Source organism: Streptomyces sp. NPDC087440 (assembly GCF_044744005.1).
Taxonomy (GTDB): Bacteria; Actinomycetota; Actinomycetes; order Streptomycetales; family Streptomycetaceae; genus Streptomyces.
This window is the reverse complement of sequence record NZ_JBIUXN010000008.1, coordinates 1-227,560: the sequence shown is the minus strand read 5'-3', so window position 1 is coordinate 227,560 and position 227,560 is coordinate 1. Positions and strand designations below refer to the sequence as shown.

191 protein-coding genes, 3 tRNA genes, 1 rRNA gene, 1 other RNA gene, 1 pseudogene and 3 riboswitches (1 of these 200 cut by a window edge) are annotated in these 227,560 nt (G+C 71.1%); of the genes and pseudogenes, 75 read left to right on the top strand and 122 right to left on the bottom strand.

Annotation, left to right across the window (positions count from 1 at the left end; genetic code table 11):
• The 7 genes from ACIO3O_RS18770 to ACIO3O_RS18740 form a co-directional block, all read right to left on the bottom strand.
• Positions 1 to 792, bottom strand: the 5' portion of a protein-coding gene (locus tag ACIO3O_RS18770) for a DegT/DnrJ/EryC1/StrS family aminotransferase (protein WP_401746939.1). 321 nt of this gene lie to the left of the window's left edge; the window shows 792 of its 1,113 coding nt (coding positions 1-792); the start codon lies at positions 790 to 792; the stop codon falls past the left edge of the window.
• Positions 789 to 1,328, bottom strand: coding sequence for a hypothetical protein (locus ACIO3O_RS18765; protein ID WP_401746938.1), 540 nt, complete (start codon positions 1,326 to 1,328; stop codon positions 789 to 791). Before ACIO3O_RS18765 ends, ACIO3O_RS18770 begins: the two co-directional genes overlap by 4 nt.
• A gap of 76 nt (positions 1,329 to 1,404) precedes the next feature.
• Positions 1,405 to 2,556 carry a nucleotide disphospho-sugar-binding domain-containing protein gene (locus ACIO3O_RS18760; RefSeq protein WP_401746936.1) on the bottom strand — a complete coding sequence of 384 codons (1,152 nt, stop codon included), beginning with the start codon at positions 2,554 to 2,556 and terminating at the stop codon, positions 1,405 to 1,407.
• A gap of 48 nt (positions 2,557 to 2,604) precedes the next feature.
• Positions 2,605 to 3,408, bottom strand: coding sequence for an ABC transporter permease (locus tag ACIO3O_RS18755; RefSeq protein WP_401746933.1), 804 nt, complete (start codon positions 3,406 to 3,408; stop codon positions 2,605 to 2,607).
• The gene (locus ACIO3O_RS18750) at positions 3,405 to 4,418 is read right to left on the bottom strand and encodes an ATP-binding cassette domain-containing protein (RefSeq protein ID WP_401746931.1); all 1,014 of its coding nucleotides are present in this window, start codon (positions 4,416 to 4,418) and stop codon (positions 3,405 to 3,407) included. The genes ACIO3O_RS18755 and ACIO3O_RS18750 overlap by 4 nt, the downstream gene beginning before the upstream one ends.
• Positions 4,419 to 4,510: 92 nt before the next feature.
• Entirely contained in the window at positions 4,511 to 5,167 is a 657-nt protein-coding gene (locus ACIO3O_RS18745; protein ID WP_401746929.1) for an FMN-dependent NADH-azoreductase, read from the bottom strand.
• Between the two features lie 85 nt (positions 5,168 to 5,252).
• A complete protein-coding gene (locus tag ACIO3O_RS18740) occupies positions 5,253 to 5,972 on the bottom strand; it encodes a class I SAM-dependent methyltransferase (RefSeq protein ID WP_401746927.1) in 720 nt (239 codons plus the stop codon).
• A gap of 251 nt (positions 5,973 to 6,223) precedes the next feature.
• Here ACIO3O_RS18740 and ACIO3O_RS18735 point away from each other — a divergent pair, with 251 nt between their 5' ends.
• From ACIO3O_RS18735 to ACIO3O_RS18725, 3 genes and pseudogenes are all read left to right on the top strand, one after another.
• Positions 6,224 to 7,834, top strand: a complete 1,611-nt coding sequence (locus ACIO3O_RS18735; protein WP_401746925.1) for an alpha/beta fold hydrolase — start codon at positions 6,224 to 6,226, stop codon at positions 7,832 to 7,834.
• Complete coding sequence (locus ACIO3O_RS18730) at positions 7,831 to 9,066, top strand: cytochrome P450 (RefSeq protein WP_401746923.1); 1,236 nt, start codon at positions 7,831 to 7,833, stop codon at positions 9,064 to 9,066. The genes ACIO3O_RS18735 and ACIO3O_RS18730 overlap by 4 nt, the downstream gene beginning before the upstream one ends.
• 73 nt (positions 9,067 to 9,139) lie before the next feature.
• Positions 9,140 to 10,210 (top strand): annotated as a pseudogene (locus ACIO3O_RS18725) (acyltransferase family protein); the annotation flags it as partial.
• A 116-nt stretch (positions 10,211 to 10,326) separates the two neighbouring features.
• Here ACIO3O_RS18725 and ACIO3O_RS18720 read toward each other — a convergent pair.
• Positions 10,327 to 11,481, bottom strand: coding sequence for a winged helix DNA-binding domain-containing protein (locus ACIO3O_RS18720; protein WP_401746921.1), 1,155 nt, complete (start codon positions 11,479 to 11,481; stop codon positions 10,327 to 10,329).
• Positions 11,482 to 11,624: 143 nt separating this feature from the next.
• Between ACIO3O_RS18720 and ACIO3O_RS18715 the strand changes: the two genes are divergently transcribed.
• Both ACIO3O_RS18715 and ACIO3O_RS18710 read left to right on the top strand, forming a co-directional pair.
• A complete protein-coding gene (locus ACIO3O_RS18715) occupies positions 11,625 to 12,452 on the top strand; it encodes an NAD(P)H-binding protein (RefSeq protein ID WP_401746920.1) in 828 nt (275 codons plus the stop codon).
• A 128-nt stretch (positions 12,453 to 12,580) separates the two neighbouring features.
• Positions 12,581 to 14,875 carry an ATP-binding cassette domain-containing protein gene (locus ACIO3O_RS18710; RefSeq protein WP_401746918.1) on the top strand — a complete coding sequence of 765 codons (2,295 nt, stop codon included), beginning with the start codon at positions 12,581 to 12,583 and terminating at the stop codon, positions 14,873 to 14,875.
• A 111-nt stretch (positions 14,876 to 14,986) separates the two neighbouring features.
• Here the strand turns inward: ACIO3O_RS18710 and ACIO3O_RS18705 are convergent, their stop codons facing one another.
• Complete coding sequence (locus tag ACIO3O_RS18705) at positions 14,987 to 16,165, bottom strand: acyl-CoA dehydrogenase family protein (RefSeq protein WP_401746916.1); 1,179 nt, start codon at positions 16,163 to 16,165, stop codon at positions 14,987 to 14,989.
• Positions 16,162 to 16,635, bottom strand: a complete 474-nt coding sequence (locus tag ACIO3O_RS18700; RefSeq protein WP_401746914.1) for an SRPBCC domain-containing protein — start codon at positions 16,633 to 16,635, stop codon at positions 16,162 to 16,164. Before ACIO3O_RS18700 ends, ACIO3O_RS18705 begins: the two co-directional genes overlap by 4 nt.
• A 227-nt stretch (positions 16,636 to 16,862) precedes the next feature.
• Here ACIO3O_RS18700 and ACIO3O_RS18695 point away from each other — a divergent pair, with 227 nt between their 5' ends.
• The 3 genes from ACIO3O_RS18695 to ACIO3O_RS18685 are packed head-to-tail and all read left to right on the top strand — an operon-like array spanning position 16,863 to position 19,227.
• The gene (locus ACIO3O_RS18695) at positions 16,863 to 17,663 is read left to right on the top strand and encodes an SDR family NAD(P)-dependent oxidoreductase (RefSeq protein ID WP_401746913.1); all 801 of its coding nucleotides are present in this window, start codon (positions 16,863 to 16,865) and stop codon (positions 17,661 to 17,663) included.
• The gene (locus ACIO3O_RS18690; protein WP_401746910.1) at positions 17,663 to 18,283 is read left to right on the top strand and encodes a flavin reductase family protein; all 621 of its coding nucleotides are present in this window, start codon (positions 17,663 to 17,665) and stop codon (positions 18,281 to 18,283) included. The genes ACIO3O_RS18695 and ACIO3O_RS18690 overlap by 1 nt, the downstream gene beginning before the upstream one ends.
• Entirely contained in the window at positions 18,280 to 19,227 is a 948-nt protein-coding gene (locus ACIO3O_RS18685) for an MBL fold metallo-hydrolase (RefSeq protein ID WP_401746908.1), read from the top strand. Before ACIO3O_RS18690 ends, ACIO3O_RS18685 begins: the two co-directional genes overlap by 4 nt.
• A 67-nt stretch (positions 19,228 to 19,294) precedes the next feature.
• Here ACIO3O_RS18685 and ACIO3O_RS18680 read toward each other — a convergent pair whose 3' ends face one another.
• The 6 genes from ACIO3O_RS18680 to ACIO3O_RS18655 all read right to left on the bottom strand — a co-directional run bounded on the left by ACIO3O_RS18680 (position 19,295) and on the right by ACIO3O_RS18655 (position 27,519).
• Positions 19,295 to 19,756 (bottom strand): nuclear transport factor 2 family protein, encoded by a 462-nt coding sequence (locus ACIO3O_RS18680; protein WP_401746906.1) that lies wholly within the window; start codon positions 19,754 to 19,756, stop codon positions 19,295 to 19,297.
• A gap of 154 nt (positions 19,757 to 19,910) precedes the next feature.
• Positions 19,911 to 23,087: an amidohydrolase family protein gene (locus ACIO3O_RS18675; RefSeq protein ID WP_401746903.1), complete on the bottom strand. Its 3,177-nt coding sequence runs from the start codon at positions 23,085 to 23,087 to the stop codon at positions 19,911 to 19,913.
• A gap of 157 nt (positions 23,088 to 23,244) precedes the next feature.
• On the bottom strand, positions 23,245 to 24,171 hold the full coding sequence (locus tag ACIO3O_RS18670; protein WP_401746900.1) for an SGNH/GDSL hydrolase family protein: 927 nt from the start codon (positions 24,169 to 24,171) through the stop codon (positions 23,245 to 23,247).
• A gap of 207 nt (positions 24,172 to 24,378) precedes the next feature.
• Positions 24,379 to 24,972 carry a lytic polysaccharide monooxygenase gene (locus tag ACIO3O_RS18665; protein WP_401746898.1) on the bottom strand — a complete coding sequence of 198 codons (594 nt, stop codon included), beginning with the start codon at positions 24,970 to 24,972 and terminating at the stop codon, positions 24,379 to 24,381.
• Between the two features lie 190 nt (positions 24,973 to 25,162).
• Complete coding sequence (locus ACIO3O_RS18660) at positions 25,163 to 26,323, bottom strand: SPFH domain-containing protein (RefSeq protein ID WP_401746895.1); 1,161 nt, start codon at positions 26,321 to 26,323, stop codon at positions 25,163 to 25,165.
• Entirely contained in the window at positions 26,320 to 27,519 is a 1,200-nt protein-coding gene (locus tag ACIO3O_RS18655; RefSeq protein WP_401746894.1) for a peptidoglycan-binding protein, read from the bottom strand. The genes ACIO3O_RS18660 and ACIO3O_RS18655 overlap by 4 nt, the downstream gene beginning before the upstream one ends.
• Before the next feature lie 128 nt (positions 27,520 to 27,647).
• Here ACIO3O_RS18655 and ACIO3O_RS18650 point away from each other — a divergent pair.
• The 3 genes from ACIO3O_RS18650 to ACIO3O_RS18640 all read left to right on the top strand — a co-directional run bounded on the left by ACIO3O_RS18650 (position 27,648) and on the right by ACIO3O_RS18640 (position 32,101).
• Positions 27,648 to 27,721 (top strand) — tRNA-Lys (locus ACIO3O_RS18650).
• 427 nt (positions 27,722 to 28,148) lie between these two features.
• Positions 28,149 to 30,161: a glycosyltransferase family 2 protein gene (locus ACIO3O_RS18645; RefSeq protein ID WP_401746891.1), complete on the top strand. Its 2,013-nt coding sequence runs from the start codon at positions 28,149 to 28,151 to the stop codon at positions 30,159 to 30,161.
• Positions 30,158 to 32,101: a galactose oxidase-like domain-containing protein gene (locus tag ACIO3O_RS18640; protein ID WP_401746888.1), complete on the top strand. Its 1,944-nt coding sequence runs from the start codon at positions 30,158 to 30,160 to the stop codon at positions 32,099 to 32,101. The genes ACIO3O_RS18645 and ACIO3O_RS18640 overlap by 4 nt, the downstream gene beginning before the upstream one ends.
• An 85-nt stretch (positions 32,102 to 32,186) precedes the next feature.
• Here the strand turns inward: ACIO3O_RS18640 and ACIO3O_RS18635 are convergent, their stop codons facing one another.
• Positions 32,187 to 33,200: a glycoside hydrolase family 6 protein gene (locus tag ACIO3O_RS18635; RefSeq protein ID WP_401746886.1), complete on the bottom strand. Its 1,014-nt coding sequence runs from the start codon at positions 33,198 to 33,200 to the stop codon at positions 32,187 to 32,189.
• Between the two features lie 327 nt (positions 33,201 to 33,527).
• Between ACIO3O_RS18635 and ACIO3O_RS18630 the strand changes: the two genes are divergently transcribed.
• From ACIO3O_RS18630 to ACIO3O_RS18615, 4 genes are all read left to right on the top strand, one after another.
• Positions 33,528 to 34,259 carry an ANTAR domain-containing protein gene (locus ACIO3O_RS18630; RefSeq protein ID WP_401746883.1) on the top strand — a complete coding sequence of 244 codons (732 nt, stop codon included), beginning with the start codon at positions 33,528 to 33,530 and terminating at the stop codon, positions 34,257 to 34,259.
• Positions 34,260 to 34,318: 59 nt separating this feature from the next.
• Positions 34,319 to 35,062 (top strand): GAF and ANTAR domain-containing protein, encoded by a 744-nt coding sequence (locus tag ACIO3O_RS18625; protein ID WP_401746881.1) that lies wholly within the window; start codon positions 34,319 to 34,321, stop codon positions 35,060 to 35,062.
• A gap of 378 nt (positions 35,063 to 35,440) precedes the next feature.
• Positions 35,441 to 35,521, top strand: a riboswitch (cobalamin riboswitch).
• Positions 35,522 to 35,579: 58 nt separating this feature from the next.
• Entirely contained in the window at positions 35,580 to 35,801 is a 222-nt protein-coding gene (locus tag ACIO3O_RS18620; RefSeq protein WP_189824037.1) for a CbtB-domain containing protein, read from the top strand.
• A gap of 17 nt (positions 35,802 to 35,818) precedes the next feature.
• Positions 35,819 to 36,625 (top strand): CbtA family protein, encoded by an 807-nt coding sequence (locus ACIO3O_RS18615; protein ID WP_401746878.1) that lies wholly within the window; start codon positions 35,819 to 35,821, stop codon positions 36,623 to 36,625.
• Here ACIO3O_RS18615 and ACIO3O_RS18610 read toward each other — a convergent pair.
• From ACIO3O_RS18610 to ACIO3O_RS18545, 14 genes are all read right to left on the bottom strand, one after another.
• On the bottom strand, positions 36,586 to 37,266 hold the full coding sequence (locus tag ACIO3O_RS18610; protein ID WP_401746876.1) for a class F sortase: 681 nt from the start codon (positions 37,264 to 37,266) through the stop codon (positions 36,586 to 36,588). The genes ACIO3O_RS18615 and ACIO3O_RS18610 overlap by 40 nt on opposite strands.
• A 42-nt stretch (positions 37,267 to 37,308) precedes the next feature.
• A complete protein-coding gene (locus ACIO3O_RS18605; RefSeq protein WP_401746874.1) occupies positions 37,309 to 37,842 on the bottom strand; it encodes a hypothetical protein in 534 nt (177 codons plus the stop codon).
• A gap of 139 nt (positions 37,843 to 37,981) precedes the next feature.
• Positions 37,982 to 38,761 carry an HAD-IIA family hydrolase gene (locus ACIO3O_RS18600; protein WP_401746873.1) on the bottom strand — a complete coding sequence of 260 codons (780 nt, stop codon included), beginning with the start codon at positions 38,759 to 38,761 and terminating at the stop codon, positions 37,982 to 37,984.
• A 79-nt stretch (positions 38,762 to 38,840) separates the two neighbouring features.
• Positions 38,841 to 40,352 carry an alkaline phosphatase family protein gene (locus ACIO3O_RS18595; protein ID WP_401746870.1) on the bottom strand — a complete coding sequence of 504 codons (1,512 nt, stop codon included), beginning with the start codon at positions 40,350 to 40,352 and terminating at the stop codon, positions 38,841 to 38,843.
• A 117-nt stretch (positions 40,353 to 40,469) separates the two neighbouring features.
• Entirely contained in the window at positions 40,470 to 42,038 is a 1,569-nt protein-coding gene (locus ACIO3O_RS18590; protein ID WP_401746868.1) for an alkaline phosphatase family protein, read from the bottom strand.
• A gap of 244 nt (positions 42,039 to 42,282) precedes the next feature.
• Entirely contained in the window at positions 42,283 to 43,848 is a 1,566-nt protein-coding gene (locus ACIO3O_RS18585) for an alkaline phosphatase family protein (protein WP_401746865.1), read from the bottom strand.
• Positions 43,849 to 44,055: 207 nt separating this feature from the next.
• Positions 44,056 to 45,126: a 2-aminoethylphosphonate ABC transporter substrate-binding protein gene (locus ACIO3O_RS18580; RefSeq protein WP_401746863.1), complete on the bottom strand. Its 1,071-nt coding sequence runs from the start codon at positions 45,124 to 45,126 to the stop codon at positions 44,056 to 44,058.
• Between the two features lie 41 nt (positions 45,127 to 45,167).
• A complete protein-coding gene (locus ACIO3O_RS18575; RefSeq protein ID WP_189824028.1) occupies positions 45,168 to 45,965 on the bottom strand; it encodes an ABC transporter permease in 798 nt (265 codons plus the stop codon).
• On the bottom strand, positions 45,952 to 46,767 hold the full coding sequence (locus ACIO3O_RS18570; RefSeq protein WP_189824027.1) for a 2-aminoethylphosphonate ABC transporter permease subunit: 816 nt from the start codon (positions 46,765 to 46,767) through the stop codon (positions 45,952 to 45,954). The genes ACIO3O_RS18575 and ACIO3O_RS18570 overlap by 14 nt, the downstream gene beginning before the upstream one ends.
• Positions 46,768 to 46,942: 175 nt before the next feature.
• Positions 46,943 to 48,001, bottom strand: coding sequence for an ABC transporter ATP-binding protein (locus ACIO3O_RS18565; protein ID WP_401746859.1), 1,059 nt, complete (start codon positions 47,999 to 48,001; stop codon positions 46,943 to 46,945).
• A complete protein-coding gene (locus ACIO3O_RS18560) occupies positions 47,998 to 48,693 on the bottom strand; it encodes a phosphonatase-like hydrolase (RefSeq protein ID WP_401746856.1) in 696 nt (231 codons plus the stop codon). Before ACIO3O_RS18560 ends, ACIO3O_RS18565 begins: the two co-directional genes overlap by 4 nt.
• 7 nt (positions 48,694 to 48,700) lie before the next feature.
• Positions 48,701 to 49,822: a TIGR03364 family FAD-dependent oxidoreductase gene (locus ACIO3O_RS18555; protein ID WP_401746853.1), complete on the bottom strand. Its 1,122-nt coding sequence runs from the start codon at positions 49,820 to 49,822 to the stop codon at positions 48,701 to 48,703.
• A 187-nt stretch (positions 49,823 to 50,009) separates the two neighbouring features.
• The gene (locus tag ACIO3O_RS18550; protein WP_401746850.1) at positions 50,010 to 50,777 is read right to left on the bottom strand and encodes a GntR family transcriptional regulator; all 768 of its coding nucleotides are present in this window, start codon (positions 50,775 to 50,777) and stop codon (positions 50,010 to 50,012) included.
• A gap of 222 nt (positions 50,778 to 50,999) precedes the next feature.
• Positions 51,000 to 52,043, bottom strand: a complete 1,044-nt coding sequence (locus tag ACIO3O_RS18545) for a hypothetical protein (protein WP_401746849.1) — start codon at positions 52,041 to 52,043, stop codon at positions 51,000 to 51,002.
• A 460-nt stretch (positions 52,044 to 52,503) separates the two neighbouring features.
• Here ACIO3O_RS18545 and ACIO3O_RS18540 point away from each other — a divergent pair, with 460 nt between their 5' ends.
• Positions 52,504 to 53,616: a Gfo/Idh/MocA family oxidoreductase gene (locus ACIO3O_RS18540; protein WP_401746846.1), complete on the top strand. Its 1,113-nt coding sequence runs from the start codon at positions 52,504 to 52,506 to the stop codon at positions 53,614 to 53,616.
• Between the two features lie 63 nt (positions 53,617 to 53,679).
• Here the strand turns inward: ACIO3O_RS18540 and ACIO3O_RS18535 are convergent, their stop codons facing one another.
• From ACIO3O_RS18535 to ACIO3O_RS18510, 6 genes are all read right to left on the bottom strand, one after another.
• Positions 53,680 to 54,540 carry a fumarylacetoacetate hydrolase family protein gene (locus ACIO3O_RS18535; RefSeq protein WP_401746843.1) on the bottom strand — a complete coding sequence of 287 codons (861 nt, stop codon included), beginning with the start codon at positions 54,538 to 54,540 and terminating at the stop codon, positions 53,680 to 53,682.
• A gap of 134 nt (positions 54,541 to 54,674) precedes the next feature.
• Positions 54,675 to 55,382 carry a YidC/Oxa1 family membrane protein insertase gene (locus ACIO3O_RS18530; protein ID WP_401746841.1) on the bottom strand — a complete coding sequence of 236 codons (708 nt, stop codon included), beginning with the start codon at positions 55,380 to 55,382 and terminating at the stop codon, positions 54,675 to 54,677.
• 178 nt (positions 55,383 to 55,560) lie between these two features.
• Entirely contained in the window at positions 55,561 to 55,833 is a 273-nt protein-coding gene (locus ACIO3O_RS18525) for a DUF6412 domain-containing protein (RefSeq protein ID WP_401747146.1), read from the bottom strand.
• 79 nt (positions 55,834 to 55,912) lie between these two features.
• A complete protein-coding gene (locus tag ACIO3O_RS18520) occupies positions 55,913 to 57,427 on the bottom strand; it encodes a sodium:solute symporter (protein WP_401746840.1) in 1,515 nt (504 codons plus the stop codon).
• Positions 57,424 to 57,657, bottom strand: a complete 234-nt coding sequence (locus ACIO3O_RS18515; RefSeq protein WP_401746838.1) for a DUF3311 domain-containing protein — start codon at positions 57,655 to 57,657, stop codon at positions 57,424 to 57,426. Before ACIO3O_RS18515 ends, ACIO3O_RS18520 begins: the two co-directional genes overlap by 4 nt.
• A 17-nt stretch (positions 57,658 to 57,674) precedes the next feature.
• Positions 57,675 to 58,418 carry a class E sortase gene (locus tag ACIO3O_RS18510; protein WP_401747143.1) on the bottom strand — a complete coding sequence of 248 codons (744 nt, stop codon included), beginning with the start codon at positions 58,416 to 58,418 and terminating at the stop codon, positions 57,675 to 57,677.
• 689 nt (positions 58,419 to 59,107) lie between these two features.
• On the opposite strand from ACIO3O_RS18510, the gene ACIO3O_RS18505 reads away from it, so the two are divergent.
• From ACIO3O_RS18505 to ACIO3O_RS18485, 5 genes are all read left to right on the top strand, one after another.
• Positions 59,108 to 60,127, top strand: a complete 1,020-nt coding sequence (locus ACIO3O_RS18505; protein ID WP_401746836.1) for an SEC-C metal-binding domain-containing protein — start codon at positions 59,108 to 59,110, stop codon at positions 60,125 to 60,127.
• Positions 60,128 to 60,317: 190 nt separating this feature from the next.
• Positions 60,318 to 61,862 (top strand): ATP-binding protein, encoded by a 1,545-nt coding sequence (locus ACIO3O_RS18500; protein WP_401746833.1) that lies wholly within the window; start codon positions 60,318 to 60,320, stop codon positions 61,860 to 61,862.
• Between the two features lie 37 nt (positions 61,863 to 61,899).
• Positions 61,900 to 64,881 carry a Z1 domain-containing protein gene (locus tag ACIO3O_RS18495; RefSeq protein ID WP_401746831.1) on the top strand — a complete coding sequence of 994 codons (2,982 nt, stop codon included), beginning with the start codon at positions 61,900 to 61,902 and terminating at the stop codon, positions 64,879 to 64,881.
• A gap of 87 nt (positions 64,882 to 64,968) precedes the next feature.
• Positions 64,969 to 65,931, top strand: a complete 963-nt coding sequence (locus ACIO3O_RS18490; RefSeq protein ID WP_401746829.1) for a NaeI family type II restriction endonuclease — start codon at positions 64,969 to 64,971, stop codon at positions 65,929 to 65,931.
• Between the two features lie 98 nt (positions 65,932 to 66,029).
• A complete protein-coding gene (locus ACIO3O_RS18485) occupies positions 66,030 to 66,497 on the top strand; it encodes a very short patch repair endonuclease (RefSeq protein WP_401746826.1) in 468 nt (155 codons plus the stop codon).
• A gap of 36 nt (positions 66,498 to 66,533) precedes the next feature.
• On the opposite strand, the gene ACIO3O_RS18480 is transcribed toward ACIO3O_RS18485, so the two are convergent.
• From ACIO3O_RS18480 to ACIO3O_RS18470, 3 genes are all read right to left on the bottom strand, one after another.
• A complete protein-coding gene (locus tag ACIO3O_RS18480; protein WP_401746823.1) occupies positions 66,534 to 67,718 on the bottom strand; it encodes a DNA cytosine methyltransferase in 1,185 nt (394 codons plus the stop codon).
• 229 nt (positions 67,719 to 67,947) lie between these two features.
• Positions 67,948 to 68,127: a hypothetical protein gene (locus tag ACIO3O_RS18475; RefSeq protein ID WP_401746820.1), complete on the bottom strand. Its 180-nt coding sequence runs from the start codon at positions 68,125 to 68,127 to the stop codon at positions 67,948 to 67,950.
• 49 nt (positions 68,128 to 68,176) lie between these two features.
• Positions 68,177 to 68,629 (bottom strand): hypothetical protein, encoded by a 453-nt coding sequence (locus ACIO3O_RS18470; RefSeq protein WP_401746818.1) that lies wholly within the window; start codon positions 68,627 to 68,629, stop codon positions 68,177 to 68,179.
• A gap of 613 nt (positions 68,630 to 69,242) precedes the next feature.
• Between ACIO3O_RS18470 and ACIO3O_RS18465 the strand changes: the two genes are divergently transcribed.
• From ACIO3O_RS18465 to ACIO3O_RS18455, 3 genes are all read left to right on the top strand, one after another.
• Entirely contained in the window at positions 69,243 to 69,935 is a 693-nt protein-coding gene (locus ACIO3O_RS18465; protein ID WP_401746815.1) for a hypothetical protein, read from the top strand.
• Between the two features lie 82 nt (positions 69,936 to 70,017).
• Positions 70,018 to 71,427 (top strand): hypothetical protein, encoded by a 1,410-nt coding sequence (locus ACIO3O_RS18460; RefSeq protein WP_401746813.1) that lies wholly within the window; start codon positions 70,018 to 70,020, stop codon positions 71,425 to 71,427.
• A complete protein-coding gene (locus tag ACIO3O_RS18455; protein WP_401746811.1) occupies positions 71,424 to 73,271 on the top strand; it encodes a DEAD/DEAH box helicase in 1,848 nt (615 codons plus the stop codon). The genes ACIO3O_RS18460 and ACIO3O_RS18455 overlap by 4 nt, the downstream gene beginning before the upstream one ends.
• A gap of 76 nt (positions 73,272 to 73,347) precedes the next feature.
• Here the strand turns inward: ACIO3O_RS18455 and ACIO3O_RS18450 are convergent, their stop codons facing one another.
• Positions 73,348 to 74,022: an ATP-binding protein gene (locus ACIO3O_RS18450; RefSeq protein ID WP_401746808.1), complete on the bottom strand. Its 675-nt coding sequence runs from the start codon at positions 74,020 to 74,022 to the stop codon at positions 73,348 to 73,350.
• A 184-nt stretch (positions 74,023 to 74,206) separates the two neighbouring features.
• Between ACIO3O_RS18450 and ACIO3O_RS18445 the strand changes: the two genes are divergently transcribed.
• From ACIO3O_RS18445 to ACIO3O_RS18420, 6 genes are all read left to right on the top strand, one after another.
• Positions 74,207 to 75,055, top strand: coding sequence for a helix-turn-helix domain-containing protein (locus tag ACIO3O_RS18445; RefSeq protein ID WP_401746806.1), 849 nt, complete (start codon positions 74,207 to 74,209; stop codon positions 75,053 to 75,055).
• Entirely contained in the window at positions 75,052 to 75,246 is a 195-nt protein-coding gene (locus ACIO3O_RS18440; RefSeq protein WP_401746803.1) for a DUF397 domain-containing protein, read from the top strand. The genes ACIO3O_RS18445 and ACIO3O_RS18440 overlap by 4 nt, the downstream gene beginning before the upstream one ends.
• Positions 75,246 to 75,440 carry a DUF397 domain-containing protein gene (locus tag ACIO3O_RS18435; RefSeq protein ID WP_401746802.1) on the top strand — a complete coding sequence of 65 codons (195 nt, stop codon included), beginning with the start codon at positions 75,246 to 75,248 and terminating at the stop codon, positions 75,438 to 75,440. Before ACIO3O_RS18440 ends, ACIO3O_RS18435 begins: the two co-directional genes overlap by 1 nt.
• 277 nt (positions 75,441 to 75,717) lie before the next feature.
• Positions 75,718 to 76,482: an excalibur calcium-binding domain-containing protein gene (locus ACIO3O_RS18430; protein ID WP_401746800.1), complete on the top strand. Its 765-nt coding sequence runs from the start codon at positions 75,718 to 75,720 to the stop codon at positions 76,480 to 76,482.
• A gap of 307 nt (positions 76,483 to 76,789) precedes the next feature.
• Entirely contained in the window at positions 76,790 to 77,467 is a 678-nt protein-coding gene (locus ACIO3O_RS18425; protein WP_401746798.1) for an excalibur calcium-binding domain-containing protein, read from the top strand.
• A gap of 86 nt (positions 77,468 to 77,553) precedes the next feature.
• Positions 77,554 to 77,865: a hypothetical protein gene (locus ACIO3O_RS18420; protein WP_401747140.1), complete on the top strand. Its 312-nt coding sequence runs from the start codon at positions 77,554 to 77,556 to the stop codon at positions 77,863 to 77,865.
• 42 nt (positions 77,866 to 77,907) lie between these two features.
• On the opposite strand, the gene ACIO3O_RS18415 is transcribed toward ACIO3O_RS18420, so the two are convergent.
• On the bottom strand, positions 77,908 to 79,308 hold the full coding sequence (locus tag ACIO3O_RS18415; RefSeq protein ID WP_401746796.1) for a DUF445 domain-containing protein: 1,401 nt from the start codon (positions 79,306 to 79,308) through the stop codon (positions 77,908 to 77,910).
• Between the two features lie 327 nt (positions 79,309 to 79,635).
• Here ACIO3O_RS18415 and ACIO3O_RS18410 point away from each other — a divergent pair, with 327 nt between their 5' ends.
• On the top strand, positions 79,636 to 80,973 hold the full coding sequence (locus tag ACIO3O_RS18410) for an SGNH/GDSL hydrolase family protein (RefSeq protein ID WP_401746794.1): 1,338 nt from the start codon (positions 79,636 to 79,638) through the stop codon (positions 80,971 to 80,973).
• A gap of 331 nt (positions 80,974 to 81,304) precedes the next feature.
• Here ACIO3O_RS18410 and ACIO3O_RS18405 read toward each other — a convergent pair whose 3' ends face one another.
• The 4 genes from ACIO3O_RS18405 to ACIO3O_RS18390 are packed head-to-tail and all read right to left on the bottom strand — an operon-like array spanning position 81,305 to position 84,631.
• On the bottom strand, positions 81,305 to 81,940 hold the full coding sequence (locus tag ACIO3O_RS18405) for a DUF1707 domain-containing protein (protein ID WP_401747138.1): 636 nt from the start codon (positions 81,938 to 81,940) through the stop codon (positions 81,305 to 81,307).
• Between the two features lie 47 nt (positions 81,941 to 81,987).
• Complete coding sequence (locus tag ACIO3O_RS18400; RefSeq protein WP_401746792.1) at positions 81,988 to 82,968, bottom strand: ATP-binding cassette domain-containing protein; 981 nt, start codon at positions 82,966 to 82,968, stop codon at positions 81,988 to 81,990.
• Positions 82,969 to 82,974: 6 nt separating this feature from the next.
• A complete protein-coding gene (locus ACIO3O_RS18395) occupies positions 82,975 to 83,826 on the bottom strand; it encodes an ABC transporter permease (RefSeq protein ID WP_401746790.1) in 852 nt (283 codons plus the stop codon).
• Positions 83,819 to 84,631: an ABC transporter permease gene (locus ACIO3O_RS18390; RefSeq protein ID WP_401747136.1), complete on the bottom strand. Its 813-nt coding sequence runs from the start codon at positions 84,629 to 84,631 to the stop codon at positions 83,819 to 83,821. The genes ACIO3O_RS18395 and ACIO3O_RS18390 overlap by 8 nt, the downstream gene beginning before the upstream one ends.
• Positions 84,632 to 84,866: 235 nt before the next feature.
• Between ACIO3O_RS18390 and ACIO3O_RS18385 the strand changes: the two genes are divergently transcribed.
• Positions 84,867 to 87,296, top strand: a complete 2,430-nt coding sequence (locus ACIO3O_RS18385; RefSeq protein WP_401746788.1) for a transglycosylase domain-containing protein — start codon at positions 84,867 to 84,869, stop codon at positions 87,294 to 87,296.
• A gap of 74 nt (positions 87,297 to 87,370) precedes the next feature.
• On the opposite strand, the gene ACIO3O_RS18380 is transcribed toward ACIO3O_RS18385, so the two are convergent.
• The 3 genes from ACIO3O_RS18380 to ACIO3O_RS18370 all read right to left on the bottom strand — a co-directional run bounded on the left by ACIO3O_RS18380 (position 87,371) and on the right by ACIO3O_RS18370 (position 88,569).
• Positions 87,371 to 87,691, bottom strand: a complete 321-nt coding sequence (locus ACIO3O_RS18380; protein ID WP_401746785.1) for a DMT family transporter — start codon at positions 87,689 to 87,691, stop codon at positions 87,371 to 87,373.
• Positions 87,692 to 87,729: 38 nt separating this feature from the next.
• Positions 87,730 to 87,820, bottom strand: a riboswitch (guanidine-III (ykkC-III) riboswitch).
• 45 nt (positions 87,821 to 87,865) lie between these two features.
• On the bottom strand, positions 87,866 to 88,204 hold the full coding sequence (locus ACIO3O_RS18375; protein ID WP_401746783.1) for a GroES family chaperonin: 339 nt from the start codon (positions 88,202 to 88,204) through the stop codon (positions 87,866 to 87,868).
• Positions 88,205 to 88,248: 44 nt separating this feature from the next.
• Positions 88,249 to 88,569 (bottom strand): DUF3618 domain-containing protein, encoded by a 321-nt coding sequence (locus ACIO3O_RS18370; protein WP_401746780.1) that lies wholly within the window; start codon positions 88,567 to 88,569, stop codon positions 88,249 to 88,251.
• Positions 88,570 to 88,698: 129 nt separating this feature from the next.
• On the opposite strand from ACIO3O_RS18370, the gene bcp reads away from it, so the two are divergent.
• The 5 genes from bcp (at position 88,699) to ACIO3O_RS18345 (ending at position 92,534) form a co-directional block, all read left to right on the top strand.
• Positions 88,699 to 89,166 carry a thioredoxin-dependent thiol peroxidase gene (gene bcp / locus ACIO3O_RS18365; protein WP_401746777.1) on the top strand — a complete coding sequence of 156 codons (468 nt, stop codon included), beginning with the start codon at positions 88,699 to 88,701 and terminating at the stop codon, positions 89,164 to 89,166.
• 138 nt (positions 89,167 to 89,304) lie between these two features.
• Positions 89,305 to 90,801 carry a glycine betaine/L-proline transporter ProP gene (gene proP, locus ACIO3O_RS18360; protein ID WP_401746775.1) on the top strand — a complete coding sequence of 499 codons (1,497 nt, stop codon included), beginning with the start codon at positions 89,305 to 89,307 and terminating at the stop codon, positions 90,799 to 90,801.
• Positions 90,802 to 90,949: 148 nt separating this feature from the next.
• A complete protein-coding gene (locus ACIO3O_RS18355; protein ID WP_401746772.1) occupies positions 90,950 to 91,576 on the top strand; it encodes an HNH endonuclease in 627 nt (208 codons plus the stop codon).
• Positions 91,573 to 92,451, top strand: a complete 879-nt coding sequence (locus tag ACIO3O_RS18350) for an HNH endonuclease (RefSeq protein ID WP_401746770.1) — start codon at positions 91,573 to 91,575, stop codon at positions 92,449 to 92,451. The genes ACIO3O_RS18355 and ACIO3O_RS18350 overlap by 4 nt, the downstream gene beginning before the upstream one ends.
• Before the next feature lie 5 nt (positions 92,452 to 92,456).
• Positions 92,457 to 92,534: transfer RNA gene (locus ACIO3O_RS18345), tRNA-Leu, on the top strand.
• Between the two features lie 51 nt (positions 92,535 to 92,585).
• Here the strand turns inward: ACIO3O_RS18345 and rdgB are convergent.
• The 4 genes from rdgB to ACIO3O_RS18325 all read right to left on the bottom strand — a co-directional run bounded on the left by rdgB (position 92,586) and on the right by ACIO3O_RS18325 (position 94,739).
• On the bottom strand, positions 92,586 to 93,188 hold the full coding sequence (rdgB, locus tag ACIO3O_RS18340) for an RdgB/HAM1 family non-canonical purine NTP pyrophosphatase (protein WP_401746767.1): 603 nt from the start codon (positions 93,186 to 93,188) through the stop codon (positions 92,586 to 92,588).
• 9 nt (positions 93,189 to 93,197) lie between these two features.
• Positions 93,198 to 93,584, bottom strand: a complete 387-nt coding sequence (locus ACIO3O_RS18335; protein ID WP_401746766.1) for a hypothetical protein — start codon at positions 93,582 to 93,584, stop codon at positions 93,198 to 93,200.
• Between the two features lie 72 nt (positions 93,585 to 93,656).
• Positions 93,657 to 94,403, bottom strand: a complete 747-nt coding sequence (gene rph, locus ACIO3O_RS18330; RefSeq protein ID WP_401746763.1) for a ribonuclease PH — start codon at positions 94,401 to 94,403, stop codon at positions 93,657 to 93,659.
• A gap of 102 nt (positions 94,404 to 94,505) precedes the next feature.
• A complete protein-coding gene (locus ACIO3O_RS18325; protein WP_102916862.1) occupies positions 94,506 to 94,739 on the bottom strand; it encodes a glucose PTS transporter subunit EIIB in 234 nt (77 codons plus the stop codon).
• Positions 94,740 to 95,302: 563 nt separating this feature from the next.
• Between ACIO3O_RS18325 and ACIO3O_RS18320 the strand changes: the two genes are divergently transcribed.
• On the top strand, positions 95,303 to 96,571 hold the full coding sequence (locus ACIO3O_RS18320; RefSeq protein WP_401746759.1) for a PTS transporter subunit EIIC: 1,269 nt from the start codon (positions 95,303 to 95,305) through the stop codon (positions 96,569 to 96,571).
• Positions 96,572 to 96,724: 153 nt separating this feature from the next.
• On the opposite strand, the gene ACIO3O_RS18315 is transcribed toward ACIO3O_RS18320, so the two are convergent.
• Positions 96,725 to 97,477 carry an MBL fold metallo-hydrolase gene (locus ACIO3O_RS18315; protein WP_401746757.1) on the bottom strand — a complete coding sequence of 251 codons (753 nt, stop codon included), beginning with the start codon at positions 97,475 to 97,477 and terminating at the stop codon, positions 96,725 to 96,727.
• A 647-nt stretch (positions 97,478 to 98,124) separates the two neighbouring features.
• On the opposite strand from ACIO3O_RS18315, the gene ACIO3O_RS18310 reads away from it, so the two are divergent.
• Both ACIO3O_RS18310 and ACIO3O_RS18305 read left to right on the top strand, forming a co-directional pair.
• Positions 98,125 to 98,613, top strand: coding sequence for a type II toxin-antitoxin system PemK/MazF family toxin (locus ACIO3O_RS18310; protein WP_401746754.1), 489 nt, complete (start codon positions 98,125 to 98,127; stop codon positions 98,611 to 98,613).
• A 282-nt stretch (positions 98,614 to 98,895) separates the two neighbouring features.
• Positions 98,896 to 100,110, top strand: a complete 1,215-nt coding sequence (locus ACIO3O_RS18305; RefSeq protein ID WP_401746751.1) for an acyltransferase family protein — start codon at positions 98,896 to 98,898, stop codon at positions 100,108 to 100,110.
• Positions 100,111 to 100,198: 88 nt separating this feature from the next.
• On the opposite strand, the gene ACIO3O_RS18300 is transcribed toward ACIO3O_RS18305, so the two are convergent.
• From ACIO3O_RS18300 to clpS, 10 genes are all read right to left on the bottom strand, one after another.
• The gene (locus ACIO3O_RS18300) at positions 100,199 to 101,149 is read right to left on the bottom strand and encodes a PLP-dependent cysteine synthase family protein (RefSeq protein ID WP_401746749.1); all 951 of its coding nucleotides are present in this window, start codon (positions 101,147 to 101,149) and stop codon (positions 100,199 to 100,201) included.
• A gap of 1 nt (position 101,150) precedes the next feature.
• Complete coding sequence (locus ACIO3O_RS18295; RefSeq protein WP_266653394.1) at positions 101,151 to 101,435, bottom strand: MoaD/ThiS family protein; 285 nt, start codon at positions 101,433 to 101,435, stop codon at positions 101,151 to 101,153.
• 136 nt (positions 101,436 to 101,571) lie between these two features.
• Positions 101,572 to 101,682 (bottom strand): putative leader peptide, encoded by a 111-nt coding sequence (locus ACIO3O_RS18290; protein WP_318299655.1) that lies wholly within the window; start codon positions 101,680 to 101,682, stop codon positions 101,572 to 101,574.
• A 91-nt stretch (positions 101,683 to 101,773) separates the two neighbouring features.
• The gene (locus tag ACIO3O_RS18285; protein ID WP_401746746.1) at positions 101,774 to 102,547 is read right to left on the bottom strand and encodes an ABC transporter ATP-binding protein; all 774 of its coding nucleotides are present in this window, start codon (positions 102,545 to 102,547) and stop codon (positions 101,774 to 101,776) included.
• A gap of 197 nt (positions 102,548 to 102,744) precedes the next feature.
• Positions 102,745 to 103,791 carry a FecCD family ABC transporter permease gene (locus tag ACIO3O_RS18280; RefSeq protein ID WP_401746744.1) on the bottom strand — a complete coding sequence of 349 codons (1,047 nt, stop codon included), beginning with the start codon at positions 103,789 to 103,791 and terminating at the stop codon, positions 102,745 to 102,747.
• Positions 103,792 to 103,800: 9 nt separating this feature from the next.
• On the bottom strand, positions 103,801 to 104,790 hold the full coding sequence (locus tag ACIO3O_RS18275) for an ABC transporter substrate-binding protein (RefSeq protein ID WP_401746741.1): 990 nt from the start codon (positions 104,788 to 104,790) through the stop codon (positions 103,801 to 103,803).
• A 38-nt stretch (positions 104,791 to 104,828) separates the two neighbouring features.
• Positions 104,829 to 104,980, bottom strand: a riboswitch (cobalamin riboswitch).
• 224 nt (positions 104,981 to 105,204) lie between these two features.
• Entirely contained in the window at positions 105,205 to 105,621 is a 417-nt protein-coding gene (locus tag ACIO3O_RS18270) for a Mov34/MPN/PAD-1 family protein (RefSeq protein ID WP_401746738.1), read from the bottom strand.
• Between the two features lie 71 nt (positions 105,622 to 105,692).
• Positions 105,693 to 107,162, bottom strand: coding sequence for an amino acid permease (locus ACIO3O_RS18265; RefSeq protein ID WP_401746735.1), 1,470 nt, complete (start codon positions 107,160 to 107,162; stop codon positions 105,693 to 105,695).
• Positions 107,163 to 107,544: 382 nt separating this feature from the next.
• The gene (locus tag ACIO3O_RS18260; RefSeq protein WP_401747133.1) at positions 107,545 to 108,144 is read right to left on the bottom strand and encodes a DUF2017 domain-containing protein; all 600 of its coding nucleotides are present in this window, start codon (positions 108,142 to 108,144) and stop codon (positions 107,545 to 107,547) included.
• A complete protein-coding gene (clpS, locus tag ACIO3O_RS18255) occupies positions 108,144 to 108,458 on the bottom strand; it encodes an ATP-dependent Clp protease adapter ClpS (protein ID WP_189823979.1) in 315 nt (104 codons plus the stop codon). Before clpS ends, ACIO3O_RS18260 begins: the two co-directional genes overlap by 1 nt.
• A gap of 91 nt (positions 108,459 to 108,549) precedes the next feature.
• Between clpS and ACIO3O_RS18250 the strand changes: the two genes are divergently transcribed.
• Complete coding sequence (locus tag ACIO3O_RS18250; protein WP_401746732.1) at positions 108,550 to 109,878, top strand: nicotinate phosphoribosyltransferase; 1,329 nt, start codon at positions 108,550 to 108,552, stop codon at positions 109,876 to 109,878.
• A gap of 101 nt (positions 109,879 to 109,979) precedes the next feature.
• Positions 109,980 to 110,564, top strand: coding sequence for an isochorismatase family protein (locus ACIO3O_RS18245; RefSeq protein WP_401746730.1), 585 nt, complete (start codon positions 109,980 to 109,982; stop codon positions 110,562 to 110,564).
• A 64-nt stretch (positions 110,565 to 110,628) separates the two neighbouring features.
• Here the strand turns inward: ACIO3O_RS18245 and ACIO3O_RS18240 are convergent, their stop codons facing one another.
• Both ACIO3O_RS18240 and ACIO3O_RS18235 read right to left on the bottom strand, forming a co-directional pair.
• Positions 110,629 to 110,937: a hypothetical protein gene (locus ACIO3O_RS18240; protein ID WP_401746728.1), complete on the bottom strand. Its 309-nt coding sequence runs from the start codon at positions 110,935 to 110,937 to the stop codon at positions 110,629 to 110,631.
• A gap of 167 nt (positions 110,938 to 111,104) precedes the next feature.
• Positions 111,105 to 113,543, bottom strand: a complete 2,439-nt coding sequence (locus ACIO3O_RS18235) for an immune inhibitor A domain-containing protein (RefSeq protein ID WP_401746725.1) — start codon at positions 113,541 to 113,543, stop codon at positions 111,105 to 111,107.
• Between the two features lie 520 nt (positions 113,544 to 114,063).
• Between ACIO3O_RS18235 and ACIO3O_RS18230 the strand changes: the two genes are divergently transcribed.
• Positions 114,064 to 114,447, top strand: coding sequence for a hypothetical protein (locus ACIO3O_RS18230; RefSeq protein WP_401746722.1), 384 nt, complete (start codon positions 114,064 to 114,066; stop codon positions 114,445 to 114,447).
• A gap of 27 nt (positions 114,448 to 114,474) precedes the next feature.
• Here ACIO3O_RS18230 and ACIO3O_RS18225 read toward each other — a convergent pair whose 3' ends face one another.
• Both ACIO3O_RS18225 and ACIO3O_RS18220 read right to left on the bottom strand, forming a co-directional pair.
• Complete coding sequence (locus ACIO3O_RS18225) at positions 114,475 to 115,176, bottom strand: RDD family protein (protein ID WP_401746719.1); 702 nt, start codon at positions 115,174 to 115,176, stop codon at positions 114,475 to 114,477.
• 122 nt (positions 115,177 to 115,298) lie between these two features.
• Entirely contained in the window at positions 115,299 to 116,960 is a 1,662-nt protein-coding gene (locus ACIO3O_RS18220) for an RDD family protein (RefSeq protein WP_401746716.1), read from the bottom strand.
• A gap of 255 nt (positions 116,961 to 117,215) precedes the next feature.
• Between ACIO3O_RS18220 and ACIO3O_RS18215 the strand changes: the two genes are divergently transcribed.
• Positions 117,216 to 117,647 carry an SsgA family sporulation/cell division regulator gene (locus ACIO3O_RS18215; protein ID WP_189824276.1) on the top strand — a complete coding sequence of 144 codons (432 nt, stop codon included), beginning with the start codon at positions 117,216 to 117,218 and terminating at the stop codon, positions 117,645 to 117,647.
• Here the strand turns inward: ACIO3O_RS18215 and ACIO3O_RS18210 are convergent.
• Positions 117,644 to 118,027 (bottom strand): VOC family protein, encoded by a 384-nt coding sequence (locus ACIO3O_RS18210; protein ID WP_401746714.1) that lies wholly within the window; start codon positions 118,025 to 118,027, stop codon positions 117,644 to 117,646. The two genes, ACIO3O_RS18215 and ACIO3O_RS18210, sit on opposite strands and share 4 nt — an antisense overlap.
• A 118-nt stretch (positions 118,028 to 118,145) precedes the next feature.
• Positions 118,146 to 119,519 carry an FAD-binding oxidoreductase gene (locus ACIO3O_RS18205; protein ID WP_401746712.1) on the bottom strand — a complete coding sequence of 458 codons (1,374 nt, stop codon included), beginning with the start codon at positions 119,517 to 119,519 and terminating at the stop codon, positions 118,146 to 118,148.
• A gap of 316 nt (positions 119,520 to 119,835) precedes the next feature.
• Here ACIO3O_RS18205 and ACIO3O_RS18200 point away from each other — a divergent pair, with 316 nt between their 5' ends.
• Positions 119,836 to 121,260: a tetratricopeptide repeat protein gene (locus ACIO3O_RS18200; RefSeq protein WP_401746710.1), complete on the top strand. Its 1,425-nt coding sequence runs from the start codon at positions 119,836 to 119,838 to the stop codon at positions 121,258 to 121,260.
• 149 nt (positions 121,261 to 121,409) lie between these two features.
• Here the strand turns inward: ACIO3O_RS18200 and ACIO3O_RS18195 are convergent, their stop codons facing one another.
• Positions 121,410 to 122,543 (bottom strand): serine hydrolase domain-containing protein, encoded by a 1,134-nt coding sequence (locus ACIO3O_RS18195; protein ID WP_401746709.1) that lies wholly within the window; start codon positions 122,541 to 122,543, stop codon positions 121,410 to 121,412.
• Positions 122,544 to 122,837: 294 nt separating this feature from the next.
• Positions 122,838 to 123,998: a 4-hydroxyphenylpyruvate dioxygenase gene (gene hppD / locus ACIO3O_RS18190; protein ID WP_401746707.1), complete on the bottom strand. Its 1,161-nt coding sequence runs from the start codon at positions 123,996 to 123,998 to the stop codon at positions 122,838 to 122,840.
• A gap of 123 nt (positions 123,999 to 124,121) precedes the next feature.
• Between hppD and ACIO3O_RS18185 the strand changes: the two genes are divergently transcribed.
• From ACIO3O_RS18185 to ACIO3O_RS18150, 8 genes are all read left to right on the top strand, one after another.
• Positions 124,122 to 124,592 carry an Lrp/AsnC family transcriptional regulator gene (locus ACIO3O_RS18185; protein ID WP_266653353.1) on the top strand — a complete coding sequence of 157 codons (471 nt, stop codon included), beginning with the start codon at positions 124,122 to 124,124 and terminating at the stop codon, positions 124,590 to 124,592.
• Between the two features lie 51 nt (positions 124,593 to 124,643).
• Positions 124,644 to 125,291, top strand: coding sequence for an ABC transporter permease (locus ACIO3O_RS18180; RefSeq protein WP_189823967.1), 648 nt, complete (start codon positions 124,644 to 124,646; stop codon positions 125,289 to 125,291).
• The gene (locus ACIO3O_RS18175) at positions 125,284 to 126,558 is read left to right on the top strand and encodes a betaine/proline/choline family ABC transporter ATP-binding protein (protein WP_401746704.1); all 1,275 of its coding nucleotides are present in this window, start codon (positions 125,284 to 125,286) and stop codon (positions 126,556 to 126,558) included. The genes ACIO3O_RS18180 and ACIO3O_RS18175 overlap by 8 nt, the downstream gene beginning before the upstream one ends.
• Positions 126,555 to 127,484, top strand: coding sequence for an ABC transporter permease (locus tag ACIO3O_RS18170; protein ID WP_401746702.1), 930 nt, complete (start codon positions 126,555 to 126,557; stop codon positions 127,482 to 127,484). Before ACIO3O_RS18175 ends, ACIO3O_RS18170 begins: the two co-directional genes overlap by 4 nt.
• Positions 127,481 to 128,446 (top strand): glycine betaine ABC transporter substrate-binding protein, encoded by a 966-nt coding sequence (locus ACIO3O_RS18165; protein WP_401746700.1) that lies wholly within the window; start codon positions 127,481 to 127,483, stop codon positions 128,444 to 128,446. The genes ACIO3O_RS18170 and ACIO3O_RS18165 overlap by 4 nt, the downstream gene beginning before the upstream one ends.
• A gap of 101 nt (positions 128,447 to 128,547) precedes the next feature.
• Positions 128,548 to 129,159, top strand: coding sequence for an ArsR/SmtB family transcription factor (locus tag ACIO3O_RS18160; protein ID WP_401746698.1), 612 nt, complete (start codon positions 128,548 to 128,550; stop codon positions 129,157 to 129,159).
• Between the two features lie 103 nt (positions 129,160 to 129,262).
• Positions 129,263 to 129,499 carry a hypothetical protein gene (locus tag ACIO3O_RS18155; RefSeq protein ID WP_401746696.1) on the top strand — a complete coding sequence of 79 codons (237 nt, stop codon included), beginning with the start codon at positions 129,263 to 129,265 and terminating at the stop codon, positions 129,497 to 129,499.
• Positions 129,496 to 130,848: an MFS transporter gene (locus ACIO3O_RS18150; RefSeq protein ID WP_401746695.1), complete on the top strand. Its 1,353-nt coding sequence runs from the start codon at positions 129,496 to 129,498 to the stop codon at positions 130,846 to 130,848. Before ACIO3O_RS18155 ends, ACIO3O_RS18150 begins: the two co-directional genes overlap by 4 nt.
• Here ACIO3O_RS18150 and ACIO3O_RS18145 read toward each other — a convergent pair.
• From ACIO3O_RS18145 to ACIO3O_RS18130, 4 genes are all read right to left on the bottom strand, one after another.
• Positions 130,799 to 131,608, bottom strand: a complete 810-nt coding sequence (locus tag ACIO3O_RS18145; RefSeq protein ID WP_401746693.1) for a hypothetical protein — start codon at positions 131,606 to 131,608, stop codon at positions 130,799 to 130,801. The two genes, ACIO3O_RS18150 and ACIO3O_RS18145, sit on opposite strands and share 50 nt — an antisense overlap.
• Positions 131,609 to 131,681: 73 nt before the next feature.
• Positions 131,682 to 132,323, bottom strand: a complete 642-nt coding sequence (locus ACIO3O_RS18140; RefSeq protein WP_401746692.1) for an IclR family transcriptional regulator — start codon at positions 132,321 to 132,323, stop codon at positions 131,682 to 131,684.
• A gap of 551 nt (positions 132,324 to 132,874) precedes the next feature.
• A complete protein-coding gene (locus ACIO3O_RS18135) occupies positions 132,875 to 134,656 on the bottom strand; it encodes a DEAD/DEAH box helicase (protein WP_401746689.1) in 1,782 nt (593 codons plus the stop codon).
• Positions 134,657 to 134,993: 337 nt separating this feature from the next.
• The gene (locus ACIO3O_RS18130; protein ID WP_401746687.1) at positions 134,994 to 136,649 is read right to left on the bottom strand and encodes an MFS transporter; all 1,656 of its coding nucleotides are present in this window, start codon (positions 136,647 to 136,649) and stop codon (positions 134,994 to 134,996) included.
• Positions 136,650 to 136,819: 170 nt separating this feature from the next.
• Between ACIO3O_RS18130 and ACIO3O_RS18125 the strand changes: the two genes are divergently transcribed.
• Together ACIO3O_RS18125 and ACIO3O_RS18120 are read left to right on the top strand one after the other, a co-directional pair.
• On the top strand, positions 136,820 to 137,680 hold the full coding sequence (locus ACIO3O_RS18125) for an alpha/beta fold hydrolase (RefSeq protein WP_401746685.1): 861 nt from the start codon (positions 136,820 to 136,822) through the stop codon (positions 137,678 to 137,680).
• 173 nt (positions 137,681 to 137,853) lie between these two features.
• Positions 137,854 to 137,925 (top strand) — tRNA-Cys (locus ACIO3O_RS18120).
• 181 nt (positions 137,926 to 138,106) lie between these two features.
• Here ACIO3O_RS18120 and ACIO3O_RS18115 read toward each other — a convergent pair.
• The 11 genes from ACIO3O_RS18115 to ACIO3O_RS18065 form a co-directional block, all read right to left on the bottom strand.
• Positions 138,107 to 139,285 carry a lactonase family protein gene (locus tag ACIO3O_RS18115; protein WP_401746682.1) on the bottom strand — a complete coding sequence of 393 codons (1,179 nt, stop codon included), beginning with the start codon at positions 139,283 to 139,285 and terminating at the stop codon, positions 138,107 to 138,109.
• Between the two features lie 500 nt (positions 139,286 to 139,785).
• A complete protein-coding gene (locus ACIO3O_RS18110) occupies positions 139,786 to 140,370 on the bottom strand; it encodes an AAA family ATPase (protein ID WP_401746679.1) in 585 nt (194 codons plus the stop codon).
• Between the two features lie 151 nt (positions 140,371 to 140,521).
• Entirely contained in the window at positions 140,522 to 142,825 is a 2,304-nt protein-coding gene (locus ACIO3O_RS18105; RefSeq protein WP_401746677.1) for a xanthine dehydrogenase family protein molybdopterin-binding subunit, read from the bottom strand.
• Positions 142,822 to 145,035, bottom strand: a complete 2,214-nt coding sequence (locus ACIO3O_RS18100; protein WP_401746674.1) for a 2Fe-2S iron-sulfur cluster-binding protein — start codon at positions 145,033 to 145,035, stop codon at positions 142,822 to 142,824. Before ACIO3O_RS18100 ends, ACIO3O_RS18105 begins: the two co-directional genes overlap by 4 nt.
• Entirely contained in the window at positions 145,032 to 145,925 is an 894-nt protein-coding gene (locus ACIO3O_RS18095; protein WP_401746671.1) for an FAD binding domain-containing protein, read from the bottom strand. The genes ACIO3O_RS18100 and ACIO3O_RS18095 overlap by 4 nt, the downstream gene beginning before the upstream one ends.
• A 438-nt stretch (positions 145,926 to 146,363) precedes the next feature.
• Positions 146,364 to 148,004, bottom strand: coding sequence for a beta-N-acetylhexosaminidase (locus ACIO3O_RS18090; RefSeq protein WP_401747130.1), 1,641 nt, complete (start codon positions 148,002 to 148,004; stop codon positions 146,364 to 146,366).
• Between the two features lie 84 nt (positions 148,005 to 148,088).
• Entirely contained in the window at positions 148,089 to 148,976 is an 888-nt protein-coding gene (locus ACIO3O_RS18085) for a carbohydrate ABC transporter permease (RefSeq protein WP_401747128.1), read from the bottom strand.
• An 11-nt stretch (positions 148,977 to 148,987) separates the two neighbouring features.
• Positions 148,988 to 150,016, bottom strand: a complete 1,029-nt coding sequence (locus ACIO3O_RS18080; protein ID WP_401747126.1) for a carbohydrate ABC transporter permease — start codon at positions 150,014 to 150,016, stop codon at positions 148,988 to 148,990.
• A gap of 41 nt (positions 150,017 to 150,057) precedes the next feature.
• Positions 150,058 to 151,371 carry an extracellular solute-binding protein gene (locus ACIO3O_RS18075; RefSeq protein ID WP_401746669.1) on the bottom strand — a complete coding sequence of 438 codons (1,314 nt, stop codon included), beginning with the start codon at positions 151,369 to 151,371 and terminating at the stop codon, positions 150,058 to 150,060.
• A 240-nt stretch (positions 151,372 to 151,611) separates the two neighbouring features.
• Positions 151,612 to 151,911 carry a DUF3039 domain-containing protein gene (locus ACIO3O_RS18070; RefSeq protein ID WP_189823955.1) on the bottom strand — a complete coding sequence of 100 codons (300 nt, stop codon included), beginning with the start codon at positions 151,909 to 151,911 and terminating at the stop codon, positions 151,612 to 151,614.
• 110 nt (positions 151,912 to 152,021) lie between these two features.
• Positions 152,022 to 152,606, bottom strand: a complete 585-nt coding sequence (locus tag ACIO3O_RS18065; protein ID WP_401746666.1) for a YqgE/AlgH family protein — start codon at positions 152,604 to 152,606, stop codon at positions 152,022 to 152,024.
• A 265-nt stretch (positions 152,607 to 152,871) separates the two neighbouring features.
• Between ACIO3O_RS18065 and murA the strand changes: the two genes are divergently transcribed.
• Positions 152,872 to 154,212, top strand: coding sequence for a UDP-N-acetylglucosamine 1-carboxyvinyltransferase (gene murA, locus ACIO3O_RS18060; RefSeq protein WP_401746663.1), 1,341 nt, complete (start codon positions 152,872 to 152,874; stop codon positions 154,210 to 154,212).
• Between the two features lie 108 nt (positions 154,213 to 154,320).
• On the opposite strand, the gene ACIO3O_RS18055 is transcribed toward murA, so the two are convergent.
• A complete protein-coding gene (locus ACIO3O_RS18055) occupies positions 154,321 to 155,862 on the bottom strand; it encodes a hypothetical protein (protein WP_401746661.1) in 1,542 nt (513 codons plus the stop codon).
• Between the two features lie 1,354 nt (positions 155,863 to 157,216).
• Here ACIO3O_RS18055 and ACIO3O_RS18050 point away from each other — a divergent pair.
• A complete protein-coding gene (locus ACIO3O_RS18050) occupies positions 157,217 to 157,858 on the top strand; it encodes an HAD family hydrolase (RefSeq protein ID WP_401746659.1) in 642 nt (213 codons plus the stop codon).
• Positions 157,859 to 157,946: 88 nt separating this feature from the next.
• On the opposite strand, the gene ACIO3O_RS18045 is transcribed toward ACIO3O_RS18050, so the two are convergent.
• From ACIO3O_RS18045 to ftsE, 14 genes are all read right to left on the bottom strand, one after another.
• Positions 157,947 to 158,228 (bottom strand): HU family DNA-binding protein, encoded by a 282-nt coding sequence (locus tag ACIO3O_RS18045; protein WP_003954777.1) that lies wholly within the window; start codon positions 158,226 to 158,228, stop codon positions 157,947 to 157,949.
• Positions 158,229 to 158,590: 362 nt separating this feature from the next.
• Positions 158,591 to 160,024, bottom strand: coding sequence for an NAD-dependent malic enzyme (locus ACIO3O_RS18040; RefSeq protein WP_401746655.1), 1,434 nt, complete (start codon positions 160,022 to 160,024; stop codon positions 158,591 to 158,593).
• 395 nt (positions 160,025 to 160,419) lie between these two features.
• Positions 160,420 to 162,768 carry a HelD family protein gene (locus tag ACIO3O_RS18035; RefSeq protein ID WP_401746653.1) on the bottom strand — a complete coding sequence of 783 codons (2,349 nt, stop codon included), beginning with the start codon at positions 162,766 to 162,768 and terminating at the stop codon, positions 160,420 to 160,422.
• 61 nt (positions 162,769 to 162,829) lie between these two features.
• Positions 162,830 to 163,651, bottom strand: coding sequence for a zf-HC2 domain-containing protein (locus ACIO3O_RS18030; protein WP_401746651.1), 822 nt, complete (start codon positions 163,649 to 163,651; stop codon positions 162,830 to 162,832).
• Positions 163,648 to 164,238 carry a sigma-70 family RNA polymerase sigma factor gene (locus ACIO3O_RS18025; RefSeq protein ID WP_401746649.1) on the bottom strand — a complete coding sequence of 197 codons (591 nt, stop codon included), beginning with the start codon at positions 164,236 to 164,238 and terminating at the stop codon, positions 163,648 to 163,650. The genes ACIO3O_RS18030 and ACIO3O_RS18025 overlap by 4 nt, the downstream gene beginning before the upstream one ends.
• A 105-nt stretch (positions 164,239 to 164,343) precedes the next feature.
• Positions 164,344 to 164,931, bottom strand: coding sequence for a CGNR zinc finger domain-containing protein (locus ACIO3O_RS18020; RefSeq protein WP_401746646.1), 588 nt, complete (start codon positions 164,929 to 164,931; stop codon positions 164,344 to 164,346).
• 226 nt (positions 164,932 to 165,157) lie between these two features.
• Positions 165,158 to 166,975, bottom strand: a complete 1,818-nt coding sequence (locus ACIO3O_RS18015; protein ID WP_401746644.1) for an acyltransferase family protein — start codon at positions 166,973 to 166,975, stop codon at positions 165,158 to 165,160.
• A complete protein-coding gene (locus ACIO3O_RS18010) occupies positions 166,972 to 169,095 on the bottom strand; it encodes a bifunctional polysaccharide deacetylase/glycosyltransferase family 2 protein (protein ID WP_401747123.1) in 2,124 nt (707 codons plus the stop codon). Before ACIO3O_RS18010 ends, ACIO3O_RS18015 begins: the two co-directional genes overlap by 4 nt.
• A gap of 103 nt (positions 169,096 to 169,198) precedes the next feature.
• Positions 169,199 to 170,104 (bottom strand): hypothetical protein, encoded by a 906-nt coding sequence (locus tag ACIO3O_RS18005; protein ID WP_401746642.1) that lies wholly within the window; start codon positions 170,102 to 170,104, stop codon positions 169,199 to 169,201.
• A gap of 375 nt (positions 170,105 to 170,479) precedes the next feature.
• Positions 170,480 to 170,849: a transfer-messenger RNA gene (gene ssrA / locus ACIO3O_RS18000) on the bottom strand.
• Positions 170,850 to 170,984: 135 nt separating this feature from the next.
• Positions 170,985 to 171,476, bottom strand: coding sequence for an SsrA-binding protein SmpB (smpB, locus tag ACIO3O_RS17995; RefSeq protein ID WP_401746640.1), 492 nt, complete (start codon positions 171,474 to 171,476; stop codon positions 170,985 to 170,987).
• A gap of 18 nt (positions 171,477 to 171,494) precedes the next feature.
• Positions 171,495 to 172,664: a S41 family peptidase gene (locus tag ACIO3O_RS17990; RefSeq protein ID WP_401746637.1), complete on the bottom strand. Its 1,170-nt coding sequence runs from the start codon at positions 172,662 to 172,664 to the stop codon at positions 171,495 to 171,497.
• 78 nt (positions 172,665 to 172,742) lie between these two features.
• Positions 172,743 to 173,663, bottom strand: coding sequence for a permease-like cell division protein FtsX (gene ftsX, locus ACIO3O_RS17985; protein WP_401746636.1), 921 nt, complete (start codon positions 173,661 to 173,663; stop codon positions 172,743 to 172,745).
• A gap of 10 nt (positions 173,664 to 173,673) precedes the next feature.
• The gene (gene ftsE, locus ACIO3O_RS17980) at positions 173,674 to 174,363 is read right to left on the bottom strand and encodes a cell division ATP-binding protein FtsE (RefSeq protein WP_189823941.1); all 690 of its coding nucleotides are present in this window, start codon (positions 174,361 to 174,363) and stop codon (positions 173,674 to 173,676) included.
• A 267-nt stretch (positions 174,364 to 174,630) separates the two neighbouring features.
• On the opposite strand from ftsE, the gene ACIO3O_RS17975 reads away from it, so the two are divergent.
• A complete protein-coding gene (locus tag ACIO3O_RS17975; protein WP_189823940.1) occupies positions 174,631 to 174,825 on the top strand; it encodes a hypothetical protein in 195 nt (64 codons plus the stop codon).
• 105 nt (positions 174,826 to 174,930) lie between these two features.
• Here ACIO3O_RS17975 and ACIO3O_RS17970 read toward each other — a convergent pair whose 3' ends face one another.
• The 4 genes from ACIO3O_RS17970 to ACIO3O_RS17955 form a co-directional block, all read right to left on the bottom strand.
• Positions 174,931 to 175,932 (bottom strand): hypothetical protein, encoded by a 1,002-nt coding sequence (locus ACIO3O_RS17970; RefSeq protein ID WP_401746632.1) that lies wholly within the window; start codon positions 175,930 to 175,932, stop codon positions 174,931 to 174,933.
• A gap of 360 nt (positions 175,933 to 176,292) precedes the next feature.
• Positions 176,293 to 177,399, bottom strand: coding sequence for a peptide chain release factor 2 (prfB, locus tag ACIO3O_RS17965; protein WP_401746629.1), 1,107 nt, complete (start codon positions 177,397 to 177,399; stop codon positions 176,293 to 176,295).
• 69 nt (positions 177,400 to 177,468) lie between these two features.
• Positions 177,469 to 178,710, bottom strand: coding sequence for a serine/threonine-protein kinase (locus ACIO3O_RS17960; protein WP_401746627.1), 1,242 nt, complete (start codon positions 178,708 to 178,710; stop codon positions 177,469 to 177,471).
• Between the two features lie 186 nt (positions 178,711 to 178,896).
• A complete protein-coding gene (locus tag ACIO3O_RS17955; protein ID WP_401746625.1) occupies positions 178,897 to 180,669 on the bottom strand; it encodes a protein kinase in 1,773 nt (590 codons plus the stop codon).
• A 590-nt stretch (positions 180,670 to 181,259) separates the two neighbouring features.
• Here ACIO3O_RS17955 and ACIO3O_RS17950 point away from each other — a divergent pair.
• From ACIO3O_RS17950 to ACIO3O_RS17930, 5 genes are all read left to right on the top strand, one after another.
• Positions 181,260 to 184,730, top strand: a complete 3,471-nt coding sequence (locus tag ACIO3O_RS17950) for an FHA domain-containing protein (protein WP_401746622.1) — start codon at positions 181,260 to 181,262, stop codon at positions 184,728 to 184,730.
• A 472-nt stretch (positions 184,731 to 185,202) separates the two neighbouring features.
• The gene (locus tag ACIO3O_RS17945) at positions 185,203 to 186,537 is read left to right on the top strand and encodes an ABC transporter substrate-binding protein (protein ID WP_401746619.1); all 1,335 of its coding nucleotides are present in this window, start codon (positions 185,203 to 185,205) and stop codon (positions 186,535 to 186,537) included.
• 4 nt (positions 186,538 to 186,541) lie between these two features.
• On the top strand, positions 186,542 to 187,909 hold the full coding sequence (locus tag ACIO3O_RS17940; protein ID WP_401746616.1) for a carbohydrate ABC transporter permease: 1,368 nt from the start codon (positions 186,542 to 186,544) through the stop codon (positions 187,907 to 187,909).
• Positions 187,906 to 188,787 (top strand): carbohydrate ABC transporter permease, encoded by an 882-nt coding sequence (locus ACIO3O_RS17935; protein ID WP_401746614.1) that lies wholly within the window; start codon positions 187,906 to 187,908, stop codon positions 188,785 to 188,787. Before ACIO3O_RS17940 ends, ACIO3O_RS17935 begins: the two co-directional genes overlap by 4 nt.
• Positions 188,788 to 189,025: 238 nt before the next feature.
• Positions 189,026 to 192,016 (top strand): CDP-glycerol glycerophosphotransferase family protein, encoded by a 2,991-nt coding sequence (locus ACIO3O_RS17930; protein WP_401746612.1) that lies wholly within the window; start codon positions 189,026 to 189,028, stop codon positions 192,014 to 192,016.
• Between the two features lie 76 nt (positions 192,017 to 192,092).
• On the opposite strand, the gene ACIO3O_RS17925 is transcribed toward ACIO3O_RS17930, so the two are convergent.
• From ACIO3O_RS17925 to ACIO3O_RS17910, 4 genes are all read right to left on the bottom strand, one after another.
• Positions 192,093 to 192,932, bottom strand: a complete 840-nt coding sequence (locus tag ACIO3O_RS17925; protein WP_401746609.1) for a TylF/MycF/NovP-related O-methyltransferase — start codon at positions 192,930 to 192,932, stop codon at positions 192,093 to 192,095.
• Positions 192,933 to 193,006: 74 nt separating this feature from the next.
• Positions 193,007 to 194,605, bottom strand: a complete 1,599-nt coding sequence (locus tag ACIO3O_RS17920) for a hypothetical protein (RefSeq protein ID WP_401746607.1) — start codon at positions 194,603 to 194,605, stop codon at positions 193,007 to 193,009.
• A gap of 167 nt (positions 194,606 to 194,772) precedes the next feature.
• On the bottom strand, positions 194,773 to 195,501 hold the full coding sequence (locus tag ACIO3O_RS17915) for a methyltransferase domain-containing protein (protein WP_401746605.1): 729 nt from the start codon (positions 195,499 to 195,501) through the stop codon (positions 194,773 to 194,775).
• A gap of 117 nt (positions 195,502 to 195,618) precedes the next feature.
• Positions 195,619 to 196,269 carry a TetR/AcrR family transcriptional regulator gene (locus ACIO3O_RS17910; RefSeq protein ID WP_401746602.1) on the bottom strand — a complete coding sequence of 217 codons (651 nt, stop codon included), beginning with the start codon at positions 196,267 to 196,269 and terminating at the stop codon, positions 195,619 to 195,621.
• A gap of 185 nt (positions 196,270 to 196,454) precedes the next feature.
• Here ACIO3O_RS17910 and ACIO3O_RS17905 point away from each other — a divergent pair, with 185 nt between their 5' ends.
• The 3 genes from ACIO3O_RS17905 to ACIO3O_RS17895 all read left to right on the top strand — a co-directional run bounded on the left by ACIO3O_RS17905 (position 196,455) and on the right by ACIO3O_RS17895 (position 199,484).
• Positions 196,455 to 197,357: an ABC transporter permease gene (locus ACIO3O_RS17905; protein WP_401746599.1), complete on the top strand. Its 903-nt coding sequence runs from the start codon at positions 196,455 to 196,457 to the stop codon at positions 197,355 to 197,357.
• Positions 197,350 to 198,159, top strand: a complete 810-nt coding sequence (locus ACIO3O_RS17900; protein ID WP_401746596.1) for an ABC transporter ATP-binding protein — start codon at positions 197,350 to 197,352, stop codon at positions 198,157 to 198,159. Before ACIO3O_RS17905 ends, ACIO3O_RS17900 begins: the two co-directional genes overlap by 8 nt.
• A 74-nt stretch (positions 198,160 to 198,233) precedes the next feature.
• A complete protein-coding gene (locus ACIO3O_RS17895; protein ID WP_401746595.1) occupies positions 198,234 to 199,484 on the top strand; it encodes a glycosyltransferase family 87 protein in 1,251 nt (416 codons plus the stop codon).
• Positions 199,485 to 199,534: 50 nt separating this feature from the next.
• Here ACIO3O_RS17895 and ACIO3O_RS17890 read toward each other — a convergent pair whose 3' ends face one another.
• Entirely contained in the window at positions 199,535 to 204,469 is a 4,935-nt protein-coding gene (locus ACIO3O_RS17890) for an NAD-glutamate dehydrogenase (protein WP_401746592.1), read from the bottom strand.
• Between the two features lie 484 nt (positions 204,470 to 204,953).
• Here ACIO3O_RS17890 and ACIO3O_RS17885 point away from each other — a divergent pair, with 484 nt between their 5' ends.
• A complete protein-coding gene (locus ACIO3O_RS17885) occupies positions 204,954 to 205,520 on the top strand; it encodes a DJ-1/PfpI family protein (RefSeq protein WP_401746589.1) in 567 nt (188 codons plus the stop codon).
• A 73-nt stretch (positions 205,521 to 205,593) separates the two neighbouring features.
• Here the strand turns inward: ACIO3O_RS17885 and ACIO3O_RS17880 are convergent, their stop codons facing one another.
• Together ACIO3O_RS17880 and ACIO3O_RS17875 are read right to left on the bottom strand one after the other, a co-directional pair.
• Complete coding sequence (locus ACIO3O_RS17880) at positions 205,594 to 206,247, bottom strand: HAD family hydrolase (protein WP_401746586.1); 654 nt, start codon at positions 206,245 to 206,247, stop codon at positions 205,594 to 205,596.
• Positions 206,248 to 206,313: 66 nt separating this feature from the next.
• Positions 206,314 to 206,823: a DUF6912 family protein gene (locus ACIO3O_RS17875; protein WP_401746584.1), complete on the bottom strand. Its 510-nt coding sequence runs from the start codon at positions 206,821 to 206,823 to the stop codon at positions 206,314 to 206,316.
• A 310-nt stretch (positions 206,824 to 207,133) separates the two neighbouring features.
• Between ACIO3O_RS17875 and ACIO3O_RS17870 the strand changes: the two genes are divergently transcribed.
• Positions 207,134 to 207,550: an Rv3235 family protein gene (locus ACIO3O_RS17870; protein WP_401746581.1), complete on the top strand. Its 417-nt coding sequence runs from the start codon at positions 207,134 to 207,136 to the stop codon at positions 207,548 to 207,550.
• Positions 207,551 to 207,618: 68 nt separating this feature from the next.
• Here ACIO3O_RS17870 and secA read toward each other — a convergent pair whose 3' ends face one another.
• Complete coding sequence (secA, locus tag ACIO3O_RS17865; RefSeq protein WP_401746578.1) at positions 207,619 to 210,438, bottom strand: preprotein translocase subunit SecA; 2,820 nt, start codon at positions 210,436 to 210,438, stop codon at positions 207,619 to 207,621.
• Between the two features lie 256 nt (positions 210,439 to 210,694).
• Here secA and ACIO3O_RS17860 point away from each other — a divergent pair, with 256 nt between their 5' ends.
• Both ACIO3O_RS17860 and ACIO3O_RS17855 read left to right on the top strand, forming a co-directional pair.
• On the top strand, positions 210,695 to 211,330 hold the full coding sequence (locus ACIO3O_RS17860) for a GNAT family N-acetyltransferase (protein WP_401746575.1): 636 nt from the start codon (positions 210,695 to 210,697) through the stop codon (positions 211,328 to 211,330).
• A gap of 9 nt (positions 211,331 to 211,339) precedes the next feature.
• Positions 211,340 to 212,509 carry a winged helix-turn-helix domain-containing protein gene (locus ACIO3O_RS17855; protein WP_401746572.1) on the top strand — a complete coding sequence of 390 codons (1,170 nt, stop codon included), beginning with the start codon at positions 211,340 to 211,342 and terminating at the stop codon, positions 212,507 to 212,509.
• A gap of 57 nt (positions 212,510 to 212,566) precedes the next feature.
• Here the strand turns inward: ACIO3O_RS17855 and ACIO3O_RS17850 are convergent, their stop codons facing one another.
• From ACIO3O_RS17850 to mtnA, 7 genes are all read right to left on the bottom strand, one after another.
• Positions 212,567 to 213,340 carry a response regulator gene (locus tag ACIO3O_RS17850; RefSeq protein WP_401746569.1) on the bottom strand — a complete coding sequence of 258 codons (774 nt, stop codon included), beginning with the start codon at positions 213,338 to 213,340 and terminating at the stop codon, positions 212,567 to 212,569.
• 223 nt (positions 213,341 to 213,563) lie between these two features.
• Positions 213,564 to 214,259 (bottom strand): ribosome hibernation-promoting factor, HPF/YfiA family, encoded by a 696-nt coding sequence (gene hpf / locus ACIO3O_RS17845; protein ID WP_401746566.1) that lies wholly within the window; start codon positions 214,257 to 214,259, stop codon positions 213,564 to 213,566.
• A gap of 313 nt (positions 214,260 to 214,572) precedes the next feature.
• Positions 214,573 to 215,538, bottom strand: coding sequence for a ComF family protein (locus ACIO3O_RS17840; protein ID WP_401746563.1), 966 nt, complete (start codon positions 215,536 to 215,538; stop codon positions 214,573 to 214,575).
• Positions 215,539 to 215,729: 191 nt separating this feature from the next.
• Positions 215,730 to 217,634 (bottom strand): LpqB family beta-propeller domain-containing protein, encoded by a 1,905-nt coding sequence (locus ACIO3O_RS17835; protein ID WP_401746561.1) that lies wholly within the window; start codon positions 217,632 to 217,634, stop codon positions 215,730 to 215,732.
• A complete protein-coding gene (mtrB, locus tag ACIO3O_RS17830) occupies positions 217,624 to 219,855 on the bottom strand; it encodes an MtrAB system histidine kinase MtrB (RefSeq protein WP_401746558.1) in 2,232 nt (743 codons plus the stop codon). The genes ACIO3O_RS17835 and mtrB overlap by 11 nt, the downstream gene beginning before the upstream one ends.
• 1 nt (position 219,856) lies before the next feature.
• Positions 219,857 to 220,546 (bottom strand): two-component system response regulator MtrA, encoded by a 690-nt coding sequence (mtrA, locus tag ACIO3O_RS17825; RefSeq protein ID WP_189823911.1) that lies wholly within the window; start codon positions 220,544 to 220,546, stop codon positions 219,857 to 219,859.
• A gap of 4 nt (positions 220,547 to 220,550) precedes the next feature.
• Positions 220,551 to 221,696: an S-methyl-5-thioribose-1-phosphate isomerase gene (gene mtnA, locus ACIO3O_RS17820; RefSeq protein ID WP_401746556.1), complete on the bottom strand. Its 1,146-nt coding sequence runs from the start codon at positions 221,694 to 221,696 to the stop codon at positions 220,551 to 220,553.
• 149 nt (positions 221,697 to 221,845) lie between these two features.
• Here mtnA and ACIO3O_RS17815 point away from each other — a divergent pair, with 149 nt between their 5' ends.
• The 5 genes from ACIO3O_RS17815 to ACIO3O_RS17795 are packed head-to-tail and all read left to right on the top strand — an operon-like array spanning position 221,846 to position 227,349.
• On the top strand, positions 221,846 to 223,117 hold the full coding sequence (locus ACIO3O_RS17815; protein ID WP_401746553.1) for a glycerophosphoryl diester phosphodiesterase membrane domain-containing protein: 1,272 nt from the start codon (positions 221,846 to 221,848) through the stop codon (positions 223,115 to 223,117).
• Positions 223,118 to 223,124: 7 nt separating this feature from the next.
• Positions 223,125 to 223,829, top strand: coding sequence for a DUF4129 domain-containing protein (locus tag ACIO3O_RS17810; protein WP_401746551.1), 705 nt, complete (start codon positions 223,125 to 223,127; stop codon positions 223,827 to 223,829).
• Positions 223,826 to 225,040 carry a DUF4350 domain-containing protein gene (locus ACIO3O_RS17805; RefSeq protein ID WP_401746549.1) on the top strand — a complete coding sequence of 405 codons (1,215 nt, stop codon included), beginning with the start codon at positions 223,826 to 223,828 and terminating at the stop codon, positions 225,038 to 225,040. Before ACIO3O_RS17810 ends, ACIO3O_RS17805 begins: the two co-directional genes overlap by 4 nt.
• Positions 225,037 to 226,023 carry an AAA family ATPase gene (locus ACIO3O_RS17800; protein ID WP_401746547.1) on the top strand — a complete coding sequence of 329 codons (987 nt, stop codon included), beginning with the start codon at positions 225,037 to 225,039 and terminating at the stop codon, positions 226,021 to 226,023. The genes ACIO3O_RS17805 and ACIO3O_RS17800 overlap by 4 nt, the downstream gene beginning before the upstream one ends.
• Positions 226,024 to 226,038: 15 nt before the next feature.
• The gene (locus ACIO3O_RS17795) at positions 226,039 to 227,349 is read left to right on the top strand and encodes a DUF58 domain-containing protein (protein ID WP_401746545.1); all 1,311 of its coding nucleotides are present in this window, start codon (positions 226,039 to 226,041) and stop codon (positions 227,347 to 227,349) included.
• 118 nt (positions 227,350 to 227,467) lie between these two features.
• Here ACIO3O_RS17795 and rrf read toward each other — a convergent pair.
• Positions 227,468 to 227,560 (bottom strand): 5S ribosomal RNA (gene rrf, locus ACIO3O_RS17790); the annotation flags it as partial.

Below are 227,560 nucleotides of genomic sequence, written 5' to 3'. Positions count from 1 at the left end.
CCCCTCCTCGTACCGGCGCGCCACCTCGCGGCGGCCCGCCGTGTACGCGTCCAGCCGGGTCAGTTTGCGGCGCAGGATCTCCGCCTGGACCTCGTCGAGGCGGCTGTTGTGCCCGGGCGTCTGGACGACGTAGTACGTCTTCTCCATCCCGTAGTAGCGCAGTCGCCGCAGGGCCGCGTCCACGTCGGCGTCGTCGGTGAGCACGGCGCCGCCGTCGCCGTAGGCGCCCAGGACCTTGGTCGGGTAGAAGGAGAAGGCCGACGCGTGGCCGAAGGTGCCCGCGACGCGGCCGTTCTGGCGGGCGCCGTGGGCCTGGGCGCAGTCCTCCAGGATCTTCAGCCCGTGCCGGTCGGCGATCTCGGTGAGGGCCGCCATGTCGGCGACCTGCCCGTAGAGGTGCACGGGCAGCAGTGCCTTGGTGCGGGGGGTGATCGCGGCCTCGACCTGGGAGACGTCCATCAGGAAGTCGTCCTCGCGGACGTCCGTGAACACCGTCCGGGCGCCGGTCCCCTCGATGGCGACGACGGTGGGCGCCGCCGTGTTGGAGACGGTGATCACCTCGTCGCCGGGGCCGACGCCGAGCGCCTGGAGGGCGAGCTTGAGGGCGTTGGTGCCGTTGTCGACGCCGGTGCAGTGGGCGAGCGCGTGGTAGGCGGCGAACTCCTTCTCGAAACCGAGGACGCTCGTGCCGAGGACGAGCTTGCCGGACGCGAAGACGGTGCTCACGGCGTCCAGGATGTCGTCGCGTTCGCTCGCGTACTCAGGCAGGTAGTCCCAGACGTACGTGGTCATGCGGGGCCTCCGTGGCGGGCCGGCTGGCCGGCGGGGTGCGAGGGGCAGGTGGGGGCGGTGCGGTGCAGGGTGAAGGTGCCGGTGGACTCCGCGTACTGGACGCCGTTGGCGTCGTACATCAGGGAGCGCCCGTCGGCCTGGATGGTGGAGCCCTGCTGGACGGCGCGGGCGGTGATGACGATGCGGCCGGTGTAGGTGCCGTCCGGCTCGTAGAACTTCTCCACGACCCGGTAGCGGAAGGTGTTGCCGCCGGTGGCCCACCAGGTGCCTTCGCCGACGACGCCGGGGGTGTCGGGTATCCAGACCTGGCCCTGGGCGTTGAAGGCGACCTTGACCTCGGTGGGTCCGGTCTCCAGGTCGAGGACGCCCTTCCAGGTGCCGACCGGATTGACCGCCCGGACGGCGGGTGCCTGCGGGGCGGGGGCGGCGTGGGCCTGCGCCGCGGTGAGGGGGAGGGCGAGGAGGGCAGCGGGCAGGAGGGCGAGCGCTGCCCTCCTGGATATGCCAGACGTCCGTGGGGACAACCTGGAGGACACTGGACTTTCCCCGTTCTGTGGTGGTGGGCAGGGAGCGGCCCGGCCGGCGCGAGCGGCCGGCCGGGCCGGGCGGGCATCAGGCGGTGTGTGCGGCGGTGAGCCTCTCCAGCACGCGGATCACCTCGTGCGGCAGCGGCTGGGCCGCGATCTCCCGGGACAGCTCCTGGGCGCGCTGCCGGTAGGAGGGGTCGGTGAGCAGCTTCTTGGCCGCGGCGGCGACGTCCTCGGCGGACTCCTCGGCGCTCGGCAGGGTGATCGAGGCGCCGTAGGCGTCGACGCGCCGGATCGGGATGGCGGAGGAGGCCATCACGGGCAGGACGAGCTGGGGGACGCCCGCGTTGAGGGCGTTCATGGTGGTGACGCCGCCGCCGTGGTGGACGAGCAGGTCGCAGGTGGGCAGCACCGCGTCCAGCGGCAGCCAGCCGGCGTGCACCTCCGGATGCTCCGCCCGGATCTCGGCCCCGACCTGCTCGGAGGTGGCCACGACGATCTCGGCGCCCTCGAACGCGGGGTTGCCGATGAGGCGCCGGAAGAACGCGGAGCCCAGGGTGGGCACCATCGTGGACCGTGACCCGGAGGTGAGCAGCACCCGGGGGCGGTCTCCCTTGGCGTACGTCCAGGGCTCCAGCGGGACCTGCCGGTTGCCCGGGGTCCAGCGCATCATCTGGGCGCTCTCGGCGTCCTCGGGGCGCAGGCTGGGCGGGGTGGTGTCGATGTAGAGCTCGCCCTCGGGGATGGCGCTGAGCCCGAGTGCGGCCAGTTCCTCGCGCAGTTCGTCGGTGGCCGCCCGCCAGTCGACCTCGGTCCGCTCGTGGATGTCCCAGGCCTGCCGGACGAAGGGGATCTTGAACTGGTGGGCGAGCAGCGGGGCGGCGTGGGTGTGCGAGCCGCCGACCACCAGGTCGGGCCGCCAGCTCTCGGCGAGCCGCTCCAGCGCGGGGTAGCTGGAGACCGCGAGGCGGGCGAAGGCGCGGCCCGCCATGTCCATCTCCTCGTCCTCGCCCTGGGGCATCGGGAGCTTGTTGCCGGCGCGGTCCCAGAACATGCAGCGGTAGATGCCGAGGTCGGTGACGCCGACCGAGGGCAGGCCCAGCTGCGAGCAGATCTCCACGCTCTCCTCGGGCGAGGCGACGACCACCTCGTGTCCGGCGAGGCGGGCGGCCTGGACGAGGGGGACGAGGGCGAAGACGGTCGCCGAACCACCGCCCGTGATGAAGAGAATGCGCACGATGACTTCTCCAAGTCGCTTGTCGGTAGTGCGTGGTGGCGGTCGGGGCTACTTGTTGACGGTCTTGGTGTAGCGGCGCACCGAGAGCGGGATGAAGATCAGCAGGATCACCGCGATCCAGGCGAGCGAGGCCACGACCGGGTTCTCGACCGGCCACGGCCCGGACGGCGCCATGCCCGGCGGCACGTTCCCGAAGAGTTCGCGGCAGCCGCCGACCAGCGCGGAGACGGGACTCCACTCGGCGATCACGCGCAGCACGGTGGGCAGCCCCTCGGTGGGCACGAAGGCGTTCGAGATGAACGTCATCGGCATCATGAACATGAACATGGAGTTGGACAGCGCCTCGGGGGACTTCGCCCCGAGCCCGATGGCCGCGGTGATCCAGGAGATGGCGTACGCGAACAGCAGCAGCAGCCCGAACCCGGCCAGCGCCTCCAGGAAGGACGAGCGGATGCGCCAGCCGATGAGCAGCCCCGTCACCGACATCACGGCGATGACCAGCAGGTTCATCGCCACGTCGCTGGTGGTGCGGCCGACCAGGACGGCGCTCGGCGACATCGGCAGGGACCGGAACCGGTCGATCAGCCCCAGCTTCATGTCGGCCGCGATGCCGACGCCGGTGTTGGTCGCCGTCGACAGCATCGTCTGGGCGAGGATTCCGACGATCAGGAACTCGCGGTAGTTGGTGCCGGGGATGTCGATGGCGCTGCCGAAGACGAACGCGAACAGCAGGGCGAAGCCGATCGGGGCCGCCGTGGTGAAGACGACGATGTCCAGGTTCCGGCAGTTCTTGATGATGTTGCGGCGGGTCATGGCGACGCCGTCGCCCAGCGCGAGGGTGAACGCGCTCATCGGACCCCCTCCTTCACGTCTCGGCGCTCGCCCGGCGCGGGCTTCGCGGTCTGTGCGTCCTGTGCGGAATCGGCGCCCTGCCGGCCGGTGAGGGCGAGGAACACCTCGTCGAGGCTGGGCCTGCGCACCTGCATGCCCGCGGGTTTGATGCCGGCGCCGTCGATCAGGCGGACGCCGCTCAGCAGGGCCTCGCCGCCGTCGGTGACCGGGACGACCAGCCTGCGGTCCTGTTCGTCCACCGTGATGTCGCCGCTCGCCAGGGGTTCCAGCACCCGCCGGGCGCCGTCGAGTTCGGCGCTGTCGCGGACCGTGACCTCCAGGCGTTCGCCGCCGAGCCGGTTCTTCAGCTCGTCGGGGGTGCCGTCCGCGACGAGCCTGCCCTGGTCGATGACGGCGATCCGGTCGGCGAGCTGGTCGGCCTCCTCCAGGTACTGGGTGGTGAGCAGCAGGGTGGAGCCCTGCGCGACCAGTTCGGAGATCAGCTCCCACATGGAGAGCCGGCTGCGCGGGTCCAGGCCCGTGGTCGGCTCGTCGAGGAAGAGCACCTTCGGCCGGGCGACCAGCGCGCAGGCCAGGTCGACCCGGCGGCGCATGCCGCCGGAGTACCCGCCGACCGGCCGGTCCGCGGCCTTGACCAGGTCGAAGCGCTCGACGAGCTCGGCGGCCCGTTCCTTGCTGCGCTTGCGGCCGAGCCGGTAGAGGCGGGAGATCAGTTCCAGGTTCTCGCGGGCGGTGAGGTCCTCGTCCACGGCCGCGTACTGTCCGGACAGGCCGATCTGGCTGCGCAGCTTCCGGGCGTCGGTGACCACGTTCAGGCCGTTGACGGTGGCCATGCCCTCGTCGGGGCGCAGGAGGGTCGACAGCACGCGCACCGTGGTCGTCTTCCCGGCGCCGTTGGGCCCGAGCAGGCCCAGCACGGTGCCCTCCTCGACGCTGATGCTCAGTCCGTCGAGAGCGGCCACGTCGCCGTACCGTTTGGTCAGTCCTTCGGCGACGATCGCGTTCGCCATGCTTGTCCTCCAGTTGCTGCGCCCACGGGTGCGGGCGGAATCTGCGGGTGGGAAGTCGGGGGGACGAGAGGGGGTGGGACGGGGGCGCGGGCCTAGACGCGCGCGGAGAGCAGCCGCGCGGCCTCCCGGGCGCGCGCCCGCACCGCCGTGAGGGCCTGCGCCAGGGAGTCGTCACGGCGCCGTACGTCCTCGGGCGAGGCCCCGTACTCGGGGTCGGAGAGGGTCATCCGGGCGGAGACCACGGTCAGGTCGTAGCCGAGCACGGTCGAGAACACCGTCCGCAGGTAGGGCTCCAGATGGTTCATGAGCCCCTCCTCGGTGCCGGTCTCGTAGCCGCCCCCGTAGGCGAGCACGACGGTCGCGGGGCGCCCGGCGAGTGGGTTGGCGGCCGGGTCGTACGGCAGGGTGCGGCCCATGATCAGCGTCTGGTCGAGCCAGGCCTTGAGGTTCGAGGGGAGTGACCAGTTGTACATGGGGGCGCTGACCAACAGGGCGTCCGCGCCCAGGAGTTCGTCGACGAGCTCGTCGTGGAGGGCGGCCGCGGCACGCTGTGCGTCGTTCCCGGGGGCGCCGAGCAGGGTGTGCAGGCCGTCGGGGTCCAGGTGCGGCACGGGGGTGCGCACCAGGTCGCGGTGGACCACGGTGCCGGCCGGGTCCTCCTGCGCCCAGACCTCGCGGTAGACGCCCGCGAGACGGCGGGAGACGGAACCGGGGGTGGCGGACGAGTCGATGTGCAGCAGGGCGGGCATGGGACGCCTCCGGGAGGGGGATGCGGTGAACGGGGTCGCGGACGCCGTGGCGTGACGCCCGGCGGCCCGCGTCGGGCGGTGCGCGTCAGGCGGTGCGCGTACCGACGAACAGGCCGCGACCGCACTGGATGCCGGGCACGTACGCGACGCTCAGGCCCGCGGCCCGGAAGGCCGCCTCGTACTGCGGGCGGGTGAAGAGCATCGCGCGGTGCACCTCGGTGAAGTGCCGCACTCCGCCGGCCGGATCGGCCAGCAGGTAGTGCACCTCCATGCGGGAGGCGTCGCCGTCCAGGACGGTGTGCGAGACCCGGGCCAGGGTGGTGCCGTCGGCCTCGACGAGTGAGCCGGAGACGTGCAGGTCCAGGAACTTCTCCGGGAACCACCACGGTTCGACCGCGACGACCCCGCCGGGCCGGGCGTGCGCGGCCAGGCGCGCCACGGTGGCGCGCAGCTCGTCCTCGGAGGTGACGTAGCCGATCGAGGCGAACAGGCAGGTCACCACGTCGAAGGTGCGGCCCAGGTCGAAGTCGCGCATGTCGCCCTGGTGCAGGGGGACGTCCGGCAGTTCGGCGCGCGCCAGGTCGAGCATCGGCTCCGACAGCTCCAGGCCCTCCACGGGCCCCGCAAACAGGTCCCGGAAGGGCACCAGGTGCCCGCCGGTCCCGCAGGCCACGTCCAGGACGGAGCGGGCCCCGGGGAATCGGGCCAGGACCTCCTGGGCGACGTCCTTGGCCTCCCCGGGATAGTCCTTGCCGCGCTGCCGGTGCTGCACCTCGTAGATCCGGGCGGAATCTCTCCCGTACACGCTGGTTCCTCCCCGCTTGCCGGTGATGTTCAGCCCGAGGATGGCCGACGGTCCTCAAGTACCGCTGGAGCTTCGCGGGGGCGTTCGAGCCCGTCCGCGCCCCCTGCCCGGGCCGGTGCGGCCCCGTGCGCACGGGCCTCGACCGGGCCCGTACCAGCGGCACTTGAGGGCGCTGCGAGGCGGTGCCCCCAGGATGCGGCCGTTCGCGACCGAAGCAGCCCCGACAGGGGAGTGAGAGGGGTGGCAACCGCATGAGCGGCGATGTGAGGGACCCGGGGTCCGCAGCGACCGCACCGGCCGCGGCGGACGAGGTCGCCGGCCCGGCCTGGTGTCACGCCCAGCGGCCCCGCTGGAGCCCCAGCGACATCGGGCCGGGCGTGCAGTGCGCGACGCTCGACGTACCGCTGGACTACGCGGACCCGGCGGGCCCCCGCATCACCGTCGCCGTCAGCCGGCGCCCGGCGGGCGACCCGTCCCGGCGGCGCGGCGTGCTGGTCGCCTTCAACGGCGGTCCGGGCGGCAACGAGGGCCTGGGGCTGGCCGTTTCGCACCGGCTGGCGAACACCCCGCTGGCCGAGGTGTACGACCTGGTCGGCTTCGACGCCCGCGGGTACGGGGAGTCCACCCCCGTGTTCGCGGAGACCACCGCCCGGCGGGCCGCCTTCGACACCCGCCCGGCCGACGACCAGTTCGCCCTCGTCGCCGAGGACATGCACGCGGCGGAGGAGGGCTGCGAGCGGGCCGGCGGCACCCTGCGCCGCCACATCAGCACCGCCAACATCGCCCGGGACCTGGACGTGATCCGCGCCGTTCTGGGCGAGGAGCGCATCAGCTACCTCGGCTGGGCCTACGGCACCTACCTCGGCTCCGCCTACGGCACCCTCTTCCCGGACCGTCTGGACCGCAGCGTCCTGGACTCCTGCGTGCACCCCGACAAGCTGTGGCACGGCCAGTTCCGCCTCCAGGCGCAGGCGATCCGCGCGAACGTGGACGCCTGGGCCGCCTGGACGGGCGAACGCCACACCCGCTTCGGCCTGGGCCGTGACGCGGCGGAAGTCCTCGGCGCGGTCGAGGAGTTGGCGGCGAAGCTCGCCGTCGAACCGGTGCACGGCGTCTCCCGCACCGTCCTGGACATGGCCGTCGGCAACGGCGCCACGCTGCGCCCCGAGTGGACCGCGCTCGCCGACCTGGTGGGCGGTCTGCGGGCGGGCCCGACGAGCCCCCTGGCCGGTCCCGCCGCCCGGGCCGCGGGCGATTTCGCCCGGCACGGCATCCGGGCGGGCACCAGCACCGCGAAGTCCGCGCGGGCCCGGGCCGCCGTCGAGGCGGAGCAGACCGCGCAGTCGCTCGCCCGCCAGGGCCTTGTGTCGCTGCGCCCGGCCGTCCTGGAGGCGGTCACCTCCGAGGCCGAGTGGCCGTCGGACCTTGAGGCGTACTACGCGGACATGCGCGAGGTGCGCGCGTCCTGCCCGTACGGGTACGGGGTGATGCGTGCCATGCCCTGGGTGAGCACCTTCCGGTCCGCGCCGCCCGTGCAGCCGGCGGTGCGCGTCGCCCCCGGCGACTACCCGACCGGGCTGATCGTCCAGGCCCAGAACGACCCGTTGAACAACGCGGCGGGCGCCGAGGCGATGGCCGCCCTGCTCGGCCACCGCCTGCTCGTCGTCGTCGACGAGGGGGGCCACGAGATCTACCCGGAGCTCGGGAACGCGGCGGTGAACGACGCCGTCACCGCCTACCTCGTGGACGGCGTGCTGCCGCCGCTGCCCCGCACCGAGGTCCCCGGCACCCCGCGCCCCGACATCGCCCCCGACTCCCCGCGCCCGCCCCGCGCCGCCGCGTCCCGAAAGGAAGCCCGATGACCCCCTCCCCCAGCGACGTGCCGCCCACGCTCGCCGAGCACTCCAGCGACCTGCCGCCCTTCCCGTTCCGGCGGGGCTGCCCGTACGCCCCGCCCCAGGAGTACGAGGGGCTGATCACCGCGCGCCCGGTCGCCAAGGTCGACCTCGCGGTGGGCGGACAGGCGTGGCTGGTGACGGGGTACGACGAGGTGCGCACCGTACTGAACGACAGCCGCTTCAGCATCGACCGGCGCCACCCCGGCTTCCCGTACATCATCCCCACGCCTCCCCAGTTCAAGACGAACGCGTCGCTGCTGGGCATGGACGCCCCCGAGCACGGCCGCTACCGGAAGCTGGTGGCCGCCGAGTTCACCGCCCGCCGCATCCGGGACATGCGCGCCACCGTGCAGACCTGCGTGGACGCGTGCATCGACGCGATGGTGGCGCAGGGCGACAGCGCGGACCTGGTGCCCGCCCTGTCGCTGCCGGTGCCGACGGCGGTGATCACCGAACTGCTCGGGATACCCGCCGACGAGCACGAGTTCTTCCACTCCTGCACCCGCAAGATGCTGAACGGCAGCGCCACCGCCAAGGAGCGGGGGGAAGGACTGCTGGGCCTGGAGGCGTTCCTCGACCGGCAGATCACCGCCAAGGAGAAGGACCCGGGCGAGGACCTGCTCAGCCGGGTCGTCGTCCGCTTCCGCGAGGCCGGGCTGACCGACCGGGCCGAACTGGTCTCGATGGCGCGCCTGTTGCTGGTCGCCGGGCACGAGACCAGCGCGAACATGATCTCGCTGGGCACCCTGACCCTGCTCCAGCACCCGGAGCAGCTGGAGCTGCTGACGTCCGACCCGTCGCTGGTGCCGGGCGCGGTGGAGGAACTGCTGCGGGTGCTGAGCCTGGCCGACCTGTCGGCGAACCGGGTGGCCGCCGAGGACGTGGAGATCGGCGGCGTCCTGATCCGGGCGGGCGAGGGCGTCATCGCGTCGGGGATCGGTGCGAACTTCGACCCGACGGCCTTCGAGAACCCCACCGCGTTCGACATCCGCCGCCCCGGCCGCCGCCATGTCGCCTTCGGCTACGGGCCGCACCTGTGCGTCGGCGCGGACCTCACCCGGCTGGAACTGGAAGTGGTCTTCGGCACGCTCTTCACCCGCCTGCCCGGGCTGCGTGCGCTCAAGCCGGTCGACGAACTGCCCTACAAGGACCGGACGATCATCTACGGCGTGCACGAGATGCCGGTGGCCTGGTAGTACCCGGGGCCCGCCCGGCGGGCCCCGGCCCCTCTCGCTCGCTCCCTCCCACGTGACCCCCTAAGGAGGCGCCATGCCGGCGCCGCACATACCCGCTGTCGCCCAACGGGCGTCGTCCCGGCTTCCCACCCTGACGGGGATGCGGTTCGTCGCCGCCTTCCTCGTGGTGATCTCCCACGTCGGCATCACCGTGCTGCCGCGCACCGAGAGCGAACTGCTCAACCGCTACGAACGGTTCTTCTACTCCGCCGGGCCCAGCGGGGTGATCTTCTTCTTCGTCCTGAGCGGTTTCGTGCTGACCTGGGTCGCCCGCCCGCAGGACACCAAGGGCCGGTTCTGGCGCCGCCGGCTGGTGAAGATCTACCCGAACCACCTGGTGTGCATGGCCGTGATCGTGGTGCTGATGCTCGTCGCGGGCAACGAGATCACCGCCAAGAACACCGGCCCGACGCTGCTGCTCGTACAGAGCTGGATCCCCGACCAGGAGGTGCTGCTCAACTACACGTCGAACAGCCCCACGTGGTCCCTCGCCTGCGAGCTGCTCTTCTACGCCTGCTTCCCGTTCCTGCTGCCGCTGCTGCGCCGGATTCCGCACAACCGGCTGTGGGCCTCGGTGATCGGTGTCGGGCTCGTGATCGCCCTGATGCCGTTCGTCGCCAAGCTGCTGCCGAGCCAGCCCCTGATGCAGTCCACCCCGCTGCCCTGGTGGCAGGAGTGGTTCGTCTACTACTTCCCGGTCGTCCGCATGCTGGAGTTCGTGCTCGGCATGCTGATGGCGCTGGTCGTGCTGAACGGCCGCTGGATCAGGCTTCCGCTCGTCCCGGCGCTCGCCCTGGCTACGGCCAGCTTCGTCGGCGGCTGCCTGCTGCCCGAGGAGTACAACCAGACGACGCTGCTGGCGCTGGCGCTCGCCCTGGTGGTCGCGGCGGGCGCGAGCGTCGACGTGGCCGGGCGGCGCACCCCGTTCGCGACCCGCCCGATGGTCTTCCTGGGGGAGATCTCGTACGCGCTGTACATCGTCCACTGGCTGGTCGTCTCGTACGGGCCGCTGGCGTCCGCCACGAGCGGCTGGGGCGTGGTCGTCCCCTTCTCGGAGTCCCTGCGCGACGGGGCCCTCACCGTCCTGATCAGCCTGGTGCTGGCCTGGGCCCTGTACCGGTTCGTGGAGGTGCCCGCGATGCGGCGGTGGAGCAGGCCGCGGGCGGACCGGGACGGCGCCGGGCGGCCCGGCGTGCCGCCCGGGGTGCCCGGCACGCCGGATCAGCCCGGCTCGGGGGCGGCGAACACCACGTCGCACGAGGTCCCCGCGGCACCCGGGCCGGATCCGGCCCGGGTGCCCACCGGTCCGGCGGCCGTCCCCAGGAAGCCGAGCATCCGGTAGCCCTCGGCCCGGATGTCGTCCCGCTCGGACGCCGTGAGGGTACGGAAGGGGCGCACCGTGAGCACGGATGCGCCCCGCTCCGTCCTGGCCCGCCAGGTCGCGGCCACCATGCCGTCCACCAGGACCGCGCAGGGGTGCTCCATCGTGCCGGCGAAGCCCTGGTCGGCGAAGTCCACCTGCTGGACGCGGGTACGGTCGGCGTGCGAGAGCAGGACGTTGTCGTAGTCGTAGAGGAACCGCACCGGCGCGTGCACGTCCGCCCCGGGGCGCGGGGCGTCGGGCAGGTCGAAGAGCTCCTGGCCCTCCTCCCCGCGCAGGACCGTCAGCCGGGGGCGCAGCGTCTCGAAGACCTCGGCGAGCCGGGTGAGCCCCGACCAGGTCTGCGCGTCCTTGACCGTGGCGGGCCCGAACCCGGCGAGGTAGCGCAGCACCAGTTCCTCCCGGCGGGCCTCGGCGGCCGCCGCACGGCCGGTCCAGGCCTGCAGGGTGGTGTGCGCGACGGCCCCGCTCTCGCCCCACAGGCCGCGCGGCGGGACCTGCACCAGGGGCAGCGACGCGCGGGCCGCCTGGGCCAGCGCCCCGGGCTCGCGGTCCGGCCAGGTCCCGGCGAGCGCCTTGCCGAGCGCGGCGAAGCTCATCGCCCCGTCCTCCAGCAGCTTTCCCGCCCGCTCGGCGAGTTCGGGCCGGTCCACCCCGACGAGCTTCTTCCCGAAGGAGCCCTTGACGGTGCGTTCCATCACCGGCTCGTGCAGCGGGCGCAGCCAGACGGCGTCGTCGACGGTGACCAGGTGCAGGGTGGAGCGCATCAGCGAGATCCGCACCAGGCGCCGCTCGCGCAGGGCCGCCGCGGTGGCGTACGGATCGTAGGCGTGCAGCCTGCTCCACAGTCCGAGGTACCAGGTGTGCGGGGTCTGCGCCTGGAGGCCGACGAGACGCACCAGGGCGTCTTCGAGGGGCAGTTCACTGCGCTCCAGCAGCAACTGGCGTGCCAGGTAGGCGCGGTTGAGGGCTCTGCGGGTGATCAGCGGGGGCATGGACTCCACTCTGCCGTACCGGCGGCCCGCCGCTCCACCGCGCTTGAGCGGCGCCCGAGGCGCGCTCCAGGGCACGGGGGAACGTTCCCGGGGAGGTTCCCGCCCCCGGGGGCCTCCCGCGTCAACCCTAAGGAAGACTCTTCATGACCATTCTCGTGACCGGTGCGACCGGCACGGTCGGCCGGCTCCTCGTCGACGAGCTGCTGGCGGCCGGGCAGCAGGTGCGCGCCCTGACCCGCAATCCCGACAAGGCGGCCCTGCCCCAGGGCGTCGAGGTGGTGGCCGGTGACATCACCGGCCCGGCCGCGGAACTGGAGGCGGCCTTCCGGGGTGTGCGGGCCGTGCACCTGATCACCTCGGCGGGCGACAGCTACCAGCCGCTGCCCGACCCGGCCGGGCTCGTCGCCCTCGCCGTCGCGTCGGGCGTCACCCGCTTCACGCTGCTCGGCAGCCCGGTCGGCCAGGAGGCCGAGGCCGCGGTGAAGGACAGCGGCGTCGCGTGGACGGTGCTCCAGCCGGTGGAGTTCATGTCGAACGCGCTGGGCTGGGCCGAGTCCATCAGGAGCGAGGGCGTCGTACGGGAGCCGTTCGGCTCCTCGCTCAGTGCCCTGGTGCACGAGGCCGACATCGCGGCGGTCGCGGCCGTCGCCCTCACCCAGGACGGGCACGCGGGCAAGGAGTACCCGGTCACCGGCCCTGAGGCGCTGACGATTCCGCAGAAGGTGGCCACGATCGCCGAGGCGGCGGGCCGACCCGTCGAGTACGTCGAACTGTCCGAGGCCGAAGCCCGCAAGGGCTGGCAGGAGGCCGGGTACTTCAGCGAGGAGGACATCGAGTTCTTCGTGCTGATGGGCACCAACCCGCCGGAGATCGGCTACACCGTGCAGCCCACGGTCGAGCAGGTGACCGGCCGCCCGGCCCGGACCTTCGCCCAGTGGGCGAAGGAGAACGCGCAGGCGTTCCGCGACTGACCGTCGCCCCCGCCCCGGGGCGCGGCCCACCGCCCGCGCCCCGGACCACAGGGCCCCGGTCGCCCGCCCCCGGGTGCCCCGGTTCCGCGATCGAGCCGCAGTCGAGCCGGCGTCGCTAGCGTCCCCGCATGGGCAACACCACTGACACCGCCGCGCCGTGGGCCGCGTCCGCTCCGGGCATCCGCATCGAGGGGGCCAGGGAACACAACCTCCAGGGCGTCTCGCTGACCGTCCCCCACCACAAGATCACCGTCTTCACCGGCGTCTCGGGCTCCGGCAAGTCCTCCCTGGTCTTCGACACCGTCGCCGTGGAGGCCCAGCGCCAGCTCAACAGCACCTTCCCCTGGTTCATCCGCAACCAGCTCCCCCGCCACGAACGCCCGCACGTCGACGCCGTGGAGAACCTGACCACCCCCGTCATCGTCGACCAGAAGCCGGTCGGCGGCAGTGCCCGCTCCACCGTCGGCACGATGACCGACGTCTACGGCGTGATCCGGCTGCTGTTCGCCCGTTTCGGCGAGAACTCCACCGGGCTGCTCTCCACGTACTCCTTCAACGACCCGGCCGGCATGTGCCCGGAGTGCGACGGCCTCGGCAAGACGCTCCAGGTCGCCGAGGACCGGCTCACCGACCCGGCCAAGTCCCTGGACGAGGGGGCGATCCTGCTGCCGCAGCACGGGGTGGGCAGCATGGACTGGCAGCTGTACGCCGCGTCCGGCCGCCTGGACCCGGCCAAGCGGCTCGCCGACTACACCGACGAGGAGTGGCACACCCTGCTGCGGGGCACCGGTGGCAAGGTGGAGGTGTCCACGAAGAGCGCCACGGTGAAGGTGAACTACGAGGGGCTGGCCGTCCGGTTCGCCCGCGTCAACCTCAAGCGGGACCTGTCCCAGCTCAGTGAGCGCACCCGGGAGACCCTGTCCCGGTTCATCACCGAGGGCCGCTGCCCGTCCTGCGCGGGCGCCCGCCTCAACGGGACCGCGCTCGCCACCACCCTGGACGGCCGCACCATCGCCGACTGGACCCGCATGGAGATCGGCGACCTGCTGGCCGTGCTGGAGCGGACCGACCTGCCCGGGGCGGCCGGTCCGCTGGGGCAGGCGCGCACGGCCCTGGAGCGGATCGTCTCCCTGGGGCTCGCCTACCTCAGCCTGGACCGCCCCACGACGACGCTCTCCGGCGGCGAGGGGCAGCGGCTGAAGATGGTCCGCCACCTGGGGTCCGGCCTGACCGGCATGACGTACGTCTTCGACGAGCCGAGCATCGGCCTGCACCCGCGTGACGTGGGCCGCCTCAACGACCTGCTGCGCGCCCTGCGCGACAAGGGCAACACGGTGCTGGTCGTCGAGCACGACCCGGACGTCATCGCGATCGCCGACCACGTCGTGGACGTGGGGCCGAAGGCCGGTGTGCACGGCGGGCGGATCGTCTTCGAGGGCAGCTACGAAGAACTGCGCGCGGCGGACACCCCCACCGGGGCGGGACTGCGCCGCACCACCGCGATGAAGCGGGAGTTCCGCACCCCGACCGGCTCGCTGCGCGTCGAGAACGCCTGCCGCAACAACCTCCGCAACGTCTCGCTCGCCCTCCCGACGGGTGTGCTGACGGCCGTCACCGGGGTCGCCGGGGCGGGCAAGAGCAGTCTGATCTCGGGCGCCTTCATGGCCGCCCACCCCGACGCCGTGTACGTCGACCAGTCGCCCATCACCGCGTCGTCCCGGTCCACGCCCCTGACGTACCTGGGTCTGATGGACGCGGTGCGGACGCTGTTCGCGAAGGCGGGCGGCGTACCGGCCGGACTGTTCAGCTTCAACTCCTCCGGCGCGTGCGAGAAGTGCCAGGGCAAGGGGGTGATCATCACCGAGCTCGCCTACATGGACCCGGTGACCGCCCACTGCGAGAGCTGCGACGGCCGCCGCTTCAAGCAGGAGGTGCTGGCCCACACCCTGCGCGGCAAGTCGATCGCGGACGTGCTCGAACTCTCCGCGCAGGACGCCTGCGCGTTCTTCACCGAGCCCGCGCTGCGGCGCAAGATCGGTGCGCTGAGCGAGGTGGGCCTCGACTACCTGGGTCTGGGCCAGTCGCTGAGCACGCTCTCCGGCGGCGAGCGCCAGCGCCTCAAGCTGGCCCTCCAACTGCACCGTACGGGCTCGGTGTACGTCCTGGACGAGCCCACCACGGGCCTGCACATGACCGACGTGGACACTCTCGTCTCGCTGCTGGACACCCTGGTCGACAAGGGCAACACGGTGATCGTGGTGGAGCACAACCTGGAGGTCGTGCAGCAGGTCGACTGGGTCGTCGACCTGGGCCCCGACGGCGGCAGGGACGGCGGCCACGTCGTCTTCGAGGGCACCCCGGCGCAGCTGCTCGAAGCGCAGGGCTCGCTGACGGGGAAGTTCCTGCGGGAGCGGCACGGCTAGCCGGGTGCGTGGGTACGGATGCGGCTGGCCGTGCGCGGGGGTACACAAGCGGCGCCGGGCGGGAGTTCCGTCCGGCGCCGCTTGCGGCGAAGCCCCGGCCGGGGCCCGTGCTCAGGGGCGGCCGTCCTCGGGCTGCCCGAGGAGCACGGCGGCGTAGCTGCGCCGGGCGAACGTCTCGTACTGGAGCGCCACATGGCTGCTCGCCGAGGTCACGTCGCGCCACAGCCGCTGCACCGGCGAACGGTCGCCGAGCCCGCCGGTCCCGGCGGCCCGCACCACCTCGTCGACCGCCTCGCGCAGCAGCTCGGTCGCGAAGGTGACGTCGCGCTCGCCCCGCGCCAGGCTCTCGGGGGTGAACGCCCGCGCGTCCAGCACCGCCGCATGCCCGGCGACCAGCAGCCGGGCCGCGTCGATCTGCGCGGAGGCCCGCACGAGCCGCAGCTCGTTGGTCTCGGTGCGGCGCCGCCCGGTGACGGTGGCGGCGCAGGCCCGGAGCGCACCGGAGGCCGCGCCCAGTGCCGGGACCACGAAGGGCAGCCCGGCGACGGAGCGGAACGGCAGGTTGTGCAGCGGCAGGGCGGAGTGCGGGTTGCGGCCCGCCAGCAACTCCGGGCGGCCGAAGGAGAGTTCCGGGCCGACGACGACCGCGTCCTCGACGACGACGGTGTGGCTGCCGGTGGCGCGCATGCCGACGCTGTCCCAGGTCTCGCGGACGGTGTACGCCCCCCGGGGCAGCGCAAAGAACCGCAGCTCGGGCCCGGTGCCCGGCTGTTGGGGGCCGTCCGGGACGACCGGGGCGCACAGCAGCACCCAGTCGGCGGCCGCGATGCCGCTGACGTAGTTCCACCGCCCGGCGAGCCGCCAGCCGCCGCCGGGTTCGGGCACCGCCCGGCCGCCGGGCACCAGCGCGGTGGCGATCAGGGCGTCGGGCCCCTCGGCCCACACCCGGCCGCGGCCGCCCGCCGGGAGGTGTCCGACGAAACGGGCCGAGTAGGCGGCCAGCGAGGCGCACCAGGCGGTGGCCGCGCAGCCCTCCCCGACCAGCTCCACGGCACGGCTCAGCTCGCCGAACCCGCCACCGGTGCCGCCGTGTTCGACGGGCACCAGGTGCCGGGCGAACCCGGCGTCGCGGATCAGGGCGACGGCCTCGTCGGCGAGACGTCCGGTCCGGTCGGCCTCGGCGGCGTACGCGGCCGCGGCCTCCCGCAGCCGGTGGGCCCCGGCCTCCAGCCCCGCCCGCACCTCGGCGGCGGGCGCGTGGGGTGCGGGGGTGCGGGTGGCCGTGGTCATCCCCGCACCGCCTTCGCGAACAGTTCCAGCGTCTCGCCGGGGCTCGGCCCGTCCAGCGCCGCGAAGATCCGCTCGGCGCCCTCGCCGTGCTTGTGCAGCTGTACGTGGGCCAGCTCGACCCGCGTGCGGCCCTCGCCGACGTCGAGGAAGTCCACCTCGATGACGCTCGCCCGCTCGTCGCCCTGCACGGGACGCCAATTGGCGTCGATGCGCCAGGTCATGGCGAGGCGGCGGCCCGGCTCCCACTCCAGGACCCGGCCCCAGGTCTCCTCGTGGCCGTCCGCGTCCCACTCGTAGTAGCGGCCGTCGACGCCCTCCTCGAAGGCGAGCCCGGCGCGTTCCCCCCGGACCAGGACGTGGGTGGGCGGCCACCAGGCGGCGGGCTGCTGGGTGAAGACCCGGAAGCAGTGCTCGGGCGTGGCCGCCACGGTCACCGACTTCCGTACGTCGGGAATCGTCAACTCGGGCACGGAGCCTCCTCGTTCGGTACGTCGTCCTCGTTCGGTGCGTTGCCGCACGGCGTGTCGTCCTCATACGGCGCCCCCACGCTGACCGCTGCCGCTCGCCGCCCGCTCGACGGCGGCTAGGACCCGGGCCCCGCCCGCCCTAGCCCCCGTCGAGGCGTGCCCTAGGCGGTCGCCGCACGGTCGGCGGACACCAATGCCAGGACCCATGCCAGGACCCAGGGGAGAGCACGATGACAGCAACAGACACGCACGGCCCGCGCCGGGTCGCCTTCGTCACCGGCGCCACCAGCGGCATCGGTCTGGCCGTGACGGAGCTGCTGGCCCGCCAGGGGCACGCCGTCTTCGGCGTGGCCCGCAGCGCGGACGCGGTCCGCTCCCTGGTCAAGCGGCTGCGCGACGAGGAGGGGCGGGAGGTGTCCGGCACGGTGTGCGACGTCTCCTCGACCGAGGACGTGCGGGCCGCCGTCGCGGAGGCCGTCGCCGCGTACGGGCGGATCGAGATCCTGGTCAACAACGCGGGCCGGGGCGGCGGCGGACGCACCTCCGAGATCGCCGACGACCTGTGGCTCGACGTGATGAACACCAACCTCAACGGCACCTTCTACGTCACCCGCGAGGTCCTCTCCGCCGGGCTGATGCAGGACGGCGCCTGGGGCCGCGTCATCAACATCGCCTCCACCGGCGGCAAGCAGGGCGTGGAGCTGGCCGCCCCCTACTCGGCGTCCAAGCACGGCGTGATCGGCTTCACCAAGGCGGTCGGCAAGGAGCTGGCCAAGACCGGCATCACGGTCAACGCGGTGTGCCCCGGCTATGTGGAGACCCCGATGGCCCAGCGGGTCCGCCAGGGATACGCGGGGCACTACGGGGTGCCGGAGTCGGAGATCCAGGAACGCTTCAACGCCAAGATCCCCCTCGGCCGCTACTCGACGGCGGAGGAAGTCGCGGGCCTGGTCGGCTACTTGACCTCGGACGTGGCGGCGTCGATCACCGCGCAGGCGCTGAACGTCTGCGGCGGTCTGGGCAACTACTGATGCCGGGCTCCCTCTCCCGGGCGGCCACCGCCCGCGCCCGCGCGCACCCGCCCCGCCCGGTCCGGGCCGACGGCCCCTCCCGCACCGCCCCGCCCGGCCCGGACCCCGCCGCCTTCCGCACCGCCATGGGCGCCTTCCCCACCGGGGTGACCCTGCTGACCTGCGGTCGGGGCGCCTCGACCGCCGTGATCACCCTGAACAGCCTGACCGCCGTCTCCCTCGACCCGGTCCTGCTGCTGGTCTCGGTGAAGTCGGACGGCCGCATGCTGCCCCTGCTGCACGCCGAGGGCGCCTTCGCGGTGAACGTCCTGACCGCCGAACAGGACGCCTGGGCCACCCACTTCAGCCGGCCCGACCGCAGCAGCGGCCTGGCGGCGGTGCGGCGGCTGGGCGCGGTGACGGGCCCCTGCGGGCAGTCGGTCGTCCCGTCGGCCGCCGTACGCATGGAGTGCACGCTGCACGCCGCGCACCCGGCGGGCGACCACACCCTGCTGATCGGCCGGGTCACCGCGCTCGCCGCCGACCCCGCCCCGCAGCCCCCGGCCCCTCTGGTCTTCCACCGGGGGCGCTACGCCCGTCTCGCCCCCGCCGGGGCCCCACCCGTGAAGGAGTCCGCATGACCACCGCCCCCGCCGCGCCGTCCACCGCCCCGGACCGGGCGCCCGTGCCCGCCTCCCTGACCCGGCTCGCCGACGGCGTCCACGCCTACCTCCAGCCCGACGGCGGCTGGTGCCTGAACAACGCGGGCCTGGTCGTGGGCCCGGAGCGCACCGTCCTGGTGGACACCGCCGCCACCGAGAGTCGCGCCCGCGCCCTGCGCTCGGCCGTGCACGCGGTGGCCCCGGCGGGCCCCGACTACGTGGTCAACACCCACTTCCACGGCGACCACGTCTTCGGGAACGGCCTGTTCACCCCGCGCGCCACCGTGATCTCGCACGCGGGCACCCGCGAGGAGACCGCCGAGGCCGGCGGGGGCCTGAAGCACCTGTGGCCGGACGTCGAGTGGGGCGAGACGCCGGAGGCGCTGGCCTCGCTGACCTTCCGCGACCGGCTCACCGTGCACACCGGCGGCCCGCGCGTGGAGCTGCTGCACGTGGGCCCGGCGCACACCGCGAACGACGTGATCGCCTGGGTGCCGGAGGCGTCCGTGCTGTTCACCGGCGACGTGGTGTGGTCGGGGGTGACCCCGTTCGTGCTGATGGGCTCGGTCTCGGGCTCGCTGCTGGCCCTGGACCGGATGCGGACGCTGGGGGCCCGCACGATCGTCCCCGGGCACGGGCCGGTCGGCGGCCGGGAACTGCTGGACGCCACCGAGTCGTACCTCCGCTTCCTCCAGAAGACCGCCGACCGGGGCATCCTGGACGGGCTGACTCCCCTGGAGGCCGCGCAGCGGACGGAACTCGGCCCGTACGAGGACTGGCTGGACCCCGAGCGGCTGGTCGGCAACCTGCACCGCGCGTACGCGGAGGCCGGGGGCGGACGCCCGGGCGAACGCCTGGACGTCGCCGGCCCGTTCACCCAGATGTGCGCCTACCACGGCGGCCTGCCCACCTGCCGTGCCTGACCCCGCACGGCCGACGCCGAAGGGGCCCCGGAGGATCTCTCCGGGGCCCCTTCGGCGGTTGCGTGTCTCAGACGGCGGCGGGCCGGTCCCGGTGGATGACGCGCTCCCGGGTCAACAGGCGGCCCTCCCTGCGCACCAGGACGTCGTCCACGGTGAACGTCGGCTGGAAGGACACCTTTCCCTCGGCGTCGGTGAGCGTCACCAGCGTGTAGTACGACACCCGCACCGTGTCCGGGTCGTCGGCGTCCACCTCGATCAGGAGGTGGCCGAACCAGTGCCGGACCGCGATGCCCTGGTAGCGCGGCAGGTTGGCCCGCATTCCGGCGATCATCTCGGCCTGTCCGGACTGCCGGTCGCCGCCCGCGTGGACGACGCTGCCGTCCTCGGTGAAGGTGGCGGCGAAACCCTCGATGTCCAGGGCGTCCACCCGGCGCATCTGCCGGGCGTAGAAGGTCTGCACCTCGGCGTAGAGATCTCCGGTGACCCGGCTGTCGGCTGCTGCGACCACCTCTGCGACGGCCTCTGACATGACGGTGACTCCCCTTCTGCTGACGGTCTCCTGCGGACGCCCCGCCACCGGCGCTCGTGCACCGGCGTTCGAGGCTCTCCGCCGCCACGCTGCCGCCCCCGGCTCCAGCACCGGTGGAGCCGGGGTCGGCCGCCGCCGCCCCCGGGCGTCCGGGTCAGCAGCAGCCGCCCTCCTGCATCTGGTCGCGGACCGCGTGCCAGGGGTCCGCGTCCGCCCGCCGTGCGGAGGCCGCGACGCCCCGGCCCGCGTAGGCCGCCCCCAGCTCCGCCGTCTCGTGGACGCGGCCGCCCACCACCGTCGCCCGCACCCGCACCAGGTCGTCGAAGTCGGCCAGCGGGTTGCCCTCCACGATGGTCAGGTCGCCCAGCTTGCCCACCTCGACCGTGCCCAGGTCGCCGTCCGCCCCGAAGAGCTCGGCCGGGGTCCTGGTGACCGTCCGCAGCGCCTCCGCCGCCGTGAAGCCGCCCCGTACCAGCGCCCGCAGCACCACGTGCAGGGCAAGGCCGACGGTCATGATGGGGGTGTCGGTGCCGATCGCCATCCGCCCGCCCGCGTCCACGAGCCCCCGGTACGTCGCCAGCTCCCGCCGCAGCGCGAGGCGTTCGGTGTCGGTGGGGCGTTTGGCCGCGGTCGCCCGGACCGCAGCCGCGTCCCACGGCGGCATCATCGCGGTGACCCGCACGTCGTCGGCCAGTTCGGGGAAGTCCCCGAGGAGCGGGGAGGCGACGAAGGGGGTGGCGAGGAGCTTCAGCCCGCCCTCGGTGTAGGCGGCGACCGTGTCCGCGTACGTGAAGCCCTCGCTCGTCGCCCCGTGCCCCTGCTCGGCGCGTTCGGTGGCGATGAGGTGGCTGGTCAGGTCCTCGCCGCTCTGCACGCCCTGCGAGACCAGGTGGGAGCCGGACAGCACGCCCAGTTCCTCGTGCCCGAAGCGGGCCGCCTTGCGCATGTGGGTCAGCGGGGACCGTACGTACGTCTTCACGAAGTCCCAGTCCAGTGCGGCGCCCCGGGCCAGCGAGCGGCGCAGTCCGGCGTCGGTGCGGTGGGCGCGGCCCATGCTGTAGGCGACCCGCGAGCCGTCGAGGAGTTCGCCGGTGGTGAGCAGGCGCGGCCCGTTGAGGCGTCCGGCGACGATGTCCTCCCGCAGCCTGGCCTGTTCGTAGGAGAACCCGGCCAGGGACACGGTGGTGGTGATGCCGTACGCCAGCGAGACGGCGGTCTGCCGTGCCCCGTACGTGTACTGCCAGGGGTGGGTGTGCGCGTCCCACAGGCCCGGCAGGACGGTCTGCCGGGACGCGTCGACGAAGCGGCCCGCCGGGCGGCCCTCCCGGTGCGGTTCGATCGCGGTGATCCGGCCGTCGCGGATGAGGATGTCGACGTCGGTGCGCAGCCGCCCGTCGGTGGCGGTGCCGTCCCAGAGCCGTCCGGCGTGCACGACGACGTCGGCGGGCGCGGAGCTGCGGTAGTCGAGCCGGACCGGGATCTCGCGCCCCTCGCCCTTCGCCCCCCGGGTGGTGAGCCGCACCTTCCCCTCGGCGAGGTAGAGCAGGGTGCGCGAGTCGGCGGCCCAACTCGGGTGGTCCGCACCGGCGTCGGAGACTTGGCGCGCCTCCCCCGCCGGGGTGCCGTCCGCCCGCACCGGCAGCACCCACAGCGCGGACTCGCTGACCACGGCGAGCCACGTGCCGTCGTGCGACCAGGCGGGCCCGGAGGCGTACCGGTCGGAGAGCGAGCCGAAGCGGGCGACGGGGTGCAGCCGGGAGGCGCCCGTCGCGACCTCCACCACCCGGATCAGGTTGTAGCCCTCCCGGAAGCGGTAGTTGAGCCGGTTGCGGTCCGCGTAGGCGACGTAGCGGCCGTCCGGCGACCAGCTGGGCGGCCCGGGCAGCCCGCCCCCGCCGAGCGGGGCGGCGACGACCTTCTCGGTCCCGGCCGCCAGATCCCGTACGACCAGGCCTCCCGCCATGTCGAGGGCGGCCAGCCGCTTGCCGTCCGGCGAGAGCGCGGGGTGGGTGCGGCCGCCTGCGGCCAGCAACTCGTCCTTGCCCGTGGCGAGTTCGATCCTGCGCACCGCGTTGAGCCCGTCGCGGTCGTCGACGTACAGCAGCCACCGTCCGTCGCGGCTGAAGGACGGGCCTTGCAGATAGACGCTCGGCCGCGCCTCCACCAGCCGCTTCGGCCGGGCGCCGCGCCCCGACGTGGGCTGCACCCACAGGGAGTTGAGGGCGACGAAGGCGAAGGACTTCCCGTCGGGGGCGAGCACCGGCTGCTGGATGCCGCGCACGCGCCGGGTGCCGCGCGGCTCGAAGGCGTACCTCTTCACCCGGTACGCGGGCCGCTCGACCGGCAGTGTCGCGTTGAACGGCACCTTCTCCCCGGTGGGCGCGCGGTGCGGCCGCAGGATCTGGAACTGCCCGTCGAGCGTGACCAGCAGCCGCTCCTCGTCCAGCCAGCGGGGCGGCACGACGGCGAGCGAGCCCTCGACCGGAACCTGCTTGCCGTCGACGACGAGCGCGACGGGCTGGAAGCGGGCGGTGGCGCCGGTCGCGGTGGTGCGCAGCCAGGCGGTGCGGCCGCCCGGGGAGACGGCGGGGGTCTGGAGTCCGCCGGGCGGGGCGGTGTCCGGCTCGGCGTGCACGACCTCGACCGGGCCGTCGCCCGTCGCGGGGACGGCGGCGACCGTACGGGCCTGGAGTGCGGCCCCGTCGACGGCGCCGCGCACGAACAGCACCCGGGAGCCGTCGCCGCCCCACGCGGGGTCGAAGTCCTCCCAGGGCTTGTCCTGGTGCGGCCCGTTCTGCCCGGCCAGGCCGGTGACCTGCCGCAGCTTCCCGCTGGCGACCTCGACGGTCCAGATCCGGTACGGGCTGCCCTGGACCGGGTCGCCGCCGCGCTCGGAGGAGAAGGCGAGCCGGGTGCCGTCCGGCGACCAGACGGGCCCCCGGTCGTCCCACGGCCCGTCGGTGAGGGCGCGCAGCCCGCCGCCGTCGGCGTCCAGCACCCAGAGGTGGAAGTGGCCGCCCCGGTAGGCGGAGACGGCGATGCGGCGGCCGTCGGGCGACAGGACGGGGCGGGAGGGTTCGAGGTCGGGCGGGGTGAGGGCCTTGGCTGCTCTGCCGTCGGCCCGGAAGGACCACAGGACGTTCTGGACCTCGGCGACGAAGTGACCCCGGTGGGCGGTGGCGGAGCCGTTGGTGGCGGCGGTGAGATGCAGGGCCCGGGGCGCGGCGGCGGCGGCCGGGGCGCTCCCGGCGGCCCCGGCACCTCCCACGGCGACGGCTCCGACAGTGACGGTGGCGGCTTGCAGGAAGGTGCGGCGGGGCAGGGAGGGCACGGTGGACTCCGGGGGGACTCGGGGGCACGGACCCCACCAGGGAACGGGGTGGGGACGCGGGACGGGCCCATCCCTGCCCACAATTCACGTGTCGGCAACGGTGGTTGAGACCCCGGCAACGTACGGGCCGGGGTCTGGCCGAAACGGGAGGGGGCGGTCAGTGGGAGCGGATCGTGGCCAGGACCGTGCGGGCCTGGTGGTCGGCGCCGAGCCGGTTGGGGTGGAAGGGGACGGCCAGGCCCGGGGGGTTGGTGGAGAGGGGCAGGACGCCCTCCACCCACTTCGTGCCGGACGGCTGGCACACGTCGTGCCCCGTCGACCCGGAGTAGGTGTCGACCAGTTCGGCCCCGGTGTCCGCCGCCGCCTTCGCCAGCACCCCGTTCAGCTCCTTGAGCCGCGCCCCGAACCACATCAGGTCCTGGTTCCAGATCTGGACGTACGGGTAACAGCCCCGGTCGGGCACCGCTCCGGCCATGTAGTCGACGAGCAGGACGCGCGCCTTGGGGGAACGCTTCCTGATGCCTTCGACGGCCGCCCGCACCTTCGGCCCGACCGTCGCGATCTGCGCGGACATCAGGTCGGAGCCGTCCTCGGCGGTCCAGTCCCGCACACAGGACCGGCCCACCGGGTGGGGCAGCAGGTTGATGCATCCGGTGACGGCCCCGGCGAGTCCGGCGTCGTTGCCGCCGATGCCGAGGGTGACCAGGTCGGTGTCGGGGGTCAGCCGGTCGAACTGGGGCGAGTTCACCCCGGTGGCGATGAGCGGGAAGACGTTGACGTCCTGCTCGGCGGTGAGGTGCTCGGTGGTGGCGGCCCCGCAGGTGGCGTCCCGGAACACGGAAACGCCGAGCGTGGCGGCGACCTGCTTGGGGTAGTTCCAGCTGCTCTGCGCGCAGCCGCTGGGCGCGTGCCGCGCGTCGATGCCGAGGATCGTCACGTCGGCGGACCAGGAGTCCCCGAGCGCCACGTACTCCCGGTACTGCCGCTGCGGCGCGTCGGCCGCCTGCGCGGAGGCGGGGAGGGCGGCCGCCCCCAGGGCTCCGAGTGCGGCAAGGGCGACGGCCAGACGGCGAACGGATCTCACGACGTACCTCCGGGACGGGACAGGGCGAGCGGGCGCACAGCACGAGCAGCAGAACGTGAACGGGATTCAGCTTTGGATTCCCGTACGCATCCAGCCCTGGAAACACGCCCCTTCGCAGCCCTTCGCCCCGGAATTCACCCGTACGGCGTGGGCCGCCCCCGGTTCGCACCGGGGACGGCCCACACGGACGCCTTCAACGGGGTGCGCTCAGAACTGCACGTCCGAGCACGCGTAGAACGCGTTCGCGGTGTCCGCCACGTTCCACACCGCGAGCACGATGTGGCGGCCCGACTTGCCGCCGGGGATCGTTCCCTGGTGGGTCAGTGTCGCGGGCGGCTGCTTGCCGCCGTACGGCACGTTCAGGAACGGCTGCGGGTCGAGCGAGGCCCGGGTGAGCGGCTTGCTCGGGTCCCAGCCCTGCTTGGTGATGTAGTACCGGAAGTCCGACGTGGCGTGCCGCGCCGTGAACTGCCAGCGGAAGGAGTAGCCCTGCCCGCCGGTGACCTTGGTGGCGGGCCAGGCGCCGGCCCTCGGGTCGTCGAGCTGTGCGAACTGGCTGTTGCCGCCCGCACATATCCGGCCGTCGGCCGGGCCTGCCGCCGGGAAGCCCTTGGGGCCCTCGACGCTCTGCGGTTCCCACTGGATGGAGCCGCAGTTCTTCACGGTGCCGTTGTTGCAGAGTTTCTGCCGGCTGATGGGTGAGTCGGTGTACCCGTGGCTGTTGGCGCTGCTGGTGGCCAGCATGGCGCTGCCCGCGACGGCGAGTCCTACGACGGCAGCACTCAGTGCCCTTTTACGCATGGTCGCTCCAGGAGAACGTGGGGGAGTTCCGGTGAGCTGTACTGGGGATGTACGGACACGCGCGCGTGGCGAAACGGGGACTGCGGTCTAGACCAAGGCCCAATGTAGGGACGGCAGTTGGACATGTCCAGACCAATGCCGGAAGTCAAGAAGACTTAAGGAAATTCGCCCGGAATTCATCCTCCCTGTGCTACCTCCCCCCGAGGTACGCGACAGTCAACTCCCTGACCAAGGAACGCCGTTCGTAGTCGTCGAGCTCCCCCACGAGCCCGCGCACGGTGAGCCTGCGCACCGTGTCCTCCACCGCGTCCACCGCCGTCGTGAGCGCCCGCTCCCGGTCCGCCGCGTCCAGCGCCGCGAACCTCCTGCGGCGCATCGCCCCGGCCACCTCCGGCGCGTACTCCACCCGCAGCGGCTGCACCGAGAACACCTCGATCCCGGCCGCCGCCGCCCGCGCCGCCACCTGCCGGGTGAGCGCGTCCCCGACCGCCGCCGCGTCCCGCACCGTCCGCCCCTCGCCGCTCCCCCCGGCCCCGAGCGCGTCGGCGGGCAGCTGCGAGAACACCCGGGCCAGCCCCGCCTCGACCTGCCCGCGCAGATGCCCGGCGTGGTCGGACACCCCGAGGGTGGCCCGCGCGGTGTCCGCCACCCGCCACACCACCAGCACGACGACCCGCAGCGGAATGCCGCCCCGGTCGGCGACCGGCAGCGGCTCGCTGCGCCAGTGCTTGAGCGTGACGTCCACCCGGCGGCGCACCAGCAGCGGGCTCAGCCACACCAGCCCCGTCCGCCGCACGCTCCCCCGGTACGCCCCGAAGAGGGTGAGCACCAGCGCGTGCCCCTCCTTCCCCCGCGTCAGCCCGCCGACCGCGCACAGCCCCACCGCGGCCAGCGCGAACAGGGCCCCCCAGTCCCCGACGCCCATCCCGTCGTACGTGCGCGGGGGCAGCCCGAGCGCCACCCGCACCGGCCCCGGGGCCAGCCCCACCCACCACAGCAGCGCGGCACAGCCGGCCGCCGCCGCCAGCCCCACGCCGACCGCCGCCCAGCCGGGGCCCGCAGGTCCCGGCCGTTCCGCCGGCGTCCGGTCCGCCGCCCGGGCGGCCCGCGACCCGGGCCCGCTCACCCGGCGCTGCTCGCCGGTGCCCTGCCGCCGTCCGACGACGGTCGCGCCCGGGGCCACCGGGGTCACCGGGGTCTCCCCCGTGTCCCCCGCCTCGTCGCGGAAGAGCAGGTGCACCGGGATCTCGGTGGTGGCCTCGTTCCTGATCACCGGGTGACGGCTCGCGGCACCGACCGCCCCCGTCCCCTTGCCCGTGGCTTCGCTCATCCTGCCCGTGGCTTCGCTCATCGGCCCGCACCCTCCGTCGTCGCCCCCGTGGCGAACAGCCGCCGCCACGTCTCCGGTCCCGGGTAGCCGTCCGCCGCCGCGCCCCGCCAGCCCTGCGCCCGCTGGAACGCCTCGACGTTGCGCCGGTCGGCCTCGCCCCAGCGGGGTCCGGGCCCCACCGTGTAGTGGTGGCCGAAGCCCCGCTCCGTCAGTCGCACCCCGAGCTGTTTGACGTACGCGTTGGACTGGCCCGGCCGGAAGTGCCGCGCGCCGGGGTAGACGGGGGCGCCGGGGGCGCCCTGCACCTGGGCGCCGCCGACGAGGCCCTTGTAGCGGTAGGCCAGATAGCGGTCGGCGTTGTTCCAGTAGCCGAGCGGGGTGGCCTGGTGGCGGGTCTGGGGGCGGGTCTGCTCGTACGCCAGGTAGTGGCCGTGGGTGTAGTCGGTCCAGCCGCCGAAGATCGTCACGTGGGAGCCGTCGTGCGGGTCGTCGGCGTTGTGGAAGAGGAGGATGTCGCCGGGCTGGAGCTGGTCCCGCGGCACCCGCACCCCGTAATCGGCGAGGCTGCCGGTCCACTCGTTGCCGGTCAGCCCCCAGGCCATCGAGACGTAGCCGGAGCAGTCCTGCCGGTATCCGTCGCGCCAGTACTTCTCCATGCTGTACGGGACCCCGGCCGCCACCCAGGTCTGGGCGCGCTTGATGATCTGGGCCCGAGTGGCGGGCTTCAGCTTCGGCGCGGCGGCGACACCGGGCGCGCCGGAAGCCCCGGGGGCGCCCGGGGTGCCGGGGGTGCCTGCCGCACCGGTCGCCGCGCCCTGTGCGCCGGGCGAGCCCGGACCCGTACCGGAGGCCGCACCGGAGGCGGAGCCGCCGTGCAGGGGTGCGGTCCGCCCCTGCGGAACCGGTACGTCCAGCTCCTCCCGGCCCCCCTTCCTCTGCTCCGCCTCCTGCGCCCGCTTCTCCTCCGCATGGTGCGCGCTGTGGTCGTGGTACTCCCCGGCCCCCGGCATCCGCTCCCCGGCAGTGCCCTCCGTCGCCCCCGCCGCTCCCCCGCCGCCCAGGACCGCCCCGGCCGCGGTGACGAGCACCAGGGCGGTCCGTGCGGTGTGACCCGCGTCACGTACGCCGGGGCCGCCCGCCCGGCGCTCCCGCCTCCGGGCGGCGCATCCGGCACAGGGACAGTCGGCGGCGGGCTGAATCTCCTCGAACTGGATCACACGCCGAGTGTCCCAACTGCCCGGACATACCGCATCTTGACGGAGTGAAATATTTGAAGACAGACATCTCGGTCACTCGTCGGTTCAAACCACTCTCGAACATCCGGTAGAGTTCTCGATGTCAGCAGGCGCCGCTAGCTCAGTTGGTTAGAGCAGCTGACTCTTAATCAGCGGGTCCGGGGTTCGAGTCCCTGGCGGCGCACGCGCAACCGAGACCCTCCCACCACCGGTGGGAGGGTCTCGGTCATTCCCACGGGTCCGGGCCCTCCCCGGAACCGCCCCGGGTCCCGGCGACCCTGCGATCGGCGACCCTTGCGATCACATGAAGAGTCGGGGAATCTATCCTGGAGCCAGTGGCTCCAATGGGGCGGACGGTTCGACGAGTTGAGGCTCGGACGGCCGACGAGGGGACGGCCGGGCCGTGCGGGGTGCGTCAGCGCCCCACGGGGTGGGGCCCCTTTCACTGATCGATGTCGGGGCGGGCATCATGCAACCGGAAGGTTGTCGTCCTGTGTCTGTGGTGATGGCGGCCTGCCCATGGATGCGTTCGGGACGGTCGAGGGGGACCGCCAGCGAGCGAAGAGACCTACGAACTCACGCAGCCAGCCTTGCGTGCGGGGGGATGACTCATGACGTCGACGCCGAGCGGCGCCGGGCAGTACCACGACCCTACCCACGACCCCACCCAGACGACGCAGCTGCGGGTTCCGCCGCCGCCGCCGGGCGGACAGGGTCGCCGACAGCAGAAGGCGCTGCCCAGGTACGACTACGAGCACTACAGCCGGCTGGCCGGTCCGCTGACCCAGCCGGACCCCGCCAAGCCGTACAAGGTCCAGTACCGCTCGCTGATCTCCCAGGAGCCGCACCGCATCCGCGCCGCGCTCCTCCTCGGCGCGGCCCCGCTGCTCTCGCTCGGTCTCTTCATCTGGCTGATGCAGCCGGGCCACTGGACGGTTCGCGACCCGAACCTGCAGGACGACCTGCTGCCCATCCTCGACATCGTCATGCTCGTGTCGATCGGCCTCATCGAGCTCTTCCGCACGATGAACGTCATCTCCAACGCGCACGCGACCCTCGTCGCCCGTGACCCGATCCCGGTCGTCCCCGAGTCCGGCACCCGGGTCGCCTTCATGACCTCCTTCGTGCCCGGCAAGGAGCCGCTCGAAATGGTCACCAAGACCCTGGAGGCGGCCGTCAAGATCCGCCACCGGGGTCTGCTGCACATCTGGCTGCTCGACGAGGGCGACGACCCCGAGGTCAAGGCCGTCTGCGCCCGTCTGGGCGTGCACCACTTCTCCCGCAAGGGCGTCGAGAAGTGGAACCAGAAGAAGGGTCCGCACCGCGCGAAGACCAAGCACGGCAACTACAACGCCTGGCTGGACGCGCACGGCGACGACTACGACTACTTCGCCTCGGTCGACACCGACCACATCCCGCTCCCGAACTACCTGGAGCGCATGCTCGGCTACTTCCGCGACCCGAACGTCGGCTTCGTCATCGGCCCGCAGGTCTACGGCAACTACGACTCCTTCGTCACCAAGGCCGCCGAGTCGCAGCAGTTCCTCTTCCACGCCCTGATCCAGCGCGCGGGCAACCGCTACGGCGCCCCCATGTTCGTGGGTACGTCCAACGCCGTACGCATCAAGGCGCTGAAGCAGATCGGCGGTCTGTACGACTCGATCACCGAGGACATGGCCACCGGCTTCGAGATCCACCGCGCCAAGAACCCGGCGACGGGCAAGAAGTGGCGCTCGGTCTACACCCCGGACGTGCTGGCCGTCGGTGAGGGCCCGTCCGCCTGGACCGACTTCTTCACCCAGCAGCTCCGCTGGTCGCGCGGTACCTACGAGACGATCCTCAAGCAGTACTGGAAGGGCTGGGGCACGCTGCCCCCCGGCAAGCTCTTCAACTACACGATGATGATCATCTTCTACCCGATGTCCGCCATGAACTGGATCCTGGCCGCACTCTCCTGTGCGCTGTTCCTGGGCATGGGCGCCTCGGGTGTCCAGATCGACCCGGTCATCTGGATGATGCTGTACGGCAACGCCTCCGCGCTCCAGATCGGCCTGTACATCTGGAACCGCCGCCACAACGTCTCCCCGCACGAGCCCGAGGGCTCCGGCGGTCTGGCCGGTATGGCGATGTCCGCGATGTCCGCCCCGCTGTACGCCCGTGCGCTCATGGACTCCGTGCTGCGCCGCAAGTCCAGCTTCGTGGTGACGCCCAAGGGCGAGTCGGCGAGCCCCGACACCCTCTTCGGCACCTTCCGCATCCACCTGTTCTTCATCGTGATCTTCGCGGGCTCCATCGGCATCTCGTACTGGCGCGGCCACTCGCACCCGGCGATGGTCACCTGGGCGTCGCTCGCCGCACTCATCACGGCGGCGCCGATCATCGCCTGGCGGGTCGGCATGCGATCCGAGAAGAAGAACGGCAGGCCCGGCCCGCAGCAGGGCCCCGGCTCCGCGGGCGAAACCCCGGAGTACGGCCAGCAGCAGGCCTTCCCCGGCCAGAACCAGGGCCAGTACCCGGTCCCCGGTCAGCACGGCGACGGCGGTCACGCCCCGCAGCAGCGGCCGAGCTGGGCCCCGGCCGACCAGACCATGCAGATCCACTCCCTTGGGGGACGTAACACATGAGTTTCCGTCCGAGCCGCCGGGCCAAGCGCCTCTCCATCACGGCGGCCGTGGTCGTCGCCGTGGCGGCGTTCAACGGGCCCGCGCTGTACCGCTTCGGTTCGGAGCAGTACCACGAGTACAAGATCAACCGCCAGGAGTACAAGGCGGAGAACGGCAAGTGGGACTTCCTCGACGTCCCCACCGACAAGAAGATCAACACGATCCACTCGGCCCTGCTGCACACCGGCAAGGTCCTGCTGATCGCGGGTTCCGGCAACAACCAGAAGAACTTCGACGCGGGCAAGTTCGAGTCGGTTCTGTGGGACCCCAAGGCCAACACGTACAAGATGATCCCGACCCCGAAGGACATGTTCTGCTCGGGGCACACGCAGCTCGGCGACGGCAAGCTGCTCGTCGCGGGCGGCACCAAGCGGTACGAGAAGCTCGACGGTGACGTCACCAAGGCCGGCGGCCTGATGGTGGTGCACAACGAGAACCCGGACAAGCCGATAACCCTGCCCGCCGGGACGGTCTTCAAGGGCAAGAAGAGCGGCAAGACCTTCGTGTCCAAGGACCCGGTGCTGGTGGAGAAGGCCAAGAAGGTCTTCGCCACGACCGGGCCCAACAAGGGCAAGTTCCTGCGCACGGAGGCGGGCCTGGGACGCACCTACGTCGAGGCGCAGCAGTCCGGCAAGCAGTACGAGACCGGCACCCAGGACAACTACGCCATCCCCTCGCTGACCGGCAAGAACGCCCAGAACACCTATGGCGTCGCCGAGAAGCTGGCCCTGGACAAGAAGGACTTCCAGGGCATCCGCGAGGCGTACGAGTTCGACCCGGTGGCGGAGAAGTACGTCGCCGTCGACCCGATGAACGAGGCCCGCTGGTACCCCTCGCTCACCACGCTCAAGGACGGCAAGGTCCTGGCGACCTCCGGCCTGGACGACATCGGCCAGATCGTCCCGGGCAAGGACGAGATCTACGACCCGAAGACGAAGGCCTGGAAGTACACGGGCTTCGAGCGGCGGCTGCCGACGTACCCCTCGCTCTTCCTGCTCAACACCGGCAAGCTGCTCTACACGGGCTCCAACGCCGGATACGGTCCCGCCGACGTCGGCCGCGACCCCGGTATCTGGGACCTGTCCGACAACAGCTTCAAGAAGGTCCCGGGCATGAGCGACCCGGACCAGCTGGAGACCTCGGCCTCGGTCATGCTGCCCCCGGCGCAGGCCCAGAAGTTCATGGTCATCGGCGGCGGCGGGGTCGGCGAGTCGGAGAAGTCCAGCGAGAAGACCCGCCTGGTCGACGCCTCCGAGGCGAACCCGACCTTCAAGGACGGCCCCTCGCTGGCCAAGGGCACCCGCTACCCGAGCGCGTCCCTGCTGCCCGACGACACCGTGCTGGTGTCCGGCGGCTCCGAGGACTACCGCGGTCGCAGCGACTCCAACATCAAGGAGGCGCGCATCTACGACCCGAAGACGAACAAGTTCAAGCAGGTCGCCGACCCGAACGTGGGCCGCAACTACCACTCCAGCACGGTGCTGCTGCCCGACGGCCGCGTGATGAGCGCGGGCTCGGACTCCCTGTTCTCGGACAAGGCCAACACCCGGCCGGGCGTCTTCGAACAGCGCATCGAGATCTACACCCCGCCCTACCTCTACCGGGACTCGCGGCCGAAGCTGAACGACGGCCCCAAGGAGCTCAAGCGGGGCGGCACCGGCACCTTCACCTCGCAGCACGCGTCGTCGATCAAGACGGCGAAGCTGATGCGGCCGAGCACGGTGACGCACATGACCGACATGGACCAGCGGTCCATCTCGCTGGAGTTCAAGAAGACGGCCGACGGCATCACCGTCACCGTCCCGAAGAACCGCGCGCTGGTGCCCTCCGGGTACTACATGCTCTTCGTGACCGACGACCAGGGCACGCCGTCCGAGGCGGTCTGGGTGGACGTCCAGTAGGCAGCACGCAGGTATGAGTAAGGGGCGCCCTCCCTGGAGGGCGCCCCTTACTGCGTTGTCGTACGGGATCTGTGGTGTACGGGATCTACTTCGCGTTCTTCGCCAGGCCCAGCGCGTAGTCCGCGAACCAGCGGCCGGCCTGCGGGCCGCCCTTGCAGGTGCCGTCGGACTCGCCGGGGCGCTTGATCCACAGCAGTGCGTGCACCTGCGGGTCGCCGGTGTCGGTGGTGGGGGACTCGCCCAGCGCGCGGCCGGGCGGGTTGCACCAGCGCTCCTCCGCCTTGCCCTTGGTGTACGGGCCGTTGCCGTTGCGGCTGGTGTCGATGACGAAGGGCTTGTTGCCCACCTTCGCCGACAGCTCCTTGCCGTACTTCTTGCTGGCCTCGGTGGAGTAGTAGTTGGAGACGTTCACCGAGAAGCCGTCGGCCTGGTCGATGCCCGACCACTTCAGCGGCTCGAAGATCTGGTCCGGCTTGCCCCAGCCCGCGTTGCCCGCGTCCAGGTAGACCTTGGTCTTCGGCTGCTGCTTGAGGGTCTTGATGGCGCCCTTGAGGAGGTCGTAGCGCTCCTCGTGGAACTTCTCCGGCGTGCAGGTGTCGACCATGTGCAGGACGGCGTCCGGCTCCAGGATGACGGTGGCCGGGCGGTCGCCGATGCCCTCGGCGACCTCCTTGACGAACTTCCGGTAGGCGTCGCCGTCGGCGGCGCCGCCGCCGGAGTACTGGCCGCAGTCACGGTGCGGGATGTTGTAGAGCACGAGGATGGCCTCGCGGTCGGCCTGGGAGGCGGCCTCGGTGAAGCCCTTGGCCTGCGCCTTGGCATTCTCCGGGATCAGCCACTCGCCGGCCGGCTGCTGGGCGATCTTCTTGATCAGTTCCTGCTTCGCCGGGTCGCTCTCCTCGGCGAGCGCCTTGGCGGCCTTGGCGTCCGGATTGACCCAGTACGGGTCGTCGCCCTTGGGGAGCTGCGTGACCGGGGCCTTGCCTCCCGTGCCCCCGGCGTCGTCGCCGCCGTCCGAGGTGCAGCCCGTCAGGAGCAGCGCGGCCCCCACCGCCACCGCCCCGAGTGCTCGCACACGTCCGTTGTAACTGCCGTACATCGACTCCCCCTTGGGCGCCTGCCGAGGACTGACCGTCTCGAAGTGACTGCTCGATATGACTGAACGTCTCAAAGTGACTGACTGTCTCGAAGATGAAAGAAGTTCCCGAGGCAGCCCCCCAGCCGCCCCTGCCCGGACACAGCCGGTCGAATCCCATCCTTCCATAGGGAACGTGCGCCCCACCGCGTGCGTTCCCGTTCGTGGGGTAGCTGTTGCACCGCGTTCAACCTGCTCCTTTGCACCGCAGGCACTAGCCTGGGGCGGCTGCGGGGAATCGCGACGCAGCGGATCGGGACTCCTCGGAGGGAGGGCGTCGTCAGCACCCGCATGACCGCCCTGCTCCACGAGCTCGCGGTCCGACGCACCGCCGGGCTCGACGAGTCCTTCGCCCGGCGCTGTGCCGACGCCCTCGGCGTGGACGGCCTCGCGGTCAGTCTCTCCGGCGGCCCGGTCTCCTCCCCCGAGCCCGTGTGCTTCTCCGGCCCGGCCAGTGCCGCGCTGGAGGACCTCCAGTTCACCCTCGGCGAGGGACCCACCCTGGAGGTGCACACCACCGGCGCGCTCGTGCTGGACGGGGACCTGGAGCTGGTGCCGCAGGAGCGCTGGCCCGCGTTCCTGCCCGCGGTGGCGGAGCTGGGGGTGCGGGCGGTGTTCGCGCTGCCCTTGCAGATCGGCGCGATCCGGCTGGGGGCGCTGACCCTGCACCGGGCGGCCGCGGGCAGCCTGAGCCCGCTGGAGCTGCGGGACGCCCTGGTCCTCAGTGACACGCTCACGCTGACCCTGCTGGGCGAGGGCTCGGACGAGGGGCCGCCGGACCCGCCCACCCCCCGGCAGACCCGGGACGCCACGCTCTACCGGGCCGAGGTCCACCAGGCCACCGGGATGATCGCGGTGCGGCTCGGGGTGCCGCCCGCCGCCGCCCTGGTCCGGCTGCGGGCCTACGCGTACGCCGCCGACGAGCCCATCCTGGACGTGGCCCGGGACGTGGTGGCGCGGCGGCTGGTTTTCACCCCCGAAGGCGCTCTGCGGGACGGCGACGGACAGGGCACGGCACGATGACGAAGGGGAAGCGCTCCGGCGCCCCCACCCGGCAGCACGACAGATGTGGGTGACGAGGCATGGACAGCAGCGTGCGCGAGCAGAAAATCGCGGCGGCCTTCGTCGAACTCGCCGACACCCTGGTCGACGACTTCGACGTGATCGACTTCCTGCAGCGGCTGGCCGCCCGCTGCGTGGAACTCCTGGACGTCTCGGCGGCCGGGCTGATGCTGGCGACGCCGCACGGCGAGCTCCAGACCGCGGCCTCCTCCGACGAGCGCGCCTGGCTGCTGGAACTGTTGGAGATCCAGCACCAGGAGGGCCCCTGTCTGGAGTGCTACCGCAGCCGCAGCACGGTCATGCCGGTGTCCCTGGACAGCACGGAGACCCTGCTGCGCTGGCCGGTGTTCGCCCCGCGCGCCCGGGAGTACGGTTTCCGCTCCACGTACGCGATCCCGCTGCGGCTGCGCGAGACGGTGATCGGGGCGCTGAACCTGTTCACCCACACCCCGCGTCTCAGCCTGCCGCCGGGCGAGGTCGCGCTCGCCCAGGCGCTGGCGGACGCGGCGACCATCGGCATCCTCCAGCAGCGCACCGTACGGCAGTCGGAGCTGGTGGCCGGGCAGCTCCAGTCGGCGCTGACCAGCCGGGTGCGGCTGGAGCAGGCGAAGGGCATGCTCGCCGAGCGGTGGACGGTCTCGGTGGACGAGGCGTTCGAGTCGCTGCGGGCGTACGCGCGCCGGGAGGACCGGCAGCTGTCGGAGGTGGCGCTGGACATCGTGGTGGGGAAGCTGGACTCGGCGCAGGTGCGGGGCGACGCGTGAGGGGTACGCCGGGGCAGCGGCGACCCCTCCCCGGGACACGCGCAGCGACTTTGCTGTGACTTTGCGTCAATTACCCTCTGGAGAACGGGGCTTGACCGCTCTACAGTAGGAGAGCGGCCCCAGCCCCCGGCCCGTGAATCCGAGTTGGCTCTTCCACAGAACCTCCCGCGACGGCGCCGGGCTTCTCCCGCAGTTCGTGCGCGCGCGGTCGAGGACCAGCCCGGCCGACAGCTCCGGGGGGAGCGAGCAGTCGGCCGGGCCAGGTGCCCTCCCGCCTCGCCGCCCACCTGGGGTTTCCCTCACACCGGACGCCCATTGACAGTGCACTGCCAGACTGGGACTCTCCGGAGGACAACTTCACACGTCGAGGCGACGGCGATCAGGAACTCCGGTGCGACTCCGGGACGGTCCCGCCACTGTGACCGCACCTCCCCCGCGGGGTGCGGAAGTCAGGAACTGGACCGTCGCCTCTCCTGCCTTGGGGCGTGGAAACCCCAGAAGGAGGGCTCACCCCGTCATGTCTGCCTCTGCCCCGCAGTCCGCACAGACCGCCACCGACCTCGCGTCGGCGACCACCCGCACCCGGGATCTGCTGATCCTGGCCGCCGCGGTGATCGTCGCCCTGATCGCGCTGTACGCCGTGTTCATGGACAACGGCCACATCATCTCCGCGACCGGCAGCTACCTGCACGAGTTCTCGCACGACGGCAGGCACCTCTTCGGTGCCCCGTGCCACTGATCGGGGTCGCGCACACCATGAGCAACCCCACTCTCACCCTGCTCGGCCGCGGCGTCGCGGCGGGCGGGGTCGCAGGCCTGGTCACGGGCCTGTTCTCGCTGCTGCTCGCCGAACCCGTGATGGACCGGGCGATCGTCCTCGAAGAGGCCCGGTCGGCGAAGGAGGAGGCGGCCGAGCACGCGCACGCGGCGGCCGGCGCGGTCGCCGAGCACCACGAGGAGCTCTTCACGCGCGGCCAGCAGCACTTCGGCCTCGTCGTCACGGCGATCGTCGCGGGCCTGGCGCTGGGCGCGCTGTTCGCCGTCGCCTACGCGCTGGTCCACCGCCGTACGGGATATCTCGTACGGGCCTGGCCGCGCGCCCTCGCGTTCTGCGCCGCCGCGTTCGTCGCGGTCGCCCTGCTGCCGGGGCTGCGCTACCCGGCGGCCCCGCCCGGCGTCGGTGACGCCAACACGGTCGGCGAACGGCAGCAGTTGTGGCTGGCGGCCGTCGTGATCGGCATCCTGGGCATGCTGCTGGCCCGGCAGTTGTACGTACGTCTGGCGGGCAGGCCGCAGCCGCTGCGTCACGGCGTGGTGTTCCTGACCGGCGCCGTGACGCTCGCGGTGCTGTTCCTGCTGCCGGGCAACCCGGACGAAGTCCCCGTACCGGCAACGCTGTTGTGGGACTTCCGGGTGCTGTCGCTGGGGTCGCAGGTGCTGCTGTGGGCCGTGTTCGCCGCGGTGTTCGGCGGGCTGGGGCTGCGGGCCGCGGCGAGGGCCGGGGTCAACTCCCCCGCTGCGGCTCAGGACTTGGCCGGAGCGTCCGTGGCACCCGTCAAGTAGGCCGAGACGACCACGTTGGCCGTGTAGTGCTTGGCCTCGTGGTCGTAGGTGCCGCCGCAGGTGATCAGCCGCAGTTCGGCCCGGCCGTCCTCGTGCTGGCCGTACGCCCGCTTCGCGTCGAACTTGTCCCGGCTGAAGACCTGGACGTCGTCGATCGTGAACTCGGCGACGGAGCCGTCCGCCCCGGTGACCTTGACCTGCTCGCCGGGGCGGGCGGAGCTGAGCCCGTAGAAGACGGCGGGCTTGCTCTGCGTGTCGACGTGCCCCACCATCAGCGCCACGCCGCTGCCGCCCGGGCGCACCCCGTTCCCGTACCAGCCGACCGCTTTGGGCTGTTCGTACGGCGGCGGGTCGACCGCCCCCGTCCCGTCCAGCCCGCGGGCGCTGACGGGGGCGGTGATGCCCAGCGAGGGGATGTCGAGGCGGGCCGGGCGGGTGCCCGTGACCGGCTCGTGCGCCTCGGGGAGTTCGATCTGCAGCAGTGGGCGTCCCACCGCGGCCACGTCACCGGTGGTCGGGGCGGCGCTGCCGCCCGGTCCGTCGGTGAGGTCGCGGCCCCACAGCCACAGTCCGAGGAGCAGCACCGCCCAGGCGATGCCGGTGAGCGCGCGGCCCTTGCCGGGGGCTTGGTCGGTGGTCATGTCACTCCCCTGGAGGTGTCGGCTCCGGACGCCGGGCTGGACTCAGTGCGAGCCGCCGCGGCGCTTGCGTACGGATCGGCCCGCGATGGCGATCGCCGCCGCGCCCGCGAGGCCGAGGCCGATGAGGGTGTGCGGGGTGCCCGGGCCGTCGGACTCGGCGGCCAGGGCGGTGCCGCCGCCGCCCGCGCGGACCGGGGCGGTCGGGTCGACCCTGCGGTGCACGACGGTGACGTTGCCGCTGGCGGAGCCGGGGCCGTCCTCGCACTTGACGTTGATGCTGTAGTCGCGGCCCGAGGCGTCGGAGCGGATGCGGGCCTCGGCGAAGAGGCCGCCGTCGGCCGCGGGGTTGAAGTACGCGGGTGAGGAGAACGCCTCCGAGGTGCCGACGGCCTTCTTGCCGCCGCACACGCTGACCCGCAGATCCACCTCCCCGCCGGCCGCGATGGTGGACGGGGTGACGGTGACACTGCCGTGGGACTCTTCGTTGTCCGTCACGGCGGCGAGGGCGGTGGACGCGGGGACGAGTACCGCCGCGAGCACCGCACCCGCACACAGAGTGAGCTGTGCTGAGCGCATAGTGAACCTCCTGGTACTTCAAGAAGATCCACGCGCCGGGGTGATTCCGCATCCGCAGGGGCCTGTCACTGCGCCGTACGGGCCCCTGCGGGTGATATACGCCCGGGTGGGCGGCTCAGCCGCGCCCCGGGTGGGTGGCTCAGATGCGCTCGACCAGGTCCGCGATCGAGTCGACGACCGTGGAGGGCCGGAACGGGTACCGGTCGATGTCGTCCTTGCCGGTGAGCCCGGTGAGGACCAGGAAGGTCTCCATGCCCGCCTCCAGACCGGCCAGCACGTCGGTGTCCATCCGGTCGCCGATCATGGCGCTGGTCTCGGAGTGCGCGCCGATGGCGTTGAGGCCGGTGCGCATCATCAGCGGGTTGGGCTTGCCCGCGAAGTACGGCTTCTTGCCGGTCGCCTTGGTGATCAGGGCGGCGACGGCGCCGGTGGCGGGCAGCGGGCCCTCGGCGGAGGGGCCGGTCTCGTCGGGGTTGGTGCAGATGAACCGGGCGCCGCCGTTGATCAGGCGGATCGCCTTGGTGAGCGCCTCGAAGGAGTACGTCCGGGTCTCGCCCAGGACCACGTAGTCGGGCTCGTGGTCGGTGAGGACGTACCCGATGTCGTGCAGGGCGGTGGTCAGGCCCGCCTCGCCGATGACGTACGCGGTGCCGCCGGGGCGCTGGTCGTCCAGGAACTGGGCGGTGGCCAGCGCGGAGGTCCAGATGTTCTCCACCGGCACGTCCAGGCCCATCCGGGCCAGGCGGGCGTGCAGGTCGCGGGCGGTGTAGATGGAGTTGTTGGTCAGCACCAGGAAGGGCTTGTCGGTGTCCCGGAGCTTCCTGATGAAGGCGTCGGCGCCGGGGATCGGCACGCCCTCGTGGATGAGGACTCCGTCCATGTCGGTGAGCCAGGACTCGATCGGCTTGCGCTCTGCCATCTGGGGGGACTCCCGCCGTACGTACACACACTCAGACAAGGGGGCGCGCACAACCCTGTGCACGCCCCCAGCCTAATGACTAAGCGGTGATGGTGACGCCGTCGATCGTCCAGTACCAGTTGTTGCCGCCGGTGTAGCGGAAGCGGACCTGGGCGGTGGTGGCGCCCGCCGGGACCTGGAGGGTGAGCTTCTCGACGCGGGAGGAGGTGTCGGCGGTGTACGTCTTGACCGCGACCGGGGCCGCGTTCCCGTACGCGACCAGGACCTCGGCCTTCTGCGGGGCCTCGTGGCGGTAGTACGTCGTGTAGCTGAGGGTGGCGGCCTGGCCGGGCGTGACCGTGAACTTCGGGCTGACCAGCGTCGAGTCGAAGGTGCCGGTGAAGGTCTTGTCGGTCCACTCGTCGCCGTCGCAGACCGCGAAGACGTTACGGGCCCGGACGTTCAGCTCGCGCTGCTGGCCCTTCTCGGCCTTGGTCCAGAACTCGTCGGTGGTGAAGGACCAGCCGCGCCACTCGGTGATGCCGCCGGTGCCCATCTTCGTGTTGTCGACCGACCAGCCGCTGGGCGCGACGTGGGTGAAGCCGAGGACGTCCGCGCCGATGCCGGTCTCGTCCACGCGCTTCTGGAGGGAGCCGCGCAGGGCGTCGAAGGCGTCGGGGGCGGACTGCTGGACGGGGCGGCCGTCGAGGTTCCAGGAGGGGCTGACCGTGACGCCCAGGTGGTGCAGGGCGGAGACGGCGACGTCGGGCATCTTCACGTCGTACCGGGTGACTCCGGCGGGCAGTCCGGCGCCGGTGGCGATCAGGAAGGTCTGGCGCTCGTCCCAGCTGTCGCCGCCGTGGCCGCCGGTCGCGGTGTGCCCGTGGTCGGCGGTGATCATGATGAGCCAGTCCTCGTTGCCGTACGTGGCACGGGACGTGACGGCGGCGACGATCTGGCCGACCTGGGTGTCGACGCCGTGCAGCGCGTCCAGGTACTCCTGGCTGGCGTTGCCGTGGTCGTGCCCGGCGTGGTCGACGTTGTCGAGGTGCACGAAGACCGCGTCGACGTCCGTCTTCACCTTGGCGACGGCGCGCGAGGTGGTGCCCGTGTCGTACTCGGCGGACGGGGTGGAGACCCGCTCGTCGACCTTGGCGGAGAAGACCTGGTCGGTCAGCGGGTTCCAGGAGCAGACCGCGTACGTCTTCAGGGCGGGCCTGGCGGTCTCGATGCGGGTCAGGAAGTCGGGGTAGGCGGCGAAGGCGTTGCCGGTGAACTCGTTGTTGACCACCTTGTGCTTGTCCGGCCACACGCCCGTGATGAGGGTCGCCCAGCCGGGCCCGGAGAGGGTCGGCGCCATCGGGTTGGTGTAGATGCTGGAGGGCGCGGTGACACCGGCCGCCATGAGCGCGTCCAGGTTCGGCGCGTCCGCGTCCTTGATCCGGCGGATCATCGCCCCGTCCAGGCCGATGACCAGGACCTTCGGGGTCTTGGCCGCCCGGGCGGCGCGCTCGGCGGCGGCCGCCTGGGTGGCGGAGGCGAGCGGGCCCGCCGTGGCGGCGACGGCGGCCGCGCCGAGGAGGACGGCGCGGCGCGAGATGCCTTGGGACATGTCTTTCTCCAGGGAAACAGGTGGTGCGTGGGAGGGGGGGTGCTGCACCGGCCCCGGGGAGTATGGGGCTCCCCGGGACCGTTCCTACGTCAACTCATGCGTCAATTCGCTTGCGTATCAGCCGATTTGTACGTCGTCCACGGCCCAGAACCAGCTGTTGCGGGCGTCGCGCATCCGGAACTTCACCCGGACCGTGCGGGCCCCCTTGGGGACGGCGATCGTGAACTTCTCCGCGGTGTTCTTCGCGTCGGCCGCGTAGTTCTTGACCAGTTGGTCGGCGGCGCCGTCGAAGGAGACCAGGACGTCGCCGCGCTGGGTGCCGTCCTGCAAGTAATGGCTGAAGAAGGTCAGGGTCACCGAGGACTTGCGGGCGACCCGGTAGGCGGGCGAGACAAGGGTCGAGTCGAACTCGATGTCCTTGGACGGGTTGCCCTTGTCGTCCCACTCGTCGGGGTCGGCGACCGCGATGACGCCCCGGCCCCGGGTGAAGCCCTCGCGGCCCTGCGCCTTGTCGGCGCGGGTCCAGAACTCGTCGGTGGTCAGCGTCCAGCCGCGCCACTCCTCGACGCCGCCGGTGGCGGGCATCCGGGAGTTGTCGATGGTCCAGCCGCCCGCCGGGGTGTGGGTGAAGCCCAGTACCTCCTGGGGGGTGCCGGTCTCGTCGACGGCGGGCTTGAGCAGGGAGTACGAGGCGTCGAAGCCGTCCGCGAACGGGCGCTGCAGCGGCTTGCCGTCCAGGCCCCACTCGGGCTTGGGAGTGATGCCCAGCGCGTGGAAGACGGTGGCGACGGTGTCCACGTGGCGGGCATTGATCGGCTTGGCGCCGACCGGGATGCCGGGGCCCTGGGCGATGGTGAAGACCCGGCGCTCCTCGATGGAGGGGCCGCCGTGGCCGCCCTTGTCGGCGTGGCCGTGGTCGGTGGTGAGCAGGATCGTCCAGCGCTCGCGGTGGTAGCTCCTGCGGGCCTTGATCGCGGCGAGCATGCGGCCGATGTAGCCGTCGTAGAGGTCGATCTGTTCCAGGTACTTCGGGCTCATGGCACCGGAGTTGTGGCCGACGATGTCGCTCTGGCCGAAGTAGATGAAGCAGACGTCGGGGTTCTGGTCGCGCAGGATCGCCTCGGCGGCCGCCGCGATGGTCGCGTCGTGCGCCACGTAACCGTCGGCGTCGCCGTCCAGGGCGATCTTGGCGCTGGCCCCGGCGGTGACGGTGCCCTCGGCGTCCAAGGGCTTCCAGTCGATGGCGGCGAACGTCGAGAGCTCCGGCTTCACTTCGCGCAGGCGGGCGAGGAAGCCCGGGTACTGGGCGTAGTTCTTGCCCTTGAAGCTGTTGTCGACGACGCCGTGCTTGTCGGGCCACACACCGGTGGAGACCGTCGACCAGCCGGGGCCCGAGGAGGTCTGCGCGGTGGGCGGGGAGTAGAGCAGGCTGGTGGCGAAGGTGCCGCGCGCGATGAGGGACGTGAAGGTGGGGGCCTGTGCGGCGGCGATGCGGTCGTGGCGCAGACCGTCCATGCCGACGACGAGGACCTTGTTTCTGCTGGTGCCGTTCGGGAGCGTGGGGACGTCGGCGGCGGGGGCGGGCGCGGCGTGCGCGGCACCGGCCAGGCTCCCCGACACGGCGACGGCCGCTGCGGCGGTGGCGGTTCCGGCGAGCACGGTACGGCGTGACATACCTCGGGGCATTGCTGATCCTCCAACGGGGGTGGGGCTGTTCACATCGAGGCAAGCGGGGCGTGCGTGTCTTGCGTGGCCTGGGCTTGGCCGTGCAAAGGTCCGGAACGCAAGAATCTGGACCAGACCCGTTACCTTGGCGTGACAACAGCGACTGGTCCAGACCCTCGCAGCGAAGCTTGGCCGAATGGTTACCGAAGGGCGTCGGGCCGGCTTCGGGCGGGGGGCGATCGGGCTCCGTCAACCCCCCTGCGGATCAGCCGACTTGTACGTCGTCGACCGCCCAGTACCAGTCATTCCGGGCATCACGCATCCGGAACTTGACCTTGACCGTGGACGCACCGGACGGCACGGCGACGGTGAACTTCTCGGCCTTGTTCTTGGCGTCGGCCGCGTAGGTCTTGACGACCTGGTCGGCCCCGCCGTCGAAGGACACCAGGACGTCGCCGCGCTGGGTCCCGTAGGCCAGGTAGTGGGTGGCGTACGAGAGGGTGATCGAGGTCTTGCGGGCGACGCTGACGGCGGGCGAGATGAGGGTCGAGTCGAAGGCCGCGCTGCTGGAGGGGCTGCCCTTGTCGTCCCACTCGTCGGGGTCGGCGACCGCGATGACGCCCCGCCCCTTGGTGAAGGTCTCGCGCTGCTGGCTCTTCTCCGCCCGGGTCCAGAACTCGTCGGTGGTCAGCGTCCAGCCGCGCCACTCGGTGACGCCGCCGGTGGCGGGCATCTTGGAGTTGTCGATGGTCCAGCCGCCCGCCGGGCTGTGCGTGAAGCCGAGCACCCCGGCCGGGATGCCGGTCTCGTCGACGGCGGGCTTCAGGGCGGAGTACGAGGCGTCGAAGCCGTCCGCGTACGGGCGTTGGAGCGGACGCCCGTCCAGGTCCCAGGCCGCCTGGATCGGGATGCCGAGGGCCTGGAAGACGGTCGGGGCGACGTCCACGAGGCGGGTGTTGAAGGGTTTGGCGCCGACCGGGATGCCCGGGCCCTGGGCGATGACGAAGGTGCGCCGCTCCTCGATGGAGGGGCCGCCGTGCCCGCCCGCGTCGGCGTGCCCGTGGTCGGTGGCGACGAGGATCGTCCACCGTTCCTGGGCGTACGTCGGACGGGCCTTGATCGCCGCCACGAACTGGCCGACCCACGCGTCCTGCCGGTCGATGCAGGCCAGGTAGTCGGGGTGCAGGGCGCCCTTGTTGTGCGCGACGACGTCGGTGTTGCCGAAGTACGCGAAGACGACGTCCGGGTTCTGGTTGCGCAGCACGCCGGTGACGTCGGCGGCGATGGCCGCGTCGTGCACGGGGTAGCCCTGGGCGTCGTCGCCGTTGTAGACGACCTTGGCGTCAGCGCCCGCGGTGACCGTGCCCTGGGTGTCCAGCGGGGTCCAGTCGACGGCCGCGAAGGTGGACAGGGCGGGCTTGACCTGGGCGATGCGGGAGAGGAAGCCCGGGTATTTCGCGTAGTTCTTGCCGATGAAGTCGTTGTTGACGACACCGTGCTTGTCGGGCCAGACGCCGCAGGAGATGGTCGACCAGCCGGGTCCGGACGACGTGTCGCCCATCGGGGAGCAGTAGAGCAGGCTCGTGCCGTACGTGCCCTGGGCGATCAGGGACTTCAGGTTCGGGGCCTGGGCGGCCATGATCCGGTCGTGGCGCAGACCGTCCATGCCGATGAACAGGACCTTGTCCGCACTGGTGCCGTTGGGGAGGGTCGGTGCGGCGGCGGGGGCGGCGGCCTGCGCGGGGAGCGCGAGTCCGCCGGAGACGGTGACGGCCGCGGTGGCGGCGGCGGTCGAGGCGAGCACGGTGCGGCGGGACAGTCCTCTGGGCATGGCAATCCTTCAACGTGGGGTGGGACCGGTGTTGAGAGCGATGCGGTGCGGGAGGTGCGTGTGCGTACTCGGGTGGTCCGTGAAACACAGAGCTGGACCAGACCCGTTACCTTGGCGTGATGGCAGGGGGCCGGTCCAGTCCTGTGCGGTGAAGCTTGGCCGAATGGTTATCGACGGCCGGGGGCGGGAGCCCGAGGCGGCCGGGGCTCAGCTGCCGGTGGCGGTCTTCCAGGCGTCGACGTACTCCTTGAGGTTCTTGTCGACGTCGGTCCAGTCCGGTGTGAAGACCTCGACGCCTTCCAGGACCTTGGCGAGGGCGGTGGCGTTGGCGTCGGTGGGCTTGATGTCGGAGCGGGCCGGGAAGCCGCCGCCGATGGCGCTGACGTCCTTCTGGGCCGCGTCGGTCAGCAGGAAGTCGAGGAGCTTCTTGCCGTTCTCGGTGTGCGGGGCCTTGTTGACGAGCCCGGCGGCGTACGGCAGCGCGAAGGTGGTGGGCTTGGCCGCGCCCGCCTTCGCCGGGAACCAGATGCCCAGGTTCGGGGCGGACTTGGCCTGCGCGAAGTTCATCTGCACGTCGCCGTTGGCGACCAGGATCTCGCCCTTGTCGACCTTGGGGGCGAGCTTGGAGGTCGAGGAGGACGGGCCGACGTTGTTGGCCTGGAGCTTCTTCAGGTAGGCCATGGCGGCGTCCTTGCCGCCGAAGTCGTGCATGGCCTTGATGACCACGGCGGTGCCGTCGCCCGCCACACCCGGCGTCGAGTACTGGAGCTTGCCCTTGTACTTCGCGTCGAGCAGGTCCTCCCAGGTCTTGGGGGTGTCGCCCGGGAGCTCCTTCTTGTTCTTGATGAACCCGAAGTAGTTGTTGACGACCGAGGTCCACTTGCCGTCGGCCGCCTTGTCACCGGCGGCGACCTTGTCGGAACCGGCCGGCTGGTACGCCTGGAGCAGCCCCTTGGAGTCGGCCTGCTGGATGAACGGCGGCAGGGTGACGATGACGTCGGCCTGGGTGTTGGACTTCTCCCGCAGGGCGCGCTGCACCATCTCGCCCGAGCCGCCCTCCACGTACTTGACCTTGATGCCGGTCTTCTTCTCGAAGTCCTGGAAGACCTTGTCGTACCAGCCGTCGCCCTTCTCGCCCTTGAGGCCGTCGGCGCTGTAGACGGTGACGATCTTCTCGTCGGAGGAGGACGCGGCGGAGGTCCCGCCGCAGGCGGAGAGGGACGCGGCGAGGGCGAGGCTGCCGACGGTGGCGGCGAGCGGCTTGAGGGTGCGCTGCATGGCGATTCGTATCCCCTTGGATAGCGATGTGATCTGCGTGATCAGCGGAAGGAGGCTTTGGTACGGATGCGGGAGACCGCGAGCAGGACGAGCAGCGTGGTGCCCATGAGGACGACCGCGACGGCCGAGCCCGCGAAGAGGGAGCCCCGGTCGGTGGCGGTGAAGATCTGCACCGGCAGCGGCATCCAGTCCGGCGGGTAGAGCATCATCGTGGCGCTCAACTCGCCCATGGACAGGGCGAAGCAGAGTCCGGCGGCCGCGTTCAGGGACGGCAGCAGGAGCGGCAGCTTCACCCGCCACAGGACGTACGAGGGCCGGGCCCCGAGGGAGGCGGCGGCCTGCTCGTACATCGGATCGAGTCGTACGATCGCGGCCGAAACCGACTGGTAGGCGAACGCCGTGACAAGAATGGTGTGCGCCAGGATGACGATCCAGCGGGTGCCGTTGAGCAGGAACGGCGGCTGGGAGAAGGCGACCAGGACGGCGAGGCCGACGACCACCGACGGCACGGCGACCGGCAGCATGAACAGGGCGTCCAGGGCCCGCTTCCCGCCCTTCTTCAGCGCGGCGGCGGCGAGCGCGGCCCAGCTGCCGAAGGTCAGCGCGAGGACGCTGGCGGCGAGCGCGGTGACGAGGCTGGTGGTGAGCGCCTGGAGGGATTCGCCGCGTACGGCGGCCCCGTAGTTCTCGACGGTCGGGCCGGACGGGAAGGCGCCGGACCAGTGCGTGGAGAAGGACGCGGTGAGGATCACCAGGAGCGGCAGGGCGAACAGCGGAAGGAAGAGGAGGAAGAAGACGACCCAGGTCGCCCATTTCCCGGTGCGGCTATGCACCAACACGACGGCTCACCACCCGGTACATTCCGTAAAGTCCCACGGATATCGCGATGTTGACGACGGCGACGACGCAGGCGGCCGGATAGTCGGACTCCAGGATCGCCTTGCTGTAGACGAGCATCGGGAGGGTCGTCACGCCCTTCGCGCCGGTGAAGAGCACGATCCCGAACTCGTTGAGGCACATCACCAGGACGAGCGCCCCGCCGGCGGCGAGCGCGGGCAGCGCCTCGGGGAGGATCACCTGCCGTACGATCCGCCAGGTCCGGGCCCCGAGGGAGGAGGCGACCTCCAGCTGCGAGGTGTCGATCTGGGAGAACGCGGCGAGCAGGGGGCGCATCACGAAGGGCGTGAAGTAGGTGATCTCCGCGAGGAGGACGCCCCAGGGGGTGGTGAGGAAGTGGAAGGGCCCTTCGGCGGCCCCGGTCACCCCGGTCCAGACCCCGTTCGCCATGCCGACACTGCCGTAGATGAAGAGCAGCGCGAGCGTGATGAGGAAGGACGGGAAGGACAGGAACACGTCGATGAACTTCGCGACGGCCTTTCCGCCGGGGAACGGCACGAAGGCGATGACGAGCGCGAGCACGAACCCGAGCACGAGACACCCGACGGTCGCCCCGAGCGCGAGCCACACGGTCGTCGTCAGCGCTTCCCGGAAGGCCTCGGAGGCGAAGACGTCCCCGTAGGGGGCGAAGGACACCTCCCCGGTGTCCGCCGTGAACGACTGCTGCACGACGAGCGCGAGCGGATACAGGAACACGAGCGCCAGCACCGCCACGGGCGGCAGCGCCCACACCCAACGCGGCATACCGCGTCGGGTTTTCTCTCCATCCGGGGACGGGCCCGCAGTCGCCGACGGCGCGCCACCATCCTCGGGAAGACCCGCACTGCCCCACTCATCTGCACGGGTGGTGCGGGTGGGAACCTCTGCTCGGCCGGAGGCCGAGTGCACCACCCCCCGGCCCGCGGGCACCGCACCCACCTCAGCCACCGGACACCCCCGCCCCGAGCAGCACCGCGTCCTCAGCCGCGAAGTGGAGGACCACGTCCTCCCCGAGCACCGGCGTCTCCCGCAGTTCCCGTACATCCGCCTTCACCCGGTGCCGTCCCTCCCCGACCTCCACGTACAGCCGGTGCGTCGACCCCCGCCACTGCACCTCGCTGATCGTGCCGCGCAGGGCGTTCGGCCCTTCCCCGAGCCCGACCAGGTGCGGCCGCACGCACAGCGTGGCGGCGGCCCCCTCGGCCGCTCCCTGGGTGTCGACCTTCAGCTCGACCCCGTCGAGGCGCACCCCCTGTGCCCCCACCTCCACCGGCAGCAGATTCGCGTTGCCGACGAAGGACGCGGTGAATTCCGTGCGCGGCCGCCGGTACAGCTCCTGCGGTGTCCCGCAGTCCTGGAGCCGCGCCTTGTCCATGACGGCGATCCGGTCCGCCAGCGTCAGCGCCTCGACCTGATCGTGTGTGACGTACAGGATCGACACATCGGGCAACTCCCGGTGCAGCCGCGCCAGTTCGGCCAGCATCCCGGACCGCAGCTGCGCGTCCAGCGCCGACAGCGGCTCATCCAGCAGCAGCACCCCCGGCCGGATCGCCAACGCCCGTGCGATCGCGACGCGTTGCTGCTGCCCGCCCGACAGCTCCCTCGGATAGCGCTTCGCGTACGACGCCATCCCGGTCATCTCCAGCGCCTCGGCGACGCGCGCCGGGATCTCCGCCTTCGCGACCTTCTGCGCCTTCAGCCCGAAGGCCACGTTGTCCTCGACCCGCAGGTGCGGGAAGAGCGCGTACTGCTGGACGACCATCCCGATCCCCCGCCGGTACGGCGGCAGCGCGGTGACGTCGCGGTCCCCGATGAACACCCGCCCGGAGGCGGGCTTCACGAAGCCCGCGACCGCCCGCAGCGCGGTGGTCTTGCCCGACCCGGAGGGCCCGAGCAGGGCCATCACCTCGCCGGGTTCCACCGTCAGGTCGAGGGAGTCCAGGACGACGTTCTTCCCGTACGCCACCGAGACCGACTCGAAGCGTATGCCGCTGCTCATCGACCCAACTCCGCCAGCAGTTCGGGGAGTTCGGCGACGGAGCCGAGCACGTGGCCGGCCCCGTGGGCCTCCAGCTGGGTGCGCCCGTGCGCCCCGGTCAGGACACCGGCGACGACGCCCGCGCCCGCCCGTACGCCGCTGAGCATGTCGTACGAGGTGTCGCCGACGACGGCCACGTCGGCGACCGAGGCCACCGCGCCCGTTCGCAGGAACGCGGTGAGCACCATGTCCGGGTACGGACGCCCCCGGCCGCCCGCGTCGGCGGGGCACAGGGTGAGCCCCACCAGGTCCTGCCAGCCCAGTGCGGCGAGGATCGCGTCCTGGGTGACCCGGGCGAAGCCGGTGGTCAGGACGACGGTGCGGCCGTCGGCGGCGAGCTTCTCGACGGCCTCGCGGGCCCCGGGGATCTCGGCGATGCGACCGCCGTCGACCAGGGACCCGTACGCCTCCTCGAAGGCGGTGTTGGCCTGCTGGGCGAGGTCCTCGTCGCCGAAGAGGTGCCGGAAGACGGAGATCTTGGACTCGCCCATGGTGGCGCGGACGTAGTCCAGCTTGCTGTCGAAGTCGGGCGTCCCGGCCACGACGCCGAGCTTCTCGGCGGCCGCGGCGAAGGCCTGCTCGACGAGGCCGCCGTCGGCGACGGTCGTCCCGGCCATGTCGAGGACGACCAGATCAATACGGTTGCTGCTCATGCTTCGGTCACCAGCCCAATTCGTTCGCGGTCTGCTCGGCGATGGCGGGCGAGCAGGTCATCCCGCGCCCGCCCGGCCCCGTCACCAGCCATACGCCGTCCTGCACCTGCTGCCGGTGCACCACACGGCTCTTGTCGACGCACTGGGCGTACACCCCGGCCCAGCGCCGTCGGATCTTCGGAAGCGGACGGCCCAGGAAGCTCTCCGCGACGGCCGCGACGTGCTCGTACGGCTCCTCCTCCACATCGAAGCGGAAGGGGTGCTCGTACTCGTGGGTGTCGCCGATGGTGAGCCCGCCGTCCCGGCGCTGCACCATCAAGAGCTGCATCTTGTGGGCGGCGGCGGTGGGCGTCTGGTCCTGCCCGGAGTTGAGGGCGTCCAGCGCACCGCCCGCGTAGGCCGGGTAGTAGCGGAAGCTGTCGGCGTCGGCGACGGAGGTGGTGAGGGTCTCGCCGAGGGGCTCGGTCTGCATCATCTGCAGGCGCACGCGGCGCACCGGCAGGTCGGGGGCCAGCTCGCGGACGAGTCCGCCGAGCCAGGCGCCGGTGCACAGGACGACGGCGTCCCCCCGGTGCACGTCGCCGTGGTCGTCGCGGACGGCGCCCTCGCCGATGACGTCGCGGACCTCACGGCCCCCGAGGAAGGTGTACCGGCCGGACGCCAACAGCGCCTGCTTCAGTGCGAGTTGGGCGGTGCGCGGCTCGACGGCCGCGTCCCGCTCGCACCACAGGGCGGCGAGGAAGTCGCCGCGCAGGGCGGGGTTGACGCCGCGCGCCTCGTCGGGGGTGAGCAGCTTGTAGCCGCGGGCCGCCGCGTCGTCGCGGGTCAACGCGGCCTCGGCGACGGCGAGTTCGAGCTCGGTACGGACCGGGGTGAGCGACCCGTTGGCCCTAAAGCCCAGGTCCGGGACGCGGGCCCCGATGCCCTCCCACAGCTCGCGGGCCCGCAGCGCGGTGTCGAGTTCCTCGCCCCCGGCGCGCCCGCTGACCCAAATCTGGCCGAAGTTGCGCAGGCTCGCGCCGCGCGCCTCGCTCTCGCGCTCGATCTGTACGACCTCGTGGCCGCGTTCCACTGCGTGCCAGGCGTGCATGGTTCCCACCACGCCGGCTCCAACGACTATGACTCTCACGGCGGCTACGCTCCTCGGGGTGGGTGTCGCGGCCGAATCCACCCGGCAACGGCACGGTGAACAGCCCCCCAAGGCTGGCTCAGACCCGTTACGTTCTCGTTATCGCCGTGCGTCGGATCGACTGCTTCCGCCCCGCTGCGGTCACTGCCCGCCGAGCCGCGCGGTCACTGGCCACCGAGCCGCGCGGTCACTGCCCGCCGAGCTGCGTGGAGAAGCTGAACCGGTCACCCCGGAAGAGCATCCGCACCCGCTCCAGCGGCTGCCCCGTCACATCACGCGTCCACCGGTGCATCAGCAGCATCGGCAGCGCGGGCGGCGTGCCGATCAGCAGCGCCTCGCGCGGGGTGGCGAGGACGGTCTCGATGCGCTCCCCCGCCTTGCCGAGGCCGATCCCGACCTCCTCGCTGAGGTAGGCGTAGAAGGAGGAGTCGGGCTCGAAGTCGACGTCGAGCCTCGGGACGCGCTCGACGGAGACGTAACAACTCTCCAGCCCTATCCGCTCGTTGTCCGCGAGCAGCACCCGCTCCAGGTGCCAGACCGGCGCTCCGGGCTCCACGCCGACGTCCGGGGCCAGCCCGGCGGGGCAGGGGAATCGCTCCAGGCCGATCAGGTTGCGCCCGGGGCGGCGGCCCTGCCGGCGTACGCCTTCTGTATAACTGGCCAACGCCAGGGGTTGCTCCAGTTTCGGCCCGGCGGCGACCGTCCCCCGCCCCTGCCGCCTCACCCGCCCCTCCAGCAACAGTTCGCGCAGCGCCTGGCGCACGGTGTCGCGGGCGACTTCGTACCGTACGGCGAGGTCGCGCTCGGTGGGCAGCAGCTCGCCCTCCGCCAACTCGCCCAGCAGCTCGGCGAGATGGGCCTTGACCGCGTAGTACTTCGGGATGCGTCCGTGCTCCGGGATGCCTGAGCGGACGGGCGCGCCGGGGTCCTGGTGGTGCGTGTTCGGGTAGTCCACGTCAGGGATCGTCGCAGATGACGGTGTACGGGGCGGCCGCTCGCCCGAACACGGCGGTCCGAATTGCGGCGGTCCGGACACGGCGGTCGGGACGCAGCGGTCCGGACGCAGCGGTGCCCGCGCCGCCGGTGAATCGGCTGGGACGGCGCGGGCACTGCTTCCGGAAGGTGGTGGGAGCGGCTGAACGACGGGATGCGAAGGCCGAGGCGCGGGATCGGGGGGTCAGCGCTTCGGCGGCGTCCGCAGCCGTCGAGAACCCACCACAAGGGCTCCGCCGCCGAGGAGGAAGGCGACGGCGGTGCCCTCAAGTCCGAGCAAGGGGCTCGGACCCGACTGTGCGAGCTGGTGCGGGCTTCCGGCGCCCGCCGTGTAACTGCTCTCCCCTTCCGGGGAGTTGGTGATGCGGAACCGGTAGTCGTCGGACTGCCCGACCCAGTCCCCGTCGTCGCCCCGGCGCTGCACGATCGCCGTGTTGGCGACGACGTCACCGGGTGCGACCCCTTCGGCGAAGCCGAGCCGTACCCGTACGGTCCGCGTCTGACCCGCGCCCACGTCGAACCCGGGGAGGTCCTCGCCGAAGACCCCGATCAGCTCGTCGCGGTCGGTGTGGACGAAGGGGATGCGGTGCCAGGCGCCGCCCGCGTGGAACTCGGCGCGGACGTGGCCGGGGCGCAGGGCGCGCGCCTCGTCGACGAGGACCAGGACGGGGTGGACGCCCGGGCAGCCGATGTCGGTGGTGTTGGCGAGGTCGAGCGCCCACTCGGCGCCGTCGCCGCCGGGGCGGTAGGTGGCGGGGGCCTGCCGGATGCGGGTGGTGAGGGGGAAGTCGGCGCTGTCGGGGTCGCCGCAGGTGGGGTCGGCGGGGGCGGTCCCGATGCGGCGCGGGGGTGCGGCCTCCTGTGCGCGCAGGGGCTGCCGGTACGGCCGCAGGCGCGGGGGGTGGGCCTCGTGGGAGTGGGGCGCGGGGGCCTCGTACAGGGGGGAGACGGGGTCCGCTCGGGGGACGGGCTGTGTTGCGTGTACGGGACCGGGCTGGGCCTGCGGGGACACGGGACCGGGGTGGGCGCTCCCGGAGGGTGCCCCCGGATCCACCGGGTCCGCCGCACTCGTACAGCCGTCCGGCGGGCCGAGCGGCGCGCCCACGGCGGCCACCGAGCACAGCCGGTGGTAGAGCAGCCCCCCGTCGACGGTGGAGGCGACCGCACCCGACGCCGGAGCGAGGGTGGCGGCAGTGATCCCCAGCACAAGTGCGCTGCGCAGTCGCATGGACGGGCCCCTTCTGGTCGCGAGGGCGGGCGAGGCGACGGGCGGCGCTTCCGCGACACCCGGAACGGCACGCGGACCGGGTTTCCGGACCGCCGCCGGACCCTGGGGTCCGGCATGATCCGTGACCCTGCCACGTCGGCCACCTGCGAAGACAGCGCCACGGCCCCGTACGGCCGAACAGCGGGCAAAGTCCCCTCTATCAGCCCAGCTTCAGTCAACTCCGATGGGCGGAAAACGCCTCATACGACAGCCCTAGACCTTCGCGACCTCTCAACTGGGCACCTCCATAAGCGAATCGCCGCACGTGAGGGCCCGATCACGGCGTGTTCGCATCCCCCTCGCCGGCCGGTCGGCGGTGGCTGGATCTGTCCGCCCCGGCCACCGCTCTGCGCCAGGGCGGCGCCACATGCCGCTCTCCTCACTTTTGCACTTGCCCACGCACGTTGTTTAAGTGGAAACCATGACGTCCACAGCTGCTCCCACCTCGACCGATCCGTCCGCCTCCGCGCCCCTGAGGGTGGCGCTGCTCGGGTACGGGCTGGCCGGTTCCGTGTTCCACGCGCCGATGATCGCGGCCACCGACGGCCTGGTCCTCGACACGATCGTCACCTCGAACGAGGAGCGCAGGGCACAGGCCCGGGAGGAGTTCCCGGACGTCCGGTTCGCGGACGCACCCGAGGAGGTGTGGGCACGGGCCGCCGAGCTGGACCTGGTGGTGGTCGCCACCCCGAACAAGACACACGTACCGCTGGCGAGGGCCGCCCTGGAGGCGGGGCTCGCGGTGGTCGTCGACAAGCCGATCTCCGGCACGGCCGCCGAGGCGCGGGAGCTGGCCGCGCTGGCCGAGGAGCGGGGCCTGCTGCTCTCGGTCTTCCAGAACCGCCGCTGGGACAACGACTTCCTCACCCTGCGCGCGCTGCTCGCGGACGGCGAGCTCGGCGACGTACAGCGCTTCGAGTCCCGCTTCGAGCGGTGGCGTCCGCAGCTCAAGGGCGGCTGGCGGGAGTCCGGCGACCCGGCGGAGATCGGCGGGCTCCTCTACGACCTGGGCAGCCACGTCGTCGACCAGGCGCTGACCCTCTTCGGTCCGGTCACGCAGGTGTACGCGGAGGCCGACGTCCGCCGTCCCGGTGCGGCGGCCGACGACGACACCTTCCTCGCCCTCACCCACGCGAACGGGGTCCGCTCGCACCTGTACGTCAGCGCGACGACGGCCCAGTTGGGCCCGCGCTTCCGGGTCCTCGGATCACGGGCGGGGTACGTGAAGTACGGCCTCGACCCGCAGGAGGCGGCGCTCCGCGAGGGCAAGCGTCCCGGGGGCCCCGAGGCCTGGGGCGAGGAGCCCAAGGAACTCTGGGGCCACCTGGGCTCCGGCGAGTCCCCCCTGACCGGGAGCGGCACCCCCGTCCCCACCCTCCCCGGCACCTACGACGCCTACTACGCGGCCGTCGCCCACGCCCTCCGCACGCACACGGCTCCGCCGGTGACGGCCCTGGAGGCGGCGGCGGCCCTCACCGTCCTGGAGGCGGCCCGCCGATCCGCCACGGAGGGCGTCACGGTCCGCCTCTCCTGACCGCGGTCCGCCTCTCCTGCCCCCGGGAGCTCCGGGGGCGGCATCCGCTCCCGGAGCCGCCCCCTACGCCCCCTTCAGTTCCTGGCGCTGGCGGCCCAGCCCCTCGACCTCCAGCTCCACCACGTCGCCGACCCGGAGGAAGGGCTTCGGATCGGGCTGCCCCATCGCCACCCCCGCCGGCGTCCCCGTGTTGATGACGTCCCCGGGGTACAGCGTCATGAACTGGGACACGTACCGCACGACCTCCCCCACCCCGAAGATCTGCTCGGCCGTCGTCCCGTCCTGCTTCAGCTCGCCGTTCACCCACAGCCGTACCGGCAGCGCCTGCGGGTCCGGCACCTCGTCGGCCGTCACCAGCCACGGGCCCAGCGGGTTGAACGTCTCGCAGTTCTTGCCCTTGTCCCAGGTGCCGCCCCGCTCGATCTGCCACTCCCGCTCGGACACGTCGTGCGAGGTCGCGTACCCGGCGACGTACGACAGACCGGCCTCGGCGCTCTCGACGTACCGGGCGGTCCGGCCGACGACGATCGCCAGCTCGACCTCCCAGTCCGTCTTCACGCTCCCGCGCGGGACCAGCACGGTGTCGTTCGGCCCGACCACCGTGTCGGGGGCCTTCAGGAACAGGATCGGCTCCTCGGGGATCGCCGCCCCGACCTCCTTCGCGTGGTCGAAGTAGTTCAGCCCGACGCACACGACCTTGCCGATCCGCGCCAGCGGCGCACCGATCCGCAGCCCGGCCGCGTCCAGCACGGGCAGGGTGCCCGCCCGCGCGGCCTCCCGGACCCGCTCCAGGGCGTCGGAGTCGGCGAGCAGGGCTCCGTCGATCTCCTCCACGACCCCGGACAGGTCGCGCACGGTCACGCCGTCCTCGTCGAGCAACGCCGGACGTTCCGCACCGACGGGCCCCACACGCAGCAGCTTCATACTGACGATCTCCTTGTGGTCGAAGGTCGCGCCCAACCCGACCGCTCACACACCGCGGCCCGGCCACCGGAGAATTGTTTGATCCTCCAAGGTCAACGCCCACTCCGCAAGCCCGCGTTCACCAACTGGACCGTTTACGCGAATGCCCCGGACACGCCCTTGTCCGGACGTTCCCTGCGTTCCCGCTGCAACCACGCCCGCTCGGCGACCGTCCACGCCGTGGTCGTCACCAGGTAGAGCCCGGCCGCCAGCGGGACGATCGCCGCCGTGACGATCGTCCCGAACGACAGCAGCGGCAGCCACTTGAAGAGACCGGCCCCCGGAGTCCCTGCGGACGCACTCGCCGTCTGCGCGAACTCCGAAGACGCCGCGTTCCGCCGCGCCCGCCGGAACGACCACGTCGCCACACCCGCGATGAGCGCGAACAGCCCCAGGTAGACGAGCCCCTGCGCACCGAACACCCCGCCGTCCCCCAGCGCGTCGCTCCACCGCGACCCGAGCGGCGCCGCGAGGAGCCGGTGGCCGAGGAGTCCGTTGATTTCCCCGCCGACCTTCGCCGACGAGAAGACGTGGTACATCACAAAGAACACCGGCAGCTGCACCAGCATCGGCAGCATTCCGGAGAACGGCGACACCTTGGCCTCCGCGTGCAGCGCGAGAATCTCCTTCTGTATCCGCTCCGGATTCTTCGCGTGCTTCTTCCGCAGCGCGGCGAGTTGCGGGGCGAGCGCCTGCCGCGCCTTTTCACCCCGCACGGCGGCACGGGTCAGCGGATGGAAAGCGATGCGCACCAGCATCGTGAAGACGACGATGGCGGCCGCCGTGGCCGACACGGCGAACACGGGTTCAAGAACCCGGGCGAGAAACTCGACAAGGGAAGCGAAAAGCGCATACACAAAATTCACGGAAAGAGCCCTCCGGGGGTCTCGTCGTACCGAGGATGAAAAGCGCGCGAAGGCGCGCATCGGCAGACGACCCACGAGGGGCTCTCAGGGATCGAGCGGTGTGTGTACGAGTCCCCTACGCGGCCGTCGGAGACAGCTGCCCGGGCGCCCTGGGCCGGGGCCTGCCCGAGGCGTCGGGGTCCCGTTGGGCGAGGAAGGCGGTGCGCCGTTCCCGGTCGCGCAGGGCCGTACGTACCTTCGTACGCGGTACGGCGGGGGCCGCACGCCCGGCGAGGAGCGCGCACGCGATGAGCGCGGCCCCGGCGGTGGCGGTGGCGGCGAGCGCGACGGCGCCCGCGAAGCCGAAGCCGCCGAGGTCGAAGAGGACCTGGGCGAGCAGGAAGAACATCAGCAGCGCATAACGCGCACGCGCCACGTTCCCGATCACACCCACCCCTCCTCGCTCTCTCGGACGTACGTGATGCGGCTCAGCGTGCCACGGTCTCGGCACCCTTGGCCAGCGGCTCGTCCAGCGGGTCGCGGGCGAGCACCTGGTCGTCGGGCCGGTCGTCGTTCTCGGCGGGCCCACCACAGGAGACGCCGAGCGCGACCAGGAGGTTGAGTGCCAGCGCCACAATTCCCGCGTTGGTCCCCCAGAGCGGGTCGTTGCCCGTGAACACCAGCGCGCACACGACCCCCACCCCCACCACGAGCCCGCTGAGCGCCCCGGCGAGGGTGAGCCTGCGCCACAGCAGCCCCAGCAGCAGCATGGGCAGGAGCTGGGCCATGCCTTCGTACGAGATGAGCGAGAGCCGGACGAGGGTGTTGGGCGCGGTGTACGTGAGGAGGAGCGCGAGGCCCCCCGCCACGACCACCACGACCTGCGAAGCGGCCTTCTCCCGCCCCCGCCACCGGGGCATGAGCCCGAGCACGCTGCGCCCCCACATCGTGCCGATGACCAGCATGAACACGGCCATCGGCACGATCGACGAGAGCGCGGCGGCAACCCCGACGACCCCGACCAGCCACGCGGGCAGCGAGTCGACGACCAGCTTGAAGAGCGCGAGGTTGGAGTCGGCGCCGGTGAGCCCCGGGACGACGAAGAGGGCGGCGATGCCGAGCAGCATCGGCACGAAGAGCAGGACGTTGTAGGCGGGCAGCCACATGGCGTTGCGCCGCAGCCCGTCGGCGGACTTCGCGCCGAGGTATCCGGCGACGGTCGTCGGGAAGATGACGACGGTCAGCGAGTTCAGGAACGACGTGGTGATGAACCACCACTGCCCGAATCCGCTGTCCCCGTGCCCGGGAAACGTCAGCCACTCCGCCTTCTCGGCCACGACCCGTCCGAGGAAATTCTCGTACCCGCCGAAATAATGCAGCGGTACGTAGACGGCCAGGAATCCGAGCGTCAGAATCACCAGGACGTCCTTCAGCACGGAAACCCAGGCGCTGCCCCTGAGCCCGCTCACGACCACGAACCCCACCGTGACCGCGAATCCGATGAAATACGCCCAGTTGAGGCTGATGGCACCGTACGAAATCGTCGACACGACCACCCCCATCCCGGTGATCTGCAACTGAATGTACGGAAGCAGGAAAACGGAGGCGAGAACGGCAACGACCGCCCCGACCCATTTCCTCCCGTACCGGTGGGCCACCATGTCCGTAATCCCGACAAGCGCGTGCTTGCGCGCGTACGACCACAGCATCGGCCCGACGACATACCCCACCGCGTAACCGCACGACATGTACGCCACGACGTACAGCACCGGGGCGCCGTAGTTGTACCCCCACCCCGCGGCACCGAGATAACTGAAGCTCGTATATCCCTCACCGGCCATCAGCACCCAGATGAAGACGGCCCCGAGGCTGCGCCCGCCCACCGACCACTCGGCGAGCCCCCCTTGGCCGCCCCCGCGCCCGCGCATGGCGAGCAGGCCGAGCCCGACCGTCGCGACCATGAAGACACCGAAGATGGACGTCGCCACCACTGCGGAACTCATCGCCTGTGGTCCCCCCGCCAGGTCAGCCACACGGCGACGGGCGTGAGCAGCGTCGCCCCCAGCAGCCATACGAACAGGAACGGCAGCCCGAACACGACGGGCTGCACCCGGTTCACGAGCGGCAGCGCGCCGAGGTACAGGACGTACGGCACGGCCAGCCACAGCAACTGCGGCCGCCGCCTGCGTCCGGTCCCCGGGGGGCCGTCTCCACGATGATCATCACTCGCCACGCGGGGCACCCTAGCCCCTACTTGGGCGCCGTCCCGGCCAACGTCGCCCAGATCACCAGCCGGTACGTCGAGGTGAACTCGGGAGTGCAGGTGGTGAGGGTGAGGTAGTGGCCGGGCTCGCCGAAGCCCCGCCCGGGGTGCACCGCGCTGCGCGGCACGGGGGCGATGACGCCGACGTCCCGGGCGGAGGTCTGCGGGACGCCGCCGCTGACGACGTACGTGTAGACCGCGTCCCGGGTCTCGACGAGGACCCTGTCCCCCTTGCCGAGACGGTTGATGTACCGGAAGGGCTCGCCGTGGGTGTTGCGGTGCCCGGCGAGCGCTACGTTCCCGGCCCGGCCGGGCTGGGCGGTGCCGGGGTAGTGCCCGACGTACCCCTTGTCGAGGACCCCGCGCTTGCCGACGCCCTGGGCGACGGGGGCGACGACGCCGACCGCGGGGATGCGCAGCACGGCGTACGCCTGGTCCCAGCGGGGCCGGACGGGCGGCTTCGGAACCTTCCCGACGGGCCGGGTACGCGGGGGCGGACTGCCGGACTCCCCGCCCCCACCCGCCACCTCCTCCCCTGACTCCTCGGGCTCCGCTCCTTCCTCCGGCACCCCTTCCTCCGGCACCTCCTGTGCCGGGACCACTCCCTCGCCCTCCCCCCACTCCCGCACGAGCGACCGCACGGTCTCGGCGGCCCCGCTGCGGGCCTCCCGATTCGTCCACCACACCTGATGCACGACGAGCAGCAGCAACACGACCCCACAGGTCACCACCACTTCCGCCCCACCCCACAACCACCACCCGACCCGGCCCCGCCGCCGGACGGGCCGCCGTCCGGGCCCTCGCCCCCGCCCTGCGGGCCGCAGGAATCGCCTCAGCCCTGCGGTGAGCCCTGTGGGCCGCACGAATCGCCTCAGCCCTGTGGGCAACAGGGCCGCCCAGGGGGCGAGGGGGGTACCCCCTGCTCGAGCGGAGCCGAGAGCTTGGGGGAGGGTGGGCACAGGGCGGCCCCCTCGCCGCCGGGCGGCCCCCTCCCCCACCTGCACCCCCGACTCCGGCCTCCCCCGACTCGGCCCCTTCACCCGCACCCCGGACTCGGGCCTCCCCCGACTCGGCCCCTTCACCCGCACCCCCGACGCCGGCCGCCCCCACCTCCGCCTACTCACCCGCACCCCTCCCGTCTCACCCCGACCCGACCCGCCCCGCCCCGCCCCGCCGCCCGTAAGAGCCCCACCCGTACCCGTACCGACCGAAATGCCCCCACCTCACCCCGTACCAATTTCGCGCCCGCAAGATAGCCCCCACCCCCTCAACTCACCACCCCGAACACCACGTTCCCCCACCTCCCCACCGGGGAAAGCTCCCGTACATGCACACCCCCGCCCCCGCCACGGACCGCACCCCGAACCCGCCCCCGCAGCTCCCTCTCACCCGCGCCCCTTACCGCAGTACGGTGTCCCCCATGCGCCCCGACACGCCTTCGCCCGCCGACCACACGACCGAAGCCGAACGTCTGCTGCGCACCGCGGCGCAGTACCCCGAGGACCAGGAGCCCCTGCTCCTCCAAGCGGCGGCCCACCTGGAGCTCGCCGGCGACCGCGCCCGCGCCGCCACCCTCTACGACCAGCTGCTCACCGCGCCGACCCCCGAGAGCACCCCGCTCATCAAGGCCCTCAAGGCGGCGAACCTGTGGGAGTACGGCCACGAGGCCGAGGCCCGCGCCATCATCGACGGCATCCGCACGAGCGCCCCCCGCACGCCCCAGCCCTGGGTGGTCCTCGCCGAGGCCCTCGAAAACCACGACGAACTCCCCCAGGCCCACGAGGCGTACACCACGGCCCTGACCCTCCTCGTCGACCCCGCCGAGGAAGTCCCGTACGCGACCCGCCCGCTCCTCACCGGCCGCCACCGCGTGCGCCGCATGCTCGGCAAGGCCCACGACAACTGGGACGCCCTCGCCGACACGGTCAACCCGGGCCCGGTCACCCTGGACGAACTCCACGACCCCAAGCGCCTGTGGGCCCTCGGCTCCTCCGACCCCGCCGAACTCCGCGCCGAGATCACCCGCCTCCAGGCAGAACTCGGCAGCTACCGCGCCGCCCTCTCCCGCCCGTTCCCGGTGGCCCTGCTCCACTGGCCCGCCACGGAGTACGCGGAACTCCTCGCCACCCACCCCATCCTGGCCGCCGAGTACCCCGCCACCCACGCCGAGCACCTGTCGACGCTCGAATCCTCCCTCCGCGAACTCGCCTCGGCCGGCACCCCCAACCTCGGCGTCGTCACCGGCTCCATCCCCTCCTACGAGGCCTTCGCCGCCTCCGAACGCACCTCCCCCGACTCCCCCTCCCTCCTCGCCGAATACGCCACCACCCTCGCCGCCCGCGGCCGCGCCGTCCCCTGGCCCCCCACGGCGACGACGGCATGCTGGTGCGGCTCGGGCAACGCGTACCGCGACTGCCACGGGGTCGCCGGGCTGGCGTGAGCGCGCCCTCAGCCCACCCGCCCCACCCCCGCAGCTGCACGAGGCGAGGCCTTTCGGCCACCCTCCTCCGGGACTTTCTCCCCTGGCCCCGCCTCGTGCAGTAGCTTCACCATCATCATTTGACCCTTTGACTGGCCGCCCCTCCCCCACGCAGGCCATGTCCTGTGTGCGTTGCGCGAGGTAGAGAGCCATGCCGTACGAACCCGGCGCCGACTGGCAGTACGACGTACCCACCAGCGGCAGCAAGCGGCTGCCCCCGGATGCCCGGTACGTGGAGGCACTGACCCACCAGGGCTACGGCTTCGAGGCGGCCGTCGCCGACCTCGTCGACAACTCGCTCGACGCGGGCGCCCACAAGGTCGTCATCAGCTTCCTGCGTGACGAAGACCGCCTGGTCAGCCTGCTGATCGTCGACGACGGCCAGGGAATGGACGAGTCCGGCCTGGACACCGCGATGACGGTCGGCGGGCAGCAGCACTACTCGCCCGGCGCACTCGGCAAGTTCGGTACGGGCCTCAAGGCCGCGTCCATGTCGATCGCCGACGCTCTCACCGTGATCAGCCGTACGAAGAAGAGCCCGTCCTCCGGCCGTCGCTGGCTGACCGCACGCGCGCGCGAGGACTTCCGCTGCGACATCGTGAACCCGGCGTACTGCCAGGACCTGGTCGACCGCTACGACGGCGTGATCGGCTGGCACGGCACGGTCATCCGCTGGGACGGTGTCCGGGATTTCGAGAGCATCGCCCAGGACCAGACCGACCGCTTTCTCGACGAAACGATCGAGAAGCTCGAAACCCACCTCGGCCTGTACCTGCACCGCTTCCTCGCCCGGGACGACTTCCACCTGGACATCGCAGTGGAGGAAGTCCACACCCGCGAGATCCTGGACCAGCGGGCAGTCCTCCCGATCGACCCCTTCGGCTACCGCGTCCCGGGCAAGGCCGGCTATCCCCGTACCCTCACCGCCCCGGTCGAGGGCGTCGGAGACGTGACACTCACCGCACACATCTGGCCCCCGAAGTCCCCGCTCACCGGCTTCCGGCTGTCCCGCCTGGGCACCCTCACCGACCACCAGGGCTTCTACTTCTACCGGAACAACCGCCTTGTGCAGGCGGGAGGCTGGCACGGTTTCCGCCTCACCGAACCGCACCTCAACCTCGCACGCGTGGCCGTCGACCTCCCCGACGCCCCCAACGACGTCTTCAAGCTCACCGTCAAGAAGGACGGCATCAATACGACGCTGGCCTTCTCCCGCGGCGTCGAAAAGGCAGTGGACGCCGACGGCAGGACCTTCATCCACTACCTGCGGGACGCCGAGTCGGTCTACCGCGAGGCGTCCTCACGCGCGGAGGTGAAGCGCAAGGCGGTCATCCCGCCCGGCAAGGGCCTGGACCCGAAGATCAAGCGCGCCATCAGCGAGGAACTGCCGGAGAAGACGAGCGAAGACCCCATCGCCCTCAGCTGGGTCTCCACCCTCTCCGAGGATCGCTTCTTCGACCTGGACCGCGAGAACCGCGTCATCCAGCTCAACAAGTCCTACCGTGACGCCTTCAACGGCGACCGCCGTGGCGGCTCCAACGACGCCCCGGTCGTCAAGACGCTCCTCTACCTCCTCCTCGAAGAGCTCTTCGGCTTCGCCCGCTGGGAGAAGAAGCGCAGCGACCAGCTGGACTACTGGAACACGATCCTGCTGGCAGCGGTACGCGCGGAACGCGCCCGCCAGGCCGCCAACTGACTTCCCTGCCCTTCCGTTGAGAGGCCATAGCTTCACCATGACTGACGACTCCCTGCTGGAAATCCACGAGGCGGCACTGGGCGGCATGCCCAAGCGCCCGCGCATGTTCGCCCGGCTGGCACAGGACGCGGCCGACGAGGACTTCCCGAATGCGGACCTCAGCGACGAGACGTTCCTCAAACGCCTCGCCACCGAAGGCGATCCGCTGCGTGCCCTGTGGACTCGTTACGTCACCGCGTGGGACTTCGCCGAGGACGCCTCCTGGTCGCAACACCCGCCTCGCACGCCCGGCCGCCGCGCTGATGCGTATGCACGCCTCTGCTTCGACTACGGCGTACGCGACGCCCTCGACGACATCGTCCCGCTGCCCCTCAGCTCCCCCCAGAGCATCGTCAAGATCACCAACGACGAGGGCTTCGTCCCCTGGTACACCCGCGAGAACGCGTCCGCCCGCTCCTTCTACTGGTCGGCGTACGAGCGCTACCTGCGCGAGACTAAGAACTGGAGCGAGGACGCGATAGCCACCCTCGACGAGGCGAGCCACAGCGTCGTCGAACGCCTAGCTGACCCCACACGCCCCGACGAGTACGGCGCCCGTGGCCTGGTCGTCGGCTACGTCCAGTCCGGCAAGACCGCCAACTTCACGGGCGTAACCGCCAAGGCCATGGACGCCGGCTACCGCCTGGTCATCGTCCTGGGCGGCACTCTGAACCTGCTCCGCAACCAGACGCAGCGGCGCCTCGACATGGAACTGGTCGGCCAGGAGAACATCCGGCGCGGAGTCGCCCCCACCGACCTCGACGCCCTGATCGGCATCGACTACCAGGACGACGAGGACTGGCCGCAGAAGTTCGTCTCGCACGGGAACCGCCCCTCCTACCTGAATTCCTTCAACATCGAGCGCCTCACCAAGCGCGACGGCGACTACAAGAGCCTCGAACAGGGCATCCGCACCCTGGAGCCGGAGAAGCGCGACCGCCGCCTTCCCCTCTACGCCCCCGAGAACCTCCACCACGCGGACGCCCGCCTGATGGTCGTGAAGAAGAACAAGTCGGTCCTCACCAAACTCGTCAAGGACTTGAAGCAGATCGGTAACGCGATCCTCTCCGAAATCCCGGTCCTGATCATCGACGACGAGTCCGACCAGGCCTCCGTCAACACCACCAACCCCACCAAGCGGAAGTCAGGCGAGGTCACCCGCACGGCCATCAACGGCCTGATCTCTCAGCTCCTCACCCTGCTCCCTCGCGCCCAGTACGTCGGCTACACGGCGACCCCCTTCGCCAACGTATTCACCGACCCGGGAGACGAGGAGGACATCTTCCCGCGCGACTTCCTGATCTCGCTGCCCCGCCCCAAGGGCTACATGGGCGTCCAGGAGTTCCACGACCTCGACTCCCCTGTGCCCGTCGACGAACGCACGGTCGCCAACTCCCAGGAGAAGGCCCACGTCCGCGGCATCTACGACAAGGACACGGACGGCCGTCTCCAAGAGGCCATGGACGCCTTCATCCTCTCCGGCGCCCTCAAGCTCTACCGCGAAGACCACGACGTCCCCGCCGGCCCCTTCCGCCACCACACGATGCTGGTCCACGAGTCGGTCCGCATGGACGACCACAGCATGCTGGCCCTGCGCATCAACTCCATGTGGCACCAGGCCGGTTACACCAGCGCCACCGGCCACCTGCGCCTCGCCGACCTCCTCGAATCGGACTTCCGTAAGGTCTCCGAAGCCCAGGGCGCCACCCCGGACGGCACCCCACTGCCCTTCCCCGACACCTACGACGACCTGAAGCCGTACGTCTTCGCCGCCCGCCAGCGCATCAACGAAGGCGGCGACCCGGTCGTAGTCGTCAACGGCGACACCGACCGCTTCTTCGCCCAGATGCCCCTGGACTTCGACCGCACCCCGCACGTCTGGAAGATCCTGGTCGGCGGCACAAAGCTCTCCCGCGGCTTCACCGTCGAAGGCCTGACCGTCACCTACTACCGCCGCACCACCCAGCAGGCGGACACCTTGATGCAGATGGGCCGCTGGTTCGGCTTCCGCCCCAACTACCAGGACCTGGTCCGCCTTTACATCGGCCGCGAAGAAGCCTTTGGCCGCTCCGGCAAGAAGGTGGACTTGTACGAGGCATTCGAAGCCATCTGCCAGGACGAGGAAGACTTCCGCGCCGAGCTGGACCGGTATTCAGTCCTGGTCGACGGGAAGCCGCAGGTGACTCCTGAGCAGGTACGGCCCCTGGTCTCGCAGCACCTCCCATGGGTCAGGCCTTCGGCGCGCAACAAGATGTACAACGCCGAGCTCCTGGAGATTCGCTCCCCGGGACAGCCCATCGAGCCGAGGTTCTACCCGCGGGAAGGTGCCGCCATCGGCCGCAACACGGAACGCTGGCGCTCCGTCCTCGACGCCCTCTCGGGCCCGACGACGGCCTGCCAACTGCTCCCCAGCCCCACGAACCCCCTGGCCCGCACTTTCCTTGCCTCCACCGCCCTCGTCCCCCACGCCGAGCTCTTGGGAGTGCTGAGCGGCCTGGACTGGGAGGACGAAGGAACCTTCATGGCCCCCCACCTCGCCTATCTCTCCCAGCTGGACGGAAAGCTGGCCAAGGTCGACGACTGGCTCGTCATCACACCACACCTCACCAGCGGCTATCACGTCGAAGCACAGCTGCACGGCCAGCCGCTCCCCCTCCACCGCCGTACCCGCGACGACAAGAAGCCCTTCAACCGCATCGCCAGCGCCGACCACCGCATGTACGCCCAACAACTGACCGACGCAGCCACCCAGGGAACGCCCCTCGACTCCTCACTCTCCGTCGGCCCCCACCGTGGAGTCGCGCTGCTCTATCCGGTCATCGAGGCCCCAACTCACGACGCCCTCAAGCAGATTGCTGCCAGCGGAACGGTGAACCCCTCCCAGACCATCATGGCGTTCACCCTCACGCCGCCCCGCTCCGCAATCGACTCCAAGAGGAAGTTGCTCCGGTACCGGACGATGGACTCGCGTCAGGGCTAGGGCATAGCTCTCGCTCCATGCTATAGCGTGTCGCCCGCACGCCGAATCCTGCTCCTTTGATCTCAACTCGCCGCAGAAGAGGCCCCTTTGCTTCCCTTCGATGCTTCAGCCGCGCTCACCATCCAGACTCAGCCAGCCTTCGGAACGGATGCTGAGCTGGCCGCCGTACACAAGCAGTTGCTGCTACTGGATCCCACCGGAGCACGTTTCGCGGCAGTACTCCGAGACACGATCGACCAACTGCTCAACGGCGAGGTCACCGGTCGCTACGACTGGGAGACTCTGTTCAAGACAGAGAGAACCCACGCCGGCACCCTCGTGGAGATCAATCTCCAACGTGAGTTTCGGTTCGACGACGGCGAAGCAATGGACTACCGCATCGCCGGCATTGAGGTCGACTGCAAGTACTCGCAGAGATTTGGCGGCTGGATGATTCCCCCGGAAGCAATGGGCCATCTGTGCCTGCTGGTTTGGGCTGACGACTACAAAAGCCGCTGGAGCGCCGGAATCTTCCGAGTCCGCGAAGAATGGCTTAACCGCGGCGGTAACCGCGACTCCAAGCTCACAGTGAAGGCTCAGCACCGCAACCAGATCGCGTGGCTCTGGCGCGACGCTGAGCTCCCTGAGAACGTACTACTGCACATGGACCCGCTCGACCGCGAAGCCGTCTTCGCCTCAAAGTCCGGCCAACAGCGCCTGAATGAGCTGTTCCGGCGAGCACAAGCCCGGCGCCTAGGGCGGAATGTCATCCGCACCGTCGCTCAGCAGAAGGACTACATGAAGAGGGTCCGGGGCAACGGCGGAGCCCGCTCTGCTCTACGGCCCGAAGGCATCCTGATCATGGGCGACTACGACAGCCACCGCTCTGTCGCCGCCCAGCTCAGCGTGCCGGTGCCCGGCGAAGGCGAGTTCGTCAGCGTACGAGTGGCGGAGGTTCCCGCTACGACGGCCGCCCGTCCCGCCGTCGTACTCGACGACCGCTGCTGGGCAGTGGCCACGCCCGATGACGGGCCCTGCGTGGCACCGGAGCTGCCGAAGCACACCAAGTAGGACTGCGACAGGACCACTCCTCCGCCTGCTCTGGAGGTTTTGGATAGCCTGCCGGGGCAAGCCTCGCGGGCAGGGTGGCGGATGGAGGTCCTGAGTACGTGCCTGAGGAACAGTGGGAGCCGCCTGTCGGGTCATGGGCTTCATCTGCTGCGCGTCGCCGCAACATGCAGGCGATCCGCAGCCGCGACACCAAGCCGGAACTCCTGGTCCGGCGGCTTCTCCATGCCCAAGGCCTGCGCTACCGGGTAGCTGCCAAGCCCTTGCCAGATCTGCGGCGCACCGCCGACCTGGTGTTCCGCCCCGCGCGGGTCGCGGTGTTCATCGACGGCTGCTACTGGCACGGCTGCCCCGAGCACTACGTGCCGCCGAAGTCCAACTCCGTTTACTGGTCAGACAAAGTGGCCCGCAATATGGCAAGAGATCTCGATACCAATCTCCGCCTCACCGAGGCCGACTGGCTCGTGCTCCGCTTCTGGGAACACGAGCCATCAGCCGAGTGTGCAGTACGGATCGCCGATGAGGTCCGCGAGCGGCGAGCGGAGATCGGCAAGCCCGGTGGCGAGTGACAGGCAGACAAAGGCCACCCGCCAGCGAACGCTCGCTCAGTGCGCATCCCGCTTACGAGCTGCACGCAGCACATCGATGATCGATTTACCGACGGCTTCCGCTACTGGGGGCGGAAACGCGTTGCCCACCTGCCGGTACTGCGCTGTCTTCCCACCAGTGAACTCCCAGTCGTCCGGGAAACCCTGGATGATTGCTGCCTGCCGAACGGTGAGCATGGGGCCGCCCTCGCGGAAGAGATCGCGTCCGTGGGTTTCCTTGGCCTTGCAGAGCTCGATGTCGTTGGCGACGCCGAGCCCCGAAACCCCGAGCTTCGCCCAGGCTGCCTTCGCCCTGCTGGGGCCGAGGTCCGCACCCCCGTGCTTCTTGGAACCTCCGACCAAGGTGGGCGCGATTCCGCCACCACCCTTACCTTCTAGCTCCGCGTGCCGCTCCGTCGCCATGCGAAGCCACAGGCGGTGCTTCTCACGGGCGATGGCATCATGCTCCCCGTTGTAGTACCGCTCGTAGCGCTGCTTCATCGACGGCCCGAGCGCCTCGGCAACGCTGACCGGCTTCTCGTGCGTGGCAGTCGGCCACTTGTACGTCAGCCCCTTGAGGATGTCGTCCCTGATAGCTACGAGAATGGCCCGGGGGCGCAGCTGCGGCACACCAAAGTTACTGGCCTCCAGCACATCCCACTCACACACCGTGTAGCCAAGTCCTGGGTCGGATGCCTCCGCGCCGTCTTCGCTACGGTATTTGCCACCTTGCAGCCGGGCCGAAATCCAGTCCCGGTAATCAGAAAACTTGGGGTCCTTGATACCCCGTACGTTCTCGATCATCACCGCACGCGGATTCAGCTCCTTGACGAGCTCAAGCATCCGGGGAAAGAGGTCGCGCTCGTCGTCTCTGCCAAGTTGCTTCCCCGCGTGAGAGAAGGGCGGGCAGGGAACGCCACCTGCGAGGAGATCCAGACCGTGCTCCGCGAGCAGCTCGCCGCTCTTCAGCAGGTCTTTCGCAGGGGAGAATTCCTTGACGTCAGCAGTCAGTACGTCACAACGCTCCCTCTCCCACTCCCATCCCGCGCGGTGCTTCACGTTCACTTCGAGGGTCGTCGCCGCGTGCGGATCGATCTCCACCAGTGCGAGGTGCTGGAATCCTGCCCGGTGCAGTCCGATCGCCTGCCCGCCAGCCCCGGCGCAGATCTCAATCGAGGTGAAGCCCACATCAGTGCTGTTCATGCACCCTCCTTACACACTTGCACGACAGACGCATTCTGCAGCCTGTCCTCACAGAGGGTGACATGCCCCACTGACAACGCCATCTAGTGTGCGCTACGCGCGGCTTTACCCAGAACGCCCCTGCTGGTGGTGCATCCATGAGAATCCGCGGATGCGCCACGGGCAGGGGTGGGGCGAGCATGAGGCGACGTCCCGTGGAGAGACCGGGCCCTGTCAGAGTCAGCGCACGTCAGACCGAGGCGGCCCCCGGCTTGGTGTCAGCGCTGCCACAACGCGTGATCGTCACGGTGAGCTGTTCTACCTGCGTCCAGTTCCCGTCGGGATAAGAGGTGGGTTCAGCCTCCTCTTCCCACAGGACCCGGGTCGTGATCTCGGCCCAACGGGATTGCTTGGCATGGTTGTCCATCACGGTGCTCTCCTCGCGTGCTGGTGAACGGAAGGGGGTGGGGCAGGGTTTTCTACGCGGTCCCGGCCTGGAGTGTCCGGGCAGTGACTGTGACGGGAATGGCCGCCCGCATAACTGTTTCCGCGTACGCGGCGAGGTCCAGGCCCATGAGAGCGAGAGCAAGAAGCATGGCCTCACCATGCGACCGCTCTCGGCCTCCGAGGAGGACAGCTTCCGCAAGGCTGATGTGTCCCATCGCATCAAGTTCAGCGATGATCGCACCCAGCTCCTCGGGGGTCTTGGTCTTGCTGACAGACCAGGCGAGTCCTAGTACGCTCCGGCGGTCACCGTCCGTGTGAGCTGCCAGCAACTCGGTGACTGTCTCGTTCTCAGTTCCGGCGGAGAGGCGGTTTTCTGAGTTGCGCCGGTCCGCCGCCGGTCGCGTTGCCGAAAGAGCGCCGGAGGCCAACGGCTGAGCTGTCCGCCGTCCCGCCGCCCCCGTGTTCATCGCCGCATTCTTGTCCATAGCCCGCCTGCGACGACAGGCAGCCGCGTTACGCAAGCGTTCCAGTTCAGCAATCGTGACGGGCGCCTTCTTCGCCAAGACCGCCTCGACTCGCTGGTGCATTGCCCGGAGCTGCCGCAGCTCGGGCACCCGGCGGCCTATCCAGTACGAAGACAGGCTGCCGGGCGAGATACCCAGGTACTGCGCCCTGGTCGCCTGCCGCGTGCTCGGCAGAGCGCCAAACAGTCGGCGCAACGCGTCGGCGAGTCTTATCCGTTCCTCATTGCACCCCTCCCAATAGCCCATAGTCACGTGCCCTTGTGCGGCCACGTACGCCCCCTCATGCGAGTACGAACTGAGATAGCGACCAGTCTGACGCGGCCAGGGGGGACGAGCGCAACCCTTCTGACTGAATTCCCACCCCCACCTGTTTTCGGTTACGCGCATGACCAAGTTTTCATTTAGCCGACAAGCCAGGCGACATGTTTGCATTTACCTCTCGATGAACCCTAAAGACTTGCTTTTCACCCCCATGCCCGAGTCCAATGAGAGGCATGCACATCGCCCTTGCGGTCAGATTCCACAGAGCTGCAATCGGATCATGTGCAACAGATCGCAATGAAAGGGACAAGGCGTGACTTCTCAGGAGATTCCGTCGTGGCAGGACACGAACCGGGGCACCATGATCCGGTGCGCCCTGTGGCTCGTCAGCGTGGTGGGCGAGGGCAGCGTCTTCACGAAGACCGAACTCCGGGAGGCTTTCCCTGAAACGTCGCAGATCGACCGCCGCATGCGGGATCTGCGCGACCGGGGCTGGGTCATCGCCACCAACCGGGAAGACGCCACGCTGACCTCGAGCGAGCACCGCTTCGTCTCCATGGGAGCCGAGGTCTGGAAGCCCGGACAGGCGAGGGCGAAGACGCCGGCGGCCACGATCACCGCTACGCAGCGCCGCGAGATCTTCGATGTCGACGATCACCTCTGCCGGATCTGCGGCATCGCGGCCGGCGAGCCCTACGAGGGGAGTCCGGAGACCGCACAGCTCGATGTGGCACGGCGCGATGTCCTGAAGGCTGGGGGAAGCGTGGTGACCGAAATGGTCACCGAGTGTCGGCGGTGCCGGATCGGCGGCCGGGGCCGCACGGCGGACCTGGTCGGCTTCATGGAGAGAATGGAACAGATGGGCGGGATCGAACGTGAGCACTTCGCCCAGTGGCTGGCAGCCGACCGCAGGGACTTCAGCATGATGGAGCGGCTGTGGGGCGAGTACCGCACCCTGCCGGCTGAGTCCCGGAAGGCCGTCCGGGATGCTGTGAACAAGGCGTAGATTCGGCCGGCGGGCAGTGCAGCGGACGCGGAAGCACCCTGGTCGGCGACTGCCACGGACGGGAAACCAAGGAGAAATACAGATGCGGAAGTTTGACCTCCCGCCCAGGGCAGAGCAGAACACCGAGCTCGTAGCGAAGCGGCTGAAGGAGGTCTTGGAGGGGGACGGCCCCAAGGAGACGGTGACCGTCGAGTGGAACGGGCGTCCCCTGCACGTCGGTGTCATCGACATGCAGCTGCGGGACCTCTACTACAACCCGGCGACCCACCGCATCCGGGCCCAGCTCGACCACAAGCCGAAGCTGGCCGCACGCCTGGAGGCAGAGCCCTGGCTGGACGAGAGCCAGAACTACCTGCACAGCCTGCTCGTCGGGAAGCCGACCAACCCGGACGAGCTGGACCCTGAGTTCCTGACTCTGATGGAGAGCCTGGAGAAGGTAGAGCAGCAAGAACCAGGGCTGATCACCCACTCCGGAATCCTGGTCAACGGGAACACCCGAGCCGCCGCACTGAAGAACCTGAAGAAGCCCTTCATTCGCGTCGGTGTCCTCCCGCCCTCCTTCACCTGGGATGACATCAACGCGGTCGAGCTCTCCCTGCAGCTGAGGCACGACCGGCGCAGGGAATACTCCTACATCAACCGGCTTCTCGCTATGGAGGAGCAGGAGATGCTGGGGCGCGCTGCTGACGACATCGCCCGGTCATTCCATATCCAGAAGAAGACGTTCTTGCAGGAGCGTTGGATCCTTGGGGTAATTCAGGAAATGATCGAACGCAGCAAAACCGCTGACGGATCCCAGCTCACGCTTGCAGACTTCGAAGGACATCAGGAAAACCTGAAGGAACTGCACCGAACCTATACCAAAACTGCGGCGATCAATCAGGATACTGCGGACCAGCTCAAGGAAAACCGAATCGTCGCAATTATCCTCGACTTCGCAAAGACGCAGACCCGGCATATCGGTGGCGAGTTCCACAGCAAGTACCTGGAAAAGTCGCTTCCGCAAAGCCTAAAGAAGGCCACTGAAGACGGCGCCGTGATCGGAATTCCGGGCCTCAGTGTTACCGTGTCGGCTCCTTCCGGCACAGTGGCTCAGGCTCGCGCTGTTACAGATCAGCTCTTGCAGGCGAAAGCCCTGACCACCGCCCGGAGTATCCCGGCCGAAGCCCGCGAGGAAGCCCAGAGGGTGGTTGCAGAAGTACGCAAAAGGGTCGGCCGGGCGTTGGATGAGGCCGCCCGTGATGACCGACTGAAAAAGGTGCAGCAGACCGCAGCGGAACGGCTCGATGACGCACGTGCTTCCGTGGACCAGTGTGTCAGCGACCTCGCCACGGCCTTCTCCACCAGCAGCCTGGACGAAGGGACCTTTGACGCCGCTCTGGTCCGGCTCAAGGCAAGCCTGGACAAGCTGGCCCGGTCCGCTCACCGTGGTGTGACCTCCCGGGAGGAAGGCATGATCTGGCTCCTCAAGGCGAGCGGGTACGAGGCGTGACACAGGCCGGTGATGCGTCGCTGCGGATCGGCTTCGATCCGACGCGTACCAAGGTGCTCTTGCGCTCGGACCCCGCCAACCATGGACACCTGGTTCGGCTGAGCGCCCGGTACAGCTCAGGAAGCCAGCGGGGTCGGTACACGGCCGCGGTTGACCTGGAGGACTTCCTCGCCCAGCTCCCGCTTCTCGCTACCTGGCACGATCCCGCTGGGGTCAACTTCGATCCGGATCTCCGGGAGCTGGCCGAAGGATCCGTACGGGACGCGAGCGCGGTTGAGGCGCGGCTGGCCGCAGGGACACAGGGCGAGGAGGTAGCCGGCGAGGTCTCTCTCGACCAGATCCCAAAACCGCTGCTGGGACTCGACTGGGTAGGCCCACTGACGAAGTTCCAGAAGCGCGATATCGCCAAGCTGCTGTCCTTGACGCACGGAGCGAACTTCAGTGTGCCCGGGGCCGGTAAGACCCGAGCCAGCATGGCTGTCTTCGCGGCCCTCCGGCACGCCGGCAAGGTAAAGCGCCTGCTGGTGGTCGGACCCAAGTCCGCTTATGAAGCGTGGCAGGAAGAAAGCAGCCGCTGCTTCTCATCGCCACTGGAGGTACAGGTCTTCGCACGCCACCCCGACGAGGGCGTGGACGTACTCCTGGTGAACTATGAGCGGCTCTACCGCTATCAGACCGAACTCGCGGAGTGGCTGAGCGCGGCACCGGCTCTCATGGTGCTGGACGAGGCTCACCGTATGAAGCTCGGTGTCCGCGGAACTTACGGCTCCACCTGCATGGCACTCGGCCCGCTAGCCCGCCATCGCCTGATCCTCACCGGCACTCCCGCACCCAACGGCCGCAAGGACCTGGAGAGCCTGCTGTCCTTCGTCTGGCCGGGACACGGCCGCCGCGCGGTGGACCGGGCGATGGCCGGCGGAGACCTGGCCCACGCGAGCAGAGTACTCAGGCCGCTCTTCACCCGCACCACGAAGAACGAACTGGATCTTCCGCCACTGGACGTACGGAGGCTTCCTGTCAGGCTTCCTGCTGCCCATCGCGAGCTGTACAACGCCTTGATGAACAAAGGTGTGGGGCTGGAAAGTCCGGACCAAGAGGAGTTTGCCCGGCTCGGAAAGGTGCTCTCCTATCTCATGATGGCGAGCACTAACCCGGCACTTCTGGATGGCAGTTCAGGCAGGTATGAACCGCTTCCCGTATTCACCTCCGAGTTCAGCGCACCGGCGGACTCATCGATCCGGGACATGCTGCGCAACCTTCCCCGCTACGAGCTGTCCCCGAAGTACAAGGCTGTTCTGGATCTGGTGGCCGAAAACAGCCGCCAGGGGAGGAAAACCCTGGTCTGGTCCACATTCATCCGCAACCTCACCACACTGGAGAGCGCTCTGCGGGATTTCCAGCCCGCTATTGTGCACGGCGGAACGCTGGACCGCGACGAAGAGATCCATCGCTTTCGCTATGACCCCGACTGCATGGTGCTGCTGTCGAACCCCGCGACCCTGGGTGAGGGCATCAGTCTTCACCATGAATGCCATGACGCCATCTATGTAGACCGTGATTTCTCCGCCGGAAGGTACCTCCAGAGCCTGGACCGCATTCACCGACTCGGTCTTAGCCCAGGGACACGCACACACATCACCGTCCTCACCGCCACGGGCACCATCGATGACCGCGTCCATGAACGTCTCGGCCACAAGCTGGAGTTCATGGGTCAAATCCTTGATGACCCTTCCGTCCAGGAACTGGCCGACCCGGCGGAAGAAGCAGGCCTCTGGGGCATGGACGCTGCGGACCGCGCTGCGCTCCTCGCGCACCTGGAAGAGCGCGCCGCGCCTCTGGCGTAACCGGCTCACTCCACCTGCCAGTCTTCGGCAGCTGGTTGCCTGCCTGCCCTGAAACACCTCGCGCCAGCCGAGCATGCTACGCCGCATCCGCCTCGAAGTATGTCTGCGCCCGGTCCAAGGCCTCGTCCGGGTCGCAGCCGTGAGCGCGCAGCCAGTGGAGGAGGTCTGTGATCAGGTCGATGGCCGCCTCCTCCGCGAGCGCGGTGCCGAGCCGGCCCGTGGTCGGCGAGTGCTGGTGGCTGGCGGGGCGGTAGAGCGTGAGGTGTTCTTCGGCGCGGGCTACTCGGGGGTTTCTCGCGTGGCCGTTCGCGGTGGTGAGGTCAGTGGCCAGTTCGCACCACACCGCCTTGACGTCCGCGTGCAGGGTCACGCCCCAGCGGTCGGTGACCGCGTCGACCAGTGCCATTCCGCGGCCGGACTCGTCGTCGTTGTCGGCGTCCAGGAGGGTCGGGAGGGCGCGGGTGTCCGGGTCGTGGAGTTCCAGGCGGAGGTAGGTCTCGTTCATGGAGACCGCGAGCGTGGTGGGGGTTCCGGGGCCGACGTGTTTGATGACGTTGGCGATCAGTTCCGTCGCACAGATCTGGGCCGGGTCGATCAGTTCCGGCAAGCACCAGAGGATCAGGTGGAGGGCCAGTACTCGCCTCACCCCTGCAGCCTCCTCCGGTAGCGCGCAGAAGGGGAGTTCCCAGGGCTTCCGATGCACGCACCCGTACTCGCCGCTGGCGCCGCTCTCTTCTCCGTGGATCAGCATTCGCTTCCGCCTCCCGCGCACCTCGTCGTGCACTGCGTGACCGTCGGTCACTCTTCGTGAGAGCGTGGCAGTGCCGATCCCGTCGTGCAATGTGCAAGAAGGGATTAGCTCGAATGAGTGATTGGCGAAACGCCGAGCTTCCTATGGGATGGAACTTCCGCTACGGCACGAGGAGTTGAAGCAGATGGCCGGTTCGCCCACCGCGCGGCGCCGACGGCTGGCGATCGAACTCAAGAAGCTGCGCGAAGAGAGCAGCCTCACCTGCAACCAGGTAGGTAAGGAGCTCGACTGGAGCGGGTCCAAGGTCAGCCGGCTGGAGACTGGGCAGGGGCGCGTACAGCCTTCGGACATCGATGCGCTGTGTCGCTTCTACGGGACCTCAGACGAGATGCGCGAGCTGCTGAAGTCGCTCGCCAAGGACTCGAAGACCAAAGGGTGGTGGCATGCTCACGGCGATGCTGTGCCGGCCTGGTTTTCGGTGTACGTGGGCCTGGAGCAGGCTGCCTCCGGACTCCGCACGTATCAGAACGAGTTCGTTCCGGGACTGCTTCAGACCGCGGATTACGCCGCCGCGCTGACCCGGGCGTCGAGTGACCACGAGCCCGAGGAGATCCAGCGGCTCGTTGATGTGCGGATGCGGCGGCAAGAACTGCTGACCGATCCGACCCCGCCGGACCTCTGGGCAGTGGTACACCAGAGCGCACTCATGCACGTCATCGGCAGTAGCCAGGTGATGACCTCGCAGCTCGAACGTATGCTGGAAATGGCGAAGTTGAGCAACGTGACGGTGCAGGTCCTGACCTTCGACGCGGGGGCCTATCCAGCGACGGGGACTTACACGATTCTCGGCTTCCCTGAGCAAGAGGATCCGGATGTGGTTTACCGCGAAGGGCTGACCGACTCGGTCTACCTGGAACAGCCCACGGACGTGCACCTCTACACAAAGGCGTTCGATCACCTGCGGGCGATGGCGCTGAGTCCTCAGAGATCAGCCGCGCTGATCCGTAAGACCCTGGAGGAACACTCCCGATGATCCGGTCCGCAGAGCCGAGTTGGCACAAGAGCAGTTACAGCAACGGTACGGGAGGGGAGTGCGTCGAGGTCGCCTGCGTCTCCGCACACACTGCCGTGCGCGACTCGAAGGCCCCTGAGGGAACTCAGATCACTCTGCGGCGCGCAACGTGGACGGAGTTCATACGAGCGGTCCGGGGCGGGGAGATGTAATGACGAACGACGCCCTTGTCTGGTTCAAGTCCTCCTACAGCGGGGGGGGGGCGAACACCGAGTGCGTAGAGGTCGCGGGCACGCGGAACGGGGCGTCGGTGCGGGACAGCAAGGTGGTTGAGGGCCCGCGAATCAGCGTGAACGATGCCTCTTGGAGTCACTTCATCGGTGCGCTTCGCAGCAACACGCTCTAGTAGAAGCGCCATTGAGGGCGCCGAGCCGTACGGGGAGTCGGGACTCAAACGACTACTTCAAGCCAAATGTTCACTGCTTGAGCACATGATCTCCACAGCACTGCCATCATCGGCCTCTCGGTTCGTCTGATGCCTTGGGGGGCTCGTGGTGATGGGGATACGTGCAGGTGGCGTGCGGCAGCGCGGGGTCGCGGGGTGTGCCGTTGCCGTTGTGGCGGCGGTGACGCTGGCCGGGTGTGGGGGTGGGGCCGGGGCGGATGCCAAGCCGGTGGGGGGTGTGGCTACGCCCACCGCCAAGGAGAGCGTGACGGCGACGCCGTCAGCAACGGAGGCAGCGCCGACGCCCGCCACCGGTGCGGTCGGGGCCGTGGACGACAGTGCCGGCGTGAAGGGTGCCAAGCCGGTGGTGGTGGAGGTGCTGGCGAACGACACCTTCACGGCGGCGGGGGGTGCCGCCGAGGACTTCAAGGAGGCTGTCGGGAAGGGGGAGTTCACGCTGGCGCTGGAGTCCGCGCCCACGGTGGGGACGGCCGTGGTCGGGGGCGGCGGGAGCAGCTTCACGTACACGCCGAAGGCGGGGTTCGGGGGCGAGGATGAGTTCACGTACAAGGTGACCGTTGAAGGGGAGGGCGGGGCCGGGACGGTCAGTGGTACGGCGGTCGTGCGGTTGACGGTGGCGGCGGCCAAGCCCGCTGCCAAGCCCGCGCCGGTCAAGACCAAGAAGCCGCCGGTGAAGGTCTCCTACAAGAACTGTGCCGCCGTACGGGCCGCCGGCGCCGCGCCGATTCGGCAGGGGCAGCCCGGTTATGCGGCGCACCTTGATCGGGATGGGGATGGGGTGGGGTGTGAGCCCCATGAGGGTGGGTCAGGGTCGGGTGGCGGGTCCGGGTCCGGGGGTGGATCGGGGTCCGGGGGTGGCGGCAGTGTTTCGTACAAGAACTGTTCCGCGGTGAGGGCCGCCGGTGCCGCGCCCATCCGGCGGGGGGATCCCGGGTACGGGCGACACCTCGACCGGGATGGCGACGGGGTCGGCTGCGAGTAGGAGTGGACGGGGTCCTCGGTGGCGTGAAATCGCGCCACCGGGGGCTTCGGCGGTGGTGCCGGGGCGGGCGGCACCAGGGGTGGCGAATCCGACATAGGGGCGGTTTCAGGTGGTTTGAGAGGCGACTTTCGGTCATTCAGCGACCCCTGATGCACCTCGGCCTCCGTCGCACTGTCATCATCAGCCTCTTGATTCGCTTTCGAACCTCCGGACGAATGTCGCGCTCCGGATCGGATGCCTTGGGGGGCACATGCAGTGGGTGAGAGGTGCCGCCCTTCGGCGGTCCGTCGTCGTCGGTGGAGCTGTCATGGCCATGGCCGCGGCCCTGGTCGGGTGTGAGACGGGGGCGGACGGCGCGAAGCCGGGGGCGAGTGCCAGTGACGGGGTCGTCGCGCAGGCCGCGAAGGCCGGGCCGCCCTGGATGCAGCTCGTCGACGACGCCGAGGACACCGAGGACGGCAAGAAGGTCGTGCTTGAGGTGCTCAAGAACGACACCCTCGCCCCGGCAGGCACTCCCGCCGCGCCCTTCCTCGGCGCGGTGGAGGCGTCCGAGTACACGCTCACCCTCCACACCAAGCCCCGGCACGGGTCGGCCAGCATCAAGGGCACCCGCGTCACGTACACGCCGACCTCCACCTACGTGGGCGAGGACGACTTCATGTACGAGGTGCAGGTCAAGGAGATGAAGGGCAAGCCGGTCGGCGCCAAGCCGGTCAAGGGCACGGCCGTCGTACGCATCACCATGAACACCCCGGGACCCGCCACCTCCGCCAAGAAGTCGCGCGGAACGACGGACGCCGCCGGTGCGCCGAAGAAGACCAAGAGCTCGACCGCCGAAAGCACCGGAACCGGTACCGGAACCGGCTTCACCTACAAGAACTGCGCGGCCGTCCGCGCCGCCGGCGCCGCCCCGATCCGCAAGGGCCAGCCCGGCTTCGGCGCCCACCTCGACCGCGACGGCGACGGGGTCGCCTGCGAGCGGTAGGGACAGCCAGGGGCGGGAGCGGCCGGTTCGGGTGTCCCGATAGCCTCGCAGGACACACGTTCGTGTCACAGCTGGAGGCAGTAGTCATGGTCAAGGTGCCCGCATCCCTCGTTGCCGCTACCGGGCTGGTCGGTGGGTACGGGGTGGCCCGGTGGACGAAGAAGCGGCCGCTCGGGGGTGTGGCGTTGGCGGCGGCGGGGGCCGTGGCTGCGCGGCAGTGGCAGCAGGAGGCCGGGGGGAAGGTCGCGGCGGGGCTGACCGGGTTGTACGTGGCCGGGTTCGCGGGGTCGCACCCGCTGGCGAAGAAGGTCGGGGCGTGGCCCGCGGTGTTCGCCGTGGCGGGTGGGGTCGCGGCCGCCTCGTGGGCCGCGACCCGGTGCGGTAAGTGCGGTAAGTAGGGTCCGTACGCGAGGGCCCGTACGCGAGGGCCCGTACGGGCGTCAGGCGCCGAAGGCCTTCGAGATCGTGTAGATCAGGAGGCCGACCAGGGCGCCGACCACCGTTCCGTTGATGCGGATGAATTGCAGGTCACGGCCGATGTGCGCCTCGATCTTGCGGGAGGTGTGGGTCGCGTCCCAGCCCGCGACGGTGTCCGTGATGAGGGACGTGATCTCGCTGCGGTAGGTCGTGATGACGTAGACCGCGGCACCTTCGACCCAGCCTTCGAGCTTGCGTTGCAGGCGGCCGTCGGTGGCCAGGCGGGTGCCGAGGGAGATCAGGGAGGCACGGACCCGCAGACGGAGCTCCGAGCGGTCGTCGTCGGCGGCGGCGATGATCATCGCGCGGACGGCGGACCAGGCGGACGCGATCACGTCCTGGACCTCGGGGCGGTTGAGGATCTCGGACTTGAGGCGCTCGGTGCGGGCGCGGGTCTCGGAGTCGGACTGGAGGTCCGTGGCGAAGTCGGCCAGGAAGCGGTCGATGGCGCCACGGGCCGGGTGGGTCGGCATGTCCCGTATTTCGGTGACGAAGCGCAGGAGCTCGCGGTAGACGCGGTCGCCGATCTTGCGGTCGACGAAACGCGGGGTCCAGCCGGGGGCGCCGCCCTGCACCGCGTCCATGACCGAGTCGCCGTGTTCGACCAGCCAGTCGTGGGCGCGGGTGCAGATCAGGTCCACGGCCCGGTGGTGGGCGCCGTCGGCGACCACCTTGTCGAGAGCCTTGCCGAGGCCCGGCGCGATCTCGGCGGATTCGGCGCGACGGGTGATGGCCTCGCCGACGACCGCCTGTACGTCGGAGTCGCGCAGGATGGTGAGGGCTCCGCGCAGGGCTGTCGCAAGCTCCTCCGTCACCCGGTCGGCGTGGGCCGGGTCGGCCAGCCACGCGCCCAGGCGGCCGCCCATGTCCAGGGGGGCCAGGCGGGCGCGGATGACGTCCTCGGAGAGGAAGTTCTCGCCGACGAAGTCCGCGAGGGAGACGCCCAGCTGGTCCTTCTTGGTGGGGATGATCGCGGTGTGCGGGATGGGGATGCCGAGCGGGTGCTTGAAGAGGGCGGTGACGGCGAACCAGTCCGCCATCGCGCCCACCATCCCGGCCTCCGCCGCCGCCGCGACGTAGCCCGCCCAGCCGCCCAGCCCGCTGTGCTGCGCCCATTTGGCCAGGACGTAGACGAGGGCGACAAAGAGGAGCAGGCCGGTGGCCGTCGCCTTCATACGGCGTACGCCCCGCTGCTTCTCCTCGTCGGCCTCGCTGAACGCGAAGGGCTGGCGGGGGGTGGAGGGGGGAGCAGGAGTGGGGGGCGGGGTGGAGTGGGCAGGCTTGTCGAAGCGGGCCGGTCCACCGTCCGCGCCGTCGCCCCGTGCCCGTGCGGGCTCCGTCGGTCCCTTGTCGTTACGTTCCATGCGCCTCGTCCGTCGCCCTTCGCCGTCCCGGCCCGTTCCCGGCCCGTTGCCGTCCTGCTTCCGGTTCCCGTATCCCCTGCCGCGTACGCGCGGGAGCACGACCCTGCGGGGCCGGGGGAACCTCCGTACCTCCGTACACGAAGACCCCTCAGTACCGTCCCTACCTGTCCTACTCCCGGAACGCACCCCGAGTTCCCGACGTCTCAGTCCTCGATGCCGTACCGCATCATGGTGAACAGATGTGCAGATGATCAGACACGAGCGTCATGAGCAGTCATGAGTAGTCACGAGCAGTGACGTCGCAGTGATACGAGGAGTCTCCCCAGCATGACCCGGCGCCACGGTTACGCCCTGCTGGCCGCACTGGCGGCGGTGGTCGTACTGATCTCCTGCGGCATCTTCGCCCTGACCGGTCTCTCCGGCGGCGACGGCGCGGCGCGTGCCGGGCAGCAGGGGCGGGGGGACGGCGGTCAGCACGGCGGGGGCGACGGGCTGCGGCCGGCCGCCTCCAAACGGTGGATCGGGACGTGGGCGGCCTCCCCGGTGGGTCCCGAGCCGCGTACCCCGCGCGGCCTGGCGGGTCATTCCGTACGCAACGTCGTGCACACCAGCATCGGCGGCACCAGCGCCCGCATCACCCTCTCCAACCGCTTCGGGGACGAGCCGCTGCTCATATCCCACGCCTCCATAGCCGTGGCCGCCGACCAGGGGGCACCGGCGGCCGCGCCCGGGACCATGCGGTCGGTGACCTTCGGCGGCAGGCCGTACGTGATCATCCCGGCGGGCGGGAGCGTCGTCGGCGACCGGACCGCGATCCAGGTGCCGTACGACGGGGACCTGCTGGTCACGACGTACTCGCCGCGGCCGAGCGGCTCCGTGACGTACCACCCGCACGCCCGCCAGACGAACTACAGCGCGCTGGGGGACCACACGGAGGACATGTCCGGCGGCGGGTACCGGATGCGGACGAACAACTGGCGCTACCTGACCGGCGTGGACGTGCTGAACGCGGACGCCGACGGGGCGGTGGTGATGTTCGGCGACTCGATCACGGACGGCATCACCTCGACGGTGAACGCCAACCGCCGCTGGCCGGACGTCTTCTCGGACCGGCTGCGGGCGGAGGCCGGGGCCCCGCGCTACGGCGTCCTCAACCAGGGCATCAGCGGGAACCGGCTGCTGAGCGACAACCGGGGGCCGAGCGGCCTGTCCCGCTTCGAGGCGGACGCGGCGGGGCGGCCGGGGGTCAGGGCGGTGGTGGTCCTGCTGGGGATCAACGACATCATCGCGCCGCCGCACGAGAGCGACCCGGGGAGGATCGTGGCCGGGCTGCGGGAGCTGGTGCGGCAGGGGCACGCGCGGGGGCAGCGGATGATCGGCGGGACGCTGCTGCCGTTCGGGGGACACCCGGCGTGGACGAAGGAGCGGGAGGCGGTGCGGGGGGCGGTGAACGCGGAGATTCGGGCGGGGCGGGTGTTCGACGGGGTGGTGGACTTCGACGGGGCGGTGCGGGGGGCGGCCGGGGCGGGGGTGGTCCGGATGGCGCCGGAGTACGACTCCGGGGACCACCTTCACCCGAGTGATGCGGGGTATCGGCGGATGGGGATGCTGGTGGAGTGGTCGCTGTTGCGGGGTGGGGCGGGGGCTTCGGCGGTACGGTCCTGAACTCCTGCGCGGGCCTTCCGTGCCCCGTCAGGGGCGCGGGGAACTGCGCGACCAGCCCCCCACTCACCCGCACGGACCCGTGCAATCGCCGCGCGGCGAGCGCTTTAGGGAAAGGGGCGGGTCCGGGGCCTCTCCTGCCTGAGCAGGACGGGGCCGCATGTCCGGTACGGGGGCGGGCCCGGGGCCCCTTTGGACGCGCACCCGGTGCCGGGGCTGGGCCAAGGGGCGGCACCCGGGCGGGCCGGGAGCGGGAGGGGCCGCCCCCTTGCCCGCCCGTCCCGCCCCCGGGGGGCGGCCCCGCCGCCCAAGGGGGCTGGGAGGGAAAGGGCCTTCAGAGCTCCTTGCGCCGCTCCCCCCGCAACCGCTCCTTCTCCGCCCTGCGGAGCTTGCGGTCCACCCCCACCCCGCCCATCAGGGCGAACCCCGTGACCCTCACCCGGGGCGACCCCGGCGTCCCCTCCCCCGTGGCCTTGTCGTCGAAGCCGCCCATGATGCCGATGCCCCGCACCTCCACGTGCAGGTCGTTCGGGACCTTCACCTGGATCCCGCCCATGATCGTGATGCAGCGGATCGTCACCTCGCGCTCCTCGAACCGCGCCTCGCGCAGATCGATCTCCCCGCCGCCCCACATCGCGAACGACGTGAAGACCCGTGGCACGCTCCACTGCCCCCACCTCTTGAAGCCGCCCCAGAAGGCGAACGCCCCCTTCGAGGTCGCCGGAACCCCGATCCGGGAGGCCCAGGACGTCACGGAGGCGTCCTGGCCCCGCACCCCGGGCAGCACCATCGGCGCCGTCTCGGCGGACACCGGCAGATCCCGTACGAGGACCTGCAGCTCTCCCTGCGTACGGGACTTGTACGCCGCGCCGAGGCGCTCGTCGAACTCCTCCATGTCGAGCCGCCCCTCGGCGACCGCCTCGCGCAGCACCTCGGCCACGCGCTCGCGGTCGGCGTCGGACGCCCGCAGTTCAGGAAGGTGTCGGTCCCCAGCATCCCCAGCACTCGTCATACGCGTCAGATTAGCCGCGCGCCCTGCGCCCCGTCCGCCCCGCCCGCGTACATCTTCGCGATCACCGCCTCGATGTCCGGCTCGCGCACGGACAGGTCCAACAGGGGGTACGAGGCGGCCAGTTGGGCCACCAGGGGCGCCGCCGACACCGACGCCGGGAAGGCGAGCCACTGCCGGGGCCCCTCCACCTTCACCACCCGCGCCAACTCCGTCTCCACGGGCGGCAGTTCGTGCTCCAGGTCGACGACGAGGGTCCGCTCGCTCTCCCCCACCTCGTGCAGCCCGGCCAGCGCCCCGTCGTACATCAGCCGCCCGTGGTCGATGACCATGACCCGCTTGCAGAGCTGCTCGATGTCGGTGAGGTCGTGGGTCGTCAGTAGGACGGTCGTGCCCAGTTCCGCGTTCAAGTCCCGCAGGAACTGCCGCACTTTGGACTTGGAGACGACGTCCAGCCCGATCGTCGGCTCGTCCAGGTAGAGCACCTCGGGGTCGTGCAGCAGCGCCGCCGCGATGTCGCCCCGCATCCGCTGCCCGAGCGACAGCTGCCGTACGGGGACGTCCAGCAGTTCGGCCAGGTCCAGGAGCTCCACGCAGCGCTCCATGTTCGCCGCGAAACGGGCGTCCGGGATCCGGTACATGCGGTGCATCAGCCGGTACGAGTCCTTCAGCGGCAGGTCCCACCACAAAGTCGTCCGCTGGCCGAAGACGACCCCGATCCGCGACGCCAGCCGGGTGCGTTCGCGCGCCGGGTCGATGCCCGCGACCCGCAGGCGGCCGCCGCTGGGGGTGAGGATGCCGGTGAGCATCTTGATGGTGGTGGACTTGCCCGCGCCGTTGGGGCCGATGTAGCCGACCATCTCGCCGCGCGGGATCGTGAAGCTGATCCCGTCGACCGCCCTGACCTGCCGTTTCTCCCTGCGCAGGAAGCCCGTTTTACGGCGTACGTCGAAGACCTTCTCGACGTTGTCCAACTCGATGAGATCCATCGCCCCTCAACTCCCCGTACTCCGGTACGACCGCAACCCCGCCCGCCACAACAACCCCGCCACCGCCCAGAACACCACCGCCACCAGCGGCGGGGCGAAGGCGAACCACCCCGGGACGTCCAGCGGGTACGGCCGCCCCAGCACGTACATCGCCGGAATCCAGTTCACGAAGGCCAGCGGCAGCAGGAAGGTCACCCCGCGTACGAGGTCCTTGGCGAAAACCGTCGGCGGGTACTGGAGCAGCGCGTTGCCCCCGAAGGTGAACGCCGACTGCACCTCCGCCGCGTCCTGCGCCAGGAACTGGAACGCGCCGCCCATCGTGAACAGCGCCGCGAAGATCGCCCCGCCGCTCAGCAGCATCATCGGCACCATCACCACCTTCAACGGCGTCCACTGCACCTGGTCCAGCTGCCAGATCGCGTACGCCATCACCGCGAGCCCCTGGGTGATCCGGCCGATCCGGCGCAGCGCGAACTGGTCCGCCGCCAGCTGCGCCAGCACCGGGACGGGCCGCACCAGCAGCGTGTCCAGCGTGCCGTCGCGGACCCGCTGGCCCACCTTGCCCATGGTGCCCATCAGGAGGTCACCGATGCCCAGGGCCGCACCCGCCACCCCGTACAGGAAGGCCACCTCGCCCAGCGAGAAGCCGCCGAGCTGCTCCACGTGCCCGAACATCAGCAGCACGGCCACGAAGTCGAGTCCGGTGCCCGCGAAGTGACCGATCGTGGTCAGGGCGAACGAGGCCCGGTACGCCATCGTGGAGCGCACCCACATCATCGCGATGAGCCCGTACGCCCGGAAGCCGTCCCGCGCGAGCGCCCACCGCCCCCGCGGCGGAATCAGCGTCTGCTCAGCCACCCTGCACCACCACCCGCCGTGTCGCCGCCGCCTGCATCGTGCGCCCCACCGTCAGCAGGGCGAGGGCCCAGGCGGCCTGGAAGGCGTACGCGGCGAGCAGGTCCCAGCCCGTGCGCACCCCGAGGAAGACGTCCGCCGGGATCTGGAGCAGCGAGGACCACGGCAGTGCCCGCGCCACCTCGCCCAGCAGGCCGGGGAAGAGGTTGAGGGGCAGCAGCATCCCGGAGAAGAACATGCCCGCCAGCCAGGAGAGCTGGGTGACGCCCGCCCCGTCCAGCAGCCAGAACGCGCTCAGCGCCACCAGGTAGCGCAGCGCGAAGCTGACCACCAGGCCCAGGAAGACCGCCCCTAGGAAGGCGGGCCAGCGCCACCACGGGGTGGGCATGGCCAGTTCGAAGGCGAACGAGCCGATCGCCATCGGCACCACGCCCCGGCCCAGGAGTTGGAAGGCACTGCGCCCCAAGTCGGCGGCCAGCCACCACAGTTGGAGGTCGGCGGGGCGGTAGAGGTCGGTGACGATCCCGCCGGTGCGGATGCGTTCCATCAGGTCGTTCTCGAAGCCGCCGCCCATCAACGAGGCGGCGGCGAGCAGGGCTTGGCCGATCCAGACGTACGCGAGGGCCTGCGGCAGCTCGTAGCCGCCCAGGTGCGGACGTTGGTCCCACAGGGCCGTGTACGCGTACGCGAGGATGAACCCGAAGACGGTGTTGGTGAAGACCCCCGCCAGGGTCGCCGCACGGTACGTGGCGTACCGGCGGAACCCTCCGACGGCCACGAGCGCGTACAGCCGCCAGCGCACCCGCACCTCCCCCACCCCCTCACTCGTTGAGCCACTTGGCTCGCCGCATGCCGCCGACACCGAAGCGCACGACCCTAGCCCAACGGGGTCACCGGCCGCGAGCGATTACTCGCCCTGTGTGAGGACGAGTGGGATTCGCGGTAGAGCACGGTGTTTTATGGAGGCGCAAGCGAATCGCCCGATACGACACCGTTATGCCGGAGTGTGAACCTCTGGCCGCGTCCGAGGAGTCTTCACAGGCATGAGCGACGAGCCACAGCAGCAGCCGGGCTGGGCCCCCCGGGACCCCTCCGTCCCGGAACCGGGCCCGGACTCCGACGCCCCCGACGACGCCCCGGGCAAGAAGAAGCGCCCCAGGCGCACCGGCTGGCGGCGGCTGATCCCGACCTGGCGGATGCTGCTCGGTACGTTCGTGCTCCTCGCGGTGCTCCTCGTCGGCGCCTTCATCGCCGGCTACACGATGGTCAAGATCCCCGCGGCCAACGACACCGCGACCGCCCAGTCCAACGTGTACCTCTACGCCGACGGCACCCCGCTCGCCCGCGACGGCGAGGTCAACCGGGAGAACGTGAAGCTGTCCCAGGTCCCCAAGGAGATCCAGCACGCGGTGCTGGCCGCCGAGGACCGGGGCTTCTACAGCGAGCCCGCCGTGGACCCGCAGGCGATGCTCCGCGCCGCCTGGAACACGGCCACCGGCAAGGGCAAGCAGTCCGGCTCCACCATCACCCAGCAGTACGTGAAGAACTACTACCTGGCGCAGGAGCAGACCGTCACCCGCAAGGTGAAGGAGTTCTTCATCGCGATCAAGCTCAACCGGGAGGAGTCCAAGGACTACATCCTGGAGGGCTACCTCAACACCAGCTACTTCGGCCGCAACGCGTACGGCATCCAGGCCGCCGCCCAGGCCTACTACGGCAAGGACATCGAGCAGCTCGGCGCCCCCGAGGGCGCCTACCTCGCCTCCCTGCTGAACGCCCCCAACGCCTACGACGTCGCCACCCACCCGGAGAACCGGGGCAAGGCACTGGGCCGCTGGAACTACGTCCTGGACGGCATGGTCACCGAGGGCTGGCTCAAGCAGGCCGACCGGAAGAAGATCACCTTCCCGCAGCCGCAGCAGGCCAAGCCCGCCGGGGGCCTCTCCGGGCAGCGCGGCTACATCGTGCAGGCCGTCGAGGACTACCTCACCGGCAACAAGGTCATCGACGAGGAGACCCTCAACACCGGCGGCTACCGGATCACCACCACCCTGGAGAAGCCGCGCCAGGACGCCTTCGTGCAGGCCGTCGAGGACAACGTGATGAAAAAGGTCGACGCGAAGAAGCGCAAGGCCGACCGCAACGTGCGCGTCGGCGGCGCCTCCATCGACCCGGCCACCGGCAAGGTCGTCGCGATGTACGGGGGCATCGACTACACCAAGCAGTACGTCTCCAACGCCACCCGGCGCGACTTCCAGGTCGGCTCCACCTTCAAGCCCTTCGTCTTCACGGCGGCCGTCGAGAACGGCTCCACCACCCAGGCCGGGGCCCCGATCACCCCGAACACCACGTACGACGGCACCAACAAGCGGCCCGTCGTCGGCAGCCCCATCGCGTTCGCGCCGGAGAACGAGGACGACGTGTCGTACGGGAACATCTCCGTGCGCACCGCCACCGACAAGTCCGTGAACTCGGTGTACGCGCAGATGGCCGTGGACGTCGGCCCCAAGAAGGTCAAGGAGACCGCGGTCGCCCTCGGCCTGCCCGAGGAGACGCCCGAGCTGAACCCGTACCCCTCGATCGCGCTCGGCGTCGCCACCGCGAGCGTGCTGGACATGACCGAGGCGTACGCCACCCTGGCGAACCACGGCAAGCACGGCACGTACTCACTCGTCGAAAAGATCTCCAAGAACGGCGAGGACCTCCCGCTGCCCCGGCAGGAAGCCAAGCAGGTCGTCTCCAGGGCCGCCGCCGACACCACCACCGCGATCCTGCAGAGCGTCGTCGAGGGCGGTACGGGAGCGGCCGCCAAGGCCGCCGGACGCCCGGCGGCGGGCAAGACCGGCACCGCCGAGGAGGACAAGGCGGCCTGGTTCGCGGGGTACACCCCGGACCTGGCAAGCGTCGTCGCCGTGATGGGCGCCGACCCCGACACCGCCGTGCAGAAGCCGCTGTACGGAGCGCTCGGCCAGCCCCGCATCAACGGCGGCGGCGCGCCCGCCGAGACGTGGGCGCAGTACACGGGTGCCGCCCTGAAGGGCAAGGAGGTGAAGGAGTTCGACCTGGAGGTCGAGGCGGGCTCCGAACTCCCGGTCAACCCGCCGCCGGTCGCCCCGCCCGTCGCACCCCCGCCGGGCCAGGACACCGGCGGGCAGCAGCCCGGCACCGACAACGGCGGAGCCGCGGCCAACGGCGGCCAGCAGGGCGGCCAGACCGGCGGCGCGGCCACCACCGGCGGCGGCCAGACCGGCGGCACCACCAACGGCGGCGCCACCGGCGACGGAGGCGGTGACAACGGCGGCGGCCTGATCGGCGGCAACGACGGCGGCACCGCCACCGACGGAGGCGGCGACCAGGGCGGCGGCGACAACGGGGGCGGCGACGGCGGCGACCCCAACCCCGTCGGCGGCCTGATCGGCGGCGGCGAACAGGGCCGCCGCCCGGCGGGCAGCGGGGACGCACCGCCCAACTAGCACCGCGCGACCAGCACCGCCCAACCAGCGCCGCGAAACCAGCGCCGCGAAACCGGCCCCCTCGGCCGCTGCCGCTAGTGGCCGGAGGTCGCCTTCAGGCCGACCACGGCCACCAGCAGCAGGCAGACGAAGAAGATCCGGGCGGCGGTGACGGGCTCGTTCAGCACGAGCATCCCGACCACCGCCGCACCGGCCGCCCCGATGCCGACCCACACGCCGTACGCCGTACCGATGGGCAGCGTCTTGGCGGCCTGCGAGAGCAGCACCATGCTGACGACGATCCCGGCACCGGTGAACACGCTCGGCCACAGCCGGGTGAACCCCTCGGTGAACTTCATCCCGATCGACCAGCCGACTTCGAGCAGACCGGCGACGACCAACAGAACCCATGCCATGACGGCACCTCCGAAACGAGAACGCGGAACAACTCACGGGTGCGTCGTCTTTGCGAAGGGTTCCCGCAGGAATCCCAGCCCGGTACGGCGCGTCTCGTCGGGGTCCCTCCAACGTAGCAAAGGGAACGCAAAAGGGCCTGGTGACGCTGGTCACCAGGCCCTTTTGCGCGTGTTCTACAGGTACAGGCCGGTCGAGTCCTCGGACACCCGCTCCGAAGCCACCGCGTGCAGATCGCGCTCGCGCATCAGCACGTACGCCGTGCCGCGCACCTCGACCTCGGCGCGGTCCTCGGGGTCGTACAGCACCCGGTCGCCGGGCACCACGGTCCGTACGTTCTGCCCGACGGCGACCACCTCGGCCCACGCCAGGCGCTTGCCGACGGCCGCCGTGGCCGGAATCAGGATGCCGCCGCCCGAGCGGCGCTCGCCCTCGGGGGTGTCCGACTTGACCAGCACGCGGTCGTGCAGCATCCGGATGGGCAGTTTGTCGTCGTGGTGGGTCTTCTCGCTCACGTCACGCAACCTACCTGTCCGGGCTCCGGCCGACCCCCGGAGGGTCAGCCCTTGCGGCGGCGCGAGGACACCAGGAGCAGGCCCACGACCGCCACCGCGACCACGGCCACCGGCACCAGCCGGTCGATCCGGGGCGCCCCGTCGGCGTCCACGAACTGCGCCCGTACGTCCGTCACCTTGCGGTTCACGGCCACGAACGCACGCCCGGCCGTCTCGTCGACGGCCGACCTCGCCTTCGCCTTGACGTCGCCCATGATGGTCGCGGGGTGCAGCCGTACACCGATCTCGTCGAGCGTCACAGCGAGCTGGTCGCGCCTGCGGACGATGTCCGCCTCGATCTGCGCAGGGGTCCTGGCTTCCGACACTGCGCCGCCTCCGTGGTCCGGTCCGGTAATCCGTCGGGAGCAGTCTGTCAGCTCCCGCGCACTCGCACCCATCGGCACCCCCATTACGCTCAAGCCGTCATCCACCCCCTACCCGACGTGGGAGTCCTCATGAGCGAGCGCCTCGTCCCCGGCGACACCGCCCCCGCCTTCACCCTGCCCGACGCCGACGGCAACGACGTCTCCCTCGTCTCCCACCAGGGCCGCAAGGTCATCGTGTACTTCTACCCGGCCGCCCTCACGCCCGGCTGCACCAAGCAGGCCTGCGACTTCACCGACAACCTCGACGTGCTGGCCGCCGCCGGGTACGACGTCATCGGCGTCTCCCCCGACAAGCCGGAGAAGCTGGCGAAGTTCCGCGAGAAGGAGTCGCTGAAGGTCACCCTGGTCGGCGACCCGGAGAAGACGACGCTGGAGGCGTACGGGGCGTACGGCGAGAAGAAGCTGTACGGCAAGACGGTGACCGGCGTCATCCGCTCCACGATCGTGGTCGACGAGGACGGCAAGGTCGAGCACGCCTTCTACAACGTCAAGGCCACCGGGCACGTCGCAAAGATCATCAAGGACCTGAAGATCTGAGCGGAATGCACCGCTTCACGGCATCCGTGACAGGAATCCCACCCCCACCGGGTGGGATTTTTGTTTGCACCGGTCGCAATCGCGCAGACGTACCTCTTGGAACACCTGCACCACTTGCCTTCAGGAGAGGACCCGCACATGACGCCCACCGCCCCCGAAAGGGCCGAGGACCCCGAGGCGGTCAAGCGTCACCGCGTCCTCTTCCGCGCCCTCAACCGCCGCAAGAACCCGCCACTGCGCCGCTCCGACATCACCGTCACGGACGAGGCGGCCGTCAAGAGAGCCGTGAAGGCCGCCTCCCTCGGCAACGCCATGGAGTGGTTCGACTTCGGCATCTACTCCTACCTCGCCGTCACCCTCGGCCATGTCTTCTTCCCTTCCGGGAACGACACGGCCCAGCTGCTCTCCTCCTTCGCGACCTTCGCGGTGGCCTTCCTGGTCCGTCCGCTCGGCGGGATGTTCTTCGGCCCGATGGGCGACAAGATCGGCCGCAAGAAGGTCCTCGCGCTGACGATGATCCTGATGTCGATCGGCACCCTCGCCATCGGCCTCATCCCGTCCTGGGACTCCATCGGCGTCTGGGCGCCGATCCTGCTGATCTTCTTCCGCATGCTCCAGGGCTTCTCCACGGGCGGCGAGTACGGCGGCGCGTCGACCTTCATCGCCGAGTACGCGCCCGACAAGCGCCGCGGCTTCTTCGGCAGCTTCCTCGAATTCGGCACGCTGGCCGGTTACGTCGGCGCGGCGGGCCTGGTCACCGCCCTCACCGCGATCCTCGGGGACGACTCGATGCGCGAGTGGGGCTGGCGGGTGCCGTTCCTGGTCGCCGCCCCGATGGGCCTCATCGGCCTCTACCTGCGGATGAAGCTGGACGAGACCCCCGCCTTCCAGAAGCTGGAGAACGAGAACGCGCGCGCCTCGGAGGCCGCCGACGCCGTCGAGAAGTCCACCAAGGGCGACCTCGGCCGCATCTTCCGCGACTACTGGCCCACCCTGATCCTCTGCATCTGCCTGGTCGGCGCCTACAACATCACCGACTACATGCTGCTCTCCTACATGCCCACCTACCTCTCCAAGGAGCTGGGCTACTCGGAGACCCACGGCCTGCTGATCCTGCTGGCCGTCATGGCCTTCCTGATGGTGATCATCAGCCAGGTCGGCAAGCTGAGCGACCGCTTCGGCCGCAAGCCCCTCCTCATGACGGGCATGATCGGCTTCTTCGTCCTCTCCCTCCCGGCCTTCCTCCTCCTGGGCCAGGGCAGCATCCCCGCGATCGTCGGCGGCCTGCTGATGCTGGGTCTGTCGTTGGTCTGCCTGCTGGGCACCATGTCCGCCGCCCTCCCGGCCCTCTTCCCGACCTCGGTCCGGTACGGCTCCCTCTCGGTCGGCTACAACCTCTCCGCCTCGCTCTTCGGCGGCACGACCCCGCTGGTCGTCACCGGCCTGATCGCCTGGACCGGCAACAACCTGATGCCGGCCTACTACTCGATGGCGGCGGCCCTGGTCGGCATCATCGCGGTGGCCTGCATGAAGGAGACCGCCCAGAAACCCCTGGAGGGCTCCCCGCCCTCGGTGGAGACCAAGGAGGAGGCCGCCGAACTGGTCGAGGCCCAGGCCCGCGAACCGAAGTTCTGACGTCTCCTTCTCCCCTCCGCATCCGGAATGCCGTGCACCAGTTCAACTGGGGTACGGCATTCCGTATTTCGGACGTGACCATCCGATAAACGGCTCGTTGCTCTGTACGAGGCTGCGAACGTGCGGCCGGGAACGGAGGGAGTTCGGGATGCCGGAACTCAAGTACGCGCCCCGCTTGTTGGCCAAAGCGGCAAGGGAGTCGACGAGTTGGCACGAGGCGGTGAAATGGTTCGGGCATGAGCCCACCGTGGGAGCCCGCTCCTATCTCCGCCAGAAGATGAAGCGGGCAGGGGTGGACACGACCCACTTCGAGAACACCGGAGTGCGGCACACGGAGGCACGGCTGCGCGAACTGGTCGCCACGTCGCAGACCACCAAGGAAGTGGTGCGGAAGCTGGGCATCAGCCCCGTGGGCGGAAACCAAGCACACATCGGGCGTCGAATCGCGGAACTGGGCATCGACACCTCCCACTTCACCCAGCCCCGGAGTGGCCCCAAGGGAGCACGGGGCCCGGTACTCGCTCTGGGATCACCGGACCAGGGCCGCATTCCGGGCGAACGCCTGCGCAGGAACCTCCTGAAGTTGGGGATATCCGAGACCTGCGCCAACTGCGGGACCGGCCCCGAATGGAACGGACGCCCCCTCCGCCTTGAGGTCGACCACATGAACGGCGACTGGTGGGACAACCGCCCGGAGAACCTCCAGCTCCTCTGCCCCAACTGCCATGCGGTTACGGATACATACCGTGGCCGGAAGCGACGGTTCGCGGCATGAGTCGAGCGATGTATCCGCGCAAACTGCTGGAACGTACAGCGGCAGTTTCCACCAGTCTCGTTGACCTGCTCCGCAGGCTCGACGCCACCATGGGGGCCAAACCCCTGCGGTACCTGGCGAAGCGGCTGGAGCACTACGGGATCGACACGACACACTTCGTCGATGAGCCTTTGCCACCACGCCAACACCGCTCGTACGCGACGGAATTGCTCGCGGAAGCGGCGGCCCACTCCACCAGCATCCGAGAGGTGTTCGAGTACCTGGGCTACCCACCGGAAGACTGCCCGTACGGTCTCGTTCGCCGACGTCTGGACCGGGACGGGATCGACACCTCGCACTTCGTGCGCCGTGGCACCGCGGGGGTGGAGAAGAAGCTCATACCGCACGCCGAGTTGGCGTCCGCCATTGCCACATCCACGAGCCTGGCCAGCATCATCAGGCAACTCGGGCTCGTCGACAACGGTAGATCACGCGCACTCATCAAGCGCAGCGCTGAGGTACACGGGCTCTCGCTCGCCCAGCTCAGAGGACAAGGCCACAGCCTCGGCAAACAGTCACCTTCCCGCAAGAAGGCGGGCGACGTGCTGACCCTCCGCGACCCCGGAGAGTCCCGGACCAAGACCCGGCTGCTACGCCGCGCACTCGACGACCTGGGGGTTCCCCACTGCTGCGCCGAGTGCGGCATCGGCGACACCTGGCAGGGCAGACGCCTCGTGTTGGAGGTCGATCACATCAACGGTGACCGTCTGGACAACCGCCGCGAGAACCTCCGCTACCTCTGCCCTTGCTGCCATAGCCAGACGGCAGGTTTCTCCCGGCGGGGTGCCAAGAGCCCCAGGCTCTTGGCACCCCCGGCGACAGACGCAGTAGGGTAACCCGCGAGCCCGTACCCCAGTCCGGTCTGAGAGGGCGCCGGTTTAGGTCCGGTGTGTCGTGGGTTCGAATCCCACCGGGCTCACGGATGAAAGTGGCTGGTCCCTGGCACAAGGGGCCAGCCACTTTTTCGCCCTCAGCCCAGCAGTTCCCGCAGCACCGGGACCAGGGCGCGGAAGGCCTTGCCGCGGTGGGAGATGGCGTTCTTCTCGGCGGGGGAGAGCTCCGCGCAGGTGATGTCGTGGCCGTCGGGCTGGAGGATCGGGTCGTAGCCGAAGCCGTTCCTGCCGACCGGGGCGTAGCGCAGGGTGCCCGGCATGGTGCCCTCCACCACCCTCTCCGTGCCGTCGGGGAGGGCGAGGGCGGCCGCGCAGGCGAAGTGGGCGGCGCGGTGCTCGGGGCCGATGTCGGCGAGCTGGGCCAGCAGGAGGTCCAGGTTGGCGTGGTCGTCGCCGTGGGTGCCGGACCAGCGGGCGGAGAAGATGCCGGGGGCGCCGTGCAGGACGTCGACCGCGAGGCCGGAGTCGTCGGCGATGGCGGGGAGGCCGGTGGCCTTGGCCATGGCGTGGGCCTTGAGGAGGGCGTTCTCGGCGAAGGTGACGCCCGTTTCCTTGACGTCCGGGATGTCGGGGTAGGCGTCGGTGCCGACCAGCTCGTAGGGCAGGCCGGCGTCGGCGAGGATCGTGCGGAGTTCGGTGATCTTGCCCGCGTTGCGGGTGGCGAGGATGAGGCGGGTCATGTCCCCAACCTACGGGGTGCAGACCTTGCCGATTTCGGAGGCGGCGGAGGTGACGGGGGTGAGGTCGGGCGTCGTGTCGCCGCCGTCGATGGCCTTGCGGACGTTGTCGACGCCGGTGCCCAGGTCCTTGACCGCCTTGGAGAGGTCGGCGTTGTCGGTCTTGTCGCCGAGGGACTTCAGTTCGCGGTCGATGTCGTTGAGGGCCTGCTGGGAGGCGAGGGGGTCGTTCGCGGCGTTGGAGACGGCCGTGCTGAGCCGGTCCACGCTCGCGGCGATGGTGGTGGCCGTGTTGGCGCAGTCCAGGGCCTTGTCGAGGGCTCCGCAGCCGACGAGGGACGTGACCGTGAGTGCGGTGGCCGCGAGGGCCAGGGCGGTGCGGCGTACGTACGACTGCATGGAGCGGGTCCTCCCCCGAGGAACGGCGACAGTGGACGGGCGTACGGGGTTCAAGCCGTACGCCCGTGACTGTCAGGACGCGTCGGGGGTGTCCACGGTTGCCAGCGCACGCGCCTGGAGCGCGGAGAGGTCGGCGCAGCCGCCGGCGGCCAGGTCGAGGAGGGCGTTGAGCTCCTTGCGGTCGAAGGGCTCGGCCTCGGCGGTGCCCTGGACCTCGACGAAGCGGCCGTCGCCGGTGCAGACGACGTTCATGTCGGTGTCGGCGCGCACGTCCTCCTCGTAACAGAGGTCGAGGAGCGGGACGCCGTCGACGATGCCGACGGAGACGGCGGAGACGGTGCCGGTGAGGGGCTCGCGGTTGTGCTTGATGAGCTTCTTGGACTTGCCCCAGGCGATGGCGTCGGCGAGGGCGACGTAGGCGCCGGTGATGGCGGCGGTGCGGGTGCCGCCGTCGGCCTGGAGGACGTCGCAGTCCAGGACGATGGTGTTCTCGCCGAGCGCCTTGTAGTCGATGACGGCACGCAGCGAGCGGCCGATGAGGCGGCTGATCTCGTGGGTGCGGCCGCCGATCTTGCCCCGGACGGACTCGCGGTCGCCGCGGGTGTTGGTGGCGCGCGGGAGCATCGAGTACTCGCCGGTGACCCAGCCTTCGCCGCTGCCCTTGCGCCAGCGGGGGACGCCTTCGGTGAAGGAGGCGGTGCAGAAGACCTTCGTGTCGCCGAAGGAGACGAGGACGGAGCCCTCGGCGTGCTTGCTCCATCCGCGTTCGATGGTGACCGGGCGGAGCTGTTCGGGGGTGCGGCCGTCGATTCGAGACATGGGTCGAGCCTAGTCGGAACGGGTGAAGGGGCTGTTCCGGTCATGACGGAGGGCCCGTTTCCCTGGCTGGAAACGGGCCCTCGGTGTCACGGGGGTCCGTGACTACATCATGTCTTCGATCTCACCGGCGATCGGGTCGGCGTCGGTGCCGATGACGACCTGGATCGCGGTGCCCATCTTGACGACGCCGTGGGCGCCGGCGGCCTTGAGGGCGGCCTCGTCGACGAGGGCCGGGTCGGCGACCTCGGTGCGCAGGCGCGTGATGCAGCCTTCGACCTCTTCGATGTTGTCGATGCCGCCGAGTCCGGCGACGATCTTCTCAGCCTTGGTGGCCATGTGTTTCTCCCTGAATGATCAAAGGTCGCTGCGTCACGCCGCGTCGGCCCAGCGTCGGCCGCTTTGTCACGTTAACCCACGGTTGGCCCAACTTCTCGGGCGCACGTGGGGGCGGTGGCGAAAGATGACGATCACCGGTGTTGCGTGGTCGATCGCCCCCGGGACCGTATCGCAACTGGTCTACACCAGTGTGCAGCAGCCGTCAGGCCTGGCTTGATTCCGCTCCGGGAGGGCGCCGATGAAAGGGACCCGGTGGCCGCGCTCCAACGCCCCAAGTAGCTGTATACAGCAAGCGGTTCGGGGCTTAGGCCTCTCCCCCCAAGGCCGTCCGACCTCCGAAAGCCAGGGGCCTTTGTCCGCTATGAACAGATGTGTCCCAGACCACCGGAATCGAAGGTTCCTTATCTCGCCCTCACCGTGTTACAACTGGTCTACACCACTGAGTGGTGTAGACCACGCGGCCCCGACCGGCCCCGCCGAATCGGACGCGTGAACCCCGGAGACGCCGCCGTCCCAAGTCTTTTCCATGTCCTTGGCGGCGCCTTGCCCCCATGGAGGATCAGATGCCCAAGGCCAGCGCCGCCGCCCCCGCGGCCGAGAAGAAGAAGGGCGCGGGCGTGATGTCGGTCATGCAGCGCATCGGCCGCAGCCTCATGCTGCCGGTCGCGGTGCTGCCCGCCGGCGCGCTGCTCATCCGTCTCGGCCAGCCCGACATGCTGGGCCGTGAGTTCTTCGGTGCCTTCATCAACAAGATCGCCACCTTCATGGCGGCCGGTGGTTCCGCGATCATCGACAACATGGCGATCCTGTTCGCCGTCGGTATCGCGATCGGCTTCGCCAAGAAGTCCGACGGTTCCACGGCGCTCGCCGCGGTCACCGGCTACCTGGTCTTCCAGAAGGTGCTCGCCACCTTCACCGACGGCAACCTGCCGAAGGTCGCCGCAGTCGTCGACGGCAAGATCGTGATGAACGAGGCCCCGGTCAACGCCGGTGTCCTCGGCGGTGTCGTGATGGGTCTGATCGTGGCCCTGCTGTACCAGAAGTTCTACCGGACCAAGCTGCCCGACTGGGCGGGCTTCTTCGGCGGCCGTCGTCTGGTCCCGATCCTCTCGGCCTTCGCGGGTCTGATCGTCGGCATCATCTTCGGTTACATCTGGCCGGTCCTCGGCGCCGGTCTGCACAACTTCGGTGAGTGGCTGGTCGGCTCCGGCGCGGTCGGCGCGGGCATCTTCGGTGTCGCCAACCGTGCGCTCATCCCGGTCGGCATGCACCACCTGCTGAACTCCTTCCCGTGGTTCCAGGCCGGCGAGTTCGACGGCAAGCACGGCGACATCGCCCGCTTCCTGGCGGGTGACCCGAACGCGGGTCAGTTCATGACCGGCTTCTTCCCGATCATGATGTTCGCCCTCCCGGCGGCCTGCCTGGCGATCGTCCACTGCGCCCGCCCCGAGCGTCGCAAGATCGTCGGCGGCATGATGTTCTCGCTCGCCCTCACCGCCTTCGTGACCGGTGTGACCGAGCCCATCGAGTTCACCTTCATGTTCCTGGCCCCGGCGCTGTACGCGGTCCACGCGGTGCTGACCGGTGTCTCGATGGCCCTGACCTGGGCGCTCGGTATGAAGGACGGCTTCGGCTTCTCGGCCGGTGCGATCGACTTCCTGCTGAACCTGGGCATCGCCACCAAGCCGTGGATGCTGGTCCTGGTCGGCCTCTGCTTCGCGGTCGTCTACTACTTCCTGTTCCGCTTCGCGATCACGAAGTTCAACATTCCGACGCCGGGCCGCGAGTCCGACGAGGAGCTGGCGGAGCTGCAGAAGGCGGAAGCCAAGTAAGCCTGCAGTACGCATGAGGAAGGGCCCCGGAACCGATCGGTTCCGGGGCCCTTTCGCGTGGGGGCTGTGCGGTACGGGTCCTGCTCGGAGCTCGTGGAGCGTTCTGCTCGGAGCTCGTGGAGCGTTCTGCTCGGAGCTCGTGGAGCGTTCTGCTCAGACCTCGTAGACCGCGCCCCGGCGGGCCACCTCGGCGGGGCCGGAGTAGGTGTCGCGGGCGTCGGCGAGGTTGCGCTCCTCGTCGGTCCACGGCGGGATGTGGGTGAGGACCAGGCGGCCGACGTCCGCGCGGGCGGCGTGCTCCCCGGCCTCGCGGCCGTTGAGGTGCAGGTCGGGGATGTCCTCCTTGCCGTGCAGGAACGATGCCTCGCACAGGAAGAGGTCGGCGCCCTCGGCCAGCTCGTGCAGGGCCTCGCAGGGGCCGGTGTCCCCGGAGTACGTGAGGGTGCGGCCGCCGTGCTCCAGGCGGATGCCGTACGTCTCGACGGGGTGGCGGACCTTCTCCGTACGGACGGAGAACGGGCCGATGTCGAAGCTGCCGGGCTTGAGGGTGTGGAAGTCGAAGACCCGGCTCATGGAGTCGGCGGTGGGGGTCGCCCCGTGCGCGTTGGTGAGGCGCTCCTCGGCGCCCTCGGGGGCGTAGACGGGGAGGGCGGGGGCCATGCCGCCGTCGTGGCGGTAGTAGCGGGTGACGAAGTACGCCGTCATGTCGATGCAGTGGTCGGCGTGGAGGTGGCTGAGGAAGATCGCGTCCAGGTCGTACAGACCGATGTGGCGCTGGAGCTCGCCCAGGGCGCCATTGCCCATGTCGAGCAGCAGCCGGAAGCCGTCGGCCTCGACGAGGTAGCTCGAACAGGCCGATTCCGTGGAGGGGAACGACCCCGAGCAGCCGACGACGGTGAGCTTCATTGAGCTGGGCCTCCGTGGGTGCGGGGTGGGGGGTGCAGGGTGGGGGTGCGGGAAGGGTTCGAGCGTACGGCGCGGGGAGGGTGCTCGCTCCTCGGCCGTGTGCCGTTGTGGGGCAACTCACCTGGGGCGTCACCGGTTCGGGGGGCGTGAACTGGGGGCGTGGGGGGCGGGGTTGAGCGCGGGGTGCTCGGGCCGCGGGGGGTGGGGGCTGCGGGGCTCTGGCTCGTGGTCCTGTGCCGGGGGGCGGATTTCCTGGCGGTGGCGGGAGGCTGGGGTCTGCCCCGCCGGGGCATGGGGTCCCCAGCCCCGCCCCTTCACCTAAACCCGCGGGGCTGTGAACGGGTCCGTGCGGGTGGGTGGGTGGCTGGTCGCGCAGTTCCCCGCGCCCCTGGGGTGCCCTCCCCAAGCGGCGGCGAGCTCGTCAGGTCGCGCCCACGCGGCGAAGCCGCACACGGGCACAGCCCCGCGCCCCTGGGGTGCCCTCCCCAAGCGGCGGCGAGCTCGTCAGGTCGCGCCCACGCGGCGAAGCCGCACAGAGACACAGCCCCGCGCGCCTGACGGGGCGTCCTCCTCAGCGACACAGCCCCGCGCGCCTGAAGGGGTGCCTCCGCGCGACGGGTCGGGAGGGGGCCGGTACCGTCGGGCGCATGGATACCTCGTGGTGGCTGGCGCTGCTCGGCGTGGTGGTGCTGGCGCTCATAGCGGCGCTGACCGACGGGTGGGGCCGGGGGCAGAAGGTCCGCAGGCGGCAGCGCCCCGGTGGGCGGACCCGTCCCCCGGGCAGGCCGACCGGGCCGCGCCGCACTCCCGGCAAGCGGCCCAAGCGGCTGCCGCAGGCCGGGGAGATCTGGTGGGCGGAGGTTCCGTACGAGGACGGGCCTGGCTCGAAGGACCGCCCGTGCCTGGTGCTCAGCGTGCGCGGTGACGACGCCCGCGTCGCGAAGATCACCAGCAAGTGGCACCACGACCGTCAGGGCGTGATCGCCCTGCCGCCGGGCTCGGTGGGCGACGCCCAGGGGCGGCCGAGTTTCCTGGAGACGGACGAGCTGCGGGACGTGGCGCTGTGGGACTTCCGCCGCCGGGTGGGCGTCGCGGACCCGACGGTGTGGGACCAGGTCCGCCACCTCGCGAAGTGAGCACAGGGTTCCCCCACCAGCGGCATCGGCTCCCCGCGCCCCGGGCACACCCCTGCCCCAGGATCGAACCGCATGTACGTTCCCCGCATCTCACTCGCGTGAGTGAACACCTCGTATGTCCCGGTAGCCTCGTCCCAAACGGTGGCGTTGTGCACACGCGGCAGACGTCATGACAGGTGCCCCACCTGGACAGACGGACAGGATCCCGGTCCGTCCCCAGAACAATTCACGACCCTGCCGCTCCGCACGGCGTTCCCCCGTCCCCGAAGCCTTGAGAAGCCTGTGACTGCGACGCTCACCGCTCCACGCCCCGGCCTCGTCCCCACCCCGTTCCGGTCGACCGCCCGTCCCGCGGCGCTGCCGAACCGGCTGGACTCGCTCACCAGCCTGAGATTCTTCGCCGCGTTCGCCGTGTTCGCCCATCACTTCACCGGGCTCGGCAACAAGACCGGGTACGGCACCGCGCCCGCGATCTTCCCGTACTCGATGATCGGCGGGCACGGGGTCACGTTCTTCTTCGTGCTCTCCGGGTTCCTGCTGACCTGGGTGTTCAAACCCCAGGAGCACCCGGTCGCGTTCTACTGGCGGCGGATGGCCAGGATCTGGCCCGCCTCGCTGGTGGCGGCGATCCTCGGCTTCTACGCGTACTACATCGCCGCGCACGAGCACATCGACTGGCCGAGCCTGATCTCCTCGCTGTTCCTGGTGCAGACCTGGTTCCCGGGCGTGACGCCGACGCTGCCGGGCAACGAGGTGACCTGGACGCTCAGCGTCGAGCTGCTCTTCTACGCCCTGTTCCCGCTGGCCGCCCGCATCGCGGTGCGGCTGCGCACCCGCACGCTGGCGCTCGCGACGGTGGTCGGCCTGGCCGGGATGTGGGCGGTGAACTGGTGGGCGGCGGCCACCTTCGAGCCCTCCTTCGAGGGCTGGATCATGCGGAACCCGGTCGTCTACCTGCCGCAGTTCCTGCTCGGCATGACGGTCGCGCTGGCCGTGCGGCGCGGCTGGCGGCTGCCGATGCGCCCGTTCGTCCCCGTGGTGCTGCTCGCGCTGTACGTGTGGGGGTACTACACGGGCCGGGCGAGCCTGCCGGAGCCGGTGGTGGCGCAGCTCGACTACACGATCCGGCCGGTCATGGCGATCCTGTCGCTGCTGATCATCCTGGCGTTCGTGCAGCGGGAGATCAACGGCCACCGCGGGGTACTGAACAAGCCCGCGCTGATCCTGCTGGGCGCCTGGTCGTACGGCTTCTACCTGATCCACCACTCCATCTCGCGCCTGGCCACCTACGCCTGGGGCCGGGCCGGGGACGACAACAGCGTGCTGCTCGACCTGGCCGGATGCGCCGTCGTGGTCGTCGCGCTGTCGTGGGCGCTGTTCCGTTACGTGGAGGAGCCCGCCGCGACGTGGCTGAACCGGAAGATGCCGCAGCGTCTGCGCCGCAAGGTGGGCACGCCCGCCCCGGTTCCGGCCCAGGAAACGAAGGTGTCCGGGTAGGAGGGGCGTCGTACGCGTACGAGAAGGGCCCCCGGCGTCATGAACGCCGGGGGCCCTTCTCGTACTCGTACGCGTACCGCGGAAGACCTCAGGCCCAGAGCTGGCCGTGCAGGGTCTCGATGGCGGCCTCGGTGGTGGGGGCGGTGTAGACGCCGGTGGAGAGGTACTTCCAGCCGCCGTCGGCGACGACGAAGGCGATGTCGGCGGACTCCCCCGCCTTGAGGGCCTTGTTCCCGACGCCGATCGCTGCGTGCAGGGCGGCGCCCGTGGAGACGCCCGCGAAGATGCCCTCCTGCTGGAGGAGTTCGCGGGTGCGGGTGACTGCGTCGGCGGAGCCCACGGAGAAGCGGGTGGTGAGGACGGAGGCGTCGTACAGCTCGGGGACGAAGCCCTCGTCGAGGTTGCGCAGGCCGTAGACGAGGTCGTCGTAGCGCGGCTCGGCGGCGACGATCTTCACGTCCGGCTTGTGCTCGCGCAGGTAGCGGCCGACGCCCATGAGGGTGCCGGTGGTGCCGAGGCCTGCGACGAAGTGGGTGATGGAGGGGAGGTCGGTGAGGATCTCCGGTCCGGTGGTGGCGTAGTGGGCGCCCGCGTTGTCGGGGTTGCCGTACTGGTAGAGCATCACCCAGTCCGGGTGCTCGGCGGCGAGCTCCTTGGCGACGCGTACGGCCGTGTTGGAGCCGCCCGCCGCCGGGGAGGGGATGATCTCCGCGCCCCACATGGCGAGCAGGTCGCGGCGCTCCTGGGAGGTGTTCTCGGGCATCACGCAGACGATGCGGTAGCCCTTGAGCTTGGCGGCCATGGCGAGGGAGATACCGGTGTTGCCGCTGGTGGGTTCGAGGATGGTGCAGCCGGGGGTGAGCCGGCCGTCCTTCTCGGCCTGCTCGACCATGTGGAGCGCGGGGCGGTCCTTGATCGAGCCGGTCGGGTTGCGGTCCTCCAGCTTGGCCCAGATGCGGACGTCGTCGGAGGGCGAGAGGCGCGGGAGGCGGACGAGGGGGGTGTTGCCGACGGCGGCGAGCGGGGAGTCGTACCGCATGTCAGCGGGAGCCGCCCGCGACGGCGGGCAGGATCGTCACGCTGTCGCCGTCGGCGAGCTTGGTGGAGATGCCGTCGAGGAAGCGGACGTCCTCGTCGTTGAGGTAGACGTTGACGAAGCGGCGCAGCTCGCCCTTGTCCTTCTCCACGATGCGCTCCTGGATGCCGGTGTGGCGGGTCTCCAGGTCGGCGAAGAGGTCGGCGAGGGTGGCCCCGTTGCCCTCGACGGCCTTCGCGCCGTCGGTGTGGGTGCGGAGGATGGTGGGGATGCGGACCTCGATGGCCATGGCGTGGGCTCCTGTCGTCCTGTTCGGGAGGGCGTGCGTACCGGGTCGTGTGGCCGAGTACGGGCGGGAAGGGCGCGCGGCGTTTCGTCCCCCGCGCAGGGGCGTGCGTCGTGGTGCGGTGTGCGGCGGTGCGGGGTCAGGCGGCGGTACAGATGGCGCTGTCGAGCCTGCACAGGTCGACGTGCAGGCGCGCTACGAGCAGCACTGTGCTCGGCGTCGTCTTCGCTGTCACGTCGTGGGCAACCATGCGGTCATCGTATAGATTCCCGGCCCGATTCCCGGCATGTGATCTCGACTGCCGAGACGATTGTGTCCGCCAGGCGGACTTCAGGCGGACTTCAGGCGGACTGCGGGAGGTAGACGACGGTGGGCGCACCGGTGGCGGGATGCACGCTGACCTCGGCGTTCACCCCGTAGACCCGCTTGAGGAGGTCGGGGGTGAGGACCTCTTCGGGGGTGCCGTCGGCGACGATGCGGCCGGCGTCGAGGACGTAGAGGCGGTCGCAGTAGTAGGCGGCGAGGTTGAGGTCGTGCAGGGCCAGGAGGTTGGTGGTCCCCAGGTCGCGGACCAGGCTGAGCACTTCGAGCTGGTAGCGGATGTCGAGGTGGTTGGTCGGCTCGTCCAGCACCACGAGGGCGGGCTCCTGGACCAACGCCCGTGCCACGAGGGCGCGTTGACGCTCGCCGCCGGAGAGGGAGGGAAAGGCCCGGTCGGCGAGGGCGCCGATCCCGACCCGGTCGAGGGCTTCCCGTACGTGCTCCTGGTCGGCGGCGGTGTCGGCCTCCCAGAACTTCTTGTGCGGGGAGCGGCCCATGGCGACGACCTCGCGGACGGTCAGCTCGAACACCGCCTGCCCGTCCTGCGGGACGGTGGCGAGCCGCTGGGCACGCTTCTTGGCGCCCATGGCGTGCAGGTCCTCGCCGTCGAGGAGGGCGCGGCCGTGGGTGGGGGCGAGGGTGCCGTACACGCACCGCAGGAGGGTGGTCTTGCCGCTCCCGTTGGGCCCGACGAGCCCGACGGTCTCACCGGGCCCGGCCTCGATGTCGACGGAGTCGACGAGGTGCCGCCCGTCGATGCCGTACGAGAGTCCTTCGGTACGGAGGTGACTCATGGGTCTCCCTTTCTTCGGGGGGGCAATACACGGGCGTGGGGCTGTGTCGATGTGCGGCTCCGCCGCGCGGGCGCGACCAGCCACGAAGCATCCGCAGTGAACCGTTCACAGCCGCGCGGCGAGCGCTTGAGGGAAGGGGCGGAGAGGGGAGATCCCCCGCCGGAGGCGGCCTGAACAGCAACCCACCCCCAGCGAGATCACGAGGGCGCCCCCTCCGGCCTCCGCCGCAACAGCCACAGGAAGAACGGCCCGCCGATCAGCGCGGTGAGGATGCCCACCGGAATGTCCTGCGGCTCGGCAATGACCCGCGCCCCCAGGTCCGCCAGGACCAGGAAGGCCGCCCCGGCAAGCGCCACGACCGGCAGCAGCGTCCGGTGCGAAGCCCCCACCAGCATCCGCGCCGCATGCGGCACCAGCAGCCCGATGAACCCGATCGCCCCCGACACGGACACCAACACCCCGGTGACCAGCGACGTCAGCACAAAGACCCCCGCCCGGAACCGCGAGGTGTCGAGCCCGAGGACGGTCGCCCCCTCCTCCCCCACCAGCATCAGGTCCAGCGGCCGCGCCAGCGCGATGAGCAGCACCGTCCCCGCCGCCAGCACCACCGCGGGCAGCAGCAACATGTCCCACCGCGCGCTCCCGAGCCCGCCCAGCGTCCAGTACATGGCCTCCTGGAAGTGCTCCCGCTTCGCGGAGGTCACCATGACCAGGCTGGTCAGCGCCGACAGGATGTACGCGACGGCGACCCCCGCCAGCACCAGCCGGGTCCCGGTCATCTGCCCGCCCCGCCGGGCCAGCGTGTAAACGAGGACGAGGGCGAGGAGCGACCCCGCGAAGGCCCCGGCGGGCATGGTCACGGTCGTCGCGAGCCCCAGCCCGCTGCCGATCCCGAAGACGATGACCAGCACGACACCGGCGGACGCCCCCGACGAGATCCCGAGCAGGTACGGGTCGGCGAGCGGATTGCGTACGAGCGCCTGGAGGACCGTGCCGACCACGGCCAGCCCCGCCCCGACGATCGCGCCGAGCAACACGCGTGGCATGCGCACGTCCAGGACGATCGTACGGAAGGGACTGGGGTCGGCCTGCCCGGTGACGATCTCGACGACCTGCCCGGTGGGGATGCGGACCTGCCCGAGGGCCAGCCCCGCGATCATCGCCGCCGCGAGGGCGACGGCGAGGACCGTGAGGACGAGGGTGTAGCGGAGCGGCCCGCGGGCGGGCGGCGTCTTGCAGCTCACGGCCGGCTGCTACTTCTTGAGCTCGGGGTGGAGCTGGAGGGCGAGCCGTTCGATGGCGGCGGGGGCGCGGACGCCGACGAGGATCTCGGAGAGCGGCATCACGGCGAACTTCTTGTTCTTGATCGCGGGTACGTCCTTCAGCGCGGGGTCGTCAAGCAGCCGCTTCTTCTTCTGCTCGACGGTCGTCGACCCGTAGTCGATGATCATGATGACGTCGGGCTTGCGGGTGACGACCTGCTCCCACGAGGCGTCGGTGAAGGACTTGGGGATGTCGGCCATGACGTTCTTGCCACCGGCGCGGGTGATCATCTCGTTGGCCATGCCCTTGCCGCCGGCGGTCGAGGCGGTCTTGTCGCCGCTGTCGTACGCGAAGACGCTGACCGGCTTGACGCCCTTGAGCTGCGCCGCCGTCCCGTCGATGGTCTTCTTCGCCTCGGCGACCCACGCGTCGGCGCGCTCGCCGACCCCGAAGGTGCGGCCGGTCTCGGAGATCTCGCGGTAGATGTCGTCCACCGCGCTCGATCCCTCGGTGCAGTACTCGATGTTCAGCCGGGACTCGATGCCGGACTTCTTGAGGTCCTCGCGGCTGCGGCCCTGCTTGGGGTCGAAGGCGGAGGCGTAACCGCCGTAGACGAAGTCGGGGTTGGCTGCGAGGAGCTTCTCCTTGGAGGGGTACTCCTTGGCCACGACCGGGATCGCGTCGTACTCCTTCGCGTACTTCGGGAGGACCTTGTCGTCGAGGTAGGCGGTGCCGGTGACGGACGTGGCCAGGCCCAGCTCCAGGAGGACCTCGGTGGCGTGCTGGTTCATCGGCAGGGCGCGCTCGGGGGCCTTGGTGAAGGTGGTCTTCACGCCGCAGTTCTCGACGGTGTACGGGAAGCCCTTGGCGGCCTTGGCCTGCGGGCTCTTCTCGCTGGGCCGGTCGCTGCCGCAGGCGGTGAGGGGAAGCAGGGTCGCTGCTGCGGCGGCTATGGCGAGCGCGCGGCGGAATGCGGGCATGGCGGTGGGGCCTCCTCCGGGGATACCTCGTCCCCTGGTGCGGATGAGAGGCGGCAGGTCAGTTCCTGGCTCCCGGACGCGGGGGTGCGCGTCCGGTCACAGTGGCGGGACCGTGCCGGAATCTCACCGGCTTCCTGGGTCCTGCCGCCCAGTTCGCGCACAGTGTCTCACCTGGGGGGATGCAGGGGTGCGGGGGATGTGGGCCGGGGGTGGTCCGGCCGGTACGTACCGGGCCGCCGCCCCGGGGCCGAGCTGTGCCTGCGGCGCCTGCCCCAGCCCCGCCCCTTCACCTGAACTCGCGAGGCTGTGGGGGGTGGGTTGCGGTCACTGACGGGGCTACGCCCCTCGCCCCCTGCACGGGCTGCGCCCGCGCGTCCTCAAACGCCGGACGGGCTGAAGTGCCCCGCACAGGACCTACCCGACCACCTCGACCGGCTCCTCCGTGATGACCCCGTCCACGATCCGGTACGACCGGAACTGGAACTCCCCGAGCCCGTCGGTGTCGGCGGTGGACACCAAGACGTAGTGCGCCCCGGGCTCATTCGCATACGTCACATCCGTCCGCGACGGATACGCCTCGGTCGCCGTGTGCGAGTGGTACACGATCACCGGCTCCTCGTCCCGGTCGTCCATCTCCCGGTACAGCTTCAGCAGATCCCCCGAGTCGAACTCGTAGAACGTGGGAGAGCGGGCAGCGTTCAGCATCGGGACGAAGCGCTCGGGACGCCCCGACCCCTCCGGGCCCGCGACCACGCCGCATGCCTCGTCGGGGTGGTCGGCCCGCGCGTGGGCCACGATCTGGTCGTAAAGCGTCCGGGAAATGGTCAGCATGCGAGCCAGGATAAGCAAAGGACCCCGCCCGTACCGAGGGATGGTACGGACAGGGCCACATCGCGAGACGGCTACTTCTTCGCGGCGAACTTCTCCGGGTTCCGGGCCTTCATGACCAGGTAGGAGACGCCCAGCAGCAGCGCCCAGAACGGCGCGCAGTACAGCGAGATCCGGGCGTCCTTGTCGATGCCCATCAGCACGATGACCATGAAGATGAACGCCAGCGCGAACCAGCTGGTCCACGGCGCACCCGGCGCCCGGAAGGACGACTTCGGCAGCAGGCCCGCGTCCGACATCCTCCGGTACTTGATCTGCGAGCAGAGGATCATGATCCAGGCCCACATGCCGGAGATGGTGGCGAAGGAGACGACGTAGTTGAACGCTTCGCCCGGCCACTGGTAGTTGATCCACACGCCGACCAGCATCAGGGCGGCGGAGAAGGACGTACCGGCCAGCGGCAGCCCGCGCGCGGTCAGCTTGGTGAAGAACTTCGGGGCCTGGCCGTTGAGCGCCAGGTCGCGCAGCATGCGGCCCGTCGAGTACATGCCCGAGTTGCAGGAGGACAGGGCCGCCGTCAGGACGACGAAGTTGACGATCGCGGCGCCGACGCCGAGGCCCATCTTCTCGAAGGCCGCGACGAACGGGGAGATCCCGGGCTGGAAGTGCGTCCACGGCACGACCGACAGGATCATGATCAGTGCGCCGACGTAGAAGACGGCGATGCGCCACGGCACGGTGTTGATGGCCTTCGGCAGGACCGTCTTCGGGTCCTTGGACTCTCCGGCCGTGACACCGACCAGCTCGACCGCCAGGAACGCGAACATCACCATCTGGAGCGTCATCAGCGTCGAGCCGATGCCCTTGGGGAAGAACCCGCCCTCGGACCACAGGAGGGAGACGGACGCGGTGTCACCGGCGTCCGAGAAACCGATCGTCAGGATGCCGGCGCAGATCAGGATCATGCCGATGATGGCCGTCACCTTGACCATCGAGAACCAGAACTCCAGCTCGCCGAAGAGCTTGACGGAGATCAGGTTCGCACCGAAGAGGACGACGGTGAAGATCAGGGCGAAGACCCATTGGGGCTGGTTGATCCAGCCGGTGGCGTCCTTCGTCCAGTACTGCATGTACTCGGAGGCGGCGGTGACCTCGGTGATGCCGGTGACGACCCAGAAGAGCCAGTACGTCCAGCCGGTCACGAACCCGAAGAAGGGGCCGAGGAACTCACGGGCGTACTCCGAGAAGGAGCCCGACACCGGGCGGTACATGAGCAGCTCGCCGAGCGCCCGCATGATGAAGAAGATGACCAGGCCCGCGATGGCGTACGCGAGGATCAGGCTGGGTCCCGCCTTGGAGATGCCCTTGCCCGCGCCGAGGAAGAGGCCCGTTCCGATGGCGCCGCCGATGGCGATCATCTGGATCTGGCGGGCGCCGAGTCCTCGCTGGTAGCCCTCGCCCGAGCCGTCGTCGCTCGTGCCTGCGGCCGTGCCTGCGGCCTCACTGCCGTCGCCGTGCTTCTTGTCGACCTGCACTGAGGTCATGATCGTGCGCCTTTCTCCATGCGATCCGGCCGTTCTCGCAAGCGGTGCGCGGCTCGGATCGACTGTGACGATCCTTCGTCGGGGCGTGTGCCCCCGGATGTGGATGGAGTGCATCGCCGGGTTCGACCGGCGTCAGCGCCCCCACGGGACAGGGGTGGCGTCCGTGGGTGGTCGTGCAGATCTATCACGGCCGCCGGGGTGATCGATCAGGGGTTTGTGCCCTATTGCACAGGGAAAAGCAGACAAAACTCCCCTGTGACGGCAAAGCGTCCAGGGGAGTTTGACCCAACCGTTATTCGGATTTGAGCGTCCGCTGAGCGAACATCCTGTTTCCAGGGACTGAGACAGGGGCTGAGACAAGGACGGAGACGCCGCTAAGGCATCACGGCATCAGCGTCTCGACGAGTGTCTCCTGCATCCCGCCCAGCCAGAGGTACGCCATGACCATCGGCTTGCGCGGGTCCTCGTCGGGGAGCCGGTACAGCTCCTCGCCCTCGTCCTCCTCGGTGATGTCGAGCCGGGAGGCGATGGTGAGCCGCAGGTCGTTGAGGGTGCCCAGCCAGCGGCGGGACTCCTCGGGGGTCAGTTTCAGTACGACGCCGGGCTCGCCGTCGCCCGCGGCCGAGGCCAGCGCGTCCAGGTTCCGTACGACGGACAGGGCGTCCTCGCGCTTGCGGGTGCGCAGGTCGTTCTCGGTGAAGCGGCGGAACTCGGCGGAGGCGGCCCGCGCCTCGTCGTCGGGCTCGCTGCGCGGATCGACGTACGCCTCGGGGAAGAGACGGGCCAGCGCCGGGTCGGCGGGGGCCTCGCTGGGGCCCTCGGCGAAGAGCGCGGCGAGCGGGTCGGCGCCCTCGACGGGCTCGTCGCCGGGGCCGATCAGCTCCAGGAGCTGGACCGCGAGGGAGCGCAGGATGGAGGTCTCGACGGTGTCCAGGGCGATGGCCGCGCCGCCGCCGGGGACCGCCTCGAAGTAGCCCGCCATCAGGTGCGGTCCTGGGAGAGGGTCGCCCACAGTCCGTACCCGTGCATCGCCTGCACGTCGCGTTCCATCTCCTCGCGGCTGCCCGCCGAGACGACCGCGCGCCCCTTGTGGTGGACGTCGAGCATCAGCTTCTTCGCCTTCTCCTTGGAATACCCGAAGTACGTCTGGAAGACGTACGACACATAACTCATCAGGTTGACCGGGTCGTTGTGGACCAGGGTCACCCAGGGGGTGTCCGGCTCGGGGACGAGGAACGTCTCCTCGGCCGACTCGGGGCGTTCGATCTCTACGGGGGCGACACTCACCCGTCCCATGCTGCCACCGCACCGGGGTCGTCGCACAAACGGCCCCACATCCGCCCTTAGATTTCGTCACTCTGACGAGATCGGGGGTAGCATCCGTCGTATGAACACAGCGGATCTCGGGCTGCCGGTGGATGTTCCCTCGACGGCTCTCTTCACCGACCAGTACGAGCTGACCATGCTCCAGGCGGCCCTGCGCGCGGGCACCGCCGACCGCCGCTCCGTCTTCGAGGTCTTCACCCGCAGGCTCCCCTCCGGCCGCCGCTACGGCGTCGTCGCCGGTACGGGCCGGGTCCTGGACGCCGTGGAGAACTTCCGCTTCGACGCGGACGTGATCGCCTTCCTGCGCGAGCAGAAGATCGTCGACGAGCCGACGCTGGAGTGGCTGGCCTCCTACCGCTTCGGCGGGGACATCTGGGGCTACCCGGAGGGCGAGGTGTACTTCCCGGGCTCGCCGATCCTGCGCGTCGAGGGCAGCTTCGCCGAGTGCGTGCTGCTGGAGACGGTCATCCTGTCGATCCTCAACCACGACTCGGCGATCGCCGCCGCGGCCTCCCGAATGTCCGCATCGGCGGGCGGCCGGCCGCTGATCGAGATGGGCGCCCGCCGCACCCACGAGCTGTCCGCCGTGGCCTCGGCCCGTGCCGCGTACGTCGGCGGCTTCGCCTCGACCTCGGACCTGGCCGCCGGTTTCCGGTACGGCATCCCCACCGTCGGCACCTCCGCCCACGCCTTCACCCTGCTCCACGACAACGAGCGCGACGCCTTCCAGGCCCAGGTGGACTCCCTCGGCAGCGGCACCACGCTGCTGGTGGACACGTACGACGTGACCGAGGCCGTCCGCACGGCCGTCGAGGTCGCGGGTCCCGACCTGGGAGCGGTACGGATCGACTCCGGCGACCTCCTCCTGGTGGCCCACCGGGTGCGCCAGCAGCTGGACGAGCTGGGCGCGACGAAGACCAAGATCGTCGTGACCTCCGACCTGGACGAGTACGCCATCGCCTCGCTCGCGGCGGCCCCCGTGGACGCGTACGGCGTCGGCACCCAGCTGGTCACCGGCAGCGGCCACCCCACCTGCTCGATGGTCTACAAGCTGGTCGCCCGCGCCCAGTCCGCCGACCCCAAGGCCCCGCTCCAGCCCGTGGCGAAGAAGTCCATGGGCGCCAAGTCCTCGCGCGGCGGCCGCAAGTGGGCGGCGCGGCGCCCCGACGCGTACGGCAGCGCGGAGGCCGAGGTCATCGGCACCGGCCCGGTGCCCGCCGAGCTCCTGGACCACCAGCTCCAGGTCGAGCTGGTGAAGGCGGGCCAGGTCGTCGCCCGCGAACCCCTGGACGCGGCCCGCGAACGCCACACGGCGGCCCGCGGCGCCCTCCCGATGTCCTCGGTCCAGCTCTCGCGCGGCGAACCGGTGATCCCCACCGAGTACGTGTGACCCCCCACCGCTCCCCCCGACGCCCCCTCCCGCAAGCGGGTCCAAGTCCCTACCCTCGGTAGCGGGAGTACCACCGCCGCCCCACCACGTGAGGAAGACACATGCACCGCGCCTTGATCGTCGTCGACGTGCAGAACGACTTCTGCGAGGGCGGCAGCCTCGCGGTCGCGGGCGGCGCGGACGTGGCCGCCGCGATCACCGACCTGGTCGGCGAGTCCCAGGCGGGCTACCGGTACGTGGTCGCCACCCGCGACCACCACATCGACCCGGGCGCCCACTTCTCCGCCTCCCCCGACTACGTGGACTCCTGGCCGGTGCACTGCGTGGCGGGCACCGAGGGCGTGGGCTTCCACCCGAACTTCGCCCCCGCGGTCGCCTCGGGTGCGATAGCCGCCGTGTTCGACAAGGGCGCCTACTCGGCGGCGTACAGCGGCTTCGAGGGCAGCGACGAGAACGGTGTCGGACTGGCCGACTGGCTGCGCTCGCACGAGGTGAGCGAGGTCGACGTGGTCGGCATCGCCACCGACCACTGCGTGCGCGCCACGGCCCTGGACGCCGCCCACGAGGGCTTCGCGACCCAGGTCCTGCTGGACCTGACGGCGGGCGTCGCGGAGGCGACGACGGAGAAGGCACTGGCGGAACTGCGCGACGCGGGCATCGCCCTCACGGGCAAGCCGGTGGTCTGATCCCGGGCCCCGGAACCCCGGCCTCGTGGCCTCGCTGCGGGTCAGGGGCGGGGGCGGGGCAGCGTCAGGACGCCGGGCGCATCAGGCTGCGTATCGGGTGCCAGAGTTCCTGGCGGGATTCGGGGGCAGCGCGCCAGAGCAGGCCGTCCGGGTGGTGCAGGACCGCGGTGATCTCGTCGGGCGTCGGCGGTTCGCTGTTGCCGCGCAGGTAGACGGCGCGCAGGCCCAGGTTGCGCAGGCGGGTCAGGGCCCGGGCGCGGTTCGCGGCGTGGACCAGGATGCGGACCTTGGTGTTGGACGGGCCGGGGCGCGGCAGGGTCAGGGCCACCACCACGCTCCCGTTCGGAAGTCTGTTGAAACCTCCTGCGGACATGCCGATCACTCCCCCGTGCGACGTCGCAGGAGCCCGGCGAACCAGCCCGTAAGACGTCGCGTCAATAGTGAGTAGGTAAGAGGCATCTAAACGCGATCGGCCGCCGCCCGCTAGAGGGGCGACGGCCGATCATGCTCTGACCTGGGGGAATGGCCTAAAACTTACGCTCAGCGACCACTCTTGCTCACCAGGATGCTCATCGTCTGGCCGTCCAGCGGCTGGCTGACGATGGAGATCCGGGTGTTGGTGTCAGTTGTCTGGACACTCCCGGTCGGGTTCTCCTTGTACCAGTAGGTGCCCTTGCGGTCGTCGAAGACCGGGGTGCCCAGGTGGGCGGGGATCTTCGTCGGGACGCCCAGCTTGTGCAGGGTGAATCCGGCGGACGGCCACCAGGAGAAGGCGGCGTCGTACGGCTGCATCTTGTTGCTGATGTTCTTGCCGTCGGCCCACTTCAGCGGCTTGGCGTTGGCGTCGATCGGCAGCAGGAGGCCCTTGCCGGGGTGCTCGTAGACGTTGTTGTTGCGCTGCGAGGTGTCCCACTGCCAGACCATCAGGCCGGGACGGTACGCGTAGTGCTCGACCCAGTTGTACTTCGGGTCGCCGGCCTTGCGCCAACCGAAGTTGTACGGGCCGGACTTCAGGGTCTTGTCGTACGAGACGTACTGGCGGTTCTCCGCGAGGTAGAACTGCGGGTAGTCGCCGTTGATGGACGCGCCGACCTTGGAGAAGCCGCGGACGGTCCAGCCGTTGTCACCGGCGTCCTCGGCGTTGTCGGTGAAGAGCGCCGCGCCGTCGGCCTTGACGGAGATGGCGTCGGCCGCGAAGCCCTTGCCGCCCGCGCCGCCGTCGGTCTTGTAGCGGAAGCGGATGCCGATCTTCTGGCCCGCGTACGCGTCGAGGGGGTAGACCAGGTTCTTGTACGTGGTCGAGTCACCGGTGAGGGCGGGCTTGTCGCCGCCGTCGCGCGGGATGGTCTGACCGTCGGCCTTGCCGTCGATGGTCTTCCAGCTGGCGCCACCGTCGGTGGAGACCTGGGTGTAGAGGTAGTCGTAGTCCTTCTCGATGTTCCACCAGCCCTTGAGCTCCAGGGAGGCGGCCTTCTTGCCCGTCAGGTCGACGTCACGGGAGAGGGTGTTGGAGAGGTTGTCGCCGTAGTCCGACCACCACTGCTTGGCGCCCTCGGCGGGCTTCACGACCTCGGTGGTGACGTTCTTCTTCGGCAGTTCGACGACGACGGCCTGCGGGTTCTTGGTGTTGTACTCCGCGACGCCCAGCTTGTGCAGGGAGGTCGTGGCGGCCTTCGCCTTGTCGTACTTCAGCCAGCCGAGCTGCAGCTTGTCCCAGGCGGTCATGTCGCCCGGCATGTCGCCGATCTCGTTCTTCGCGGTGCCGAGCCAGGAGCCGGCCGACATCAGCGACCAGAAGCCGACCGAGTTCTCGGCGGCGTTGGTGGTGTCGTAGAGGTCCGGCAGGCCGAGGTCGTGGCCGTACTCGTGGGCGAAGACACCCAAACCGCCGTTCTCGGGCTGCGCGGTGTAGTCGCCGACCCAGATGCCGGTGTCGCCGACGGGCACGCCGCCCGCCTTGAAGCCGCCGGGGCCGGTCTCGCCGTCGTCGCGGCTGTACGCGTAACCGCGGTGCGCCCAGATGGAGTCGCCGCCCTGCGCGCCGCCGCCGGCCGAGCCGTCCTCACCGGCGTGCACGACCTGGAAGTGGTCGATGTAGCCGTCGGGCTCGTTGAAGTTGCCGTCGTTGTCGTGGTCCGTGCGGTCCCACTGGTCGTACGTGGCGAGGTCGGCCTTGATCTGGGCGTCGGTCTTGCCGGCCGCCTTCTCCTTGGCGACCCAGGCGTTCACGCCGTCGCGGACCAGGTCCTCGACGTTGGGGCAGTTGTCGCTGCCGCAGTAGTTCGAGCCGTAACGGGCCTCGTTGTAGTCGACCTTGACCCAGTCGGTGACCTTGCCCTCGACCGAGTAGCGGCCCGAGGAGGCCTTCTCGTAGTACGTCTTGAGGGAGTCGACGGGCTTGCCGTCGGGGCCCTTGCCGGAACCGAAGTACAGGTTCTGGAAGTGCGCCTGGTTGTAGTCCTTGTTCCAGGCGGTGGAGTTGTCCTTCGTGCGGTCCGGCTCCGGGATCTTGTTGTGCAGGGGGCCGGGGGTTCCGCCGTACTTCGGGACGGGCGGCTGCGGGCCGTCGCCGTCCGGGTCGTACATCGTGGTGTTGTCGACCTTGTCGCCGAACTCGACCAGGATGGTGAAGATCTGGTCGGTGCGCTCGCGGCCGAGCTCCACGTACTTCTTGTCGCCGAGCTTCACGACCTGCGAGCTGCCGCGCTTCTCGGTCTTGGCCTTGCCGGTGATCACCTGCTCCAGCGCGGTCTGCCGCTGCTGGGCCTGCTGGGCGCTGAACGGGCCGTCGATCAGGTGGCCCTTGCCGCCGTGGCCGTGGTCCTTGCCGGTCTCCGTGTGCGCCGGGTCCTGGCGCTCGATGGGCGCCGGGGACCGGTCGTCGGCCTGCGCGGTGGCGTAGACCGAGGCGGTGGCCGCCGTCGCGGCGAGGGCCGCGAGTATCGCGGTGCCTCGGAAGACCTGTCTCTTGCTGCTCACTTGGTGGTTCCTCCCCCGCGGCCGCCGGCCGATCCCGATGGGGTAGGAGGGGTACCGTTCGCGGCGCGCGTCACAAGTGACGTCATTCGACCGGAGTTGGCGGAGAAAAGACAGTCCTTGACAGCAAATAGGTGTAGGCGCTAGGCAGTTGGAAACCCGTGTCTGCGCGCGCGGCGGACGCGGTCCGTACGGGCGCTCGCGTCTCACAGGGCGGACGGGCGCATGACACTGTGCGCCCCCCGTGCATCGGCACCGTGTGTTAGGTCACGCTTACTTGCCGTTCCGCGAGGGAACCTGAAGGTCGTAGGGTCAGCCAGGGTGTGGCCGGCGGGTCTCCGTGGAAGAAGGAGCGGCGCCTGGTGCCTGCGATTGCAAGGCGGAGGATTGAGACATGGCGGAGCCATGGCGATTGACGACAACGCCGCAAGCGTGGGTGCCAGGGGACGTGACGCCACGGAGGCCCGTCGGCCACACCCCAGACCCCGCGACCCCACCCCCGTGCTCCGAGGACGGAACTGCCATGCAGCGGACGCGCCAGACTCCGAACCGGTTCCAGGTCCCGACGTTGACCGTCGCCCAGTGCACGTACGGCGCACTCACGACCGTCTTCTCCACTCTCGCCATGCTGCTGCTCTCGCAGACCACTTCGGGCGGCTGGGTCGCGGTCATCGCGTGTGCCGCGCTCGTGCTCGGGGTGCTGGTGGCCATGACGGTGCCGATGCCCGCCACCCGCAGGGCCAGGAACGCGAAGGAGACGGCGCGCACGACCGTCTCCGGTCCTGCGGCCGTCTCCGTGCCCGCCGCCGCCACCGAGACGTACGACGAGGTCCGGGTGCCCGGTCCTCGCGCACGCGCCTCGGTCGACTCGGCGGCCTCGGTGGGCGGGCCCTCGCTGCGCGGTTGACGCGGGCGGGCCTCGCCGACGTACCGACTAGGCGGTGGTGACCACGACGGTCTTCGCCGCCTTGTCGTGCAGGCCCTGCTGATAGGGCTTGTCGACGGCGACCATCACCAGGTTGACCAGCCACCACAGGCACGGGCAGCACAGGATCGCGGGCACCTGCAGCACCGCGATGCGCATCAGGGCCACGCTGGTCTGCGGGGTGCTGCCGTCGTTGAGCATGGCGACCCGGAGGTTCATCAGGCGCTTGCCGACCGTCTGACCGTTCTTCGAGGTCATGATCGTGTCGTACGCCAGGTAGGCGGCGAGGGTGAGCAGCGTCCAGAGCATGCTCTTGCCCGCGGTGACCTGGGTGAACGTCTCGCCGAGGTCGTTGGTGGTCTCGGTGATGTTCTCGTACCGGCCGAACGGGATGCCCAGCAGGCCCATCGGGATGCCGATGATCAGCAGGTCGACGAGGCGGGCCACGAAGCGCTTGCCGAGGGAGGCCAGCGGGGGCATTCCGGCGAGCGGGTCGGACCCGCCGTAGCCGCCGCCGGGACCGCCTCCGTACCCGCCGGGGCCGCCGGGACCGCCGCCGGGACCGCCGTCGTACGGGCCCCCGCCGTACGGCGGCAGGTTTCCGCTCTGGTCGTAGGGGCTACCGGCACCGCCCTGCGGAGGGGGCGGCGGGTACTTCCGGAACGGATCGTTCTCAGGCGGCACGCCGGGCGGCGGCTGGTCGGTGCTCATACGGGCAGTCGACCCCCGGCGTCCGGGGCCCGCAAGGGCTCGGACGCCGTTCGGGGGACGGGGTGGGCCAAGTCGGTGAGGCGGGGGCGGGTGGGGGCGGTGGGGGGCAGTGGAGGGTCTGCTCAGCGGCTGCCCGGCTTGCCCGCGACGAAGGTGCGGGCCGCCTTGTCGTGCCAGCACTGCCGCCAGGGGCGGTCGATCAGGCACCACAGGACGTTGAAGACGCCGATGCCGAGCACGCCCAGCACCCCGTACACCAGCCAGCGGCGCAGCGCACCGCCGAAGCGGGGCGGCTCGTGCTCCTCGATGTCGCGCACCTGGAGGCCGAAGACCTTCTTGCCCAGCGTGCGGCCCCACTTGGCGGTCGGGACGGCTTCGTAGAGCAGGCCGAGGACGAGGAACGTACCGAGGATGATGCCGAGGATGCCGACGGTGGTGCTGTCGAGGAGGTAGACGGTGACCGTCGTGCCGGACAGCTTGGCGGCACGGATCTTCTCGTCGATGTGGTCGACGGCCTGGGTGACCAGGGGGACGGCGACGGCGGCGACGGCCGCGCCGAGGACGATCGTGTCGAGGAGGCGGGCGGCGAGGCGGCGGCCGAGGCTCGCGGGGCGGGCGTTGGCCTGTTCGCGGGCGGCGCGGGTGAAGGGGTCCTCGACGGGGGGTTTCCAGGGGGTGACGGGGGTCTGGGGCTGGGCCTGGCCCTGGACCTGCCCTTGGGCCTGAGGGTGTCCCGTGGCGGGGCCCCGGGGGGTGGGGGCGGGCTGGGCGGCGGTGGCCGGGCGGGGGTGGGGTTTGACGGTACGGATGGACATCGTGCCGTCGCTGGAGGGGGTGGGCGGGGTCGGGGCGGGGGTGGGCCGGGAGGCCTGGGGCGTGGGTGCGGCGGGGTCGGGGGTGCGGCGGGGGGCGGCGAGGGGTGCGGCTCCGCCGGGGGCCGCCCCCTTGCCCGCCCGTTCCGCCCCCGGGGGGCGGCCCCGCCGCCCAAGGGGGCTGGGGCTGCCGGCGTCGCGCGCAGGGGGGCCGGCGGTGTCGGTGGATTCCAGGGCCGGGCGTTCCGTGCGGGCGGGGAGGGCGTCGGCGGGGGTGCGGGGGTCGCGGGGGGCCGGGGCGCGGTCCTGGGCCGGGGTGAGGGCGGAGGCGGCGGGGCGGGACGAGCCCGGTGCGGGGCGCGTGGGGGACGTACCGGAGGTGGAAGCGGCGGCCGGGGCGCTCGCGGGCGTCGCGTCTGCCGGGGAGCCCCAGGAGACGCGGCGGTCGTGGTCGCCGCCGAAGCCGGACTGCCGGGAGGTGTCGGCCTGCCAGGCCACCGGGGCTTCGGGGGTGCGGCGGAGCTGGACGTCGCGGCCGGAGTGACCGGAGGCGGCGGGGGTCTCGCGGGCCGGGGACCGGTCGCCGGGCTGGGGCGAACTCCGGTCGGCGGGACGGTCGGCGGGACGGTCGGTGGGCTGCGCGGTGTGCGCGGCGGGACGGTCGGTGGGCTGGTCGTCCTCGTCGAAGAAGAAGGGGCCCGTCTCCTCGACGGCCGGGGGGAAGGGGCCGGTCTCCTCCATGCTGGGCGCGGGGGCCGGGACCGAGGCCAGGTTGGGGAGGCCCGCGGGAGCGACGGGGGCGGCGCCCGGGGGCGGGGTCGGCATCGGCTCGCCGGGCGCGGGGGCCGGGCGGCTGGTACCGGGCACCCACGAACTGCCGTTCCAGTAGCGGACGTAGCCGGGGATGGACGGGTCGGGATAGAAGCCGTGGCCGGGTGTGTTCTCGCCGTTGGCCGGTGTGGGGGCGCTCATCACCGTGTCCCGTATCTGTGAGTGGCCGCGATGTCTTGAGGTATGGATGTCTCGATTTCCGGGGTCCACATCTACCAGACGGCCGCCTGCCACCGGGCCGGTCCGCCGGGATGCACCACTTTTCGGTCATTGCCGGTCGTCGGGAAAAACTTCCGCGGAAGTCGCGTAATGAGAAGCCGGGTGCGCGCTCTCACCTTGTACGGCCCGCCCTTGGGCCCCGTACCGGAAAGGAAGTGCACCCCCATGCGGAACCCCATGCAGCACACCGTCGTGGAACGAGAGCTGGAGCTGAACCTCGTCCTGTCCCCCGAACGCACCATCCCCGTACCGGCACGGCTGGTCTACCGGACGAGTGACCCGTACGCCGTGCACGTCACCTTCCACATCGGTTCGGACTACCCGGTCAACTGGACGTTCGCGCGCGAACTGCTCGTCGACGGGGTGTTCCGGCCGTGCGGGCACGGAGATGTCCGGATCTGGCCGACCAAGGTCGACGGGCGTTCGGTCGTGTGTCTGGCGCTGACCTCGCCCGAGGGAGACGCGCTCCTGGAGGCGTCGTCGCCGATCGTGTCGGCGTGGCTGGAGCGGACGCTGAACGTGGTGCCGCTGGGCAGCGAGCGCGGGCAGCTCGGCCTGGACGACGCGCTGGCCGAGCTGCTGGCGACCTCGCAGGAGGGGGAGGGTTAATCGGTCACGTAGGTGTGGGTGAGGACTTCGAGGGCGTGGTTGTCGGGGTCGCGGAAGTAGAAGCCGCGGCCCTGGTGCTCGTGGTTGATCTGCTGGGACCTGCTGAAGCGCGGGTCGGCCCAGTACGGGACGGCACGTTCCTGGATGCGGGCGAAGATCTCGTCGAACTCGGCGTCGGTGACGAGGAAGGCGAGGTGCTGGGGGACGATGCGGTCGCTGTCGTCGTCCAGGTAGTCGAGGGTGACGCCGTTCTCCAGCGGGACGCTGGCGAACGGGCCGAAGGGCTTGGGCTCCGGGGCGCCCAGGATCTCCGTGAGGAAGCGGGCGGCGGCGAAGCGGTCGCGGCTGTGGACGATGGTGTGGTCGAGCCGTGCGGGCACGTGTCCTCCTCGGGGGTACGTTCAACTGCCGTACCCCACAAGCTAGGCGGGAGCGCGTGCACCCCGCATCGGGCCAACGGCCCACGCGGGGGCCTCCGCTGGACCTGGTCCGTACGGCTTAGAACAGCTTTCCGGGGTTGAGGATGCCGAGCGGGTCGAAGGCGGCCTTGACGCCTCGCTGCAACTCCAGCCCGACGGGCCCCAGTTCACGGGCGAGCCACTCCTTCTTGAGGACGCCGACGCCGTGTTCGCCGGTGATGGTGCCGCCCAGCTCCAGGCCGAGCGCCATGATCTCGTCGAAGGACTCGCGGGCGCGGCGGGACTCGTCGGGGTCGGCGGCGTCGAAGCAGACCACGGGGTGGGTGTTGCCGTCGCCCGCGTGGGCGCAGACGCCGATGGTGAGGTCGTACTTGTCGGCGATGGCGGCGGTGCCGTCGATCATCGCGGCGAGCTGGGAGCGGGGCACGCAGACGTCGTCGATCATGGTGGCGGTCTTGACGGCTTCGAGGGCGGTGAGGGACAACCGCCGCGCCTGGAGCAGGAGTTCGGACTCGGCGGGGTCGTCGGCGGGGACGACCTCGGTGGCGCCGAACTCCATGCAGACCGCGCCGAGGGCTGCCAGGTCGGCGGCCGGGTCGGGGGTGTCGAAGGCGGCGAGGAGGAGGGCCTCGGTGGTCTCGGGGAGGCCCATGTGGGCCATGGCGTTGACCGCGCGGAGGGTGGTGCGGTCCATGAGCTCCAGGAGCGAGGGGGCGTACCCGCGTTCCATGATCGCGCAGACGGCCTCGCAGGCGGCTGCGGCGGACGGGAACTCGGCGGCCAGGGCGAGCTGGACGGGCGGGGCGGGCTTGAGGGCCAGGACGGCCTGCACGACGATGCCCAGGCTGCCCTCGGAGCCGACGAAGAGCCGGGTGAGGTCGTAGCCCGCGACGCCCTTGGCGGTGCGGCGGCCGGTGCGCAGGAGGCGTCCGTCGGCGAGGACGACGTCGAGGCCCAGGACGTACTCGGCGGTGACGCCGTACTTCACGCAGCACAGGCCGCCGGAGGCGGTGCCGATGTTGCCGCCGATGGTGCACATCTCCCAACTGGAGGGGTCGGGAGGGTAGTAGAGGCCCTGTTCGGCGACCGCGCGGGAGAGGACGGCGTTGATGACGCCGGGTTCGACGACGGCGATGCGGTCGACGGGGCTGATGTCGAGGATGCGGTCCATCTTCGTCAGGGACAGGACGATGCAGCCGTCGGTGGCGTTGGCGGCGCCGGACAGGCCCGTGCGGGCGCCCTGGGGGACGACGGGGACGCGCAGTCTGGTCGCGGTGCGCATGACGTGCTGGACCTGTTCGACCGTACGGGGCAGGACGACGACGGCGGGGGTGCCTGCCGCGCAGAAGCTGGCCATGTCGTGGGCATAGGAGGCCATGACGTCGGGGTCGGTGATCAGGGCGTCGTCCGGGAGGCCGGTGCGGAGCAGGGCCTGAAGATCGTCCAGGGGCATGGGGCCAGCCTGGCACTCGGGGCCATCGGTGTGAACCCGTCTGCGGAATGGATGGGGGTGAGCGGGTGTGCTCGTCGTACTGGCGCATGGTGGCGGGATGGATGCACGGGAGCAGGGTGTCGGGTCGGGTGGGGGTGCGCCGGGGGGCGGGGAGGGCGGGGGTGCGCCGGAGGGGCTGCCGCAGAGCCCCCCTGGGGCGGCGGGGGGCGGAGAGGGCGAGCCCGGGCAGGAGTGGGCCGGGAGCGGGGTGAGCCCGGATCGGGCGGGCCGCCCCCTTGGGGCGGCCCCGTCGCCCAAGGGGGCGGGGGCGGAGCCTGTGGGGAAGGGGGCCTGGTTCGGGTGGCGGGGTGGGGTCGCGCTCGGCGTGGTGGCCGTGCTGGTCACCGGGAGTGTCGTGGTGATGACGTCGGGCGGCGAGGAGAAGCCCGCACCCAAGGCCGTTGCGGGGGCGCCCGGATCGGCGGCGGCCCTGGCGGCCGTCCAGGCCCGGGCGCGGGCCAACCCCCGGGACGACGGGGCGTGGGCGGAGCTCGGCGAGGCGCTGGTGGCGCGCGGGGTGCGGGCGGCGGACGCCCTGTACTACCCGAGGGCGGAGGCGGCGCTGCGGCATTCGCTGCAGGTGCGCACGGCCGAGCGGGGGAACTTCCGGGCGATGGTCGCCATGGCCCGACTGGCTTATGCCCGGGGTGACTTCGCGACCGCCAAGCGGAGTGCGGAGATGGTGCAGATGCAGGCACCGCAGGAGTGGGCGACGTATCCGCTGCTCATCGACACGTACAGCAGGATGGGCGACGCGAAGGCGGCGACGCGGACCGCCGAGGAGCTGATGGACAAGCGCGGCGGGGCCGCCGCGCTGGGCTGGACGGCGCAGACGTACCGCGACAAGGGCTGGCGGGAGGACGCGGCCGTGTTGGCGACGGAGGCCGTGGTTGCGGCGGGCGGCGGCCCGGAGAAGGCCGAACAGCTGTGCAGGGCGGGCGAGTTGGCCTGGGAGCGGGGTGACGTGACGGAGGCGCTCGGCTACTACGACGCCTCGCTCGGTATCGAGCGGCGGCAGGGCGCGGCGGTGGCGGGGCGGGCCAGGTCACTGGCGGCGCTGGGCCGTACGGCGGAGGCGGCGAAGGCGTACAAGACGGCGCTCGCCCTCACCCCGAGGCCCGAATACTCCCTGGAACTGGGCGAGTTGATGGAGGCCACCACCGGGAACGGGGACGCCCAGTACGGGGTGGCACGGGCGCAGGTGGAGTGGAACCGGAAGCAGGGGGTGCGCGGGGACCTCGTCCTGGGGCGGCTGGAGAGCGACCACGGGGACGCGGACGTGGCGGTGGAGCTGCTGCGGGCGGAGTTCTCGCGGCATCCGGGGGCGGAGGTGGCGGACGCGCTGGGCTGGGCGTTGCACCGGGTGGGTGACGACGAGGCGGCGCTGGAGTACGCGCGCAGGGCGGTGAAGGAGGGGGCGCGGAACGCGATGTTCCTCTACCACCGGGGCGAGATCGAGCGGACGCTCGGTGAGTACGGGGCGGCCCGCCGGCACCTGGAGGAGGCGTTGCGGGTGCACCCGTCCTTCTCGCCGCTGTGGGCGCCGCGCGCCCGGACCTCCCTGGACCGGCTCGGGGCGCCGCCGTCGGGCGGGCCGCGCAATGTGTGGGGGTACCGGCCGAAGGCCCGCAAGGCGGCCGCCGGTTCCGGCCAGACGGCGCGCGGCACGGCGTCGCGCAAGCAGCGGAGCCAGCGGCACTAGCGGGCCCGGCGGGCTCGGCAGGCCCGGCGGGCTCGGCAGGCTCGGTGGCCCCGGAAGGACCGTACGGAGCCCTTGACGTTTCGTGAGCGGGGCGGGGGCGGGACGGGGCGAGCACCCCGGCCCCGGCCCCGGCCCCGCTCCCGTCGCGGTCAGCGGTTGAACGCCGGGAAGGCGAACCGCTGAGCAAGGACGAGCCCGTCCGTGTGGGCGTCGGTTGCGGTGACCGAGTAGACGAGAGTGCGGTCCAGCGTCTTCGTGGCGGCGACGACCGTGTGGTACCCGGGGCGGGCGCCGGTCTTGCCCCAGACCTCGCGGCCGTTCACCACGATCCGCTCCAGCCCGGCCCCGTACCGTGCGCCCGGCAGGTCGGGGACCGCGAACAGCTCGTCGCGCTGGGCCTGCGGCAGCAGCCTGCCGCCGATCAGCCCGACCATCAGCCGCTCCAGGTCGGGCAGGGTCGAGATCATGTCGCCTGCGGCCCACCGGTCGGACACGTTCCACTCGGTGACGTCGACGAGGCGGCCGTCCATGTCCTCGTACCCCCGGTTGTGGGGGCCGTGGATGCGGGGGTCTCCCCCGGCGGGGAAGGAGGTGTCACGCATGCCGAGGGGGCGCAGGACCTGCACTTCGGCCTGGTGGGCGTAGGTGTCCCCGGTGGCCTTCTCCACGATCATGGCGAGCACGAGGTAGTGGATGTTGCCGTACCGCTGCTCGGCGCCGGGCGCGTGGCCGGGCCCCTGGGCGACGGAGGCGGCGACGACCTCCTGCGGGGTGAGCGTCTCGAAGCGGTGCGGGTAGGACTCGTCGACGGTGTCGCCGAGGGACTTCCCCGGCTGGAGGCCACTGGTGTAGTTGAGCAGTTGCCGTACGGTGATGGGCGCGAAGTCGCTGGTGAGCAGCCCGGGGAGGTACTGCTGGACCGTCCCGTCGAGGTCGATCCGGCCCTGCGCGGCGAGCTTCAGGACAAGGGCGGCGGTGACCACTTTGGTGGTGGAACCGGCCCGGAAGCGGGCGTTCTCGATGACCTTCGCCCCGGTACGGACGTCCCGCACACCGGCGCTGCCCCGCCAGGTGCCGTGGCCGCCGACGCGGACGATCGCGGAGGTGGCCAGGGAGTCGGGCAGCCCCTTGAGCGCCTTCTCCAGGGCGGTACGGTCCGGGCCTCGCTGGTCCGCCGCCACGGCGGGTCTCTCGTGGGCGAGGGCGGGTGCGGCGAGCGGCCCGGCGGTGAGGCCGACCAGGAGGGCGGCGGCGAGGGCGGCGCGGGCAGCGGGAAAGGTCACGGGGGCTCCAAGTACGCTGAATCTGACGGGGGTTGACGCACCCCATCCTGATCGGACGCCCGCCCGTCGAGATCACCGCGGGGAAGGAGCCCCACCCCCGCCCGACCCTCACCGGAACCCCTGCCCCATCCCGTACCGAAACCCTCACTCACCCCTGACCGAAACCGCCACCCGCCCCGACCGGAACCATCGCCCGCCCCCGACCGGAAAACACTGCGGCCCCACGGGGCAGGTCCGTGGGGCCGCAGAGATCGAGAGGGCGCGTGCGGGGAAGTCACGCGTCCCGCGAGGGAGTTACAGGTTTCCCCGCTTCTCCTGCTCGCGCTCGATCGCCTCGAAGAGGGCCTTGAAGTTGCCCTTGCCGAAGCCCATGGACCCGTGGCGCTCGATCATCTCGAAGAAGACGGTCGGGCGGTCCTGGACCGGCTTGGTGAAGATCTGCAGCAGGTAGCCGTCCTCGTCGCGGTCGACCAGGATCTTCTCCTCGCGGAGGATCTCGACGGGCACGCGGGTCTCGCCGGCCCACTCGCCGAGCGTGTCGTAGTACGAGTCGGGGGTGTCGAGGAACTGGACACCGGCGGCCCGCATCGCCCGCACGGAGGCGACGATGTCGTTCGTGGCGAGCGCGATGTGCTGGACGCCCGCGCCGCCGTAGAACTCCAGGTACTCGTCGATCTGCGACTTCTTCTTCGCGATCGCGGGCTCGTTGATCGGGAACTTGACCTTCAGGGTGCCGTCCGCGACGACCTTCGACATGAGGGCGGAGTACTCGGTGGCGATGTCGTCGCCCACGAACTCCTTCATGTTGGTGAAGCCCATGACCTTGTTGTAGAAGCCGACCCAGTCGTTCATCCTGCCGAGCTCGACGTTGCCGACGCAGTGGTCGATGGCCTGGAAGGTGCGCTTGGCCGGGGGCTCGACGATCGGGGAGGCGGTGACGAAGCCGGGCAGGTAGGGCCCGGTGTAGTCCTTGCGCTCCACCAGGGTGTGGCGGGTCTTGCCGTACGTCGCGATGGCGGCCAGGACGACGACGCCGTGCTCGTCCTTGACCTCGTGCGGCTCGGTGAGGCCGGTGGCGCCCTGCGCGGTGGCGTAGGCGTACGCGGCGCGGGCGTCCGGGACCTCGATGGCGAGGTCGATCACGCCGTCGCCGTGCTCGGCGACGTGCGACTCGATGAAGCGGCCGTGGTCGGTGGCCGCCTTGATGACGGAGGTGAACACGAAGCGGGCCGCGCCGTTGGTGAGGACGTAACTGGCGGTCTCGCGGCTGCCGTTCTCCGGTCCGGAGTAGGCGACGAGCTTCATGCCGAAGGCGGTCGAGTAGTAGTGGGCGGCCTGCTTGGCGTTGCCGACGGCGAAGACGACCGCGTCCATGCCCTTGACCGGGAAGGGGTCGGCCTCGCGCGCGGTGGTGGGGGTGACGTGCCCAGAGGTCTCAGTCGTGGTCTCAGTCATGAGGGGAGCGTCCATCCACATCGCAAGCTGCGCAATAGTTCGCACAAATGCTGGTCAATGTGCATAGCGTCGGGCGAGGATGACCGGGCTATCTGTACAGGATGACTACCCCCGGGGGCAGGCATGGCCGTGGACGAGCTGGACGGGCGGCTGATCGTGCTGCTGGCGCGCGAGCCGAGGATCGGCGTGCTGGAGGCGTCGCGGCGGCTCGGGGTGGCGCGCGGGACCGTACAGGCGCGGATGGACCGGCTTCAGTCGAATGGCGTCATCCGGGGGTTCGGGCCCGACGTGGACCCGGCGGCGCTCGGGTATCCGGTGACGGCGTTCGCGACGCTGGAGATCAAACAGGGGCAGGGGGCGGACGTACGGGCGCATCTGGGGTCGGTGCCGGAGGTGCTGGAACTCCATACGACGACCGGGCACGGGGACATGCTGTGCCGCCTGGTCGCGCGCTCGAACGCGGACCTTCAACGTGTGATCGACCGGGTTGTGGGTTTTGATGGCATCGTCCGGGCTTCCACGGCAATCGTCATGGAAAATCCCGTTCCGCTGCGGATCATCCCGTTGGTGGAGCAGGCGTCCGGGCTGACCTGACCGTCGCCTTCGTACGCGCCCCGGCGCTTACGTCTCGCCGAGGAGTGGCCCGTGAATTTCTGGGAGTACCTCGGCAACCGGTACCAGCAGCTGCTGGCCGACGCGTTTCAGCATGCGAGCGCGGTGTTCCAGTGCATGGTCGTGGCGACCGTGCTGGGCGTGCTGATCGGCGTCCTGACGTACCGCAGTGAATGGGCCGGGAACCTGGCCACCACCGCGGCCTCCGGCATCCTGACCGTGCCGTCGCTGGCGCTGATCGGTCTGCTGATTCCGCTGGTGGGCCTCGGTGTGGCGCCGACCGTGATCGCGCTGGTGCTGTACGGGCTGCTGCCGATCGTACGGAATGCCATCGTCGGACTGCGCGGCGTCGACCCGACCCTGGTGGACGCGGCGCGCGGCATCGGGATGTCGCGGGCGGCACAGCTCGTGCGGGTGGAGTTGCCGCTCGCGTGGCCGCCGATCCTGACCGGGATCAGGGTCGCCACGCAGATGCTGATGGGGATCGCGGCCATCGCCGCGTACGCCTCCGGGCCCGGGCTCGGCAACGAGATCTTCCGGGGCATCTCCTCGCTCGGCAGCAAGAACGCGCTGAACCAGGTGCTGGCCGGGACGCTCGGCATCGTGCTGCTCGCCCTGCTCTTCGACGCCGTGTACGTCCTGGTGGGGCGTCTGACCATCCCGAGGGGGATTCGTGCCTGAGACGCCTGTTGCCACGAGTGGTGCCGCTTCGGCTTCCGGGGCCGCGATCCGGCTGGAGAACCTGACCAAGCAGTACGCGGGGAACCCGTACCCCTCCGTCGACAACGTGACGATGGAGATCAGGGCGGGCGAGACCGTCGTCTTCGTCGGCCCGTCCGGCGGCGGCAAGACCACCCTGCTGAAGATGATCAACCGGTTGATCGAGCCGACGTCGGGCCGCATCCGGATCGACGGCGAGGACGTCACCGACATGGATCCGGTGAAGCTGCGCCGGAAGATCGGGTACGCGATCCAGTCGTCGGGGCTGTTCCCGCACATGACGGTGGCGCAGAACATCGCGCTGGTGCCGAAGATGGTGGGCTGGAGCAAGGCGCGGGTGAACGCGCGGGTGGAGGAGATGCTCGACCTGGTGGGGCTGGACCCGGGGCAGTTCCGGGGCCGGTATCCGCGCCAGCTGTCGGGCGGACAGCAGCAACGGGTGGGCGTGGCACGGGCGTTGGCGGCCGATCCGCCGGTGCTGTTGATGGACGAGCCGTTCGGTGCGGTGGACCCGATCACCCGTGACCACTTGCAGGACGAGCTGATCCGGCTCCAGCACGAGCTGCACAAGACGATCGTGTTCGTGACGCACGACTTCGACGAGGCGATCAAGCTCGGGGACCGGATCGCGGTGCTGCGGGACCGGTCCCACATCGCGCAGTTCGACACGCCCGAGGCGATCCTGACGAACCCGGCGGACGACTTCGTGTCGGGGTTCGTGGGGGCGGGGGCGGCGCTGAAGCGGCTGAACCTGACGCGCGTACGGGATGTGGAGATCGTCGACTTCCCCACGGTGGGGGTGGACGACCCGCTCCAGGAGATCTTCGACAAGCTGCGGGACTCGCGGGGCAACGAGCTGTTGCTGCTGGACCGGCACCGCAGGCCGTACAAGTGGCTGCGGCGGGGCGATCTGAGCCGGGCGAAGGGTTCGCTGGCGCGGGCGGGCACGCTGGTGCACGACACCGTGACGCGGGACGCGACGCTGCGGGACGCGCTGGAGGCGGTGCTGATCGACAACGGGGGGCGGGTCGCCGTCACCGGGCGGCGCGGGGAGTACACGGGCGTCGTGGACATGGCGACGCTGATGAACTCCGTACAGGAAATGCTGGAGGCGGACCGGCTGGAGGCGGCGGAGCACCGGACGGCGGGGGCGGTGGATTCCGGGGAGGAGGAGGGGCTGGAGCATCCCTTCGTACGGGATGCGGGTGGGCCGGAGCGGCCCGCATGAGCCCGTCGAGCGCGGGCGGCTCGGGCGGCGTGGGCGGCCCGGGCGGTGTGGGCGACTCGGGCCGTGACCGGCAGCGGCCCGAGGGCGAGCACGAGGTGCGGGGGGTGGCCTTCCGGGACGACGGGCCGGGGACGGGTGCTCCGGAGGCGGCGGGGGTGGGGTCGGCGGTGGCCTCGGAGCGGCTGCCGCGCCGGGTGACGTGGCTGAAGGTGGTGCTGATGCCGGCGGTGCTGGCGGTGGTGCTGCTGGCGACATGGCTGTGGTTCCGCTCGGCCGACCTGGACTCGATCGCGCAGAACGCGCTGGCCGACGGCAATGTGTGGCTGCGCTTCACGGAGCACGTCGAACTGACCGCGATCTCCACCTTCTTCGTGCTGGTCATCGCGGTTCCGCTGGGCATCCTGCTGACCCGGCCCGCGCTGCGCAAGGCCGCGCCGGTCGCCACCGCGCTGGCGAACATCGGGCAGGCGACGCCCGCGATCGGGCTGCTCGCGCTGCTGGTGATCTGGCTGGGGATCGGGAAGAAGGCCGCCCTGATCGGCATGATCGTCTACGCGGTGCTGCCGGTGCTGTCCAACACCATCGCGGGGCTGCGGGCCAATGACCCGACGCTGCTGGAGGCGGCGCGCGGGATCGGCATGTCCAGGGCCGGGGTGCTCACGAAGATCGAACTGCCGCTGGCCGTGCCGCTGATCCTGGCGGGCGTACGGACGGCCCTGGTGCTGAACGTCGGCACGGCGACGCTGGCGGCCTTCGGGGGCGGCGGCGGGCTGGGCGACCTGATCACCAGCGGCATCCAGACGCAGCGGATGCCGGTGCTGGTGCTGGGGTCGCTGCTGACGGTGGCGCTGGCGCTGTTCGTGGACTGGCTGGCGTCGCTGGTGGAGCTGTTGCTGCGGCCGAGGGGACTGGAGGTCGGGGTATGAGGCGTTCTCTCGCGGGGCTGGTGGTGTGCGGGGTGCTGGTCTCCGGGTGCGGGCTGACCAGCGGGAGCCCGATGGTGGACGACGTACGGCCGGGGACGGTGGGGGCGGGGCTGCCGCTGAAGGGTGCGCGGCTCACCGTCACCTCGAAGGAGTTCACGGAGCAGCTGGTGCTCGGGCACGTCCTGGGGCTGGTCTTCGAGGCGGCGGGCGCGGACGTCCTGGACCGGACCGGCATCCAGGGGTCGATCGGTGCGCGGGAGGCCGTCAAGGGCGGCGACGCGGACGTGATGTACGAGTACACGGGCACGGCGTGGATCACCTACCTCGGCAACGACAAGCCGATCACCGATCCGCGCGGGCAGTGGGAGGCGGTCCGGGACGCGGATGCGGCGAACGGCATCAGCTGGCTGCCCCCGGCCACCCTCAACAACACGTACGCGCTGGCCATGAACGCGGCCAACCGGAAGAAGTACGGCACCACGACCCTCTCCGACGTGGCCGCCCTCTCGAAGAAGGACCCGGCGGCGGTGACGGCGTGCGTGGGCGCGGAGTTCGCGTCGCGGGACGACGGGGTGCCGGGCATGGAGAAGGCGTACGGGATGAAGATCCCGCCCGCCGACCTGATCAAGATGGACACCGGGGTCATCTACACGCAGATCGCGGCGGGCACGTCCTGCACGTACGGCGCGGTGTTCACCACCGACGGCCGGATCAAGGCGATGAACCTGACGGTGATGGAGGACGACAAGCGCTTCTTCCCCAACTACAACGCGGCCCCCGAGGTCAACAGCGCGACGCTGAAGAAGTACCCGGCGATCGCGGACCTGCTGGCCCCGGTGACGGCGAAGCTCACCAATGAGGTCGCGCAGGAGCTGAACGCCAAGGTGGACGTGGACGGCGACGATCCGCACGAGGTGGCGAAGGACTGGCTGGTCAGGGAGGGGTTCATCAAGGAGGGGTAGCGGGTGGGGAGTTGGGGTTCCGGGATGCCAACACTTGCTTGCAAAGACTCAGTTGCAAAAAGACCCTTGCAACTGAGTCTTTGCAACTCTACGGTTGAGGCATGCCCGCATCCGAGCCCGACACCACAGGACTCTCCGCCGAGCGGAAGATCCACGCCCTTGACGCCCGCACCCTGCGCGGCCTCGCCCACCCCCTGCGCATCCAACTGCTGCGCGCCCTGCGTCTGACCGGTCCGGCCACCGCGTCCCAACTGGCGGAAAAACTGGGCGAGTCGAGCGGCGCGACCAGCTACCACCTGCGCCAGTTGGCAGCGTACGGATTCGTGGAGGACGCCCCGGAGCGGGGCAAGGGACGCGAGCGCTGGTGGCGGTCCGCCCACGACGGGACCACCTTCGACTCCTCGCTGGCCAACAGCCCGGACCCGGCAGTGCGCGGGGCGGCCGACCTCTTCCTCCACGAGATCGCCAACCAGCACACGCAGGAGCTCAGCACCTGGATCGCCACCTCGCGCGACTGGTCGGACGAATGGCGGCGGTCCACCGAGATGAGCGACTTCACCATGGCGCTGACACCGGAGCAGGCGCGCGAACTGAACTCCCGGGTCACCGAGTTGGTCGAGAGCTACCGTCCTGCCGAGGAGGCCCACGACCTCCCGGAGGGCACCCATCAGTACCGGGTTCACGTGCACGGATTCCCCCTGCCCAAGGGCTGACCCCCGCCCCGCACGCCCCCTCACCCTCCCCTCCCCTCGCGCCCCCTCCCCCAGCACGGCCCCCCCTCCCCCGGCACCACCACGACCGAGAGGAAGCACCGCCATGCACCCCGACACCTTCCGCCACGTCCACCAGGCCCGCTCCGCCGACCTCCGCCGCGAGGCCACCGCCGACCGCCGGGCCGCCGCCGCCCCGCACCCGGACCTGTCCCGCCATGACGTACGCAGCCAACTGGGCTGGGCCCTGGTCGAGTTGGGCCTGCGTCTCGTCCGCACGGCGGGCGACACCCGGCTCCACACCACCGGCGACACCCGGTTCCGTACGGCCCACGTCTCGTGAGCCCTGATCCGCACGCCGGCGGCGGCGTCGACCGACGGCCGCTCGCCGCCCTCCTCACCGCGCACACCGTCTCCACCATGGGCAACTCGCTCACCCTGATCGGCGTGCCCTGGTTCGTACTGCAGACCACCGGCAGCGCGGGCCGGGCCGGGGTCGTGGCGTTCTGCGCGACGCTGCCGGTGGTGGTGGCCGCGCTGGTGGGCGGGCCGCTGATCGACCGGTTCGGGCGGCGGCGCACCAGCGTCGTCACGGACCTGATCTGCGGGCTCACGGTCTCCGCGATCCCCCTGCTGCACTACGCGGGGGTGCTGGAGTTCTGGATGCTGTGCGCCCTGATGGCGCTCGGCGGGCTGGTCGCGACGCCCGGCATGACCTCGCGTTCCGTCCTCATCCCCGACCTCGCCGAACGTGCCGGGACCAGCCTCACCCGGGCCGCCTCCCTCTTCGAGGCCTCCTCCGGCGGGGCCCGCATGGCCGGCGCCTCGCTCGCCGGTGTGCTGATCGCGCTGCTGGGCGCGGAGGCGGTGCTGCTGCTCGACGGGGCGACGTTCGCCATCTCGGCGGCGCTGATCGCGGCCGGGGTGCGCGGGGTGCGGGCGGCGGAGCCGGTGACGTCGACGGCCCGGTCCCCCTTCGCCGACTACCGGCGCAACCTGCGCGAGGGGTACGCCTTCGTGGCCTCCGGCGGGCTGCTGCTGGCCGTCATCCTGATGGTGATGCTCACCAACGGGCTGAACCAGTCGTGGAGTGCGGTCCTCTTCCCCGTGCACGCCCGGGAGAACCTCGGCGGAGCCACCCAACTCGGCCTGCTGAGCGCCCTGTTCGGCGCCACGGCACTCCTCGGCTCGCTGCTGTACGGGGCCGTGGGGCACCGCTTCTCGCGACGCGCCGTCTTCACGACCGCGTTCATCGTGGGCGAGGTACCGCGCTTCCTGGTCGCCGCGCTGACGGACAGCACGCTGCCGCTGGCGGTCACCCTGGCCTTCGGCGGGCTGCTGATCGGCACGCTCAACCCGATCCTGTCCACGATCATCTTCGAGCGCGTACCACTGGAACTGCGCACCCGCGTCCAGGGCATCATCACGGCGGGCTGCCAGCTGACGATGCCGCTGGGCGGTCTGACGGCGGGCTTCCTGGTCGAGGGCACCAGCCTGAGCACCGCGCTGCTGCTGGTCGGCGGGCTCTACTTCCTGGCGACGCTGAGCCCCCTGGTCTTCCCGTCCTGGCGCACCATGGACGACACACCGGCCCGGACGACCGCGGAGACCGTACCGGGAACGGCTGCGGAGGCGCCCCCGGTCAGCAGCTCGGAACCTTCCCCGCCCCGCCCTTCTTCGCCAGCTCCCTGAGCGAGGACACCGCGTCGTCGAGGGTGCTCACGGGCACCAGGCGCATACCGTCCGGCAGACCGGACTTCGCCTGCTCGCACTCCGCCTTCGGCACGAGGAAGACGGTCGAGCCGTCCGCCCTGGCACCCTTGATCTTCAGCGGTACGCCACCGACCTGGCCGACCGTGCCGTCCGCCTCGATGGTCCCCGTACCGGCGACGTCGAGGCCGCCGGTGAGGTCGCCGCCCGCACCATTGCCGTCGATCTTGTCGATGATGCCGAGGGTGAAGAGGAGCCCGGCGCTGGGCCCGCCGACATCGGCGAGGTTGAGGGCGACCTTGGCCCCGTTCCCCTTGTTCCCGAGGTAACCGAGGGCGGCGGAGACGGCACTGTTCTGCGACTTCACCATCTCGCCCTGGTTGTACTCGGAGATCTCCTTGTCGTCGCCGCCGACCGGGTAGACCACGCTGTGCGGCATGACGGCCCGGTCGTCCCGGAACCAGGCGTCGGCCAGGTCGCCGACCCGGTGGTCGATGGAGGGGCCGGTCGCCACGATGGTCGTCATCCGCAGCTTCCCGTCGGTCGCCCGGGTCGGCACCCCGGACACACTGATCACCGGCCGGCCCTTGCTGTCCTTGCCCAGGACATCGGTGGCCGACCCGGGCTGCGCCACCGCGAACGGCAACGGTGCCAGGGCCGCCACCCCCAGCAGCACGACGACGGGCAGGGCACAGAGGGCGATACGGCTGTTGCGGGAGAGCCGAGAGAAAAGAGGGAGCACGCCCCCAATCTATCGGCCGCCCCGCACGTCCCCCTCCTGGCGGGCCGCGCTGCTCCGCTGCGATCCCACGCCCCTACCTGAGCGCGTCGGCGACCTCCCGGGCCGCGTCGACCACCCGGGCCCCCACCCGCTCCGGCACCGAGTCGGAGAGCATGACGACCCCCACGCTCCCCTCCACCCCGGTGACCCCTATGAGCGGCGCGGCGGCCCCGCTGGCCCCGGCCTCCAGCTCGCCGTGGGTCAGCGTGTACCCGGGCTCGGTCAGGACGCTCTGCCGGGCGGCCAAGATCGCCCGGCCCGCGGCGCCCCGGTCGAGCGGGTGACGGAAGCCCGCCCGGTAGGCCACGTGATAGTCCGTCCAGGTCGGCTCGACCACGGCGACGGCGAGGGCCTCCGCGCCGTCGACCAGGGTGAGGTGGGCCGTCGCCCCTATGTCCTCGGCGAGGGACCGCAGCGCGGGGAGCGCCGCCTCCCGCACCAGGGGGTGGACCTGTCGGCCCAGCCGCAGCACCCCGAGCCCGACCCGGGCGCGGCCGCCCAGGTCCCGGCGTACGAGGGCGTGCTGTTCCAGCGTGGCGAGCAGCCGGTAGACCACGGTGCGGTTGACGCCGAGTTTGTTGGACAACTCGGTGACCGTCAGACCGTGGTCCGTATCGGCGAGCAGCTTGAGGACCCGTAGTCCTCTGTCGAGCGTCTGGGAAGTCTCCGCGGTCACGACGCCCACTCCTCTGTGGTGAGTGCGGACGGTCCTGCTGCGCATCGAACTCGTCACCGGTCCCGTCGGCAACGCGCGCAGAGGCCGCCGGCAGGCCATGGCACCGGCTGCGCTCCGAGGCGGCGCTGCCACGGGGCGTTATGCGTTGCCGGAAAGGTAGCGATCCACTCCGCTCAGCGGAAGACCTCGTCCAGAATCCGGGCGCGGAAAGGGAGTTGACCCCTCCGGCACTGTGCACATCACCCGTCGAAACCCACCGGAATCCCCCGTCGGGAACACCCGGGGCCGTTCGGGACCAAAGTCACGAACGGGTGGGACTTTTGGGCATATACCCGCGCTGACCAGCGCAATACTGTGACTGTCATGCCGAGGGCCGACCGTGGGGGCCGACCCTCGGATGTGATCCCGTCCTCGCGGGACGGCAGGGCGGGACCCGGAGCACGCACAGATCCGGTTCCCGCCCTCAGTCGTTCCCGCACTCAGGCGCTTCCGCCCTCTGCCGTTCCCACTCGGCCGTCCCAGGGAGCCCCGCCCCCTGGGAGCTGCGGGCCTCACCGCATCCGGGTGGCCCACTCCTGGACCTTCTTGATCCGCTCCTTGAGCTGCCCGGCCGTCGCCTCCGCGCTCGGCGGGCCGCCGCAGACCCGGCGCAGCTCGGTGTGGATGACACCGTGCGGCTTGCCGCTCTGATGGACGTACGCCCCGACCATCGTGTTCAGCGACTTCCGCAGCTCAAGCAGCTGCTTGTGGGTGACGACCGGCCTGGCCTCGGCGGCCTTCTCCAGGAGGTCGGCCTCGGCGGCGGGCTTCTGCCGGCTGTGCGCGATCTGCCGGGTCTGCCGCTTCTGGAGCAGCAACTGCACCTGGTCGGGCTCCAGCAGTCCGGGAATCCCGAGGTAGTCCTGCTCCTCCTCGCTCCCCGGGTGCGCCTGCATCCCGAACTCGGCCCCGTCGTACAGCACCCGGTCGAAGACCGCGTCCGACTCCAGCGCCTCGAACGGCAACTGGTCCTCGGTCTCCTCGTCCTCCAGCTTCTCCGCGTCGGCGAGGAGCTTGTCCTCCTCCGAGAACGGGTTCTCCTCCTCGCTGCCGCTCTTGGGCTTGTCGAGGACGTGGTCCCGCTCGACCTCCATCTCGTTGGCGAAGTCGAGCAGCATCGGGATCGTCGGCACGAACACCGACGCCGTCTCGCCCCGGCGCCTCGATCGCACAAAACGCCCCACGGCCTGCGCGAAGAACAGCGGTGTGGAAATGGTCGTCGCGTACACCCCGACCGCCAGGCGCGGCACGTCGACGCCCTCCGACACCATGCGCACCGCCACCATCCAGCGCGACTCGTCCGCGCTGAACTGGTCGATCTTCTTCGACGCCGCCTTCTCGTCGGAGAGGACCACGGTGGGCCTCTCCCCCGTGACCTTCTTGAGGATCTTGGCGTACTCCCGCGCCGAGTCCTGATCGGTGGCGATCACCAGCCCACCCGCGTCCGGGATGCCCTTCCTGACTTCGGTCAGCCGCTTGTCGGCGGCGGCCAGCACGTTCGGAATCCACTCGCCGGTCGGCGCGAGGGCCGTCCGCCAGGCCTGCCCGATGGCGTCCTTGGTCATCGGCTCGCCGAGCCGCGCCGCGATCTCGTCGCCCGCCTTGGTCCGCCACCGCATGTTGCCGCTGTAGCTGAGGAAGATCACGGGCCGCACGACGCCGTCCGCGAGCGCGTTGCCGTAGCCGTAGGTGTAGTCGGCCGACGACCTCCTGATCCCGTCGTTCCCCTCCTCGTACGCCACGAAGGGGATCGGGTTGGTGTCCGACCGGAAGGGCGTACCGGTCAGGGCCAGCCTGCGCGTCGCCGGGTCGAACGCCTCCTGGCACGCCTCGCCCCACGACTTGGAGTCACCGGCGTGGTGGATCTCGTCGAGGATCACCAGCGTCTTGCGCTGCTCGCACCGGTTGCGGTGCAGCATCGGGCGTACGCCGACTCCGGCGTACGTCACCGCGACGCCCTGGTACTCCTTGCTGAGCGGTCCCGCGCTGTATTCGGGATCGAGCTTGATCCCTATCCGGGCGGCGGCCTCCGCCCACTGCTTCTTCAGGTGTTCGGTCGGGGCGACCACCGTGACCTGCTGCACCACGTGGTGGTGCAGCAGCCACGAGGCGAGCGTCAGCGCGAAGGTCGTCTTTCCGGCGCCGGGCGTCGCCACCGCGAGGAAGTCGCGGGGCTGGTCCTGGATGTACTTCTCCAGCGCCCCCTGCTGCCAGGCTCGCAGCTTGTTGGCGGTGCCCCAGGGGGCACGGCCGGGAAAGGCGGGTGAGAGGTGGTGGGAGGTGGTAGTAGTCACGGTCTCCGGTCGCAGCGTCGGGTACGTGGCAGCTGCCGTGGAGACCGGCCGGATGACATCCGGGGCCCGTACGACAACCGGGCCACCTTACCGGCGCTGCACCCGCGACGCGCGGCGAGCGCGTCCGTACGGGCTCCGTGGGACTCAGCTCACAACCCCGCGGAGCAACTCTCCCCAGGTCCCGCTGGCCGCACCGGGTCCGGCCCTCCGGGGCGTCACGGCTCCCGTCCGAAACCGTGACTGCCCGGGTGCCACAGGGCCTGTACGGGCTTGCACCCCACCCTTGCCGCCTGCCCGCGGCCTGGCCCCTTTGCCCCTTGCCCCTGCCCCTCGCGACCTACGCAGCCTCCCGCTCGCGCAGCCGTGTCGCCACCCACGCCCCCACCAGCGCCACGCACGCCATTGGCAGGAACACCGCCGCGAACGCCGACGGATGGGAGCCCCCGGCCGCACCCGCGACCGTCGAGTGCGCCGCCACCGAGCCTCCACCGAGGGCCGCGAAGACCGCACCGCCGACCGCCAGCAGCATCACGTTGGACAGGCCGTCGGAGATCTGGAGAGCCGCCGAGTTGCTGCCTGCCTCCTCGGGAGCGGAGAGCTTCAGCAGCAGCACGCTGGTCGAGGCGATGACCATGCCCATCCCGAAGCAGCCGAAGCCCCACGCGACGCCGACGACCCACACCGGCACGGACGGGATCAGCACCGTCGGCACCACCGCGATCGCCGCCGCGACCAGCACCATGCCGAACGAGACCAGCCGCTCCCGGTAGGGCTCCATCCGCGGCCGCGACTGCACGAACGACCCGAAGGCCCAGGTCGCCCCGCCGACCGCCAGGGACAGTCCGGCCATCGTCGGCGACAGCCCCCGCTCGGTCACCAGCATCAGCGGCACGAACGACTCCGCCGCGATGAACGATCCCGCCGCCACCCCGCGCAGCAGCACCACCGACGGCAGCCCGCGCGCCGCCCGGTACGTGCCCCTGGGCAGCAGCCCGAGCACCGCCGGCACCAGCAGTGCCGCCCCCACCGCGGCGGGCAGCAGGGACAACCACCGCAGGTCCTGGCCCGCGTACTGGAGCAGCCCGGCGCCCAAGGAGATGCCCAGCGCCAACCGGATCTGCTTCCGGTCGAAGGGCGGCACCGGCGCCTCGGGGTCGGCGGGTCCTGCGGCCATCCGCCGGATCGCGGGCAGTGCGAGCGCCAGCGGGAAGACCACCAGGGCCGGAATCCCGATGAACACCCACCGCCAGCCGAGGTTCTCCGTGATCGCCCCGGAGGCGAGCGGTCCGACGACCGAGGGGATCACCCAGCTCGCGGCGAACGCGGCCAGGATCGCGGGTCGCAGCCGCTCCGGATAGGCCCGGCTGATCACCACGTACAGGGCGACGATCACCAGCCCGCCCCCGAGACCCTGGACGGCCCGTCCCAGGATGAACAGCAGCATGGTCTGCGCCGTGCCGGACAGCAGCAGCCCCGCGGCGAAGGCCGCGATGCCCGTGGTGAGCGGTGCGAGAGGGCCCCGCCGGTCCGCCCACTGACCGGACAGCACCATCGCGAAGAGGCTCGTGGTGAAGTACGCCGAGAACGCGAAGGCGTAGAGGGGAATGCCGTGCAGTTCGCGGGCGGCGACGGGCATCGCCGTACCGACGGCCGTCGCCTCGAAGGCGATGAGCAGAACGACCGAGACGATCCCGATGCTCAGGGCCCGGTGCGTCTTGCCCAGCACCCCCTCGGACCCGGACGACGCGGTGGCGTCGGCGCCCGCAGCCCCCTCCGCGGGTGGCTGGCCGCCGGGAGCCCCCTCGGACGCGTCGCCCGTCGCACGGGATCCGTCGCCCGTCGCACGGGACCCGTCGCCGGCTCCGGTGGGGGCGCCGGATGCCCCGGCGGGGATCTCGGACGCCCCGGTGGATATCGCGGACGTGCCGGTCGGCGGGTCGTCGGAAGTGTCGGTCGGTGCGACATCGGCGTCGCGGGGCCCCAGCACGGTCATAGCCTCAGAGTAAGGGCCAATCCTGGTGTGGACCCCTGTCCGTGGGAGGTGCCGATCTCCGCCCTTGGTCGTACGACCGGGCACCGTGCGACGCACCTGACCACCCCGCCGCACGGCCGCCGCTGCTGGAAGGACCGGTGGCATCGCCGGTCCCGGGCAGGCGTACCTGCATGCCTCACTACCGCTCCTACGACGACGCCACTCTCGCCTACCGGGTGCTCGGTTCCTCCCCCACCCCTCTCGTCTGTCTGGCGGGCGGCCCGGGGCGTGACGTCTCCTACCTCGGTGACCTGGGCGGCCTGGACCGCGAACACCGGCTCGTGGTCCCCGACTCCCGCGGCACCGGCCACTCGCCGCCCGCCGCCGACCCCGACCGCTACGCCTTCCCCGCGCTGGCCCAGGACCTCGAATTCCTGCGTGCCCACCTCGGCCTGGAGCGCTTCGCCCTGCTCGCCCACGGCGCAGCGGCCGCCACCGCCCAGTCGTACGCGGCCGCCTACCCGGACCGGCTGAGCCACCTGGTCCTCGTCTGCCCCGAGGGCCGGATTCAGGGCACCCGGGACGAACTCCCCGACGACACCCGGGAGATCTTCGAGTCCCGCAGCGCCGAACCCTGGTGGCCCGACGCCTCGGCCGCCGTCCGGGATCTGGCGACCGCGGGCCCGCAAGACGCCCGACCGCTGCTCGCCCGTGCGGCTCCGGCGGCCTACGCGCGGTGGGAGACTCCGCAGCACACCCATGCGGAGGCCGAACCCGACCAGCTCCATCCGGTGCCTCGGGCCGGATTCACGCAGGGCGTCGACGACCTGGCCCGGTTGGCGGTCCTCAAGAACCTGCGAGAGGTGTCCTGTCCGGTGCTCGTGGTGACGGGGGGCCTGGACACGGTCACAGGCGTACGGGCGGGCTCCGCCGTCGCGGACTCCTTCCCCCGGGGCGAGCAGCGGCGGCTCGCCGGGGTGGGCCACTACCCCTGGGTCGACGACCCCGATCTCTTCCGGGCAGCGGTGGCCTCGTTCCTCGGAGCGCTGTGACGCCTCACCGGGAAGCGCTCTGTGAACGGGGTGTGGCAGTCGCATTGCATGCCGCCGGATTCCCTTGAGGGGACCGTCAATTCCGTTCTACTGTTCTGGAGTTGCCAAGGAACAAGCTCTCCGGGGAGCAGTCAGTACCTCGTCGATTCCCCCCGTGAGCCGGTTCCGCACACGGCCGTGTGCCCGAGTGGCTCAGGGGCTCGCCTGCAAAGCGAGTTACGTCGGTTCGATTCCGATCACGGCCTCTGTCTTGTACCCCCTTCGCTTGCGTTCGTACCCGCGCTTCACGCACGCCCGACGTCTTCCGGGCCTCGTCGATGCCGCGTCCCGCACCCCCTCCAGTCCTTTTCGTACGCGGGATCTCCGCGTACGAAAAGACTAGACGCAGCCACTGACAATCGACTCCGAGCGCCTCAAATCCCCTGATCAGAGCGGCAGTACGCACACGGGAACGGGCGCTTCCAAGGCCGGGCCCGCCAACCTGAGACGCCCCGTTGCCCGGTCCACGCGGAAGATCGTCACCCGTCCCGACTTCTGGTTGGAGGCGAACAGGAGGCGCCCCGTCGGGTCGAGCACGATATGCCTCGGATACGAGCCGCCGGAAGGCGTGTGGGAAACGGGGTGCAGTTCGGCGCCGCCACGGCGGACGGCGAATACGACAATACTATTGTGGCCTCGATTGGACACGTAGACAAAGCGCCCGTCCGGCGAAATGATCACTCCTGCCGGGTAATTGCGCTCGTCCAGCACCGTTCCGCGCGGAAGCGTCGGCTGCGAATTTCCGGGGGTGAGCATTCCGGTTCGTGGGTCGTACGCGCACACCACGAGGGTGCTGTCCAGCTCGTTGACCAGGTACACGTGCCGTCCCGACGGGTGGAAGACCAGGTGTCGTGGGCCTGCGCCGGGGCGAGTGGCAGCCCTGCCACTCTCGCGGAGCGTCCCCTTCCGCTCGTCGAGCCGGTACGTGTGCACGGAATCGGTCCCGAGATCGACGGCGAGGAGGAAGCGACCCGCAGGATCGGTGACCACCTGATGCGCATGCGGACCTTCCTGCCGCTCAGGGTCGGGCCCCGAACCCTGGTGCCGCACCAGGTCGCTCACCTCGCCCAACGCCCCGTCGCGCCCGAGGGGGTGCACGGCGATGTTGCCGCCCGTGTAGTTGGCGCTCAGCAGAAACCTTCCGTGCACCGACACATGGCAGGGATCGGCTCCGCCCGTCGGCCTGGTCCCGAGCACCTCGGCCGGGCGGCCCCCGCCGATGCGAACCGCGGTCACGGCTCCTTCCGCCTGCTCGTTGACGGCGTACAGAGTGCGCCGGTCGGGGGCGACGGCCAGGTAGGACGGGTTCGCGACCCCTTCCAGCAGACCGGTCGAGGCGAGTGTGCCGCGGTCCGGCCGGTACGCGGCCAGGCCGATTCCGGTGCCGCCGCCGGGCTGTGCGGTGTACGTACCGATGTACGCGGTCCGCAGCGCGGCGGCCGCGGCTCCGGCGGAGCGGTCGTCCGAGGAGGACTCGGCACTGCGGTCGTCCGCAGCGGGCCCCGCGGCGCGGACATCCGGAGCAGCCCCTTCCGCGTACGCGCGCCCTGGCAGGACCAGGCCCACGAGGCCGGCGCCTGCGAGAAGCCCCCATCCCCTTCGGCTCAGGGCGCCTTCCGATTCCCTGCCTGTACGTTCCCCATCCGCCCCATCCACCCCAGCCGCCCCGTCCGCCTTGTGTACCTCGTGCGCCGCATGCTTCTCACCCATGAAGTCCCTCACGCCCCTTCTGTCCCGCCGGCCCGTGCTGTCGCGCCCCGCATGCTGGCGTAGGCCACTGGACAGCGGCAAGGCGCCACACCGCCCGCATCTGGCGGACAACGCGGTGGGGCGGGCCGTGCGAGCAGGGGAAAACCCGTGGTCAAAGCGGGCGAAGCACGATTGTCAGACCCGGATGCCACACTCTCTTCCACGCACGAATTTCCGTGCGAAGTCGCTGCGGCGGCCAGTTCCTTGTGAACTGCATAGGGAAGACCAGGAGTGCCGATACGGCTCTCCCTACCGGCGGGCCCCTTCTCACGGCAGCCCGGCCCTCCGCTCCCCGGCCTCGCATGCGGCCCGGCGCGTCACCCCACGCCGCTCCGGCCCGCTGCCGTCCCCACCCGCGCCTCGTCCAGCCGCGTGAGGACCTCGTCGACCGTGCCCTTCGGGGTCAGTTCCGAGGAGTCCAGCCACAGGCCGATCCTCGCGGTGGTCTCCCGCATGCCCCGGTCCATGAGAGCGGGGGTCCACCCCTCGCTGTAGCCGGTCTTCGCCCGGCCCTCCTCGCGGGCGGAGAGGGCCCCGGCGTCCGGTGCGAGGACGACGACGTACAGCGGCTCGGTGCGCACCAGGCCGATGTACCTCTCCAGTTCCTCGCCGAGGACGATGTCCTGTACGACCGCGGTGAACCCCTCCGCGGCGTACGCGTCGGCGGTGGCGGCGGAAAGCCGGTAGCGGAGCCGCAGTTGGGACAGTGCCTCCTCGCCCGCGTCCGGGGTCGTCTCCACGCGGCCCGACACGACCATCCGCCGGAAGACGTCCCCGCGGACGTGGGCGGCACGCGGCAACCGCTCGGCAAGCGCCTGGGCGACGGTGGACTTCCCCGCGGCCATCGCGCCCGTCACGAGAACGACGGCGGAATCCAGTTCTGCAATCTTGGAGTCGACCATGAAAGGACCGTAGCGAGAACTGCCGTACGCGTCTCAGGAGTTACGGCGCCGCCCACATCGCGGCAGCGGCTCGGCCCCCGCCGGGAGGAGCACAGGGCGGGCCGGAACGGGCGACCGGCCTGAATCCCGGTCACCGGCGAGCAGCAGGCGGCTAGGGGTTGCTGACAGCCGCCTGGGGCCTGATCGGCAGCCGGTTGACGGGCCGGCCGGTGGCGGCCCGGACCGCCGAGGCGACCGCGGCGGGCGAGGTGACGACGGGCACCGCACTGGCCGCCTTGGCGCCGAAGGGGGCGACGACGTCGCGCTCCTCGACCAGCTTCACGATCCGGATGTCCGGGGCGTCCAGGGCCGTCGGCAGGGCGTAGTGCGTGAGGTTGGGGTGGCGCACCAGGCCTCGTGGGGTACGGAGGTTCTCCGTCAGGGCGGCCCCGACGCCCTGGGTGACTCCGGCTTCGATGCGGGCGGCGAGCTGTGCCGGGTTGAGGACGCGGCCGACGTCCTGGGCGACGGCCATCTCCACCACCCGGATGGAGCCGAGTTCGATGTCGACGTCCACGACCGCGCGCACCGCGCAGAAGGCGAGTCCGACGAAGGCGTCGCCCTGCCCGGTGTCGTCCAGGGGCTCGGTGGGGTGCGGGCGGCACTGGGCGGTGGCCCACAGTTCCTTGCCGTCCATGGCCTCGGTGACAGTGGTGCTCAGGACGCCGTCGTAGGAGGTGATCTTGCCGTCGGCGATGGAGAGGAGTTCGGTGGACATGCCGAACTTGTGGGCCAGCGGCTGGAGGAGCTGGGTGCGGACCATCTTCGCGGCCCGCTCGACGGCTCCGCCGGACACCCAGGTGTGGCGGCCGTGGGTGGCCGGCCCTGCCGGGGGCTGGTCGGTGTCGACCGAGGCGACGTGCACCTCGTCGATGCCCAGGGTCTCCTGGACGATCTGGCGGGCCAGCGTCGAGAAGCCCTGGCCGGTTTCGACGGCGGCGCAGATGACGGTGGCGATGCCGTCGTGGACCTTCACGGTGGCGGTGGAGACCTCGTCGGCGCCCTCCGCGCCGAGCATGTGCACCATGCCCAGGGCGTAGCCGACGCCTCGGCGCACAGCGCTCGGCTCACCCGCACCCTCCGGGCCGCCGGGGAGCAGCCAGCCCTCCTCCGGGGAGTCCTTGGGGAGCGTGGGAAGCGGGAAGTCCCGTACTGCACGCAGGAGTTCGGCGACGGGGGCCGGGCAGGTGACGGTCTGGCCGGTCGGCAGCAGGTCGCCCGTGGCCAGGACGTTGCGCATGCGCAGCTCGGCGGGCTCCAGGCCCAGCTTCGCGGCGAGCTTGTCCATCTGCCCCTCGTACGCGGCGCACACCTGGAGGGCGCCCTCGCCCCGGACGTGGCCGGACGGAGGGTTGTTGGTGCGGACGGCCCAGCCCTCGATGAAGGCGTGCGGAACGACATAGGGGCCGCAGGCGAAGGACACGGCGGCGGCGAGGGACTCGGAGGAGTCGTCGGCGTACGCGCCCGCGTCGAGCAGGATCTGCGCCTCGACCTTGACCAGGCGGCCGTCGGCGTCCGCGTGGTGGCGGTAGCGCAGCAGGGTCGGGTGGCGGTGGGCGTGGCCGAGGAAGGACTCCTCGCGGGTCGCGGCCAGCTTCACCGGGCAGCCGGTGCGCAGTGCCAACAGGCCGAGCGGGAGTTGGAAGCCCGCGTCCTCGCGGTCGCCGGTGGCGCCGGGGACACCGGTGACGACGATCTTCACCCGTTCGCGGTCCAGGCCGAAGCTGGCGGCGGCGAGGTCGCGGTCGGTGTGCGGGTCGGTGGAGGCGGTGTAGATCTCGACGCCACCGTCGGGGCGGGGCACGGCGAGCCCGGCCTCGGCGCCGATGGGGGCCGGGTCCTGGCGGCCGATCCGGTACAGGCCCTCGACGACGACCTCGCCACTGGCCTCGGGGTCGCCGAAGCTGAGCGGGATGTGCCGGATCAGGTTGCCGTCGGGGTGCAGGGGTTCGGCGGCGAAGGCCTGCTCGGGGTCGGTGACCGGTTCCAGGACCTCGTACTCGACGGCGATCGCGGCGGCCGCGAGCCGGGCGGTGTCGGGGTGGTCGGCGGCGACGGCGGCGATCGGCTCGCCGTGGTGGCGGACCACGTCGTACGCGAAGACCGGCCGGTCGACGATCTTCCGGCCGTAGTGCGGGTCGCCGGGGACGTCGGTGTGGGTGACGACGGCGCGCACGCCCGGCATGGCGGCCGCGGCGGACGTGTCGACGGAGAGGATGCGGGCGTGTGCGTGCGGGGAGCGCAGGATCGCGGCCCACAGCAGGCCCTCGGCCCACAGGTCGGCCGCGTACGGGAAGGTGCCCTCGGTCTTGGCGCGGGCGTCGGCCGCGGGGAGCGAGGCGCCGAGGCCGTGGGCGGGCTGTTCCTGCTGCGTGCCGCCGACCGCTGCGGTCGCGGTGGCCGCGTCGTTGCTCACGCCATGCCTCCGTCGTGCGGGTGGTGAAGGGTGTGCTGGGCGCTGCCCGCGCCGGGGGGCGCCTGGTGCGGGATACGCGCCTCGTCCGAGGTGTGGCCGCTGGCGGCGGCTTCGGCGCTCGCCTCGCGTTCGGCGACGACGTCACGTACGGCTTCCAGGACGCCGCGGTAGCCGGAGCAGCGGCAGAGGTTGCCGCACAGGGCCTGCCGGGTCTCCAGCTCGGTCGGCGCGTGGTTGCCTTCGAGCAGGTCGTGCACCGTCATGGCCATGCCGGGGATGCAGAAGCCGCACTGGACGGCGCCGCAGTTGGCCAGGGCCCGCTGGACGTCGGAGGGTTCGCCGTCGGTGGCCAGGCCCTCGACGGTACGGACCTCGGAGCCGGCGGTGGTGGCCGCGGGCACCAGACAGGAGGCGACGAGGCGTCCGTCGACCTGGACGGCACAGGCGCCGCACTCACCCTGGGAGCAGCCGTCCTTGGCACCGGCGAGGCCGAGGCGCTCGCGCAGGACGTACAGGAGCGACTCGCCGATCCAGGCGTCGGTGACGGGCCGGTCGGCGCCGTTGACCCGCAGCACGTAGGAGGCGCTGGGGTGTTCGCTGGGTGCATCGTGGAAGGGCGGGGGCTCGTGCGGAGCGGCATAGGACGGTGCGAAGTCCGACTCCGGGGAGGCGGTGGGACCGGAGTCGGGGACGTACTCGGTGCCGTGACCGGCGACGAGGTCGGGCGTCTCGACCTCATCGTCGGCGGTCGGGGCCTCGTGAGGGGCCTCGGGGAGCGCCGTCGCTTCGCCGGTCGGTACGTCCGGGGCGGCGGGGGGATCCGTCGTGGCGGCCACGTCCGTGTTGTCCTCGGGCGCGGTCTCGCCGTCGGGGGCGTCGGCCGGCTCGACGGTCCGGGCCTCCGAGGCATCGTCACCGGCGTGGACGTCGGTCGGCTCGGGGGCGTCGGGGTCGGCTGCGGGGGCAGAGGCGTCCGGGACCGGCGCGGAGTCGGGTGCCGGGAGGGAGGTTCCGGCGGCCGGGGTGGCGGTCGGGGGCTCCTGGGGGCCACCGAAGGGGCCCTGTGCGGGAACCGGGTGTGTGGTGCCCTCGCCCGGGGTGGGCTCGTCCTCGGGAGCGGAAACACCGGCGGGCTGGGCGGCCGGAAGTGCCCAGGGCGCGGGGGCGCCACCGGGGAGGGTCGCGGGAGCGCCCTGCATCTGCCAGGGCGCCGGAGGCACCGGGCTTCCGGGGACGGTCCCCTGGCCGGACGGCGCGGACGGGCCGGACGGGCCGGGCAGCGCGGACAGGCCGGACGGCTCGACGTGTTCGGCGGACGTGTGCGGCGCGTGCGGCGCGTGCGGCGCGTGCGGCGCGTGCGGCGCATCCTCGGTGTACGACGCACCTTCGCCGTGTGGCGCTCCCCCGGCGTCCGAAGTCGACGGTGTGGGCCCGAGGGCCGGGTACTCGCCCGAGTCGTCCCGGGATTCGTCGTCGGTGAAGGGCATCGCCCACTGGCCCGTGGGCGCGCCGGCTCCGTCGGTGCCGGGGCCCTGGCCTGAGACGGCGGGTCGCGCGTCGGAGGCGGCGGGACCGGCGTCGAGGGCCTCGGTGAAGTTCCACTGGCTCGTGGCACCCGCGTCGTGGCCTGCCTCCGGCCAGCCCGGGGCGGCGGACGGCCGGTGGGCCTGCACGCCGGGAACGCCGTGCCCGTGCCCGTGTCCGTGGCCGTGTTCGTGGTCACCCTGCGCCAACTCGCCGTACCCCGGCACGCCGTGGGGCGGCGTGCCGTAGGACGGCTGACCCCGGTCCTGCCCCAGCTGCCCCTGTCCCTGAGGGTCCTGGTAGGGCTGGGGGTCCTGGTGGAGGTGGACGTTCCAGGTGCCGGTCTCCAGGGGGGCCGTGATGTGCGGGGGCACGTAGTCGTGGCCGGGGGCGGCGAGCGGGGTGCCGGTGCCATTGCCGCTGAAGTCGAAGCCTTCGGGCAGCTGGACGAACGCCGTGGCGTCGGCGTCGTACTCACCGCCCTGCGGCGTCGGCTGCCAGCCGTGGGAGGCGAGGCCCAGCGCCGGGGCGTGGGGCTGCTGGTGGCCGTTGCCACCGTCACCCTGCCCGGCGCCGCTGCCGCCGTGCCCGGGACCGCCACCGTGCCCGGTGTTCTCCGGCTCCCCGGAGCGATCGGTGTGACCGGTGTGCTCGGCGTGATCGGTGTGCTCGGTGTTGTCCGTCACGACAGCGCCCTCCCCAGTGCTCGTCGGGCCAGCGCGGCGACCGTGCGCCGCAGGTGCAGTACGGCGGGGGGCAGCGGTTGTGCCTCTCCCCCGTCCACCGGCTGGGGCGGGTCCGGGATGCAGGCGGCGGCGACGTACTCGCCGAACGCCTCGCAGGCCTCCGGGGCGAGGCGCCGTTCGCCGTCCCAGTCGATGAGCGAGGCGATCCACGCCTCGGCCTCCAGGGGGCGCAGCGGCATCTGCGCGATCGCGCCCACCGCGCAGCGCACCCCGCGCCGGGCCGGGTCCAGGACGAGGGCGACCGAGGCCGTGGCACGGCCGGGGCCGGTGCGGCCGGTGGCCTTGTAGAAGACCTGCGGGGCGTGCAGGAGAGGCGCGCGGACGAAGGCGATGAGCTCGCCGGGTTCCAGCATCGCGCGCCCGGCCAGGAGATGGGAGACCGGGATGTCACGCTGGCCGCCGGGGCCCGCGACGACCAGGGTCGCCTCCAGAGCGGCCAGCACCGGCAGGGAGTCGCCGGTCGGTGCGGCGGTGACGATGTTGCCGCCGAGTGTTCCGGCGTTGCGGATCTGCGGCGGGCCCGCGGCGCGGGAGGCGGCGGCGAGGGCGGGGATGAGGGCGGCGAAGTCCGGTCGGCCCATGCGGGCGTGGGTGAGTCCGGCGCCGAGGAGGGCGTGCCCGTCCTGGTACTGCCAGCCCCGGATCTCGCTGATCCGGCCGAGGCCGACCAGCCCGGAGGGGCGCAGGTGCCCGGAGTTCACGGCGGCCATCAGGTCGGTGCCGCCCGCGACGGGCACGGCGGCGGGCATGGCGGTGAGAGCCGCCACGGCCTCGTCGAGCGAGGCAGGCAGCGTCACCGACTGCGCCGCCTGCGGTGCGTGCGTGGTCAACCCAGCTGCCCCTTCCCGGTGTCCCGCCTTGTTGCGCCGTACGGTACGTGCTCCCGGCCCGGACGTGGCAACTCTGGCACATCTTCGAATCGGCCCGACGCGAGGGTCCGCCCTGGGACTTCCCGCCGCGCACCGGGACGTGATGCCCCTATGACCCGCTCCTCCCGAAGAGGCCGGATTGACCACATAGGGATGCTTCGGATCATTCGGGCATCTCCGCACCCTTCACGGCAGTTGTTCAAGATTGCACAGCTTGGGGGCGCCGCACGACCGACCAACCGATCGCCCCGGACGCCGACACCGACGCCCATACCGACGCCCGTGCGACGCCCGCGCCGACGCCCGTGCCGACGCCGACGGCACGGGAAAGGCCCCGGGACGGTTCCAGGGGAACGGTCCCAGGGCCGGGCGCGCAGGACACGCATCTGGCCACGCGGCTCACACGTTTGGGGGCGACCCCTCGATCGGGCGTCCGATCACGCCGGGTCGCCGCTGTTCGGGCCGGGGCCCGGCGGGCGGCCGGTAGTCGACGCCGAGCGCGTCGAGGCGGGCGTAGTGCTCGGTCATCCGGGAGGCGAAGGCGGCGAAGTCCCGTTCGGCCGGGGCGGGCAGGGCCGACCAGGCGACCTCGGCGAAGGCGGCGAGGCGGGGGAAGACCTGGTAGTCGACCCGGCGGCGGTTCTCCATCACCTCGGTCCACACGTTGGCCTGGGTGCCCAGGACGTGCCGGGCCTCCTCGGCCGAGAGCTCCGGCGGGACGGGCTCGAAGCGGTAGACGTCCTCCAGGGTGCGGACGTAGCCGATGGGCATCGGCTCGTCGGGGCCGCCGTGCTGGCGGTGGTCCAGGTAGACCTGCTGCTCGGGGCACATCACCACGTCGTGGCCGGACTTGGCGGCCGCGATGCCGCCCGCGTAGCCCCGCCAGGAGGAGACGGCGGCGCCCGGGGCGAGGCCGCCCTCCAGGATCTCGTCCCAGCCGATCAGGCGGCGGCCGCGCCCGGCGAGCCAGCTGTCGAAGTGCCGGATGAACCAGGACTGGAGCTCGTCCTCGTCGGCCAGGCCGAGTTCCTTGATCCGGGCCTGGGCGGTCGGCGACTGCTTCCACTGGTCCTTGGGGGCCTCGTCGCCGCCGATGTGCACGAACTGCGAGGGGAAGAGGGCGAGTACCTCCTCGAAGACCTCCTCGTAGAAGCGCAGGACCCGGTCGGTCGGGGCGAGGATGTTGGGGTTGATGCCCCAGGTGTCCCAGACGCCCAGCGCCGACGTGTCGACGACGTCGGTGTTGCCGAGTTCCGGGTACGCGGCGATGGCGGCCTGGGAGTGGCCCGGGATGTCGATCTCGGGGACGACGGTGATGTGCCGGGCGTGGGCGTACGCGACGATCTCGCGGATGTCGTCCTGGGTGTAGAAGCCGCCGTGCGGGGTGTCGTTCCACAACTCCGACGCCCGGTGGCCCCACTTGGAGCGCGGCCGCCAGGAGCCGACCTCGGTGAGGCGGGGGTGGCGCTTGATCTCGATGCGCCAGCCCTGGTCGTCGGTGAGGTGGAAGTGGAAGACGTTCAGCTTGTGCGCGGCGAGCAGGTCGAGGTAGCGCAGGACGTCGTCCTTCGGCATGAAGTGCCGGGCCACGTCCAGCATCATGCCGCGCCAGCCGAAGCGCGGTGCGTCCTCGACGCGCTGATACGGAAGCACCGCTTCCGCCTCGGCCGGCGGCGCGTTGCGGAATGCCTGCGCCCCCAGGAGCTGCCGCAGCGTCTGGGCGCCCCAGAAGACACCGGCCGGGCTGCCGCCGGTGAGCAGCACGACGCCGCGTGAATCCCCGTCACCGGGCCCGATGTCCAGCCGGTACGCCTCGGCCGCCAGTGACTCGTCCAGCCGCAGCCGTACGGTCGCCTCCTCGGCCCGCGCCGCCGGGTCCAGCGGCAGGCCGAACGCCGCACCCAGCACTCCGCGCAGCCAGCGTGCGGTGCCCTCGGTGCCGGGGGCGGCATGCACGGTGGCCGCCGCGTCCAGCCGTACCGAACCCTCGGGGGACTCCCGCACCGCCACCGGGGCCGGTATCAGGTCCGCCACGTCCATCACTCCCATCAGTCCCGTGCGGGACATCAGTCCGTCCGTCCCGTGCGGGACATCGGTCCGTCGGCCCCGTGCGGGGCACCCGGTTCAGTCCTTGACCGCTCCGCCCAGTCCCGAGACCAGGCGTCGTTGTACGAGTACGAAGAAGACGAGCACCGGGACGGTCATCACGGTCGAGGCTGCCATGATCCCTCCCCAGTCGTTCTCGTCGGGCTTGAAGAAGACCAGCAGCGCCATCGGCAGCGTCGACTGCGAGACGTCGCTGATCAGGAAGGTCTTCGCGAAGAGGAAGTCGTTCCAGGTCGAGATGAAGGAGAAGACGCTCGTCGCGACCAGCCCCGGGAAGACCAGCGGGAAGAGGATCTGCCACAGGAAGCGGGTCCGGGAGGCCCCGTCCAGGTAGGCCGCCTCCTCCAGCGCCTCCGGCACCGCCTTCACGAAGCCGCGCAGCATCCACACCGCGAAGGGGAGGGAGAAGGCGAGGTGCGGCAGGATCAGCGAGCCGAGGGTGTTGAGCTGCCCGAAGTCCCGCATCAGGAAGAAGAGCGGGATGGTCAGCGCCTCGACCGGCACCATCTGCGCCACCAGGAACATGATCAGCAACGTGGTGCGGAACCGGAAGCGGAACCGGGTCACCGCGGTCGCCGCCAGGAACGCGATCAGCGCGGAGAGCACCACCACCGAGCCCGCCACCAGCAGGCTGTTGAGGAAGTACCGCCCGAAGTCCTCCTGCGCGAAGACCCGCCGGAAGGAGTCCAGCGACGGCGCCAGCGTCCAGGGCCTGGCCTCGGTCGACTGCACCTCCCCCGCCGGTTTGAAGGCCGACAGCACCATCCAGTACAGCGGGAACGCCACCACGACGGCGATCAGCAGCGCCGACGCCTCGGCGAGGAGCCGCCACGGCCGCCGCACCCGCCACGACCGCCGTCCCGCACGGGGGCGCTCCGTACCGGCGCCCCCCGTCACCCGGCTCACGTCAACTGCGCTCACAGCTCTTCCCCCTGACGCCTCATCAACCGCAAGTACACGAGCGTCACCGCCAGCAGGATCAGCAGCATGACGACGCCGATCGCCGAGCCGAGGCTGTACTGCGAGGAGGCGAAGGCCTTCTGGTACGCGTACACGTTCAGCACGAGGTTCTGGCCCGCGATGCCGCCGCCGCCCGTCATCACGTACACCTGGGTAAAGATCTTGAAGTCCCAGATGATGGACTGGATGGTGACCACGATCAGGATCGGCCGCAGCATCGGCGCCATGACGGACCGCCAGATCTTCCACTGCGACGCCCCGTCCAGCGCCGCCGCCTCCAGCACCTCCCCCGGGATCGCCCGGATTCCCGCGTACACGGTGACCATCACGAACGGGAAGGAGCACCAGACCACTTCGAGGAGTACGAGCGCGAAGGCGCTGTAGCGGCCGTACGTCCAGGAGAAGTCGCCGAGTCCCAGGAGCCGGTTGACCGGCCCGTAGTCCGGGTCGAAGAGGAACACCCACACCGTGGAGCCGGTGATCGCGGGTGTCGCCCACGCCCCCATCGCCGCCAGCATCAGCGCCAGCCGGGGCAGCGCCCGCACCCGCGTCAGCAGGACCGCCAGCGCGCACCCGACCACGAGGGTCGCCACGACGCACGCGGCGGCGAAGACCACCGTCGCGCCCAGCACCTGCCAGAACTGCCCGTCGCCGAAGAGCGTCGCGTAGTTGCCGAAGCCCTGGAAGGTGGTGGGTTCGCCGCCGCTGACCTGAGCCTGGGTGTATTCGAGGAACGAGATCAGGCCAAGTTGGTAGATCGGGTAGACCAGGAGGGCCGCGAGGACGACCAGGGCGGGGGCCAGGTAGAGCCACGGCGTCCACCCGGCCCGCCCGCGCGGCGAGGACGCGGCCCCACGGCGCGAGGACCCACGGCGCGAGGCCCCGCCCCCGCGCCCCGCCGGAGCGGCCCCTCCCGCGTCCGCCGAAGCCGAGCCCGAAGCCGTGCCCGAGGCCGCGGCCGTGCCCGACCCCGCAGCAGCAGTCACAGGTGCGGAGCCCACGTCCGCGGAGCCCACTTCTGCGGAGCTCACTTCGCCGCCGCTCCGAACGCCTCGTCCATCTTCTTCGCCGCCTCGTCGGACGCCTTCACGACGTCGCTCTTGCCACTGACGATCTGCTGGAACATCGTCGGCAGCACGAGCGAGGCGTCGATCTGCCCCCAACCGGGCGACGCGGGCACGAACTTGGTGCCGGAGTCGAGCGTCTTCACGAAGGGCGCCACGAACGGCTCCTTCTTCGCCGCCGCCCCCCGCACGTCGTTGAAGGTCGGCAGGAAGCCCATCGCGTCGAAGAGTTCGCCCTGCGTCTTCTTCGAGGTCAGCGACTTCATCAGGTCGACGGCGAGCGTGCGGCGCGCGGTGGACTTCATGACGCCGATGTTGTTGCCGCCCGCGAACGCAGGGGCGACGGAGCCCTTCTCCAGGCCCGGCAGCGGCACGACCGCGTACTTGCCCTTCACCGGGCCCGCCTCGACGGCCGCGTGGCTGAAGTCGCCGCCGATCGCCATGGCCGCCTTGCCCGCGGCGAAGGCGGTGATGGTGTCGTTGCCGCCCATCTTGGCGCACTTGGCGGCCGGGCAGTTGTCGTCGCCGAAGAGCGAGGTGTAGGCGGTGATGCCCTTGCGGGCGGCCTCGCTGTTGATGGCCGCCTCGTACGAGGAGCCGCTGCCGGTGGCGAGTTCGCCGCCGTTCGCCCAGACGAAGGGCATCGCGCCGTAGGTGTACGCGCCGCCGACGGCCAGCCCGTACAGCTCCGGCTTCGCCTTGTGCAGCGCCTTGGCGGCGGTGATCAACTCGGCCTGGGTGGTGGGCACGTCGACCTTGGCGTCCTTGAGGACGTCGGTGCGGTAGTACAGCGCGCGCACGCCCACGAAGAGCGGCGCCCCGTAGACCTTGCCGTCGACGGTGACGGACTGCTTGGCCGTCGGGTCGGTGTCCTTCGCCTCGTCCCAGGCCCCGAACTCGGCGCTCACGTCGGCGAGTCCGCCGTCGCGGACGTATCCGGCGGTGTCGGTGTTGCCGTACTCGATCACGTCGGGGGCGCTCTTGGGGTCGTTGAAGGCGGCCTTGATGCGCTGGGCGCGGGTGTCGACGGGTATGTACTCCACCTCGACCTTCGTGCCCGCGTGCGCCTTCTCGAAGGCGGTCACGGCGGAGTCCACGACCTTCTTCTTGGGGCCGTTGGCGACCTCCTGGAACAGCCAGACCCTCAGCGTGCCGCTCTTCTCGTCGCTCTTGGCGCCACCCCCGCCGGAGGTCTGCGGTGCGCAGGCGCTCGCCGCCAGCACACCTGTCAGGGCAAGTGCCGCCGCGGGCAGGGACGTTCGGACGATGCGCTTCATGTACGGAAACCCCTGTCGAGTAAGCGCCGTTGCATTCTCTGCAACGCACGTTTCGTACTGCACAACACAACAGGCAGGAGAGTAGGCGGCGCCTCGATCTCGAACAACCCCTGAACGGGCGCCGGATGGGCCAGGAACACAAAAAGCGGCCCCCTCGCAGTGCGCGTCAACGCACCGCGAGGGGGCCGCCCTCCTACCAACCAACCAACCTACAAACCTGCGCCCACGGCGCAGGAGGGGCTACTTCTTGTCGCCCTTGCCGTCCTTACCGCCCTTGCCACCCTTGTCGCCAAGGGACTCGAAGATCTCCTTGCACATCGGGCAGACCGGGTACTTCTTCGGATCGCGCCCCGGGACCCACACCTTGCCGCAGAGCGCCACGACGGGAGTGCCCTCCAGGGCACTCGCCATGATCTTGTCCTTCTGGACGTAATGGGCGAACCGCTCGTGGTCCCCGTCGCCGCGCGACGTCTGCGGAACCGGCTCGACAAGTGTCCCCGTACCTGCCCCGCGCTCGGGCTCGGGCTCAAGAGTGCTCATACGAGCCAAGGGTACAAGGCCTCCCCGCACCCGTCCGGCCCCCGTTCGGCGGAGGATCCCTACACCCGTCCGGCCCCCGTTCGGCGGAGGATCCCCGCACCCGTCCGGACCTAGTTCAGCGAGGGATCGTCCGGATACGTCGCGATCATCGCCAGCCCGCTGCGCTGCCGCCGCAGCACCTCCCGCCACAGCCCCTCCGGCCGCGGCGAGGACACGTCCCCCGGCTCCGACTCGACGACGTACCAGGCCCCCTCGTTCAGCTCCTCCTCCAGCTGGCCGGGGCCCCAGCCCGCGTACCCCGCGAAGATCCGCAGCGACCCCAGCGCGGCCGCCAGCAGCTCCGGCGGCGCGTCCAGGTCGACCAGCCCGATCGCCCCGTGCACCTGCCGCCAGCCCATCGGCCCGACCCCGACCCGCTCCCCCACCGGCGCCGCCCCCGGCACCACCGCCACCCCCAGCGCCGAGTCCTGCGAGACCGGGCCGCCCCGGAAGACCACCCCGGGCGCGCCCGCCAGCTCGGCCCAGGGCGCGAGGATCTGGTCCACCCCCACCGCCGTGGGCCGGTTCAGCACCACCCCGAGCGAGCCCTTGTCGTCGTGGTCGATGAGCAGCACCACGGCACGGTCGAAATTCGGGTCCGCGAGTGCCGGGGTCGCCACCAGCAGCCGCCCTGTGAGCGAGGACACCTCCGTCATGCGCCACATGATCCCGCAGAATCGCCCTCCGCGGACAGCCCGTGACAGCCCGAACAGGCCCCCAGCTCAGGGCGCACGGCAGCAACGGGAGCGCGCACCACCGCACACAACCGGACCGTAACCCTCCGCTGATCCCCGTGAAACAGAGCGTGTTGTGGCGAATTCATGACGTACGTCCACCCCGTTCACACACGCTGAACGGGGGCATCAGCCCATTACCCTTTCCTCTTGGCCCCCTGCCCGACGATTCCGGAACGCGAGATACATGACCGGCACTGACGATGTACTGCTTGTCCACGGCGGCACCCCGCTGGAGGGCGAGATCCGCGTCCGCGGCGCCAAGAACCTCGTCCCCAAGGCGATGGTCGCGGCCCTCCTCGGCAGCGGTCCGAGCAGACTGCGCAATGTGCCCGACATCCGCGACGTACGCGTCGTACGCGGGCTCCTCCAACTGCACGGCGTCACGGTCCGCCCCGGCGAGGAGCCGGGCGAACTGATCCTGGACCCCTCGCACGTGGAGTCGGCGAACGTCTCCGACATCGACGCGCACGCGGGCTCCTCGCGCATCCCGATCCTCTTCTGCGGCCCGCTGCTGCACCGCCTCGGCCACGCGTTCATCCCGGGTCTCGGCGGCTGCGACATCGGCGGACGCCCCATCGACTTCCACTTCGAGGTGCTGCGCAAGTTCGGCGCGACCATCGAGAAGCGGGCCGACGGCCAGTACCTGGAGGCCCCGCAGCGCCTGCGCGGCTGCAAGATCCGCCTCCCGTACCCCTCCGTCGGCTCCACCGAGCAGGTCCTGCTCACCGCCGTCCTCGCCGAGGGCGTCACCGAGCTCTCCAACGCGGCCGTCGAACCCGAGATCGAAGACCTCATCTGCGTCCTGCAGAAGATGGGCGCGATCATCTCGATGGACACCGACCGCACCATCCGCGTCACCGGCGTCGACAAGCTGGACGGCTACACCCACCGCGCGCTCCCGGACCGCCTGGAGGCGGCCTCCTGGGCGTCGGCGGCGCTGGCCACCGAGGGCAACATCTACGTGCGCGGCGCCCAGCAGCGCTCGATGATGACCTTCCTCAACACCTACCGCAAGGTCGGCGGCGCCTTCGAGATCGACGACGAGGGCATCCGCTTCTGGCACCCGGGCGGCGCGCTCAAGTCCATCGCCCTCGAGACGGACGTCCACCCCGGCTTCCAGACCGACTGGCAGCAGCCGCTGGTCGTCGCCCTCACCCAGGCCACGGGCCTGTCGATCGTCCACGAGACGGTCTACGAGTCCCGCCTCGGCTTCACCTCCGCGCTCAACCAGATGGGCGCGCAGATCCAGCTCTACCGCGAGTGCCTGGGCGGCTCCGACTGCCGCTTCGGCCAGCGCAACTTCCTGCACTCGGCGGTCGTCTCGGGACCCACCAAGCTCCAGGGCGCCGACCTGGTCATCCCCGACCTGCGCGGCGGCTTCTCGTACCTGATCGCGGCCCTCGCCGCCCAGGGCACGAGCCGCGTGCACGGCATCGACCTGATCAACCGCGGCTACGAGAACTTCATGGAGAAGCTCGAGAAGCTCGGCGCGAAGGTCGAACTGCCGGGCGGCGCGCTCGTCTAGTCCGTCCTCGTCCAGTCCGCCTTCTCGTACGTCACCGGGGGCGCCCACCGCAGCAGCGCGGCGGGCGCCCCCGGCGGCGTATCAGCACCCGGTACGCCGTCCCGGCCCTCAGTACCCCGTCCGCGTCCCCGGCGGACTCGGCAGGTTCGGCAGGTCGATCCCGAACCGGTTCACCCGGTACGTGCAGTGCGTGTACCGGTACCCCGGCCGCACCGAGCTCTCCAGCACGCCCTCGCCGTCCCCCTCCGCCCCCTCGGGCTTCGCCAGGAAGTAGTACGTCCCGGCGGGCAGCGACAGCCGGCGCTGCGGGTACGCCTTCCGCCCGTCCTTGCACGCCGAGGGCCGCGCCGTCTCCCGGCTGCCGTACGGCGTGCAGTCGGCGCAGCGCGGCATGGTGAAGCTCCCGGTGACCGGCCCGGTGTAGAGGATCACGGTGGGCCGCGTCGAGTCGTTGCTGATCACGTACGGCATCCGGGCGCCGCCGGGGGCGCTCTGCCGCGGCAGAGCGTTCCCCGCCGCCGGGCGCACCGCGGCGATCTCGGCGGCGACGGCGATGGTGCGGGCCCGCCCGGCGTTCGGGCTGCTGCGGTAGGTGTCGGCGAAGCCGGTCAGCGTCGTACGGGCCCGTGCGAAGTCCTTGTCCTCGAACTGGTCGAGCCCGCACTCCCAGGTGCCCTCCTCGACGGCCCCGTCGGCGTCGCCGCGCAGCGCGGTCCCGGTGCTGCCGGGCAGGGCGGACGCGGTCGTACGGATGCGTTCCAGCTCCGCGGAGACGGGACACGGGTCCTGGCCGCCCAGGCTCTTCCTGCGGTCCGCGATCCTGGCCCGTATCCCCTGCTCCACGCGCCCCGCCTGCGGCGACTGGGGGAAGGCCGTCATCAGCTCGCCCAACTGCCCGCCGCCGGAGGTTCCCAGCCCCTCCATCCCGCAGTCGTACAGCGCCGTGGCCAGCCGGGCGTCCGGCCACCCGGCGAGGTCGCCGAGCGCGTTCGCGTCGACCCGGCCGGGCACGGTGCGCAGGTACGTCAGCGGCTCGATCGCCGTGCAGCGCTCGCCCTTCTCGTACGGAGCGCCGACCGCCCGGTAGTACGCCTCCAGCCGCCCGGGCACGAGCTTCGCGGCCCGGGAGCCCGGATGGTCCCCGACGAGCCGCCCGTACGCCGCGAGGGCCGCCCCGTACTCCGCCTTCCCCTGCGCGAAGGTGCCCCCCTGCGCCTTCGCCACCCGCGCGTCGGCCTCCGCGAGCCGCGCGAGCAGCATCTCCTGCACGGCCTCGTCCTGGGCGCCCCGGTAGAGCACGGTGCCGGTCGCGGGCAGGGCCAGCAGTACGACGCCGAGTGCCACCGCCACGTACGGCTTCACCGGCAGCGCCCGCCGCGCCCGCAGCCCCCGCCGCGCCCCGTCCAGCGCCGCGAGCACCAGCAGGACCAGATACCCGAGGACCACCCACCCCGACACCCCGTCGACGTCGGCGGGCAGCGCGTGCACCAGCAGCCCGGCCGTGGCCGCCAGGCACACTCCGGCGAGCGCCCACTGCCGCAGGAGTACGTAGCCGAGCCCGAGCCCCGACAGGTTCAGCACCCCCGCCCCGACGGCCCGCCCCGCATCCGCCTCCGGCGGCGGCCCCACATCCGGCGCCCTCCCGGGCATCGGAGGCACCACCGACCCCCCACCCACCTGCCCGGACGACGTCCCGAACCCGGACGGCCCCCCGGCCGACACTCCCGACGGCCCGAACCCCGCTGCCCCGGCGGACGGCACGCCACCCGCACCCGACGGCGCAGACCCCCCGGCAGGCGGGACACCGGCCCCCGGCGGCACGGACGGCGGCCCGAACCCCTGTACTCCGGCGGGTGGCGCGGCACCCGCACCCGACGGCGCAGACCCCCCGGCGGACGGCACGCCACCCGCACCCGACGGTACGGGCGGCGGCCCGAAAGCCCCCGGCGCCCCCACAGGCCGCTCCGCACCGGAAACGACACCGGTCCCCGGTCCCGGGGGCGGCCCGAACCCGGGCGGCCCGCCGGAAGCCTCCGGCCCCGCCCCCAGCACCCCAGGCACCCCACCGGCCCCAGGCTCCTCGCCCGGCCCGCCGGGCCCCGCCCCGGCGGCGGACACCCCGGCCCCGCCGGACTGCCCGCTCCCCCGCACAGCACCGCCCTCAGCGGCCCCTGAGAGCCCGTCAGGCCCGTCTTCCCGCACGCCACCACCCCCAGGGCCCTCTGAGGCCCCGTCAGGCCCGCCTGGCCGCCCGGAAGTCACCGCCTCGCCCGCACTCTCCCTTCCGGCGGGCAACGGCGGCGGCACCGAGGCCTGCGCCGACTGCGGCCCGCGCTCCGCCTCCGGCGGCGTCGCCCCATGCCCCGGCTCCCCGTATCCCGGCCCCGAAGCCACCGGCCCCGGCTCCCGCGACGACGCGTCTCCCCTCGGCCGCTCGTCCTGCACCGCGTCCCTCGGCTCCCGCGGGTCCCACCGGCCCCCAGCGTCCACCGCGTCCCGCACGCCCGGGTCGCCGTTTCCGGCCTCCACCCCGTCCCGCACGTCCGGCGCTTCCCGGTCGCCGCCCCCGTCCCGCACGTCCCGCGACCCCCGACCCCCGGACTCCACCGCGTCCCGCGCTTCCCGGTCGCCGCCCCCGGCCCCCGCCCCGGCCCGCACGTCCCCCGTGCCCCGGTCGTCGTCCCCCGAACGATTCCCTGCCCCCATGCCGCCCCCCGGCGCTAGCACGTCCGCGCGCCGGTTCACCCCGCCCGGCGCGCTGGTCCGGGGCGCACCTGAGGCGGCCCCGGCCCGGTCCACGATCCAGCGCCCCAGGGGCTCCGTCAACGCCCCGGGACCCAGGGGCCGTGCCCCGCCGCCGCAGCGTCCCCGGCGGGCCCGCACGCCCCACCGGCAACCTTCTCCGGCCAACCCCTTGCCCCGTACACCCACCAAGTGTTCACGTGACCCCGGCACACTGCGCGCACCGACAACCGACCACCCGCGACCACCCGAGAGGCCGCCCATGACCCTGCCCGCACTCCCGAAGCCCGCCGCCCTGCTCTGCGACATGGACGGCACCCTCGTCGACACCGAGCACCCGTGGCTGGAGGTCGTCGCCGCCCTGCTGACGGAGCACGGCATCGAGCCGACGCCCGACACCCTGGCCCCCTTCGCCGGGGCCGCCATCGACACCGCCGCCGCGCTCTTCGCCGACCGGCACGGCGTCACCGGCACGGCGCAGCGCCTGGACCGGGAGTTCACGGAGCTGGTGGCGGCCGGGGTGAGCGCCCAGCCGGGGGCGATGCGCCTGCTGGACCGGGCCCGGGAGCTGGGGGTACCCGTCGCGCTGGTCACCGCGTCGGAGCGGAAGGTGGCGGACCTGGTGCTGAAGGGGCTGGGGGCGGAGCGGTTCGCCGCCTCGGTCACGCAGGGTGAGACGGAGCGCGGGAAGCCGCATCCGGACCCGTACCTGGCCGCCGCGCGGGCGCTCGGCGCGGACCCGGCGCAGTGCCTGGCGGTGGAGGACACCCCCACGGGCGCCCAGGCGGCGCTGGCGGCGGGCTGCAGGCTCCTGGCGGTCCCCTCGGTGCCCGGGATCGAGCCGGGCCCCAGGACGTACCTGTACGCCTCCCTGGAGGACGTACGGATCGCAGAGGCCCCGTAAGGCATCCGGACACACCACAGGGGGCGCCCGTCCGTCGTATTCCGGACGGCCGCCCCCTGAAGGTTCAGCCTGTGTCGCCTAGGGGGTGTTACTTGCCCTTGGCGGCTTCCTTGAGCTTGGAGCCCGCGGAGACCTTCACGCTGTAGCCGGCCGGGATCTGGATCGGGTCGCCGGTCTGCGGGTTACGAGCGGTACGAGCGGCACGGTGGGTGCGCTCGAAGGTCAGGAAGCCGGGGATGGTGACCTTCTCGTCGCCCTTGGCGACGATCTCGCCGACGGTCTCGGCGAGCGCGGCCAGCACGGCGTCGGCGTCCTTGCGGGTCACCTCGGCGCGGTCGGCCAGGGCGGCCACCAGCTCACTGCGGTTCATGTTGTTACTCCCGTGTTCTTCTTGCCTGTGAGGCGTGCCACGCGGCGGAGCCGCATGTTGGGGCACAGCGAAGCCGATGCTGCCAGGGCTCTAGGACAGTCCCCGGACCGGGTCTGGTGTTCAGACCCTCGCGCCCGGTTACGCATCCTGCCCCCACCAGCGGCGGGAAAGCCAATCCGGCACCCGGCAGGGTCACCCGAAGGCCACCGGGAGAGCGTCACTGCCTCGTGTCGTGACGCTCTGTCGACTTCACTGTCGCGGACTGCTTACGGGCCGCGGAACCCGGGGCCGGGTTCCGCAGGCTCATTGCCCGCCACCCTAGAGGTGCCCCGGATACGCCGCGACCCGCGACGCGCCGCGCGTCAGGCGGACGTGGGACCCGTCACAGTCGCGCCGGCGGCCTTGGCGGCCGTACGAACCGCACCTGCGACCGCACCCGCGACCTTGTCGTTGAAGACCGACGGGATGATGTAGTTCGGGTTCAGCTCGTCCTCGCTGACGACGTCCGCCAGGGCGCTCGCGGCGGCCAGCATCATCTCCGTGTTGACGGTCCGCGACTGCGCGTCCAGGAGGCCGCGGAAGACGCCGGGGAAGACCAGCACGTTGTTGATCTGGTTGGGGAAGTCCGAGCGGCCGGTGGCCACAACTGCCGCCGTCTGACGGGCGATTGAGGGCTCGACCTCCGGGTCGGGGTTGGCCAGCGCGAAGACGATGGAGCCCTCTGCCATGGCGGCCACGTCGTCGCCGTTCAGGACGTTCGGGGCGGAGACGCCGATGAAGACGTCGGCGCCGACGACGGCCTCCTTGAGGGTGCCCGTCACCCCTTCGGGGTTGGTGTTGTCGGCGATCCAGCGCAGCGGCGATTCAGGGTCGGCGGAGACCAGGTCCTCGCGTCCGGCGTGCACCACGCCGTGGATGTCGGCGACGACGGCGTGCTTGACGCCGGCGGCGAGGAGGAGCTTGAGGATGGCCGTACCGGCGGCTCCGGCGCCCGACATGACGACGCGGACGTCGCCGATCGACTTGCCGACGACCCGCAGCGCGTTCGTCAGTGAGGCGAGGACCACAATCGCGGTGCCGTGCTGGTCGTCGTGGAAGACCGGAATGTCCAGGGCCTCGCGCAGCCGGGCCTCGATCTCGAAGCAGCGCGGCGCGGAGATGTCCTCCAGGTTGATGCCCGCGAAGCCGGGGGCGATCGCCTTGACGATGGAGACGATCTCGTCGGTGTCCTGGGTGTCCAGGCAGATCGGCCAGGCGTCGATGTCGGCGAAGCGCTTGAAGAGGGCCGCCTTGCCCTCCATGACCGGCATGGCGGCCATCGGGCCGATGTTGCCCAGGCCCAGCACGGCGGAGCCGTCGGTGACGACCGCGACGGTGTTGCGCTTGATGGTGAGGCGGCGCGCGTCCTCGGGGTTCTCGGCGATGGCCATGCAGACGCGGGCGACGCCCGGCGTGTAGATCATCGAGAGGTCGTCACGGTTGCGGATGGGGTGCTTGGACGCCATCTCGATCTTGCCGCCGAGGTGCATCAGGAACGTACGGTCGGAGACCTTCCCGAGCACGACCCCGTCGACACCGCGCAGCTTCTCGACGATCTCGTCGGCGTGCGAGGTGGAAGAAGCGGCGATCGTGACGTCGATCCGCAGCTTCTCGTGGCCGGATGCGGTGACGTCGAGGCCGGTCACGGAGCCGCCGGAGGCTTCGACGGCCGAGGTGAGCTGGCTGACCGAGGTCCCGCTCGCGGGGACCTCCAGTCGGACCGTCATCGAGTACGAGACGCTGGGCGCCGTTGCCATGGCCGACTTCCTCTGCTTTCCCTAGCTTCATTGCTGCGCCGCCGCCGGTCCGAAACCGGGCAGCGCAGTCCGATCGTCGCACCTACCAGCCGGTAGCGGGTAATGGGCGCTTCATTTTCGGAAACTGTTTTCCACCATACGAGAACTGCCCGCTCGGCGGAACCCCCAAAAAATCTCGGCGGAACCACCAAAAAGAGGTCCGGAGCGCTCCAAGGAGCACTCCGGACCTCTTCTTCCCGTACGTGAGCGACACCGGCCCGCCATGCTCGCCTCGCGGCAAGTGGTCGCTCGAAGCGACTAAGGTTGGGCCCGGGGGCTTGGATCGAGCCGGTGTCACATTCGAGACTAACAAACCCTCCACGGAAGTGATTCCCGAGTGGGCAGTTGACTCGAAATCAGTCCCGCAGCAGCGCCGGAACCCCGTCCTCATCAGGGGTGTCCCGCTTCCCCGAGACGACCGTGAGCTGCTGCGTCGCCCGCGTCAGCGCCACGTACAGCACCCGCAGCCCCGCCGGGGACTCCTCGGCGATCTCCGCGGGCGACACGACCACCGTGGCGTCGTACTCCAGCCCCTTGGCCTCCAGGCTGCCGAGCGCCACGACCCGCTCCCCCAGGTCCGCGAGCCAACGCCGCGCCTGGGCACGCCGGTTCATCGCGACGACGACGCCGACGGTGCCGTCCACCTGTTCCAGGAGGCGCTGGGCCTCTTCCCGTACGGACGTCTCCAGGTCGTCCCGTACGGCCACGAAGCGCGGCACGACACCTGTCGACCGCACCGCACGCGGCGACCGCATGTCCGGGGCGGCCAGCGCCAGGACCTTCGCCGCCAGCTCGGCGATCTCCGCCGGGTTGCGGTAGTTCACCGTCAGCTCGAACTTCCGGCGCGGGCGCGAGCCCAGCGCCTCGTCGCGGGCCTCGGCGGCCTCGGCCGGGTCCGTCCAGGAGGACTGGGCGGCGTCGCCCACGATCGTCCAGGTCGCGGTGCGGCCCCGGCGGCCGACCATCCGCCACTGCATGGGCGTGAGGTCCTGCGCCTCGTCGACGATGACGTGCGCGTACTCGGTGCGCTCGGCGGCCAGGCGCTCGGCGCGCTCCCACTGGGTCTCCTCGCGCTGCGGCATCAGCTCTTCGAGGCCGGTGAGGGCGTCCAGCGGGTCGTACTCGCGCTTCTTCTTCGGCCGCGCGGGCGTGCCCAGGAGGAGCTGGAGCTCGTCCAGGAGGGCGACGTCGTGGACGGAGAGCTCGGCACGCTTGAGGGAGCGGGCGAGCTGGCGGACCTCGCGCGGGTTGAGGATGCGGCGGGCCCAGCGGGCGAGCCGCTTCTCGTCGGCCATGTCGGCGAGCACCCCGCGCGGGGTCAGCTCGGGCCACCAGGCGTTCAGGAAGGCCAGGAAGGCGTCCTCGGTCGACACGTCGTCGTCGAAGGAGGAGCGCAGCTCGGCGGCCAGCTCCGGGTCGGTGTAGCGGGCCCGGCCGTTGGACTTGGCCCACAGGGCGTCGAGGAGCAGCTTGCGGGCGCGCGGGCGCAGCAGGTTGACCGGGGCGGTGCCGGACAGGACGGTGTTGCGGATGCGCTGGAGATCGCCCGCCTCCAGTTCGAGGCGCGCGCCGAAGGCCACGACGCGCAGCAGGTCGGTCCGTACCGCCGCCGGAGCCTCCTCCTCCGGGTCGCCGAAGGACAGCTGGCCCTCTTCCTCCTCCGGCACGGGGGCGCCCGGCGTCTCCAGGGCGCCCCTGGCGGCCTTGCGGAGCACCTTGAGCATGCGGGAGGAGCCCTTGATGCGGGCGATGTTCGGTTCGTCGTACGTCGTCGCCTCGGCCCCGTCGACCAGCGAGCCCAGCGCGCGGATCGCGACCTGGCCCTCCTCGCCGAGGGAGGGCAGCACGCCCTCGGTGTACGAGACGAGCAGCGGGGTCGGCGAGACGATCAGGATGCCGCCCGCGTAGCGCCTGCGGTCCTGGTAGAGGAGGTAGGCGGCGCGGTGCAGGGCGACGGCGGTCTTGCCGGTGCCGGGGCCGCCCGCGACCTCGGTGACCGAGGCGGCGGGGGCCCGGATGACCAGGTCCTGCTCGGCCTGGATGGAGGAGACGATGTCGCGCATGGTGTGGCTGCGGGCCTGGCCGAGGGCGGCCATCAGCGCGCCGTCGCCGATCACGGCCAGCTTGTCGCCGCCGAGGAACGCGGTCAGTTCCGGGCGCATCAGGTCGTCCTCGACGCCGAGCACCTGGCGGCCCTTGGAGCGGATCACGCGGCGGCGCACGACGCGGCCCGGGTCCTTGGGCGTGGAGCGGTAGAACGGCGCGGCGGCGGGCGCCCGCCAGTCGATCACCAGCGGCGCGTAGTCGGAGTCCAGGACCCCGATGCGGCCGATGTGGAGGGTCTCGCCGATGTCGGCGCTCCGGTCCTCCCGTACGGCGTCGTCGGCGGGCTCGATCGACGTGAACGCGCCGTCCGGGCCCTTCTTGCCGTCCTTGCCGTGGAGCAGGTCGATCCGGCCGAAGAGGAAGTCCTCGAACTCGTTGTTGAGACGGTTCAGGTGCACCCCCGCCCGGAAGACCTGCGCGTCGCGCTCGGCGAGCGCGCCGGGCGTGCCGACCTGACCCCGCTGGGCGGCGTCGTTCATCAGGAACTCGGCCTCGTGGATCTTCTCCTCAAGACGGCGGTACACCTGATCCAGATGATCCTGTTCCACGCCGATTTCACGGTCGCGGACCGAATCGACAGCGGCATCCTGCGCGGCCACCGAGGCCCCCTTCTGACGTGCACTGGGCAGCCGTCAACCGTACGCGAAGGGGACCGTTATGTCAGGCCTCGACTTTGACCAGTGGTTTGCCGTCGAATGTCCGGACCTCGAAGTGGTCGATCTCGTTGACGTCCATGGCCGCCCCGCCGTGCACGTAGAGGGGTGTCTTGGCGGCCTTGTGCGGGCTGTCGGGGATGCCGTAGCCCCACTTCGGGACGGACCAGCTGCTGACGACCTCCTCCTCGCCCTTCGTGGAGACGGCGACCAGGCTGCACTTCAGGGGGCCCTTGACGTTCTTGAGCTCCAGGACGGTGTGGGTGCCCCAGCCCTTCTTCTCGGTGCCGACGACGGCCGACACCTTCGTGACCGGGTCGGTGGCCTGCGTCTTGTTCTCCATGTGGTGGAAGAAGGCGTCCTCGGCGGGGCTGGTGGGGTGCGGGTCGGGGAGGGCCCGGACGGGTCCGGGGTCGTTGTCGGCGGCCGCGAGGACCACGGCTCCCGAGCCGCCGATCACCACGGCGGCGGCCGCCGCGACCAGGGAGAGGCCGCGGCGCCTGCGGCGGGCCTGCTGGTCCCTCCGTACGGTGACCTCGTCGACCAGGTCCGCCAGGAGACGGGGACTCGGGGTGGTCACCTCCCGTGGCGGGCCCGGGGGTTCGGCGAGGGCGGCGAGCATCGGCTCGATGCCCGCGAAGTCCTCCAGCTGGGCGGCGCAGGAGGCGCAGGCGGCGAGGTGGGCCTCGAAGGCGGCGGCCTCGGACTCGTCCAGAATGCCGAGGGAGTAGGCGGCGACGGCGTCGTGGACCGACTCGCCGCCCGGTGCGCTCCCGCCGCCCTGTGCGCCCCGGCCGCCCGGCACGCTCCCGCCGTCCTGTGCACTCATGCCGTCACACCTCGTTCCTCAAGGGCCAGCTTCATCGAACGGAGCGCGTAGAAGACGCGGGAGCGCACGGTCCCGCTGGGCACGCCGAGGATCTCGGCCGCCTCGCCGACCGTACGTCCCTTGAAGTAGGTCTCGACGAGCGCCTCCCGGTGGGCGGGCGTCAGGTCGTCGAGGGCGTCGCCGATCGTCATCAACCACAGCGCCTTGTCGATCTCGTCCTCCGCGGGCAGGACCTCCAGCGGCGACGGATCGACTTCCTGCGGCCGGGCCTGCCGGCTGCGGTGGTTGTCGATGACGATGCGGCGCGCGACCGTCACCAGCCAGGGGCGTACCGAACCGGTGGCCCGGTTGAGCGCACCGGCGTTCTTCCAGGCACGGATGAGCGTCTCCTGCACGACGTCCTCCGCGCGCTGGCGGTCACCGGCGACCAGACGCAGCACGAACGCGAGCAGCGGCCCGGCGTGCTCGCGGTACAGCGAGCGCATCAACTCCTCTTCCACCGAAGGGGTGCTGACACTCCGTCCGGTACCGCGATGCCGCGCCCCGCGCCGCGGACGGTCATCGGCCACCGCCGCATCCTCGCGCACCTGGCACCTCCCGGTCGAGCCCTGTCACGCCTTCCTCGACGGTCCATACGGACGGGCGGGTGCACGCGACTCAACAGGGGCGCAAGATTCTTTCCGTACGACGCCTCAGGGCTGCACGGCGGTGACCGCGGCCCGGCGCCGGTGGCGGGCGACCCGCTCCCGGTTGCCGCAGGTCTCGCTGGAGCACCAGCGGCGGCGGCGCCCCCGGGAGGTGTCCAGGTACAGGCGCTCGCAGGTGTCGCCCTCGCAGCGGCGCAGACGGGCACGGGCGACGGGGTCGGTGAGCAGGGCGACGGCGTCCCGGGCCAGCACCGCGAGGAGCTGCTCGCAGCGGGGCTCGGCGGCCAGCGCGCAGGCCAGCGAGCCGTCGGCGGTGCGGACGGCGCGGGGGGCCGGAGGGGGCAGCGCGGCGAGGGCGTTGACCTCGTCGAGGGCGGAGCCCCGGCCGCCGGCCAGGACGTCGGCGATCTGCTCACGGAGGCGGTGGAAGCGGGGCGCCCAGGCGGGGTCGACGCGCAGGGCGGTCCCGCCGGGCACCAGGCCCGCCCCCACCGCCCACTCGGCCAACTCCCTTGCGCCTACGAGGAGTTCCTGCCCCCGGGTGCGGGTGGCGAGCAGGTCCAGGCACACCCGGCCGGAGTCGAACCACCACGGGGTGCGCGTGCTGGTGGTGCCGGTGCCGCTCGCGCCCATGCCGATGCCCTCCGGGGTGGCCGGTGCTTCCCGTACCTCCCAGAGTGCCCGCCCCCACGCCCCACCGGAAGCCCCGGTACCGCCCTGGCGAGGCGGTGGGTGTGGGGTGCGGGCGGCTGAGACGCCGACGCGCCCCCGACCTGCCGCCCGAAGGGCAGACACGTCAGGGGCGCGGGGAACTGCGCGACCGGCCACAAGGCACCGGAACGACAACCGTGCAGGAACCTCAGGCCTTGGCCTTCTTCTTGGCCCCGTTGGGCCACAGTCTCGGCCTCCGCTTGGCGGCAACGTCCTCCGCCCAGCCGAACCCGGCGATCGCCGCCGCGATGAGCGGCCACGCCAGGATGAACATCAGCACCTGGTAGAGCTTGCCGAGGTTCGAGTTGATCAGCTCGCCCACCACCGGCAGCGACCCCAGCGACCACATCTGGTCGATGATCGGGATCGTCAGCATGATCGCCATCTCGTGCCAGAGATAGATCGTCACGGCCCGGTTGTTGGCCAGCGTGATCGGCGTGTCGAAGCCCTTCAGCTTGTCCGGCAGGACGTCCCACGACGGCGAGTAGTGCAGCAGCACGGCACAGAAGCCGAGCGACCACAGGGCGTTCGCCGTGGGTATCTCGTCGAAGTTCCAGCCCGCCTCACCGATGTGCGTGCCCGCCCACCACAGGCCGAGCCCCATGAGCACCGCCGCGAACGACGGGATCATGTACGCCTTGAGCTTCTGCAGCGTGCCCTCGTTGTGGGCGAAGCCGAGCATCCAGCAGGACGCGAAGGTCGTGAAGTCGGTGATCGCGTTGCCGGTCTCGCCGGGGATCTCGATCAGCTTCATGCCGAGCACCGCGGACAGCGCCAGCGGAGCCAGCAGCGTCGGCCACGGCATCTTGCGGAACAGCTTGAGCATCAGCGGCGACAGCATGACGAACCACAGGTACGCCCGGATGTACCAGAGCGGACCCGAGGTCTGCGCCGCCCAGCTGACGTCCAGCAGACCGCCCGGCGAGCCGACCTCGTCGGGACCGGTCGCCGCGCCCACCGGCACGAACCACCAGGCGAGCCTGATCCACCACCAGATGATGGACTCGCCGTCCTCGCCCGCGGTGGGCTTCCAGCCGCCGTTGAAGATCAGCGCGAGGGTGACGATCGCGAACACCCACACCGGCACCATCAGACGCCGGATGCGGCTCTTGATGACCTGGCCCGCGGACCGCGCGCCCAGCGAGCGCGCCATCAGCGATCCGGCCAGAGCGAACATCACGCCCATGGACGGGAAGACGATCGTCATCCACGCCTGTCCGTAGACGTGGAAGAGCACGACGCGGACCAGCGCGATGGAGCGCAGCAGGTCGAGGTAGCGGTCACGGCCGGGCTTCTTGGGCGCGGCCGGTTCCGGGGTCTCCTCCGGGGCGTCCGGGGAGGGGGCGTCCGGGGCGTCCTTGAGGCCCAGGCCGTCCGCGCCCGCCGTCTGGGGCCAGGCGGACGTGCTCGGTCCGTACGGGTCCTCGGCCGTCCCGTCGCGGCCCCATGCGGGCTGCTGCCGGGTCGGCGCGCCCACGGCGGACCTGGCGAACGCCGGAGTCTCCTCCTGCTGCCCGCCGGAGCCGCCGGGACCGGCCTGGCCGCCCTGCCCGCCGTAGCCGCCCTGACCGCCGCCGGTCCTCGGGAACGCCGTGGTGGCGTCCCCGTGGCCCGGCCCCGCGTAACCGGGCTCCGCGTATCCGGCGTTGCCCTGCGGGGCGTAAGCGCCCTGCTGGGGATAGCCGCCCTGCTGGGGGTAGCCGCCCTGCTGCGGGTAGCCGCCGGTCTGGGGGTACGCCTGCGGGTAGCCGGAGGTCTGCCCCTGGCCGTACGACGAGGAGGGCAGCGCGGGTCCCGGGTTGTTGCGGACCGTCGGCCAGCCGCCGCCACCCTGCTGGGGGGCGGGGCGGGCGCCGGACTGCTGCGGCAGCGGGAAGCCGTCCGCGTCGTACTCGGGACCGAAGCCCTGGGCCCCGGGGTCATCGGGATAGCCGTTGCCGTTCGGGCCCGGATAACCGTGGCTCATCCGACCGGCCACCTCTCCTCTTCGCGCCGCTGGCCCGGCAGGGCCCCCGGCGCCTCGACCACACCGGTGCGGCGCAGCTTCTGCCAGCGCAGCCGGCCGCCGGTGAGGGCGGTGATCCAGGACTGGAGCAGGACGACGTACATGATCTGGCGGTACAGGATCTGCTGGAGCGGGAAGGACAGCAGGTGCGTCATCTTCTCCTTGTCCAGCTTGAACGCGTAGGCCGCGCAGATCACTTGGAGCATCAGCACGCCGAACCAGGCGATGACGGTCTTGCCGGTCGGGCCGAACACGAGGCCGTAGATCAGGAAGATGTCGATCAGCGGGGCCAGCAGCGGGAACACGATCATGAAGAGCGAGACGATCGGCAGGCCGACGCGTCCGAAGCGGCCCGAGGGGCCCTTCTCGATGAACGCGCGGCGGTGCTTCCAGATCGCCTGCATCGTGCCGTACGACCAGCGGTAGCGCTGCGACCACAGCTGCTGCACGGACTCCGGCGCCTCGGTCCAGGCGCGCGCGTTCTCCGCGTACACGACCTTCCAGCCGTCGCGGTGGAACGCCATCGTGATGTCGGTGTCCTCGGCGAGGGTGTCCTCGCTCATGCCGCCGACCCGGTGCAGGGCGTCCGCACGGAACGCGCCGATCGCACCCGGGATGGTCGGCATGATGCCGAGCATGTCGTAGAGGCGGCGGTCCAGGTTGAAGCCCATCACGTACTCGATGTGCTGCCAGGCGCCGATGAGCGAGTCGCGGTTGCCGACCTTCGCGTTTCCGGCGACCGCACCGACGCGCGGGTCGCCGAAGGGCTGGACCAGCTCGCGGACGGTGGACGGCTCGAAGACCGTGTCGCCGTCCATCATCACGATGATGTCGTAACGGGCGTGCCGGATGCCGTTGTTGAGCGCGGCGGGCTTGCCCGCGTTCTGCTGGCGGACCACCCGGACGTTGGGTATGCGCATCTGCTCGACGATGTCGGCGGTGCCGTCCGTCGAGCCGTCGTCGATGACGATGACCTCGATGGGGTGGTCGCTGGACATCAGGGAGCGCACGGTGTTGGCGATGCACTCGCGTTCGTTGTACGCGGGGACCAGCACGGTGACCGGTCTGGTGATCTCGGGTCCCCAGCGGAACCCTCGCTTGCGCACCCTGCGGGCATGCGCGAACGAGAGGATCAGCATCAGGCCGAAGCGGGCGATGACCAGCGAACCGACGATCGCCAGACCCCAGGTGAGGGTGTCGGTGATGCCGTCCGAGACGGTGATCGCGACCAGGAACGCCTTCGACTTCCACAGCTCGGGACCCGTCACCGGGCTGTGCGCGGAGGTGGTGCCCAGCGCCTCGGTGAGGTTGGTGAACTTGAAGCCGCGCTTCTGCATGTCCGGCAGGAACTTGTCCAGTGCCTGAAGGGTCTGCGTGCGGTCACCACCGGAGTCGTGCATCAGCACGACGGTGCCCTTGGTGGTCTTGGGCGTGGCGCGCTTGATGATCGCGTCGACGCCGGGCCGCTTCCAGTCCTCGGAGTCGGTGTCGTTGACGACCGTGAGGTAGCCCAGCTCGCCGACGTACGTGGCGACCGGCCAGCTCGCGTCGTCGAAGGCGTACGCGAACGAGGAGTACGGCGGACGGAACAGCGAGGTGTGCACCCCGGCCGCACCGGCGATCGCGAGCTGGTTGCGCGAGAACTGCGAGTCGATGCCGTTGCGCGTCTGGTACGAGAGGTCGGGGTGGTTCCAGGTGTGCAGACCCAGCTCGTGCCCCTCGTCCACGATGCGCTTGACGAGGTCGGGGTAGCGGGTGGCGTTGGAGCCGACGACGAAGAAGACGCCGTGGGCGCCGTACTCCTTCAGCTTGTCCAGGACCTTCGGCGTCCACTTGGGGTCCGGACCGTCGTCGAAGGTGATGACGACGTGCTTGTCCTTGACGTGCCGCGCCTCGGGCTTCTTCGGGTCCCGGGTGTCGATGACCGGTCCGCCCTTGAGGACGTTCTCCGGCACCGTCGTCTGGTCGACGGGCGGACGGGCGCCCGTCTGGTCGGAGCCGATCTCGTTGTGTACGTAGCCGCGCAGCATCAGCATCGCCATGAGGGCGACGAGGAGCAGCGACGGCAACAAGTACCGCATGGGGAACCAGCGCCGCCGGGTGCGCGTGCGTGCGCGCGCGGCGGAGCGGCGGGCGCCCTGGGAGGAACGCCTGCGAGGGTTGGACATCTACGTGCCGTGCCTTCTACTTCGCCGGATTGGCCGGGTCAGGAATGGGGTCGGTGGTGTTCCCTCCGGCGTTGGCGCCGTTGGTCGCCGCACCGCCGTTGGCCGCGCCACCGTTGTTGGCCGCGCCACCGTTGTTCGCGGCGCCGCCGTTGTCCGCCGCACCACCGTTGTTGGCAGCGCCGCCGTTGTTGGCCGCGCCGCCGTTGTTCGCCGCGCCACCGTTGTTCGCCGCGCCACCGTTGTTGGCCGCGCCGCCGTTGTTCGCAGCACCGCCATTGTTCGCGGCACCGCCATTGTTGGCCGCGCCGCCGTTCGCCGCACCGCCGTTGGCGGCACCGCCGTTGGCAGCCGCTCCGCCGTTCGCCCCGGCACCGCCGTTGGTCTTGTCGGGGCCGGTGGGAGGCTTCTTCGCCGGGTCCTTCGGGTCCTTGGCGTCGTCCTTCTTGGCGCCGCCGGCCGGGACCTTGCCGGTGGTGGTGCCGGCGGTCTGCGAGGAGCCCGCGGGCACGTTGCCGCCGGTGACCGGCGGGATGCCGTCCGGCTTGGGCACGGACGGGGTGGGATCGGGGTCGGACTTGACCTTCTCCGCGGTCTTGTCGGAGGCGAAGTCCGGTATCGGCAGCCCCGGAGCAAGGGAGTTGCCGCCGATCAGGGAAATGATGAGCATCGCGGCGTAGGCGGCGCACACCGCGCCGAGCACCCAGCCGAGCCGGCGGAGCTTCTTGCCGCGGCGGCCGCTCTCGTCGACGAACACCGGTCCGTCGGGGCTCTCCGTGGACAGCTCCGGGAGCAGCGGGGGCTCGTGCCGACGCCCGAAGTGCGACCCGACGGAGTCGAGCTGCATCGTCCGGTCGTCGGCCTGGCGTATCTGACGTATTTGGCGGGTCTGCCCGGTCTGGGCGCCCTCAGGAGTGTTCTTCACAGCTTTTCGCACATCCCCCACTGACTGGCTCATCGGTGGGCGCGCGCGACCAACTGGTTCCGCCATTGGTCCGGGCCCCCACCCGTCCAAGCGTCCCTATCACACTGCACCCGGACGTCGAATGTAGCGCACCCGGGTGACAGAGCTTCTCGCGAGTGCACTCTTGTCACACATCAATGACATATCCAGAGCCGGAATGGATCGTTCCGAGTCCGATTCGACCCATTTACCCCCTATCTCTAGGGCAGATAAGACATCACGTGACGCATACGACAGTCCGCCCCGTCCGGCCGGCCACGAACGGCGCCGGACACGTCTGCGGACACGACAAAGGCCCGGCTGCTTGAGGCAGCCGGGCCTTCGTCTCACATGGGGTTGTGGAGATGGCGGGAATCGAACCCGCGTCCAACGGTGCAGAATCAGGGCTTCTCCGTGTGCAGTCTGCTGCGATTTTCTCGGCCCCGGAGATCACGCAGACAAGTCTCCGACGGGCTCAGTCACTGTTTGATTTCCTCACCGTCCCCGCGACCGGGACGGTGAGTTTAGATCCCTTGATGATGCCAGGATCCGGGTCGGGATCACCCCCGGGCTGACACTTCGCAAGTCGCTACTTAGGCAGCGAGGGCGAAGGAATCGCGCTTGGTGTTGGCGATTATTGGTTGCGACATATGGTTTACGAGATCATTGCCGCTTCCTCGACACGCTTCCCCTGCTTCGACATCCGCTGTCGAAACCGATCATCCCCATGTTGATTTTTCAAAGTGGGCCGGGGGCCTGGGCCACCGTCCCGTCGCCTGACCCATCACCATGTGGGGTGCGACATGTTCCATCGTACGTGACCATCGTCCGCCGATGCCAGCCAATTACCGCCCGGCCCGCCCTACAGGTACCCGCGCTCCTTGCGCTTCACCGCCGCGATGGCGCGGTTGGTCTCGCGCGTGTCCTGCTTCTCGCGGAGCGTCTGACGCTTGTCGTACTCCTTCTTGCCCTTGGCGAGCGCGATCTCGCACTTGACCCGGCCGTCCTTGAAGTACAGCGCGAGCGGCACGATGGTGTGGCCGGTCTCGCCCGACTTCGACTCCAGCTTGTCGATCTCCGCCCGGTGCATCAGCAGCTTGCGCTTGCGCCGTGCGGCGTGGTTGGTCCAGGTGCCCTGCGAGTACAGCGGTACGTGGATGTTGTGCAGCCAGGCCTCGCCGCCGTCGATCTGCACGAAACCGTCCACCAGTGACGCCCTGCCGAGCCGCAGGGACTTCACCTCGGTGCCCATGAGCACAAGACCGCACTCGATGGTGTCGAGGATGGTGTAGTCGTGCCGGGCCTTCTTGTTCTGCGCGATGATCTTGCGCTTGGGGTCCTTTTCCTTAGCCATAGTGCGGTCATTTTCGCACTACGAGCCCCCCTGAAGGCCACTCAATACTGTCTCCGCCCGCTCCCTGGCCCGCTCGGTCTCCTCCAGGTCGGGCGTGATGCCCCGTCCGTCCAGCCGGTGCCCGGCGGGGGTGCGGTAGTGGCCGACGGTCAGCTCGGCGACCGAGCCGTCCGCCAGCCGGCTCGGTTTCTGCACCGAACCCTTGCCGAAGGTCCGCGAACCGACGGTCAGCGCCCGGCCCCGGTCCTGGAGCGCTCCCGTCATCAGCTCGGCGGCGCTCATCGTGCCGCCGTCGACGAGCGCGACCAGCGGTCTCTTCGTGTCGCCGCCGCGCTCGGCGTGCAGGGCGCGCTGGCGGCCCCGGTCGTCGTACGTCGCCACCAGGCCCCCGTCGAGGAAGGCGGAGGCGGCGGTCACGGCCTCGTCGACCAGCCCGCCCGCGTTGCCGCGCAGGTCCAGCAGGACGCCCTTGCCCGCCGGGGCCTCGCGCACCGCCTTGCGCACCCGCTCCCCCGAGCCCCGGGTGAAGGAGGTGACCCGGATCAGCACCGCCCCGTCGGCCAGCTGCTCCACGGTGACCGCGTCGGTGGGCAGGTTCGCCCGGCGCACCTCCTGCGTCCACACCTTCGTCCCCCGCTGGAGCCGGATGCGTACGGGGGTGCCCGCCCCGGCGCCGGAGCCGTCGCCGCGCAGCAGCGAGACGACCTCGGTGACCGGGCGGCGGTCCACCGCGTGGCCGTCGATGCTGCGCAGGGAGTCCCCGCGTCTAAGGCCCGCCTTCGCGGCGGGGCCGCCCGGGCGCACCCGCTCGACCTGGACCTGGCCGTCGGCACGCCGCTTGGCGACCAGGCCGACACCGGTGTACTCGCCGTCCAGGGACTGCTCGAAGTCCTTGTACTCCGCCGGGTCGTAGACCGCGCCCCAGCGGTCGCCGCTGCGGCTGACCACCTCCTCGGCGGCCTTCTTGCCGGACTTGCCGTCGGCGACCGCCTCGGCCGCCGCCCGGGCGACCGCATCACGCGTCGCCTGAGGCGCGGCGGGCCGCACCGCCGACGCGGGCTGCGGCTCGTCGTCGTACACCCATGAACCGGTCGTCGAGACGGTGGCCAGTGCCCCCGCGAAGACCAAGGTCAGGGCCGCCCCGCGGCACAGGCCGCGGGGCCGGATACCGAATTCCGGGCCTGGCATGGCGACGAGTCTAGGACAAACGCCGTGCCCCGTACGGCGTGTTGCCGTACGGGGCACGTGGTGAACGGGTGTCGCCGGTTACACCTTCAGGTACTTGCGGAGCGCGAAGAAGGCGGCGAGCGCGGGCATCAGCAGGCTGATCGCGAGCACCAGCGGCAGCTTGGTGAGGACCGCGTCCCAGCCGATGAACTGCACCAACTCCATCTTGTCGGCGAGCGCGAGGCCGTGGTCGATCAGGAAGTAGCGGCCGAGGACGAGCATCACGCAGGCGAGCGCACCGCCGATGAGACCGGCGACGGCGGCCTCCATGATGAACGGCGCCTGGATGTAGAAGCTGGAGGCGCCGACGAGCCGCATGATGCCGGTCTCGCGCCGTCGGCTGAACGCGGAGACGCGCACGGTGTTCACGATCAGCATCAGCGCGATGACGAGCATCAGGCCCATCAGGAAGAGCGCGGCGACGTTCATGCCGTTCATCAGCTCGAAGAGCTGGTCCAGGATGGAGCGCTGGTCCTCCACGGCCTGCACGCCCGCCCGGCCCTGGAAGGCGGTCGTCACCACCTTGTACTTCTCGGGGTCCTTCAGCTTGATCTGGTAGGACTCCTGCATCTGGTCCGGCGTCAGGACGTTCGCCATCGGCGTGTCGCCGAACTGCTCCTTGTAGTGCTTGAACGCCTGGTCCGCGTCCTCGTAGTAAATCTTGTCGACAATGTCCATCTTCTCCAGGTCGGCCTTGACCTGCTGCTTCTGCTCCGCCGTGACGGCGCCCTTGGCGCACTGCGGGACGCCCGTCTCGGCGTCGTTCTTGTTGCAGAAGTAGATGGAGATGTTGACCTTGTCGTACCAGTAGGTCTTCATCTCGTTGACCTGGTTGCGCATCAACAGGGCCCCGCCGAAGAGGGCCAAGGAGAGTGCGACGGAGACGACGACGGCAAAGGTCATCGTGAGGTTCCGGCGGAGACCGACACCGATCTCCGACAGGACGAACTGGGCGCGCATCGGCGTCCTTTCAGTGCTGGTAGCCGTAGACGCCGCGAGACTGGTCGCGTACGAGACGGCCCTTCTCGAGTTCGATGACGCGCTTGCGCATCTGGTCGACGATCTGCTGGTCGTGGGTCGCCATCACCACAGTGGTGCCGGTGCGGTTGATGCGGTCCAGCAGCTTCATGATGCCGACGGAGGTCTGCGGGTCGAGGTTGCCGGTCGGCTCGTCCGCGATCAGCAGCATGGGGCGGTTGACGAAGGCCCGCGCGATGGCCACGCGCTGCTGCTCACCGCCGGAGAGCTCGCCGGGCATCCGGTCCTCCTTGCCGCCGAGGCCGACCAGGTCGAGCACCTGGGGGACGGCCTTGCGGATCTCGCCGCGCGGCTTGCCGATGACCTCCTGCGCGAAGGCGACGTTCTCGGCCACCGTCTTGTTGGGCAGCAGGCGGAAGTCCTGGAAGACGGTGCCGAGCTGGCGCCGCATCTGGGGGACCTTCCAGTTGGACAGGCGCGCGAGGTCCTTGCCCAGCACGTGCACCTGCCCCTGGCTGGCGCGCTCCTCGCGCAGCAGCAGCCGCAGGAAGGTGGACTTTCCGGAGCCGGAGGAACCGACCAGGAAGACGAACTCGCCCTTCTCGACCTCCAGGGAGACGTCCCGCAGGGCGGGCCGGTTCTGCTTCGGGTAGGACTTGGACACGTTGTCGAATCGGATCACAGGTGCACCACGGTCGCCGGTAGTAGGTGTGCGTGACCATACGCGACCCGGCCCCGACCGTGCAGGCTGCTTCCCCGTGATGAGGGGTTTGCTCCGTTTTGCGGTGCGGCCCTTTGCGCCCGGGCCGCGCACGTCGGGCGAGCGGCTGGCACAGTGGAGGGGAACGGATGCGTTTCCCCGGGCGTTATGGGGAGAGAACGCGAAGTATTCGGGATGTGCATCCAGGCAGTGCGGAGTGTGCGGCCGGTGACCGGAGGAGGACAGCGCATGACCTATGACCGGTTGGTGTGCGCGAACTGCGCGGGACCGGTGGCCGAGGGCCGCTGCCCGACCTGTCGGGCGAGCAGGCAGCGCCTGGAGCAGCGGGAGGGCCCGTTCGCCCAGCTGAATCCGGCGACGCTGGTGGCGCTGCTGGTGGTGCTGGTCGCGGCGATGGCCCTGCTGGCCCACCAGGCCGCGTAAGGGCTCGTACGTACGAGGAGGGGCCCGGGGTGCTGTGTGCGCCCCGGGCCCCTCTCGTGTGCGTACCCGCGTCCCCGCGTGCGGCCGTGGTGTGCGGCCCGGGGGTCAGGCTGCGGTGGTGCCGCGTCCGCCCAGGCGGGGCAGGAAGCGGAAGGCGATGCCGCCGGCGATCATCGTGGCGGCGCCGACCATGAGGAGCGTGGTGTCACCGGCGCCGGTGGCGGCCAGCTCGTCCTTGGGCTTGGCCTGCTCGACCGGACGGTTGGCGACGGAGTCGACGTCGGTGTTGTCACCGGTGCCGGTGCCCGTGCCGGCGGCGGTGCCGGTGCTCGTTCCGCCGGTCGTCGGGGTGGTGCCGCCGGTGGTCGGGTCGGTGGGCGGCTTGGTCGGGTCCTCGCCACCGGTGGTGGCGCCGCCGGAGGGCTTGCCGCCCGTGGTGGTGTCGCCGGAGGCGTTGCCGCCGTTGGTGGTCGGGGCACCGGCCGCGTTGCCACCGCTGGTCGTGGGGGCGCCCGCGGCGTTGCCACCGCTGGTCGTGGGGGCGCCCGCGGCGTTCCCGCCGTTGGTGGTCGGGTCGCCCGCGGCGTTGCCGCCGGTGGTCGTGGGGCTGCCCGCGGCGTTGCCACCGTTGGTGGTCGGGGCACCGGCCGCGTTCCCACCGTTGGTCGTGGGGCTGCCTGCGGCGTTCCCGCCGTTGGTCGTGGGGTCGCCTGCGGCGTTCCCGCCGTTGGTGGTCGGGTCGCCGTTGCCGCCGTTGTCGGCGCCGCTGGCACCCTGGTTGGCGCCAGTGGTGCCCTCGGTGGTGGTGCCCTGATTGGCGCCAGTGGTGCCCTCAGTGGTGGTGCCCTGATTGGCGCCGCCGGTGTTGGCCCCGCCCGTGTTGGCGCCGCCGGTGTCGGCGCCGCCGGTGTCGGCGCCGCCGTCGGCCGCGTCCACACCGGCGTCGAGCTTGACCGGGCCGGCTTCGAGCTGGACGCCGACCTTCTCCTTGGCCCCGTCTCCGGAACCGGCGGCCTGTGCGACACCCGCGACGGTCAGCGAGGCTCCGGCGGCGACCACCGCGCTGGCGGCTATCCGCGCGACACGGACCCGCATCTTGTTGGTCATCTGGTTGCTACCCCCAGTAGCTGGCGAGCTCTTGTGGATCGAGTCGTTGGCGCAGCTATGCAGGGGCAACGGCCTTGGCGGGGATGTCAGTTCACGGGACCGCCTCTCAAGAGGCCGTCCGCTGGCCCCCGTTCACACCCGCCCCAGACATACGCATGCTGCCCGCTACACTCCCCCAGCCGCGAGAAGCCCGTCAAGAACGTTCAGGGCGTGATGCCCGGTTATACGATCACTTGCCCGGGAGATGCACACAGGGCTGTGACATAGCGGGCCGTGACAGGTACGGCGACCGCTTGCGCAACGCACGAAGGCGCCGGTCCCCTTCCGGGCCCGGCGCCTTCGTCGGCGTAACGCTGCTGCTTACTTCTCCTGCTGCTTGCGCCAGCGGATACCGGCCTCCAGGAAGCCGTCGATCTCGCCGTCGAGGACGGACTGCGGGTTGCCGACCTCGAACTCCGTACGGAGGTCCTTGACCATCTGGTAGGGGTGCAGGACGTACGAACGCATCTGGTTGCCCCAGGAGTTGCCGCCGTCGCCCTTGAGGGCGTCCATGGCCGCCTGTTCCTCCTGGCGGCGTCGCTCCAGGAGCTTCGCCTGGAGGACGTTCATGGCGCTCGCCTTGTTCTGGATCTGGGAGCGCTCGTTCTGGCAGGAGACGACGATGCCGGTCGGGATGTGCGTGAGGCGCACCGCCGAGTCGGTGGTGTTGACGCCCTGGCCGCCGGGGCCGGACGCGCGGTACACGTCCACGCGCAGCTCGGACTCGTCGATCTCGACGTGGTCGGTCTTCTCGACGACCGGGAGGACCTCGACGCCCGCGAAGGAGGTCTGGCGGCGTCCCTGGTTGTCGAACGGGGAGATGCGCACCAGGCGGTGCGTGCCCTGCTCGACGGAGAGCGTGCCGTACGCGTACGGGGCCTTCACGACGAAGGTGGTGGACTTGATGCCCGCCTCCTCCGCGAACGAGGTCTCGTAGACCTCGGTGGAGTAGTTGTGCCGCTCGGCCCAGCGCAGGTACATGCGCTGGAGGCGCTCGGCGAAGTCGGAGGCGTCGACGCCGCCGGCCTCGGCGCGGATGTTGACGAGGGCCTCGCGCTCGTCGTACTCGCCGGAGAGGAGCGTGCGGACCTCCATCTCGTCGAGCGCCTTGCGTACGGAGACCAGCTCGGTCTCGGCCTCGGCGAGGGCGTCCGCGTCGTCCTCGTCGGCGGCGAGCTCGAACATGACACCGACGTCGTCGATGCGGCCGCGCAGGGCCTCGGTCTTGCGGAGCTCGGCCTGGAGGTGCGAGAGCTTGCTCGTGATCTTCTGAGCGGCGTCGGGGTCGTCCCACAGGGACGGCGCCGCGGCCTGCTCTTCGAGCACGGCGATGTCGGCCCTCATCTTTTCGAGGTCCAGGACGGCCTCGATCGACCCCATGGTCGAGGAGAGGGACTTCAGCTCTTCGGATACATCGACGACTGCCACGTGCACCAGCCTAACCGGTACCCGCAGACCCCGGCCCCGGGTCCCTCCCGGGGGCCTTCTCGCGGACGGTCAGGGCTGGGCCGGGGAGGAGTGGGTGGGGGGCTGCGCGGGGTCCTCGTCGGAGGAGGTGGCCGCGAGCCAGCCGCCCACGCCGAGGGCCGCGAGCAGGGCGACGCCCGCCGTCGTCATGATGAGGCGGCGACGGCGCACCTCGGAGCGGTGCCGGGCGGAGCCGGGTCGCCGGTCGCCGGGGGTGCGGGGCACCCGGGCGGTGCCCAGCGGCCCGCCCGCCAGCTCGTCCGGGGCGGGCACCCGCATGGAGGTGTGGGTGTCGCGGTTGGAGGAGTCCAGGGACCCGCCGGGGACCAGGGGCACGGCTCCCTTGCGCTGCACCGGTTCCGTGCCGGTGGGCTCGTCCTCGTACGTCATGGAGACCGTCGGGACGGCGGCCTCCGACTCCGGTTCGTCGACGTCCAGGGGCGGCATTCCGGCGAGCGAGGGCAGCTGTTCGCGCAGGCCGGCGGCCAGTTCGGAGGCGCGCAGCCGGGAGGCGGGGGCCTTGGCGAGGCACTGCACTATCAGCTGCCACAGCTCCTCCGGGATGCCCGGGAGGGGGACCACCGTCTCGGTGACGTGGCGGCGCAGCACGGCGCCGGGGTGGCCGCCGCCGAAGGGCGTGAAGCCCGCGAGGAGCTCGTACAGGACGGTGGCCAGCGCGTAGATGTCGACAGCGGCGCGCGGCGGCAGGCCCTCGACGATCTCGGGGGCCAGGTAGTCAGGCGTGCCGATGATCTTCGTGGCCTTGGTGCGGCGCGGGGTGTCGATGAGCTTGGCGACGCCGAAGTCGGTGAGGAGCGCGGGGTGCGCGCCGCCGGGGCCGAGCGGGCCCTGCATGTCCAGGAGTACGTTCTCCGGCTTGACGTCGCGGTGCACGATCTGGGCGGCGTGCGCTGCGGCCAGGCCGTCCGCGATGTCGATGGCGATGGCGACGGCCGCCTCGGGGGCGAGCCTGCGTTCGCGGTCCAGGCGGGTGCGCAGGTCCGTTCCCCGGACGAGGTCCATCACGAGGGCGAGGTCGTTGCCGTCGACGACGAGGTCGCGCACGGAGACCACGTTGGGGTGGTCCAGCTTGAGCAGGGCCGTGCGCTCCTGGACGAAGCGCCCGACCAGCTCCTGGTCGGAGGCGAGGTCCTCGCGCAGCATCTTGACGGCGACGGGACCCTCGGGTCCCTCGCCGAGCCACACCGTGCCCGCGCTGCCTCGCCCGAGAATCTGGTGGGCGGTGTACCGGCTGCCGATTTTCCGTGCCAAGACTGCTCCCTCAGCGGCTGGCGTCGGCCCTCAAAGTACGCCGCCGACGAGGCGTTGAGTGCACAGGATGGCCCCTGTACGGCGTCATTCCGTACTTCCGGGAACAAAATCCACCCCCGGAAGTCGACATGTCTCCTCCGTGACCGCTCTGTGCGGGGACTCCTCCTGCGGGGAGCCGCCCAGCTTCTACTTGGAGCCACCCAGGTCGTCGAAGAACTTCACGGCGCTGTCCCACCAGTCGCCGATCTGCGCGAAGAAGCCCTTCGTGGTGCCGATCCACTCCTGGAGCGGGGTCAGCTCCCAGATCAGCCAGGCCGCGACGAACAGCAGGACGATCGTGAACAGGCAGCCCTTGAGACAGCCCAGGCCCGGGATGCGCATCGGGTTGGCGCTGCGACGGCGCGGCTCCCTCGGCGGACGCGGCTCGCGCGGGACGGGCGGCGTGGGGGCCTGGGGCTGCTGCGGCTGCGGCGCGTACCGCTGCTGCTGCGGGGGCGGCGCCTGGGGCTGCTGGCGCTGGGGTGCGTAGTTCTGCTGCGGCGGGCGCTGCTGCTGGCGCTGGGGCTGCTGCTGCGGGTAGCCGTAACCGCCCTGGTTCTGCCGGCCGTACTGACCCTGCTGGCCGTACTGACCCTGCTGCCCCTGCCCCTGCCCCTGGCCCTGCTGGCCGCGCTGCGGCTGGCCCTGGCCCTGCTGGCCGCGCTGCGGCTGCCGCTGGGGGCGGCGGCGCAGCGGGTCCTGGCTCGGGTCCAGGTACTGCACCTGCGTCTGCTCGTTGCGGTCGCGGGCGGCGCGCAGCTGGTTCTGCCAGGGGTGCGGGTCCTCGGGTCCGGCACCGGCGGGGGCGCCCTCGGGGCGCGGCGGCACCGGCGGCATGACGGCCGTGGGGTCGGCGGCGCCGCGCGGGCCGCCGGGGGTGCCCGTCGAGGGCAGCACGCTGGTCGCGCCATGGGGGTCGTACGATCCGGCGTTGCTCGGCAGCACCTGCGTCGGGTCCGCGTCACCGGGAAAACCAGCACCGGCGCCGGTGTCGGGAACGGGCGCCGGCGCCGGGTCCGGTGCGAGCAGCGCACCGACGCCCATGGCCGCCTCGACCTGCGCGGAGCTGGAGTGCACTCCGATGCCGGAGGCCACGACGCGCAGGGCGCGGGCCAGGTTCTCGGCGCTGGGGCGCTGGTCGGGCTCCTTGCGCAGGCAGCGCTCGATGACCGTCCACAGGGGTTCGGGGACGGTGGTGGGGCGGCGCGGCTCCTCGCTCAGGTGCCGGTGCAGCACTTCCAGGGCGGTGCCGCCCGCGAACGGGGGCCTGCCGGTGACCAGTTCGTACAGCAGGATGCCCGCGCCGTAGATGTCGACGGCGGAGGTCTGCGGGCGGCCCTCGGCGGACTCCGGTGCCACGTAGGCGGGGGTGCCGACGAACTCGTGGGTGCGGGTGAGGCCCGGGGAGTCGGCGAGGCGGGCGATGCCGAAGTCGGTGAGCATCGGGTGCATCGCACCGTCGCGCTCGTCCAGGAGTACGTTCGCGGGCTTCAGGTCGCGGTGCACGACGCCGTCCGCGTGGCTGGCCGCGAGCGCGTCGGCGATCTGCGCGGTGAGCAGGGAGGCGGCGACGGGGGTGAGCGGACCGTTGTCGCGGAGGTAGCGGTGCAGGTCGGGGCCGTCGATCAGGTCCATGACCAGGGCGAGGAGGTCGCCCTCGACGACCAGGTCGCGGGTGCGCACGATGTTGGGGTGGGTGAGCCGCAGGAGCACGGAGCGTTCGCGCAGGAAGCGCATCACCACGTCCGCGTCGTTCGCGAGCTCCTCCTTGAGGACCTTGATCGCGACGGTCTCGCCGGGCTGGCCCGCGACGGCCGCCTCGGCGCCCGCCGTCTCCCGCTGGCGGGCGCGCCAGACGGTGCCCGTGGCTCCGCGCCCGAGCGGCTGCTCAAGCAGGTACTTACTGCCTACCGGCCGCACGTCATGCACTCCCTGCTGGTCGGTGACTGACCCTGATCGTGGTTCGTGTGCGGGCCGCCGGTGTTCCGGCCGCCCGGCCTTCCGCTTTTCTGGTTGCCCAACTGTAGTGCCGCCGAACGGGGCACCGGCCGAACGTGCGTCGCGTCCCGGAGACGTCCCGGGGGCAGGGGACAAAAGTCCCTGCGCACATGTGTTCCCCGGAAAGACGCGACCACCGCGCCGATGGTTGCCGTACGTCCGTGCGGGGTGCGTCACTGCCGTTCGGCGGGCGGCCCCGCAACCGTCGGCGACGCTCCCCGTGCACTGTCCGAGCGTGCCTCATACAGGTTCTTTTGCGTCCACAGCCGACCATTCAAGATCACTTGGTGGCGGGCGGCGGGCGGGTTGTCAGTGGCAGGTGCGAGGATGCCATCAGCACAGACCTCTGGGGTACGCGAGGGCGCACGAAGCCCTCAACACCCCTCGGTGGGTGCCGACCTGTACCGGACGACGCGTCCGCGCCGGGTGGGGGGACCTCGCGGGGGCGGCGGATTGCGCGGCCCCGCACCGGCCCTTCGACGGCGCCTCGCGCAGAAGGGACCGCTGACGCGATGCAGATCCGGCTGACCGTCCTCGCGCCGCGCAGCGGCCAGAGCAGAGCCGCCACGCAGGGTGCCGCCGCGCCCGGAGCTCCGGTGGCGGCAGCCGCCCCGGCGGTCTGCGACGTGCTCGTCACCGCCCCCGCCGGGACCGCGCTGGCCGCCGTCGCCTCCGGGCTCGCGGCCGCCGTGCAGGGACCGGGCGGCCCGGAGACGACGGGCGCGGTGGTGGTGTACGCCGGGCGCGAGCGCCTGGACGCCCAGCGGTGCGCGCTGGGCGAGCCCCCGCTGGTGGACGGGGCGGTGCTGTCCCTCCAGGCCCCGGCCGACGAGGACGCCCCCGAGCTCTCCGACCTCACCCAGCTCCAGGTGGTGGCGGGCCCCGACGCGGGCGGCGTGCATCTGCTGCACGGCGGTCAGATCCGGATCGGCCGCTCCACCGACGCCGATGTGCCGCTGGACGACCCGGACGTGTCCCGGCTGCACTGCACGGTCACCCTCGCCGAGGACGGCCGGGTCACCGTCGCCGACCTCGGCTCGACGAACGGCACCTCGCTGGACGGCCGCGAGGTCGGCCGCCGGGAGGTGCGCCTGGCCCCGGGCGCGCTGCTGCGGGTCGGCGAGTCCGCCCTGCGGCTGGCCCCGCCGGGCGCGCACGGCGCGGCCCTGCCCACCGCACCGGACGGCGAGGGGCATCTGCGGGTGCCGCGCACCCCGCCCACCACCGTCGCCGGTGTCCCGGCTCCGGGGCGGTACGGGGGGAGCGCGTCCCATCACCGGGTGAGCGGGCGGCCCCCGGCCGACAGCGCCCCGCCGCACGGCACGGTGCCCGCGCAGGGCTCGTACGGGCACGGTGGGAGCGCGCCGAGTCCGGAACCGTACGACCGTGAAACCGACACCCCCTCGGGGCACGGCGGCGACACCCACCACGGCACGCCGCTGCGGCCCCCTGCCGCCCACCAGGGCCAGGGCCCCTTCGCCGGGACGGCCGACCGGACGCACGGCGCGGGGCGGGTGGTCGAGAGCGGCGGCGACTCCCGTACGGCGTCCGAGCCGGTCAGGGAAGAGCCCAGGAAGCGCGGCGGCATAGGGAGTTGGGCACGCCGCCTGGCCGGGGGCCGGGGCGAGGCGACGCACGACTACGCGGGCGAGCCGCCCGCCCGGCAGGCCCCCGCGCCCCGGGCCGCCGCCCCCGCGCAGCCCGCGCCCGTCACTGCCGCCGCCGTCCCCGACCCCTGGCCGGACGCGGCGACGCTGCTGCTGACCGCGCTCCAGCCGGGCCCCCGGCTGTGGGAGCGCGGCCCCGCGCACCCCGAGTCGCTGGTGCTGCGCCTGGGCACCGCCGACCGGTCCGCGCCCGACGGCGCGGGGCTGCTGCCGTCGGTGCCGGTGACGGTGGGGCTCAGGGAGGCGGGTTCGCTGGGGCTCGCGGGGCCGCGCGCGCGGCTCTCCGGGCTGGCGCGTTCCGTGGTGGCGCAGCTCGCCGCGCTGCACTCCCCCACCGACCTGGAGATCGTGCTGATCAGCGCGGACCGTACGCGGCCCGCCGAGGAGCGGGCCCGCGAGTGGGGCTGGCTGGGCTGGCTGCCGCATCTGCGCCCGGCACACGGGCAGGACTGCCGGCTGCTGCTCGCGTACGACCGTGACCAGGCGGCCGCCCGGGTGGCCGAGTTGGTGCGGCGCACGGAGGAGGGCGCACCGGAGGCGGACGCGCCGCGCACGGTGGTGATCGTGGACGGCGACCCGGGTTCGGCGGGGCTGCGCGAGGCGGCCGCCCGGCTCGCGGCGCACGGTGCGGGGCACGGCATCCACGTGCTGTGCCTGGCCGAGACCCCGGCCGCGTCCCCGCTGTCGCCCGTGGAGGCGACGTACGACGCGGCCTGCGCGAGTGCGCCCGCGTTCCGCGAGTGCGGTGCGGTGGCGCTGCTGAGCGGTGATGTGGCCACAGCGGTACGGGTGTTGCGCACGGCGGGCGGCCGCAGCGCCGGGCACGGGACGCTGGGCACGGTGGACGCGGTGTCGGCGGCCTGGGCGGAGCGCTTCGCACGGGCGCTGGCCCCGTTGCGCACGGACGCCGCGGACCTGGGCTCCACCGGGGTGCCGGGCCAGGGGCGCGGCACGGGACGGCTGTCGGCGGCGACACTGCCGCCGGTCTCCCGGCTGCTGGACGAACTGGGCCTGGCCCGGGCGACTCCCGCCTCCCTGATGGCACGGTGGGCGGCGGCCGCCGACGACGAGCAGGCTCCCGGGGCGACCCGGGCGTGGGCGGTGCTGGGCGCGGGCCCGCGCGGGCCGGTCTGCGTGGACCTGGCGCTGGACGGGCCGCATCTGCTGGTCGAGGGCCCGGCGGGCAGCGGTCGTACGGAGCTGCTGCGTTCGGCGGCGGCCTCCCTGGCGGCGGCGGCCCGGCCGGACCGGCTCGGGCTGATCCTGGTCGACGGGGCGGGCGGCGAGCGCGGCGAGGGGCTGCGGGTCTGCACCGAACTGCCGCACGTGTCGACGCACTTGGTGGCCTCCGATCCGGTACGGATGCGGGAGTTCGCGCAGGCGCTGGGGGCCGAGCTGAAACGCCGTGACGAGCTGCTCGGCGGGCTGGACTTCGCGGACTGGCACGCGGGGCGGGCACCGGAGCAGGCGGCCTCCGCGGCCTCCGCCGTGCCGTCGGTCCCGGCGGCGCGCTCGCAGGGGGCGGCGGAGACGCACCTACCGGCGCACGCGCAACAGGAGCCATACATCGGGGCGCAGCGCACCGGTGCTGGTGCTGTTTCTGGCACCGGTGCTGGTGCTGGGTCAGCTGTCGGTGGTGTGTCGGCTGCCGGTGTCGGTACCGGTGCCGGTTCCGGCGACATAGAGGCTCCGAGCACCGGGACGCTGCGCCTGCGGCCCGCCGGCGTGCGGGAGCGGGAGCGGGAGCGGCAGGCGCAGGCGGGCGGCGGGCCTTCCGCGCTGCCCCGACTGGTGGTGCTGGTCGACGACTTCGACGCCCTGGTCGCACCCGCGCTGGGGAGTACGGGGCGGCCGTCGGCGGGTTCGGTCGTCCGGGCACTGGAGTCGGTCGCCCGGCACGGGGAGCGGCTCGGGGTGCACCTGGTGGCCGCCTCGGCACGCCCGGACCGTACGGCGGACACCGAACTGGCAAGGGGAGAACGGCTGTTGCGGGTGGTGCTGGATCCGCCGCCCGCCGCGCCCGCCCCCGAGGAGCCCGCACCGGGGCGGGGTCGACTGCTGCACCCGGACGGTTCGGTGACGCCGTTCCAGGGCGGCCGGGTCACCGGCCGCATTCCGCGTACGGCGACGCAGCGGCCGACCGTGGTGCCGCTGGAGTGGGAGCGGATGGGCGACCCGCCAACCCGCCGCCCGGTGCGCGAGCTGGGCAACGGGCCGACCGACCTGGCGCTGCTGGCCAGTGCGCTGGAGCGGGCCGCCCGTACGGTCAACGCGGAGTCGCTGCCGCCGCTCGCCGCCCCGCAGGAGGCCAGGTGAGCGGGGGGCGGGACGCCCGGTAGGGACACTCCGGGCGTCTTCCGGCACGTGCGGAGCTTCCGGCGGGCCCGCCCGCCTGCCCTGCCCCGCCTCAGCCCCGCACCGGCCTCGCCCCCGCCCGGCATACGCCGAGGATCTTGGGGCATGCGCCGAGCGAGCGCCGAGCACCTTTTGCATGCCCGAGGCCCGCTTCCGTACCTCTGCAGCCCCTCCTCCGCACACCCGCCACCGCAGGCGAATCGCACGTCACGAGGCCGCAACGAAAGCCGAGTTGACACCGAAGGCACTATTGCGGGCCATCACCACCGGGCGTAGGACTGACCCACGGAAGCGAAGTTCACGGGACGGCAAAGGGCGGCGCTCGGCCGATTCGTAGGTGCACAGGAGAGACGGGGCAGTAATGCGCACAACTCTTCACCAGCAGAAACAGCGAGGCACTTTCACAGGCCCGCACGGCAGGCAGGCCCGGCGGATGCTGATAGTCGCAGCGGCGGCGGGCGCGCTCGCCCTCACCGGCTGCGGCGGCGGCACCAAGAACCCGAAGGAATCGGGCGGCAGCACGGGCGCCCAGCAACCGCCCGCCGACGCCCTGAAGCTCCCCGACCTGAAGGGCCAGAAGCTCCAGGTCATCGCCGTGTGGACGGGCCCCGAGGGCGAGAACTTCAAGAAGGTCCTCAAGGAGTTCGAGAAGCGCACCGGGGCGACGGTCAGCTACGTGCCGACCCAGGACGCGATGCTCACCTACCTCGGCTCCAAGATCTCCGGCGGCACTCCCCCGGACGTCGCGCTGCTCCAGCAGCCGGGCGCGCTCAAGCAGGCCGTCGCGAACAAGTGGCTCAAGCCCCTCGACGCCGACACCCAGGCCCAGTTGGACAAGAACTACTCCAAGGGCTGGAAGGACATCGCGGCCGTCGACGGCACCCAGTACGGGGTGTACTACAAGGCCGCGAACAAGTCCCTGGTCTGGTACAACACCAAGGCCTTCGAGGACGCCGGGGCGAGTGAGCCCAAGACCTGGAAGGACTTCCTGGCGACGGCCGAGACGATCTCCCAGTCGGGTGTCGTGCCGGTCTCGGTGGGCGGCTCGGACGGCTGGACGCTCACCGACTGGTTCGAGAACATCTACCTCTCGCAGGCGGGCCCGGAGAAGTACGACCAGCTCGCCAAGCACGAGATCAAGTGGACCGACCCGTCCGTGAAGGACGCGCTGACCACCATGGCGCAGCTCTTCGGCAAGGAGAACTACCTGGTCGGCGGGGCGAAGGGAGCGGTCGGCACGGCCTTCCCGAAGTCCGTGGAGAACACCTTCGCCGGTGCGACGCCCAAGGGCGCCATGGTCTTCGAGGGCGACTTCGTGGCCGTCAACATCGCGCAGGCGAAGGCGAAACTGGGCACGGACGCCAAGGTGTTCCCGTTCCCGGCGGTCGGCGACAAGTCCCCGGTGGTGACCGGCGGCGACGTCGCGGTGGCGCTGAAGGACACCAAGGCGGCCAAGGCCTTGATGACCTTCCTGGCGTCCACGGATTCCGCGAAGATCTCGGCGGGCGCGGGCGGCTTCATCTCGCCGAACAAGTCCGTGGACCTGTCGGCGTACCCCAACGACACGCTGCGCAACATCGCCAAGGCGCTGATCGGCGCGGGCGACGACTTCCGCTTCGACATGTCGGACCAGGCGCCGCAGTCGTTCGGCGGCACGCCCGGCAAGGGCGAGTGGAAGATCCTCCAGGACTTCGTGCGCAACCCGAAGGACATCGCGGGCACGCAGACGAAGCTGGAGACCGAAGCGGCCGCGGCGTACAAGAACTGACGCCGTGAGTTCCGCGACCGCGGGGGGTGCGGCGAGCGTGACGCCGCCCCCCGCCACCCCTGACAAGACGCCCGGCACACGCAAGAGCGTGACAGGCACACGCAAAGTCATCGCGGTCAGCTTCCTGCTGCCCGCGCTGATCCTGCTGGGCGCGCTCGTGGTCTACCCGATCGGGTTCTCCGTCTACCGCAGCTTCTTCGACAAGGCCGGCACCGGCTTCGCGGGCTTCGACAACTACGTCGCCCTGTTCACCGACGACTCCATCCTGACCGCGATCAAGAACAACCTGATCTGGGTGGTCCTCGCCCCCACCGTCTCCACCGCGCTGGGCCTGATCTTCGCGGTGCTCACCGAACGGGTGCGCTGGGGAACGGCGTTCAAGCTGATCGTCTTCATGCCGATGGCGATCTCGATGCTCGCCTCGGGCATCATCTTCCGGCTGGTGTACGAGCAGGACCCGGACAAGGGGGTCGCCAACGCGGTCTGGGTGGGCGTGCACGACACGTTCGCCGAGTCCTCCGTCTTCCCCAAGGCGCGTCCGCTGCCGGTCCACCCGCTGAAGGCGGCGGGCGGCGGTGCGTTCATCACCAAGCAGCCGGTACGGCTCGGGCAGCAGGTCAACCTGCCGCTGATCGGCGTCGCGGCGGCCCAGATGCCGAAGGACGTACAGCTCGCGAAGGCCCCGCCGACCGCGCCCGACCGGGTCACCGGGACGGCGTGGCTGGACTTCACCAAGGGCGGCGGCGGCAAGCCGAACGTCATCGACAGCAAGGAGTCCGGCCTCAAGGGCCTGAAGATCGAGGCCGTGAAGGGCGGCGCGGTGGTCGACTCCACCGAGGCGGCGGCCGACGGCTCCTTCTCCCTCTCCGCCAAGGCCGACGGCGCCGAACTGCGGCTGCCCGCAAGCAATTTCCGCGAGCAGTACAACGGCGTCGACTGGCTCGGGCCGAGCGTGGTGACACCGGCCATCATCGGCAGTTACGTCTGGATGTGGGCCGGATTCGCCATGGTGCTGATCGCGGCGGGCCTCGCCGGGCTGCCGCGTGAACTGCTGGAGGCGGCCCGGGTCGACGGGGCGAACGAGTGGCAGGTGTTCCGCCGGATCACGGTGCCGCTGCTGGCACCCGTGCTGGCGGTCGTCACCGTCACCCTGATGATCAATGTGCTGAAGATCTTCGACCTGGTGTTCATCATCGCTCCGGGCGACTCCCTGGACGACGCGAACGTACTCGCGCTCCAGCTCTACCAGTCGTCCTTCGGGACCGATGCCGATCTGGGCATCGGCAGCGCCATCGCCGTGTTCCTGCTGTTGCTGGTGATTCCGGTGATGCTCTTCAACATCCGCCGCATGCGGAAGGAGCAGGGCCGATGACGGTCAACACGGACATCGTCAGGGCGAAACGGTCCCTGCCCGCACGGATCGCGGCCATGGCCGGCGGCGGGGTGATGCGGGTCTTCCTGGTCCTGGTCGGGCTGTTCTGGCTGATGCCGACGATCGGGCTGCTGATCTCCTCGCTGCGCGACCCGGCGGACATCGCGGCGTCCGGCTGGTGGCAGGTCTTCACCAAGCCCGCCGAGCTGACCTTCGAGAACTACTCGGCGATCCTGCAGAACGACACCGTCCTCAACTCCCTGCTCAGCACGGCCCTGATCACCGTCCCGGCGACGGTGCTGGTCGTGGTCATCGGGGCGCTGGCCGGATACGCGTTCGCGTGGATGGACTTCCCGGGCCGCGACTGGTGGTTCATGGTGGTCGTGGGGCTGCTGGTGGTGCCGGTGCAGGTGGCGCTCGTACCGGTGGCCAAGCTGTTCGGTGTGATCGGCATCTTCGAGACGACGTTCGGTGTCGTCCTCTTCCACGTCGCCTTCGGCCTGCCGTTCGCGATCTTCCTGCTGCGGAACTTCTTCGCGGAGATCCCGCGGGAACTCCTGGAGGCGGCGCGGCTCGACGGGGCGGGCGAGATCCGGCTGTTCACGCGGGTGGTCATGCCGCTGGGCGCACCGGCGATCGCCTCGCTGGGGATCTTCCAGTTCCTGTGGGTGTGGAATGACATGCTGATCGCGCTGATCTTCGCGGACGCCACGAACCCGCCGATCACGGTGGCGCTCCAGCAGCAGGTCCGGCAGTTCGGCAACAACATCGACGTGCTGGCGCCGGGCGCCTTCGTGTCGATGGTGATCCCGCTGATCGTGTTCTTCGCTTTCCAGAAGCAGTTCGTGTCGGGCGTGATGGCGGGGGCGGTGAAGTAGCGCTCCGCCAAGTGCGGTGACGAGGAGGGTGGTTCGGCCGGACCCGGCCGAACCACCCTTTTGTGTCAGCGTCTTGACCTCGGCGAACCACTCTTCCGTGTCGGCGCACACGGGAACTTCCCCCGTATGCCGCATCCGGCGTAACCGGCTTCGCGCACCTCCCGTTGCCGGGCATACGGCCCGCCCGCCTTGTCGGGGGCGCGGCCCGTCCTGCCCGCGTCGACCCCATGGATGTGCCGTGCCCCGGTTCAGCGTGATCGTGCCCGCTTACCAGGTCCAGGAATACCTGGAGGAGTGCCTTGACTCGGTGCTGACCCAGTCCTTCGACGACTTCGAACTGATCGCGGTGGACGACTGCTCGCCGGACGCGTGCGGCGATCTCATCGACGAGTACGCCGCCCGCGACCCGCGCGTACGCCCCCTGCACCTGGCGGAGAACGGTGGCCTCGGCAACGCCCGCAACCTCGGCATGGAGCGGGCCCGCGGCGACTACCTGATCTTCCTCGACAGCGACGACACCCTGGTCCCCGGTGCCCTGCAGTCCGTCTCCGACCGCCTCAAGGAGGCGGACTCCCCCGACGTCCTGGTCTTCGACTACGCCCGTACGTACTGGAGCGGCGAGGTCGAACGCAACCAGTTCAGCGGCGAGTTGCACGAGGAGGGCCCGGCGTCCTTCCCGCTGGCCGACCGCCCCGGGCTGCTGCGCGTCCTGATGGTCGCCTGGAACAAGGCGTACCGGCGGGACTTCGTCGAGCGCGAGGGCTTCACCTTCCCCTCCGGCTACTACGAGGACACCCCCTGGACCTACCCGGTCCTGATGTCGGCGGCCTCGATCTCCACGCTGGACGAGGTGTGCGTGCACTACCGGCAGCGCCGCCAGGGCAACATCCTCTCCACCACCTCCCGCAAGCACTTCGACCTGTTCGACCAGTACGACCGGGTCTTCGCCTTCCTCGACTCCCGCCCGGAGCTGGCGGGCTGGCGGCCGGTCATCTACCGCCGCATGATCGACCACTTCGGTACGGTCTTCACGCGTCCGGGGCGCCTCCCCAAGGGCAGCCGGGCGGAGTTCTTCCGCCGGGCCCGCGCCCACTGCCGCCAGTACCGCACCCCGGACACCGCCTCCCGCTTCCCGGCCCACCCGCGCGGCATCGCCGCCCGCAGCGCGGCGGCCCGCCGGGCGGGCGCCCAGGGACACACCCCGGGGGGCAAAGCGGGGGCGGACTCCGGCAGCGAGGCGGACCAGGCAGGGGCTGGGGCGGAATCCGGACCAGGGGCGGGCTCGGGCTCGGGCTCGGGCTCGGGCTCGGGCTCGTCCAGGCGTACCCCCGCCGCCCGCCGCGCCGCCACCCTGACCGCCAGTGCCCGCCGCGCGGCCGCGTCCGCCTCCCGGCGACTCGCCTCGCCGACCGCTGCCGACACCGGCACCGGCACCGGCAGCGGCAGCGCGGGTCCGGGCACGGGCGCACAGGCCACGGGCGCACCCCGGACGGCCCCGGCGGGTTCGCCCCGTACCGGTACGGAAGCCGCCGTCCCGCCCCAGTCCGGCGGCACGGGTCACGGCAGCACCGCAAGCGGCAGCGCCGGCACCGGGAGCGGCGACAAGGGGAGCAGCGGCTCCACCGCCCCCCGCCCCCGCCGCACCGCGGCGCGCACCACCCCCGGCACCGCCGCCGGTGACGCCGCCGCCCTGCGCCTGGTCACCGGCACGGGCCCGGGAACCGGTGTCGGCGCCCCGGCCGCCGCCTTCCGCAGCCCCGGCGCCCCCGCCGCCCCGCGGATCGCCGCACCCTCGGCCCGCACTCGGCTCCGGCAGGCACTGGTCCGGCTGGGCAGCCACCGCACGTACCGCCTGCTCGCCCTCGCCCAGGCCGTCCGCCGCACCGCCACCTCCCGCACCCGCGCCCTGCTGCGCGTCGTGCGCTCGGCCGTCATGCAGCTGCACTACCGCGTCCAACTGCGGCTGCCCGTACGCGAGGACCAGGCCGTGTTCGCCGCGTACTGGAACCGTGGCTACTCCTGCAACCCGGCCGCCGTCGAGGCGAAGGTCCGCGAGCTGGCCCCGCAGGTGAAGACCGCGTGGATCACCGGCGCCGCGCACGCCCACACCGTCCCCACCGGCACCCGCCGGCTGCGCCCCGGCTCGGCCGCGTACTGGAGTGCGCTGGCCCGCGCCAAGTACCTGGTGAACAACGTCAACTTCGACCACCGCCTCGCCAAGCGCCCCGGCCAGGTCCTGCTCCAGACCCAGCACGGCACTCCGCTGAAGTCGATGGGCCTCGACCTCCAGGACCGCCCCGCCGCGGCCATGGACTTCGAGAAGCTGCTCGCGAACACCGACAAGTGGGACTACCTGCTGTCCTCCAACCGCCACTCCTCCCTCGTCTGGGGAAGGGCCTATCCCTCCGCCTACACCACCCTCGAACACGGGTATCCGCGCAACGACGTCTTCCAGAGCGCCACGGCCGACGACGTCGCCCGCATCCGCGCCTCGCTCAACATCCCCGAAGGCTCCACCGCCGTCCTCTACGCTCCGACGCACCGCGACTACCGGCGGACCCAGCGCCTGACGCTCGACCTCGAACGCATCGCCCGGTCCCTCGGGCCCCGGCACGTGATCCTGACCCGTGCCCACTACTTCGCCAACGGTCCGCTGCACCGGCCGAGTTCCCACAGCTCGGCCCGAATCGTCGATGTGAGCGAACATCACTCGATCGAGTCACTCTGTCTGGCCTCGGACGCCCTGGTCACGGACTACTCGTCGCTGATGTTCGACTACGCCAACCTCGACCGCCCGATCGTCCTGCACATCGACGACTGGGAGGCCTACGAGGCGTCCCGCGGCACCTACTTCGACATCCGCGAGTTCCCGCCGGGCGCGATCGCCCGCACCGAGGACGAGCTGATCGACATCTTCCGGACCGGCCACTGGCGCGGTTCGCGCTCCGCCCAGCTGCGCGCCGCTTTCCGCACCCGGTTCTGCGCGTTCGACGACGGCCACGCGGCGGAGCGCGTCGTGCGCCGCGTCTTCCTCGGCCAGACCGAGGGCCTGCCCCGCTTCGTACCGCTGGAGGACCGCACCCCGGCCCCCGCGCCCGGCAGCGCCCCCCAGAGCGCCTTCCCGGGGTCCGGTCTCCCGGACGCCCCCGAGTCCGTACTGCCCGCCCAGCAGGACGCCAGGACCACCGCGCAGGCCGTCGCGGACCTCCTCCCGGCGGAGCTGCGCTGAGCACCGCGCACGACGTACGACGAGGAGGGGCCCGGCGGACAACCGCCGGGCCCCTCCTCGTTCGTCGTGCGGGCGGTTACGGCTTGACCGCGATCCGCCCCTCGTCCATGCGCAGCAGCAGCAACTGCTCGCCGGTCTCCTCCAGGAACTCGTCGACGGCCTGCCGCGAGCCCTGCCAGTACCCGTAGTCGTCGATGAGCAGCACGCCGCCGCTCACCAGACGCGAGTACAGGTGCTTGAGCTCGTGCTTCGTCGAGGCGTACCAGTCGGTGTCCAGGCGCAGGATCGAGATCTGCTCCGGGGCCTCGTCGGGAACGGTGTCCTCGACCTTGCCCTGCACGTAGTGCAGCCGCTCGGCCGGGTAAGGAACCTTCTCGAAGCCCGACTTGACGTCGTCCAGCGAGGCGACGGCCCAGATCGGCCGGTCCTTGCCGTAGACCTCCAGGAGCTGCGCGGCGGACTTGCCGTCGAGCCGCTTGTCCTCCTCGGTGGGCGGTGTCATGCCCTCGAACGTGTCGAAGAGGTAGAGCTCGCGGTCGTCGACGCCCTCGGCGAGGAGCGTCTTCGCGCAGGCCTGCATGGAGCCGCCGCGCCACACGCCGCACTCCACGATCGCACCGGGGATGTCGTGCTTGACGATGTGCCGGGTGGCCAGGATGAAGGCGTTGAGCCGCTCGGGAGAGGTCATCGAGTACGGCTTCACCGCACGGATGATCTCCTTCGCCCCGTCGTCGTAGTCGGCGGGCAGTTCAAGGACGTTGGGCTTGGGGCTGGGCTTCGGCTTGGGCGCGGGGGCCGGGACGACGGCCGCGGGGCGGGCCGCCTGTCGGGGACGTTGGCCTGGAACCGGGACGCGTCGCAGCTGGTAGCCGGTCAGTTGCTGAAGGACGCCATTCACGGCGTTACGCCATACCATGCGCACGGACAGTACGCGGAAATGCTGGCGTCCGCCTCCATCTCGTCAACATCCGGCCACCCGGCCGACGCGCTTCAGCAGTTCAGGTCGACCCGTACCAGGCGTGACTTGTCTGGACCTGTGGCCACCGTAAAGAAACCCTGACCAGGGGGAATTGACTGGCTCGGGGTCAGCAGCAGCCAATCGGCGCCGCCGCTGCACACGGCTTTTCGGCGCAGACGCGCATCAGTTCGGCCATTCAGTGCGCGTGCCATGTCGGTGGCTCTGCGTGCGTTTTCCGCGACGGGGATCTCCGGTTGCGGCCAGGCGGGCATCACCGTGTACGCGCCGTATCCGGGCAGCATCCGCAACGCCACATAGTGGTTGGTCAACACCACGTCCCCCGGGCGCACATGGCGCATCGCCCACTCCCACCCCGGCCACGGCGGCAGGAACTGCACGTGTGCGGTGAACACCCGGGGCATCAGCTCCGGGGGCACCAGGTAGAGCAGCGCCCCCGCCTGCGCCCGTGCGCCGAGCGGCAGCGCCACGGCGAGCACCGCGGCGAGCAGGGTGCGGCGCATCCTCTCGACGCGGGCGCGCGGCCACGGCGCGCACACCTCCACCGCGACGGCGCACTGCAGTCCGAGCAGCAGGTACGGCAGCACGCGCCCCCAGGTGTAGTGCCCGGTGCACCAGCCGGCGGCGGCGACGCCCGCGGTGCCCAGGCACAGCAGCACCAGGGGGTCGCGCCGGGAGCGCCGGTGCCGGAGCAGCAGGACGGGCACGGCGATCAGCGCCAGCCCGTACCGCTCGGGCATCGACGTGTAGGCGGCGATGTGGAAGGAGTCCAGCGCCGAGGAGTCGGGGATCGACAGGACGTTCCCGTACGGCCACAGCAGCAGCGGAAGCAGCACGCCGACGCCGGCCGCCGCACCCCGTGCGAGGGTGCTCCGGTCGCGCCCTCGCACCGTACCGGCGCACACCGCGCCGCAGCCGATCAGCGCTCCCACCGCCATGACCGGGTGAATGAGCACCAGGACGGCGACGAGCACCCCGGTGACCGCCCAGTGCCCCGCCCCGGTGCGCCCGCGGGTCGCCCGCATGAGGCGCGCCCACAGGTGCAGCCCGAGCGCGAGGGCGAACGTGCTCGGATACGACAGGGACAGGCACAGCGCCGACAGGGAGGTGTGTCCGCCCCACAGGAACAGGTGCGTCCCCCACAGGAAGAGCATGCACAGGGTGGCGAACACCGGCGCCCAGGCACCGGAGGACAGCGTCCTGACGAAGCGGCGCAGTGCGGCGAGCAGGGCGACGGCGTTGACCGTGGCGCAGACGCTCAGCGTCGCGAACGTCGACAGGCCCGTCAAGCGCGCCAGGAGGGCCGCCAGGACGGTGTAGGGCGTGTAGTACGGGCTGCTGTCGCCGGGGCGCTCGACGAGCGGGCTGCCGGGGTCGGAGAGGTTCTGCGTGAGCCGCTCCAGGACCGCCGCGTGCTGCCCCAGGTCACCGAGCCAGGGCAGCCGCCAGGCGACGCACACCAGGAAGCAGACGATGCCGCCGAGCACCAGGTCCGGTGCCGGGGGCAGCCGCCGCACAGTGGCCCGGGCGGGCAGGGGACGACCGGGCCGGGGAGCGACGGGCGGTGAGCCACGGGCCGCCGTGGGGGCGCCGGCAGGGGATGCGGTGGCCATGCGGGGTCGCCCTCCGGAGGGGATCGATGTCCCCGTCACCCTGCAACGGTCCGGTGGGCGGCCTCGGGCTTCGACGTGCGGGCATCCGGGTGACCGCCGGGCGGGGCGGCGCCCGGCGGGCCCGCACCGGGCGGGCGGCCACCGCACCGGCTCGGTGGGTGGAGCGGCTACTGCACCGGCTCGGCGGCCGGGGCGGGCACCTGCTTGGGGCGTCCGGCCAGCACGCGGTCCGGGTGGGCGCCCGGGACGGGGATGCCGTCGACGCCGCCGATGTGGTTGGCCCAGCGGATCGTCACCTCGCGCACGATCGCCCGCGAGAGGCGGTACGGCAGGTGGGGTGCCCGGCGCGGCTTGCGGAAGACGCCGACCGAGTCGCCCCAGTAGGCGTGCTTGGCGTCGATGGCCTCGTAGTCGTGCCGGATGCCCTTCATGGGCGGGAAGTCGGTGAAGGCCTCGCGCAGTTCGAGCCCGCAGTAGGCGGCCATCGCGCGGAAGCCGTCGGGGTAGTAGCGCCAGCAGTCCTGTGCGTCATGGGCGTTGCCGCGCGAGGGTGCGGTGATGAAGGCGTGCCCGCCGGGCCGCAGCACCCGGCCGATCTCCATGATGGAGGCCCAGAAGAACGGGATGTGCTCGAAGGCCTGGCCGGAGATGACGATGTCGGCGGTGCGCGACTTCAGCGGGATGCGGTACGGGTCGGTCATGACCCGGTCCACGTTCGGCCCGTCGAGGACGTCGACGCCGACGTAGTCGATCTTGTGGTCCGCCAACAGGGCGCGGTGGGTGAGGCTTTGCCCCGGTGAGATGCGCGATCCCAGGTCGACGACGCGGTGTCGCTTGGTCAGGGGCATGTACTCCTTCACACAGAGCGCCATCTGGTCGTAAGCGGACTGGTGCATGGTTCTCTCCCTGTGACGTCAACTCATGGAGGATGCCGCACCATGGCGGCGCCCCCATTGTTGCCGTCAACCGCGCGCGCGTGTCGACCGCCCGCGATTCTCGTCATCTCCCCCGCACTACCTGCCCGTTCGGGCGGTGAGCGCGGCGACGGCCGCCGCCGCGAGGTCATCCATATGGGCGTCGTAGCCCTCGGGGGGTTCGGTCCGTACGACGACGAGACGCCAGTACAGCGGCCCGGCCACCAGCTCCAGGACCCGGTCGACGTCGGTCCCCCCGGGCAGGTCGCCGCGCGCGACGGCGTCCCGGACGAGTCCGGCGGCGATCCCGTGGCGCGGGTCGAGCAGGGCGGCCCTGATGGCCTCGGCGATCTCCGGGTTGCGGACGGCCTCGACCAGCAGGTCGGGGATCACCTGCGAGGCGACGGGGTGGCGCAGCGCGTGCGCGAGGACCTCGATCAGGGCGCGCACGTCGCCGTACAGCGAGCCCGTGGCGGGCGCCGGGAGGCCCTGTGCCGCGACGGCGGACACGAGGTCGAGGACGAGGTGCAGCTTGGAGCTCCAGCGCCGGTAGACGGCCGTCTTGCCGACTCCGGCGCGGCGGGCGATGCCCTCGATGGACATGCGCGCGTAGCCGACGGCGGCGAGTTCGGCGAAGACGGCGGCGCGAATCGCCTCGGTGACGTCCTCGCGCAGCACCGCCGCCCCGGCCGGCGCCCGCTTCGCGGGGCCCGTGGTCGCGGTGTCCGGTGCCTTCGGGTCGGTCGTCATGGCGGACATCCTAACGTCACGACGGAACGGTTGCGTTTCGACGTCGATGCGCCCTACTGTCGACGCCACGACGATACGGTTCCGTCCCGACGCACTCGCCGCCCGGCAGCACGCTGCCCGGCGCGGCACGTCCGGCGCGCTCCCGCGCTCCCGGAGAAACCGGCCCGCCCAGCGAAAGCAGCCCCATGGCCACCTCCACCGCACCGCCCCGACCCCTCCCGCCCGACCTCACCGCCTACGCCCTCGCGCACGGCCTCACCGTCAGTGGTGCGCGCCCTTCCCTGCCGCAGTACGTCCGGCAGTTGTGGTCGCGGCGGCACTTCGTCATGGCCTTCGCCACCGCCCGCCTCACCGCGCAGTACAGCGGCGCCCGGCTCGGGCAGCTGTGGCAGGTGCTGACACCGCTGCTGAACGCGGCCGTGTACTACGTCGTCTTCGGCGAGCTGATGCACACCAAGGACGACGTCACCGACTTCGTGCCGTTCCTGGTGACCGGCGTCTTCGTGTGGTCGTTCACGCAGAGCACCCTGACGGCGGGCGCCCGCGCCATCAGCGGCAACCTCGGCCTGGTGCGGGCGCTGCACTTCCCGCGCGCCGCCCTGCCCGTCTCGTACGCCCTGCAACAGCTCCAGCAACTGCTGGTCTCGCTGGGCGTGCTGGCCGCCATCCTGGTGTGCTGCGGACAGCTCCCGCGGCCCTCCTGGCTGCTCGCGGCGCCCGCCCTCGCGCTCCAGACCCTCTTCAACACCGGTGTGGCGCTGGTGCTGGCCCGGCTGGCGGCCCGCACACCGGACCTGGCGCAACTGCTGCCGTTCCTGCTGCGCACGTGGATGTACACGTCCGGCGTGATGTGGAGCGTGGCGCAGCTCGTCAGGGGCGACAGGGTCCCGGAGGCCGTACGGGTGCTCCTGGAGTGCAATCCGGCGGCCGTGTACATCGCACTGGTGCGGTACGCGCTGATCGACAGCTACGGCGCCGCACAGCTCCCGGCGCACGTGTGGGCGCTGGCCGCCGCCTGGGCGCTCGTGGCGGGCGCGGGCGGCCTCGTGTACTTCTGGCGCGCGGAGGAGAGGTACGGCCGTGGCTGAGCCCGCACCGACCGCCGAGGACACGGCCACCGCCGGGGACACCCCCACCGTCGTCGTGGACGGCCTGCACGTCACCTACCGGGTGCACGGCGCGGGTTCGGGCCGGGGCAATGCCGTCAGGGCCCTGCGCGGGCTCCTCTCCCGGGCGCCCTCCCCCGCCGTGCGCACGGTGCACGCCGTCAAGGGCGTCAGTTTCGTCGCACGCAAGGGCGAGGCGATCGGGCTGATCGGCTCCAACGGCTCCGGCAAGTCCACCCTCCTCCAGGCGGTGGCCGGACTCCTGCCCGCCGACCGGGGCCGGGTGCTCACCCGGGGGCAGCCCTCCCTGCTCGGCGTGAACGCAGCATTGTTGAACGATCTGACGGGTGAACGAAACGTCGTCCTGGGCACCCTCGCGATGGGCATCTCCCGCCAGGAGGTCAGGGAACGCTACGACTCCGTCGTCGCGTTCTCCGGCATCAACGAGAAGGGCGACTTCATCTCGCTGCCCATGAACACCTACTCCTCCGGCATGTCCGCGCGCCTGAAGTTCTCCATCGCCGCCGCCAAGACCCACGAGGTGCTGCTGATCGACGAGGCCCTGTCCACCGGAGACGCCCGCTTCCAGGAGCGCAGCCGCCGCCGCATCGCCGAACTGCGCGAGCAGGCGGGCACCGTGTTCCTGGTCAGCCACCACCACCGGACCATCACCGAGACCTGCGACCGGGCCCTGTGGCTGGAGTCGGGCACACTCCGGATGGACGGTCCCGCCGAGGAGGTGGTGGCCGCGTACGAACGGTCGACCGCGGCGAAGGGCGGGTGACGGGGCAGCTGCGGTTCGGCCGGGAAACGCCAGGTGACGGCCGTTTGCGGCACGGGCGTTCTAAAATCCCGGCGATGACGCCCCCGCAGCTCGCCCCCAGCGCCCCGGCCGCCCCGACGGCCCCCGGGCCCTCTGCCCGGCCCTCTCCCGTCCGCCTGGCCGCCGTGTGGGTCCTCACCCGCGCCCTCCAGGTCCTGCTGGTCTCGGAGGTGTTCGGCCGGGTCGGCGACGGCATCAACGGCGAGGTCCACCGGATCTACCGGACCTGGTACGAGCAACTGCTCACCGGCGCCTTCCCGTTGGACGACGTGATGTGGCAGTACCCGCCGGGCGCCGCCCTGGTGATCCTGTCACCGGCGCTGGTGCCCGGGCTCAGCTACTTCCAGGCGTTCGTCGCCCTCACTCTCCTGGTCGACGCCGTGGTCACCGCCGCGCTGGTGCGCGCGGGACGCCCGCAGGGCCGCCTCGCGGGCGCCTGGGTGTGGGTCGCCGGACTGCCGATGCTGCTGCACGTCCCCCTGGTGCGCTACGACGTCCAGGTGACCGCCCTCGCGGTGCTCTCGCTGCTCGCCCTGCGCAGGCGGCCGGTGCCGGCCGGGGCGCTGGCCGCCGTCGGCGCTCTGGTGAAGGTGTGGCCGGCGCTGGCGCTCCTGGGCGCACCCCGGGGACGTACCACCAAGGCGGCCTGGGGATCGGCCGTGGTGTCGGCCGCGGCGCTGCTGGGAGTGCTGGCGCTGGCGTTCTCGCACACCTTCGACTTCCTGCGCCAGCAGGGCAACAGGGGCGTGCAGATCGAGTCGCTGGGCGGCACCGTGCTGGCGCTCGCCCGGCTCGTCGGCGCCCCGTACGAGGGGGCGTACCGGGTCGAGTACCGCTACGGCGCGATGGAGTACCTCGGCCCGTACGTGTCCACCGTCGCGCACCTGTCCCTGGCGCTGACGGTGGCGGCGTTCGGCTGGCTGCTGCTGTGGCGGGTGAAGGCGCGGCGCTGGACCGCTGCGACGGCGTGCGACGCGGCCCTGTGCGCGGTGCTGCTGTTCGTGGTCACCAGCAGGGTGATCAGCCCGCAGTACATGATCTGGCTGATCGGGCTGTCCGCCGTGTGCCTGACGCTGCGCGAGAGCGTGCTGCGCCCGGTGGTGAAGCTCCTGCTGCTGGCGTCCTTCGTGAGCACCCTCGCGTACCCCCTGGCGTACGGACAGGTGACGTCCGGGACGGTGTACGGCTGCCTGCTGATGCTCCTGCGCAACGGACTGCTGGTGGCCGCGGCCGTGCTGGCGTGCCGCCGCCTGTGGGCGTCGACGGTCACCCGGCGCGCACCCTAGAGAGCCCGAAGGGGCCCACCACGGTGTGGTGGGCCCCTTCGACTCCTGCGTCAGACCCGGTTGCGCAGCAGCGTGCGCATGGTGCGCATCGCCACCGACAGGTTCGCCAGGTCGAAGTCGTCCGAGCCCTGGATCTCCTCCAGGGTGGAACGCGCGCGTCCCAGCAGGGCCGCGTTCTTCTCCTCCCACGCCTTGTAGCGCTGCTCCGGGGTGGAGCTGCCGTTCCCGACGGACAGCACGTCCTGGGTCAGGCCGGCGTGGGCGGCGTACAGGTCCTCGCGGATGGAGGCGCGGGCCATGGACTGCCAGCGGTCGGCACGCGGCAGCTCGATGATGCGGTCCATCAGCTGCGTGATGCCGAGCCGGTCACCGAGGTCGTAGTACACCTCGGCGACGTCCATCGGCTCCTTGTCGAGGCGGTCCGCGATGGCGACCACGTCGAGGATCGGGAAGGCCGAGGAGAAGCCCGCCACGCGCAGCGCCAGGTCCTCCGGCACACCGGCGGCGGTGAGCTCGGCGAGGATGCCCTGGTACCACTCCAGGTCCGCGCCGCGCAGCAGCTTCGGCAGGTCCGCCCAGACCTGCGCCACGCCCGCCCGGAAGAACTCGACGGTCTCGCCGATCTCCAGCGGCTGCGGGCGGTTGCCCAGCAGCCAGCGGGTGCCGCGCTCGACCAGGCGCCGCGAGTGCAGCCGGATCTGCGTCTGGACCTCGGCGGCGACCTGGTTGTCGAGGGCCTCCACGGCCTCCCAGACGTCACTGAGGCCGAAGATCGCCCGGGCCGCGAACTGCGCCCGTACGACTTCCTCGATGGACGCGCCGGTCTCCTCGCGCAGCCGGTGCAGGAAGGTCGAGCCACCGGTGTTGACGGTGTCGTTGACCAGCACCGTGGTGATGATCTCGCGGCGCAGCGCGTGGGCGTCGATCTGCTCGGCGAACTTCTCCCGCAGGGCGGCGGGGAAGTACTCGTGCAGCAGCACCCGCAGGTGCGGGTCGTCGGGCAGCTCGGTGGAGATCAGCTCGTCCGCGACGGTGATCTTCGTGTACGCGAGCAGCACGGCCAGCTCCGGCTGCGACAGCCCCTTGGAATTGTTCAACAATTCCCGGATCTGGCGGTCGTTGGGCAGGAACTCCAGCGCCCGGTCCAGGTGACCGTCACGCGTGAGGCGCCGCATGAAGCGCTGGTGCGCGTGCAGCAGCGACGGCGACTGGGCGACGGCGTTCGCCAGGGCGGTGTTCTGCGCGTAGTTGTTGCGCAGCACCAGCGTGCCGACCTCGTCGGTCATCTCGGCCAGCAGCTTGTTGCGCTGCTTGACGGTCATGTCGCCGTCGGTGACGAGCGCGTTGAGCAGGATCTTGATGTTCACCTCGTGGTCGGAGGTGTCCACACCGGCGCTGTTGTCGATGGCGTCGGTGTTGATCCGGCCGCCCTCGCGGGCGAACTCGATGCGGCCGAGCTGGGTGGCGCCCAGGTTGCCGCCCTCGCCGACGACCTTGACCCGCAGGTCCTCACCGTTGACGCGGATGGCGTCGTTCGCCTTGTCGCCGACGTCGGCGTTGGATTCGGCGGAGGACTTGACGTACGTACCGATGCCGCCGTTCCACAAAAGGTCGACCGGCGCCTTGAGGATGGCCTGCATCAGGTCGGCCGGGGTCATCTTGGCGGTGCCCGGCTCCAGACCCAGCGCCTCGCGCATCGCGGCGTTCACCGGGATGGACTTGGCGCTGCGCGGGTGGATGCCGCCGCCCTGCGACAGGAGGTCCTTGTTGTAGTCGGCCCAGGAGCTGCGCGGCAGCTCGAACAGACGACGGCGCTCGGCGTAGGAGACGGCGGCGTCCGGGTTCGGGTCGATGAAGATGTGCCGGTGGTCGAACGCGGCCACCAGACGGATGTGCTCGGACAGCAGCATGCCGTTGCCGAACACGTCGCCGGACATGTCGCCGACGCCGACGACCGTGAAGTCCTCGGTCTGGGTGTCGTGCCCGAGCTCGCGGAAGTGCCGCTTGACGGACTCCCAGGCGCCGCGGGCGGTGATGCCCATGCCCTTGTGGTCGTAGCCGACGGAGCCGCCGGAGGCGAAGGCGTCGCCGAGCCAGAAGTCGTAGGCGACGGCGATCTCGTTGGCGATGTCGGAGAACGTCGCGGTGCCCTTGTCGGCGGCGACCACGAGGTACGTGTCGTCCTCGTCGTGCCGGACGACGTCCTTCGGGGGCACGACCTCACCAGCGACCATGTTGTCGGTGATGTCGAGGAGCGCCGAGATGAACGTCTTGTACGAGGCGATGCCCTCGGCCAGCCACGCGTCCCGGTCCACCGACGGATCGGGCAGGTTCTTCGCGACGAAGCCGCCCTTGGCGCCGACGGGCACGATGACGGTGTTCTTCACCATCTGCGCCTTGACCAGGCCGAGCACCTCGGTACGGAAGTCCTCGCGCCGGTCCGACCAGCGCAGACCACCGCGCGCGACCTTGCCGAAGCGCAGGTGCACACCCTCCACGCGCGGCGAGTACACCCAGATCTCGTACGCCGGGCGCGGCGCGGGGAGGTCGGGGATCGCCTGCGGGTCGAACTTCATCGACACGTACGCGTGCGGCTTGCCGTCGTCCGCCTTCTGAAAGAAGTTCGTCCGCAGCGTCGCCTTGATGACGGTCAGGAAGGAGCGCAGGATGCGGTCCTCGTCGAGCGAGGCGACCTGCTCCAGCGCGCCGTCGAGCTCTTCGAGCAGCCCGTCGATGAGCTCGGTGCCCGCCTTCTGCCGCTCGGGCGACATGCGTGCCTCGAACAGGGAGACCAGCAGCCGGGTGGTGTGGACGTTGTTGCGGAGGGTGTCCTCCATGTAGTCCTGGCTGAAGGTCGACTTCGCCTGGCGCTGGTACTTCGCGTACGCGCGCAGCACGACCGCCTGGCGCCAGGTCAGCCCGGCGCGCAGTACCAGCGAGTTGAAGCCGTCGTTCTCGGCGGCACCCGTCCACACGGCCGCGAAGGCGTCCTGGAAGCGCTCGCGGGCGTCGTCGGCGAGGTAGTCGCCGACGCCCGGGATCTGCGGCATGCGCAGCCCGAAGTCGTAGATCCAGGCGTGCGTACGGTCCGCGCAGCGCAGCTCGTACGGACGCTCGTCGACGACCTCGACGCCCAGCAGCTGGAGCACCGGCAGGACGGCGGACAGGGAGACCTGCTCGCCGGTGCGGTAGATCTTGAAGCGGCGCTCGCCGGGACCGGCGCCCACCGGCTCGTACAGGCTGAGGGCGAAGTCCTTGACGCCCTGGCTGAGCTGCTCCAGGTGCACCAGGTCGGCGACCGCGGCGCGCGGCGAGTGGTCGGCCTTGTAGCCCTCGGGGAAGGCGTGACCGTACCGCCGCAGCAGTTCGGCGGCGCGCTCCTCGCCGAGCTCGGCGTTGAGGGCCTCGGCGAAGCCGTCGGACCAGGAGCGGGCGGCCTCCGCGAGGCGGGCCTCGATGCGCTCGACGTCGGCCTCGGTGAGGACGGTGAGCTCGGTGCCGGGCTCGACGCGGACGACGAAGTGCAGGCGGGAGAGGATCGACTCGGTGTTCCAGGCGGTGAAGTCGACGCTGGTGCCGCCGAGCTCCTCCTTGAGGATGTCGATCAGGCGCAGGCGCACACCGGTGGTGTAGCGGTCGCGCGGCAGGTAGACGATCGCCGAGTAGTAGCGGCCGTACTCGTCCTGGCGCAGGTACAGCCGCAGCCGGCGCCGCTCCTGGAGGTAGAGCACGGACGTGACGACGGAGCGCAGCTGGTCGACGGGCGTCTGGAACAGCTCGTCGCGCGGGTAGGTCTCCAGGATCTGGAGCAGGTCGCGGCCGTCGTGGCTGTTGGCGGTGAAACCGGCGCCTTCGAGGACCTCGGCGACCTTGCGCCGGATGACGGGGACGCGGCGCACCGACTCGGTGTACGCGGCGGAGGAGAACAGGCCGAGGAAACGGCGCTCGCCCACCACGTTGCCCTCGGCGTCGAACTTCTTCACACCGACGTAGTCGAGGTACGAGGGACGGTGCACGGTGGCGCGGCTGTTGGCCTTGGTGAGCACCAGGAGCTTGTGCTCGCGGGCCTTGGCGCGGGCGTCGGCGGGCAGCCGGGAGAACGACGGGGAGACGGGGTGCGTCTCGTCGTCCTCGTGGTGCTGCGGGTCGGAGCGCAGGACGCCGAGCCCGGTGCCGGGGACGGCCGTGAGGGAGTCCTCGCCGGTCAGCTCGTACTCGCGGTAGCCGAGGAAGGTGAAGTGGTCGGCGGCCAGCCAGCGCAGCAGCTCGCGGGCCTCCTCGACCTCCTGGTCGGGGAGGTCGGCGGCCTTGGGCTCGCCGGGCAGCTCGTCGGCGATGCGCAGCGCGGAGTCGCGCATCTTCTCCCAGTCCTCGACGGCCTCGCGGACGTCGGACAGGACGCGCAGCAGGTCGGCGGTGATCTGCTTGAGGTCGCCGCGGTCGGTCTCGCGGTCCATCTCGACGTGGATCCACGACTCGACGATCGCGTCGTGCGGCAGCTCGCCGGTGATCTGCTTGGAGAGCACCTCGATGAGCTTGCCGGTCACGTCACGGCGCACCAGCACCTGGGGGTGAATGACGACGTGGATGCCGCGGCCCTGCCGGGACAGCTCGTTGGTCACCGAGTCGACGAGGAAGGGCATGTCGTCCGTCACGACTTCCACGACCGAGTGACTGCACGTCCACCCGTTCTCCTCGACGGTCGGGGTGTGCACCCGTACGTTCGCCGTGCCCTGCGGGCGGTTCGCCGCCAGCCGGTAGTGCGAAAGCGCCGCCCCGAAGACGTCGACCGGGTCGCGGTCGCTGAGGTCTTCCGGGGCTGTGTGCAGGTAATAGCGCTGGAGGTACGCGAGCAGCGCGTCCTGGTCGGGCGCCCCTTCGCTCTCGGACCCAGTCGGAGTTAGTCCCCCCGCCGGGCTGTTCTCAGCTACCCGGGCGGCCCGTGCGAGCAGCTCGGCCTTGGCTTCGTCCAGCTTGGTCTGCATGTCCTCTGGCTCCTGTCGCGCGCCGTTGCGTGACGTAGGTGGTGGAGAAAGTACAACGCCACGACGCGGTGTCTCCGGTCGCTTCTGACGTTGTGCCGCGAAGTGGGATCACGATGACACCCGGGCCGGACGCCGGTTTCGGCGTCGTGTCCGGGGTCGGAAAACCAGCGGTGGCCCGGGCACGGTAGTGCGCCGGGCGAAGGCCGGGGGCTGCACCGCCCCCGAGGCGTATCGCGCTGATCACGGCACCAGGCTATCCCTCCTTGCCCGGGAGGCGTTATTCGCGGGGCGTTGGACAAAACGCGGAGGAGTTCGACGCTTTGTCCATTCCGGCACAGGGGCCCCGTGTGCCTCGTCGGTCACGGCGTGTGGAGTCCGGTGGGCGCGTGGAGGGGTCCGGCACGCGCACGCCCCCTTGGCAAAAGCGGCGCCCGGGGGCACGTTGGCCGAACCACCGTCCACTCCCCCTCTCCGCGGAGCTGCCATGTCAGCGAAGATCCTCATCGTCACGGGCGATGCCGCCGAAAGCCTCGAAGTGCTCTACCCCTACCAACGGCTGCGCGAGGAGGGGTACGACGTCCACATCGCCGCACCGGCCCGCAAGCAGCTGCGCTTCGTGGTGCACGACTTCGAGGCGGGCTTCGACACGTACACCGAGAAGCCCGGCTACACCTGGCCCGCCGACCTCGCCTTCTCCGAGGTGGACCCCGGCAACTACGTGGCGCTGGTGATCCCCGGCGGCCGCGCCCCCGAGTACCTGCGCAACGACCCCGAGCTGCGCAAGATCCTCAAGTCGTTCTTCGACACCGACAAGCCCGTCGCCCAGATCTGCCACGGGCCGCTGCTGACCGCGGCGGTGGGCGCGCTCAGCGGTCGCAGGGTCACCGCGTATCCGGCGCTGGAGCTGGACATGCAGAGTGCCGGGGCGACCTTCCAGGACGCGGAGGCGGTCGTCGACGGCACGCTGGTGTCGGCGCGCGCCTGGCCGGACCACTCGCGCTGGATGCGCGAGTTCCTGACCGTCCTGCGGGCGAAGGCCCCGGTGACCTGAGCACCCGCGCCCCGGGGCCTGGGGCCCGGGCACCGGGCGCCAGGAGCCCCGGGGTGGCCTGTGCGCGGGGCTCTCAGGCCGCCATGTCCTCCGCTATGCGCACCGCGTCCGTCAGCGAGTCCACCACCGGCACCCCGGCGGCCTCCAGCACGGCCCGGCTGTGCGAGCCGCCCGTGTAGAGCACCGCGCCCGCGCCGACGTGCGCCGCCGCCAGGGCGTCGTCGACCGCGTCGCCGATGACCACCACGCGCGCCGGGTCGACGTCCTGAAGGGCGGCGAGGTGGCGCACCATGTGCTCCGCCTTGGTGCCCCCGGAGGGACCGGTGCGGCCGTCGACCCGCACGAAGTGGCGCTCGATGCCGTAGCCGCGCACCACGGGCACCAGCTCGTCGTGCCCGTACATGCTCAGCAGCGACTGGCTGCGCCCGGCCGCACCCCAGCCGGTGAGTATCTCCTCGACCCCGTCGGTCAGCCCGCAGGCCGCCCGCAGTTCGACGTAGTGCCGGTGGAAGGCGGCGTCCATGACGAGCCATTCCGCGTCGGTGGGCAGGCGGCCCATCAGCCGCTCGTAGAACCTGGGGATCGGTATGCAGTACAGCTCGCGGTAGCGCTCGACGGTGATCGGTGCCAGGCCGATCTCCGCGAAGGCGGCGTTCGAGGCCCCCACGACCGCGTGGATGTCGTCGAGCAGTGTGCCGTTCCAGTCCCAGACCAGGTGCGTCCTCATGAAAGAACGTTACCCACCGCCACTGACAAAGCCACTGACCAGGGTGCGGACCCCCGCCCGGGCACCTCAGCCCAGCAGCCCGGGAATCTCCTGCACCCCGAACCACAGCAGCTCGTGGTCCTCCGCGCCGTCCACCACGAACTGCGCGTCGTCGTCCCCGAGGTCCGCAGCCCCCAGGGCGGCGGCCGCGGCCGTCACGTCCTCGCGCGCGTCGTCGGCGTCCGCGTGCACGGCCGCCGCCTTCTTCAGCGGTACGACTCCCTCGACGCGCACCTCGCCGATGGCCCCGGCGTCCATCCCCCGCCCGTCGGGGTCGGCGGTCACCAGGGTGTCCGCGACGTCCGCGGCGACCACGATGCGGCGGCGCTCGGCCGCGGGGTCCCCGGCGACCAGCCGCAGCGAGGCGGCCGCGGCGCGCCCCAGGGCGGCGTACTCCAGCTCCTCGATGTCGTCCGAGACGTACCACTCGCGCAGGCCCGGCGTCACCGCGTACGCGACGAGCGGTCCGGGCCCCAGCTCACCGGCCTTGTGCGCCGCCGCGAGACCGGGAAGGGTGAGAGGTACGTAGACGCGCATCGGGGCCGCTTTCGTCGTCGCTTCCCTGGCCGGAAGGGCTTCTCGACAGGGCAACAGCTGGGCCTCAAGAGTACGTTCCGGGTCCCCCATCAGGGCGGCGGTCCCCCCGCGCGGCCGTCCACCCGGCGCCGCACGCCCCCCGTGCCCGCCCCGCCCCCGGGTCCGGCGGCCACCCTGATAGGTGATTCGGCCAGTGGTGCGCCGGGGCCCCGTGCGCCTCTTGCCGCCGGGCGGCCCGGCCCCGTACAAGATGCTCCACCAGAAGTTACCGCCCGGTATCCCACCGGCCCGGCAGAGCGGGGCGATCTCCATGCACAGCACGACGACCCGGCCCGGCACCACCCGTCGCGACTCCCGCGGCCCCTCCGGCGCCCGCACCCGGCCGCAGGCCCCTCGCACCCCGCAGCGACAGTTCGCGGAACTGCTGCTGGCCGTGCTCAGCGGACAGCGCCCGGCGCACAGCATGCTGAACCTGATGTTCCGCGACGCCTACGACCAGCTGCTCGACCACGCCCCCAGGACACCGTTCCGCACCCGGGGCGTGCGCCCCGTCGTGCGGCACTGCCGCGGCTTCAGCCCCCGCCCCGGCGTCATCGAGGCGTGCGCCGGCATCGGCGCCGGCGAACAGGTGCGCGCCATGGCCTTCCGGCTGGAGCAGACCCCCGACCGGCGCTGGCGCTGCACCGCCCTGGAGCTGGGCGGCGAAAAGGCGCCCGCGAGGGCCTGAGAGGGCGGGAAACACCGCCGGGCGCGCACCCCCGAAGGAGCGCGCGCCCGGAAACGTACCGCCAGGAACTACTTCTTACGGCGACGGCTGCCCGCGGCCTTCTGCGCCTTGCGACGCTCGGCACGGGTCATGCCGTCGGACTCCGAACGGGTCGGCCCGTCGGCGCCGGCGTTCTCGAAGTCGCCCTCGACGATGCCGCCCTCGCCGTCCACGGTCGGCGCGGAGAAGTGCAGCCGGTCCGGACGCTGCGGAGCCTCCAGGCCCTTCGCGTGGATCTCCGGACGCGAGGCGCCCGCGGGCACGGCGTCCTCCTTGGTGAGCGAGGGACCGTCCTGCACCGGGACCTCCTCGACCTGCTGCTCGACCTGGACCTCCAGGTTGAACAGGTAGCCGACGGACTCCTCCTTGATGCCGTCCATCATGGCGTTGAACATGTCGAAACCCTCGCGCTGGTACTCCACCAGCGGGTCCTTCTGCGCCATGGCGCGCAGGCCGATGCCCTCCTGGAGGTAGTCCATCTCGTAGAGGTGCTCGCGCCACTTGCGGTCCAGCACGGACAGCACCACGCGGCGCTCCAGCTCGCGCATGATCTCCGAGCCGAGCTGCTTCTCGCGGGCCGCGTACTGCTCGTAGATGTCGTCCTTGACGGACTCCGAGATGAACTCCGCCGTGATCCCGGCGCGGTCGCCCGCCGCGTCCTCCAGGTCCTCGACGGTGATCTTCACCGGGTAGAGCTGCTTGAACGCGCCCCACAGGCGGTCCAGGTCCCACTCCTCGGCGAAGCCCTCGACGGTCTCGGCCTGGATGTAGGCGTCGATCGTGTCGTCCATGAAGTGCTTGATCTGCTCGTGCAGGTCCTCGCCCTTCAGGACACGACGGCGCTCGCCGTAGATGACCTCGCGCTGGCGGTTGAGGACCTCGTCGTACTTCAGGACGTTCTTGCGGGTCTCGAAGTTCTGCTGCTCGACCTGCGACTGTGCGGAGGCGATGGCACGGGTGACCATCTTGTTCTCGATCGGCACGTCGTCGGGGACGTTCGCCATCGCCATGACGCGCTCGACCATGGCCGCCTTGAACAGACGCATCAGGTCGTCGCCCAGCGACAGGTAGAACCGGGACTCGCCCGGGTCGCCCTGACGGCCGGAACGGCCGCGCAGCTGGTTGTCGATACGGCGCGACTCGTGCCGCTCGGTGCCCAGGACGTACAGGCCGCCGAGCGCCTTCACCTCGTCGTGCTCGGCCTTCACCGCGGCCTCGGCACGCTCCAGGGCGGCGGGCAGCGCGGCCGCCCACTCCTCGATGTGCTCCTCCGGGTCCAGGCCCTGCTGGCGCAGCTCGGCCTCGGCGAGGTCGTCCGGGTTGCCGCCGAGCTTGATGTCCGTACCGCGACCGGCCATGTTCGTGGCGACGGTCACGGCACCCTTGCGGCCGGCCTGGGCGATGATCGGCGCCTCACGGTCGTGCTGCTTGGCGTTGAGCACCTCGTGCTGCACACCGCGCTTGGCGAGCTGCTGCGACAGGTACTCGGACTTCTCGACCGAGGTGGTGCCGACCAGGATCGGCTGGCCCTTCTCGTGCTTCTCGACGATGTCGTCGACGACCGCCGCGAACTTGGCGACCTCGGTGCGGTAGATCAGGTCCGACTGGTCGATGCGGACCATGTCCCGGTTGGTCGGGATCGGCACGACGCCCAGCTTGTAGATCTGGTGGAACTCCGCGGCCTCGGTCATCGCCGTACCGGTCATGCCGGACAGACCGTCGTAGAGGCGGAAGAAGTTCTGCAGGGTGATCGTGGCGAGGGTCTGGTTCTCGTCCTTGATGTCCACCCCTTCCTTCGCCTCGATCGCCTGGTGCATGCCCTCGTTGTAGCGGCGGCCCGCGAGCACACGGCCGGTGTGCTCGTCGACGATCATGACTTCGCCGTCGATGACGACGTAGTCCTTGTCCTTCTTGAAGAGTTCCTTGGCCTTGATCGCGTTGTTGAGGTAACCGACGAGCGGGGTGTTGACGGCCTCGTAGAGGTTGTCGATGCCCAGCCAGTCCTCGACCTTCGCGACACCCGGCTCGTGGATGGCGACGGTGCGCTTCTTCTCGTCGACCTCGTAGTCGCCGGTCTCCTCGATGCCCTTCAGCGGGTTGCCCGGCTCGCCCTTCTTCAGGCGGGTCACGAGCTTCGCGAAGTCGCCGTACCACTTGGTGGCCTGGTCGGCGGGGCCGGAGATGATCAGCGGCGTACGGGCCTCGTCGACGAGGATCGAGTCGACCTCGTCGACGATCGCGAAGTTGTGGCCGCGCTGGACGAGTTCGTCCTGCGACCAGGCCATGTTGTCGCGGAGGTAGTCGAAGCCGAACTCGTTGTTCGTGCCGTACGTGATGTCGCAGGCGTACTGTGCGCGGCGCTCGGCCGGCGACATGTTCGCGATGATGCAGCCGACCTCCAGGCCGAGGAACTTGTGCACCCGGCCCATCAGCTCGGAGTCGCGCTCGGCGAGGTAGTCGTTCGTGGTGATCAGGTGCACGCCCTTGCCGGACAGTGCGTTCAGATACGCGGGGAGCGTGCCGACGAGGGTCTTGCCCTCACCGGTCTTCATCTCGGCGACATAACCGAGGTGCAGCGCGGCGCCGCCCATCAGCTGGACGTCGTAGTGGCGCTGGCCGAGGACCCTCTTGGCCGCCTCGCGGACGGTCGCGAAGGCCTCGGGCAGCAGGTCGTCGAGGCTCTCGCCGTCGGCGTGACGCTGCTTGTACTCATCGGTCAGGGCGCGCAACTCGGCGTCGGAGAGGTTGACGAAGTCCTCTTCGATGGAGTTGACCTGGTCCGCGATGCGGTGCAGTTTGCGCAGGATCTTGCCTTCGCCTGCACGCATGAGCTTGTTGAAGACGGACACTGAGGCTGGTCTCCTTGCCGGTCGGGCCTGTGCACTGGGTCGGTGTGACTTCTGGTCGGTACTGACTTTGGCGCGGGCACGGCAGGCGGGCCCCACCGCAACGGCCATCGTAAGCGAGGACCCAGCCGCCCCGGGAGGTCCACAGCTGTGAAGGCGCACCACTGTCAACACGGTGAACGTCCCGCGCCGCCCGAAGGTGCCGGGCAGCACTCGAAAAGTGTTCGCTCTCGGCACGGGCCGGCACCAGAATCCGTTCATGGAACCCTTCGTACTGAGCACAGAACGCCTCGAACTGCGGCCCTTCGCGGCCGCCGACACGGACGAGGTGTTCCGGACCGTCCAGGACCCCGACATCCTGCGCTGGACCACCCTTCCTTCACCGTACGAGCACACGGACGCGGTGTTCTTCGTCGAGCAGATCTCCGGCGAGGGCCTGCGCACCGGCACCGGCTTCCACTTCGCGGTGCGCCCGCGCGGCGGCGGCGAACTCCTCGGCGCGGTCGGCATCGGCTTCCACCTGGCGCCCGGCACCTGGGAACTCGGCTACTGGACGGCGAAGCCCCACAGGGGACGCGGTTGCGTCACCGAGGCGGCGACCGAGGTGATCCGCTGGGCGCTCGCCACCCTGGGCGTCGACCGGATCATCTGGCGGGCGGAGGTCGGCAACGAGCCCTCGCGCGCCGTCGCCCGCAAGCTGGGCTTCACCATGGAGGGCGTCCAGCGGGCCGCCACCGTCCACCAGGGCACCACCCGGGACGCCTGGGTCGGCTCGCTGCTCCCCTCGGACCTGGGCCTGCCGGGACTGCACCCGTACCTGCCCGCACGAGGTGCCGGGGAGCTCCCCGCGCCCGCTGCCGACGGCCCCGCGCTCGATGTCAGTGCCGCCCTCTAGGCTGTTTCCATGACCTTCCAGCCGCCCGCAACGGTCGCCCTCTCCGCCGACGAAGCACGCCGGATCGCCTTGCGCGCACAGGGATTTCTGGGTGCCCCCGACCGCCGCGCGGGAGTCCGGGGCGTGCTGCGGCACCTGGGCGCGGTGCAGCTCGACACGATCTCCGTGCTGGCCCGGTCGCACGAGCTGATTCCGTACGCCCGCCTGGGAGCCGTCGAGCGCCGCACGGTCGAGGACGCGTACTGGTCGCAGGAGACCCACGCCTTCGAGTACTGGTCGCACGCGGCCTGCATCCTCCCGGTCGAGGAGTGGCCGCACTTCGCGTTCCGCCGCCGCGCCTACCGCGCCCGCCCGCAGTGGCACCACGAGCTGAGCGACGGCGCGTACGACCGCGTGATCAAGCAACTGCGCGCCGAAGGCCCGCTCACAGCCACCGAGTTGGGCGGCGCGAAGAACGGCGGCGAGTGGTGGGACTGGTCGGAGTCCAAGGTCGCCGTCGAACGCGCCCTGATGCACGGCGACGTGGTCTGCACCCGGCGGCGCGGCTGGAAGCGGGTGTACGACCTCGCCGAGCGCGCGATCCCCGAGGCCTTCCAGCACGACGACCTCTCCGACACGGAGTGCGTACGCCGCCTGGTCGGCCTCGCCGGACGCTCCCTGGGAGTGGGCACCCGGGAGGACATCTCCGACTACCACCGGCTGAAGAACGCCCAGGTGGACGAGGTGATCGCGGACTCGGGTCTGGTGCCGGTCGAGGTCGAGGGCTGGGGCAGGCCCGCGTGGGCGGACCCGCAGGCCCTGGCCACCGTCCCGCGCGGACGGCACCGCACGACGCTGCTGTCGCCCTTCGACTCGCTGATCTGGGACCGGCCTCGCACGGAGCGGATCTTCGGCTTCACGCACCGCCTGGAGGCGTACGTCCCCAAGCCCAAGCGCGTCCACGGGTACTTCGCGATGCCGCTGCTGGCGGGCGGCAGGCTGCTGGGCCGGGTCGACCCGGCCCGCGAGGGCTCCGTGCTGGTGGCCCGGCAGGTCTCGGTGGAGTCCGCGAAGGCGGTGGGGGACATGGCGAAGGCCCTGTGGGAGGCGGCGTCCTGGGTCGGCTGCACGGAGGTCCGCCTGGACCGCACGACTCCCGCGGAACTGCACGCGCCGCTGAGGGCGGCGCTGGACGCGTAGCGGGGGGTCCGGCCGGGGGGCGACCGGCCGACGGGGGGCGGCCGGTGGGGGTTCCGGCTAGCGGATCTCCAGGATCTTCTCCCGCATCGCGTACACCACGGCCTCCATGCGCGAATGCAGCTGGAGCTTCTCCAGGATGTTCCGCACGTGGTTCTTCACGGTGTTCTCGGAGATGAACAGCTCCTTGGCGATGTCCCGGTTGTTCATCCCGGTCGCCACCAGCTTGAGCACTTCCAGTTCGCGATCGGTCAGCCGGGGCGCGGGCACCAGCCGGCGCTCGTCGGACCGCTGGATCATCGACTTGAACTCGGTGAGCAGTTTCGACGCCATCGAGGGGCTGATCTGCGACTGCCCGTCGGCCACCGCCCGGATCGCCGTGGACACCTCGTCCGTGGAGATCTCCTTCAGCAGGTACCCCGTCGCACCGGCCTTGATCGCGTCGTAGAGGTCGGCCTCCTCGTCGCTGATCGTCAGCATGATGATCTTCGCGCTGGGTGCCACCTCCTTGATCGAGGTGCATGCCTCGATCCCGCCGCGCCGGGGCATCCGCACGTCCATCAGCACGATGTCCGGCAGCAGGTCGGCCGCCTTGTCGACGGCCTCCGCGCCGTCCCCGGCCTCGCCGACGACCTGGATGTCCTCCTCCTGCGCGAGGACGATCTCCAGCCCGCGCCGGAACAGCGCGTGGTCGTCGACCACGAGGACCCTGATCGGCTCCTTGCGGAACGCGCCCTCGTCGCGGCCTTCGTCACGGTCGCCCGCGCGGCTCGGACCGCGGTCAAGATTCCGGGCGTAGTCGCCGCCGTGCACCGGACCGAAGCTGTCCGCCATCGTTCCTCCCCCTGAGGCCATGGCCCGAAGTTCGTGTGCTGCGCCAACCACGGTCCGCAGAGCACTTCTTGACTTGCGGTGACATGATTCCATGCCCCGGCGTCGGAGCGGTCGCTTCAGGACTCGCTTCAGGGTGCACACACCGGTGTCCCCGGAGGTGCGGACACTCTCCGGGGACACCACCTTCAGGTGGTACGGCGGCTCGTGCGCCGCCTGGGGACACTCATCCGCCGAGTGCGCCGCCCGCGCCGCCGGCCTCGGACTCCGCCAGCGGGTCGGTGTCGAGGTGGATGACGCCGTAGTCGTAGGCGTGTCGCCGGTAGACGACGCTCGGTCCCTTGGTCTCCGCGTCGACGAAGAGATAGAAGTCGTGGCCGACCAACTCCATCTCGTACAGCGCCTGGTCGAGCGACATGGGTGCGGCGACGTGGGTCTTCTCGCGGACGATCAGCGGCCCGTCGCCCTGTACCTCCAGCGAGCCGATCTTCTTGGTGGGCACGCCGCCGTCCGACTCGGCGTGGTCGACGACGAGTTGGCCGTCGCCGTCGATGACCGCCGCGTCGGGAACCGCCGCACCGACCTCGGCGGCGGAGAGCCTGCCGGTGCCGCGACGGGTGTGCCGCTTGTCGTGCTGCTTGCGCAGCCTCGCTTCGAGCTTTCCGGTCGCCAGGTCGAGCGCCGCGTACGGGTCGCCCGCCGATGCCTCGGCCCGGATCACGGGACCGCGTCCGTGGACCGTGATCTCCACACGGTCGGACCGGTCCGCCTGCCTCGGGTTGGGCTCCTTGGACACCTCCACGTCGAGGCTGATCACCTTGCCGTCGAGCTTCTGGATCCTCTCCAGCTTGAGCTTCTCCGCCACGTGCTTGCGGAACCGCTCGGGTACCTCTGTCTTGCGGCCCTTGACGACGATGTCCACGCAGAACTCCGTTCCCGGATTGCTCCGCTCGCTGCGGAGCGTCTCCCTTTTTGCACCAGACTCCGGTTCAGTCCCGAAGTCTCGGACTAGGCGACTTCCTCTCCTCCTCCCCCGTGGGGAAGATCCACACCCCCGACTTTCGGGGCGCGAGGGAAAACCTGAAGCACGGCAGTGCAATAAGTGAGGCACAGCGACCGCTATTCCTCACTTCTGAACATAGCCCGCCCGGCCGGGTATCGGCACCCGCTACCGGCACGTACCTCCGTTCAGGTGGTTTTTCCCTCTCACTACCTGCAACGATGCAAGTTCCCGCTCAGTTCCAGTTTATTTCGAAAGATTTCGGCGGAGCCGCGACAACCGCTGCCGCGATCGACGGGAATCCACTATTGCCGGGCCTTCCCGCAGGCGTACGGAAGTACTCCCCGGACCTTCCGGGTCTCCCCCTGCGCCTGGCGTACGCACCCGGCCGGGCCCGCAGCGCACGCGCCGCCTCGGCCCGCAGTGCACGCGCCGCCTCGGACAGCGACGCACCGGTGGTCATCAGGTCGTCCACCAGGACCACCCGGGAGACCGCCCGGAAACCCGTCCGGCCGCCCACCAGCAGCCTCGTACCACCGGGAACCACCTCCAGGGCCCCGGCCAGGTTCGCCAGCCGCTCACGGGCGTTCAGGCCCGCCTGGTCACCGACCCGGCGAGACTGCCGCAGCACCGGCGCCACCCGGGCCGGCGTCCCGCTCCGGCGCAGCTCACCGGCTGCCACGAAGGCGATCCGCCGCACCGGGTCCTGCCCCCGCGCGGCGACCGATCGCCGGGCGGACGGCACGGGTACCAGCACCAGTTCCTGCATCGCGTCCACTGGGGGTGCACTTACCCAACCGCCCGGGGGATACGCCCCCGGGGGCTCCCCCTCCTCCCCCTCCCCTCCCTCCCCACCCCACCCACGCCCCACCCCCACCACCCCTCCACCCGCCTCCCCCGCCGCGCTCCGCACCGCCCCCGCCAACGCCCGCCCCAGCACTCCCGCCAGGCCGAGCGCGCCGCGTTCCTTGTGCGCGAGGAGCACCGCCCTGGGGGCGTCCTCGTAGCGTGCCGCCGCGTGCACGACGGGCAGTCCCGGCGGTTCCGGCGAGGGCCGTACGCGCCCCGGCTCACCCCCGTACACCGCCCCGGCGCACTCCGCGCAGACCCCGGACGGCTCCCGCGGTCTGCCGCACCCCGCGCAGGCCACCGGCAGGACCAGAGCGGTGAATTCCCGCCAAACTCCCCGTAATTGCTTCATGTCTTCACTGTGCCGGGGAGCTCCCCCTCCCGCCACCCCTGTGGACAACGCACGAAAGCGGGCCCAACCCCCTGTGGAAAACCAGGAGTCGAGCCCACCGTCACACCTCACCGCAGCGACCGGTCGCACCTCACGGAACCAACCGAACGCACCCACCGAAGCGCTCCCCACGCACCCCGGCGGCCCCGCCCCTACCCCGGATAGACCGGCATCGACCCGGCATCGACCAGCGTCTTCCAGTTCGCCCCCGGCGGCAGCCGCACGATCCCGTCGTCCTTCGTCTGCGCCAGCACCGCCGCCCCCTCGGCGTCCGAGGCGGCGACGGCCGTCACCTGGTTGGCGCCGGGCAGCAGCCCCTCCGCCGAACTGGAGCCGTCCGTACGGACGTACCGCATCTGCTGCACTCCCCCGGCCTCCCGCCCGGCCACCACGAGCCGGCTCTGCCCGGCCCAGGACATCGCGGTCACGTCCTCCATCTGCGGGGCGGCGGACCGCAGTCCCACGATCCTGACCTCGGGGCCACCGGGGCCGTTGGTGCGGTCGACCCGTCCGATCTTGAGCGTCTTGCGCTGGTCCTTGCCCACGACGAGCAACGCGACCCGCACCCCGTCCGCCGACACCCGCAGCGAGTCGACGTACCCCTCGCCGAGGCGCTCGATCGACACCGGCTGCGCGGTGCCCCGGCCGTCCACCAGGCGCATCACGCGCGGCCGCCGCTGGTCCCGGTCGGCGAACCACAGGTCCCCCATGCCGTCCCAACTCGGCGCGGACAGTGTCTCCCTGGCCCCCGGATCACTGCGGTACGCCGTCCTGGCTTCGGGCGCACCCGCCATGATCGGCCCCACGTTCAGCCGGTGTCCGTCGTCCATCACGGCGGCCACGTTCTTCTCGTCGCGGGAGATCCCGGCCGACCGCACGACCATCCGCCGCTCGCCGATCGCCCCCGGCACCGCCTCCTGCGGCCCGTTCTCGCTGGCGCTGAGCATGCGCACGAGGTGTCGTTCGTTGTCCAGGAAGTACAGGTGGTTGGGCGAATCGGCGACACCGCCCGGTGCGTAGACGCTGGCGCTGCTCTTCTGCAGCGTGCACAGCGACGAGTCGTCGGGCCGCATCATCTCCACCTGATCGATCCGGGTCGAGGACGTCAGGTCCTGGAGTGTGAAGAGGAGTTGGGCCGCCATGTCCATGCAGCGCTTGCGGTCGGCGTCCGCCGACTCCGTGTTGAGCGGCACCTTCAGCGAGTTGTGGTCGCCGATGGGCAGCGTCTTGGTGCCCTTCTTCAGCGCCGCCTTGCTGGGGAAGCGCGAGTAGACCGAGTGGCGCAGCCAGGCGGACGGCCCGTCCATGACCGCCTTCACCGCCTGCGCCACGGGGTCGAGCCGGGTCTGCGGATCGGTGCGCTTGCGTACGTAGACGGGGTCGGCGACCAGCGCGCGCAGCCCGGAGTCGCCCGCGGTCACGGCGAAGTAGTACTTGTTCACGGACCGGAAGATGCGCTGGAAGTCCGACTCGCCGAGCACCAGGCCCGGCGGCGGGTTTTCGATGCGCCACTCCGCGGTGTCCTTCTTCCCCGGCCCCTTCTCCTTGACCAGGTGCAGCGGCTGCTCGTACACACCGGACAGCGGCTGGTACGCGCTCTGCTTGTCCAGCTCGGCGATCCGCTCGCCGGAGATCTTGAACGTGATGGTCCTGCTGTTCTGGCCGGAAGTCGTCTCTGCCGGGTTGGGCACCGCGCCGCTGAGGATGGTGGCGGTGCTGCCGGGGTTCCACGTCTTCGAGGCGTCGCGGGTCAGGTACTTGCGCGCGGTGTCGAAGCCGGGGTCGTCGCTGGTCATGGCCTCCATGAAGCCGTCGACGATGGCCCGGGGGCCGTCTCCCGGGCGCGGCGGCACGCTGTAGACACGCACCTGCGTGTCGACCTGGGGCGACGCCTTGACCTCGCGCACGTCGCCGTGGTCGGGCATGGACCCGCAGCCGGCGGCGGTCAGCAGCAGGCCCGCACCGGCCACCAGTGCGGTGACCCGCAGTCCGCGCGCTGGGACGGTCCTGCCGTCGTTCGTACGGTTCCTGCTGCGGCTGTGCCCCTCAACGCCCACGCGGGCTGTCCTCCCGGTCCCTGTTCCGGGGTGCGCCGCCGGCACTGTCGCGGCCCTCGCGCGCATCCCTGTCGCCGTCGTCCGCGTCACTGTCGCGGCCCTCGTGTGCCGCTGTCGCGGCGGCGTCCCCACCACTGTCGCGTACGTCGGTGTCCCTGTCGTCGCTGTCACCGGCGCCGGTGGCAGCGCGCTCCTCGGACACGTCTTCGCCCGCCCTGCGCGAGACGACCCGTGCCCCGTTGCCCGGCAGCGCCGTCGGGTCGGCCGGAACGGCCGCCGTGCGCGGCGCGGGTATCGGCCCGGCCCGCCGCTCCCCCGTCTGCTGTACGGGGATGGAGCTGATCCGCGTGTTCCCGGCGTCCCGCCCCGCCGCCTGCTCCGCCTCTGCCACGCGGGCGCGTGCCCGCCGCGAGTCCTCGGGCTCCAGCGGGATGGGCGACCCGCGCAGGGGCTCGTCCACGGTGCGCGGCAGGGTCAGCCGGAACTGCGATCCGCCGCCCGGCTCGCCCCAGGCCTGGAGCCAGCCGCCGTGCAGCCGGGCGTCCTCGACGGCGATGGACAGGCCCAGCCCGGTGCCGCCGGTGGTGCGCGCCCGCGCGGGGTCGGCCCGCCAGAAGCGGCTGAAGACGCGGGTGGCCTCGCCCGGTTTCAGGCCGACGCCGTAGTCCCGTACCGCCACGGCGACGGCGCCCTTGGCGGCCCCCAGCCGTACCACCACGTCGCGTCCCTCGCCGTGCTCGACGGCGTTGACGACGAGGTTGCGCAGCACCCGCTCGACGCGCCGGGCGTCGGCCTCGACGACCACGGACTGTTCGTCGCCGACGACGCGGATGACGGTGCCCTTGCGTTCGGCGAGGGGTTCCGCCGCGTCGATCACCCGTCGTACGACCTCACGCAGGTCTATCGGCTCGGCCTCCAGGGCGGCCGCTCCGGCGTCGAAGCGGCTGATCTCCAGCAGGTCGGCCAGCAGTGACTCGAACCGGTCGATCTGCCCGACCAGCAGTTCGGCGGAGCGCGCCGTCACCGGGTCGAAGTCGCTCTTGGAGTCGTGGATGACGTCGGCGGCCATCCGTACGGTCGTCAGCGGGGTGCGCAGCTCGTGCGAGACGTCGGAGACGAAGCGCCGCTGCATCCGCGAGAGGTCCTCCAGCTGCTGGATCTTGAGCTGGAGGTTCTGCGCCATCTTGTTGAAGGCCTCGCCGAGGCGTGCGATGTCGTCCTCGCCGGTGACCTTCATCCGTTCCTGGAGGCGCCCGGCGGAGAGCCGCTCGGCGACGCCCGCGGCCATCCGTACCGGTGTGACGACCTGGCGCACGACGAGCCAGGCGATGGCCCCGAGCAGGACGACGACGAACAGTCCCGCGGTGAGCAGGGTGTTCGTGACGACCTTGAGGGAGGCCTCCTCCTGCGTCAGCGGGAAGAGGTAGTACAGCTGGTACGGGTTGCCGTTGATGTCGTTGAGGCGCTTGCCGATGATCAGGCCGGGCTCGGAGGGCTGCGCTTCGTTGCTGTAGACGATGCGCCAGTTGACCTGGAAGGTCTCGGGGTGCCGGTCGAGGGAGTCGCGCAGTTCCTCCGGGACGCTCTCCAGGGGGTCGACGCCGCCGGAGGCGCGGGGGCCGCGCTGGCTGCCGGATTCGTCGTTGGCGACGCTGAGGGCGACCACGTTGAAGGCTTTCTGGCCGCCGCTGGCGAGCTGTTCCACCAGGTCGGAGCGCCAGTTGGCGGCGTTGCGCACGGCGTTGCCGCCCGCGTTGTTGTCCCTGCCGCCGGCGTCGGGGGCGTTCGCCCGGTCCTGGGCGACGGCGAATCCGCCGCGGGCCTGGTTCTGGGCGGCCTCGACCTTGGACTTGAGCAGTCCGTTGCTGACGGCGCTGATGACGACAAAACCGAGCAGCAGCACCACGCCGAGGGACATCAGCAGGGTGGTGGCGACCACCCGCAGCTGGATGTTGCGCCGCCACAGCCGGATCGCGGGCAGCAGGGGCCGTCGTACGAGGCGTACGACGAGGCGCAGGACGGGCCCGCCGGGGGCCGCGTCCTGGAGGAGGCGACCGCCCTGGCGCAGCCGGCCGGCCCGGGACGTACGCCGTCCCGGGTGGCCGGAGACGCCCGGCGGGGCGTCGTTCCTCGGGCCCCGTGCGGGGCGGTCCGCTGCGGCAGTCCGCTCCGTACGGCTTCCCGGCTCCCCGGGCTTCGGAGCAGCACTGCCTCGGTTCATGTCAGCTCGGTCCGGCCTTGTATCCGACGCCGCGTACGGTCACGACGATCTCGGGGCGCTCGGGGTCCTTCTCGACCTTGGAGCGCAGTCGCTGGACGTGGACGTTGACCAGTCGGGTGTCCGCGGCGTGGCGGTACCCCCAGACCTGCTCCAGCAGCACCTCGCGGGTGAACACCTGCCAGGGCTTGCGGGCGAGCGCGACCAGCAGGTCGAACTCCAGCGGGGTCAGCGCGATCGACTGCCCCTCCCGCTTCACCGAATGACCGGCCACATCGATGACGAGATCACCGATGGCCAGCTGTTCCGGTGCGGGCTCCTCCGACCTCCTCAGCCTCGCCCGGATGCGGGCGACGAGCTCCTTGGGCTTGAACGGCTTGACGATGTAGTCGTCGGCGCCGGACTCCAGTCCGACCACCACGTCCACGGTGTCGCTCTTCGCCGTCAGCATGACGATCGGTACTCCGGACTCCGCCCGGATCAGCCTGCACACCTCGATGCCGTCCCGTCCGGGCAGCATGAGGTCCAGCAGCACCAGGTCCGGCTTGGCCTCCCTGAACGCAGCCAGCGCTTTGTCGCCGTCGGCGACGAACGACGGCTCAAAACCTTCTCCACGCAACACAATGCCGAGCATCTCGGCGAGTGCGGTGTCGTCGTCAACTACGAGAACGCGACCTTTCATAAACGCCATCATCCCATTAGCTCATCGTTGCCCGTGGTGACCTGGCACACAGCTCCGCGAGAGCGGTCCCGGTCACCGGTGAGACGGCGCCGTCCTCGGTGACGAGCGCCGTCACCAGTTCCGGTGGTGTGACGTCGAAGGCGGGGTTGTACGCCTGTGTCCCGAGCGGCGCCACCACCTGCCCGCCGCCCCCTTCCGTACCCGTCGCCGAGAAGCCCCCGGTGAATTCCGTCACTTCGAGCCCGGACCGCTGCTCCACCTCGATCGCCGCCCCGTCCGGGGTCGCCAGGTCGACCGTGGTCAGCGGTGCGACCACGATGAACGGCACGTGGTGGTACTTGGCGAGGACCGCGAGCGGATAGCTCCCCACCTTGTTCGCCACCGAACCGTCCGCCGCGATCCGGTCCGCGCCGATCAGCACGGCGTCCACCTCGCCCGCCGCGAACAGCGAGCCCGCCGCGTTGTCGGTCAGGAGGGTGTACGCCATGGAGTGGCGGGCCGCCTCGTACGCGGTGAGCCTGGCGCCCTGCAGCAGCGGCCGCGTCTCGTCCACCCACAGCCGCCGCAGCCGCCCCTGGCGATGCGCCGCCAGCGCCACGGCGAACGCGGTGCCCTCGCCGCCGGAGACCAGTGCACCGGTGTTGCAGTGGGTCAGGATGCGGTGGCTGCCGCCGGGCAGCAGCTCGTCGAGGAGGGCGAGCCCGTGCCGGGCCATGGCGGCGCTGGCGGCGGCGTCCGCCCGGTGCAGTTCCCGGGCGGCGTCCAGCCCGGCCTGCGCGGCCCCGTCCTGGCCGAGCCCCTTCTCCAGGGCGGCGGCGTGCGCCCCGGCGGCCTGCCGCACTCCGTACCCGAGGTTGACGGCGGTGGGCCGCGCTCCCGCCAGTTGCGCCGCGGCCTCGTCGACGTCGAACCCGCGCCGAGCGGCCAGCGCCACCCCGTACGCCCCGGCGATCCCCAGCAGCGGGGCTCCCCGTACGGCGAGGCTCTGGATGGCCCGTACGAGCGCGGGCACATCGGTGCAGACCAGTTCGACCTCTTCCACCGGGAGCCGGGTCTGGTCGAGGAGCACCAGGACCGGCCCCTCGGGGGGCTCCTCCCATCGAAGCGAGGGCAGCGTGGGCGGTTCTGCGCCCACCGTGCTGTGCGCGTCGTGATCAGCCATCCGCCCAGTCTGCCCCGTACCGCACCGGGAATTGAAGGTGCGGAAGAGAGACAGGGGATACGGCGGCCGGGCCTCCGGCACACCTCCCATGGCACGATGGCTGGCAACCAGCCGCCGCGTCCGCGGTCGGGCACCGTGAAGGAGCGACGATGAACGACTCTCCGGGCTGGGCCTCGCCCGGACCCGCCCCCTCCGACGGCCGTCCCCCGGAGAACTCCGGGGGCACCGGGCCCGCCGACGGGGCGCCCGAGTCCACGCCATCCGGATCGAAGTGGTCGAAGGAGCAGCCGCCGGCCGGGCAGTGGTCCGCGCCGAGCGCCTCCGCGCCGCGCAGCCACGCCCAGACCCCGCGCCCGCAGGGGTGGAACGGTGCTCCGCAGGGTGGCGGTTGGGGAGCCCCGGGGCCGGGCGGCTGGGGCGGCCCGCCGCCCGCCGCGAAGCCGGGCGTGATCCCGCTGCGCCCGCTGGGCCTGGGCGACATCCTCGACGGCTCGGTGTCCACGGCGCGCGCCCACTGGCGGACGGTGCTGGGCGTCACGGTGGTCGTCGCCGTGCTCGTACAGATAGCGGACGTCCTCCTGCGGAAGTTCGTCCTGCCGTTGCCCGCGGAGATCACCGCCGATCCGGAGTCGAACCCGACCGAGGCGCTGCGCCAGTCCCTCGAAGCGACGCAGGACAGCATGATCAGCATGGTGCCCAGCCTGCTGATCAGCACGATCGGCACCCTCTTCACGACGGCGCTGCTGACCATCGTGGTGAGCCGCTCGGTGTTGGGGCGCTCGGTGTCGCTGGGCGACGCCTGGCGCGAGGCCAAGCCCCGGCTGCCCCATCTGCTGGGCCTGACCCTGCTGCTGACGGTCGGTGCCATGGCGGTCCTGACCGTGGCCGCCCTGCCGGGCATTCTGCTCGGCTCGGTCGGGGGTGCCCTGCTCTCCGCGTTCGGCGTGCTGGCGGCCTCCGTCCTGGTGATCTGGCTGTGGGTCCGCTTCTCTCTGGCGTCCCCGGCGCTGATGCTGGAACGCCAGTCGATCGGCCGGTCGCTGCGCCGTTCCGCGAAGCTGGTGCAGGGCTCCTGGTGGCGCGTCTTCGGCATCCAGCTGCTGACGGCTGTACTGGCGGGCATCGTCTCGATGCTCGTCGTGATGCTGTTCACCTTCTTCGCCCTGCTCGCGGACGGCAGCGGCCTGGACAGCCTGCTGAAGGGCACCACTCCGGAGTTCGGCTGGACGTACCTGATCATCCTCAGCATCGGCGCGGTGATCGCCGCGTGCATCACCTACCCGATCTCCGCGGGCGTGTCGGTGCTGCTCTACATCGACCAGCGCATCCGCCGCGAGGCCCTCGACCTGGACCTCGCCCGCGCCGCCGGCCTCCCCGGCTACGGAACGGAACAGTCGGCCGACCCCACACCAGGGAGCTGATGCGGCGGTGCCGGTGACGGGGGACACTGCCGCGGCCTGGCTCCGGGCCCGCACGGGCGACGATCCGCCCCTGGACATCCCACGCGTCCCCGCCCGCGAAGCGGCGGAACGCGAACTGTCCGAGCCCGCGTACCACGAGCACGACCCGAACCTCCTCCAGCGGGCCCTGGACCGCTTCTGGGAGTGGGTCGGCGGCCTCTTCGACGCGGCCTCCGGGGCCACCCCCGGAGGTCCGCTCGGCCTGGCCGTCATCGCCCTGGTCGTCCTCCTGCTCCTCGCGGCCCTGTGGTGGCGCCTCGGCACCCCGAGCCGCTCCCCGTCCTCCTCGGCCGCCGCCCTCTTCGACGACGGCCCCCGCAGCGCCGCCGAACACCGCACCGCAGCCGAGGCGCACGCCGCTGCCCAGCGCTGGAACCCCGCCGTCCAGGAACGCATGCGCGCCCTGGTCCGCGCCCTGGAGGAACGCACCCTGCTCGACCCGCGCCCCGGCCGCACCGCCGACGAGGCCGCCGCCGATGCCGGCCGCACCCTGCCCGAGCACGCCACCCGTCTGCACGCCGCCGCCCGCTCCTTCGACGACGTCACGTACGGCGACCGCACCGCCGACGAAGCCGCGTACCTCCGCCTGCGCGACCTGGACCTCGACCTGGAACGCACCAAGCCGTCCCTGGCCGACACCACCCCGCCGACCTCCGAGTGGGCCGCCCTGTGACGACCGCGCCGCCCTCCACCTCGACCTCGGTCTCGCCCACCGCCCGCCAGCTCTGGACGCGCTCCCGCGGCCTCCTGGTGTTCCTGGGCCTCGTCCTCCTCTCCGGCATCGTCCTCGCCGCCCTCCAGTCCGGCTCCCGGCACGACGCCCTCGACCCTCGCTCCGCCTCCCCCGCCGGCACCCGTGCCGTCGCGGAACTCCTCAAGGAGCGCGGCGTCTCCACCCGCGTCGTCACCACGCTCTCCGAGGCCACCTCCACCGTCGGCCCCGACACCACCCTGCTCGTCGCCTCCCCGAACCTCCTCACCTCCTCCCAACTGCACAGCCTCCACCGCGCCACCTCCTCCTCCGGCGGCCGCACCGTCCTCGCCTCCCCGTCCAACAGCGCCCTCTCCACCCTGGCCCCGGGTGTGGGCGTCGCCTCCCGCCCCGCACCGGTCGCCGCCCTGGCCCCCCGCTGCACCCTGCCCGCCGCCACCTCCGCCGGTCCCGCAGACCTGGGCGGTCTCCTCTACTCCCCCGCTCCCTCCTCTTCCGGCGCGGACTCCTGCTACCCGGTCGACGGCCGCGCCTCCCTGCTCCGCCTCCCCACTGCCGCCGACGGTGACTCCGTCCTCCTCGGCACCCCCGACTTCCTCCAGAACGAGCACCTGGACCAGCAGGGCAACGCCTCTCTCGCCCTCCAACTCCTCGGCTCCCGACCCCACCTGACCTGGTACCTCCCCTCCCTCGACGACCCCACCGCCACCGGCGAACGAGGTTCCTCCGACGACACCACCAGCGGATTCCTCTCCCAGATCCCGCCCGGCTGGCTCTGGGCGACCGCCCAACTCGCCCTGGCCGCCCTGCTCGCCGCCCTGTGGCGCGCCCGTCGCCTCGGCCCCCTGGTGACCGAACGCCTGCCCGTCGCCGTCCGCGCCTCAGAAACCACCGAGGGCCGCGCCCGCCTCTACCGCCGCTCCAACGCCCGCGACCGCGCTGCCTCGGCCCTCCGCTCCGCGACCCGCACCCGCCTCTCCTCCCTCCTGGGCGTCCCCACCGCCCACGCACACACCCCGGCGCACCTCCTGCCCGCCGTCTCCGCCCGACTCCCGCACTCCGAACGGGACTTCAACTCCCTTCTCTTCGGTCCCACCCCGTCCCACGACACCGGCCTCGTCCGCCTGGCCGACGAACTCGACGCCCTCGAAAGAGAGGTCCGCGCCTCATGAGCGCCCAGCACGCAGAGATCCCCGCCGAGACCCCCGACCGCGCCCGCGCCTCCCTGGAGGCCCTGCGCACCGAGATCGCCAAGGCCGTGGTCGGCCAGGACCCGGCGGTCACCGGCCTCGTCGTCGCCCTCCTGTGCCGCGGCCATGTCCTCCTCGAAGGAGTCCCCGGCGTCGCCAAGACCCTGCTGGTCCGCGCCCTGGCCGCCTCCCTCGAACTCGACACCAAGCGCGTCCAGTTCACCCCCGACCTGATGCCCAGCGACGTCACCGGTTCCCTGGTCTACGACGCCCGCACCGCGGAGTTCTCCTTCCAGCCCGGCCCCGTCTTCACCAACCTCCTCCTCGCCGACGAGATCAATCGCACGCCTCCCAAGACCCAGTCCTCCCTCCTCGAAGCGATGGAAGAACGCCAGGTCACCGTCGACGGCGTGCCCCGCCTCCTGCCCGACCCCTTCCTGGTCGCGGCCACCCAGAACCCGGTCGAGTACGAAGGCACCTACCCTCTCCCCGAAGCCCAGTTGGACCGCTTCCTCCTCAAGCTCACCGTCCCCCTCCCCGACCGCCAGGACGAGATCGACGTCCTGACCCGTCACGCCGAAGGCTTCAACCCCCGGGACCTGAAGGCGGCGGGCGTACGTCCCGTCGCCGGCCCGGCCGATCTGGAAGCCGCCAGGACCGCGGTCGCCACAACCTCGGTGTCCCCCGAGATCACCGGCTACGTCGTCGACATCTGCCGTGCCACACGCAACTCCCCCTCACTAACGCTCGGCGTCTCCCCGCGAGGCGCCACCGCCCTGCTGTGCACCGCCCGCGCCTGGGCCTGGCTCACCGGCAGGGACTACGTCATCCCCGACGACGTGAAGGCCCTGGCCCTCCCGACGCTCCGTCACCGCATCCAACTCCGCCCCGAAGCGGAGATGGAGGGCGTCACCGCCGACTCCGTCATCACCTCCGTCCTCTCCCACGTCCCCGTCCCCCGCTGAGACGGCGACGACCCCATGGCCCTCACCGGAAGAACCGCTCTGCTCGCGGCCCTCGGCTCACTCCCCGTCGGCATCCTCGCGCCGAACTGGTCGGGGATTCTCGCGGTCAATGCACCCCTGACACTCGCAATTCTGTGCGACTACGCTCTGGCCGCGCCAGTGCGAAAGCTCCAATTCACCCGATCCGGTGACACATCCGTTCGACTCGGTGAAACCGCCACAGTCCAACTGGCCGTCACCAATCCCTCCCCCCGCCCTCTGCGAGCCCACGTCCGCGACGCCTGGCCCCCCAGCAGCTGGTCACCCGCCGCCGAGGCAGCGGCCTCCCGCCACGAGGTAGCCGTCCCCGCAGGCGAACGCCGCCGTCTCATCACGGAGTTGCACCCCACCCGCCGAGGCGACCGCCGCTCCGACCGCGTCACCGTCCGCTCCTACGGCCCCCTGGGCCTGGCCGCACGCCAGGGCAGCCACGACGTCCCCTGGAGCGTCCGCGTCCTGCCACCCTTCGCCAGCCGGAAGCACCTGCCGTCCAAGCTGGCCCGGCTCCGCGAACTCGACGGACGTACGAGCGTATTGACTCGCGGCGAGGGCACCGAGTTCGACAGCCTCCGCGACTACGTCCCCGGGGACGACACCCGCTCCATCGACTGGCGCGCGACCGCCCGCCAGAACACTGTCGCCGTACGTACCTGGCGCCCCGAGCGCGACCGCCACATCCTCCTGGTCCTGGACACCGGCCGCACCTCCGCCGGTCGCGTGGGCGACGTCCCGCGGCTCGACGCTTCCATGGACGCGGCACTCCTCCTGGCAGCCCTCGCCTCCCGTGCCGGCGATCGGGTCGACCTCCTGGCCTACGACCGCCGCATCCGCGCCCAGGTCCAGGGCCGTTCCTCGGGCGAGCTCCTCCCCGCTCTGGTCAACGCGATGGCGCCGTTGGAGCCCGAGTTGGTCGAAACGGACACGCACGGCCTCAGCGTCGCGGCCCTCGCCTGCGCTCCTCGCCGCTCCCTCGTCGTTCTCTTCACCGGCCTCGACTCCGCCCCCGTGGAGGAAGGCCTGCTCCCCGTCCTCCCGCAGCTCACCAAGCGCCATACCGTTCTGGTCGCCTCCGTCACCGATCCCCGCGTCGAGGAGATGGCCGCGGCCCGCGGCTCGGTGGAATCCGTGTACGAAGCCGCTGCGGGAGCCCAGACCCAGGAACAGCGCGACCGCACGGCGGAAAAACTGGAGCGGTACGGCGTGACGGTCGTCGACGCCACCCCCGACAAACTGGCCCCTGCTCTCGCCGATGCCTACCTGGCCCTGAAATCAGCCGGCCGCCTCTAGACCTCCGCGTCACGAACAAGCACCTGTCGACAGAAATCCTGAAGGGGATTCCAATCTGCCCCTAAACGCAGAAATGCCCCGTACCGGTTTCCCGGTACGGGGCATTTCTACAATGATTGTTCGGCGGCGTCCTACTCTCCCACAGGGTCCCCCCTGCAGTACCATCGGCGCTGAAAGGCTTAGCTTCCGGGTTCGGAATGTAACCGGGCGT

What these genes read in the sequence shown, in the direction of transcription:
- ACIO3O_RS18215 (WP_189824276.1), top strand. Translation starts at nt 117,216, where the DNA reads ATGCAGCACACCGTCGTGGAACGAGAGCTGGAGCTGAACCTCGTCCTG.
- ACIO3O_RS18030 (WP_401746651.1), bottom strand. Translation starts at nt 163,651, where the DNA reads ATGAGTGCACAGGACGGCGGGAGCGTGCCGGGCGGCCGGGGCGCACAG.
- ACIO3O_RS18685 (WP_401746908.1), top strand. Translation starts at nt 18,280, where the DNA reads ATGACCACCGCCCCCGCCGCGCCGTCCACCGCCCCGGACCGGGCGCCC.
- ACIO3O_RS18045 (WP_003954777.1), bottom strand. Translation starts at nt 158,228, where the DNA reads ATGAACCGCAGTGAGCTGGTGGCCGCCCTGGCCGACCGCGCCGAGGTG.
- murA (WP_401746663.1), top strand. Translation starts at nt 152,872, where the DNA reads ATGACCGGCACTGACGATGTACTGCTTGTCCACGGCGGCACCCCGCTG.
- ACIO3O_RS18625 (WP_401746881.1), top strand. Translation starts at nt 34,319, where the DNA reads ATGGACAGCAGCGTGCGCGAGCAGAAAATCGCGGCGGCCTTCGTCGAA.
- ACIO3O_RS18690 (WP_401746910.1), top strand. Translation starts at nt 17,663, where the DNA reads ATGCCGGGCTCCCTCTCCCGGGCGGCCACCGCCCGCGCCCGCGCGCAC.
- ACIO3O_RS18155 (WP_401746696.1), top strand. Translation starts at nt 129,263, where the DNA reads ATGCACCCCGACACCTTCCGCCACGTCCACCAGGCCCGCTCCGCCGAC.
- ACIO3O_RS18755 (WP_401746933.1), bottom strand. Translation starts at nt 3,408, where the DNA reads ATGAGCGCGTTCACCCTCGCGCTGGGCGACGGCGTCGCCATGACCCGC.
- ACIO3O_RS18335 (WP_401746766.1), bottom strand. Translation starts at nt 93,584, where the DNA reads ATGCAGTCGTACGTACGCCGCACCGCCCTGGCCCTCGCGGCCACCGCA.
- ACIO3O_RS18400 (WP_401746792.1), bottom strand. Translation starts at nt 82,968, where the DNA reads ATGGATCTCATCGAGTTGGACAACGTCGAGAAGGTCTTCGACGTACGC.
- ACIO3O_RS17895 (WP_401746595.1), top strand. Translation starts at nt 198,234, where the DNA reads ATGACGCCCCCGCAGCTCGCCCCCAGCGCCCCGGCCGCCCCGACGGCC.
- ACIO3O_RS17855 (WP_401746572.1), top strand. Translation starts at nt 211,340, where the DNA reads ATGACCTTCCAGCCGCCCGCAACGGTCGCCCTCTCCGCCGACGAAGCA.
- ACIO3O_RS18600 (WP_401746873.1), bottom strand. Translation starts at nt 38,761, where the DNA reads ATGGCAGAGCGCAAGCCGATCGAGTCCTGGCTCACCGACATGGACGGA.
- ACIO3O_RS18460 (WP_401746813.1), top strand. Translation starts at nt 70,018, where the DNA reads ATGCGGAAGTTTGACCTCCCGCCCAGGGCAGAGCAGAACACCGAGCTC.
- ACIO3O_RS18315 (WP_401746757.1), bottom strand. Translation starts at nt 97,477, where the DNA reads ATGAAGCTCACCGTCGTCGGCTGCTCGGGGTCGTTCCCCTCCACGGAA.
- ACIO3O_RS18640 (WP_401746888.1), top strand. Translation starts at nt 30,158, where the DNA reads ATGAGTTTCCGTCCGAGCCGCCGGGCCAAGCGCCTCTCCATCACGGCG.
- ACIO3O_RS18015 (WP_401746644.1), bottom strand. Translation starts at nt 166,975, where the DNA reads ATGAGCCACGGTTATCCGGGCCCGAACGGCAACGGCTATCCCGATGAC.
- ACIO3O_RS18250 (WP_401746732.1), top strand. Translation starts at nt 108,550, where the DNA reads ATGAACACAGCGGATCTCGGGCTGCCGGTGGATGTTCCCTCGACGGCT.
- ACIO3O_RS18425 (WP_401746798.1), top strand. Translation starts at nt 76,790, where the DNA reads ATGGCCATGGCCGCGGCCCTGGTCGGGTGTGAGACGGGGGCGGACGGC.
- ACIO3O_RS18220 (WP_401746716.1), bottom strand. Translation starts at nt 116,960, where the DNA reads ATGAGCGCCCCCACACCGGCCAACGGCGAGAACACACCCGGCCACGGC.
- ACIO3O_RS17885 (WP_401746589.1), top strand. Translation starts at nt 204,954, where the DNA reads ATGTCAGCGAAGATCCTCATCGTCACGGGCGATGCCGCCGAAAGCCTC.
- ACIO3O_RS18310 (WP_401746754.1), top strand. Translation starts at nt 98,125, where the DNA reads ATGGATACCTCGTGGTGGCTGGCGCTGCTCGGCGTGGTGGTGCTGGCG.
- ACIO3O_RS18070 (WP_189823955.1), bottom strand. Translation starts at nt 151,911, where the DNA reads ATGAGCACTCTTGAGCCCGAGCCCGAGCGCGGGGCAGGTACGGGGACA.
- ACIO3O_RS18505 (WP_401746836.1), top strand. Translation starts at nt 59,108, where the DNA reads ATGCGCCCCGACACGCCTTCGCCCGCCGACCACACGACCGAAGCCGAA.
- ACIO3O_RS18500 (WP_401746833.1), top strand. Translation starts at nt 60,318, where the DNA reads ATGCCGTACGAACCCGGCGCCGACTGGCAGTACGACGTACCCACCAGC.
- ACIO3O_RS17795 (WP_401746545.1), top strand. Translation starts at nt 226,039, where the DNA reads ATGGCCCTCACCGGAAGAACCGCTCTGCTCGCGGCCCTCGGCTCACTC.
- ACIO3O_RS18630 (WP_401746883.1), top strand. Translation starts at nt 33,528, where the DNA reads ATGACCGCCCTGCTCCACGAGCTCGCGGTCCGACGCACCGCCGGGCTC.
- ftsX (WP_401746636.1), bottom strand. Translation starts at nt 173,663, where the DNA reads ATGCGCGCCCAGTTCGTCCTGTCGGAGATCGGTGTCGGTCTCCGCCGG.
- ACIO3O_RS17950 (WP_401746622.1), top strand. Translation starts at nt 181,260, where the DNA reads ATGCAGATCCGGCTGACCGTCCTCGCGCCGCGCAGCGGCCAGAGCAGA.
- ACIO3O_RS18125 (WP_401746685.1), top strand. Translation starts at nt 136,820, where the DNA reads ATGCCTCACTACCGCTCCTACGACGACGCCACTCTCGCCTACCGGGTG.
- ACIO3O_RS18385 (WP_401746788.1), top strand. Translation starts at nt 84,867, where the DNA reads ATGAGCGACGAGCCACAGCAGCAGCCGGGCTGGGCCCCCCGGGACCCC.
- ACIO3O_RS18295 (WP_266653394.1), bottom strand. Translation starts at nt 101,435, where the DNA reads ATGGCCATCGAGGTCCGCATCCCCACCATCCTCCGCACCCACACCGAC.
- ACIO3O_RS18275 (WP_401746741.1), bottom strand. Translation starts at nt 104,790, where the DNA reads ATGCCCGCATTCCGCCGCGCGCTCGCCATAGCCGCCGCAGCAGCGACC.
- rdgB (WP_401746767.1), bottom strand. Translation starts at nt 93,188, where the DNA reads ATGACCCGCCTCATCCTCGCCACCCGCAACGCGGGCAAGATCACCGAA.
- ACIO3O_RS18205 (WP_401746712.1), bottom strand. Translation starts at nt 119,519, where the DNA reads ATGCCCCTGGACGATCTTCAGGCCCTGCTCCGCACCGGCCTCCCGGAC.
- ACIO3O_RS18705 (WP_401746916.1), bottom strand. Translation starts at nt 16,165, where the DNA reads ATGACCACGGCCACCCGCACCCCCGCACCCCACGCGCCCGCCGCCGAG.
- smpB (WP_401746640.1), bottom strand. Translation starts at nt 171,476, where the DNA reads ATGGCTAAGGAAAAGGACCCCAAGCGCAAGATCATCGCGCAGAACAAG.
- ACIO3O_RS18495 (WP_401746831.1), top strand. Translation starts at nt 61,900, where the DNA reads ATGACTGACGACTCCCTGCTGGAAATCCACGAGGCGGCACTGGGCGGC.
- ACIO3O_RS18420 (WP_401747140.1), top strand. Translation starts at nt 77,554, where the DNA reads ATGGTCAAGGTGCCCGCATCCCTCGTTGCCGCTACCGGGCTGGTCGGT.
- ACIO3O_RS17905 (WP_401746599.1), top strand. Translation starts at nt 196,455, where the DNA reads ATGGCCACCTCCACCGCACCGCCCCGACCCCTCCCGCCCGACCTCACC.
- ACIO3O_RS18720 (WP_401746921.1), bottom strand. Translation starts at nt 11,481, where the DNA reads ATGCCCCCGCTGATCACCCGCAGAGCCCTCAACCGCGCCTACCTGGCA.
- ACIO3O_RS17850 (WP_401746569.1), bottom strand. Translation starts at nt 213,340, where the DNA reads ATGGCGGACAGCTTCGGTCCGGTGCACGGCGGCGACTACGCCCGGAAT.
- ACIO3O_RS18020 (WP_401746646.1), bottom strand. Translation starts at nt 164,931, where the DNA reads ATGGGCGCGAGCGGCACCGGCACCACCAGCACGCGCACCCCGTGGTGG.
- ACIO3O_RS17975 (WP_189823940.1), top strand. Translation starts at nt 174,631, where the DNA reads ATGACCTATGACCGGTTGGTGTGCGCGAACTGCGCGGGACCGGTGGCC.
- ACIO3O_RS18435 (WP_401746802.1), top strand. Translation starts at nt 75,246, where the DNA reads ATGACGAACGACGCCCTTGTCTGGTTCAAGTCCTCCTACAGCGGGGGG.
- ACIO3O_RS18660 (WP_401746895.1), bottom strand. Translation starts at nt 26,323, where the DNA reads ATGAGCGAAGCCACGGGCAGGATGAGCGAAGCCACGGGCAAGGGGACG.
- ACIO3O_RS18160 (WP_401746698.1), top strand. Translation starts at nt 128,548, where the DNA reads ATGCCCGCATCCGAGCCCGACACCACAGGACTCTCCGCCGAGCGGAAG.
- ACIO3O_RS18480 (WP_401746823.1), bottom strand. Translation starts at nt 67,718, where the DNA reads ATGAACAGCACTGATGTGGGCTTCACCTCGATTGAGATCTGCGCCGGG.
- ACIO3O_RS18615 (WP_401746878.1), top strand. Translation starts at nt 35,819, where the DNA reads ATGAGCAACCCCACTCTCACCCTGCTCGGCCGCGGCGTCGCGGCGGGC.
- ACIO3O_RS18065 (WP_401746666.1), bottom strand. Translation starts at nt 152,606, where the DNA reads ATGACGGAGGTGTCCTCGCTCACAGGGCGGCTGCTGGTGGCGACCCCG.
- ACIO3O_RS18525 (WP_401747146.1), bottom strand. Translation starts at nt 55,833, where the DNA reads ATGTTCTTCCTGCTCGCCCAGGTCCTCTTCGACCTCGGCGGCTTCGGC.
- ACIO3O_RS18165 (WP_401746700.1), top strand. Translation starts at nt 127,481, where the DNA reads ATGAGGCGTTCTCTCGCGGGGCTGGTGGTGTGCGGGGTGCTGGTCTCC.
- clpS (WP_189823979.1), bottom strand. Translation starts at nt 108,458, where the DNA reads ATGGGACGGGTGAGTGTCGCCCCCGTAGAGATCGAACGCCCCGAGTCG.
- ACIO3O_RS17875 (WP_401746584.1), bottom strand. Translation starts at nt 206,823, where the DNA reads ATGCGCGTCTACGTACCTCTCACCCTTCCCGGTCTCGCGGCGGCGCAC.
- rph (WP_401746763.1), bottom strand. Translation starts at nt 94,403, where the DNA reads ATGTCTCGAATCGACGGCCGCACCCCCGAACAGCTCCGCCCGGTCACC.
- ACIO3O_RS18010 (WP_401747123.1), bottom strand. Translation starts at nt 169,095, where the DNA reads ATGCGGTACTTGTTGCCGTCGCTGCTCCTCGTCGCCCTCATGGCGATG.
- ACIO3O_RS18230 (WP_401746722.1), top strand. Translation starts at nt 114,064, where the DNA reads ATGCAGCGGACGCGCCAGACTCCGAACCGGTTCCAGGTCCCGACGTTG.
- ACIO3O_RS18605 (WP_401746874.1), bottom strand. Translation starts at nt 37,842, where the DNA reads ATGCGCTCAGCACAGCTCACTCTGTGTGCGGGTGCGGTGCTCGCGGCG.
- ACIO3O_RS18620 (WP_189824037.1), top strand. Translation starts at nt 35,580, where the DNA reads ATGTCTGCCTCTGCCCCGCAGTCCGCACAGACCGCCACCGACCTCGCG.
- ACIO3O_RS18325 (WP_102916862.1), bottom strand. Translation starts at nt 94,739, where the DNA reads ATGGCCACCAAGGCTGAGAAGATCGTCGCCGGACTCGGCGGCATCGAC.
- ACIO3O_RS18445 (WP_401746806.1), top strand. Translation starts at nt 74,207, where the DNA reads ATGGCCGGTTCGCCCACCGCGCGGCGCCGACGGCTGGCGATCGAACTC.
- ACIO3O_RS18635 (WP_401746886.1), bottom strand. Translation starts at nt 33,200, where the DNA reads ATGTACGGCAGTTACAACGGACGTGTGCGAGCACTCGGGGCGGTGGCG.
- ACIO3O_RS18270 (WP_401746738.1), bottom strand. Translation starts at nt 105,621, where the DNA reads ATGCTGACCATTTCCCGGACGCTTTACGACCAGATCGTGGCCCACGCG.
- ACIO3O_RS18185 (WP_266653353.1), top strand. Translation starts at nt 124,122, where the DNA reads ATGGCCGTGGACGAGCTGGACGGGCGGCTGATCGTGCTGCTGGCGCGC.
- ACIO3O_RS18580 (WP_401746863.1), bottom strand. Translation starts at nt 45,126, where the DNA reads ATGCAGCGCACCCTCAAGCCGCTCGCCGCCACCGTCGGCAGCCTCGCC.
- ACIO3O_RS18245 (WP_401746730.1), top strand. Translation starts at nt 109,980, where the DNA reads ATGCACCGCGCCTTGATCGTCGTCGACGTGCAGAACGACTTCTGCGAG.
- ACIO3O_RS18050 (WP_401746659.1), top strand. Translation starts at nt 157,217, where the DNA reads ATGACCCTGCCCGCACTCCCGAAGCCCGCCGCCCTGCTCTGCGACATG.
- ACIO3O_RS18565 (WP_401746859.1), bottom strand. Translation starts at nt 48,001, where the DNA reads ATGAGCAGCGGCATACGCTTCGAGTCGGTCTCGGTGGCGTACGGGAAG.
- ACIO3O_RS18300 (WP_401746749.1), bottom strand. Translation starts at nt 101,149, where the DNA reads ATGCGGTACGACTCCCCGCTCGCCGCCGTCGGCAACACCCCCCTCGTC.
- ACIO3O_RS17800 (WP_401746547.1), top strand. Translation starts at nt 225,037, where the DNA reads ATGAGCGCCCAGCACGCAGAGATCCCCGCCGAGACCCCCGACCGCGCC.
- ACIO3O_RS18320 (WP_401746759.1), top strand. Translation starts at nt 95,303, where the DNA reads ATGCCCAAGGCCAGCGCCGCCGCCCCCGCGGCCGAGAAGAAGAAGGGC.
- ACIO3O_RS18040 (WP_401746655.1), bottom strand. Translation starts at nt 160,024, where the DNA reads ATGGCAACGGCGCCCAGCGTCTCGTACTCGATGACGGTCCGACTGGAG.
- hppD (WP_401746707.1), bottom strand. Translation starts at nt 123,998, where the DNA reads ATGACTGAGACCACGACTGAGACCTCTGGGCACGTCACCCCCACCACC.
- ACIO3O_RS18535 (WP_401746843.1), bottom strand. Translation starts at nt 54,540, where the DNA reads ATGAAGCTGCTGCGTGTGGGGCCCGTCGGTGCGGAACGTCCGGCGTTG.
- ACIO3O_RS18715 (WP_401746920.1), top strand. Translation starts at nt 11,625, where the DNA reads ATGACCATTCTCGTGACCGGTGCGACCGGCACGGTCGGCCGGCTCCTC.
- ACIO3O_RS17890 (WP_401746592.1), bottom strand. Translation starts at nt 204,469, where the DNA reads ATGCAGACCAAGCTGGACGAAGCCAAGGCCGAGCTGCTCGCACGGGCC.
- ACIO3O_RS18520 (WP_401746840.1), bottom strand. Translation starts at nt 57,427, where the DNA reads ATGAGTTCCGCAGTGGTGGCGACGTCCATCTTCGGTGTCTTCATGGTC.
- ACIO3O_RS18595 (WP_401746870.1), bottom strand. Translation starts at nt 40,352, where the DNA reads ATGTCCCAAGGCATCTCGCGCCGCGCCGTCCTCCTCGGCGCGGCCGCC.
- ACIO3O_RS18350 (WP_401746770.1), top strand. Translation starts at nt 91,573, where the DNA reads ATGAGTCGAGCGATGTATCCGCGCAAACTGCTGGAACGTACAGCGGCA.
- ACIO3O_RS18130 (WP_401746687.1), bottom strand. Translation starts at nt 136,649, where the DNA reads ATGACCGTGCTGGGGCCCCGCGACGCCGATGTCGCACCGACCGACACT.
- ACIO3O_RS18730 (WP_401746923.1), top strand. Translation starts at nt 7,831, where the DNA reads ATGACCCCCTCCCCCAGCGACGTGCCGCCCACGCTCGCCGAGCACTCC.
- mtnA (WP_401746556.1), bottom strand. Translation starts at nt 221,696, where the DNA reads ATGGCTGATCACGACGCGCACAGCACGGTGGGCGCAGAACCGCCCACG.
- ACIO3O_RS18075 (WP_401746669.1), bottom strand. Translation starts at nt 151,371, where the DNA reads ATGAAGCGCATCGTCCGAACGTCCCTGCCCGCGGCGGCACTTGCCCTG.
- ACIO3O_RS18585 (WP_401746865.1), bottom strand. Translation starts at nt 43,848, where the DNA reads ATGCCCAGAGGACTGTCCCGCCGCACCGTGCTCGCCTCGACCGCCGCC.
- ACIO3O_RS18055 (WP_401746661.1), bottom strand. Translation starts at nt 155,862, where the DNA reads ATGCCCGGGAGGGCGCCGGATGTGGGGCCGCCGCCGGAGGCGGATGCG.
- ACIO3O_RS18410 (WP_401746794.1), top strand. Translation starts at nt 79,636, where the DNA reads ATGACCCGGCGCCACGGTTACGCCCTGCTGGCCGCACTGGCGGCGGTG.
- ACIO3O_RS18710 (WP_401746918.1), top strand. Translation starts at nt 12,581, where the DNA reads ATGGGCAACACCACTGACACCGCCGCGCCGTGGGCCGCGTCCGCTCCG.
- proP (WP_401746775.1), top strand. Translation starts at nt 89,305, where the DNA reads ATGACGCCCACCGCCCCCGAAAGGGCCGAGGACCCCGAGGCGGTCAAG.
- ACIO3O_RS18290 (WP_318299655.1), bottom strand. Translation starts at nt 101,682, where the DNA reads ATGGTTGCCCACGACGTGACAGCGAAGACGACGCCGAGCACAGTGCTG.
- ACIO3O_RS17920 (WP_401746607.1), bottom strand. Translation starts at nt 194,605, where the DNA reads ATGGCCACCGCATCCCCTGCCGGCGCCCCCACGGCGGCCCGTGGCTCA.
- ACIO3O_RS17910 (WP_401746602.1), bottom strand. Translation starts at nt 196,269, where the DNA reads ATGACGACCGACCCGAAGGCACCGGACACCGCGACCACGGGCCCCGCG.
- ACIO3O_RS17935 (WP_401746614.1), top strand. Translation starts at nt 187,906, where the DNA reads ATGACGGTCAACACGGACATCGTCAGGGCGAAACGGTCCCTGCCCGCA.
- ACIO3O_RS18695 (WP_401746913.1), top strand. Translation starts at nt 16,863, where the DNA reads ATGACAGCAACAGACACGCACGGCCCGCGCCGGGTCGCCTTCGTCACC.
- mtrB (WP_401746558.1), bottom strand. Translation starts at nt 219,855, where the DNA reads ATGAACCGAGGCAGTGCTGCTCCGAAGCCCGGGGAGCCGGGAAGCCGT.
- ACIO3O_RS18110 (WP_401746679.1), bottom strand. Translation starts at nt 140,370, where the DNA reads ATGGTCGACTCCAAGATTGCAGAACTGGATTCCGCCGTCGTTCTCGTG.
- ACIO3O_RS18680 (WP_401746906.1), bottom strand. Translation starts at nt 19,756, where the DNA reads ATGTCAGAGGCCGTCGCAGAGGTGGTCGCAGCAGCCGACAGCCGGGTC.
- ACIO3O_RS18470 (WP_401746818.1), bottom strand. Translation starts at nt 68,629, where the DNA reads ATGGACAAGAATGCGGCGATGAACACGGGGGCGGCGGGACGGCGGACA.
- ACIO3O_RS18450 (WP_401746808.1), bottom strand. Translation starts at nt 74,022, where the DNA reads ATGCTGATCCACGGAGAAGAGAGCGGCGCCAGCGGCGAGTACGGGTGC.
- ACIO3O_RS18090 (WP_401747130.1), bottom strand. Translation starts at nt 148,004, where the DNA reads ATGGACGTGGCGGACCTGATACCGGCCCCGGTGGCGGTGCGGGAGTCC.
- ACIO3O_RS17925 (WP_401746609.1), bottom strand. Translation starts at nt 192,932, where the DNA reads ATGGTATGGCGTAACGCCGTGAATGGCGTCCTTCAGCAACTGACCGGC.
- ACIO3O_RS17970 (WP_401746632.1), bottom strand. Translation starts at nt 175,932, where the DNA reads ATGACCAACAAGATGCGGGTCCGTGTCGCGCGGATAGCCGCCAGCGCG.
- ACIO3O_RS18265 (WP_401746735.1), bottom strand. Translation starts at nt 107,162, where the DNA reads ATGACCTCAGTGCAGGTCGACAAGAAGCACGGCGACGGCAGTGAGGCC.
- ACIO3O_RS18590 (WP_401746868.1), bottom strand. Translation starts at nt 42,038, where the DNA reads ATGCCCCGAGGTATGTCACGCCGTACCGTGCTCGCCGGAACCGCCACC.
- ACIO3O_RS18355 (WP_401746772.1), top strand. Translation starts at nt 90,950, where the DNA reads ATGCCGGAACTCAAGTACGCGCCCCGCTTGTTGGCCAAAGCGGCAAGG.
- bcp (WP_401746777.1), top strand. Translation starts at nt 88,699, where the DNA reads ATGAGCGAGCGCCTCGTCCCCGGCGACACCGCCCCCGCCTTCACCCTG.
- ACIO3O_RS18260 (WP_401747133.1), bottom strand. Translation starts at nt 108,144, where the DNA reads ATGGCGGGCTACTTCGAGGCGGTCCCCGGCGGCGGCGCGGCCATCGCC.
- ACIO3O_RS18560 (WP_401746856.1), bottom strand. Translation starts at nt 48,693, where the DNA reads ATGAGCAGCAACCGTATTGATCTGGTCGTCCTCGACATGGCCGGGACG.
- ACIO3O_RS18645 (WP_401746891.1), top strand. Translation starts at nt 28,149, where the DNA reads ATGACGTCGACGCCGAGCGGCGCCGGGCAGTACCACGACCCTACCCAC.
- ACIO3O_RS18545 (WP_401746849.1), bottom strand. Translation starts at nt 52,043, where the DNA reads ATGCGACTGCGCAGCGCACTTGTGCTGGGGATCACTGCCGCCACCCTC.
- ACIO3O_RS18570 (WP_189824027.1), bottom strand. Translation starts at nt 46,767, where the DNA reads ATGCCGCGTTGGGTGTGGGCGCTGCCGCCCGTGGCGGTGCTGGCGCTC.
- ACIO3O_RS18735 (WP_401746925.1), top strand. Translation starts at nt 6,224, where the DNA reads ATGAGCGGCGATGTGAGGGACCCGGGGTCCGCAGCGACCGCACCGGCC.
- ACIO3O_RS18610 (WP_401746876.1), bottom strand. Translation starts at nt 37,266, where the DNA reads ATGACCACCGACCAAGCCCCCGGCAAGGGCCGCGCGCTCACCGGCATC.
- ACIO3O_RS18415 (WP_401746796.1), bottom strand. Translation starts at nt 79,308, where the DNA reads ATGGAACGTAACGACAAGGGACCGACGGAGCCCGCACGGGCACGGGGC.
- ACIO3O_RS18240 (WP_401746728.1), bottom strand. Translation starts at nt 110,937, where the DNA reads ATGTCCGCAGGAGGTTTCAACAGACTTCCGAACGGGAGCGTGGTGGTG.
- ACIO3O_RS18745 (WP_401746929.1), bottom strand. Translation starts at nt 5,167, where the DNA reads ATGCCCGCCCTGCTGCACATCGACTCGTCCGCCACCCCCGGTTCCGTC.
- ACIO3O_RS17915 (WP_401746605.1), bottom strand. Translation starts at nt 195,501, where the DNA reads ATGCACCAGTCCGCTTACGACCAGATGGCGCTCTGTGTGAAGGAGTAC.
- ACIO3O_RS18665 (WP_401746898.1), bottom strand. Translation starts at nt 24,972, where the DNA reads ATGCGTAAAAGGGCACTGAGTGCTGCCGTCGTAGGACTCGCCGTCGCG.
- ACIO3O_RS17870 (WP_401746581.1), top strand. Translation starts at nt 207,134, where the DNA reads ATGCACAGCACGACGACCCGGCCCGGCACCACCCGTCGCGACTCCCGC.
- ACIO3O_RS17840 (WP_401746563.1), bottom strand. Translation starts at nt 215,538, where the DNA reads ATGAAGCAATTACGGGGAGTTTGGCGGGAATTCACCGCTCTGGTCCTG.
- ACIO3O_RS18285 (WP_401746746.1), bottom strand. Translation starts at nt 102,547, where the DNA reads ATGAGTCACCTCCGTACCGAAGGACTCTCGTACGGCATCGACGGGCGG.
- ACIO3O_RS17880 (WP_401746586.1), bottom strand. Translation starts at nt 206,247, where the DNA reads ATGAGGACGCACCTGGTCTGGGACTGGAACGGCACACTGCTCGACGAC.
- ACIO3O_RS17860 (WP_401746575.1), top strand. Translation starts at nt 210,695, where the DNA reads ATGGAACCCTTCGTACTGAGCACAGAACGCCTCGAACTGCGGCCCTTC.
- ACIO3O_RS17945 (WP_401746619.1), top strand. Translation starts at nt 185,203, where the DNA reads ATGCTGATAGTCGCAGCGGCGGCGGGCGCGCTCGCCCTCACCGGCTGC.
- ACIO3O_RS17990 (WP_401746637.1), bottom strand. Translation starts at nt 172,664, where the DNA reads ATGCCAGGCCCGGAATTCGGTATCCGGCCCCGCGGCCTGTGCCGCGGG.
- ACIO3O_RS18540 (WP_401746846.1), top strand. Translation starts at nt 52,504, where the DNA reads ATGACGTCCACAGCTGCTCCCACCTCGACCGATCCGTCCGCCTCCGCG.
- ACIO3O_RS18440 (WP_401746803.1), top strand. Translation starts at nt 75,052, where the DNA reads ATGATCCGGTCCGCAGAGCCGAGTTGGCACAAGAGCAGTTACAGCAAC.
- ACIO3O_RS18380 (WP_401746785.1), bottom strand. Translation starts at nt 87,691, where the DNA reads ATGGCATGGGTTCTGTTGGTCGTCGCCGGTCTGCTCGAAGTCGGCTGG.
- ACIO3O_RS18170 (WP_401746702.1), top strand. Translation starts at nt 126,555, where the DNA reads ATGAGCCCGTCGAGCGCGGGCGGCTCGGGCGGCGTGGGCGGCCCGGGC.
- ACIO3O_RS17815 (WP_401746553.1), top strand. Translation starts at nt 221,846, where the DNA reads ATGAACGACTCTCCGGGCTGGGCCTCGCCCGGACCCGCCCCCTCCGAC.
- ACIO3O_RS18225 (WP_401746719.1), bottom strand. Translation starts at nt 115,176, where the DNA reads ATGAGCACCGACCAGCCGCCGCCCGGCGTGCCGCCTGAGAACGATCCG.
- ACIO3O_RS18750 (WP_401746931.1), bottom strand. Translation starts at nt 4,418, where the DNA reads ATGGCGAACGCGATCGTCGCCGAAGGACTGACCAAACGGTACGGCGAC.
- mtrA (WP_189823911.1), bottom strand. Translation starts at nt 220,546, where the DNA reads ATGATGGCGTTTATGAAAGGTCGCGTTCTCGTAGTTGACGACGACACC.